The following is a 230,686-nucleotide window of genomic DNA, read 5'->3' on the forward strand; positions in this document are numbered from 1 at the left end:
GCATCCATCTATGGTGGAGCAGCCATCACGGCACCGCCGCCCGGCGTATCGAAGCGCGCATCCGCGCGTTGTCCGCGGGTGGCCAGGTGCAAAAGGAGCGTCTGACGATCCTGAAGGATCGCATGTTGGGCGAATCGAACTCGCTCGAGAAGCTGGTGATGCAGCTGCCGCGAGTCAAGACGCTCGATCTTCTAATTCAGCAATCGGGGCTGAGCTGGTCCGTTGCGCGGTTGATCCTCACGAGCCTGACCATCCCGCTGATCCTGCTCGCCGCCGCCACCTTCCTGCCGGTGCCCATGGCGTTCGCCGCCCTCGCCGCACTGGCATCGGGCGCCCTGCCCTATCTCTACGTCAACCGCCAGCGCACGAAGCGGCTGCGCAAGCTCGAAAAGCAATTGCCCGACGTCGCCGACACGATTGGCCGGGCGCTGCGTGCGGGCCACGCGTTCCCCAGCGCGATCGGCATGGTGAGCGCCGAGTTCGCCGAGCCGATGGCCGGTGAATTCCGCATCACGTTCGACGAAATCAACTATGGCGTGGCACTGAACGAAGCATTGATGAATCTTGCGACGCGTGTGCCGATTCGCGATTTGCGCTATTTCGTGATCGCCGTGCTGATCCAGAGGGAAACGGGAGGCAACCTCGCTGAGGTCCTGGACGGTATCTCGTTTCTGATCCGCGAGCGATTCAAGCTGTTCGACAAGGTTCGGGTTCTGGCCGCCGAAGGCAAGATGTCCGCATGGGTGCTTGGCTTGCTCCCGTTCGTGACGGCAGGGGCCATGATGGCGCTGAATCCGACTTTCCTCGAAGTGCTCTGGAAAGACCCGGCCGGCCTGAAAGTGATCGCAGCGATGGCTGTCATGATGATAGTCGGCGTGTTCTGGATGCGGCGAATCATAAGAATTCGCGTGTAATCGCGCGAGGTCCGGGCGCGATGCCGATCAAAGATAGCAAGGAGATGTCATGCAATCATCCAATACGATAAACATGCTGTTGCTCGTCGGTCTGTTCGCCGTCGTGTTCGCGGGAGCGCTCGGCGTCATGCTTTTACTCGCGCCCCGCGACATGCGACGGCGTATCGAGCAGGCGGGCGGCGTGCGGGTTGCGCCGCAGTCCGAATCCATGCCGACCGGGACGGTATGGCTCGAAAAGATTGCGGACATTTCGCAGCCCATTGCGAAACTGTCGGTTCCCAAAGAAAACTGGGAGAACTCGGTGTTGCGCGTGCGCCTGATGAATGCGGGTTGGCGAGCGCCCGGCGCCGCAGCCATCTATTTCGCGGCGAAAACGATGCTCGCGATGACCTTGCCGCTCGTGGCGCTGATTTGGCTTGCCGGCACCTCGCTCGCCGCGAATCCGCTCGGACTGTCCGCCATCCTGATCGGCTTGGGCGGATTCGGCTACTACTTGCCTAACGGCGTGCTCGATCGCCGCATCAAATCGCGTCAGCGCACGATTTTCGAGGACTTTCCCGACGCGCTGGATCTGCTGACCGTCTGCATCGAGGCCGGTCTGAGCCTGGACGCCGGACTCATGAAGGTCGCCGAGGAGATCAAGCTGCGCAGCGCGATAGTCGCGGGCGAGCTCGAACTGATGCTGCTCGAGTTGCGCTCCGGATTTACGAAGGAAAAAGCATTGCGCAACCTCTCGCTGCGCACGGGCGTCGAAGATATCGATTCGTTCAGCACCATGCTGATTCAGGCTGAACGCTTTGGCACGAGCATCGGTGATTCGCTGCGCGTGCTGTCCGACACGCTGCGCACGCGGCGCCGGAGCCGCGCCGAAGAGCAGGCGGCGAAGATCGCCGTGAAATTGCTGCTCCCGCTTGCCTTCTGTATTTTTCCAGCCTTGCTCTCGGTATTGCTCGGACCGGCGTTCATTCACGTCTATCGGATTCTCTTGCCGACGATGAGCGGGTCCGGAGGATGACGCCGCGCCGGCCTGATTTTTCGGCGGCGATGTTGCGTTCGCGGGTGCTGTTTCGGTGCGCTCCTTAGCGCGAGCACTATCGAGCGTATCGGGATGTCGTCCGATATCGGTTGATTCCCTTCGTGTTTTGACGGGGCGAGCGTGCCGCCCGCCGGCAAGCCCGATCCGATATTCGGCCATTCGTTGAATACCCGCATCCAAGCACTCCAACACACTTCTGGAGGAGACAAAATGAAAACAGTGCAATGGATTACCGCGTTTGCCATCGGCTTGATGACAACTGCGTCCGTATCGGTCTATGCCGGCCGCGGTGGTGGCAGCATGGGTGGCACCGGGGGCTAGCCGACACTGAACTTGTGGCACCGCTCTGCCTGGCAGTGCGGCGCGTGTTCGCGGGCCCCGTAACGGCCCGCTTTTTTTAAACGCAACTTCTCAATTCGAAGAACCCCCGCCAGCTCGTGCTTCCAACGATGCTGGCTTTCGATGGGCGGCTTGTTATGCGCCCATCCTTTTTTTGGTGCGTTCGAATCGCGCGATCGCAGCGAGGCGTGACTTAAGGCGTTGCCTTTGCCAAGACGCTAGGATTTGACGCGCTCGCCAGCCGGATCGTACGGCGCCTTCACATGCACGGTCACATCGAGCCGCTCGCCCGCGAGATCGATCTGATACCGGCCGCTCTTCAAATAATCCGTGTCCACTGCAGCGCCATCGGCACTGACGTACCCGAGCGCCACCGGGCACCCCAGCGTATGGCCGAACGCCGCCGAACTGACCGAGCCCACCGCCACGCCGTCGCGCAGAATCGCCTCGCCGCCCCATAGCATCTTGTCGCTGTGTCCGTCGACGGTCAGCGCGACGAGCCGGCGCGTCAGCGGCTTGCCTTGGCGCTCGAGCAGCGCCTCGCGTCCGCGAAACGGAATGTCCTTACCGAGCTTGCACGCGAACGCGAGCCCCGCTTCGAACGGATCGCGATCGGGCGACAGCTCGCGTCCCCACGCGCGATACGCCTTCTCGATACGCAGCGAATCGAGCGCGTAGTACCCCGCGTTGACGAGACCGAACGCGGCGCCCGCCTCCATCAGCGTCTCGTAGACGCCGACCGCGAATTCCACCGGCACGTACAGCTCCCAGCCGAGTTCGCCGACGTAGGTGAGACGCGTCGCGCGCACCGTCGCGTAGCCGATGTCGACCTCGCGGCTCGTGCCGAACGCAAACGCTTCGTTCGAGAAATCGCTCTTCGACACGTGCTGCAACAGCGCGCGCGAATTCGGCCCCATCACGGCGAGCACCGCGTATTGGCCGGTCACGTCGACGACCGTGCAGTGCTTGTCGGCGGGCAGATGCTTTTCGATGAAGTCGAGATCGCGCACGGTTTGCGCCGAACCCGTGACGAGCAGGTATTGATCGTAGGCGAGGCGTGTCAGCGTGAAATCCGATTCGTAGCCGCCGCGCTCGTTGAGCATGCCGGTATAGACGGTCTTGCCCGGCTCGACCGCCACGTCGTTCGCGACGAGCCCTTGCAGCACGGCTTCGACGTCGCGTCCTTTGAGCAGGAATTTCGAAAACGACGTCAAATCGAACAACGCCACGCGCTCGCGGCAGGCGCGATGCTCGGCCGCGCTCCATGCATGCCAGTTTTGCTGGCCGAAGCCGTATTGAATCGCGGGCGTCTCGCCCTTCGGCGCGAAGAAGTTCGCGCGTTCCCAGCCCATCTTGCTGCCGAAGCACGCGCCCGCGTCGCGCAAATGCGCGTAGAGCGGCGAGCGCCGGAACGGCCGCGCCGTATCGAGTTCACGATTCGGCCAGGGCATCGCGTAGTGCAGGCCCAGTGTCTCCTTCACGCGATCGTGCAGCCATGTGTCGTTGCCGTTGAAGCGCGCGAAGCGGCGGATGTCGACGGGCCACAAGTCCATCGTCGGCTCGCCCGCCATGATCCATTCGGCGAGCGCCATCCCGGCGCCGCCCGCCGATGCGATCCCCATCGAATTGAAACCCGCGCCGACGTAGAAATTTTTCAGCTCAGGCGCTTCGCCCACGATGAAGTTGTTGTCGGGCGTGAACGACTCCGGGCCGTTGTAGAACTGCCGCACCTGCGCCGTTTCGAGCGCGGGCACGCGAATCAGCGCGTTCTGCATCAGGATCTCGAACTGATCCCAATCGTCGGGCAGCAACTGGAATTCGAAGTTCTCGGGAATGCCGTCCATGCCCCACGGCTTCGCGTTGGGCTCGAAGCCGCCCATCACGAGGCCGCCCACTTCTTCCTTGAAGTAGATGTAGCCGTCCGGATCGCGCATGACCGGCAAGTCGGGATGCACGCCGGGAATCTTCTCGGTGACGATGTAGTAGTGCTCGGCCGAATGCAGCGGCACCGTCACGCCGCACAGGCGGCCGATCGCCTTCGCCCACTGGCCGCCGCAATTCACGACGATGTCGGCGCCGGTCGTGCCTTCGTCGCCGTCCTTGGTGCGCCACATCACGCCGGTCGCTTTGCGGCCGGCGTCCGTGCGCTCGGTGTCGATGCCCGTCACGCGCACGTTTTCGACGATGCGTGCGCCGCGCATCCGCGCCCCGCGTGCGAGCGACTGCGTGAGATCGGTCGGGTTCGCCTTGCCGTCGCCGGGCAGCCAGACGGCGCCGAGCAGATCGTCGGTGCGCATCACGGGCCACAACTCGCCCGCCTGGCTCGCGCCGATCACGTCGCACTCGACGCCATACGCGCGTGCGACCGCGGCGGTGCGCTTCAGTTGCGTCATGCGCTCGGCGGTACGCGCCACCGACAGCGAACCGCACTGCTTCCAGCCCGTCGCGAGGCCGGTGTCCGCTTCGAGTTCGGCGTAGAGCTGGGTCGAATAGCGGATCAGCTTCGTCATGCTCTCCTGCGAGCGCAATTGGCCGACGAGCCCTGCCGCGTGCCAGGTCGTGCCGCACGACAACTGGCCTTGCTCGAGCAGCGTCACGTCGGTCCAGCCGGCCTTCGCGAGATGGTAGGCGACGGAACAGCCGACGATGCCGCCGCCGATGATGACAACGCGCGAATGCGAGGGAATGCCAGAGCTCATGGAGGTCTCGAATAAGGGCGAAACGGGGATGACGGAATGCTTGCGCGCGCAATCGGCGCTGCGTTACGGCGCAACATAATGCCACTATATGTGTCATGTTGCCACATTCACGTGGCAAAAAAATGACCGCCGGCTCTCGCGCGGCGGTCGGTATTTCAATCTGGGGCCATCCGAGGGGCAAGACGTTCAAACCGGGGGATTGCCCGTCTCAGCCAGGACCGGTTGTCCGAAATTTGTGGATATTTTTCGGACATTCTTTCCCTTCACTGGGCCTCGAGGCTCAAACCTGGCCAATGCCGCCGTCGTTCATCAAATCCGCACCCGTCATGTAGGAACTCTGGTCCGATGCCAGAAAGAGCGCCGAGCTAGCCATCTCCTCAACCCGCGCGAGCCGGCCGAGCGGGACCATGCTTTGATACATGCTCACCAAGTCCTCGCGAGTCGCTGACTGAGCGTCGAGAATCGGGGTCCGACTTCTTCGCGACGGCTCTCCCGCAGCGTCTTTAGGGTCTCGCTTGATCGGGAATCGATCGCCGTTCGGCGATCGATCCATCACACGCGGCGTTACCCGGCCGACACGGCCTCGTCCTCGTCTTCGTCTTCGTCTTCGGCCCACGCCGAATAGTCGCTATACCCGCGCGCATCACCGCCAAAGAGCGTGCTCGCGTCGAAATCGGCCAGCGGCAGATCCAGCGCCAGGCGGCGCGGCAAATCCGGATTCGCGACAAATTTGCGGCCAAACGCGACGAAGTCGGCATAGCCGTTCGACAGCACCCGGTTCGCGCTTTCGACGTCGTAGTTGCCCGCCACGATGATCGGGCGCGAGAAGCGCTCGCGAAGCTCGCGCCGGAACGTTTCCGTGAATTGCGGCGCGTCGTCCCAATCGGCTTCGACGAGGTGGATATAGGCGATGCCGCGCGCCTGCAGGAAGGTGGCGGCATCGAGGATCGTCGGCAGGATGTCGGGGCACGCCATGCCGCGCGCGGTCAGGAACGGCGCGAGACGAATCGCCGTGCGCTCGGCGCCGATTTCATCCGCGATCGCGTCGACCACCTCTTTCAAGAACCGCAGCCGGTTCTCGCGCGAACCGCCGTATTCGTCCGTGCGGAGATTCGAGGTCGTGCGCAGGAATTGGTCGATCAAGTACCCGTTCGCACCGTGGATTTCCACGCCGTCGAAGCCCGCTTCCATCGCGTTGCGTGCGGCCCGGCGGAAATCCTGCACGACCTCCCGCACTTCTTCCGTAGCGAGCGCGCGCGGCGTGGGCGAATCGACCATCGCGCCTTGTCCGGTCGCGGGATCGACCTTCCAGATCTGACCATCGAACTCGACGGCCGACGGCGCGACCGGCAACTCGCCGCCATGAAAATCCGGATGCGACATCCGGCCCACATGCCAAAGCTGCACAAAAATGCGGCCGCCCTTCTCGTGCACGGCATCCGTCACGAGGCGCCAGCCCGCGATCTGCTCGTCGCTGTGGATGCCCGGCGTAAACGAATAACCCTTGCCTTGCGGCGAAATCTGCGACGCTTCGGTCACGATCAGCGCGGCCGACGCGCGCTGTGCGTAGTAAATCGCATTGGTCCGGTTCGGCACGTCGCCCGGTTGCGTGCTGCGGGCGCGCGTCATCGGCGCCATCACAACCCGGTGTTCGACATGGCGCCCCGCCAGCGTGGCGGCACTGAAAAGATCAACGTGGCTCATGGTAAGAATCGCTTGTCATGGTGAAAGAAGGGATACCGCTTGCAGTGGTGCCCATTCTGTTCACACGCCACGTTCTTGATAATTAGCCTCGCTATTGAAGGACATTCAATCCAGACGGAAAAATGGCAGGCGACGATCGGCCGACTGCCGGCTCACGCCCGCCGCGTCTCGCGGGATCAGTGCGACTGCGAGCGCATCGCCGATTCCGCGGCTTCCTGCACATCGCCGTCCGGCCCCGCTTCGCGGTCGAGCACCGCGCGCGCAAGCTGCATATCGATCGCGCGCTCCCAGCGCGCGACCGCGATCGTCGCGACGCCGTTGCCGATCAGGTTCGTCACCGCGCGCGCTTCATTCAAGAAGCGATCGACGCCCAGCAGCAGCACGAGCCCCGACACCGGAATCTTCTGCATCGAAGCCAGCGTCGCCGCGAGCGCGACGAAACCCGCGCCCGCGACGCCGGCCGAGCCCTTCGACGTCAGCAGCAGCACGCCGAGCACGAGCAGCTGGTCCCAGATCGACAGATGAATGTTCATCGCCTGCGCCACGAAGATCGCGGCCATCGTCAGATAGATCGCGGTGCCGTCCGCGTTGAACGTATAGCCGGTCGGCAGCACCATGCCGACCACCGGCTTCGTGCAGCCGAGCTTTTCGAGCTTGATCATCATTTGCGGCAGCACCGCTTCCGTCGAGGCCGTGCCGAACGTGATGAAGATCTCGTCCTTGATGTAACGCAGGAACTTCCACAGCGAGAGTCCGCACACCCGCATCACGATGCCGAGCACGACCACCACGAACAGCACCGACGTCACGTACAGCGCCAGCATCAGTTGGCCGAACGATGCCAGCGTGCCGATGCCGTACTTCCCCACCGTGAACGCCATGCCGCCGAATGCGCCGATCGGCGCCGCGTACATCACGATGCGCACGACGCCGAACATCGCTTGCAGGAACATGTCGAGCATATCCACGAACGGCGCGGTGCGCGGCCCGAGCCGCGCCAGCGCGATCGCAAGCAGCACCGAGAAGAAGATCACCGGCAGCATCTCGCCGTTCGCAAACGCGCCGACCACGCTGTTCGGCACGATGCTCATGAAGAAGTCGAGCATGCCATGCTGATGCGCGCTGTGCGCGTACGAGCTGATCGCCGTGCTGTCGATGTGCGCCGGATCGATGTTCATGCCGCTGCCCGGCTTCAGCACGTTGACGACGACGAGACCGATGCCGAGCGCGAGCGTCGACGCGACTTCGAAGTACACCACCGCTTTCACGCCGACGCGGCCCGCCTCGTGGATGTCGTTCATGCGCGCGATGCCGACCACGACGGACGCGAAGATGATCGGCGCGAGCAGCATGCGGATGAGGCGAATGAACAGGTCGCCCAGCGGCTTCATCTGCGAGCCGAGGTCCGGAAAGAAGTGGCCGACGAGGACGCCGGCAATGATCCCGATCAGCACCTGGACGTAAAGCTTCGACAAGTACTTCTTTAGGCTTGAGCCTTGCATGAGTGTCTCCTGTGGGGTGCCCTTGGCGCCTTAGCGCTTAGGACAGCCCCATGCATCGCATTGCACGGCGTCTTCTGCGGACGCCTGTGGTCTCTTCGAATCACGCCGTCAGCTTGCGCATTTCCGCGTAGAGGTCGGCCTTGCCTTCGAAGCCGATGCCCGGTAAATCCGGCATCGTGATATGGCCGTTGTCGACTTTGACGCCATCGGGGAAACCGCCATACGGCTGGAACAGGTCCGGATAGGACTCGTTGCCGCCCAGCCCCAGGCCCGCCGCGATATTCAGCGACATCTGATGGCCGCCGTGCGGAATGCAGCGGCTCGCCGACCAGCCGTGCTGATGCAGCATCTCGAGCGTGCGCAGATATTCGACGAGGCCATAGCTCAGCGCGCAGTCGAACTGCAGCCAATCGCGGTCCGCGCGCATGCCGCCGTAGCGGATCAGGTTGCGTGCATCCTGCATCGAGAACAGGTCTTCGCCCGTCGCCATCGGCTTGTCGTAGTAGTTGCGCAAGGTGGCTTGCAGTTCGTAGTCGAGCGGATCGCCCGGCTCTTCGTACCAGAACAGGTCGTATTGCGAGAGCGCTTTCGCGTAGCGGATCGCGGTATCGAGATCGAAGCGGCCGTTCGCATCGACAGCGAGCTTCTGGCCGTCGCCGAGCACGCTCAGGATCGAATCGATGCGGCGCAGGTCTTCGTCGAGCGACGCACCGCCGATTTTCTTCTTCACGACCGTATAGCCGCGGTCGAGATAGCTGCGCATTTCATCTTTCAGCTTCCCATGGTCCTGGCCCGGGTAGTAGTAGCCGCCCGCTGCATAGACGAATATCTTGCGGTTGGGCTGTCCGTTGCCGTAGCGGTCGGCGAGGAGCTGGAACAGCGGCTTGCCTTCGATCTTGGCGACCGCGTCCCACACCGCCATGTCGATCGTGCCGATCGCGACCGAGCGCTCGCCGTGCCCGCCCGGCTTCTCGTTCTTGAACATCGTCGCCCAGATCTTGTGCGGATCGAGGTTGTCGCCGGCATCGTTCACGAGCGAGGCCGGGTCCGCTTCCGTCAAACGCGGGATGAAACGCTCGCGCATCAGCGTGCCCTGCCCGTAGCGGCCGTTCGAGTTGAAGCCGTAGCCGACCACCGGCTTGCCGTCGCGAATCACATCGGTGATGACGGCGACGAGGCTCAGCGTCATCTTGCTGAAGTCGATATAGGCATTGCGGATCGGGGAACTGATCGGGACAGTTTTCTCGCGGATTTCGACGATTTTCATGAAGTCTCCAGGGACACATCGCACGCGGCCGGTGGCCGCGCGCTTCGAGGAGCCGCTAGGTTAGGCGCGAAATCGAGCGGTATGATTCACTGAAAGTCACTTCTTTATTAACTTTCGGTGAAAACTGACATCGCTTCTCAACTGCAGTTCTTCGTGCTGCTTGCGCGGTATGGGAATTTGTCGGCGGCAGCTCGCGAACTCGATCTGACGCCGCCCGCGGCGACCAAGCGGCTGTCGCAAATGGAAACGCGGCTCGGCGTGCGGCTCGTGAACCGCACCACGCGCAGCATCAGCCTGACCGCCGAAGGCGAGACCTATCTGCATCACGCGACGCGCATCCTCGCCGAAATTCGCGAAATGGAAGACGCGGTCGCGTCGAGCCGCTCCGTGCCGCGCGGGCTCTTGCGCGTGAACGCGACGCTCGGGTTCGGACGCACGACGATCGCCCCGTTGGTATCGGAATTCGCGAAGCGCTATCCGCACGTCGAGGTGCAACTGGACCTGACGGATCGGCCAGTCGATCTCGTCGAGAGCGGCATCGATCTGGCGATCCGCTTCGGCTCATTGCCCGACAAAAGGCTCAACGCGCGGCGCGTGATGTCGAACCGGCGCTTCCTGTGCGCGTCGCCCGCGTATCTGGCGCGACACGGCACCCCGGAGGCGCTCGCCGATCTGACCCATCATCACTGCATCGTGCACCGGCAAAACGACGATGCCCACGGCGTATGGCGTTTCGTGCACGGCGATCACGCCGAGGTCGTGAAGGTGCACGGCATGCTGTCGAGCAACGACGGCGACATCGTGCTCGGCTGGGCGCTCGACGGTCACGGCATTCTCGTGCGCTCGGAATGGGATCTGGCGAAATATCTCGAGAGCGGACGGCTGCGTGTCGTGTTGCCCGAATTCGTGCAGCCGTCCGCCGATCTCTTTGTCTACTACCCGAACAAGCGCAATCAGTCTGCCCGCGCCAGAGCGTTCATCGATTTTCTTGTCGAGCGATTCAAGCATGTGGGGTTCCCCGCGGCGGCCTGAGCCGTCGAACCGGACTGCCGTCACCAGACATACGGCACGAGCCGATACCGCACGCGCGACCGATACGCGGCATACCCCGCGAGCTGTTCGGCAAGCACGCCCTCTTCGCGCACGGCGCGATAGCCGAGCCCCGCGACGATGAGCGGCACGAACGCGAGCCCCCACCACGACCCGAGCATGAGCGCCATGCCGACGAGATAAAAGATCGCACACGAATACATCGGATGCCGGACGTAAGCGTAGGGCCCCGTGTCGATCACCTTGTGTCCGCGCTCGCTTTGAATCTTGACGACCGGCGACGCGAAGCTGTTCTCGCGAAACACCATGCAGACGAAGAAGATGCTCGCGGCCATCAACGCGCCGCCGATGCCTTGCAGCCACGGCGACACCTCCGACCAGCGAAAGCGTCTCGCGTCGATCCCCATCAGCACGAGCCACGCGATCCACACCACGGCCGCGAGCATCATGAAGATCTGATCCCACCGCTTTTGTCCGCGCTGCAAGAAGATTGTCATCCGCTCGGCGAGCAGCGCCGGATCGTGCTGAGCGAGCCAGATGCCCGAGGCGAGGCTGAGCAGCGTCATTTCGACGAGAAACGCCCAGCCGGCCGGCCATTGCATGGTGCCGGCCGCGCCGAACAGCAGCGCCCCCATGATCACCACCCAGCCCAGCGTGTTGACGATGAGACGGGGAATCATGGCTAGACCTCCGCGCGCGCGGCGACGCGTTCGAACACACTGGCGACATCGATGCCCGAGAGATCGATATCGAAACGCTCCGTCAGCTCGCGCTCGAGCTCGCGTGCGCTGCGGATCTTGTGCACGGTGCTGCTGCCGTCTTTGGCGCGCTCGGTCAACGTGTCGTTGAAAAGCGTGACGCGTCCGGGCGGCAGCACGCGGCTCACAACCAGGTTGTTCGTGAATCGCGATTCGGGGTGCGCCGTCGTGTACCAGTTCGCGACTTCGTAGTCGATCCACTCGGCTTTCTGCGGCAGGAAGCGATACACCTTCGGATAACCGTCCGGCGTCTGCAGTTCAAGATCGAAAGCGCCCGTGCCGGACCGGCTCAACCGGAACGACTCGAGGCGCGTTTGCTGCACCACGTCCGGCACGAAACGCAGCGGCGACGTCAACGTGACGCTGCCGAACCCGACGTCAGCGAGCCAGGCTTCTTCATTTAGATCGATGCGCAGCAGCATGTGCGAGAGCGCGCTGATCGCATCCGGCGCTCTGCCCCAGAGCACGCGCGCGATATGCGGCGTCACGCGGAAACCGAGCTGCATCAGCACGTGCGCGAATAACGTGTTCTGCTCGAAGCAGTACCCGCCGCGACGACGCTCGACCAGCTTCGCCACGATCGACGGCAGATCGACGAACACACGGCGTCCGGTCAGCGGATCGAGATTCTCGAATGGGATGCGCTGCGGATGCAGCCATTGAAGTTCTTGCAGCACCTCGAGCGTCGGCGTGCGCGGACCGCTGTAGCCGATGCGTTCGAAATAGCGGTCAAGATCGAGCGGTGGATGCGCCTGCGTCATCAAAAGCCCCCTTATCCATGTAATGCGAACCCTATCGAAGCCGTCTCAGGCTACCTCAGTTCGGATGATTTCGGGCAGCCTGCGAAGGCTGCGACAAGCGTGATTCGCCGCGCCGATATTTTCATTTTTATTACATTTAAATTTCATTTTTATTGTTATGAACTAGACAATTCGCAGCACTCCGTAAATTCGCACATTACACCTCAGTAATATGGATGCGAATCATTCGCATTTGTATTGACGATGCCATTCAGCGTGAGTACGATCTCGGAATTCGCTGCATTGCTCGGCCGTTCTGTACGGCGGCATAGGAAGAGCGACTCGCAACAGACCGCCAAGACAAGAAGCGCCGACCTTGGCGACCTGCCAGATCTAACAACAAAGGACTCCGATGAAGCTTGCTTCGTCCATCGCGCGTGGCGCCAACCAACGGTTACACGGGGATGCGCCGCGTGGGGCGCGTATGCCTTCACTGCGCCGCCTTGCGATTCACACGGCTTTCGCTTGCGCTTCGATTGCAAGCACCTCCGCGGTTCATGCCCAGAGTTCGGACGCCACGCCTGAAGCGCCCGAAGCCGACCTCAAGATTCAAGCGCAGCCGACCAATCAATGGACCGGCCTCTGGACCCGCCAGAATCTGCTCGGCGACATCGGCGGGCTGCGTCCATGGCTCAACCGCTACGGCATCAGTTTCGGCCTGCAGGAAACCAGCGAATACCTGTACAACACGCGCGGCGGCCTCGGCACCGGCGGCGCGTATGACGGCCTCACGACGATGTCGCTGCAAGTCGATACGCAAAAGGCGATCGGCCTGCCGGGCGGCACGTTCAATGTCAGCGCGCTGCAGATTCACGGCACCAATCTCTCCACGCGCTATCTCGGCACGCTGAACACGGCGAGCGGCATCGAAGCCGACGACACCACGCGTCTGTGGGAGCTGTGGTACCAGCAGGCGTTCCTCGACAACAAAGTCGACGTCAAGGTCGGTCAGCAAAGTCTCGACCAGGAGTTCATGGTCAGCTCGTACGCCGGCACGTTCGTCAACACGATGTTCGGCTGGGCGGGCCTGCCCTCTTTCGACATGCCGTCCGGCGGCCCCGCCTATCCGCTCTCCTCGCTCGGCGTGCGCGTGCGCGCGCAAATCACGCCGTCGGTCACGACGCTCTTCGGCGTATTCGACGGCAACCCGGCGCCCGGCGACAACCCCGACCCGCAGAAGAACAATGCGAGCGGCACGAACTTCAACCTGCACAACGGTGCGCTCTACATCGGCGAAGTGCAGTACGCGATCAATCAGCCCGGCCAAGGCGCCATGGAAATGCCGGGCGACAGCAAGAGCTCGAGCGGCGGCCTGCCCGGCACCTACCGGCTCGGCGTCTGGTACAACAACCAGACCTTCGCCGATCAGTTGCAAGACGGCTCGACGCACCGTGGCGACTACAGCTTCTACGCCGTCGCCGACCAGATGGTGTGGCGCCCCGATCCGGACGAGCCGCGCAGCATCGGCGTATTCGCGCGCGTCATGGGCGCGCCGGGCGACCGCAACGAAGTGAGCGTCAGCGCGAACGCAGGCGTCGTGATGAAGGCGCCGTTCAAGGGGCGCGACAACGACACCGTCGGCATCGGTCTCGCCTACATCAAGGTCGGCAACCACGCCACCGCGTTCGATGTGAACAACGGCTTCGTGCCGCGCAGCAGCGAAACGGCGGTGGAAGCGACCTATCAGTATCAGGTCACGCCGTGGTGGCAGTTGCAGGCCGACGCGCAATACACCTTCAACGCGGGCGCCGGCCAAAACCCGAACAACCAAACGCAAGCCTTGCGCAACACGTTCGTGATCGGCATGCGCACCAACATCACGTTCTGAGCTTTTGGGCCCGAGCATTTATTCGCAATCGACGACTGACGGCGGTACTCACATGAAACCACTCTCGCTTACGACATCCGGCGCACGCGTCGCGCTCGCGGCAGCTGCCGCGGCGGCCGCGCTCGCCGGCACGCAGGCGGCCTACGCGGAGCCGCAAGGCTTCCTCGAAACTGTCCACAAGCACACGACGCTCATCAACACGGTGCCCGACAACGGCGACCAGAACCCGTACGCGATCGCGGTCGCGCCGGTGAGCTCGGGCGCGTTCAAGAAGGGCGACGTGCTCGTCGACAACTTCAACAACGCGGCGAACCTGCAAGGCACGGGCAGCACGATCGTCGACTATCACCCCGACACGAAGCAGATGACCACGTTCGCGACGCTTCCGCGCGACCTGAAGGCGTGCCCGGGCGGGATCGGCTTGTCGACGGCGATGACGGTGCTCAAGTCGGGCTGGGTGATCGTCGGCAGCACGCCGAGCAACGACGGCACCACGACGACCAAAGGCGCCGGCTGCCTGATCGTGCTCGACAACCAGGGCAAGGTCGTCTCGACGATCACCGGCGAGAACATCAACGACCCGTGGGGCAACATGGCCGTCGTCGACAACGGCGACACGGCGACGCTGTTCGTCTCGATGGCGGGCTTCGGCGTCGGCAGCCCGAATGCGGTCGGCCCCGACGGCGATCCGCCCGTGTTCAAGCAATCCACGGTGCTGCGTCTCGACCTCGACGTTCCCGCCGGCAAGCCGCCGGTCGTCAAGCAGCAGACGGTGGTCGCGAGCGGCTTCGGCGCGCAGGCCGACAAGGGCGTGTTCCTGATCGGACCGACCGGCCTCGCCTTGTCGGCCGACCGCAAGCTGCTCTACGTGTCGGATGCGATCGGCAACCGCGTCAACGAAATCGAAGATCCGCTCACGCGCGATTTCAGCGCGGGCGTCGGCCGCCAGCTCACCGCCGACGGCCTCCTGCACCGCCCGCTCGCGATGGATACGGCGCCCAACGGCCACCTGCTCGTCACGAACGCGCTGAACGGCCAGGTCGTCGAGATCGACCCGGCTTCCGGCAAGCAGATCTACGCGCGCTGGATCGATACCGACAAGGCGCAATCGCCCCCGGGCAACGGCGACTTGTTCGGCCTCGTCATGACACCCGAAGGCGACGGTTTCTACTACGTCCAAGACGACGTGAACACTCTGGTACTGGCGAAATAACATGACCGACGATACCAAGCCGCTGAAGCGCCCGGCGCGGCGCGGCTTCCTCAAAGCGAGCGGCGCCGCGGTAGCGGCCGGCGCGACGCTGGGAGCCGCGCTCGGCACGAGCGCCGCAAACGCGGCACAGACCTCATCCGGGTCCGGGCACAAGCCCGCGCACGACGGAACGCACGCGGACGATCCGCAATTCGCAGTGGAGCCGTTCTACGGCGTCCACCAAGGCGGCGTCGTCACGCCGCAGCAAGCGCATACGTATGTGGCGGCGTTCGATCTGACTACAACCAAACGCGACGACGTGATCGCGCTGTTGCGCGCATGGACCGATGCCGCCGCGCGCCTCACGCGCGGGCAGACGGCCCAGCCGTTGCCCACGTCCGACGACAAGCCCGCGCCCGATTCGGGCGACGTGCTCGGTCTCGGCGCGGCCGGCCTCACGATCACGTTCGGCTTCGGCCCGGGGCTCTTCACGAAAGACGGCAAGGACCGCTACGGTCTCGCCGGCAAGCGCCCCGCCGCGCTCGTCGATTTGCCGCGCTTCAACGGCGACCAGTTGATCCCGGAGAAGTCGAGCGGCGACCTCTTCATCCAAGCCTGCGCGAACGACCAGCAAGTCGCCTTCCACGCGGTGCGCCAGCTCGCGCGCATGGGCTACGGCAACCTGCAGATGCGCTGGGGCCAGGCCGGCTTCCTGTCGGGCCCGAAGGGGCAGACCGCGCGCAATCTGATGGGCTTCAAGGACGGCACGAACAATCCGCCCACCAAGGACCCTGCGCTGATGAATCAGTTCATCTGGGCCGGCGACGAAGGCCCGGCGTGGATGAAGGACGGCACCTACGCCGTGTTCCGCCGCATCCGCATCACGATCGAGCACTGGGACCAGATGGAAATCGGCTTCCAGGAATCGGTCTTCGGGCGCCACAAGTACAGCGGCGCGCCGATCGGCAAGAAGAACGAGTTCGACGAGCTCGATCTCGACGCCCAGGACAAGGATGGCAATTCGCTGATTCCCGACAATTCGCACGTGCGCCTGTCGACGGCCGCGACGAACAACGGCCAGCGCATTCTGCGCCGCTCGTATTCGTACAACGACAGCACGAATTTCTATATCGAACGCTGGCCGCCATGGCGTCAGGAAACGGAGTACGATGCCGGGCTGATTTTCATCGCGCACCAGCGCGACCCGCGCACCGGCTTTATTCCGATCAACGAGAAGCTCGCGAAGCTCGACATGATGAACCAGTTCACGACGCACGTCGGCAGCGCGATCTTCGCGATCCCGCCGGGCGCGAAGGAAGGCTCGTTTATCGGCGCGGAGCTGTTCGAGGCGTAACAGACGTCAACCCGACGTCAACCCGACGTCAACGCGACGCAAACAAACACACGTATTCGAAGAGGATTTTGGATCATGGCAGGTTTGAAGTTCGGTACCCGGTTCGCCGCGATCGGCGGCGCAGCGGCACTCGCATTGGCAACACTCGGCGCGCTGCCGACGGCGGCGCACGCCGCCTCGCTCACGCTCTACAGCGCGCAGCACGAGCAAGTCGTCGACATGCTCACGAAGGATTTTGAAAAGCAGACCGGCATCTCGGTGAAGGTGCGCAACGGCGAAGGCCCGGCGCTCGCCGCCCAGCTCGTGGCCGAAGGCAGCGCCACGCCCGCCGACGTCTACTTCACCGAAAACTCGCCCGAGCTCGTGCTGCTCGGCGAGAAGGGCCTGCTCGGCAAGGTCGACGCCGCGACGCTCGCGACCACGCCCGCGCGCTACAACGCGCCGCAAGGCGACTGGGTCGGCGTGCTCGCGCGCGAGAACGTGCTCGCGTACAACACGACGAAGATCCAGCCGTCGCAACTGCCCGCTTCGCTGATGGATCTCGCGAAGCCCGAGTGGAAGGGCAAGGTCGGCATCGCGCCGTCCGACGCAGACTTCCTGCCGATCGTCTCCGCCGTGCTCGCCGAAAAAGGCGAAGCCGCGACGCTCGCGTGGCTGAAGGGCCTGAAGGCGAACTCGCAGATCTTCGACGACGACGAAGGCTTGGTCGCCGCCGTCAATCGCGGCGCGGTCGCGACGGGCGTGATCAACAGCTACTACTGGGCGCGCTTGCACGCCGAACTCGGCGACAAGGGCACCAAGAGCGCGGTCTATCACTTCGGCAACGGCGACGTCGGCGCGCTGATCAACGTGTCGGGCGCGGCGGTGCTCAAGGCGTCGCGCAACACCGACGCCGCGCAGAAGTTCCTCGCCTATCTCGTGAGCGAGCGTGCGCAGAAGCTGATCGCCGGCAGCCACATCAGCTTCGAATATCCGCTGCGCGCAGGCGTGGCGCCCGATCCGATCCTGAAGCCGTTCAACGAACTGGCGCCGCCGGCGCTCACGCTCCAACAGCTCGGCGACGACAGCCAGGCCGGCAAACTGCTTCGCCAAGCCGGATTGTTGTAATGAACGCTCGCTGGCTTTGCATGAAACCGGATGGGACCAGAGTAGGCGCTGAAGCGCCCACTCTGGATCGACACGCGCTGAAGCGCGGCTCCGGATCGACAGGTTCTCTGGGAGGCTGAATGAGCAACGCCGCCGTAGCGGTCACGCCATCTCCCGAAGGCGCGGCGCGCGCCCGAAGGCGCACGCCGCGCGGACTCCTCGCGGCCGCCGCCATCGGTGCGCTGCTGGTCCTGATGCCGCTCGCGTTCACGGTTTACCGTGCCGCGAGCTTCGGTCTTTCTGACGCCGAGGAGCTGGTGTTCCGCCCGCTCGTCGGCGAGCTGCTGCTCAATACGCTGTTGATCACCGTCACGGCGACGCTCGCGTCCGCCGTGCTCGGCACCGCCGCCGCGTGGTTCATTGAACGCACGCACCTGCCGGGACGCCGCATGTGGGCGCTCTTGATGGCCGCGCCGCTCGCGATGCCCGCGTTCATCACGAGCTATGCATGGGTGTCGCTGTCGCTCGATTTGCAGGACTTCACGGGCGCGCTGCTCGTCATCACGTCGACGTATTTCCCGCTCGTCTATCTGCCGGTGGCCGCCGCGCTGCGCGGCATGGACCCGGCCCTCGAAGAAAGCGCGCGCTCGCTCGGCTGCGGACGCTGGTCGACGTTCGTGCGCGTCGTGCTGCCGCAATTGCGTCCGGCGCTCCTCGGCGGGATGCTGCTCGTCGCGCTCGGTGTGCTGTCCGAGTTCGGCGCGTTTTCGCTCTTGCGTTTCCGCACCTTTACGACCGAGATCTACGCCGAGTACCGCACGAGCTTCGACGGCGGCGGCGCGTCGATCTTCGCGTCGCTGCTCATGACGATGTGCCTCGTGTGCCTCGCGCTCGAAATCCGCGTGCGCGGCAAGGCGCGCTACGAGCGCGTCGATCGCGGCGCGCGCCGCGCGGCGCTGCGCTATCCGTTAGGCGCGGCGCGCTGGCTCGTCGTCGCGGGCTTCGCGGCCGTGGTCATCGCGACGCTCGGCGTGCCGCTCGGCATGATCGCCTACTGGCTCACGCAGCCGGGCGCGGCCGCCGTCACGCCTGCCGACGTCTCGCCGGAACTGCTCTGGAACGCGGCCACGGCCTCCCTCGGCTTCGGCGCCGCCGCGGCGCTCGTCACGACGCTGCTCGCGCTGCCGCTCGCGTATATGCTCGTGCGCTATCCCGGCCGGATCGCGACGATCTTCGAGCGCACCGTATTCGTTGCGCAAGGCATGCCGGGCCTCGTGATCGCGCTCGCGATCGTATCGCTCGCCGTGCGCTTCCTGTTGCCGCTCTATCAGAGCGCGGCGCTGCTCGTCGTCGCGTACGCGATCCTGTTCCTGCCGCTCGCGCTCGTGAGCGTGCGCGCCGCGCTGATGCAGTCGCAGCCGCGCCTCGAAGAGACGTCGCGCGCGCTCGGTCTCAACGCCCTGCAAACGATGTGGCGCGTGCTGCTGCCGCTCGCGGGGCCGGGCCTCGGCGCGGCTGCGGCGATGGTGTTCATCTCCGTCGTCACCGAATTGAACGCGACGCTCCTGCTCTCGCCGATCGGCACGCATACGCTCGCCACCCAAGTGTGGACCGACACCTCGACGCTCGCCTTCGCCGCCGCCGCGCCCTACGCTGCTCTGCTCGTCGGCATTTCGCTCTTTGCGTCGGGCGTGCTGTTCGCGCTGCTCGGCAAATCGGCGGTGCTCGAGCGCTGATGAGGCACGTGCCTACGCAACGGCGCCGGCGAACGAATTACGAATAGAGTTTCATCGATGAGCAATCTGAACATCAGCGGCTTGAAGAAGTCGTTCAACGGCGCGGCGGTGCTGCACGGCATCGACCTGACGGTCAAGAGCGGCACGCTGCTCGCGCTCCTGGGCCCGTCGGGCAGCGGCAAGACCACGCTCTTGCGCGTGCTCTGCGGCTTCGAGGAAGCCGACGCCGGAACGGTCGAGATCGACGGCCGGCGCGTCGTGGGCCCCGGCGTGCACATGCCGTCGGAGCAGCGCCGCATTGGCTATGTGCCGCAGGAAGGCGCTCTGTTCCCGCATCTATCGGTCGCCGACAACATCGTGTTCGGTCTGCCGCGGACGCTGCGCCGCGCGCGCCATCGCGTGGCCGAATTGCTCGAGCTCGTGGGGTTGCCCGCCTCGTATGCCGAGCGCGCGCCGCAGCAGCTCTCGGGCGGCCAGCAGCAGCGCGTCGCGCTGGCGCGCGCGCTCGCGCCGTCGCCGACGCTCGTGATGCTCGACGAGCCGTTCTCGTCGCTCGACGCGGCGCTCCGTATCGAAACGCGGCAAGCGGTCGCCGATGCGCTCGCGGCCGCGGGCGCGACCGCGGTGCTCGTCACGCACGATCAGTCGGAAGCGCTTTCGCTCGGGCATGAAGTGGCCGTGCTCTGGCGCGGCAAGCTGATCCAGACTGCGACACCCGAGGCGCTTTACCGGCGTCCGGTGTCGCGCGAGTTGGCGTCGTTCGTCGGGGAAGCGGTGTTGTTGCCCGGGGTGGCGACGCGCGATGCGGTCGACTGCCAGCTCGGGACGCTGAAGCTCGCGGCGCCGGCGAACGCCGGACCGGTCGATGTGATGGTGCGTCCGGAACAGATCCGCATTTTGCCGGCGGGGGCAGCGGCTGCGACGCAGGCGAACGGCGTTGCTTCATTGCATGCGGCGACGGTGCGCGAAGTCGCGTTCTTCGGCCAGGACGCGAGCATCGGCCTCATGCTCGATGCAGCGCCGGGTATTGCGATCCGGGCGCGCGTGCCCGGCTATTTGAGCCCGCAAGTCGGCGACAAGGTGAGCGTCGCCGTGGATGGGGAAGTGACGGCGTATCCGCGCGCCTGACACGCGTGTCCTTCAGCATAGGGTGAGTGCGCTGGGGTGACCCAAACGGTCCTGCGGCCATGCTACGATTTCCGTCTCTTACGCAAAGCGGAGGCCACGGTCGTGATACGCAAGACGCTCAACGCATCCCGCCTGCAAGACGAAGTGAGCCGGCGCATTCATCGAATCCACGAGATCGTCGAAGACGGCGTAAAAATCCGCGTGCCGCAGCCGCAAAAGCAAGAGCCCGATAAAACCGGCTGCAACTGGACCATGAAACACTTCGGCAACGCGATCGGCTATGAGCGTGTCGTGGCCGAAGTGCTCGACGCCGTGCGCGCCGAGTACAACTTGTCCGAAGACACCAAAGACATTCACAGCCTCTTCGCCGACCCCGAAGGCTCCTGAGACTGATGCCCGCGAGGCGCCTCGGCGGCCTGCCGCTCGAGGCTCGCCGGCCGAGGGTGCAGCAGTCGAGGCACCAGCGACTTCACGACGCAGCGGATCAGCCCGACCTTGTGCGCAACCGAGACCGCGCGCCAAAAGCGCACCGGATCGAACTCGGCGAACTGCGCCTCGCGCTCCACGAGCGGCTTGTTGCCGGGCAGATGGACGAACGCGCAATGCTTGTACCAGGACAAATTGCGATGCGTGTTGCCCGACCAGTGGCGACCCACCGTCTGATAAGCGCCGACATCGAGAATCGGCTGCCCCTCGTCCGCGAGCGCGTTGAGCGCCGCCGACATGAATGCCTCGTCGCCGACATGATTCAGTCGAGGCATCTCGGCAACGTAGCGATCGAAGTATTCCTTCCCGCGCGCGACGAGCGCATCGAGAAACGCAGGCGTCGCAAGCAGAAACTCGCCGCCGTACCAGCGCGGATTGACGAGCCGCCGTCCCGCGACGATCTCGAGATCGGCAATCACGCGTGCGCTGCCGTAAGCCGGGAACTCCTGATCCGAAATATCGAACGCACCGACGCCAAGCGCCGCGCAGCGCCGAATCACTTGGGCATCGAGCGCGTGCATCGCCACCATATCGGTATCGAGCAACATCAGCAGCGCGTCTTCGGGCAGCCGCTTGCTCACCTGGCTCAGCAAATCGAGCTTGAAATGCGCGGCGTAGAACGGCGTGCTCTTCGGCAGATCGATGCTCGTCGCGGCAAGCGCATGCACGTCGGGGCGCGCGCTCGCGGGCGCATGAGCCAGCAGCTCGGCGACGCGATCCGCCGCATTCGTAAAGACATTCAGGCGCGGCATGCCGGCCCGCAGCAGCGACTTGTTCAAGCACAGCGCCTGCCAGACGTAGCCGAGCGGACTCTTGCTGCGGCTGTTCGGACTCGACGCGCCCGCCGGGTCCAGATACACGAGCGAGCACGGATAGATGGGATGCATCGTGGCCGGATAGCGCTGGGCGTCGTGCCGCGCACGGCGCCCCATAGTCACCTTCGATACGATGCGGCGGAAATCAGCGAAAAATGAAACCTGCATGCATGGCCCCCGAACCTGCTAGACAGCAGAGTCAATGGTATGAGGGACCGCACGCACGTATGCGCCACAATGCTGTTGCCTGAAGCCATCGGCCAATGCGATGGATCGAGCAATCAGACAGGGACGTATCGAATCGGACCCGTTGCCGGGGAGGCCGCGCAAGCGCCGTTCCTGAGCGCGCGGCTCAGAGCAGCGGCAACCCGCCATAGCGCTTCACTTCGCGCAGCGACAGCACGGACTCCACCGAGGTCACGCCCGGCAAGGCTCGCAAAACGTCACGTATGAACGCGCCATAGTCTTCGAGATCTTTCGCGACCACTTGCAGCAAATAGTCGGCGGTGCCCGAAATGTTGTGACACGAGACGATGCGGGGAATACCTTGAACTTCGCGCTCGAACTGATCCGACAGCTTTCTGTCATGCACGCCGAAGCGCACGTTGGCGAAGGCGACCACGCCGATTTGCAACGCCGAGCGCGACAGCACGGCCTGATAGCCTTCGATGAAACCCTCGGATTCGAGCCGCTTCAAACGCCGCGCGCACGGCGTCTCGCTCAAGCCGACGGCATCGGCGAGGCTCGCGTTCGTCGCACGGCCGTCGGATTGAATCTTCATCAGGATCGCGCGATCCGTTTTATCCAGCTTCATGAGTCGATCTCCAAGGACGCGCCGCATCATAGTGTATTCCACTCACGCGCACGTCTCGTCGGCAGAAAAATTGCCCGAAATCGCTCATGGCTTGGCGAGAAGACGATGCCTTTCTCGAACCAAGCGCACGGGGGGCCATGCCGTGGCCGCCCCCCTTCCTACGCTCAATCTTGCGCGAGCCGCGTCTTCAACTCGTTTGCCAGCTGCTTGAGCGCGGCCTTCGTCGGCGGATCGTCAGCCAACGCGTTGAGCAGGCCGAAGTCGTGAATCGTGCCGTTGTAGCGCGTCGTCGTGACTGCGTCGCCGGCCGCGTCGAGCTTGCGGCCGTATGCCTCGCCTTCGTCACGCAGCACGTCGAATTGCGCGACTTGGATCAGCGCGGGCGGCAGCCCCTTCAACTGATCGACTGAAGCACGCAGCGGTGACGCATAGATCTCACTGCGCTGCGACTCGTCTTTCGTATAAGCGTCCCAGAACCACTTCATCATCGAGCGCGTCAGGAAGTGATCCTTGGCGTACGCGAGATACGAGGCATCGTCGAAGTCGTGGTCCGTCACGGGCCACATCAAGCCTTGGAAGCGAATCGCCGGCCCTTGCTTGTTCTTCGCCATCAGGCTCACGACGGCCGCCATGTTGCCGCCGACGCTATTGCCCACCACCGCGAGACGCTGCCCGTCCACACCGATTTCAGCGCCGTGCGCAGCGACCCATTTTGTCGCGGCATACGCCTGATTGATCGCGACCGGATAGCGCGCTTCAGGTGAAGGCGTGTAGTTGACGAACACCGCCACCGCCCCCGACTGCACGACGAGGTCCCGCACCAGTCGCTCATGCGTCTGAAAATCGCCAAGCACCCAGCCGCCGCCGTGGAAGAACATGAACACCGGCAGCGTGCCCGTTGCGCCTTGCGGGCGGACGATCGTCAACGGCACACGGATGCCGTCTTGCTCGATGGTTTTGTTCGACACGTCGATGCCGGACAGATCCACCTTCGCGCCATTTTGTGCATCGATCAAAACTTGACGCGCTTTCGCAGGCGGCAGCGTTTCGAGCGCGGGCCCTGTGCCGCTGTTAAGCGCGCTCAGGAACTTCGTGGTGACCTGGTCCGGAGTGACCGGCACCGCGGGGCTTGCTGCCGTGGCAAGCGTGGAGACGCCTGCAAGAAGCGCCGAAAGCAGCAAGGGCTTGAACGATTTCATATGAGACTCCTATGTCGACCCGAGTTAGCGCTTCAACGTTTTCTCGGGTCGCGTGCGCAGTGGTTACGATTTGACAAGGCGATGCGAGACCGAACCCGAGCGGCGGTCAAACCACCGTCAGCGTGACGTCAATGTTGCCGCGCGTGGCGTTCGAGTACGGGCACACGATGTGCGCCTTGTCGACGAGCGCTTGCGCCGCTTCACGCGCCATGCCGGGCAGCGAGATCTTCAGCTCGACTTCGATGCCGAAGCCGTTCGGAATCGCGCCGATGCCAACGCTGCCGTTGATCGACACGTCAGCCGGGATCGCGATCTTGTCGCGCATCCCCACAAACTTCATCGCACCGAGGAAGCACGCGCTATAGCCGGCGGCGAACAGCTGTTCCGGGTTCGTGCCTTCGCCACCCGCGCCGCCCAATTCGCGCGGCGTCGTGAGCTTCAGGTCCAGCTTGCCTTCGGGCACGACGGCGCGGCCGTCACGGCCTCCGGTGGCGGTGGCTTGAGCGCGGTAGAGAACTTTTTCGATCGACATGATGAGGCTCCTGTTTTGCTATCTATTACTAGATAGATAAGAGATTAAAAAAAAATGCGCCAACTTCCGAACTGCTGATCGACCACATCTATCTACCCAAAGATAGATGTGGTGGTAAAACAAAAAGGCGTGATTGCCTTCGATTCACTACAACTTCAAAACGGCGATGAAGGTGCGCTTCGTTCTACCTCTAACCGCTTCGTTCGCAACCTTCGTTTCCATGGCTCGAACTTTATCTACTCATAGATAGACTGTCAAGCGCTTTTTTGAGGCGAGGAAAATTTCCCGCGCCACGGCCCAAACTTGCGGTACGTAAAATGTGTTCGATCAGGCCGAAACGTCACCGCCCGCCCCTAGGGCCTGTTCACGCTAATAACGGGCTTGCGCTGGCCGCCATAAGGGCCGAGCGCGAGGATTGCGACGAAGCGAATACTCGACGTATTCGCGAGGAGGATGACGCGGCGATCGGCCCTTCTGGCGGCCAGCCCCTGAAATGCATTTTTTTAAACACGGGAACGTGCCTTTCCGCCCGCATTGCGGCGTCGGTCGTCGCTTGTTTGGCAAGGCCAAACGGCGCTCCTCCCTCCTTGCACTGCGAGCGGAAAGGCACGTTCGCAAGCCCGTTATTAGCGTGAACAGGCCCTAGAACATGGAAACCGCCCGCCAACTGCAACCCGGCACGCTGTGGCCGGCCTTATGCAAGCAAACGGCGCACGCGCTGCGTTGCGGCGCGCTGCAACCGATCGCGTCCGACGAACGGCTCATCGAAGACGCGGGCGTCCGCTTCATCGTCCGCGAGGTATCGAGCCTCGCGCGCAAAGACCAAGCACGGCCCGCGCCCGCCGCACGTTCCGCCGCGAGCCCTCCGGTGAACCCGTTTCTGCCGCACGACCCGAACCTGTTCGTCGCCGACGTCTCCGACACGCACTTTGCGTTGCTCAACAAGTTCAACGTCATCGACCATCATCTGCTGATCGTCACTCGCTCGTTCATTAGGCAGGAGACGCCGCTCAACGCCGCCGACTTCGCCGCGTGGTTCGCCTGCCTCGCCGAATTCGACGGCCTCGGCTTCTACAACAGCGGCTCCGAGGCGGGCGCGAGCCAGCCACACAAGCATCTGCAGATCGTGCCCTTGCCGCTCGGCACGTCGGGGCTGCGGCTGCCTATCGAGCCACTGCTGAACACGGCGCGGCTGCAAGGAACGATCGGCACGATACCGGGCCTGCCGTTTCGCCATGCATTCGCGACGCTCGATCCGGCATCCGTGAGATACCCGGATGCGGGCCGTATCGCCGAAGCGCGCTATCGCGCGCTGCTCGATGCCGTTCAGCGGCAAACCGCCCCCGCGAACGGCGAAACGCCGTCGCAGTTGCCGTATAACCTGCTGGTTACGCCAAGCTGGATGCTGCTCGTGCCGCGCTCGGCCGAGCGCGTCGAATCCGTCGCCGTGAACGCGCTGGGATTCGCGGGCTCGCTATTCGTGCGCGACGCCGCGCAGAGGCAAACGATCGAGCGCCTCGGACCGATGAATGTGCTTTGCCGCGTCGCGTTCGCGCCGGACGAGGATCGTTGAAGCCGCTTTGCTGCGGCATTGCAACGGCAACAGAAATCGACACGGCAGATACCGCAACTCGCCGTATCATCATGGCCTTCGTGCCAACGCCTTGCGAGCATCATGTCTTTTGCCGTTCCATCCCAAACGAAAACCGCTGCTTTGACCGCTTCCTTATCCACGCGCCTCGCGGCTGCGTCGCTTCGCTTACGCATCCCAGCCGCGATACTCTGCGCGGCACTGGCCGCGTGCACCACGACCGCTCCCGTATCGTCGGGTCCGGCCGCCGAGATCGACCGGGTCAGCCTGTTCCCGATGGCCGCCTACGATCAAGACGTCGATCACTGGATCAACCCTGCGAGCCCTGACTACGACAAGCCGTTCCTGAGCGCGAGCGACCAGGCGGCGCATGTCGAAGCGCTGCTCGCACGCGAGTTCGGCACCGGCCCGGACAGCCCCTCGCCCTGGAACGCCGCGTTCGTCGACGCGCGCGTGTACGCGGCCCACGGCAGCGACATCGCCGGCCTGCAGAAGAGCCGCATCGCCCGCTACGACAACACGGGCAAGGATGCGCGGCACATCGGCTACGGCCAGAACTTCCGCGAGCACACGAAGGCGTGGATCGACGCCATCGCGCAGAACATGGATGTCGCACAGTTCGAGCGCAACACCGGCTACAACGCGTCGCGCCGGGCCATCGCGACCGGCAATCTGCTCGTGCGCGAATTGCCGACGATGGATCCGTCCTTCTACTCGCGCCACTTCGCGGGCGAAGGCTATCCGTTCGACAACCTGCAGATTTCGGCGATCCGGCCGGGCACGCCGCTTTACGTGCTGGGCCGCAGCGTGGACGGCGGCTGGGACTATGTGCAGACGCCCGACGTCCAAGGCTGGGTACGCAGCGACAACGTGAGCTTGGCCGACAACACGTTCGTCGAAGCCTGGCGCCGCAATGCGCGCAAAGGGCTCGGCGCGGTCATCGCGGCGTCGGCGAGCGTGGTCGACAGCGGCGGCACGTTCCGCTTCGATGCGCCGGCCGGCACGCTGCTGCCGCTCGCGCCGCTGCAGCTCGGCGTGAAGCCCGGCACGCGCGTCGTGCTCGTGCCGGTTCGCGATCTCGACGGCCGCGCCGTGATCCAGACCGCAAAATTGAGCGACACCCAGATCGTGCCGATGCCGTACGCGGCGACGCCGCGCCATCTCGCGACGCTGATCAAAGCGTTGATCGGCCAACCTTACGGCTGGGGCAACACGGGGCTCTACAACGACTGCTCGTCCGAATTGCAAAGTGTCTTCGCCGCCTTCGGCGTGTGGCTGCCGCGTCACTCGTCGACGCAGATGAGCGCGGGGCAGATGGTTGATCTCTCGTCGTCGAGCACGGCGCAACGCCTCGACTATCTGGTCCACAACGGGCAGCCGATGCGCACGCTGATCTACATCGGCGGCCACGTGATGCTATACCTCGGCAACACGACGCGCGGCGGGCAAATCGTCCCGGTCGTCTATCAGGACGTATGGGGGCTGCGTCCGGCCGACAACAGCCGGCGCGCGGTGATCGGCGGCTCCGTCATCTTCCCCCTGCTCGAAACGATGCCTGAAGATCCCGCGCTGCAATCGCTCGCGGGCACGCCGATCTTCCAGATCACCGTGCTCGGCGCGCCGGAAAGCGGCACACCGCCCGCGCCCGACGAGGACAATCCGGCGAGCTGACCCAGCCTCCCGCGCAAAAAGCAAAACGGCCTGCCGATGAAAATCCTTCATCGGCAGGCTGTCCGGCGCGATTCGCAGGCGCGTCGGTTGCGTTCCGCTTCGGCTCAGTGCGCCGCTCATAGGGAAATACCGAATGCCTCCCGCTCTGCCATTTCCGCCCGAAGGCATCGTCACGGCTCGCGTCGTTCTACGCACAGCGAGCCCTGCCGATTCCGAGACCCTGCTCGCGTATTACGCCGCCAACAGCGCCCACCTGAAGCCCTGGGAGCCGGCAAGGCCCCCGCACTTCTATGAAAGGCAGTCGATCGAAGCGCGCCTCGCACTCATGACCGAACAGATGGCCGCGGGCAACGCCCTGCATGTGTTGCTGTTCGAGCGCAGCGAAGGCGAACTGATTGGAGACTGCAACTTCACGAATATCGTTCGCGGGCCCTTCCAGGCATGTCATCTCGGGTACGCGCTCGGCGCGCGCTTCGAGGGTCGCGGGCTGATGCACGAAGCTCTGAGCGCCGCCATCGCGTTCATGTTCGAGACCGTCGGATTGCATCGCGTGATGGCGAACTACCGGCCGGAAAACCAGCGCAGCGCGCGCCTCTTGGAGAAGCTCGGCTTCGAGCGCGAAGGGCTGGCCCGCGCCTATCTGAAGATCGATGGAGCCTGGGCCGATCACGTGCTGACCTCCCTGATCAACCCGGCCGATCGATAACGAAATTGGCGTCGTTAGGCAGCCCGACACAATCGGGCTGCGTCCGCCCGTCTACTGAGGCAACGTCTCGCCGCGCGTTTCGGGGGCGAGCGGAATGATGAAAAGCCCGATCACGAACGCGATCGCCGTCAGCGCGACCGGCACGCCGAGCGTATGCAAATGCAGCACCGCCGCGCCGAGCAGAAAGTTCACGCCCGCGCCGACGAACCGGCCGAACGACGTGCAAAACGCAAACGCGGTAGCACGCACGCGCGTCTCGAACTGCTCGGGCAGCCACAAGCTGAAGAGCGCGAAGTTGCCGCCGAAAAAGCCCAGCACGAAGAGCCACGCGATGAACGGCGCAAGACCATCGGGCAGATAGAAAGCCCAGCCGAAACTCCCCGCAATCGATACCGCCATCCCCGCAAAATAAATCGCAAGCGTCTTCCTGCGCCCGACTTGCTCCGCGAGCCAAGGCAATACCAGGCAGCCCAGTATCGTGCCGATCGACAACAAGCCCGTTGCCAGCGACGCCGTCTTGATCGCGCCGTTCTTGTCCATGCCCGCCTTCGTCGCGAGCTGAATCACGGCCGACGGTTCATAGACCGCCCCCGCCCACAAGCCCACGATGGCGATCGTCAAGAGCGCGCAAGCCACCCAGGTGCGGCGCCGATAGCGCGGACCGAAGATCTCGCGCAACGGCTTCACGTGAACCTTCGTGCTCGCCTCGGCCTTCTGCCACTTCTCCGTTTCCTTCACGCGCGTCAGCACCAGAATCGCGACGAAGACCGGCACCGCGCCGGTCAGGAACATGGCGCGCCAGCCGAAATGCACGCCGACCGTGTAGTTGAGCGCCGCTGCCAAAAAGAAGCCGGCGTAGTAGCCGGTCTGCAAGTAGCCCGCGCCCATCTTGCGCCGGTCCTCGGGCCACGACTCCGCGACATAGGTGCCCGCGAGCGCCCATTCGCCGCCGATCCCAACACCCGCGATAAAGCGGAAGATCGCGAGCTCCCACACGTTCTGCGCAATGGCCGAAAGCCCCGTGAAGATCGCGAACGTGAAGATCGTGCCGGCCAGTACCTTCGTGCGTCCGAAGCGGTCGGCAATCGGCCCCCAAATGAACGACAAGCCCCAGCCGACGAGAAACAGCGCGAACAGCAGCGAGCCGGCAAGCCCGACATTGGCCGGCGTCGCCGCATAGCCCGATCGCGGCAGCAACTCTGTCAGCGCGGGCGTCAGCACGAGCGCGTAGATGAACGAGTCCATCCCGTCCAGCGTCCAGCCCGTCCACGCCCCCCAAAACCCCGCAATCTGCGAACGATTGAGCGGCGTGCGTTGTCGCGCGAGCCTCGCGCGGTCCGTCATTGAACTCATCTTGCTCCTCCGGTAATACGGTTGAACGTCTAGACTCAACTCAAATGAACCCGCGAGCGTGCGGCAGATGCCGCTACGCTCGCGTCGGATACGTGCCAGACCTCGGTTTTGTTGTCGGGTTTTTCCCGTTGTCGAGTTCGTATTTTATATATAATATTTGCCATCATGAATGACGCAACGACTCGTTTTCCCTTAGACGATCCGTCCGGCGCGAACGCGCTGCCTGGCACGATTTCTGTCGCAGAACGCGCGAGCGCCTCGCGGATGATCGCGAACGCGCTGCGCGATGCGATCGTCGACGGCACCCTCGCGCCTGGCGCACCGCTGCGCCAGGACGCGATCGCACGGCACTTTTCGGTCAGCGCGATTCCCGTGCGCGAAGCGCTGCGTCAGCTCGAAAGCGAAGGCTGGGCCAAGGTCGAGATCAACAAAGGCGCGACCGTCGCGCCTTTGTCCGCCGATGAGGCGCGCGAAATCTACGAGATCCGCGCCGCGCTCGAGAGCCTCGCGATCGGCCTCGCGATTCCCGCTCACACGCGTGCCTCGCTGCAACAGGCGGAAGCGCTGTGCAAGGCCGCAACGGCGGAATCGGACCCCTCGCTCTATGTCGCGCGCAATGAAGCGTTCCATATGAGCCTCTATGCGCCTGCCGCGCGGCCGCAACTGTTCGAATTGATCGGCGTGCTGCACCGGCGCGGCGAACGCTATCTGCGGCTCAAGTTCGGCCTGCCGTCGTACAAGGGCGAGTCCGATCGCGAACACACGGCGCTGCTCAAGGCCGTGCGCAGGCACGATATCGCCGCGGCGCAATTGCTCGTCACCGAGCATCTGCTCGACACCGGCGACCTCCTGCATCGCTTCCTCTGCGAAAACGCGGAAGCCGTGAGCGCCGCCAGTGCGCCGTCCAAAACTCGCAAGCCGCGCGCGAAACGCGAGCGCGCCACCTCCGGGAGCTGAACCGCCGATGAATCACCCAGCCTTCACCTCGTCCGTCACAACCGCCGCCCGCTCGTGGACCACGCTGCGCGATGAAAAAGCGCGGCGCCTTGCGGCCATCGCGCCCTGGCTCGAAGAGCGTGTGCTGCCGCGCGAGCGCATCGTCGCCGCGCTCGAAACGCTGATCCGTCCCGGCGACCGCGTGGCGCTCGAAGGCGACAATCAAAAGCAGGCCGACTTTCTGTCGCGCTCGCTCGCGAAAGTCGATCCGAAAAAAGTGCATGACGTTCACTTGCTGATTTCGAGCATCAGCCGCCCCGAACATCTGACGCTGTTCGAGCAAGGCATCGCGCACAAGGTCGATTTTTCGTTTGCGGGCCCGCAGAGCCTGCGCGTGGCGCAGTTGCTCGAAGACGGGCAATTGGAGATCGGCGCGATCTATACGTACGTCGAGCTGTATGCGCGGATGTTCGTCGATTTGACGCCGAACGTCGCGCTGCTGTGCGCGGAGAAAGCCGACCGCCACGGCAATCTGTACACGGGGCCGAACACCGAAGACACGCCCACCATCGCCGAGGCCGCCGCGTTCCGCCACGGCATCGTGATCGTGCAAGTCAACGAAGTCGTCGACGAGCTGCCGCGCGTCGATATCCCCGGCTCGTGGGTGGACATCGTCGTCGAGGCCGATCGCCCGTTCGCGGTCGAGCCGCTCTTCACACGCGACCCGCGTCATATCGGCGACTTGCAGGTGCTGACCGCGATGATGGTGATTCGCGGCATCTATGAAGCGTACGGCATCACGTCGCTCAATCACGGCATCGGCTTCGACACGGCGGCGATCGAGCTGCTCTTGCCGACCTATGGCGAATCGCTCGGCTTGAAGGGCAAGATTTGCCGCAACTGGACGCTCAATCCGCACCCGACGTTGATTCCGGCCATCGAGTCCGGCTGGGTCGACAGCGTGCATTGCTTCGGCAGTGAAGTCGGGATGGAGGCGTATATCGAGGCGCGTCCCGACATCTTCTTCACGGGCCGCGACGGCAGCCTGCGCTCGAACCGCGTGCTGTGCCAACTGGCCGGGCAATACGGTGTCGATCTCTTCATCGGCTCGACGCTGCAGATCGATGCCGACGCGAACTCTTCGACCGTCACGCGCGGACGTCTCGCGGGTTTCGGCGGTGCGCCGAACATGGGACACGATCCGCGCGGGCGGCGTCATTCGAGCGAAGCGTGGCTCAAGCTGCTGAAGGCGAACGGCCCGATTGCGCGCGGCCACAAGCTCGTCGTTCAGCTTGCCGAAACCTACAAGAAAGGCGGCGAACCGACCTTCGTCGACGAGCTCGACGCGATCGCCGTCGGCGCGAAAAGCGGCATGCCGATCGCGCCCGTGATGATCTACGGCGACGACGTGAGCCACGTCGTCACCGAAGAAGGCATTGCGCATTTGCACAAGGCCGAAGGCATCGACGAACGGCGCGCGGCGCTCGCTGCCGTGGCCGGCGTCACGCCGATCGGATTGCGCGCCAAACCCGAGCAAACCGCGGCGCTGCGGCGGCGCGGCATCGTCGCGTATCCGGAAGACCTCGGCATTCGACGCGGCGAAGCGAAACGTTCGTTGCTCGCCGCACGCAGCATCGACGATCTCGTCACGTGGTCGGGCGGCCTCTACACGCCGCCCGCGCGCTTTCGGAGCTGGTAAGCGATGAGCGCCACGACAGCCTGCGCGGAACTTGCCTGCGTGCCCCGCGCCGCGCCGCGCGCAAGTCAAGCGGCGCCTTCGGCCGCAGACGCGAATCGAGCGCCTTCCGATGCCCGCCTCGCACGCTTCGCCGTCGATGCCCTGCTCGAAGAAGCGCACCTCACGCCGAAGCCGGCGCTCGTCGACCGGCGCGGCAGCGGCGCGCATCGCGACCTCGATCTTGCCGTGATGACACGCTCCGCTCTCGCGCTCGAACCCACGTTCGAGGCGCTCGCGCGGGCGTCCCGCAACCGCGCGCCGTCGGTGCCGCTGCGCGCGCAGCTCGCGCAAATCGGCCGCGCCGGTGAAGCCGCGATGATGCGCGCGACGGGCGGCAGCAACGCGCATCGCGGCGCGATCTGGATCGTCGGCCTGCTGGTTGCGGGCGCAACGATTTGCGGCAACGTCCAGGCGTCGAGCGCGGCGCGCATCTGCGATCTCGGCGCGCAGATCGCGTGCTTTCCCGATCGCTTCGCCCCGTCCGCCGACAGCAACGGTACGCGCGTGCGCGACCGCTATGGCGTCGGCGGCGCGCGGCGTGAGGCACAGGACGGGTTTCCGCACGTGATCGGCGTCGGCTTGCCCGCGCTCGACGCCGCGCGGCAACGCGGCGTCGACGAAAACGCGGCACGTGTCGACACGCTGCTCGCGATCATGACGTCGCTCGACGACACCTGCCTGCTGCATCGTGCCGGCTGGCCCGCGCTCACCGCCGCCAAGCGCGGTGCGCGCCGCGTCCTCGACACCGGCGGCAGCTCGACTGCGAGCGGACGTGCCGAACTCGATTCGCTCGAGCGCACGCTGCTCGCGCTGAACGCGTCCCCCGGCGGCGCGGCGGACTTGCTCGCCGCGACTCTTTTCATCGACAAGCTGGTCCGCCACCGGACCAGCGGGAGCCCCACGACATGGAACATCTGACGTTCGACTACCCGGCACAGCGTCCCGTGACCGCCCGCGCACATGTAGGCGTGGTCGGCTCCGGCGACCTCGAAGTGCTGTTGGCGCCGAGCGATGCGATGACGGCGCGCGTCGTCGTGCGCACGAGCGTCGACGGCTACGGACACATCTGGAAGCACGTGCTCGATCGCTTCTTCACGCGCTACGACGGCGCGGCGTCGATCGAGATCAACGACTTCGGCGCCACGCCTGGGGTCGTCGCGCTGCGGCTGGCCGAAGCGGTCGAGGCCTCCGAACAAGGCGCCGGGAGGGAGGCGTCATGAGCGAGAGCGGCGCTATCGATAGGAACAACGACACGAACAACGGCGCGGCACATCCCGCGCCCCTCGTTCGCGAGAGCTTCATCGAATTGCCCGCACGTGAACGTGCGCGCGCACTGCTCGACGCCGGCACGTTTCGCGAACTGCTCGGGCCGTTCGACAAGCTCGAATCGCCGTGGCTGCCGTTGCAAGGCATCGTATGCCAGGCCGACGACGGCGCCGTGATCGCGCGCGGCACGATCGACGGCGCGCCTGCCGTCATCGCTGCGATCGAATCGGCGTTCCAGGGCGGCAGCATCGGCGAGGTGTCCGGCAGCAAAATCGCCGGGGCATTGGAACTCGCGTTGCGCGATTGCGAACGAGGCAAGCTCGTGCGCCCGGTCATCGTGTTCGAGACCGGCGGCGTGCGCTTGCAGGAAGCGAATCTCGGGCTCGCGGTCATCGCCGAAATTCAGGCGGCGATCGTCGCGCTGCGCCGCCACGTGCCGGTCGTCGGCGTGATTGCGGGCATGGTCGGCTGCTTCGGCGGGATGTCGCTTGCGGCGGCGCTGTGCTCCTATCTCGTCGCGACCAAGCAGGGGCGGCTCGGCATGAACGGTCCTGAAGTGATCGAGCAGGAAGCGGGCATCGACGAACTCGATGCGAGCGACCGGCGCTACGTCTGGCGCTTGATCGGCGGCGAGCAGCGCGCGGCGACCGGTCTCGTCGACATGCTCGCGGACGACGACACGAACACCCTCCGCGCCGCTGTGCGCGATGCGTTTGCGCGCGGCGTGCCGGCGCAGCATCGAAGCGAAGCGGTCGAGTCGTATCAGGCGTTGCTCGCGCAGATCGATCCGGCCGATGTCTCGCCCGACGCGATGCGCGCTGTGTTTCAGGTGAACGCGTCACGCGGCCGCACGGCATCGGCCGGCGCGCAACAGCAGCAGCAGCAGCAGCAGGAGGAGCAAGCATGAGCGACATCACGACGACTCGCGGACAACGCTGGTTCCGTGCGCTCGCAGGCGAGCCTCGCACGGCCGCGCCGGTATGGTCCAGCGATGCCGCCCTCGGCGCCGATACCGCACGCTTCATTGCGGTCGTGCCCGATGCCGGCAATCGCTTTCCGCGCGCGGTCGATAACGTTGTCGGGCTCGAACAAGGCTGGCAACTGGCGCGCGTCGTCCGCGACACGATGAAAGAAGACGCGGGTACGAGCACGCGCCGCCCGATCGTCGCGATCGTCGACGTGAAAAGCCAGGCATACGGATATCGCGAGGAAATGCTCGGCATTCATCTCGCGTGTGCGGCGGCCGTCGATGCCTATGCGGCTGCGCGTGCCGCCGGGCATCCCGTGGTGGCGCTGATCGTCGGGCCGGCCATGTCGGGGGCATTCCTCGCGCATGGCTATCAGGCGAATCGGATCGTGGCGCTCGACGCGCCGGGCATCGCTGTGCACGCGATGGGCAAGGATTCGGCGGCGCGCGTGACGCGCCGCTCGGTCGAAGCGCTCGACGAGCTCGGCGAAACGATCACGCCGATGTCGTACTCGCTCTCGGCGTTTGCCAAGCTGGGTCTGCTCGACACGCTGATCGGCGGCGTGGACGCCGATGCGCCGACCGGCGCGCAAATCGAACGCGTGCGCGGCGTGTTGACCGAAGCCGTGCAAAGCGCGCGCAGCGGTACGAGGGACTTGTCGCACCGGCTCGAATCCGCAGCGGCAAAGACGACGCGCGCCGCATCGATCGAAGCGCGGCGGCGTCTTGCCGAGCAATGGGATGCGTAATGAACGCCATGGCGCCGGACATCACGCGCGCATGCGCACTGCCGCCTTGGACGGCAAATGCACCCGTCACGCCGGACGGACGCTGGCGCGCGCACGATCTGCTGAAACTGCGGCGACTGCCTGAACTGCCCGGGGAACCGGCGTGGGTGCGAAGCGCGTTTGCCCGCGCGCCGTTCGCCGTCGTGCGGCGCGCCGAATCAGCGGCGGGTTTCGTCGCGATCGGCGTGCGCGGCGCGGAACGCAACGCGCGCTATGGCACGTGGGCCGAAGCCGCAGACATCGAAGCGGTCATCGCACCGGAGGATTTGGCCGGGATGCTGCCTACCATCGACCGCGCACCGTATCCGGTATACAAAATTTTGAACGCCGTACGCCAGACACGCTGTCTGTCGGCATTCATCTGGGGACCGACGGGAAGCGCCGGCTTCGAACTCGCGACCGGACTGCCGACGGTCACGTCATCCAGCGACCTCGACCTGCTGGTTCGAACGCCGACGCTGCTTTCGATGGACACAGCACGCGCCTTGCTCGACGAATTGACGGCTCACGCCACCCGCGCCGGCACCCGGATCGACGTGCAACTGGAAACGCCGGCAGGCGGCGTCGCGCTCGCCGAATTCGCCTCGACCAAGGCGCGCGTGCTGGCTCGCAGCGCGCAAGGTCCGCGACTCGTCGCCGATCCGTGGGCCACGGCCGAAGCCCATGCGCAGGAGTCGACGTAATGCTCGCTTATCTCTTCCCGGGTCAAGGGGCGCAAAGCGCCGGGTTCCTGCACCGCCTGCCGGCCCATGCCGCAATCCAAGACACGCTGGCGGAAGCCTCGCACGTCCTGAGCACCGACGTGCTGACACTCGACACCGCCGAAGCGCTCCGCTCGACCGTTGCGGTGCAACTCACGCTCGTGATTGCGGGCGTCGCGATGACGCGCCATCTTGCGGCTGAAGGACTGTTCGCGGAGATGAGCGCCGGCTTGTCGATCGGCGCGTATGCAGCCGCCGTGAGCTGCGAAGCCTTGGCGTTCGCCGACGCGCTGCGGATGGCAAAAAAACGCGCCGAATTGATGGAGAGCGCCTATCCGGGTGGCTATGGCTTGTCGGCAATATCGGGCTTGACCGAACACGAAATCGAAACGTTGACGCGCGAGGCCACGAAAGTCTCCGCAGAACGCGTCTATATCGGTAATGTGAATGCCCCTCGGCAAATCGTCGTTGCCGGCTCGGACTCCGCGCTCGAGGCATTCAACGAGCGCGCGCTCGCGGCGGGCGCGCGCAAGGCGAAGCGGCTCGACGTCAGTGTGCCGTCGCATTGCGAACTGCTCGCCCACGCCTCGGACGAACTGCTCGCCTACAGCGCCGGCGTGCCGTTTCGCGCGCCGCGCAGCACCTACATCGGCAATCGCGGCGCTCGCCCACTGCATACGGCCGATGCGATCCGGGACGACCTCGTCACCAACATGCGTCACACGGTGCGCTGGTTCGATGCGCTCTCGGTGATGATCGAGATGGGGGCGACGGTGCTCGTCGAAGCGCCGCCTGGGCAAGTGCTGACCGACATTGCCAGCGATGCGTACCCCGAGGTCCATGCGCTCGCTTCAAGCACGATCGCTCAAGACAAGCTTGCTGAAACGATTCGAAGACGGCTGGTGTGATTGCCGATCGCTTTGAACCCATCCGGCACGTGGCGAAAAAGCGAAAGTGCGCGACGACGATCCGTTTCCGGTAACGCGGCGTCTCAACCCAGCGCGGCGGCCACGATGCGCGCTGCTGCTGCCAGCACGTCGTCGCGCGGCGACGCATCCTGGCGCGGCTGCGTGAAGTAGATCGCGATAACCAGCGGCGCCCCGGATGGCCGCCAAACCACACCGATATCGTTTGTCGTACCGTAGTCGCCCGTTCCGGTCTTGTCGCCCACTTGCCAATCGGCGGGAACACCCGCGCGGATGCGCTTGCCCCCTGTCGTATTCGCACGCAGCCACGCCTGCAGTTGCTCGCGCTGGCGCGGCGCCAGCGCGTCGCCGAGCGCGAGCTGCTGCAGGCTGTGCGCCATCGACGCCGGCGTCGACGTATCGCGCAAATCGCCGGGAATCGCCGTATTCAGCTCGGTCTCCCAGCGGTCGAGCCGGAACGTCTCGTTGCCGATCGAACGCGCAAACGCGGTCACGGCCTGCGGTCCGCCGAGGATCTTCATCAACAAGTTGCCGGCCGTGTTGTCGCTGTAATCAATCGCCGCCGCGCAGAGTTCGGCGACCGTCATCCCGCTCGCCACATTCGGCTTCGTGATCGGAGAGTAGGTGACGAGGTCTTGTGTGGAATAGATCACACGGCGTTCGAGCAACCCAGGCTCATTCTCGCTGCGCTTCAGAATCGCGGACGCCGCGATCACCTTGAACGTGCTGCAAAAGGCAAACCGCTCATCGGCGCGGTGCAGCAGGCGTGCGCCGCTGCCGGTGTCGATCGCGGCGAGCCCGAGCCGCCCGCCCGAAGACGCTTCGAGCTTCGCCAATTCGGCCTGCACCGTCGAATTGCGCTGCGGACCTGCGGTCAGCGAGGCACAAGCACCGACCAACGGCGTGGACACAGCAGCAAGCAAAAGCGAACGGCGCAGCGCGGATGGCTTCATGGGAATGTGATGTCGAGCGAGGGTTGAGAAGGTGCGATTGGACCTCGCGCTTTTCTCGATAGTTCACTCGCACTGAACCTTGCAGAGCGGCATCGCGGCCCGCCGACAATCGACACTCCCGAAAACGCTCACCTATTCAAACGTTGCATGTATATGCATATATCGCGCAATTTAGCCCGTTATCGACCTGGATTGGTAGGTGCTGGCGCAACGATTCGCGATAAACAGCCGTAGAAGTGCTAACGAACGCGCAGACTCGCCGTTATTCGAGTGCTATCAAAGGTGAGATTTTGCGGGACGTTGCGAGTCGACTGGCGACGACCCTGAGCGCAAACGCCCCGCTGCTGTCGCTAGTGCTCAGCCGTGCCCGTTCGGCAGATACGGCATCGGATCGACAGGCTTGCCGTCGCGGCGCACTTCGAACAGCACCGCGACTCGCGGACTGTCGACGTCGCCCATCTCGGCGATCTCCTCGCCTTGCTTCACGACGTCGCCCGTCTTCACGAGCAGCTTGCGGCTGTGCGAATAGGCCGTCAGAAAATCGGCGTTGTGCTGCACGATGATCAGGCTGCCATAGCCGTTCAAACCGGTGCCTGCGTACATCACACGCCCGGCCGCGGCAGCGCGGACCGGATCGCCCTCGTTGCCGCCGATTTCGATGCCGCGATTGTGACCCGGTTCGAACGGCTCGATGACGGAACCGTCGGCGGGCCACGCGAGCGTGACGCGCTGCGAGTGGCGATCGAGCGTCTGCGCGGAAGCCGCGCTTCCGTTCGCCGCGCCGCGCACGGCAATCCGCAGCGATTCGCCGTTCGCCAAGCGCGGCTTGCGCTTCAGATGATTCCACGCAATCAGGTTCTTGACCGTGCAGCCGTGGCTCTTCGCGATGCTGCCAAGCGTATCGCCGCGCTTCACGACGTAGCTGATCCACTGTACTTGCGTCGACTGATCGCTCGCCGAATCGGCCGTATCGTCCCCGGCGGCGGAAGCGCCCGAGGCCGTCTGTGCCGCCGATGCCGCGCCGGCAGGTGGCGCGCCGGCCGCCATCGTGTCGCTCGAAGCGGGCGGCGCGACGGTCGCGCAACCGGCCATGATGGCCGCCATCGCCGCGCCGGCGATGAGCGCCATGCTTCTGTCGAAATGACCTCGTCTCATCTTCGACTCGAACTCCATTATTTCAAGGGCATCGCTGGTTCGAGCGGCACCCGCGTGGCGCCTTCATGAGCTGCATGCACACAGCTCCGTTGCTGCGGCGCCACGGTGACTTCCCATACGGCATGACGTGTTCGAAATACAAAATACGAACGACGTCACCCCTAAAAATCCGATGCTGCATTGTAAAGGCAGCATCTCAAAAGTCACGCAGCCGACATGTAACCGACTGCAATCGATCATTACAAATGCAACTGCCGCTTCCCGCGTGGCTCGCGCCGCCTACGCCGTTTCGAGCGAGGTTTCCGTCAAGACCGGCGCAACGCGTTCGCCTTCCCTACGATTTGCGACCGCACGCGCCGGCGCCGAACTCCCGGAAACGCGGAACACTGCGACGGCCGTCGTCAGCCTGCGCGCCTGCTCTTCGAGCGAACTCGCCGCCGCTGCCGCCTGCTCGACGAGCGCCGCATTTTGCTGCGTGACTTCATCCATCTGCGCCACGGCGATGTTGACTTGATCGATACCCGTGCTCTGCTCGTGCGCGGCCGTCGCGATCTCGTTCATGATCGTGCTCACGCGCGCAATCGCCGAGACGATTTCATTCATCGTCGCCCCCGAACGCTCCACGAGCTCAGCCCCCGCTTCGACACGCGCCGACGATTCGCCGATCACGGTTTTGATTTCCTTCGCGGCCGCCGCACTGCGCTGCGCGAGCGAGCGCACTTCGCTCGCCACAACGGCGAAGCCGCGCCCTTGTTCGCCCGCGCGCGCCGCCTCGACCGCGGCGTTGAGCGCAAGAATATTGGTCTGGAAAGCGATGCCTTCGATCACGCCGACGATGTCGGCGATCTTGCGCGAGTTGTCGACGATCTCCTGCATCGTGCCGACGACTTCCTGCGTGAGCTCGCCGCCTTGCGCCGCGAGGCCGGACGCACCCTGCGCGAGCGAACTCGCCTCCTGGGCGTTTTGCGCGGTCTGCTTGACGGTCGACGTGAGCTCTTCGATGCTGGCCGCCGTTTGCTCGAGCGAAGCCGCCTGTTCTTCGGTGCGCTGCGACAGATCCGTGTTGCCGGACGCGATTTCGCTCACGCCGGTGTCGATCGAATCCGCGCTGCTGCGCACCGTGCTGACCGTGGCCACGAGCGACGCCTGCATCGTCTGCAGCCCCGCGGCAAGGCGGCCCATTTCGTTGTCGCCCGTGACCTCGACACGCCCCGTCAGATCGCCGTGCGCGATGCGCTGGAACTGCGCGATCGCCGCGTCGACCGGATGCACGATCGCGCGCACGAGCATCGCGCGCCCGAGCCACGCGCACACCAGCGAAACCAGCATGCCCGCCGCAACGACGATGCTCACGACTTGAAAGCGATCCTGCGCGGCCTGGAAACGTTGCGCGCCACGGTCGAGCTGCACCTTCTCGAGCGCTGCCGTGGCCTTGTCGTAAGCGTTGTAGAGCGCGGGCAGCTTCTTGCCCTGCAATTGCTGGAAGGCCGTCTTGTCACCCGATTTCAGCGCAGAAAGCGCGGGATCGATGCCGTCGTGCAGGAACGCGTCGCGCGCGTCCTGCAAGTCCTTGATGAGCGGCTGCACGTCGGGATCGCCGCCTGCTTGGCTCAGATAGTGAGCAAGACGCTCGTCCGATACGCGGCGGTAGTCGTCCGCACGCTTGAGCACCGCGGCCGCGGCGTCCTGGTCGTTGATATCGCTGAGCGACGCGTAAGTCGCCAATGCGAGGCGCAAGCGCAGCAATTGCCCGGCGCTGCCGTCGATGTCCGCGACGGCTGGCGTATCGACCGCATACGTCTGCTGCAGCGATGCGTTGCCGGCACGCATCGACAGCAGTCCAATCGCGGCGCCCGCAACGAGCACGACCGCGAAGCACGAGACCATGAGAGTCAGCCACGCGCGAATCGAAAGGTTCTTCAGCATCAAATGATCTCCACTCTATGTGGTGGGGACGGCGGGTTCGCCGCTCCTCGCACTTTGCTCGCGCGCTGCACACCCGGCACACGCGCAGCCGAGGTCCAAATTAAATGGACGCCACATGGAATGGACTACGGCCGTTGTCAGGAAAACTTTACGGAGCGCAAGCGTGGCTTTCTGCCACAGGGTCGCGCGCACCCCGGCGCATGACGCCATGCGCCGGGATGCGGCTATGGGATCCGGGACGGGAAACCACCGAGCCGGTCAGGCGATCTCGAACTCGATACTGCCGATGCCCTCGATGGTCCCGCGCACGATATCCGGCCCCTCGGCCATATAGATGCCGGTGTACGAGCCGGTAGTGAGCAGCGTGCGCGCCGGAATGGTCTGCCCGCTCTGCAACGTGCGCGTGACGAGCCAGACGACGAGACGTCGCGGATCGCCCGCGGGGTTGCTCGCCTGGCCGCTGAAGATCTCCTGATCGCCGCAATGAAAACTGACCTTCGGCGCGACGAAATCGAAGCGCCGGTCGTAGCGCTTAGTCTCGCCGATCACGAGCGCGCCGTTGTTCTGCAGGTCCGCGAGCTGCGCGAGCTTGTCGACTTGCGGCCAAGCCTTGAAGCGGCTGTCGACCACCTCGACCACGACCGACATCGCATCGATCGCGTCGAGCACGTCGTCGGTGCGCTCGGCGAAGGTGTTGTCGATATCGGTGGCGAAGCTGAAGGCGATCTCGAGCTCGAGGCCGATGCGCGAGTAGTCGGCGCGGCGCACGCCGGTCTTCGCGCCGAACACCCTCGAAGCGGGGAGCGGCGCGCATTGCGGTTCGTCAGTGGGCGTCTTCGCGCCGATCTTGTAGCCGGCGCCGCCACCGAGCGCCGCGATCGTCAATTGTTGGGCGAGGTAAGCATCGGCGGGGCTGGCGGGAAGCAGGTCGTCCGCAAGCGTGTCGATCAGGGTGTGCGTGCGGCGCGCCTCGACGAGTCGAGCGGCCAGAGCTTGCATAGAGGCCATGGTGTGAGGTGTCTCCTTGCCTGAGTCGGATTCGAACGCGGATTGCGCGCCATCCGTTCGGTCGAATTGGCGCATGGATACGAAATGATAGACATTGAATGCAAGTTTGGCTCCACGGCTTCTCTTACCGTCTCGGAATTTTGCATTTGGTATACCATAAACGCGACATTTTTCGCGCGCAAACACTTTCTTTGCGGTCGTCAGAAATGGACGAATCGCCGTGTAATGCTTATATTATCTGGGGTTACCCGGTTCTTGACGCGTGTATTCACAATATGGCATCTAGTATATTGCATACCAAAACCGGCGATAGCCTGACCGAATCGACCGCATCCGGCGCCGCTGAATTCGCCGTCACCCGTCCGGTTCTGCACGAATCGGTGACCGGCGCGTTGCGCAAAATGATCGTGGAAGGATCGCTTGCGCCAGGCGCGCGGCTCAACGAGCGGGAGTTATGTGCGGTGCTCGGCGTGTCGCGCACGCCGCTGCGCGAGGCGCTGAAGGTGCTCGCCGCGGAAGGCTTGATCGACCATCAGCCGAATCGTGGCGCCGTGGTCGCGGTCATGACCGAGGAGGAGATCGGCAATACGTTCGACCTGCTTGGCTGCCTCGAGAGTTTCGCGGGCGAACTGGCCTGCGCGAAGATCACCGATCCCGATCTGAACGAGCTGAAGGCGTTGCATTTTTCGATGCTGGCTTGCCACTCGCGCGGCGACCTGCCCGGCTATTACGACTACAACCGGACGATCCACGACACGATCAATCTGCTCGCGGACAACGACGTCCTGCGGCAAACCTACTTGGCCCTGAACCGCCGCGTGGAAGGACTGCGCTTTCGCTCGAACCACGACGCGCAAAAATGGGCGCGCGCCGTGGCGGAACATGGACAGATGATCGAAGCGCTGGAAGCGCGTGACGGCACGAGAATGGCCAGGCTCATGCGCCAGCATCTCGACGAGAAGAAACAGGCGGTGCTTGGCGCGATGCGCGCTGCCGCCAAGCCCGCGGCGTAACGGGCGCGGCACCCCCGCCTCGCCCGTTGGACGCCGACTGTCGAGCATCGGCGCGACGCACGTCACCCCCAGCCCACTCTTCTTACTTCGCGTTTCAATGCGACGCAGGCCCCTCGCTGTCGAGATGGTCCATCTGCGCCTGCGGATAACGCGTTCCCGCTACGGCGTCGACCGGAACCGCCGCCTCGATACGCGCCACCTCCTCAGCCGAAAGTCGCAAGTTGGCGGCCGCGATGGCGTCGGTCAGCTGGGTACGGCGTCGCGCGCCGACTAACGGCACGATGTCGTCGCCACGGGACAGCGCCCAGGCAATCGCGATCTGCGCCGGATTGCTGTTGCGTTCGTCGGCAATCACGCGCAGCGCTTCGACCAGCGCCAGATTGCGCTCGAGGTTCTCGCCGCTGAAGCGCGGACTGACGCTGCGGAAATCGCGCTGCTGCCCGCGCTCTTTCGACCACTGTCCGCTCAACAGGCCGCGCGACAACACGCCATACGCGGTCACGCCGATCCCGAGTTCACGGCACGTCGGCAGGATCTCGGCTTCGATGCCGCGCGACATCAACGAATACTCGATTTGCAGATCGCCGATCGGCGCGACCGCATGCGCGCGGCGAAGCGTGTCCGCACCCACTTCGGAGAGGCCGATCTGCCGGACATAGCCCTCCTTCACGAGGTCCGCGATCGCGCCGATCGTCTCTTCGACCGGCACGTTCGGATCGAGCCGCGCGGGGCGGTAGACGTCGATATAGTCGGTGCCGAGACGGCGCAGCGTGTAGGCCAGGAAGTTCCGGATCGCAACCGGACGGCTGTCGTACCCATTCCATGCGCCGGAAGGATCGCGCAACGCGCCGAACTTGACGCTGATCTGCGCGTTTTCGCGCTGATGGCCGCGCAGCGCATCGCGAATCAGCATCTCGTTTGCGCCCATGCCGTAGAAGTCGCCGGTATCGAGCAGCGTGATGCCGGCGTCGAGTGCGGCATGAATCGTTGCTATGCTTTCGTTCTGGTCGGCGGGGCCGTACAAGTCGGACATGCCCATGCAGCCGAGGCCGATTGCGGAGACTTGCGGACCGTTGCTGCCAAGACGTCGGGTGTTCATTCGAATCGCTCCTTGCGGTTGAGAGACACCGATGCCGCAAGTCACGAGGACTTTGAAACGGCACCGCGCTTGAACGGCATTCTGCCGAGCGGCCGCCCGCGGATAAATCCGCGCCGCTCGATCAATTTGTTCGAGCGGCATGACCAATCATCGACCAAGCCCGTTACGTCACAGCCGAAACGAATCGATCGAAGGAAACTTTTCGAGTATGGACCATTTGCAGGCGATGAGAGTGTTTGCGCGGGTCGCGCAATTGGGCAGCTTCACGAAGGCCGCCGAACAGATGCAGCTGCCGCGGCCTAGCGTGAGCAACGCGATCCACTATCTCGAAGAGCATCTGCGCGTGCGCCTCTTGCAACGCACGACGCGCCGCGTTTCGCTCACGCACGAAGGCAGCGCGTACTACGCACGCTGCGTGCAGGTGCTGGCCGACATCGACGACGCCGAGTCGCTCTTCTCCGACGCCACGGCCGGCCCGCGCGGCGCAGTCCGCGTCGACCTTCCCGAGCGGCTCGCGCTGCATACGGTGATCCCCGCGCTGCCCGAGTTTTTTGCCAAATACCCCGACATCCGCGTCGTGCTGAGCGCATCGGACCGCATCATCGACTTGATCGAGGACGGCGTCGACTGCGCGGTACGCGTGGGCGTGCTGAGCGATACGACGCTCGTCGCGCGCCGCATCGGCATGTTCGAACAGATCAATTGCGCTTCGCCCGCGTACATCGAGCAGTACGGCATGCCCAGCACGCCGGACGACTTGCCGCTGCCGGTGTCGGTCGTGTTTCCGCATGGCAGGTATCTCGCGCCGCGCGTGCGGATTTTCGTCGACTGGGTCGCTCAGTTGATCGAGGAGACGCACTCGGGGATGTGACATTGCGGCGTCGCGCCGCGTCATGCTTTGCACGAAGACCGCGACGGAGACTCAAAAGTAAAAAGGCCCATCCGAGCCGTGCTGGGATGAGCCGAATCGCCGTCGCACGGCGCAGATCGAAGGCACGCTGCAGCGTGAACGCCGCTGCCTGCGCATCGATTTATTAGAAACTCGCGCGGCGCGAGAGGCGCCGCGCGTTGTGCCGTCAGCTTAGAACTTGTGACGGATGGCCAGGCGGACAGCAACCTGGTTCGTCGTGCTCGACGAGTTGTCCGTACCCGGGATGAACGCCTGATCCAACTGCGTACCCGTACCGCCGCTCGAAACGTGCTCGTACGCCGTCTGGAAGTAGAAGTCCGTGCGCTTCGACAGGTTGTAGTCGGCCATGAAGCCAAACGTCTGGTACTTCGGATGTACGTTGCCGTCTGCCGCGTTGAAGTTCGTGTAGGTATAGACGTACTGCGCACCCACGTAGAACGCCGGCGTGATCTGGTACTTGCCGTTGATTTCGAAGTTCTGGAAGCGCAGCGAATGCGTCGGATTAGCCAGCGACGTGAGCGGCGCAGGATTGACGCCCGTCGTCGGGTCCGTCAGGTACGTCGTCCCGAGCGGGTGCTGGATGTACGAATTCGTGTACACGAAGCCAGCCGTTGCCGGACCGAACGTATAGTTCACGCCGCCGCCGAAGACTTGCAGCTTGCTCGAGATGAAGTTCGCGTCAGTCGTGGTCACCGCGCCGCTGCCGTTCGTCCCCGGGTTGTCGATCGCCATGTATGCGCCCGCGAACTGCAGTCCGCCGAACGTGTAAGTGGCGCCGAGGCTATAGGCGCGGTTATTAGCGAAGCCGGTGTTGTTGCTGAAGCTGTAGGTGCCGCCGGCCTGGAAGCCAGCGATGACCGGGCTCGCGTACTTGACGGTGTTGTTCAGACGGAACGAGTTATCCGTGTTGTCGTTGTCGTACGGGTGCGAGAGCAGGTAGCCGCCCCAGTTGCCGTTCGCGGTCAGCGGCGCGAGGTAGTCAACGACGGAGTCGTATTGACGGCCGAGGGTCAACGTACCGTATTGGTCTTGCGTCAGGCCGACGTAGGCTTGACGGCCGAACTCGAGGCCGCCCTGGCCGAGCTTGCCGGTGTTCACGTCAAAGCCGTTTTCCAATTGGAAAATCGCCTTCAGACCGCCGCCCAGATCTTCGGTGCCCTTCAGGCCCCAGCGGCTGCCTTGCGCGTAGCCGCTTTGCATTTCCCAAACGGAGTGGCCACCGGTGGACGTTGCCACCTTGTTCGTGTAGTTCAGGCCTTCATCGATCACGCCGTACAGCGTGACGCTGCTTTGTGCGAAAACCGGAGCGGCAAATGCGGACAGCACTGCGAGCGAAATGACGTGTTTTTTCATCAAAATCTCCAAACCTTTTTGACTTGTTGAAAATTTTTACAGTCTGCTTATTTTTATGGCAGAGCTTTTAATGTCTGGTTGCTGTAACTTCATGCAACACCAGAACGATGGTTGCACGACGAAAGAGTGGCGTCCATTCTGGTGCGCGTTTTTGCGCAGAACCGTTGCGAATTGCCAACTAAAGCCACATCAATCAGATGGATTGACGCGCCAGTGGTCAGTCAAAACGCTTTATCAATACGGGATAACCCCTAATTTCGAGTCGCCCGTCCAGTGGGGGCGGCACGACAAAACGAGACAAGACCCAAAGGGCATGACAGCCCTCCGACGAGTAAAGCCCGGGCATCAATAGCAACGACCGAATTAAGCGGCTCGCATTAAGTCGAGCATTAACGAAGTCACATTAATCCGGGTTACAAAATATCGCGGTGATGTGCGGCGCAACCTTATGGACGACCGCCGGGCTATGCGCCGCCGTGACCGCCTTCTGCACGTCGTCCATCCAGCCGAATACGACAGCGCCGTATGCCGAATCGCCGATTGGCTTGCCGGCGCCGGCGCGAAACATCGGATCGTCCTTTTGGAATCCGACCAGCGCAAACACGTGGAAGCCGTACGCCGTCAGGTTCGCGCCGCTGGTGGGCCGGAACGCGTTGATTGAATTCGGCTCGACGCGGGTCGGCGTCGGGTCGATCAGGTACTGCTGCTCGAGCGTGCCGATGAACTCGTGCGCGGAGACACCGCATTTCAACGGCTCATCGAGCTCGGCAGCTGCGCAGATCGCAGGAATTAGAGCGGCCAAAACAGCAAGTAGCGTGCGTTTCATTGCTTTGTGTCATCACTGCAGTGCGCGAGCACCCCGATACCGCTTGCCACGGCGCACGTCAACGTTTTGAGATAAAGGGCTGGGCCCGCACTTTACCGATGTTTACCGCTCCGTGCTTGCCGCAAGGCCAACGCCCAGTCAGATTTGGTAATAATTCAGAAAGCGTTTCGCAAGAATAGCGGGAACCATGGCCCGCCGAGCGGGTCTTTCAGACTTGTCTCGCAGCCGCTTATCTCGTCTGCTCCGCCGGCCTGGCGCAAACCGTTTCGGACCTGCGCCGCCCAGCAACCCCAATTCCCAACCGGTCCCCAAGGTCCCGCCCATAGAGCGGCCCATGGGGACCGGCCGTTTCGAACACCATGCCAAGATCACAACGCTTCGTCGAACTGGATTTCCTGCGCGGACTCGTGCTCCTCATCATCGTCGTCGATCACATCGGCGGCAGCATCCTGTCGCGCTTCACGCTGCATACCTACGCGTTCTGCGACGCCGCCGAAGTCTTCGTCTTTCTCGGCGGCTATGCGACGGCCACCGCGTATCTGTCGCTCGCCAGGAAGCACGACGAAACCGCCGCTCGCCAGCGCTTCCTGCGCCGCGCGCTCGAGATCTATCGCGCGTTCCTCGTGACCGCGGGCCTCATGCTCGTGATCAGCGCGGCATTCGTCGCGCTCGGCTTCGACGAGGCGCCCAATCTCGCCTACGCCGATCTCGACAGCCTCACGAGCGCCCCGCTCCAGACGCTCTTCGATATCCTGCTGCTGCGCCGCCAGCCCTATCTGGCGTCGGTGCTGCCGATGTATGCGTTGTTCGCGCTGGCCGTGCCGTTCGTGTTGCCGCTCGCGCGCAAGAACCCGTGGCTGCTCGCCGCCGCGAGCGTCGCGCTGTGGGCGGGCGCGAGCCGCCTCCTCCCGTACCTGCCCGCCGCCGCCGACATGCGTTGGGACTTCAACCCGTTCGCCTGGCAGCTCATGTTCGTGCTGGGCGTGCTCACGCGCTGCCAGCCGGTCTACCAGCGCGTGAGCACGTCTCATTTCGGGCCGCTCGTCAGCGCAGCGGCGCTCTCGTTGCTTGCGGTGTTGTGGCTTGCGAAGCTCTCCGGCGTTCCCGATGCGCTGCGTCCCGAGTTCAAGCAAAACCTCGAGTGGCTGCGCGTCGTGAATTTCGTGGTGATCGCGTGGCTCGTGGCGGACCTGATCCGCGCCGGCTGGGCCAAGAAGGCCGCGAATTGGCTGCCGTGGATCGGCACGGTCGGCCGCAAGGGGTTGCTTTGCTTTATCGCCGGCACGGCGATATCGCTGATCGTCGATTCCGTCCTGTACACGATGACCGACGGCCTGCTCGACGTGCCGCTCGGCCTCTCCGCCGACGCCGTGGCGATCGCCGCGCTCTTGGCCGTCGCGAAGGTCTATGGGCCGCTCGTGCGCGTGTTGGCGGTCAAGACCAGCTGAGCGCCTGAACACGCGCCTCGCCGCCAGGGCCCGTTCGCACGAAAACCGGCCCTGGCCGCTGGTAGCCACTGCTAGGATTAGGCGCGCCAAGCGCTTTGCGGCAACCCGTCCCACTCCCGATCTCCATGCGCACACTCCTCTACGTCCTTGCCGTGCTCATCAGCGTGACTGCGCAGGCGCCTTCGTTCGCGAGCAGCGTCACGGCGCGCTCGTTCCATTCCGAAGCGCTCAACCGCGAATGGTCGTACACGATCTACCTGCCGACCGGCTATCGCGACAACGGTCCGCGCTATCCGGTGCTATATCTGCTGCACGGCAATCACGGCGACGCCAATGACTGGATCACGCAAGGCCAATTGCAGGCCACGGCCGATCAGCTCATCGAACGCAAGGAGATTCCGCCCGTGGTGATCGTGATGCCGCAGGCCGGCACCGATTGGTACGTGGACCGCAAGGAAAAGATGCAGACTGCGTTCTTCAGCAATCTGCTGCCCGAGATCGAATCGCACTACGCGGTCTCGAACCAGCGCAACGGACGCGCGATCGGCGGGGTCTCGATGGGCGGCTTCGGCGCGTTGCGCTACGCACTGCTCGCGCCGGACGCGTTCTGCTCGGTGATGCTGCTGAGCCCGGCCATCTATGCGGACGTGCCGCCGCTCACGTCGGCGGCACGCTCCGTCGGCGTATTCGGCGACCGGCAATTCGATCCGCGCGTCTGGCACGAACTCAACTATCCGGCGCTGTGGAGCGGCTATTTGGACCGGCCGTGGCGGCTGCCGTTCTTCATCGCCGCCGGCGACGGCGACCTCGTCATCCAGGCCGAAGCCGACGCGCTATACACGCATTTGCGGCAGGCGAACAATCCGGCGGCGTTGCGGATCGTCGAGGGCGGGCACACGTGGGATGTCTGGCGCGGACTGATCGGCGCCGGGCTCAAGTACACGCTGGAATGCGTAAAGGGAAGCGGCAAGTAGGCGGCGAGCTCTTCTTTAGCGCCGGCCGCGCGCGACGGACAGCACCGGGCCCTATCACCCCCTATCGCACCCACTCGCTCCACAGCACGGTCAGCACCGTCATCAACGCCGGGCCGATGAAAAGGCCGATGAAGCCGAAGGTCTGCGCGCCGCCGAGGATGCCGAACAACACCAACAGAAACGGCAGGCGCGTCGATCCGCCGATCAAGATCGGCCGCACGAAATGCTCGGCGATGAAGACCACGACGACGCCGAACACAACCACGCCGATTGCCCAGACCGTCGCGCCTTGCGTGAAGAGCCACAGCGCCGCGCCGCAAAACACGAGCGGCGCGCAGAACGGCAGCATCGCCGCAATGGCCGTCAAGAGGCCGAGCACCGCCGCGTGCGGCACGCCGCTCACGAGATAGGCGACGCCCAAGAGCGCGCCCTCTCCCAATCCGACCACGACCAGGCCGCTGACGGTCCCGCGCACCGCCGCCGCCATGCGCACCGCCAGGAGCGCGCCGTGGGGACCGAACGCGCGGCGCGTGCCCTTGAGCAAGTTGCCGCTCAACTGCGGCCCCGCCTGGAAAATCACGAACAGCGTCACGAGCGTGAACGCGAACACGACGAGCCCGTGCGCCGCCAATGTGCCGAAACGCCGGCCGAGCGTCACGACCGTGCCGCCGTGCAGCGCCTTCATCGCGGGCGACCCCTGCAACGGGAGCGCGAGATTGTCCTGCCACCACGTTGCAACCTGCGAGGAACCGAACGGCAAATGGGCGACGAAGTCCGGCTCCGGAATGCCGTTGGCCTCGGCGGTTCTGAGCCACGCGATGAATTCGTGTATTTCGCTCACGGCCTGCGCGAACACCAGCACGAACGGCAGTACGACAAGCAACCCGATCGCGGTGGTCACGGCAATCGCGAATAACGTCGTGCGAAAGTGCGAACCGCAAAACGCTTCGAAGCGCGCCAAAAGCGGCCACAGCGTGATCGCGATCACCATGGCCCACGCGACCGCCGGAATGAAGTCGCGCATCACCCAGAGCGCGAGCAAGACGAGCGCCGCGTAGAGGACCGTCGAAGCGATGCGCTGGAGTTTCCGGTGGTTCGGTTCGATATCGGCGGGATTTTCTTCAGCCATGGCCATTCTTTAAGCGATTTCGTTGCATGAACAACCGTTCGGCGACTGCGCGCGGGTTTTGCACGCGTGTTGCGACAGCGCGGCACGAACGATCCATTCGCGACATCTTAAAGGATCGCTTCACGCCATTGACTTGACGCGCGACTTTGCGAAGAATCGGTGCCACCCCCAGCGGCGCCGCACGCCAATCGGACCGACTATGCGCTATCGCTTCGCAATTTCGCTGCACAGCTTCATTGCAGCGTCGGCAGCCACGTTCGCCGTCGCACTGTCTTCATCCCCGAGCTTGGCCGCGAATGCAGATTCGTCTGCGGTTGCGGCAGCGAGCGCGGGCGCACCGGCGGCCGAGGCGTCGGCTCCCGGCGTCGACACGGGTCAGGAACACGGCAGACGCCACGCACAAACCGCCCCCCGCGAGACTCGCGAACGCGAAGTGCACGCCGCCGAACCAGCAAGCGCGGCCCCACCCGCCAGCGACGAGAAAGCCGCAGCCGTCCCTGTTCCGCCCGAGACGTCGAGCGTCACGCATCATTCGATCCGGATCGACGGCCACAAGCTCGACTACACCGCGACAGCGGGCAACCTGCTCCTGCGCAACAACGCGGGCGAGGCCGTTGCCAGCGTCTTCTACGTCGCCTACACCCTGGACACGAAGCAACCCGCCCAGCGCCCCATCACGTTTCTGTTCAACGGCGGACCCGGCGCGGGCAGCCTCTTTCTGCTGATCGGCTCAGTCGGCCCGAAGCGCGTACGAACGACCAGCCCCGCCGCGACCCCGCCCGCGCCCTACGTCCTCGCCGACAATCCCGACAGCCTGCTCGACAAGAGCGACCTCGTGTTCGTCGATGCGGTCGGCACCGGCTTTTCGAGGATCGTCGGCCACGCGACCGGCAAGCAATTCTGGGGCGTCGACGAAGACCTCGACGCGTTCGCGCATTTCATCGAACGCTATGTGACGGTCAACCAGCGCTGGAACTCGCCGAAGTTCCTGATCGGCGAATCGTACGGCACGGCGCGCGCCGCGATGCTCGCGTACAAGCTCGATCAAGAGGACATGGCGCTCAACGGCGTCGTGCTGTTGTCGTCGGTATTGAACTCGGGGCTGCACGCGCCCGGCTACGACACCCTCAACGAGCGCTACCTGCCCACCTACGCCGCAATCGCCTGGTATCACGACAAGCTCAACCCGAAGCCCGCCGATTTGCCGGCCTTTCTCGACGAAGTCCGCGCGTTCGCAACCGGCCCCTACGCGCAGGCGCTCGCGAAAGGCGATGCGCTCGGCGACCCGGAACGCGACGCGATCGCCGCGCAGGTCGCGCGCTACACCGGGCTCGACGCGCAGTATGTGAAGGAAACGCGCCTGCGCATCTGGCCGTCACGTTTCCGCAAGGAATTGCTGCGCGGCGAGTCGCGCACCGTCGGCCGCTACGACGGCCGCTTCGAAGGCATCGATGTCGACGACGCGTCGGACAGCCCCGATGGCGATGCATCGGTGAGCGGCGTGTCGAGCGCGTTCGACGCCGCGCTCCATCAGCATCTCGCGCAGGATCTGCACTACGTCGCGCAGGATCGCTACCGCGTCTTCAACGATGCGGCGCTCAAGCAATGGAACTGGAAGCACCGCCAATGGTGGGGTGAAGAGCTGACCGAGCCCTATGCGGCCGGCGATCTCGCGCAAGCGATGCGGCAGAATCCGCGCTTGCAGGTGCTCTCGGCGAACGGCTATTTCGACCTCGCGACGCCCTTTTTCGCGACGGAATACGACTTGTCGCACATGGAGCTCGATCCCTCGCTGCGCGCGAACGTCCACGTCACGTACTACCCCACGGGCCACATGATCTATCTCGACGACGCGGCGCTGCACGCATTGAAGCATGACTTGGCACGCTTCTACGACACCTCGACGACTGCCGCCGCGAAGCGGTGAAGTCCTTCCAGCACCGCTTTCAGGATATCGCCGCGTCGGCGGAACGCCGGCGTGTTGCAAGCCTCGCCATTCGAAAACGGAAAATTATTCAAAATAAATAATTCCAATTAAATTAGAGCCAACACTCCATTTCACCCCAAGAAAAATACCGATAAAAATCATTTGATATTTTCCAATTCGTGCGCACTCGCCTTCGAATTACCATTCATTAGACTTTCAATTTTCGGATGCCGCCCGGATAGCCGAGAAAAATTCCTGACTCCACTGCCAAGTCTGACAGCTACCTGAGAAAACACCGCCGCTGCTAGGTTAGCGACGCGCATCGCTGCGTCGAGCGCTCACAATCCATATCAACGAAATCAGGGCTGGAAATACTAATCCGTCGATGTATCGAGACTCGACGGATTGGCTTTCTCATGGCGTATCGATTCAGGAGGTCAAATGAAGTCGACGTTAAATACGAAACGTTCTGCATTCGCTTCTTTTAAAGGCGCGGCATTGATTCTGCCGCTCGCTGTCGCATCGGCCGCGCAGGCGGCGGCTCCCGCGCAGACGACGTGGGTCAGCACCGAAACCAAGGCGTTCATCGCCCCGGCGACGCGCACGCTCGCCGCGACGCCGCTCGTCGAACTGGCGGCCGGCTCGCCGGCGCACGTCGTGGTCAGCCTGAAGCTGCGCAACGCGAACCAGCTTCATCAGCTCGCGCGCGACGTCAACGACCGCAAGAGCACGCGTTTCCGCAAGTTCCTGACGCACCAGCAATTCCTCGCGGACTATGCGCCGACCGAAGCGCAAGTTCAGGCCGTCGTCACGCACCTGCGAAAGAACGGCTTCATCAACATCCGCGTGGCGCCGAACCGCCTGCTGGTGTCCGCGGACGGCACGGCCAGCTCGGTCAAGAGCGGCTTCAATACGCCGCTCGTCCACTTCCAGCGCGACAACCGCGAGGTCTTTGCGAACACGGCCCCCGCGCAAGTGCCCGAAGCACTCAGCGACACCGTGCTGTCCGTGCTCGGCCTGCAAAACGTGACGCGGGCCCACACGATGCTGCACGCCGGCCCGCGCACGCAGGCCAAGACGCTCGCCACCGGCACCGCGACGGGCCATAGCCCGACCGAATTCCCGGCGCTCTATGACGTCGGCAATACGCCGAGCGCGGCGAACACGACGGTCGGCATCATCACGCAAGGCGGCGTGAGCCAGGCGACTCAGGATCTGAACCAGTTCACGAGCGCCAACAACCTGCCGACCGTGAACGTCCAGACGGTCCAGACCGGCGGCCCGAACGGCGACTACAGCGACGATCAGGAAGGCCAGGGCGAGTGGGATCTCGACAGCCAGTCGATCGTCGGCGCAGCCGGCGGCGCGGTGAACCAGCTGCTCTTCTACATGGCCGACAACAGCGCATCGGGCAACACGGGGCTGACGCAGGCGTTCAATCAGGCCGTCTCCGACAATCTCGCGAAGGTCATCAACGTGTCGCTCGGCTGGTGCGAGGCCGATGCGTACTCCGACGGCACGATGGCCGCCGAAGACCAGATCTTCACGACCGCGGTCGCGCAAGGGCAGACGTTCTCGGTGTCGTCCGGAGACGAAGGCGTGTACGAGTGCAACAACCGCGGCTACCCGGACGGCAGCACGTACTCGATCTCGTGGCCGGCATCGTCGCCGAACGTGATCGCGGTCGGCGGCACGACGCTCTATACGACCGCGAGCGACGGCTACGCAAGCGAGACGGTGTGGAACGAAGGACTCGACCAGAACGGCAAGCTATGGGCGTCGACCGGCGGCTTCAGCTCGTATGAGGCAGCTCCGACGTGGCAATCGACGCTCTCCGTGAGCCCGAAGCCGGCCGGCCGCGCGGTGCCGGATATCTCGTTCGACGCGGCGCAGAGCACGGGCGCGCTCGTCTACAACTACGGGCAGATCCAGCAGATCGGCGGCACAAGCCTCTCGTCACCGATCTTCGTCGGCTTCTACGCGCGCCTCGAATCGGCCAACTCGAACTCGCTCGGCTTCCCGGCGGCGAGCATCTATAGCGCAGTCCAATCGACGCCGGCGCTCGTGCACGACGTCACTTCCGGCAACAACGGCTACGGCGGCTATGGGTACAACGCGGGCAAGGGTTGGGACTATCCGACGGGCTGGGGCAGCTTTGATATCTCGAAGCTCGTTACCTACGTGCAGGGGCATAAATTTGCGCAATGAGGTTCGCGCAATGAGCGGTTGAGCACGTGATTTAGCAGGATCGCCCGCCTCCCTGTGCAGAGGGGGAGGCGGGCTTGCGAACCATCGAACTCTGCTGTCGAACCGCCGCGAAACAGCACAAACGCATCGCGAGACGCGCGATCCCCCACCCCAACGCGATTGAAGTAGGCGCATAATCATCGCTTTGCCGCCGCCGTCGCTCGCGCCGTATTCCATGCCGCTTGCCATCCGAGCTTTCCTCGTCCCCCTCATCGTCGCGTGCGCGATGTTCATGGAAAGCGTCGATGCCAATATCATCGTCACGGCACTCCCCTCGATGGCTCGCGATTTCGGCAGCGATCCGGTCGCGCTCAAGATCGGCATCATCAGCTACGTGATGGGGCTCGGCGTCTTCATCCCCGTGTGCGGCTGGTTCGCCGACCGCTTCGGCGCCCGCACCATCTTCCGCACGGCGATCGGCATCTTCGTGGTCGGCTCGCTGATGTGCGCGGCTTCGCGGTCGCTCGATACCTTCTCGCTCGCGCGCTTCATCCAAGGCGTGGGCGGCGCGATGATGGTGCCGGTCGGCCGCATCATCATCTTCCGTGTCGTGCCGAAGGCGGAGTTCGTGCGCGCGATGAACTACCTGAGCATGCCCGCGCTCCTCGCTCCGGCGGTCGCGCCGCTCCTCGGCGGGTTCATCACCACTTACCTGCACTGGCGTCTGATCTTCTTCATCAACGTGCCGGTCGGCATTCTCGGCATCTACCTGACCAACAAGCACATCGTCAATTCACACGAGCCGCATCCCGGACCGCTCGACTGGGTCGGCTTCCTGCTGTCCGCGGTCGGCGCGTCGGCGTTGCTGCTGGGACTGTCTCTGATCGACGGCCAGCTCGTTTCGGCGCGGACGGCGATCGAACTCTGCGTGGTCGGCGCGCTGCTGCTCGTGCTCTACGTGCTGTATGCACAGCGCGCGGCGCGTCCTCTCCTCGATCTCGCGTTCCTGCGCATTCCCACCTATCGCGCGAGCGTGCTCGGCGGCTCGATGTTCCGGATCGGGCTCGGCGCGGTGCCGTTCCTCTTGCCGCTCTCGCTGCAGGAGGGGCTCGGCATGTCGGCGTTCCAGTCGGGTGCGATCACTTGCGCCTCGGCGTTCGGCGGCATGTTCATGCGCTCGCTCACCTCGACCGTGCTGCGCCGCTACGGCTTTCGCACGGTGCTGATCTATAACGCGGTGTTCGCCGGCATCGCGATCGCGGCCTGCGGCACCTTCGTTCCTGGCATGCCGGTCTGGCTGATCTGGGTGATCGTGCTGTTCGGCGGCTTCTTCCCGGCGCTGCAGTTCACGAGCCTCAATTCGATGATCTACGCCGATATCGACAGCCGCGACGCCGGCCGCGCCACGAGCCTCGGCAGCGTCGTGCAGCAGATGTCGCTCGGGCTCGGCGTGACGGTCGCGGGGATCGTGCTGCAGATTTCGCGCGCGGCGCACGGGCACTCGCACATCATGTGGTCGGATTTCTGGCCGGCGTTCGCCGCGGTCGGGCTGTTTTCCTTCGGCTCGATTCCGATTACGCGGCGGTTGTCGGCGAATGCCGGGGATGAAATTGCGAGAGGGGCGCGGGGGTGAGGGGCGCAATTGCGCAAGAACCGATCGCCCCCGGCGTGCGCGGTCAATCGACTCCGCTCGCGCCCACCGCCGGTCCCGCCGGCTTTGCCGGCATGGGCCCGAAGAACATCGCCCTCAGTTTGTCGCGGCCGATGAAGCGCGCCAGCTCGGCGATCACGCAGTAGTTGAGGATCAGCATCACGAGCAGGATCTGGATCGCCCAGAACTGCGCCCAGTTGAGTTGCGCAAGCAGCTTATGGTTGGCGGCAACAAATCCGGGCGCCGCTTTCCAGTAGTCCCACAGACGCTCGAGATAGTGAATGAACAACGCCACCAGCGTGTACATCGCCGTTTTCCAGCTCACGTTCCATATCAGCGGCTTCTCGGGAAAGCGGTTGATGAACGGCAACAGGTTCGCGATCAGCACCGACTTGCCGAGCACCAGGGCGGCGATGGTCACGGAGGCCGACGACGGCACGCTAATGCCAGTGCCTTTCGTCATCAGCGCTCGAACAAGCGCAACGACGTGCAGGATAATGAAAAAGAAGATCGTCGGCGGCAGCAGTGCCATGAACTCGTGTTTGATCTTGGCGGTCAGCTTGCTCATGCTCGTCTCTCAGGAGGCTTGGACTGCGCGAATCGAACCTCGGCGCATGACGACTACGACGCCAACCCTCACCGCAGATTCGTACTCGCCAGTTCCACGACTTCATCCCCACGCCCGTTCAACACCGCGCGGAGCATGTAAAGACTGAAGCCCTTCGCCTGCTCCCATTGAATCTTCGGCGGCAGCGCGATCTCGTACTTCGACGTGACGACGTCGACCAGCGCCGGCCCCGGCTTCGAGAACGCGAGCTTCAGCGCATCGGCCAGTTGCTCGGAGTCCTCGACACGCACGCCGAAGATGCCTGCCCCGTTCGCGATATCGGCGAAGTTGGTGGCGGCGAGGTCCGTGCCGTTGTCGAGATAGCCGCCCGCCTTCATCTCCATCGCGACGAAGCCGAGCACGCTGTTGTTGAAGACGACCACCTTGATCGGCAAATCGAGCTGGCGTGCCGTGAGCAAATCGCCCAGCAGCATGGACAACCCGCCGTCGCCCGACAGCGACACCACTTGCCTGCCCGGATGCGCCGCCTGCGCGCCGAGTGCCTGCGGCATCGCGTTCGCCATCGAGCCGTGATTGAACGAGCCGTGCAGCGAGCGCTTGCCGTTCATCGTCAGATAGCGCGCGGCCCAGAGCGTCGGCGTGCCGACGTCTGCCGTGAAGACGGCGTCTTCGGCGGCCAGTTCATCGACGACTTTGGTCAGGTATTGCGGGTGGATCGGCCGACCGGGCGCCGACGGCCGCGCAAGTTCGTCGAGGCCCTTGCGCGCGGCCTGATAGTGTTTGAGCGCACGGCCGATGAAGTGACGATTCGCCTTGCGCGCGAGCCGCGGCAGCAGATCCTGCAGCGTCTCGCGCACGTCGCCGACGAGCCCGAGCTTGAGCGGCGCGCGCTTGCCGAGCGCGCTCGCGCGCCGGTCGATCTGCACGATATTGGCTTGCGGCGGATAGAAATTGCGGTAGGGGAAATCGGTGCCGAGCATGAGCAGCGTGTCGCACGACATCATCGCGTGATAGCCGGACGAAAAGCCGATGAGCCCGGTCATGCCCACGTCGTTCGGGTTGTCCCACTCGACGAACTGCTTGCCGCGCAGCGCATGCACGACGGGCGCGCCAAGCAGGTCCGCCAGCGCGACGACTTCGTCATGCGCCCCGGCGCAGCCGCTGCCGCACAAGAGCGTCACGGCATCCGAGGCGTCGAGCAGCTTCACGAGGCGATCGATATCGGCCGGTGACGGCACCGTCGTCGACTTGCCCGGCGGCGCCCATTGCACTTCCTCTTCGGGGGCTTCGGCAAGCGCGACGTCACCCGGCAGCACGATCACGGCCACGCCGCGCTCGTCGATGGCGGTGCGCATCGCGGTGGCGAGCACGCGTGGAAACTGCCGCGGGTTGCTCACGAGCTCGACGTAGTGGCTGCACTCCTTGAAGAGCGACTGAGGATGTGTCTCCTGGAAATAGCCGAGACCGATCTCGGATGAGGGAATGTGCGCCGCGATCGCGAGCACCGGCTGATGATTGCGGTGACAGTCGAACAGTCCGTTGATCAAATGCAGATTGCCCGGCCCGCAGCTTCCCGCGCACACCGCGAGCTTGCCGCTCGCCGCCGCTTCGGCGCCCGCCGCGAACGCCGCCACTTCCTCGTGACGCGTGTGCATCCAGCGTATCGAGCCGAGCCGGCTCAAGCTGTCGGAAAGGCCGTTGAGGCTGTCGCCCGTCACGCCCCAGATCCGCTCGACACCGGCCGCCTGCAACGTCTTCGCGAGATAGTCCGCAATGGTCTGCTTTGCCATGATCGTGTTCCCTTTGTAGGTCCGACTGCATTACGCATCCACTTCGTGCACCTTGTCGAAGATAGACGTTCGGGTCGTCAATGCCAAATGAGGGAAATGAGTGGGCCGATGAGCGGACGAATAAAAAACGCGCCGACGGCGGCGCGTTTCTTCAGGCGTTAACGGCGGGTTCCGGGTACGGATCTTGGCAGACTGACAACGCGGCTCAATTCACCGCGTCGGGGTGCAGGCCGCGCAGCAGTTGACGCACGCGCGACATATCCTTGTCGACCAGTTCTGCCTGCTCGAACAGCTCGGCGAGCCAATCGACGAACGCGCGCACGCGCGGCGACACGCGGCGGTTCTTCAGATACGCGACCGACACCGGCACGGGCACCGGCGTGTAGCGCGTCAGCACTTCCTTGAGCAGCCCCGATTCCAAATACGGCTTCGCTGCAATCCGCGAGGGCTGGATCAAGCCGAGCCCTTCGAGCCCGCAGGCGAGATACGCGTGCTCGTCGGCGACTTGCACGAAGCCTTCGACCTTCACCGTCGTCACGCGGCCTTCGTCTTCGAAGTCGAACTCGGCGCCTCGCCCTGCCGTGGTGCCGGCAGCGGCCATGCAGTTGACGGCCACGTGGCCTTCCAGTTCGTCGAGCGACTCCGGCGTGCCGTGCCGCGCGAGGTAGTCGGGGCTCGCGCAGGTGACCTGCTCGAGCACGCCGAGACGCCGCGCGATGAGGCCCGAGTCGGGCAGCTCGCCGAGCTGGATGCTGCAATCGACCGCCTCGCCCACCATATCGACCGCGCGATTGCTCAAGCCGATCGCGAGATCGATGTTCGGAAAGCGCGCATGAAATTCGTCGAGCGCGGGAAACACGAGCGCCGTGGCGACCGCGCCCGGCATTTCGACGCGCAAACGCCCGCGCAGGTTGTCGGTGGTGTCGCGCAGGCTCGCTTCCATTTCGTCGATGTCGGCGAGGATCTGCACGCAGCGCTCGTAGTACGCGGCGCCTTCGGCGGTGAGGTTCAAACGGCGCGTCGTGCGTTGGAGCAACTGCACGCCGAGCATGGCTTCGAGGTTCTGGACAATGGTTGTTGCAGTCGCGCGCGGAATGTCGAGCGAAAGCGCGGCGCGCGTGAAGCTTTGGGTATCGACGATACGAACGAAGGTACGCATCGCCTGGACACGGTCGATCACGGGCTGTTCTCCTGTCAGATGCAGCACGGACTTCTGCGGGAACACAAGGCGGAGTCCGTCAGGGCTCCCATCGTAAGGACCGGACGCCAGCCGGTGAATACCTGAATATCTCGAAGACTTGCCTATTCCTCTCGCCGCCCACTCATAGATACTGTTTGGTGCTAGATTTCAAGCCTGATCCTCTTGAACGTCGATATAGTCGACGGACCGTTCTCATCATGGCAACCCTCACACCGGCAACGACTTACGTGAGCCCCGCGCAGCAGCGGATGGTCGAATTGCTCGACAAGCTGGCCCCCGCGGAGGGCTACACGCATTCGCGTCTCGACGGCGTCAAGTTCATGCGCTCGAGCCGCGCGCATCCACGCCAGGCGGCGATGTACGAGCCCTGCATCGTGATTCTGTGCCAGGGCCGCAAGCGCGGCTTTATCGGCGACAAGGTGTTCGTCTACGACGCGCAGCAATATCTCGTGTTCTCGGTGCCGCTGCCGTTCGAAGTCGAGACCGAGGCGAGCGCGGAGGAGCCGCTGCTCGGCATCAAGCTCCGCGTGGATCTGACGATGGCGGCGGAATTGCTGCTGCAGATCGACGACGGGCACACTCCCGCCATCAGCGAGCCGCAAGGCATCTATTCGACGCCGCTCGACCAGCCGTTTTGCGACGCGGTGCTGCGCCTTCTCGAAGCGCTCAGCAACCCGCTCGAAGCCCGCATCCTCGGGCCGTCGATCGTGCGCGAGATCTGCTATCGCGTGCTGACCGGCGTGCAAGGCAACGCGATTCGCGCGGCGCTCACGTATCAGCACCACTTCGGCCGCATCGCGAAAGCGCTGCGCCGCATTCACTCCGACTATCGCAGCGATCTCGATGTCGATACGCTCGCGAGCGAAGCCGGTATGAGCCTTGCCGTGTTTCACGCGCAATTCAAGGCGGTGACGTCGACCTCGCCGATGCAGTACGTCAAGACCACGCGCTTGCATCAGGCGCGCTTGCTGATGATGCAGGACGGCATGAACGCGAGCACGGCGGCGGCGCGGGTCGGCTATGAAAGCGCCTCGCAATTCAGCCGCGAGTTCAAGCGGCTGTTCGGCGTCAGCCCTGTCGACGAGATGCGGCGCATGCGGGCGGCAAACGGCGATGCGGCCCCGCAGCCGGAGCCGCCTCCGGCCCCGGCCCCGCGCTATGTGACGACGACGTAAGCGCTTCGTTCTGGGCCGGACGCTAGTCCGGCAACGCGCCCTCGCGCAACGCGACAAGTGCTTCGAAATCGTTCTCGGTGGCTAGCGCGAAAGCAAGCCGGGCGTCGGTCGTCGTCATCGATTCGTGCGTTCCAAAAAAGTGCCGCGTTCAAGTCCAACTACAATAGCGCACGAGCCGGCGCCCGGCGCGAGCTTGCACTCGCCGCCCGATCCGCGCGCCACCGGCGCGAAAACACGCTTAGCACGCTTTCGCCCGTCAATCCGCTTTCATTTCTCGCCGCCGCGGGCCGCAGCCCCGGACGCCGAATACCAGGAGCCTCTTATGTCTGACTCGAACGAGTCTTTTTTCGGGAGACTGTCTCTCGCAGTCGGAACGTTCTTCAGCCTTCTCGGCGACCGCGAACTCGCCGCCCGCGTGCGCAGCGTGCGCGAGGCGCCGAGCATCGCGCCGGCGCCCGCGGCAAGCGCCCCGCAACCCAAGTCCCAAGCGCAGCCTCAGCCCGTCGTCCGCACGCTGAAGGAAGCCACGCCCGACGCGGCGCTTCAACTCCTCGGGCTCTTGCAGCGCGAGGCGCGCTTCATCGACTTCATCGAGGAAGACGTCGTCGGCTACTCCGACACCGATATCGGCGCCGCCGCGCGTCTCGTGCATGACGGCTGCCGCCGCGTGCTGCGCGAGCACTTCACGATCCGCCCGGTGCGCGACGAAGCCGAAGGCAGCCGCGTGACCGTGCCCGACGGCTTCGACGCCACCTCGATTCGTCTGACCGGCAACGTCGTCGGCAAGCCGCCGTTTTCGGGCAGCATCAGCCATCGCGGCTGGCGCGTCGCCGACGTCCGTCTGCCGAAGCTCGCCGAGAGCCATGACGCTTCGGTGATCGCCCCGGCCGAGGTGGAACTATGAGCGATACACGCTATGCGATCGGTATCGACCTGGGCACGACGCACTGCGCGCTGTCGTACGTCGACATCACGGCAAGCGATGGCGACAAGACCGCGCAGCAAGTCCTGCCGGTTGCCCAGCTCACGGCGCCCGGCGCGGTCGGCGAACTCGACCTGCTGCCCTCGTTTCTCTATCTGCCGCATGCGAACGAACTCGCGGCCGGCGATCTGAATCTGCCGTGGACCGCCGAGCGCGGCTTCGCGGTCGGCGAACTCGCGCGCAGCCGCGGCGCAGGCACGCCGATCCGGCTCGTGTCGAGCGCGAAGAGCTGGCTCTGCCACCCGGGCGTCGATCGCCGCGCGGCGATTCTGCCCAACGACGCGCCCGAGGAAGTCGTGCGCGTGTCGCCGCTCGAAGCGTCGGTGCGCTACTTGACGCACCTGCGCGAAGCGTGGAATCACGCGCATCCCGATGCGCCGTTCGACGAGCAGGACGTCACCGTCACGATTCCGGCGTCGTTCGACCCTGCGGCCCGCGAGCTGACCGCCGAAGCCGCGCAGGCGGCCGGCTACACGCGCATGACGCTGCTCGAAGAGCCGCAGGCCGCGCTCTATAGTTGGATTCAGAAGAGCGGCGGACAGTGGCGCAAGCAAGTGAAAGTCGGCGACATCATCCTCGTCGTCGACGTCGGCGGCGGCACCACCGACTTGTCGCTGATCGCCGTGGTCGAGCGCGAAGGCAATCTCGAACTGCATCGCGTCGCGGTCGGCGAGCACATCTTGCTCGGCGGCGACAACATGGACCTCGCGCTCGCGCACGTCGTCGCCCGCAAGCTCGCGGCGCAAGGCACGCAGGCGGACCCGTGGCAGTTGCGTGCGCTCACCTACGCGTGCCGCACCGCGAAGGAAACGCTGCTCACGCGCGACGACCTCGACGCCGCGCCGCTCGTCGTCCCGAGCCGCGGCTCCAAGCTGATCGGCGGCTCGATCCGCACGGAGCTGACGCGCGCCGAACTCACGCAGACGATTCTCGAAGGCTTCTTCCCGCAAGTCGAAAGCTCGGCGCGGCCGATGAGCCGCGCGCGTGCGGGTCTCACGCAACTGGGCCTGCCCTACGCGCAGGACGCGGCCGTGACGCGGCATCTCGCGGCGTTCCTGTCGCGGCAGGTGGGCGCGCTGGCCGATCTCGAAGGCGTGCAGCTCGAGCAGAAGGACGGCGCGACGTTCCTGCATCCCACCGCGGTGCTGTTCAACGGCGGCGTGTTCAAGTCGGCGTTGCTCGTCGAGCGCATTCTTCACACGCTCAACGGCTGGCTCGCTAGCGAAAGCGCACCGGCCGCGCGTCTGCTCGAAGGCGCGGATCTCGATCTCGCCGTGGCGCGCGGCGCCGCGTATTACGGCTACGTGCGGCGCGGCAAGGGCGTGCGCATCCGCGGCGGCACGGCGCGTGCGTACTACGTCGCCGTCGAATCGGCGATGCCCGCCGTGCCGGGGCTCGAGCCGCCGGTTCAGGCGCTCTGCGTCGCGCCGTTCGGCATGGAAGAAGGCACCGATGCCGAGCTGCCCGCGCAGGAATTCGGCCTCGTCGTCGGCGAGCCCGTGCACTTCCGCTTCTTCGGCTCGTCGGTGCGCCGTCAGGATCAGGTCGGCACGCTGCTCGACTTCTGGCAGCCCGACGAATTGCAGGAACTGGAGGAAATCGAAGCGACGCTGCCGCCCGAAGGCCGCACGCCCGGCGAAGTCGTGCCCGTGAAGCTGCATGCGCGCGTGACCGAAACCGGCACGCTAGAACTCGAAGCCGTGCCGCGCGGCAGCAGCGAACGCTGGAAAGTCGAGTTCGACGTGCGCGGCGGCGCAAACGCTTGAGCGCGATGAAGCAGTACATCGTCGGGATCGATCTCGGCACGAGCAACACCGTCGTCGCTTATGCGGAACGCGGCGGCAAGGACATCCGCGTCTTCGACATCGAGCAGCTGGTGAGCGTCGGCGAAGTGGCGGCGCGGCCGATGCTGCCGTCGGTCCGCTATCACGCGGCGGCGGGCGAGTTGAACGAGGACGCGCTGCAACTGCCTTGGCAAGACGCGGATGCGCCGCTTGGGACGCCGCAGCCCGCCGTCGTCGGCCGCCTTGCGCGCGCGCTCGGCGCGCAAGTGCCGGGGCGGCTCGTCGCGAGCGCGAAGAGCTGGCTGTCGCATGCGTCAGTCGATCGACTGGCGCCGATCCTCCCGTGGGGCGCCGACGACGAAGTCGGCAAGGTGTCGCCGGTCACGGCCAGCGCGAGCTATCTCGCTCACGTGCGCGCGGCGTGGAATCATCGTTTTCCGCAGGCGCGGCTCGAAGATCAGGAAGTGGTGCTGACCGTGCCCGCCTCGTTCGACGACGGCGCGCGTGCGCTCACGCTCGAAGCCGCACGCATCGCGAAGCTGCCCGCGCTGCGCTTGCTCGAAGAACCGCAGGCGGCGTTCTACGATTGGCTGTTCCATCATCGCGACACGCTGCGCGACGAGCTCGCGCACACGCGCCTCGTGCTGATCTGCGACGTGGGCGGCGGCACGACCGACCTCACGCTCGTCAAAGTGCAGATCGAGGACGGCGGCGAGCCGCAGTTGACGCGCATCGGGGTCGGCAACCATCTGATGCTCGGCGGCGACAACATGGATCTCGCGCTCGCGCGTCTCGTCGAAGCGCGCCTGACGACGGGCGACAAGCAAGGTGACAAGCGGCTGTCGGCGGCGAGCCTGTCGCAACTCGTCGAGCGCTGCCGCGCCGCGAAAGAGCAACTGCTCGACACGCGCGCCCCCGATTCGACCTCGATCACGCTGCTCGGCTCGGGCTCGAAGCTGATCGGCGGCGCGCGCTCGGTCGACGTGACGCGGCAGGAGGTCGAGCGCCTGATCGTCGACGGCTTTCTTCCGCGAGTCGCGTCAAGCGAGCGCCCGCGGCGCGCGCGCGGCGCCATCGTCGAATTCGGCCTGCCTTATGCGAGCGACCCGGCGATCACGCGCCATGTCGCCGCGTTTCTGAGCCAGCACGCCACGCAGTCGCGCCATGCATTGGGTCTGCCGGAGATCGGTGACGAGACGGCCTTGCCGATGCCCGACACGCTGCTGCTCAACGGCGGCGTGTTCCGCGCGAAGGCATTGGAAGCGCGTCTCGCCGATACGCTCGGCGCCTGGCGCGGCGCGCCGCTCAACGTGCTGCAGAACGCGAACCCGGATGTGGCCGTCGCACGCGGCGCGGTCGCCTATGCGCTCGCGCGCGCCGGCAGCGCGCCGCGCATCGGCGGCGGCTCGGCGCGCAGCTACTTCCTCGTCCTCGACGGCGGCGACAAGGAGACACCGCGCGGCGTCTGCCTGCTGCCGCGCGGCACCGAAGAAGGCCAGGAGATCGCGCTCGCGGACCGCACGTTCGCGCTGCGGCTCGGCTCGCCGGTGCGTTTTCACTTGGCGTCGTCGGTCGCGGATGCCGCGTATCGGCCGGGCGATCTGGCCGATCTCGCGTCGAGCGACTTCGTGCGCCTGCCGCCGATCGCCACCGTCGTCGAGCCGCGCGGCGCGAGCGGCCCCGGCGAAACGCCGGTTCAGCTCGCCACCGCGCTGACCGAAGTCGGCACGCTGCAAGTCCACTGCATCGAAACAGCCGACGAGACTGCCGACGTCAAGCAACGCTGGCTGCTCGAATTCCAATTGCGGCGCGACGACGCCGCTAAAGTCGATCTCGCCGAAACCACCGCGCATCCGGCGCTCGGCCGTGCGATCGACGAGATCGACCGCATCTTCGGCTCGCGTTCGCACGATGTCGGCGCGAAAGACGTCAAGCGGCTGCGCGCGCAACTCGAACAGACGCTCGGCGCCCGCGACACCTGGGACAGCGCCCTGCTCCGCGAGCTGTTCGGCGTGTTGTGGGAGCGTGTGCGCAGACGGCGCCGCTCCGCCGATCACGAACGCTCGTGGCTCAATCTCGCCGGCTATTGCGTGCGTCCGGGGTTCGGCTACCCGCTCGACGAATGGCGCGTCGAACAGCTTTGGTCGCTCTTCGACGACGGCATCCAGTACATCAACGAGGGCCAGGTCTGGTCGGAATGGTGGACGATGTGGCGCCGCGCGGCCGGCGGTCTCGGCGAGGACGCACAACTGCGCCTGCTCGACGCGATGGACTATCTGCACAAGACGGCCGGCTCGAAGCGGCAGAAATCGCCGTTCGATCCAGCGAAAGTGGGCTTCGCGGACATGGTCCGGCTCTCGGCGTCGCTCGAGCGGATTCCCGTTGAACGCAAGATCGAGATCGCCGAGCGCCAGGTCGCGCAACTGCGCAAGTCCTCCGAGAATCAGCAGAATTGGTGGGCGATCGGGCGCATCGGCGCGCGGCGGCCGTTCTATGGCAGCGCGCATACGGTCGTGCCGCCCGAGGTCGCCGGCACGTGGCTCGACGCGATTCTTGCGCTCGATTGGAAGAAGGTCGACCCGGCCGCGTTCGCCGCCGCCCAGATCGCGCGCATGACAGGCGACCGGTCGCGGGACTTGCCAGTTGAGACGCGCGAGACAGTCGTGCGGCGGCTCGAAGCGATCAATGCATCGCCGGCGTGGGTCACCATGGTGCGCGAAACCGTCGCGCTCGACGATGCGGATACGGGCCGCGTGTTCGGCGAATCGCTGCCGGCGGGGTTGAAGTTGATCGGGGAGTGACGGCGCGTGGCCCGGCTAAGCGCCGTGGCCGAGCGGCGAATGAAACAGCAAGCACACTTGCTTGTACGCCGAAACGTTCGCGAGATTAAATAAAGATAATGCTGGGCAAGCCGCCGAACCCACCCGAGCCCCGTCATGAACGACCACGAAGTTCTCGCACGCGCCGCCGCGCACGCGCAGCGGTATTTGGATCGGCTGAACGAGCGCCCCGTGGGCGCGACAGTCACGGCCGACGCACTCCGCCAACGCCTGGGCGGCCCGTTGCCCGCTGAATCGAGCGATGCCGCCGACGTGATCGACGCGCTCGTCGCCGATACCGAAGGCGGCTTGCTCGCCTCGACCGGCGGGCGCTTTTTCGGCTGGGTCATCGGCGGCGCGCTGCCGGTCGCGCTTGCCGCGGACTGGCTCACGTCGACGTGGGATCAAAACGCGGCATCGGTGGCGTGCTCGCCCGCCGAGGCGGTGATCGAGGAAATCTGCGGCACGTGGCTGAAAGCACTGCTCGGCTTGCCCGCGACCGCCTCGTACGCGTTCGTGACCGGCTGCCAGATGGCCCACACCACGGCGCTCGCCGCCGCACGCCATAAACTGCTCGCCGAACGCGGCGTCGACGTCGAGCGACAGGGCCTCGCGGGCGCGCCGCCGCTCAGGCTCTTGATGAGCGAAAACCGTCACGAATCGATCCCGCGCTCGGCACGCCTGCTCGGCATCGGCACGGATGCGATCACGCTGTTGCCCGTCGATGGCGACGGCGCGCTCGAGCTCGATGCGCTCGCTGCCGCGCTGCGCGAATCGGATCGCCCTACCGCGGTCTGCTTGCAAGCAGGCGACCTGAACACCGGCGCATTCGATGCGTTCAACGAGGCGTGCGATCTCGCGCATGCGGCAGGCGCGTGGGTGCACGTCGACGGCGCATTCGGCCTATGGGCCGCGACGAGCGAGCGGCATCGCCACTTCGTCGCGGGCGTCGAGCGCGCCGACTCGTGGGCCACCGACGGACACAAATGGCTGAACCTGCCGTTCGACAACGGCTTCGTGTTCGTCGCCGACCCCGAAGCGCACCGCGCGGTGTTCACGATGGAGACGAGCTACTCGGCCGCCTCGCGAGGCGCTCGCGAGCAGCGCGACTGGACCCCGGAATGGTCGCGGCGCGGACGTGCAGTAAGTTGCTACGCCGCGATTCGCGCGCTCGGCCGCACGGGTATCGGCGAGATGGTGGCGCGCTGCTGCGATCACGCGACGCAGTTGGTCGACGGTCTCGCGGCGCTTCCCGGCGTCGAAGTGTTGGCGCGTCCGCGGATCAATCAAGGGCTCGTGCGTTTTCTGGATCGCGACGGCGTACACGACGCGCGCACCGACGCGACGATCGCCGCGATTCAGGCATCGGGCGTCGCGTGGTTCGGCGGCACGACTTGGCGCGGCAAGCGGGCGATGCGCATCTCCGTCTGCAATTGGCGCACGACGGACGACGACGTGCGGCGCACGCTCGATGCGGTCGCGCAAATCGTCAAACGAAACGCGGAATAGCAAACGCGAGCGCGAGCACGTCGAAGCGAGCAACGGCACATGCTTGCTTCGACGTGCCCGCGCCCGCGTCTGCCGAACTTGAAAGCGCGAGCGCCTAACGCCGGGACAGCACCCGATACCACCAATCGTGGTGATCGAGATTTCTCAGCAACTGCTGTCTCCGATGTTCGCGGCGATAGTGGATGACCACGTTCAATGCCGCGACGACGAGGGCCGCCGAGCCCCCCACGATGCCCCACCACGACGTGCTCATTGCTGCCTCCGAAGGCACGTTATTTGGCGGCTCCTCGTCCCGCGTTCGCCGTGCCGGAAATCGCGGCAAGGTTCGATTCAGTCGCATGCACCGCTTGCTGGGCACTCTTGCGGAGGGTCTCCATCAGCGTGCTGGTCGTCGTAATCGCCGATTTCCAGGCGGCGATTGTCGCTTCGGAACCGGAGGGGGCGTTCTTCGCCAGATCGTCGACGAGCGTCTGCACGCGGCGATTGTAGGCATCGGCCTGCCCCTCGCCGGCCCGCACGAATTCCGCGATCGTGGCCGACGCGATGTCGGCCAGCTGGCGGCTATACGACTGCGCTTGTTCCGGAATCGAGGCCGCCAGCTCGGCTTGCTTCGCGTTCGTTTCCGGCGTCTGCGGCGCGGTGAGCCCTTGCAGCAAGGACGCTTGCGAGCTGGCCAACAGCGACTTGGTCAACTGCAGGTTCAGGACGGCCGTCTTTTCGAAGGCATCGGCGAGCGATCGGGCCAAGCCGAACGCCATCTCGAGGTTGGCCTTCTGCATCGCGACGAATTGCTCGGGGGTGAACAAGGTCATCATCCAGCTCCTAAATGAGAGTCCCTCTACCGGCTGTGCCGCCGGAAAACGGCGCGCGCAGGACGATCGAAAGACGCGGTCAAGGAAACGGCAGACAAGTTTTGAAGCAGCCGGGACGCCGTATCGCCTCTTCTCGCGACAGCGACCGATACCAGCTTGATGAAAGGTGGAGCGGCTGCGCGTGCGGCTTGTCCCGAGGACGGGTTGCGAGCGCAGCGGCACGCGGCAACGTCAAATCGCTGACGGCAGTTCGCGCGTGCCGCATTTGAGACTAGCGCATCTTAGAATCAGATCAAGTGAATATCAATATGTGGGATTTCTTACTCATTCGCGTCGCCGGACACGGCAATCCTGACATGGCGACGAAGGCAAATGTCCAGAAGATTGTGGCCGGATTTTTCCCCTGGCGCGATTCAGCGCGCTCCCGGCTGAGGCGGACAGCGCTCGGTTCAGGTCTTTAACCAAGTGCCACACATCCTGCGTATGCATCGACACCAATACCCTTGCTCGCTCAATTCTTCCTGTAGCCGCGCGCTTGGACGCGATACGTCTTCACGAGCCTCCTGTAATTCACACCAATCGAAGAACGCACGCTCGTAGCGGTCGACCAGCCACCTAAAACCCGGATGCGCGTTCAACCTCCTGACTGCCTGCCATTCGGCCGAGCCCACGTGGCGCCGCAGGTCCGGATAAGCGGAGAGCGAGCTGCCGCACGCGACGAGCGCCAACGCATAACGCCCTTCCAGGCCCTCGAATGCACGCCGCACCCTCGCGGGTAACACCGCCTGGGCAAGCTCGATACATGTGCGTTCCGCGTCCTGCAATCTTCGGCCTGCCTCATCCTGCGCCGGCGCTTCCCGAAATTGCGCATCAAACCGCGTGATCATCGGGCAACACCACCAGGGCAACGGCGAACTGCGTGCGCCAGCTTGGCGCGCTACACGTGGAAATCGTTTTCTAAGGGTCACGGTTAGTCTTCTCGCGCTTCTCAATCCAGGCGCATCGCCTCGTTCCTCTTCCAACTCGATGCTATCGAGCCCGCCCCCCATAGTCGCGACCCTTGACTATCAGGAGCGATATGTGCGTAATAATTTTGTAATATCGAGAAATTGATTTATGGTTACCCGACTTAGCTCGCGTCGATATTTTTCATGTCCGCCGTCATGCCATCGAATAAACCCCAGATCCAAACGTTTTCCGTAGGCCCTGAATCCATTCAACTGCGCGTTCGGGAAGGGAAAGCAGGTGTTTTGCTGGAGCGCGAATTATGCTCATTGAATAATCGGCAAAATGACATCCGAGTTACGCAGGTGGTGCTGGCTTGCCAGGAAAGCCTTGCAGGGCTGATCAGCGCAGATCCATACCGCCGGTTAATCGAACCTTCTTTACGGCAAATGATAGGAAGCTCGACAGTTGAGATTCCGCCTAGGCCACCATATCTCGATATTAATTCTAGCGACACCATTCAGACATCTATTAACGGGATAACGCGTATCGAAGATGAAACGGAACTCATCTCGCATATTCGCGTAATTACACGCGCATTAGGGGCCAGCACAGCCTTTTTCTTTTTATGCGATCGATCGATGGAAGGAGAATTAACGGCGTATCGCATCCTCATCACGTCTCCGCAAGACACGGCCGCTGCGCAAACCTACGTGGCCAAGCGCTGGTACGCGACCGATCCGTTCCTCATGCACGGAAGCCAGTCGCAGCGACCCTTCTTTTCGTCGGACGTCGGGTTGCTCGAAAACCTCTCCGGCAGTTGGCGGGACATGGGCGAGTTTGCCCGCCGTGCCGGCATGGGCAGTTGGATCGTCGCGCCCGCGCACCAGCCGCGCGGGGGAAAGTTCGCGGTGCTGACCGCGTCGAACCCAACGTTGCCATCCGGCGAAGGCGAAGAGCGGTTACGGGAGAATCGCATCCTCTTCTGCGCGCTCTCCGCCGAACTGCTCGAGTGGTACGCGAGCCGAGACAGGGCCCTCGCCCTCAGCCGGTCGGGGCTGTCCATGATCGAGCTGCAGATATTGAACGCTGTCGCTCGCGGGCAAACTCTGGACCAGGCCACCGAATCGCTGGGGCTGTCCAAGACAGCGCTTCGGGACCGCTACGGTCCGTCGATACGAAACAAGCTAGGCGCCAAACACATCATCGAGGCGGCTCGCCTGGCCGACGAGCAGGGCTTGCTCGCGGCCGTCTCCGAGCGCAAGGTCGCCTATGTCATCCATAGCCCGAAGTGGGGCGTCTTTCTGCGGGAACTCTATGGGGTCCCGTTCTGGTCAGGTGTGAATCCCGAGGGGTTCGACGGCGCGACGATCTTCGCCGACGCTGCTTCCGCACGCGAGGTGCTGGATACGCAACTGCCAGGGCACGATTGCGTGCTACATCGTGTCGACGTCCATCATGCGGCGCAAACGGCTTCCATCGAAGATTGTGCGGCAGCAGGCCTGCCGCGTTGGGACCCACGCTGCACGACCAGCGGCGCCCCCGCGGACGACTCCGGCACCTGCGGCGTGCTCGGCGAGCCGCCCGCGACGTACCACTGATAGGTCCCCTGTCTCGCCAGCGTCAGGATCACTCGACCACGACGCGCGGCGCCCCCTCCGCCATCGAGCCGATCACCGCGGCTTGATCGAAACCGCCGGTACGCAGGCCATCGAGCACCGCGGGCACGCTGGCCGCGTCACACGAGACGAGCAGGCCGCCGGAGGTCTGCGGATCGGTCAGCAAGGCTTGGGCAATCGCAGGCAGGCCAGGCGAGAGTTCGACCTGTGCGCCATAAGCGGCCCAGTTGCGCCCCGACGCGCCTGTCACCAAGCCCGCGCGCGCGAGTTCCGGCGCCGGTTCGAGCCATGGCAGCGCCGCGTAGTCCACGCGCGCCGCGAGTTGCGCGCCCCGGCACAACTCGAGCAGATGCCCGAGCAGGCCGAAGCCGGTCACGTCGGTCATCGCATGCACGCCGTCGAGCGCGGCAAGCGCGGTGCCCGGCCGATTCAGACGCGTGGTGGCCGCAATCATCGCGGCGTAGCCCGCATCGTCGAGCTTCCCCTTCTTCAGCGCCGCCGACAGAATCCCGACGCCGAGCGGCTTGCCGAGCACCAGCACGTCCCCGGCACGCGCGCCGGCGTTGCGCGCGACGCGCTTCGGATGCACGACGCCGATCGCCGCGAGCCCGTAGATCGGCTCGACCGAATCGATCGAATGGCCCCCGGCCACCGGGATGCCGGCCTCCGCGCACACCGCCTCGCCGCCCTCCAGCACGCGCGCGATCGTCTCGTGCGGCAGCACGTTGATCGGCATGCCGACCAGCGCCAGCGCGAAGAGCGGCTTGCCGCCCATCGCGTAGATGTCCGAGAGCGCGTTGGTCGCTGCGATGCGGCCGAAGTCGTAGGGGTCGTCGACGATCGGCATGAAGAAGTCGGTCGTGGCGACGATCGCCTGCTCGTCGTTGAGGCGGTACACGGCAGCGTCGTCGGCGGTTTCGGAGCCCACCAGCAGATCCGGAAACGCCGGCATCGGCGCGGCACGTTTGAGCAGTTCGGCGAGCACGCCGGGCGCGATCTTGCAGCCGCAGCCGCCGCCGTGGGACAGCTCCGTCAGGCGCGGCGCCGGGCCGTTTTGCGGGGAGGTCGAGTTCATAGCCAGCCTTTGTCGATTCAGAAATGGAGCGCCACGGCGGCCAAGCCGGCCACGACGCCGGCCGCCACCACCATCAGCACCAGAGTCGCCTGCACCCGGACGCCGAGCGCGCGTGCCGTCATCGCGAGCGACGGCACGCTGATGGGCGGCAACGTCATCAACAGCGCGGCGGCCGGGCCCGCCGCCACGCCGAACGACAGCATCGCCTGCACGATCGGCACTTCGGCGGCAGTGGGAATCACGAACAGCGTGCCGGCAATCGCGAACGCGAGAATCCACCATATCGCGTTATCCACCTCCGGCCCGACGTGCGGAAACAGCCACGCGCGCGCCGCGCCGAGCAGCAGCACGAGCACGGCGTATTCGGGCACGAGACGCAGCGTCATCCGTGCGAGCAGCTTGAGCCATTGCGCGAAGCGGCTGCCCTGCAGCGATGCCTCGGCAGCGAGCGCTTCGAGCTGCTCGCGCGCGGCGGACCGTTCGGCCGGCGTGGCTTGCCGGTTGACGAGCCAGCCGCCGCCGAAGACGAGCAGCGCGCCGAGCGTGAGCCTGAGCGCGGTCCAGTGCCAGCCGAGCACGAAGCCCATGAAGACCAGCGTCGCCGGATTGAGCACGGAGTTGCCGAGCCAGAACGCGACCGCCGCGCCGGGCGATGCCTGGCGCGCGCGCAGGCCCACCACCACGGGCGCCGCGCAGCATGTGCACATCATGCCGGGCAGCGCGAGCAAGCCGCCCGCGGCGACGCTGCGCATGCCGGCGCTGCCCAGAAGGCGCGCGACCCAATGCGCCGGCAGCAACGCCTGCACCGCCGAGCCGAGCAGCAGGCCGAGCACGAGCGCCTGCCAGATCGCCTTCGCGTAAGCGGTTGCATAGCCGAGCGCCGCGGGCCACGACGCCTGCGGCGGCATGGGCTCGGTGCCGGCCAGGATCGAGTGGCCGATCGAATGCGTGTCGGCCGCGACGAACGCGCGGTGATAGTACGGCGACCACTTGACGTAGTAGAGCCCGACGATCGCGATCAGCGCAAACAACGTAATGGCGAACGCCGAACCGGGGCGGCGCGGCGTTTGGATGAGAGATTCCATGGTCTCGGATCAGTTAGTTTGAATGGGCGAGATCGGCGCATTGGGCGATCAATTCGCGCGCCTGCGCGAGCGGGTCGGCCGCGCAAGGATCGAAGCCGAACGACAACGCGCCGCCGGCCGCACCGAACGATCGTTGGCTGCTGCGAGCGTACGCCGGATCGTAGTGCTGCTCGATCAGTTCCGTGCAAAGCGGCTCGAGCTGCCCGTTATCGATGAACGCGTGCCAGCGCGCGACCGTCTGCCGGCTGTGAAGACCGATCAGGCGCGTCAGCTGATCTTTGAAGAATTGCGGCGTGTCGAACAAGTGCCGATAGTCGTTCAACAGATAGCGCACCCGAGCGTCGAGCGGCGCCGACACCTGCACACAGCGCCCCGCATGAAACGCATCGAGCAGCGACAGAGGCAGCGACACATTGCCGATCCGGCGGCTTTCCGCCTCGACGAACACGGGCTGGCTCGCATCCAATTTCGACAGTGCGACGGCCAATGCCGTATCGAACGCTTTCTGCGTCGGCTGGTTGGAATCGGGCAGCGCGCCCAGGAGCGACCCGCGGTGCCGGGCCAGTCCTTCGAGATCCAATATCTGCGCGCCCGCGTCGGCTAGCGCGTGCAGCAGGCGCGTCTTGCCGGTACCCGTGTGTCCGGTCAGCGCGATGTAATCGAGCCGCGACGGCAAGCGCTCCAGTTGTTCGAGCACCTGGCGCCGGTACGACTTGTAGCCGCCGTCCAGTTGCCGCGCCTGCCAGCCGATCATGTTGAACCACACGGTCATCGAGCCGGACCGCTTGCCGCCGCGCCAGCAATAGATCAGCGGACGCCAGTTGCGCGGACGGTCGGCAAAGGTCGTGTCGAGGTGGCGCGCAATGTTGCGCCCCACCATCGCGGAACCGGCCCGGCTCGCCTCGAACGGCGAGTTCTTATACAGCGTGCCGACGATCACGCGCTCTTCATTGCTGAGCACCGGCGCGTTGATCGCACCGGGAATGTGGTCTTCGGCGTATTCGAGCGGCGTGCGCACGTCGACGATTTCGTCGAACGATGCGAGCTGATCGATGGAAACAACGAGGTTTTTCACAATGGCTGACCGGATGCCGGCGGGACGCGCGCGTTGCCGGCTATGTTCGAGTAATTTCCTATTATTCCATGCGACGGTATGGTCCGATCATTCGTCCCTATGGGGGCGGGTGCTGGACGGCTATCCGCTTCGACCGTTCGCTGATCGAGAGCCTACGCCATGTATCGCAACGAAACTGCGCTCACCGCCTCCGGCATGCCCGCACTCTCCGTGAGCGACGATCGATTCGCTTTCGGCAATGCGGCAATCGCATTGACTTGGACCGTCGCGCATTCGCATTTGACCGGCTTTGCGATCGTCGATCGCGCCCATGCGCGGACGCTGCCGGTGATCGCGCCTTTCGCGCTGACGTTCGCCGATGGACGCACACTTGGCGTTGACGATCTGAGGCTGCTCGCGCCGTTGCGGGACGATGGGCTTACCGCGGACGCGCACGCAGCCAGGCTTGCCGATCGACTCGCAGGCCGGCGCGTGAGCGCCGTTCTTCACGACGAGCATGATCGCCTGCGCGTGGAATGGTGTATCGAACAGCGCGAAGGCTCGCCGTATTTGCGCTTGCAACTGGCGATCACGGCACTCGCGCAAGACGAATCCATCGTCGCGGTTTCCATGCTTCAGACGCAAGCGGCAAACGCGCAGGCAAGCGGCAATTTGAACGGCACACCCGTGATTGCGGGCAATGTCTATCTGGGCTTCGAGCTTCCGATGTCGGAAAGCGAGGTGCTCGACGACGTGGTCCGCTTCACGGTGACGCGTGCGCTGCCGCTGGAAAAAGGGAAAACCCTCGCTTACTCGGCGGTTGCGGGTGTGGTCCGCGAAGGCCAATTGCGCCGCGATTTTTCGGCCTATCTCGAACGCGAACGCGCACGTCCTTACGGGTCCTTCCTCCACTACAACTCGTGGTACGACATCGGCTACCTCACGCGTTATACGGAAGCGCAAGCGCTCGAACGCATCGACACGCTAGGCCGCGAATTGCACTTCAAACGCGGCGTGCAGCTGGATTCTTTCCTCTTCGACGACGGCTGGGACGACTACAGCGGCAGTTGGAACTTCAGCGAGGATTTCCCGCGCGGTTTCGTGCCGCTGCGCGACGCCGCGGCGCGATATGGCGCGGCGCCCGGCGTGTGGCTTTCGCCATGGGGCGGCTATTGCGAACCTCGACAGGAGCGCGTTGCACGCGGACGTGCGTTGGGCTATGAGGTCGTCGATGACGGGTTTGCCTTGTCGGGGCCGAAGTACTATCGCCGCTTTCATGAAGTCGCGATGTCGCTGCTGAGCGCGCACGGCGTCAATCATTTCAAATTCGACGGCACGGGCAACGCCGGCAAGGTCTTCCCCGGCAGCCGTTTCAACAGCGATTGGGATGCCGCGATCGAGCTGATCGACGACATCCGCCGCGCGCGGCCGGACACCTTCATCAACCTCTCCACCGGCACCCTTCCCTCGCCGTTCTGGCTGCACTACGCCGACTCGATCTGGCGCGGCGGCGCGGACGACGGACTCGCCGGCGTCGGCGTCGACCGCGAGCGCTGGATCACGTATCGCGATGCCCAGACATACCGCAACGTCGTACTCGAAAGCCCGCTGTTTCCGCTCAACTCGCTGATGCTGCACGGGATCATTTACGCGCAGGAAAATCAGCGCCTCAACAGCGGCGCGGGTCAGGCGTTCGCGAACGAAGTGCGTTCTTACTTTGGAAGCGGAACGCAGTTGCAGGAGCTGTATGTCACGCCTTCGCTGCTTAGCGAGGGCGACTGGGACGTGCTTGCGGAATCCGCGAAATGGGCGCGAACCCATGCCGACGTTCTGCGCGACAGCCATTGGATCGGCGGTGCGCCGGATGAGCTCGAGGTGTATGGATGGGCGGCCTGGTCGCCGTCGAAGTCGATTGTCACGCTACGTAATCCGGCCGATCACGCACAACATTTCGATCTGGACTTGCGATGGCATTTGGAGTTGCCGGATGGCATCGGCGGTCGATTCGATGTGCTCTGCGCTTGGAGCGGGCGTGACGAGTCCGTTCCTGCGATGTCGGATGCAGACCAGCCGCAAACGATTCGCCTTGCACCATTCGAAGTGCTCACGCTGGAATTGCTGCCGGTAGAGGCCGGCAGTTAGCGTTTGCGGCGGGTTCGTTACGACAGCGTGCGCGCAAGTTCGACCGGTTTCGCTTCGATCTGATGCAAGTCGAAGATCGTGACCACGTTCTCGCCCTCTCGCAGCCATGGAGCCGGACAATACAGGCGCCTTTGCGGACCCAGATTCCAATAGCGTCCAAGATTGCGTCCGTTGACCCAGACCATGCCCTTGGTCCAGTGACTCATGTCGAGATAGGTGTCGCCCACGGTATCGAGCGATACCGTCGCCCTGAAAAACAAACCGGCCTTGCGCGGATTCGAGCACACGTCCCGCAAGTTGGCGATGTACCCGGGGCTCATCGGCAACAGGAACACCTCCCACTCTTTCAGAACTTCGCTCTCGCCCATCGCATCCTGCAGCGAGACCGGGCCGAGGATGCCTTTGCGGTCGATCATCGCGTGCCCATAGTTCACGCGCCCCATGCCTTCTACGAGGATGTCCAGATTCACAGCGCCCTCGTGCGACGACAGGTCGAATGGAAGTGCAAGCGGCGCATCGTGCACGACGTCGAGCGGTTGCGCGCATCGATCAGGCATCGGCGCTCTCGATACGCCGCCCGCGTATTGCTCGCCGACGAAGACCGTCGCGTAGTCGTGGACATCGACGAGATTCAGAGCCCCCCCTCGATAGTCCCGCAGCTTCTTGCGATAGAGCGCGAAACCGAACGCTTGCCCATACGCCTCGAAAGGCTGAGGGTCGACGGTTTGCGCCGCGGGGAGCGCGGCAGGCAGGTTGTCCCAAACGGACGTGTAGCGTTCGGGCATCAAAGCGTCGTTTCCGATGCGCTCGAGCATGGCGATCGGTTCGGGGACGTCGGGTAGCGGCGTCGGAAGATATCGGGCGATGATTTCGCGGTACTGCAGATATTTCGGCGTCGCGACGCCTTGCTCGGTGATGGGCGCCGCGTAGTCGTAGCTCGTGATGTCGGGCTGGTAGGCGCCGGAATCCGGATCGACGTTCGCCCCCGCATAGAAACCGAAGCTCGTGCCGCCATGAATGACGTAGAGGTTGAACGAGAGGTTGTGTTGCATGAACGCGTCCAGCGTGCCGGAGATGTCCGCGGCCGTCCCTTGCAGCGTCGCGTCGCCCCAGTGCGTGAGCCATCCGAGGTACACCTCGCCGGCCATGACCGGGACACCGGGGAACGCCTGCCGCGCCGCCGCGATTTGCGCGGCGTTGCCATTGCTCAACGCGATCGCCCCACCCGTGACGTTCGAGCGATTCTGCTGGAGCTGCGCGATGCCGTCTTCGGTGTAGAACGGGCCATCGATTCCGCCTCGAAGCCAAAGCTGCCGAATGTCTTCCAGGTAGTCCGGATTGCAGCCATACGAGCCAAATTCGTTTTCGATCTGAATCATCAGGATCGGGCCGCCGTTACACGCCATCAGCGGTTTGACGCGCGGAATCAGTTCGTCGATGTAGCGCGCGACGGCGGACATGTAGCGGGGATCGGTCGCCGAGCCGGTCCTGAGCGTGATGTCCGGATAACGCAGCATGTAGGACGGAATGCCTCCCAAATCCCATTCGGCGCAGACATAGGGGCCCGGTCGCAGCAGAACCCACATCGCTTCCGACTGGCACAAGCGAATGAACGTTTCGATATCGCGGTTCTCGCTTTGGAAGTCGAAAACGCCTGGACTTGTCTCGTGGTAGTTCCACATGACATAGAGCGCAATGGTGTTCATGCCCATCGCCCTCGTCATTTGGATGCGATGCAGCCAGTATTCGGCGGGAATGCGAGCCGGGTGGAGTTCGCCGCTGCGGATTTGGAACGGTTGGCCGTCGAGGAGGAAGTGGTTGTCGTGCTGAGCGAAGGAAAAGATGTGCGGGTGGGTTGGGCTTGGAGTGGGTGCGTTTGTCTTCATGCAGTCGAAGTTCGCGAATGTGACCCGGGTTGAAAACGAAATCGGCGCGGTCAACAGACCGCGCCTTGGACGTCGATGATGGCTTTGCGAAACGGCAATCGCGTTGCCGTGCCGATTTCACTATAGGCGAGTGTCAGGCGAATCTAGTGAGAACCGTTGCCGCCGCCGTGGCCGCCGTTTCCGCCGTTACCTTGGCCGCCTTTGCCTTGGCCTCCGTTACCTTGGCCGCCGTTGCCTTGGCCGCCGTTACCCTGGCCGCCGTTGCCCTGGCCTCCGTGACCCTGACCTCCGTTACCTTGGCCGCCGTTACCTTGGCCGCCGTTACCTTGGCCGCCGTTGCCTTGGCCGCCGTTGCCTTGGCCGCCGTGACCTTGGCCTCCGTTGCCCTGGCCTCCGTTGCCTTGGCCTCCGTTGCCTTGGCCTCCGTTGCCTTGGCCTCCGTGACCTTGGCCGCCGTTGCCCTGGCCGCCGTTGCCTTGGCCGCCGTTGCCTTGGCCTCCGTGACCTTGGCCGCCGTTACCTTGGCCGCCGTTGCCCTGGCCGCCGTTGCCCTGGCCTCCGTTGCCCTGGCCGCCGTTGCCCTGGCCTCCGTTGCCCTGGCCTCCGTTGCCCTGGCCGCCGTTGCCCTGGCCTCCGTTACCTTGGCCTCCGTTACCTTGGCCTCCGTGACCTTGGCCTCCGTTGCCTTGGCCGCCGTTGCCTTGGCCGCCGTTACCTTGGCCGCCGTTGCCTTGGCCGCCGTTGCCTTGGCCGCCGTTACCTTGGCCGCCGTTACCTTGGCCGCCGTTACCTTGGCCTCCGTTGCCTTGGCCTCCGTTGCCTTGGCCTCCGTGACCTTGTCCGCCGTTGCCTTGTCCGCCGTTGCCTTGGCCGCCGTTGCCTTGGCCGCCGTTGCCTTGGCCTCCGTTGCCTTGGCCTCCGTTGCCTTGGCCGCCGTTGCCTTGGCCGCCGTTGCCTTGGCCGCCGTTGCCTTGGCCGCCGTTACCCTGGCCGCCGTTGCCCTGGCCGCCGTTGCCTTGGCCGCCGTTGCCTTGGCCGCCGTTACCCTGGCCGCCGTTACCTTGGCCGCCGTTGCCTTGGCCGCCGTTGCCTTGGCCTCCGCTGCCTTGGCCTCCGCTGCCTTGACCGCCGCTGCCTTGACCGCCGCTGCCTTGTCCGCCGCTGCCTTGACCGCCGCTGCCTTGACCGCCGCTGCCTTGACCGCCGCTGCCTTGTCCGCCGCTGCCTTGACCGCCGCTGCCTTGACCGCCGCTGCCTTGTCCGCCGCTGCCTTGACCACCCGCGCCCTGACCACCGGCACCTTGGCCACCCGCACCCTGACCACCGGCACCTTGACCACCCGCGCCCTGGCCACCTGCACCTTGACCACCGGCACCTTGCCCACCGCTACCCTGACCACCAACGCTTTGCCCACCGCTACCCTGACCGCCCGCAACGGTTCCGCCATTACCCGAGTTGCCGGTTCCCGTGTTTCCCGCGCCTTGGTTGCCGGAGCCCCCGGTTCCGTTACCCGATGCAACCGGGCCGGCGGTCCCCGATCCTGCGCCACCATTGCCACCATTGCCACCATTGCCACCGTGCCCCGGGTTACCACCCGTCGTCGCTGCCGTGCCTGGACTTCCCGGACCCGTGCCGCGACTGCCTTCACCGCCAGCCGTTATTCCCACGGCTCCGGAGCCGCCGGAATCGCCGCTGGTTATCGCGTCATCTCCGTATCCGCTTGCAGGCGTGTCCGTCATCGACAGATCGGACTCCCTGCGCGGGCAATCTGCTGCGCCCGGCGTCGGACAATCGGTCGCTGCCTCCTGGGCGACTTCGAGCCGATCCGGCTGTCTTGCCTGGCTCGCGGCCATGACTGCCTGATCCGGGACAGCGTAAGCCGGCGTATCGCCGCCTTGCTGAGCGTATGCCCCTGCCACATGCATGCTGACCGTCAACATCGCCAGCACTTTCAATGGCGCCCACTCCCCACGTCCCCGGCTATTCCGTTTCATTTTGACGTCCTAATTAACATATCTGGACCTTCAATGGCCCATGTCCATCTTGATGGTCCGCAACCGTTTCCCCGACGGTTGCAACCCGATTGCGTGAAGTTAAATTAGGGGGTTCCCAACACGCGAACCGTTCGCTGTCCCACGCATTGGTCTGAATCGATTCGGGATCACGGGGATAAACGCAATGGATGATCGCTAGCGAACATTGGCTGCGGTCAACGCCGACGTGCTCATTGCGGCGTTGTCCGGCGACGGCCAATTACTGGCGATTGCCGCGGCAGGGGTTAACGCTGACGGGCCAATTATTTCGGCGTGCAAGTTAATCAGACCGACGTCGTGGAAAAGAAATAAGAAAACGTGGCGATCGCAGGGGCGATCAACTTGAATGCAGCCGGAGTGGTAGGCGGCGAAGGGCGGACTGCTGCATTTGCGCTGGTAATATCCGGCTTTAACACCCTCAGCTTCAATCATGCTCGCTCTCAAGCTCACGCTTGTCCCGGCATTCCTCTGGATCGTCTCGACGTCCGGCAAGCGGTGGGGGCCATCCGTCGCCGGATGGCTCGCAGGTCTCCCGGTCGTTGCCGGTCCGATTCTCTATCTGCTCGTGCTTCAGCACGGTCCGCTTTTCGGGGCCCACGCAGCGATACTTTCGCTGTCGGCGATTCTCGCTTCGGAAGCGTTCAACTTCGCCTACGCGTGGACGTGCCGTACGCGCTCCTGGCCGATCGCACTCGGCTCGGGCCTGACGGCATGGTTCCTATCCGCTTGCGCGTTATCGCGATTGCCCGCTTCGCCGCTTTGGGCCGCACTGGTGGCATTGGCCGCGGTCTGCTTCGGTCAATCGTTTCTGCCTCGCAGCAACCGCGCCTCGGCGGGCGCCCCGCTCGCTCGCACCGATTTGATCGGACGCATGCTGGCCGGCGCGGTGCTCACAGTGCTCGTCACGTCGCTCTCCGGGCTGCTCGGCGCGAAATGGAGCGGGCTCTTGGCGGTGTTTCCATTGCTCGGCATCGTGTTGTCGGTATCGTCGCACCGTGCTCACGGGCCCGACTTCGTGATCGCGCTGCTGCGCGGCATGGTGCTCGGGCGGTTTTCGTTCGCCGCGTTCTGTCTCTGGCTCTCGTTCGCGCTGACGCGTCAAGCGCCCGCTGCGGCGTTTGCCGAAGCAGCCGTCATCGCAATGGCCGTCCAATCGAGCACCAAACGGCTCGCAGCCGTGCAGCAGCACAGGCGAGAACCGCCGCGGCAACGGTAGTGCAGCATCGGATCAAAACGGTCGATTAATAGGAACCACCATAATAAAAAGCGCCGCCTTATCTTGAACGAGATAATCAGATCCTTGCGGCGCCAATATTTAAATGACTCGGCAAAAATATTTCCTCAATACCGCCCGCACCAATTTAATTACAATAATTTGACAAACCCCGATCTAACGAGACATTTTTACTGACATCCCACATACCCGTCATCTTTATCAGGTTGTTTTACGTATGACGCCTGCTATCTTCAGTTTTGCGCGGCCGCATATTCAATAATTCAAATGATCGCGCACTCTTCCGGCACGCCTGCGGCGGAGCGTCTTTTGGTTTGATTGAAAATTACGTCAATTTATTTGTCGTTTTCAACACGCACGGCCGTTTTCCGCCCCACGGGGCAGAAAATCAATTATCCATTTCATAATCAGGAGTCGACATGGCAACGATTTACGTAGATGTGCTCGTCAATGTGGCCAAGGCCATTGCCGAAAACAATCTGTCGAAATACGTATTCATGGTGGATTCGACGGGCTACAGCGGCGATGGCTCGGAAGGCAGCAATGAATTGAAGACGAAATGCGAAAACGGCGACACGATCGTCTGGTCCGCCGTTTCGATCAACCCGGGAGAAGAGATTGCCATTCTCGGTTTCGGCGGACAGGCAATTCCCAACATGGTCAATCCCCAACAATATCCGCAATACGACGGCACGGTTTGGGGCGGACGGGTCAATCAGGCAGGGACCAACGTCCAATACAACATCTACATGCTGCTGGAAGGCAACGTTCATATGTCGTTCGATCCGTTCATTACGGCGACCAATCCGCAAGCTTCGCGGTAATCGCATGAGCCGGGCGAATCCGCTCGCGCTCAAATGAACGGCCGGTCCCGGCTTGTCGAAGCGTGAAATAGACAAGCCGGGACTGCACACCCCTCACTACGCCGCCTCGCTTTCCAACGGATTCGTAAATCCGCGCACCGAATCCATCATGAGTTCCGCAAGCCGCTCGACCGGCGGCGTCACCGCCGGCGATCCGCGCAGCAGCATCAGAGACAGCTGCGGCAGCGGCGGCAGGCCGTGCGCTTTTGCATCGAAGACGATCAGCGACGGCGGCACGCCGTAGCGCGTGCGCACGGTCAACCCTAGCCCGGCCGACGCCGCCGCCCACAGCCCGGCCAGACTCGGGCTCGTGAACACTACGCGCCACGGTATCCCCGCGCGATCGAGCGCGGCCCGCGCCGCGTCGTACATCAGGCAGGGCCCGTCGAACGCGATGAGCGGCAGCGGTTCGCCCGACTCCACACGCCAGTTCAACGACTTCGCGCCGATCCAGCGCATCGCGGGCCTCGCGACCAGGTCGGCGCGACCGTCCACGCGGTGCGCGTAGGTCGATGCCGGCCCGCTGTCCCAGATCAGCGCGAGTTCGAGCTCGTTCGCTTCGAGCCGCGTCACCAAGTCGGCATTGCGCGCGACGCGCGCTTCGATGCGCACCTTCGGATGGGCCCGCGCAAACGACCCGAGCACCTCCGGCAGCAGCGTCTCGCCGAAATCCTCCTGCAAGCCGAGCCGCACCCAGCCTTCGAGATCGGTGCCGCGCACCGCTGCCGTCGCTTCGTCGTTCAACTCGATCAAACGCCTGGCGTAGCGCAGCATCATCTCGCCCGCATCGGTCAGCGCCAGCCCGCGGCCCGCCTTGCGAAAGAGCGGCGTGCCGGCCTGTTCCTCCAGCTTCTTGATCTGCGCGCTGATCGCCGAGGTCGAACGCCCGACCTTGTCCGCCGCCTTGGCGAAGCTGCCCATGTCCATGCCCGTCACGAAGCTGCGCAAGCTCGCCAAATCGAAGTTCACCTGGCTCATCGGATCATCCCGTTTCATCGAACGATTCATCAAAAACTTTCTGATATTCAGGACGAATATAGGGTGCCAAACTGCGTCCGTCAAATCCTCTTACCAAGGGACGTTCATGGAAAGCCCCTCTCTGATCACTCCCGTCGGGCAAGCGAAACGCGCCCTCGGCGCGTCACATAAATGGAAGGTGCTCGGCGTCGGCGTGGCGGCGAACGCGAGCTTTTCGGCCACGGCGACCGGCATTCCGACGACCGCCATCTGGATGCGCCACGACTATCACCTCGGCAACGCCGAACTCGGCCTCGTGATGGGTTCGATGGGGCTGGGGCTCGCGCTGTCGGAGCTGCCGTGGGGGTTCGCCACCGACCGCTTCGGCGACCGGCCCGTGCTGATGACCGGCCTCACTTCGACCGCCCTCATGCTGCTGGTGATGGCGCTGTGTGCCGTGCCGTCGGCGGGCTCGATTCCGCCGCTCCCGCTGCTGGTCGCGATGATGTGCGTGGTCGGCCTGCTTGGCGGCAGCGTGAACGGCTCGAGCGGCCGCGCCGTGATGAGCTGGTTCAAGGACGGCGAGCGCGGCCTCGCGATGAGCATTCGGCAGACCGCGGTGCCGCTCGGCGGCGGCATCGGCGCGCTGCTGTTGCCGTGGCTCGCTCAGTCGCGCGGATTCGGCGGCGTCTTCAGCGCGCTCGCGGTGATGGTCGCGCTGTCCGCCGGCTTCGCGTGGCGCTGGCTGCATGAGCCGCCCGTCACCACCGCTCATGCCGCTCACGCCGCCCAACCCGCCGGCAGCGCCCCGCCGCGCGGACCGCTCACCGATATCCAGATCTGGCGCGTCGTGCTCGGCATCGGGATTCTGTGCGTGCCGCAGTTCGCCGTGCTGACGTTCGCGACCGTGTTCCTGCACGACTTCGCCCGACTGCACGCCGCTGGCATCAGCGCGACGATGGCCGTGATCCAGAGCGGCGCGATGGCGATGCGCGTCTGGAGCGGCCGATACACCGACAAGCGCGGCAACCGCCGCTCGTATCTGCGCGGTTCGACGCTCGTCGCGGCAGGCTCGTTCGCCGTGCTGGCGCTGGCCGTCGCCGTGTTGCACAACACGTTCGCCGCCGTGCTCGTGGCGCTGATCGCGGTGGCGGGCATCTGTGTGTCCGCGTGGCACGGCGTGGCGTACACCGAACTCGCGACGCTCGCCGGTCCTCAGCGCGCGGGCACGGCCCTCGGCATGGCGAACACGGTCGTCTACGGCGGGCTCTTCGTCGCGCCGATCGCGATTCCGCATCTGCTCGCGGCCAGTTCCTGGACCGGCGTGTGGATCGCGGCGGGACTCTCCGCACTGCTGACGTATCCGCTGTTTCCGAAGGCCATGCGTGCGGTCTCCCGATAACGGCGGTGCGGCAAGCCAATAACCATACCGGACCGTCACTCGAAATCAGCGCGCGGCAAGCCCGATCGATCCAGATAAAATGCCGTCTCGAAATGGAATCCAGGCCGCCTGAGAGGCGGCCGTCGCTCGATCAAAACGGAGGAGCCATGTCCAGTCATAGCGCGAAGATCGAATGGGACCGCGCAGGCGCGGTGTTCAGCGACAACCAATACAGCCGCGCGCATCAGTGGTCATTCGACGGCGGCACAGTCGTGCCCGCATCGAGTTCGCCCGCTGTGGTCAAGGTGCCGCTTTCGAATCCGGCCAACGTCGATCCGGAAGAGGCGTACGTCGCGTCGCTATCGAGCTGCCACATGCTGTGGTTCCTCGACATCGCGCGAACGGCGGGTTACGTGGTCGACCGGTATGTCGACGAGGCGGTCGGACACATGGCGCGCGGCGCCGATGGCAAACCGTGGATCGCGACCGTCGAGCTGCGGCCGGTGGTGGACTTTTCCGGGGCGAAGCAACCTGACGATGCGGCCGTCGAGCGCTTGCATCATCGCGCGCACGAGGCGTGCTTTCTGGCGAAGTCGGTGAAGAGCGAGATCAGCGTCGCGGGCAAGTGGACTTATCGCGCAGGTTGAACGCCATGAAGCGCCGCGCGGAACCGTCGGTACAGCGGCGCTGACTTCGCTGCCCGGGTCACTGCCGTGGTCACTGCGCCGGCGCAACCTTCGGCGCTTCCTCGGCCGCCATCGACTCGCTCGAAAACAACTGCAGGAACGAGCGCGCCTCGTCGGTGCTCTTGCATGCGAGCCAGTCTTCGTAGTCTTCCGGCCGCACGATCACGACCGAGCGCTTTTCTTCGCCGGGCTTGTGAAAACGCCGCATGAGCGGATGCTCGTCGGCATTCATGGTCAGCATCGTGAACGAAACGTCCTCGCCGTCCGGCTTCGGCCACGCGCGCCATAAGCCGGCGACCGCAAACGGTTCGCCCGACGCCAGCCCAATTCGAAAGCGCACATGCTTGCCGCTTTCGTAGTTCGGTTCGTAGAACGCTTCGCACGGAATCAAGCAGAGCTGTTGCTTCGCCCAGGCCGAGCGATAGGTCGGCCGGTCGCCTAGCGTTTCGACGCGCGCATTCATCGTCGTATAGCGCTTCGCATCGTGCGACGCTTTCGCCTTCGGCACCATGCCGAAGGTGGCGAGCAGCGCCTCGCGGCCGCCGTCGCTCGCGCGGCGCAACAGCGGCGCCGGATAGTCCTGATAGATCTCGTCGCGCCAATCGTCGGCGGGCGGCAACGCGCCGTAGTACTTTTCGAAGATGCGCCGGCGCGCGGCGACATAGTTCGTGCACATGCCGATACCCTCGCCTGTCAGAGATGGACCTTTGATTCGACATACACTACCCGCTTCCCCCTCATCGACCGAATCCGTGAAGACCCTCCCGCTTGCCGCCGCCCGCACGCTGCACCTCGCCGCCCAGGGCCTGCTCGCGCCGCCACGCCGCAAGGCCGCCAAAGCGGACGTGCTAGACGCGATCCGCCGCATGGCGCAACTGCAGATCGACACGATTCACGTCGTCGCGCGCAGCCCGTATCTGGTGCTGTTCAGCCGCATCGGAACGTTTGCGCCGCAATGGCTCGACGAGCATCTCGCCGAGGGACGTCTCTTCGAATACTGGTCTCATGAGGCGTGCTTCGTGCCGATCGAAGACTACGGCCTGTTGCGTCATCGCATGCTCGATCCGAGCGTCATGGGCTGGAAATATTCGATCGATTGGCACACGCGCCACAAAGAGGACATCGACGCCCTGCTCGCCCGCATCCGCGACAACGGCCCGGTGCGCTCGGCCGATTTCGTGCGCGCGGACGACAGCGTCGGCAGCGGCTGGTGGGATTGGAAACCGGAGAAACGCCATCTCGAAGTGCTGTTCACGCTCGGCGAGCTGATGGTCGCGGAGCGGCGCAATTTTCAGCGCGTCTACGATCTCGCCGAACGCGTGCTGCCCGATTGGGACGACGCGCGCGACCTGCCGCCGGCAGACGCCGCGCAGCAAACGCTCGTCGCGAGGACCTGCCGCGCGCTCGGCGTGGTCCGCGCCGATTGGATCGCCGATTACTACCGGCTCGCGAAGCGTCCGTATGCAGCGGATCTGCACGCGCTCGCGGATGCGGGTGAGGTGATTCCGGTGCGCGTCGAAGGCTGGAAGGAAGACGTGTTCGTCTCGCGCGAGCTCGAACCGCTGATCGACGACGCCGCGAATTCGCGCGTGCGCTCGACCGTCACGACGCTGCTCTCGCCGTTCGATCCGGTCGTCTGGGACCGCAAGCGCGCCACCGCGCTGTTCGATTTCGACTACGCGATCGAGTGCTACACGCCGGCCGCCAAACGCAAGTTCGGCTACTTCTGCTTGCCGGTGCTGCGCCGGGGAAAACTGGTCGGACGCGTCGATGCGAAGGCGCACCGTGCCAGCGGCGTGTTCGAGTTGAAGGCCGTGCATGTGGAGCCCGGCGTGCGGATCGGCACGGGGTTCATCGCGGATTTGCGGCGCGCGGTGCAGCGTTGCGCCGATTGGCACGGCACGCCGCAAATCGCAGTCGGCTCGGCGCCGGGCGCATTGGCGGAGGGTCTGCTGGCGGTCGAATGACCGCCGCCGAGTCGGCAGATCTCAGCAGCTCGAGCGCTTCAAGCGGCCTGCTCCGGCGTCAGACGCTTGAAGCGCGGCGAGCCATCGGCGAGCACGCCATTGAACATCTCTGCGGGACGCACCCACAGCCCGCGCTCATGCGGCCACAGATGCTCGTAGACGACGAGCCGCTCGTCGGTCTCCGAATGCCTCGCGACGCCGATCTCGCGATAGAGCCCGCCCTTGTAATGGCGATGCGTCGCCAGTTGCAGCGCTTCGTTTTCGGTCATGCCGGAATCCAAAAAAAGCGCCTATTTTAGCGGGCCGACGCGAGCGACGGCGTCTGCATCGCGCTGTCACGCTATCGCGCGGCCGAATAGATCTCCGACCGATGCAGTTCCATATACCGCTCCGGATACTCGACCGCCGTGAACCCGACAGGCCGGTACAGCTCGTGTGCATTCGACGTCACGAGCACAATGCGGCGCAGCCGGGCCAGCGTGGCGTCGGCGAACACGTGGTCGATCAGCGCCTTTGCGTAGCCGCGCCCGCGATAGCCGGGCAGCGTGAACACGTCGCACAGGTAGGCAAACGTCGCGTAGTCGGTCACGAGGCGCGCGAAGCCCACTTGCGCGCCGTCGAGATAAGCGCCGAAGCACAGCGACCCTTCGATCGCCTGTTGCACGACATCGAACGGTATCCCCTTCGCCCACGGCGCCTCATCGCGCAGGAACGCGTGGATCATCGGCACGTCGAGCCGTGTCTTGTCGGTCGAGAACTGCAACTGCGGCGACACCATGGCGCTCTTCCTATCGTGAGATTCGCGAGATAAAAGAGCGCCAGTATCGCTCAAGGCGTCCACCGATACATCAGGATCTTCGCGCGCGCATCGTCTTCGACGAGCACGACGTACTCGCCGTTGCTGCGCTCGATCGCGCTGATGCCGAGGTACACGTCGACCCAGCCCGACGTGCCGCCCATCGACGCCCCCGGCGTCATATAGCCGACCTGCTGCCCGTTGCGCGCGTCGTAGACATCGACGCGGTTCGTATACAGCTCGGCCACGAAAATGTAGTTCCCCGCCACGGCGACGCCGACCGGCGTCTGCTGCGGATCGGCTGTCACGTTCCAAGGCAGCATGATCGTGTAGCGTGCTTGCGGCGTGCCCGAACTCCAATTGTCGTAGCGCACGAGCAGGCGCCCCGCTTCTTTCCAATGCGAGGCGTCGTAGGGATACGCGCTCGAATACCCGGACACGTACATCGCATCGCTCGACGCGTCGTAGACGATGCGGGCCACGCGCGAGAACGGCTGCGGCATCGGGTAAGTCTTCGCGCTCGCGTAGGTGTAGATCGGGTTGCCGAACGAATCGAAGCCCTGCAGCGGCAGCTCCCGAATGCCGGTGCCCAACTCGCCGATCCAGATGTTGCCGAGGCTGTCGACCCACCAGACGCCGTCTTCCACCGAATTGCCCGAGGACGGATTCGCCGTGATCTCGCTCGCGTCGACATGGCCGTCGCCATTGAGGTCGCGCCACATCCATTCGCCGTACGTCGGCTGCCCCGCCGGCCAAGTGCCGGGAATCGGATTCTCGGCAAAGAAGCCGGACGGAATCGCGACCTGTCCGTCATTGGCCGAATCGAAGCGATAGACGCTCAAGTAGTGCGAGTACATGTCGACCGTATAGAGCAGCAGCTTGCCGTTCACGCGGCGCACCATCGGCTCGCCGCGCACGCCTTTGGGCAGGTGGAACGTCGGGTCGTCGGGATACTGGAAGCGGTTGAGCGTGAAGCCTGCATAGCTCCACTCCGAGCCCGGCGTCGTTTGCCGGTAGTCGAGCGAGAAGTGTTTCGAGCCGCTGAAGACGCTCGCCGGCTGGAGCGGATCGAACGACCCGCCATCGACGAACGTCAGTCCATAGAGCCGCCAATTCAAATCGTGCGACGGCCATCGGTAGCTTTCGAGCACCGTGCCCTCGCCGTCGAACGTCGAGCCGAACGCGCGCGGGCCGAAGCCGTTCTGCGCGACATAGAAGTTGCCGGCCGCGTCGAAGCCGATGCCCGTAATGCCGTTGAAGCGCCACTTGCCCGGCACGCCTTCGGCCGGATGGAAGATGCCGCCATGCGTGCCGAGCTCGCCCGCGAGCGTGGTCTGCCCGGACGCCGTCTTGTTGTAGACGAGGATCTGCTGCGACGGTCCGCCGTCCGCGACCAGCAACTGGCCCGACGGCGCGATCGTCAGGTCGACGGGCACCGTCGTCGCGGGCAGCGGCCCGGCGCTGCCGATCCGCGCGCCCGTCGGCGAATAGTGGGCGATGCTGCGGCCAGCGGGGTCCTGCAGCCCCTGAATGATCCACAGCGTGCCGTCGGTATCGATCGCGATGCGCCCCGGCGACGGCACCGTCCACGAGGTCACGCGGCGCATCGTGTTCGCGTCGTCGACTTCGATCCGGTTCGCGTAGGTGTTCGCGACGAACAGCTGCGTCGCCGTGGCCGCGAGTCCGCGGATGCTGGCATCCGTGCCCGTGGGCACCGCGTTCACGCGCAGGAAGCTGTTTTTCGTGGCGTTGGCGCTGTTGCCGCTGCCGCTCGCAAACGGCGCGCCGGTCGCAATGTTGGTGATCAAGCGGCGCGTGATGCCGTAGTACGTCGTGCCGGCGGGCGGATAGTCGCTGCCGACGAGCGCGTTGTTCTCGTTGCCGATCGAGATGCCCGCGTAGAGATACGTCGCGTTCGACGCGATCGCGTCGCCGCCCGTGTTGCCCCAGCCGTGCGTGTTGCCGGCCACCGCGACCTTGTCGCCGCCCTTGTACGCGCCGACTTCGCTGCCGCTCTCGTCCCACGGCGCGTTCGTGTAGACGGTGCCGTCGGCGCCCACGCTGATCGCCTCGACATCGAGCTGTACCCACTTGCCGTCGCCGAATCCGAAGCTATTGCCGATCCACGAGGTCTCGTAAGTCAGTTGCGCTTGCGCCGAAGCGTCAAACGGGTGAGCGGCGGACAACACGGCCGCGGACAAGCAAACTCGATGCAGCCAATTCATAAGCGCGATCCTCACGAAGCGGGTCAACGGGGGGCCATTCGTTTTATCAGACGATTAAGGCATAAGTCTGACGATAAACAATTCACAAATAATTCGGCCGCCATCGATGGTTCGCAAATCAGATCGGTTTGTCGCGTGCCTCCAACATGCGCGCGATCAGCAGACGCGTTTTCGGTCGTTTTTCCTTGCGCGTGCTGACGAAGTAAAAGCGCAGCGGACTTTTTACCGTGTGCTCGCTCACGCGCACGAGGCCGCTGTGACGCAGATAGGCATCGGCAAACGGCACGCGCGCGAGCGCGATGCCGAGGCCCGCTTCGGCGGCGGCGAGCACGAGGCTGTAGTCCTCGAAACGGCGGTCCTGCGTGCGCGGCTTCAACTCGATGCCGAGCGTCGCGAACCACGCGCGCCAGCCGGACAAATCCGAATCGTGCAGCAGCGGATACGCGAGCAAGTCGGTCGCGGAGATAGCGTCGGTGCCGGACAGCTTCGCGGCAAGCTCGCGGCTCGCGACCGGATACAGCGCCTCTTCCATGAACGATTCGACTTCGACGCCTTGCCACACCCCGTGCCCGTAGCGAATCGCGAGATCGGCCTCGCCGGCGTCGACGTCGACGTTGCGCGTTTCGATCTGCAGCTGAATGCGCAGCGGCGGGTGATCGCCCCCAGGCTCGCCGCCTTCGAGCGCGGCAAGCCGCTCGAAGAGCCAGAGCTTCGCGAACGACGGCACGACGCTCAGCTTGACCAGCTCCGCGCTGCGCCGCGTGCGCCATTGGACGGCGGCGCCATCGATGATCGCGAACGCCTGCTCGATGCGTCCGACGAAACGCTGGCCGTCGGGCGTCAGGCGCACGCCGCGCCCATGACGCTCGAAAAGCGCAAAGCCGAGCCAGTTCTCTACGGCGGCGACCCGGCGGCTGATCGCGCCATGCGTAAGTCCGGCCGCCTCGGCGGCCGCGCTGAACGAACCTTCTCTGGCGACGACGCAAACCGTCTCGAGATTCGCGAGCGGAGGCCGGGGCGGCAAGCTGTGTTCCATGATCACATCTCATCGGCGATTTGCGCGCTAGCTTAACAGCTCGGCGGCCGCCATGATGGGCGCATGAACACCTCAATCTCCACCCGTCCGCTGCCCGCCCCGCTCGTGCCCGCGCTCGCCGTCGCCGTGACGGTGATCTCGTGGGCCAGCGCGTTTCCGTTCATCCGCATCGGCTTGCATGGATTGCCGCCGCTGCAGCTCGCGGCCGCGCGCTTCGCGACCGCGGCCGTGCTGGTCGCGATATGGCTCGCGTGGCGCAGGCCCCGCTTGCCGAGCGTGCGCGATGCCGTGCGCTTCCTGCTCTGCGGCGCGATCGGCATTGCGGCCTACAACGCGCTGTTGAACACGGGAGAGAAAACGGTGAGCGCCGGCGCGGCGAGCTTCATCGTCAATACGCTGCCGATCTTCACGGCGATCTTCGCGACGGTGTTCCTGCGCGAGCGCTTCAACCGCTGGGGCTGGTGCGGCTCGGCAATCAGTCTGGCGGGGGTGGCGGTCATCGCGCTCGGGCAGCCCGGCGGCCTCGTGTTGGGCGCGGGAGCGAGCTTGATTCTCTGCGCCGCGATGTGCAGCGCCGCGTACTTCGTCCTGCAAAAGCGGCTGATTCCCGTGTACGGCGCGCTCGCCTGCACCGCGTACACGCTGCTCGCGGGCGCGCTGTGGCTGTCGCCGTGGCTGCCGGGGGCCGTGACGTCGCTGACGGTGGCGAGTCCCGACACGGTGGCGGCGGTGCTGATTCTCGGCATCTTTCCCGCCGCGATCGGCTACGCGACCTGGACCTTCGCGCTCGGCCATTTCGGCGCGGCGCGCGCGGCGAACTTCCTGTATTTGACGCCGGCCGTCGCGACCACGCTCTCGATCGCGCTGACCGGCGAGCGGCCGGGCGTCGCGACGCTATGCGGCGGCTTGATGGCGATCTCGGGCGTGGTGTTTGTCGCTTGGCTCGGGCGATGATAGTGCGTTTGCCGCGTGCGCGGCAAACGCTTCGGCACGCCCCCGCTCATCCCATCGGATTCAGGCCGATCAACGGTCCATGCAGGAAATAGCCGAACACGGCCCACACGACCAGTCCGCCGACGACCGTCACCACATCGCGCCCGGCGGTCCCCGCCGGATACGTCGTGCCGGCGACCTGATCGCGATGGCGCGCCGAAAGAAAGCTCGCGACCGCCCACACCAGGAACGCAGCGAACAGCAGCACGGCATTGGCCGTGCCGTTCGCCAGCAGATGGCCGAATGCCCAGATCGCGGTGCCGGCCGACATCGGATGCCCGACCACGCGCTTGATCCGGTTGCCGGGCACATAGGCCGCGGCGATCAAGATGAAGGCAATCGCGACGAGCAGGATCGTCAGATGGCGAATGCCCATGGGCGGCGTCCAAATCACGGCGGACTCGCGCCGCGCGATGCCGTAGCCCCAAATGATCAGCGCGAAACCGACGATCGACGTCAGCGAATAGAGCCCCTTCCACGGTCCTTCTCCGATGCGCGCGCGCATCGCGGTCCGCCAAGGGTCGGCCACAATTCGAATCGAATGCACGCCGAGAAAAAGCAACAACCCGATCACCAGAATCCCCATCTCGAACTCCTTATGTGGTCATTGTGCTTCGCGATTGTACGCAAGACGGCGGCTTGACGCTCTATGCGCTGTTCGGCACGACTCTCCCCAACCGGCGTCTCACGAGCGACAGCAACGTGCTCGAGCTCACCGGTTGGTGAAGCGGCCCCAGTCTAGAGGAGACCTAACTGAAGCAAATAGCGACGCGCCATCGAATGGCTCGCCTCGACCTGAGCCGAGGCGAGCGAGGCATGCGTCAAGCGGAGTGACGGGCCGTGCCCTCGAAGCGCCCGATGTTCTCGGCAGTCATGCCGACCGCGAGCGCTGCGTCGCGGATCTGCCGCCAAGTCGTCGCGTCGATGGGGATGCCTTGCGCGCGGCGCGCCGCCTGAACCGCAAGCTCCGGCTCGCCGGGCATGTAGATGCGCTCGGTGCCGGCCGCGAGCGGCGACGCCTTCGCCCAGGCGACGAACGCATCGGCCTGGGCCTGCCCGCCGTCGGCATCGAACGCCTGCGGATCGAGGATGACCGACAGCATTCCGTTGATGATCGCGCTGGTCTTCTCGAGGGTCTGTTCGTGCGTCGTGAGGCCGCCCGTCAGCGCGCCGCCGAACAGCTCGCACAGCACCGCCAGCCCGTAACCCTTGTGCAAGCCGAACGGCAGCAGCGAGCCGAGCGGCAATTCGTGCATCACCTTGGGCTCGATCGTCTGCGCTCCTTCGTGATCGATCAGGCAGCCCGCCGGCACCGTCTTGCCTTTGTTGTACGCCACCCGCGTCTTGCCGTAGGCGATGGCGCTCGTCGCGAAGTCGAGCACGAAGGGCGGCTCGCCTGCGCGCGGGAACGCGGCACAAAACGGATTTGTGCCGAAGCGGCGGTCCGCGCCGCCGAACGGGGCGACGAGCGGATCGCCTGCCACGTTCACAAAATGAAATGACGCCATCCCCGCCTTGGCGCACTGCTCGCCCCAATGTCCGATGCGCCCGAGGTGATGCGCGCCCCGTAGACCGACCGCGCAAATGCCGTTCCGCTTCACGCGCTCGATGCCGAGCTCCATCGCCTCGAACGCGACCACCTGCCCGAAGCCCTTGCCGCCGTCGATGGTCAGCACTGCGCCGCCGTCGCGGATCACCTCGGCATGGCCGTTGAGCTTCAGTTCGCCTTCGCGCAGCGAATCGACATACCGCGGAATCATCCCGACGCCGTGCGAATCGTGCCCGGCCAGGTTGGCTGCCACAAGGTGATCGGCAACGAGACGCGCCTCGCGGGAGCCGCTGCCCGCTTGCTCCCAGATGGCGCAGACGTAGGCGTGCAGGTCGTCGGCAGAGAGGCGCAGCTCGGCTTGGCCGGTCGTGGGGGTATCGGTCATCGGCAATCGTGGCTTGGGTAACGGTTAGACGTTCGCCTTCGGCTGCATGGCGCACGCGCGTGGCTCAAGGGGCTCAAGGCGCGGCGGCAATCACTTGCGCGACGGCGGCCGTCAGCTTCTTCGCGTACGGCACGTGCAGGAATTCGTTCGGCCCGTGCGCATTCGACTTCGGCCCGAGCACCCCGCACACCATGAATTGCGACTTCGGGAAACCGGCTTGCAGCACGTTCATCAGCGGAATCGTGCCGCCCTGGCCGATGTACGCGCAATTGGCGCCGTAATGGGCTTGCGACGCGGCGTCGAGCGCCGTTTGCAGCCACGGCGCCAGGTCCGGCGCGCTCCAGCCGTTCGCGGCGCCCGGGTCGGACTTGAATGTCACCTTCGCGTTGTACGGCGGATCGAGTTCCAGCAGCGCCTTCAAGTCGGCGACGGCCGTGGCGGCGTCGACGAGCGGCGGCACGCGCAGCGACAGCTTGAAGGCGGTACGCGGACGCAGCACGTTGCCCGCGCTCGAGAGCGGCGGCAAGCCCTGCGCGCCGGTCACCGACAGGGACGGCCGCCACGTCGAGTTCAACAGCGCCTCGCAGGCGTCGGTCGTGGTGGGCAGCACCGGCTTGCCGTCCTGGCCGCAGGCGAACGGCACGGTCTTCCAGACGCTGTCGCCGAGGATGCCCGCCGTCACCTCGGCTTCGCGCAGACGATTCGCCGGAATCGCGCAGTGAAAAGCGCTCGGCAGCAGATTGCCGGTCCCGGCATCCTCGAGACGCGCAAACAGTTGCCGCATGATGCGGAAGCTCGATGGCGCGATGCCGCCATAGCCGCCCGAGTGAATCCCTTCGTCGAGCACTTCGACTTCGAGGTCGCCGGAGACGAGCCCGCGCAGCGACGTCGTCAGCCACAGCTGATCGTAGTTGCCGGCGCCCGAATCGAGGCAGACGACGAGGCCGACGGTGCCGAGCCGGTCGCGCAGCGCGTCGACGTACGGCAGCAGATCGTAGCTGCCCGACTCTTCGCACGTTTCGATCAGCCCGACGCAACGCGGCCGCTCGACGCCCTGCGCATCGAGCGCGGCCAGTGCGCTGATGCTCGCGTAAATCGCATAGCCGTCGTCGGCGCCGCCGCGGCCGTACAGCTTGCCGTCCTCGAATTTCGGCTGCCACGGGCCGAGGTCGTTGCGCCAGCCGTCGAATTCCGGCTGTTTGTCGAGGTGGCCGTACAGCACGATCGTCTCGGTGCTGCCCGAGCGCGTGGCGGGCGACTCGAAGAAGATCACCGGCGTGCGGCCCGGGATCCGCACGACTTCGAGCTTCAACCCGCGCACGGGCTGCGACTCGGCCCATTGCGCCGCGTCCGTCACGACCCGCTCGATGAAGCCGTTGCGCGACCAGTCCGCATCGAAAGCGGGACTCTTCGCGGGGACGGCGATGTAGTCGGTCAGCGCGGGAACGATTTCGTCGTTCCATTTGCGATCGACGAACGCGACGAGCGCGTCTTGATCGAGTTGGATGGAGTGCTGGGTCGTGTCGGCGGAGGTCATGTTCGATTGTCCGATCGGTCGGTCAAAACGCACATGATAGACCTGATCGGGGCCGCGCTTGCTGCCTGCTTAGCGCCAGCTTGCGCATTGCCGATGGAGCAGCGCAGCATGCCCGCCTTAGTTCCGCTGCACGAAACTGTCGATCGCGCGACAATCGGTATACAGCATCCTTTGGAGAACCTGACATGCAAGGCGGAATCGTCGCTCAAACCGTCGAGTTGGTGATTGCGCTTGCCGTTTACTTCCTGCCGGCAATCATCGCCGACCGGCGCAAACGTCACGATATCCTCGTCCTCGCGCTCTTCAACGCCTGCCTCGGGTGGACCGTCGTCGGCTGGATCATCGCGCTCTTCTGGGCCCTCCAGCCGAATCCTCCGGCCGATGTCGCCGACGATGTCAACAAAAAGCGCCGCCTCATCAGCCTCAGCACGTTTTCCAAGGGGCTCGCCGAACGCGTGCAGGCACGGGCGGCGAAGCGCGACCGGGCGCGTAATTGAGTGGGGCGGCCTACCGCGCGCCGGGCTGCCGGGGGGCGGCCTACCGCGCGCCGGACTGCCGGGTGGCGGCCAACCGCGGGCCGGCCTGCCGCGTTCGAGCCACTAGACAATCGCCCTGCCGCCCTACCGCCCGCCTCAACACCATCCCAAAAAGCATGCAATAATCGCCGGGCTCGCGTAACTGGCGCTTAAAGATGGATCACCATCAGGAAACGCGAAGCGTATTGCCGCCGCGCGCCTGGGCACGTCCTGACCCATTGACTCGTCTCACTGGAGTGCTTGCGATGCCCGACTTTCCCCGTCTCGCCGCGTTCGGCCTGATTGCCCTCGGCATGGTGCTCACGCCCGGCCCGAACATGATCTACCTGATTTCCCGCTCGATCTGCCAGGGCCGCGCCGCCGGCCTGATCTCGCTTGCCGGTGTCGCCCTCGGTTTTGTCTTTTATATGCTGTGTGCCGCATTCGGTATTACGGTGCTCGTGCTCGCCGTGCCGTATGCGTATGACGCGCTACGTTTCGGCGGCGCGCTCTATCTGCTGTATCTCGCCTGGCAAGCCGTCAAACCCGGCGGACGCTCGCCGTTCGAAGTGCGCGATCTGCCCAAGGACAGCCCGCGCAAGCTGTTCGCGATGGGGCTCGCCACCAATCTGCTGAATCCGAAGGCGGCGGTGCTGTACTTGTCGCTGCTGCCGCAATTCATCGATCCCGCGCACGGCAGCGTGCTCAGGCAATCGCTCGCACTGGGGACGACGCAAATCGTCATCAGCATCTGCGTCAATGCGACGATCGCGATCATGGCGGGCTCGATCGCGGCGTTTCTCGGCGACCGACCCGCCTGGATCAAGGTCCAGCGCTGGCTGATGGGTACGGTGCTCGCGGGGCTCGCGCTGCGGATGGCGACTGAAGCGCGGCGTTGATGCCCTAGCGCGGCGTTGATGCCCTAGCCGGATGGCGCGCTTGAGGATGTCCATGCCGCGGGGCACGCGCGTCGTCGAACGCGGTGACGGCGCGTTGCATGCACCCGTTGGTATACAAGATGCAGCCCTTTGTGTTCGGTATACATATAGTGTCTAGTCGCCGCCTGCCGCTGACCGTGCTTCTCGCACCTCGGCAAATATAGGCAGCCTCAGATTGGCCGACGCGCGATAAGTCCAAGCGAGGTCGTTGCGGTGCGCAAGCGTGGTGCGATCGAGCAGCACGTCGATGGCGGTCGATGCGATGGCGTAGGCCAGTTGGTCGCCTGGACATGCATGGATGCCGTGGCCGAACCCGAATACGCGGCAATCGTCCCGATCGAGCAGGAATTCATGCGGTCGCGCATTCGCGGCCGGATCGCGGTTCGCCGCCGCGAGAAGCACGAGAATCGCCGCGCCGGCTTCGACCCGCTCGCCGCAGACCGTGGTTTCGGTCGCAGCAAAGCGCCGCGTGTTTTGCACCGAGGCATCGAAACGGCTCGTCTCGCGAATCAAATCGGCAAGCTTGCGCGGCGTGCGCCGCACCTCGTCTTCCACTCCCGCCTGCGTCATCAGCGCGACGACGGCGTTGCCGATCAGGCCGGCGGTCGCGTCGTAGGTTTGCGACAGCAGGCCAACGAGGTTCGCGATCAACGCATCGGCGTCGTCCCAACCGGTGGACTGCGCTTCACGCTGCACGAGGGCAACGAGTGATGCACCTTCCATCGACGTCGCGTCCGGCAAACGGCCGCCGCGGACATCATTGCCGGCGGCGGCATCCGCCACCAGCGTCTTGACGCACTGCACGAGCCTAAGCGCGGCGTCGTTCGCACAAGCAAGCTGCTCTGGCGTGCTCAAAGCCGAAAGACAGGCGACGAAATCGGCCATCCATGCGGCGACCTCGGGCAACACGTCATCGGCAAATCCAAGCAGCGACGCGACGACCTGCACCGGCATTTCAAATAACCATGCCGACACATCGCCTGGCCGTCGCAAATCACGCTCGGAACGTTCGGCGATGCGGCGCGCCCGCAGCGTCACGATTTGCAAATCGAGACTGCCGAGCGCACGCCGCAAGGCGAGCTTAGGCGCCCGATGAGCCGCGCCATCGTTCATGCGAGCGAGCCGTGCAAACACTTCGCCCGACGGCGCACCCGCAATCGCTTTCGGCACAGGCTCGGCTGCGGGCCTCACCTGCAACTCGGGATGCTCGAGCACCTCGGTGACCGCAGCCGCACTCGACGCCACCCATAACCGCAGCCGCGGCTCGAACACGAAGGGCGAACGAGCCGCAAGCTCGGCGTAATAAGGGTAGGGATTGGCGTGAACGACCGCGCGGATAGGATCGATTGAGTTCATGCCGGGCAGTATGTCAGCCGGACGATGCTCAACGTTTCAGTCTGAAGCGAAGTGTGCGCGCGCATGCCGCGGGTCCAGCCACGCGGATGCAGGGACGCTTCGGCGGCACTAGAAGACCGCCGAAGCGCAAACCTTAGAAGGCGTTACGGATAGGACTCGCGTAGCTGCGCAAATGCACGGAACCCGGAGAAATGGAGCGCGGTTCGCGTTTGACGTCGTCCCGCGAGAACAGGTCCTGGCGCAGCTCGCCACGGTCGTCGAACCACTGGCAGCGCAGCCAATCGCCATCGGCGAATTGCACGGGTCCAACATCAGTAATGGTCATGCGCGGTCCGCCCACTTTGAGCGTCACCACGTCGCCTACGAAAAACTGTGCCATCTGTGTACAGGTAGCTGTAAGCATATACGCCCCGATATAGATCTAAGTTTGAGGATTGCAGTCTGTGCGTCGGCAAACACAAGAATCAAATATGAATCTCACTTCCGGCTGCCAAAAAGAAAGCCCCCAACATAGAAGCAGGCTAACAATAGAATATTTCTTCTACAAGCAATTTTATCAAAAACCCTATCCCGCCCGGGTTTTTCCTGAGTGCTGTCCCAAGAGTAACAGTATGTTTCCTCAGACATACGGCGATTGCAGACATAAAATCGCAATAATGTTTTGCGGCGCAAGAAACGTCCGCGCCAGCGTTGCCGCTCCGGCCAGCCTTCCATGTGACCAACGGGCAATGTGCGGAAGCCTCAATATCCGTTGCACGTGGCGTATGCTAGCCCCCTTTCATCGCCCGCCGCCAGACATTTATACCGAACACTTAAAGTCAAACTATTCCGCATGGAAATTTTGACCGGGCGAAATTGGCCATTTAATTCACATGCAAATCGCATTAACTTTTCTATGCGCTTTTCTGGAAACGTTTTCCACTTTAACGATTTGCTTTGAAACTCTCGAGAATCTGGGCCAGCTGCTGGACGAGTCCGTCGATTTTCTCGGCCGGCACGCCAGCATATCCAAGTGCTAAACCGTTGTAGCGTGCTATATCGACGCACGGCAGGCAGTAGGCGGAAAGCGGCGGCACGATCAAACCCGCGCCGCGCGCGGCCGCGCAGACGTCGACATCGGCGACCGGCGCCGTCAGTTGCGCACTCAGATGCATGCCGCCCGCGCCGGCCGATACCGTCAGCATCCCGCCCAACTGCGTGCGAAGCGCATCGGCGAGCGCGTTGCGGCGCTCGGCGTAAAGGCGCCGCATGCGCCGGAGGTGTCGCGTGTAAAGCCCGCTGTCGATGAAATCGGCCAGCGCGATCTGGTCGGCGGGGCGTCCGCGCCGCGCGAGCGCCCCAAGCGGCGAGCGGATCGCGGCCGTCAGCGAGGCAGGCACGACCATGAAACCGAGCCGCAGCGCCGGGAACATCGTCTTGCTGAACGTGCCGAGATAAATGACCGGCGCGTCGGCGGCGAGCCCCTGCACCGCGGGCAAAGGCGGGCCGTCGTGGCGGAACTCGCTGTCGTAGTCGTCTTCGATGATCCACGTGCCGGCCTGGCGCGCGTGCTCGATCAGCCACAGGCGGCGCTCCAGGCTCAGCACGCTGCCGAGCGGATACTGGTGCGACGGTGTCACGTAGATCAGCTTCGGCGGCACGCGCCGCCAATCGTCGGCGCCCGGCGCGATGCCGTCCGCATCGACCGGCATCGGCACGATCTGCAAGCCGGCCGACCTGAATGCGGCACGCGCGCCGTTGTATCCAGGATTCTCGAGCCATACGGTCGCGCCCACGTCGGCGAAAAGACGCGCGCACAGGTCGAGGCTGCTTTGCGTGCCGTCGGTGATGAAGACCTGGTCGATTTCGCAGCGCACGCCGCGCGACACCTTCAGATGCTCCGCAATCGCGTGCCTGAGCGCCGGATGCCCCTCGACGTTGCCGTAACCGAGATGCTGCGGGCCAACGGTGCGCCACGCGCGATCGAGCGAGGCACGCCATGCGCCAAGCGGAAACTCGTCGAGCGCCGGGATGCCGAGGCGAAACGGCTTTTGCTCGTCGTGTACGACGCGCTCGCGGTGGAGCCCGTCGACGCGCCGCGCGAGCGCCACGTCCGGGCCCTCGGCGACCGGCGCGGGATCGCGTCGCGGCAGACCGACGCGCGCCACTTCCGATCCCTGCCGCGTCGCGACGACGAAGCCCTCGTCGGCGAGCCGCTCGTAGGCATACAGCACCGAATTGCGCGCCATGCGCAGCTCTTCGGAGAGCGCGCGCGTTGCAGCGAGCCGGCTGCCCTGCGCGAGCCGCCCGTCGAGGATCGCGTGGCGCAGGCACTCGTAGAGCAGCCGCTGCTGCGTGAGCCCGCGCTCTTTGTTCTCGTGTGCGTAGGTCGAAACGAGCAGCGCATAGTCCATTCTCGTGGCTCCAAAGTCTATCTAATCCGTGGGTCTAATCATGGTGCCACGAGATCGCTATTCTTGGCGCTCGATCAACCCCTTTTGGAGAGCCCATTTCGATGACCCAGGCCGCCGCTCCCGCTGTTGCCCCCGCCACGGACCGCACCCGCGTTCGCCGCGCCGCCGATCGCGGCCGCTACGACACCGACACGCTTCATTCGATCGTCGACGCCGCCTACGTCTGCCACATCGCCTTCAACGACGACACCGGCACGCACTGCATCCCGACCGCCTGCTGGCGCGAGGACGACCATCTCTACATCCACGGCTCGAACGGCAGCCGCATGCTGAAGGTCGCGGCCGCAGGCACGCAGGTCTGCGTGACGATCACGCATATCGACGGTCTCGTGCTCGCGCGCTCGGCGTTCAATCATTCGATGAATTACCGGTCCGCGGTGATCTACGGCGTGTTCGAGCGCGTGCCCAACGAGCACAAGGCGGCCCGTCTCGATGCGTTCATGGAAAAGCTCGCGCCCGGCCGCTCGCTCGAAGCGCGCCCTGGCGACGAGAACGAACTGGCCGCCACGACGATGCTGCGGATTTCGCTCGAAGAAGCGGCATGCAAGATCCGCACGGGCGGCCCGCACGACGACGAAGGCGACCTGTCGCGCGAGGTCTGGGCGGGCGTCCTGCCGATGGCGGTCGTCGCGCAAACGCCGATTCCGGATGGACCGATGAACCACCTGCCCGACTACGTCGCGAAGTGGGCTGCAGCGTAGCGAACCGACCCGAGCCGACACGAGCCGAGGCGAGGCCCAACCCCTCGCCCGGTGAGGGAAAACGCGCTGCCGGCGCGTTCGAGAGGCATAATGTTGCGCTTCCTCATTTCAACAACTGCGCGCAATCACTGTCCGCAGCAACCGTCTCGCGCCGGCAGCCGCACCATGCCCAGACCGATCCTCCCCCTGACGTACGAACATCTCGACCATTGGATCGAATCGCTGCAACCGGCACTCCTCGCCGAAGGCTTCGCCATGGCCGTCGGGATCTTGCGCGGCGGCGCGCCGCTCGCGCTGATGGTGTCGCACGCCGTAGGCACGCCGGTCGCGTTCCTGCGCTATGAGCGCGCCACGCGCACGGTCGCATGGGATTGCTCGCTGCCGGTTCCGCCGCGCGGCGCGAAGGTTTTGCTGTGCGAAGACATCTCGGGCCGCGGCTTCACGATGGCCGACTGCATCGCGTTTTTGGAGCAGCACGGCCTCGTCGTGAAGACGCTGACCGCCGCCTTCGACGAGCTGAGCCGCGTGCGCCCCGACTATGGGAACGATGCGGTCGGCTATTTCGCGCTCTTCCCGTGGGAGCGCCAGGCGCATACCGAGCGCTATCGATCGGATTGGGAGCGCACCGTCGTCGCGGGCCAAGGGCAGATGACGGACGACCACCATTACGCCGCCTGCGCGATCGACCTCGACGGCATCCTGCTGCCGGACATCCCGCTCGCACGCTATGACGAGGACCTCGCCGCCGCCTTGAACGAGCGCGACGCGCTGCTGCCCTTCGACATCCTGCCCGGCATCGAGATCGGCGCGGTTCGCGCGATCGTCACCGGCCGCCCCGAAACGGACCGCGACCGCACGCAGGCGTGGCTCGACCGGCACGGCTTCCGCGGCCCCGAACTCGTCATGCGCGACCCCGCGTGTCACGGCGAAGGCCCGGACGGCGCCGCCGCGCACAAAGCCGAAGCCGTGCACGCGCTCGGCGTCACGCATTTCATCGAAAGCGACCCTGCGCAGGCGATCCTGATCTCCCGGCTCGCGCCGCTTCTGCGGGTGATCTGGTGGGACGCGCACGCGCGCCGGGGCACGCTCGTCACCGCCGCGGATTGGCGCTGAGCCCCACCGCTTTCAAACCAGCCTGTAAGCCAACGTAAGCGTAGAGACGCACGGCCCCCGTCGGCATTTCCCCGGATACCCCCTCAAGTTTCGCCGCAAGCCTGCCGTAATCAGTGGATGTCGCTCCCCGTCACACCGGAATAGCGCCTGCGCGAAGCGCCAGGCGCGTTTCCCCCTCGCCCACTGCGTCCTGCCATGTTCACACGCCTGTCCATCAAAGCCCGTCTCTACAGCACGCTCGGCCTGCTGGGGGTCCTGCTCATCGTCACCGGTCTGCTCGGCCAGATCGGCATGCAGGCGACCAACCGCGCGCTCAAAGATGCCTACTCGCACCAGCTCGCCTCGCAGATCGCGATCGGCAAGGCCAACCTGAACCTGACCATCGTGCGCACGACGCTCGACCGCGTGGCGCTGCATCCCGAATCGCCGGAGGTGCCCGCGCTGATCGACAAGGCCCTCAACTATCTCGCGGTCTCCGACAAGGCCTGGCAGCAATACGCGTCGCTGCCGCGCAGCGCCGACGAAGAGGCGTTGTACGGCGCGGTGGCCTCGGCGCGCCAGACCTTCGTGCAGCAGGCGATCCTGCCGCTCGTCAACGCCATGAAAAAAGGCGACCGCACGACCGCCGACACGCTCACGATGACGACCATCCCGCCGCTCTCGGTCGCGCTCACGAAAGCGTCCAACGCGCTCGACGACTATCAGCGCGCGCAAGGCAAAGAATCGTTCGAGACCGAGCAGGACCGCTTCATGACGCTATCGTGGATCGGCGGCGTCCTGATCGTCCTTGGTCTCGCCTCGTGCGTGGGCTGCGCATTCAGCCTGCAGCGCGCGATTGCGCGTCCGCTCGCGCAGATCCTCGCGCACTTCAAGCGCATCGCCGAAGGCGACCTGACCGGCCGCATCGAGACGCGCTCGCAGGACGAGATGGGCGAGCTCGTGAAGGGCTTGCAGACGATGCAGCGCAGCCTGACCGACACGGTGCGCAAAGTCACGCACGGTTCCGAATCGATCGCGACGGCGACGCGCCAGATCGCGGCGGGCAACACCGACCTCTCGCAGCGCACGGAAGAACAAGCGGCCGCTCTCCAAGAAACCGCCGCCAGCATGGAACAGCTCACGGCGACCGTGAAGCAAAACGCCGACAACGCGCGCGAAGCGCAGTCGCTGGCCGACAACGCCCAGCAGATCGCGACGAAAGGCGGCGCGGTGGTCGGCGAAGTGATCGATACGATGAATGAAATCGACCGCAGCTCGAACAAGGTCGTCGACATCATCGGCGTGATCGAAAGCATCGCGTTCCAGACCAATATCCTTGCTCTCAACGCGGCCGTGGAAGCCGCGCGCGCGGGCGAGCAAGGCCGCGGCTTCGCGGTCGTCGCGGGCGAAGTCCGCACGCTGGCGCAACGCTCCGCGGTGGCCGCGAAAGAGATCAAGGAGCTGATCGGCGAATCGGCGCAACGCGTGGCGACGGGTTCGCGGCTCGTCAGCTCGGCCGGCGCGACGATGGAGGACATTCAGAGCGCGGTGCGCAACGTCACGGGCATCATGACCGAGATCGCCGCCGCCTCGAACGAGCAGAGCGACGGCATCGAGCAGGTCAACCGCGCCGTTTCGCAGATGGATGAGGTCTCGCAGCAGAACGCGGCGCTCGTCGAGCAAGCGGCGGCGGCGGCCGCCTCGCTCGAAGAACAGGCCGACGGATTGCGTCGTGCGGTCTCGACGTTTCAGGTCGCGCAGTAACGAAGCGCGGGGCGCTTAGCGATATCGATTATTCGACGCCGTCGTCATGTTCCCCGCGCAGGTGTCGCGCGGCACGCTGCGACGCGACGACGATCAGCTTCATCGTCGCCCGCGTCGCGCCGACAAAGAGCTTGCGCGCGCTGCGTTCGTCGAAGGTCTCGAAATCGACCTCGGTCAGAATCACGCACGGCGCCGATTGTCCCTTGAAGCGATAGATCGATTCGAGCAGCACGTCGCCCTCGCGATACTCAGGGTTGCCGAACAGATCGTATTTGCCCGTGAAGCTGCGCAGGCGGTGCGGGCCGAGATGATCGAGCGCGGTCAGCGCGGAGCCCTCGCGGCCGCGAAACGAGAGCACGGCGATGTCCTGCTTTCTGAAGCCGAGCGCGAGCGCCTGCGTGATCGCGCGCTTGGTCGCTTCGATGCCGCCGTCCGCGCTTGCGGCGTCGTAGGTCGAAACGGCGATGTCGGAGCCGTCGAACGGGCTGCCCGATACGAGACTCGCCGCGAGCGGCACGGGCGTGCCGACGATATCGCGCACATAGTCGAGAATGTCGCGCGGGCTACGATAGTTCGTCGTTTCCTTGAGCACCGTCCAGCCCGGCAACGCGACCGGCTCGCGCATATAGAGGTTCTGCAACGGGTCTTCGAGCCACCACCATGCGCCCTCCGGCGCAACGAGCCGAGCAAGCGCATCGACCCATGGCTGCTGGAAATCCTGCCCTTCGTCGACGATCAGGACGTCGAATTGCCAGCGCGAATCGATCGGCGCATCGGCAAACGTGGCTTCGAGACGACTGAAAATATCGGGCGCCTGGAAGTCCGGCGCCCTGCCCGCGTCGCGCGCAATCCAATCGCACAGTTGGTGATAGTTCGCGACCTTGGCCTCGGGCGGCGCCACGCGCGCGATGTGATCGGCGAGCGGCCGGTTGAAGCACACGTAAAGCGGCCGCTTGCCGTTCGCGACCGCGTCCTTCATGACCTGCACCGCGAGCTGCGTCTTGCCGGAGCCCGCCGTGCCGATCACGCGCAGCCGGAACGGCGCGAACTCGAGCCGGCGCGCCCAGGTGGCAAGCCCCCCCGCCAAACGCGTGACGAGCGTCCCCGCTTGACCGACGAGCGCGCTCGCGTCGGGCGTGAGCGCCAACTCGTCGGCGAGAAAGTGGTGGATCTTCGGCGCGCAGGCGAGGCGCGGCTCATCGGCGGGCAGCGCTTGAAGAATGATCGAAACCAACCGGTCCCGGCGCGTGGCATCGACGATACGATCCGGGTTCACGCCCGCAATGGCCGCGTTCTTCACGACGTAATCCGGGCAATACAGCAGCTCTTCGATGCAGTAAGTGCCCGCGCCGAACGCGGCGGTAAAGCGGCGATGCATCCCTTCGATCGTGCGCGCCAATTGAATCGACACGTTGCGCTCGGTCTGCAGATAAACCTTGACGAGCCCCTTGGGCGTCTCGCGCAGAAAACCGGCCTTTTGCTCGACGATCATCACGCGTCCCGCCGGACTCACGATCACGAAGTCCGCTTCGCCGAACACCGAGAAGCTCTGGTTCAGCCGCGTCCAATGCACACCGTGATAGACGGTGTAGCCGTCAGGCAGCGCGCCTTCCAGCAGCGCAAGCGTCTCGCGCTCGCGCTCCGCGGCGCCGACGGCGGCCAAGTGCTTCCAATCGTCAGGGACAGTGCGGGCCATTGAGGAGCCTCCAGGCTGGGCCTTCGAAGAACGCCGTATTGTACAAATTCGCCAGGGCAGAACGCCCGCCGCCGCGCCGGCCACGCGCCCAGGCACGGTAGGCGAGCCGTCAGGCTGATCGTGTATCGTAGCGCCAACGCTATTTGGAGGAATGGAACAATGCTGAAAATCTGGGGACGCGCCAACTCCGTCAACGTGCAAAAGGTGCTCTGGGTCTGCGACGAACTGAGCCTGCCGTACGAGCGCATCGATGCCGGCCTGCAGTTCGGCCGCGTTCGCGATCCCGATTATCTCGACCTCAATCCGAACGGCCAGGTCCCGACGCTCGTCGACGGCACCTTCGTGCTGTGGGAATCGAATTCGATTCTGCGCTACCTCGTCATGCAATACGGGCCGACGAGCCAGCTCTACCCGAACGACCCGAAGCTGCGCGCGAGCATCGACCGCTGGCTCGACTGGTCGCTGTCGACGCTGCAGCCGGCCGAACGCCCGGTGTTCCTGAGCGCCGTGCGCACGCCCGCCGCCGAGCGCAACCTCGTGCAGTTCGAAGCCGACCTGATGACCGTCGCCACGCGCTGGAAGCTGCTCGACGATCACTTGAGCGGCCGCTTCTTTCTGGAAAGCGACAAGTTCACGATCGCCGATATCGTCCTCGGCGCATTCGCCAAGCGCTGGTTTGGACTCGCGGGGGTGGAACGGCCGTCGATGCCGAATCTCGAGCGCTGGTATTCGCGGCTCGAACAGCGCGCGCCGTTCAAGAAGCACATCGATCTGCCGCTGACCTAAAACGGGGCGTTGCGCCGAAGCCGCGGCTGCAGCCGCGAGTCAGCGGTCCTCCGAGCGCGGCTCCAGGCCGCTGCGCCGATCCAGCGCGCGCTGCAACAGCGAATCGATCAGCGCGAGCGGCACGGGCTTCGTCAAATGTGCATCGAACCCGCCCTGCAGCGAACGCTCCATGTCGCTCGCCTGGCCAAAGCCCGTCATCGCCGCGTAAAGCACCTCGTTCGTGGACGGAATCGCCTTCAGCTGGCCCAAGACGGCAAAGCCGTCCGCGCCCGGCATCGCGATGTCGATCAGCGCGACATCGATGCGCTCGGTGCTCGCGATCGCCAACGCCTGCAGGCCGTTGTAGGCGACCCTCACGCGATGCCCCTTGAGCGTCATCAGCATCGCCATGCTGTCGGCCGAGTCGCGGTTGTCGTCGACGATCAGCACGTGCAAGGTGTTGCGGCTGTCGCTCTCGGCCGCGTCCGGGGGCGGCATCGCCGCGCCGGCGTGCGAATCCACCGACGACGCAGCGAGCCGCGGCAGACGCAACGTAAACGTGGCGCCTTGGTCGTGGCCGTCGCTCGCCACCGTCACCGCGCCGCCATGCATTTCCGCGAGCCACCGGCAAAGCGTCAGGCCGACCCCGAGCCCCCCCTCCTTTCTTTCGAGCCGATTGTCGGCTTGCACGAACAAATCGAAGATCGAATCGAGCGCGTCGGCCTCGACTCCGCAGCCCCGGTCGACCACGCGCAGCGCCGCCAAGGTCCCTTCCGCGTGCACCGAGACACTGATCCGCGAACCCGGCTCCGAGAATTTCGACGCGTTGGAAAGCAGATTCTGTGTGATCTGAACGAGGCGCGCCAAATCGCCGTTCACCATGACGCGCGACTTCGGATAGCTGACGTCGACGGCCTGCTGCCGCATGTCGAGGTGCGGGCGCATCATCTCGATGCTGCGCGACACGACGTCGTTCAAGTCGACCGGCTCGAGGCGCAGCACGATCTTGCCGGTGGTCACGCGGCCGACGTCGAGCAGATCGTCGACGAGGCGCGTGAGGTGGGACACTTGCCGGTCGATCATGTCGCGGCACTGCTTGATCGTCGGGCTCACGAACGGCTCGAGCATCATCACGCTCAACGCGTTGCGCACCGGCGCCAGCGGGTTGCGCAACTCGTGTGCGAGCGTGGCGAGAAATTCGTTCATATGCTGGCTCGCGACTTCGAGCTCACGCAATCGCTTCCTTTCCGTCATGTCGCGCGTCACCTTGGCAAAGCCACACAATTCGCGCTTGCCGCCGCGCGTTTCGTACACTGCGGTAATGATCGCATTGGCCCAGAACATCGAGCCGTCCTTGCGCACACGCCAGCCTTCGTCCTCGACGCGCCCGACCCGGGTCGCCGTGACGAGCTCCATTTCCGGCTTGCCCGCTGCGACATCGTCAGGGGGATAGAAGACGGAAAAGTGCTGGCCCATGATCTCCCGCGCCGAATAGCCCTTGATCTTCTGCGCGCCGGTATTCCAGCTCGCCACGCGGCCGTCGCGATCGAGCATGAAGATCGCATAGTCCTCCACCGCTTCGACAAGGATTCGGAAGCGCTCCTCGGACGGCGCGACGAGTTCGCGTTCGCGCACATCGCGCGCCGGGGCGCCGGGAGACGGCTCTGGGGCGGAAGAGTCCGGGTGCATGGGGGTAGCGGGTTCGTTAGAGGCTGTTCACGCCAGTCGCAAATCGTTCTTCCGGCGGCATGAGCGAGCCTGTTTAAGCGTAGACCGGACTTCCGGGCGCGGCCCAACAAGCCGCTTAGAGCCCCCTTAAGCAAGGCTTATGCCGATGCTCGTTATCTGGGACGGTCTGGGGCGCTCGTCAGCCGAGCCAGTCTATGGCCCGCCCCGCGCCAATGCGCGACGATACCCGACGTGATGTGACGAACTGCAAGAAGCGCATTGCCGGCATGCAAATTTGACAACGCGATTGCAAAAAGTCGTATTCGACAGACTAAACGTAGCGTGCGGCGCGAAGATTGCGCTGCACGCGTATTCCGTATTCGGACGGGTCTGATCGAGCGCGCCCCCGCGATGCGTCGCGGTTGAGCGGCCGCGGCTCCTGGCGAGCCGCGGGTCACCGGAAGACTTACGCTGCGGCGCTCTTCGCTGCCGCGCTCTTCACCGCAGCGCGCTTCGCGCGGCCAGCCGTTTTCGCGGCGCGAGCCGGCTTGGCTGCCTTGACCGACTTCGCTGCGGTCTTTTTGGCCGCGACGGCTTTCTTCGCCGGAGCCTTGCGCGCAACCGTCCGTTTAGCGCCACCGGCCTTTTTGGCTGCAGCCGTCTTTTTAGCGGCAGCCGGCTTCGCGGCTGCGGCGCCCGCATTCGACTTGTCGATCAGGAAGACCGAGCGGTCTTTTGCATCCTTGATCCATGCCGGCGGGCGAGCGTGGCCGCTCCATGTCGCGCCCGTTTCGGGGTTCCGGAACTTCGGCGGCAGCTTGCCCGCAGCCTTGAGGCCCTTGGCCTTTGCCGCCGCGCCCGCGTAGCCGGCCGCGCCCTTCGGCTTGGGACCGCGCTTCTTCGGCATATGCGCGTCGAGGTCGGCGATGGTCAGGCCGTGCTTGTTCATCAGCGCGCGGATTTCCCCGATCACGGCAGTCGCCCGCTTGGCGATCAAGCTTTCCGCTTGCGCCTGCAATTTTTCGATACGGCTTTGGATTTGCTTGAGCGTAGCCATCTTTTCTCCTTAAGAATGAATTGCGTGACTATGCCACGGGATCCTTGGATTGACTAACGCTAAGTGGTCTTGCTAAGCAAAGGATAATAAAAAAGCGCCCAAAAGGGCGCTAAAAAACAACACATTTCGCTTAAGGACGCTTGCTGCAGCGCAGCCGGAATGCGTGTTAGAAATTGAAATTATCGATGTTGCTCGTGTCGAACGTGGTCGGCGGCCCAAGAATGATTTCGCCATCCTTGCCGATCGTCCGCTTGCCGAGCTTGCCGGCGTCGAACGATTCGCCCTCCTTGCCGGTGATCGTGCCCGATGCCAAGTTAGCCGCGGCATAAGCGGCCAGATAGCCCAATTGACCCGGGTCCCACAATTGAAACGCCTTGACCGTGCCGTTCTTGATGAACGCGCGCATCTGGTTCGGTGTGCCAAGACCCGTCAGCATGACCTGGCCTTTCTTGGGCGAAGTCGACAAATAACGCGCCGCCGCAGCAATGCCCACCGAAGTCGGCGCCACGATGCCCTTCAAATTCGGATAAGCCTGAAGCAGACCTTGCGTTTCGACGAACGATTTCTGGTCGTCATCGTTGCCGTAAGCGATCTTAACGAGCTTCATCTTCGCGTATTCCGGTTTCTTCAATTCCTCCTGCATCCACTTAATCCAGGTATTCTGATTCGTCGCATTCGGCGTCGCCGAAAGAATCGCGAATTCGCCCTCGCCGCCGATCAATTTGGACAGCAATTGAATCTGCCCGCGGCCGATCGATTCGGCATTCGCCTGATTCACGAACAACTGCCGCCCGGCCGGCGCCGTATCGGAATCGAAGGTCACGACCTTGACGCCTTGCGCCATCGCGCGCTTCAGATAAGGAACGAGCGCGTTCGCGTCGTTGGCGGCGATGACGATCGCGTTTTGCCGCTGCGTGATGAGCGTGTTGATGTACGAAACCTGCGACGATGCGCCCGCATCCGACGGCCCGACCACCTTGCCGTCGCCGCCGAACTCCTTGATCGCGTCCATGCCGCCGTTATCCGCGGTGACTTCGTATGGGTTATTGATCTGCTTCGGCACGAAGGCGATTTTCAGGCCGGGCTTGAGGTCGGCCGCGCTGGCCGCCGCGCTGGCCACGGATGTCACCGCCACCAAGGCCGCACAGACTAGCGGCATGCCGAAACCGCGCAGAAAACGATGATGCCCAGACATAGCAAGTCTCCTAATAGACGCTCGAGCCCCGCCATTCGGGGTTGCAAGCGGTTGTTGGTATTCCTGGGGGGGCGTGATTAACGTGAAGCCGCCGCGCGCATCAACGAACGACGCTCGCGCATGCTGCGCCAGCGCGCGAGCAGATTCGGCACCAGCACCGACGACAGCAACAACGCCCCGGTCACGATCGTCAGCGTTTCGCTCGATACGTCGTTGAGCGTCAGCGCATTGCGCAGCACGCCGATGATGACGAGCGAGAGCAGCACGCCGGCCATCGAGCCGCGCCCGCCGAAAATGCTCACTCCGCCGAACAGCACGGCCGCGATCACCGGCAGTTCGAAGCCCTCGCCGTTGTCGCCGCGCGCACTCGTAAAGCGCAGCGTATAGACGACGCCCGCCAACGCGCTCATGAAACCCGAGACGACGAACAGCTTGAGCTTGACGCGCGCGACGTCGATGCCGGAGAACGCGGCCGCGGTCGGGTTCGCGCCGATCGCATAGAGACCGCGGCCGAACGCCGTGCGATGCAGCACGACCGTAAAGATGACTGCGCCGACGATCACGAGCGTGAACGGCTGCGGCAGGAACGTACTGCCGACGTTGTTCATTCCGAATGCGGTATAGCCGGCCGGAAAATCGGCGACGGCCTGATCGCCGAGAAGCACATAAGCGAGCCCGCGAAAGAGCGCGAGCGTGCCGATCGTGACGGCAAGCGACGGCAGATTGAAACGCACGATGACGAAGCCGTTGAAGAACCCGGCCAGCGCGCCGAACATGAGCACGAGCGCGATGACGACCGGCATCGGCAACCCCATGTGCCACAGCACGCCCATCAACGCGCTCGACGCGCCGAGCACCGACGCCACCGACAAATCGATTTCCGCGGCGACGATGATGAGTGTCATCGGCAACGCCATCAGCGCGATTTCGGTGAAATCGGCCAGCATGTTGCCAAGGTTGGCGCTACTGATGAACATCGGCGAAAGCACGGTGCCGAAACCGAGCGACAGTACGAGCACGATGCCGAGCGCCGCCTCCCAGGTCACGCGAAAACCGCGTGTACCGGCTGCTGCGGCGGAATTGGGATTAGCCATGATCGCGCTTCCTCATCATGCGTTTAGCGACGGAGCGGGCAAGCAGCGTATCGACCGTGATGGCCGCGACGATCAGCGCCCCTTGAATGGCTTGCTGCCAGAACGGCGACACGCGCAACACGACTAGCGCGATGTTGATCACGCCGAGGACGAGCGCGCCGAGCGTTGCGCCGAGCACCGTGCCGACGCCGCCCGTGATCGCGACACTGCCCACGACCGCCGACGCCACGACCTGCAATTCGATGCCCTTGCCGGTGCCCGCATCGACGGTGCCGAAGCGCGCGAGCCACAAGATCCCCGCGAGCCCGGCGATCGCGCCCGACAACAAGAAGCCCGCGAACACGCGCCGCTCGACCTTGATGCCGGCGAGCACCGCCGCCTCCGGGTTCGAGCCGATCGCGTAGTGCTCTCGGCCGGCGCGGAACTGCTTCAGATAGACGGCGAGCGCGATCAGCACGACGGCCGCCATCACGACGAGGTTCGGCACGCCAAGCAGCGTTCCGGTGGCGAGCCGCGAGAACGCATCGGGCAGGCTCGACGCGTTGATCTGGCCGCCGTGGACCCACGCGTAGTCCGCGCCGCGAAAGATATAGAGCGTCGACAGCGTCGCGACGAGCGACGGCACGCGCCCGAACGTCACGAGCGTGCCGTTGATCGCGCCCGCGACCAGACCGATCGCGACGCCCGCCACGAGCGCGCCCGCGATCGGCAGGTTGGGAAACGCGACGAACAAGCTGCCCACGGCATACGCGCTGATGCCCACCGTCGAGCTGATCGACAAATCGATGTGCCGCATCAGCATGACGACCGTCATCCCTGCCGTCAGCAAGCTGATGATCGACACGTTCAACAGCACGTCGCGCAGGTTCTGCAGATTCAGGAACTCGGGCCGCGCGAGCGCGGTCCCGCCGATCAGCAGGATCAGCACGACGAAGAGCGTGGTCTCGCGGCTTTGCGCTACAGCCGCGGCGAACCGGCTGAGTTTGAACACGGGCAAGCCCGGTGCGTGGTGATGGGCCCCGACGGGCGCCGTGGAGGAATGCCGGGTCATGCCGCGTGCCCCATGGTGACGGGCGTGCCGCCGAGCGCGGCGCCCATGATGCTTTGTTCGGTGGCCTGCGCGCGCGAAAGGCTCGCGCTGATGCGCCCTTCGTGCATCACGAGCACCCGGTCCGCCATGCCGAGCACTTCCGGCAATTCGCTCGAAATCATCAGCACGGCCATGCCTTCGCGCACGAGATCGGACAGGGTGCGGTAGACCTCGGCCTTGGCGCCGACGTCGATGCCGCGCGTCGGCTCGTCGATGATGAGCACGCGCGGCTCCGTTGCGAGCCATTTGCCGAGCACGACCTTTTGCTGGTTGCCGCCCGAGAGTGTGCCGGCCGGCGCGTCGAGGTTCGACGCCTTGAGCTTGAGCCGTTGGCCCCAATGCGCCGCGAGCTTCGTTTCGCTGGCGGACGAGATCAGGCCGTGACGCACGAGGCGCCCGAGCACGGTCAGCGAGGCGTTGCGCGCGATGCTCAGCTCGAGCGCGAGACCTTGCGCGCGCCGGTCTTCCGGTACGAGCGCGATGCCCGCGCGCACCGCGGCGGCCGGCTTGCCCGGCGCAACGCGCTTGCCGGATACGTGGACTTCGCCTGCATCGGGCATGTCGATACCGAATATCGCGCGCGCAACTTCGCTGCGCCCTGCACCTACGAGCCCCGCGAGCGCGACGATCTCGCCCGCGCGCACCTCGAACGACACGTCCTTGAATACGCCGATGCGCGTCAAGCCGCGCACCGAAAGCCGCACTTCGCCGGGCATCACGTCGGCTTTCGGATAAAACGTGTCGAGGTCGCGCCCCACCATCTTCGCGACGATCTGATCGGTCGTGAGGTCTTTCGTCATCGCGGTCTCGACGGTCGCGCCGTCGCGCATGATCGTCACGCGCTCGGTCAGCGCGAACACTTCGTCGAGCCGGTGCGTGATGAAGAGAATCGCGACGCCGCTCTCGCGCAGCTTCCTGACGATGGAAAACAGACGCTCGACTTCAGGTAGCGAAAGCGCGGCGGTCGGCTCATCCATCACGAGCACGTTCGCGTTCAGCGACAGCGCCTTCGCGATCTCGACCACCTGCTGATCCGCGATCGACAAGCCGCGCACGAGCCGCTGCGCACGCAGATTCACGCCTAACGACACGAGCAGCGCGTCGACCTCGCGATGCATCTCGTCGTAGCGGATGCGCCCGAGCGCATCGGTCGGCTGCCGTCCCATGTAGATGTTCTCGGCGATCGACAAATCGAAGAACAGCGTCGGCTCCTGATAGATCACCGCGATGCCCGCGCTGCGCGCATCGGCGGGGTCGGAAAACGAGCGCGCGGTGCCGTCGATCGTCAGCTCGCCGCCATCGGGACGATGCACGCCCGCGAGAATCTTCACGAGCGTCGATTTGCCTGCGCCGTTCTCGCCGAGCAACGCGTGCACTTCGCCGGGCCAAAGCGTGAGATTGCCGTTTTCGAGTGCGCGCACGCGCCCGAAGGTCTTGGTCGCACGCGCGAGCGTGAGACGCGGTACCGGGTTCGTCGATGAAGTCATGCCTGCCTTGCCATGGTGGAGGTTCAGATCCGGTAACAGCGTTGCGCATTCGCGCGGAACAGCGCGTCACGCTCCTCCGCGCTCGCACCGGCGACGATCGCCGCGTAGGCGTGCCACAGCGCCGAGTAAGTGCCGAACAATCGGTCGACCGGGAAGTTCGATGCGAACATCGCGCGCTCGACGCCGAACGCATCGATCGTTTCGAGCACGTACGGACGCAGGCTTTCGACTGTCCAGCCATGGTCGAACATCGCGAGTCCGCTGATCTTCACGACCACGTTCTCGCACGACGCGAGCAAGCGCAGACCGTCGCGCCACGCACGATAGCCCTCGACGCTGTCGCGGTCGACGAACATGCCCGCGTGGTTCAGGATCAACAGCGTGTCCGGATGCTCGCGCGCAAGCGCAGCGGCGTCCGCCATCTGCGACGGGTAGAGCTGCAAGTCGAACGACAAGCCATAGCGCGCGAGCAAGCCGAAATTGCGGCGCCAGACGCCGTCTTGCAGATAGTCCTGCTGCACGTAGTTGTAGAGCGAATCGGAATGACGGTTCAGGATCTGCCGGATGCCGCGCGTATTCGCGTACGCCATGTGCCCTTCGAGCACCGCTTGCGCGTTGGATTGCGACAGATCGGCGGCAGCGACGATCGCATTCGGGAAATCGCGTCCGCCGCGGCGCGTGTCGGCGAGCGACTGCAGCCAGCGCGTCTCGCCGACCGGATTCGCCGGATCGTAATTGGCTTCGACGTGGACCACCTTCAGCAATTCGATATCGGCGGCATCCTCGATCAGATCGGTAGGCAGATAATCGTGCTTCAGATCGCGCGCGTCGCCGACAAACGATTTGCCCGGATTCGCCAGCCACGGATAGTGGTGCGCGCTCAAATCCCAAAAGTGGACGTGTGAATCGACAACTCGCATCGGTCTTCTCGCTAGGCTCAGCGCCTTTCCGGCAGGTTTGTTGAGCAAAGGAGACGGCGATGCATGCGGTGCGCAAAATGCAGCACGGTTGCGACACGCATCGCGGTGCCGCTGTCTCCAATTCTTTCCGCCTGTGCGCTTAAATGCTTGCATGGCGTCTATTTGATTTGACTATAATCGGCCCACCGATAACATCACAATCCGTTCTTTGGATTGGGCGATCGCTAAAGCGAATCAATGAACTCCTCTTCGTCGTCGTTTGTTGCGCTGGTCAACCGCCTCAAATTCAAGCACCTCGCCCTGCTCGTCGCGCTCGACGACATGCGCAATCTTCATCAAGCCGCCGAAGCGATCAACGTCGCCCAACCGAGCGCGAGCCGCATGCTCGGCGACATCGAGGAAGCGTTCGGCTTTCTGCTGTTCGAGCGCAATTCGCGCGGCATGCAGCCGACGCCGCTCGGCAGCGCGGCGCTCGCTTACGCGCGCCATTCGCTCGCGGAACTCACGCGCTTTGCCGAGGGGCTCGAGGTCAAGCGCAAAGGCGGGCATGGGCAGCTCACGGTGGGCGCGATCATGGGCGCCGCGCCCGATCTGCTCGCGATGGCAGTCGCCGATTTGAAAGCCGAGCGGCCGCTCCTGAACATCCGCATTCTTGGCGAAACCAGCGACCAAGTGCTGCAGCTGCTGAATCGCCGCGAAGTCGATGTCGCGCTGGGACGCTTCACCAACGCGCTGCAACATAACGACTTCGATTTCGAGCCGCTCGCGCGCGAAACGCTGATGCTCGTCGTGCGCGCCGTGCATCCGATGGCGACGGGCGCGGCACCCTCCGCCGCAACGCTGGCGGATTTGCTCGGTTGGCCGTGGGTGGTGCAGCCGCTGACGACCCCGGCACGGCAATTGTTCGAGGATGAATTGGCGCGCGCGCAATTGCCGTCGCCGGCCAATCAGGTGGAATGCGCGTCGATCTTCGCGACGCTGCAATTGCTGCAAAACAGCAATGCGGTGGCGATGCTGCCGGAAACCGTCGTGCGGGATTACTTGCGCGCCAAGCTGTTGATCGCGCTGCCGATCGAGATCGGCGAAAGCCTCACCGGCTTCGGCCTTCTGGTTCGCAAGCAGGAACCGCTGTCGGAACCGGCCCAGCGCTTCGTGACCTTGTTGCGAAAGTATTCGAGCGGCAGCGCGTAAGCGCTACGCCGCCGGTCTGCCAAAGACGTTAGTTACTGCAGGTTCACGAACATGCCGCCGTCGACGAGCAACGCAGCGCCCGTCACATACCGCGCCCTGTCCGACGCGAGAAACACCACGCATTCGGCGACATCCTCGGGCTCCCCGAGCCGTCCCAACGGAATGCGTTTTTCGAAGTACGCCTTCTTCGCCGTATCCGACAAATCCTCCGCATTGAGGTCGGTCGCGATCGTGCCCGGCATCACCGAATTGCAGCGAATGCCATACGGCCCCAGCGCAATCGCGCACGATTGCATCAGCGAATGCACGCCCGCCTTCGTCGGCGTGTAGTGCGTCTGCATCCCGCCGCCGACGAGCGCGCTGATCGAGCTCGTCGCGACAATCGCGCCGCCGGTGCCCTGCGCCTTCATCTGGTTCGCCGCGGCCTGCGTCACGTAGAACGCGCCGTGCAGGTTGACGGCCATCGTCGTCTCGAACACTTCGGGCGGCATGTCGAGGAACGCATGGAACGGACAAATGCCCGCGTTGCTCGCTAGCACGTCGACACGCCCGAACGCGTCGACGGCCGCCTTCACGAGCGCCGCCCCGGTGTCGCGTTCGGCGACGTTGCCCTCGACCGCAATCGCGCGCCGCCCAAGCGACGCGATGTTGTCGAGCACCTCGCGAATCGCGGGGCGCCGGTTGTAAGTCGCATCGTTGTCGCCCCAGTAATTGAGCACGACATCGGCGCCCTCGCGGGCCGCCGTCACCGCGATGGCGCGACCGATGCCGCGAGACGCGCCCGTCACGATCACTACTTTGTCTTTCAGCAACATCCTGTTCTCCTGTCGACCAGAGTTAGCGCTTTAGCGCTTACTCTGGTCCCATGCTGAGGTTGCTTGGAGTTGGTGCTTCAGCACCTACTCCAAGCCCGCAGCAGTCGATCAGGCTTGGCGCTTTAGCGGTCGATCAATGCTGATACGGCCGATGCAAATTGCACTCCGGGTTGAGCCGCACACCGAAGCCCGGCGTCTCAGGCACCTTCATGCGGCCGTTCACCGGCACCGGCTCATCGAGCAGCAACGGATTGAACATCGGCACGACCTTGTCGGCCTGCGGCGCCATCATCAGGAACTCCGCAAACGGCGAATTGTGCCGCGTGACGACGAAGTGATAGCTGTAGACGGACGACCCGTGCGGCACGACGAGCGCATTGTGCGCATCCGCGAGCGCCGAGATCTTGATCAGCTCCGTCATTCCGCCGCACCAGCCGACGTCCGGCTGAATGATGTCGCAGCAGCCCATCTCGAGCAGCAGCCGGAAGCCCCAGCGCGTCGCTTCGTGCTCGCCGGTCGTCACGAGCATGCCGCGCGGCACGTTCTTGCGCAGTTGCGCGTACCCCCAATAGTCGTCCGGCGACAAGCATTCCTCGACCCACTTGAGGCCATATTCGTGCGCGGCATTCGCCAAGCGTGTCGCGTAATTGACGTCGAGGCTCATCCAGCAATCGAACATCAGCCAGAACTCGTCGCCGACTTTTTCGCGCATGTCCGCGAGCTTCTCCAGATTGAGCCGCAGCCCCTCCTCGCCCTCGGCCGGCCCGTGCTGCAACGGCATCTTGCCGCCGATGAACCCCATCTGCTTCGCCAGATCGGGACGCGCGCCGGTCGCATAGAACGTCAGCTCGTCGCGCACCGGGCCGCCGAGCAGTTGATACACCGGCTCCTTGCGCACCTTCGCAAGCAAATCCCACAACGCGAGATCGACGCCCGAAATCGTGTTCAGCACGATGCCCTTGCGGCCGTAGTACAGCGTCGCGTAGTACATCTGATCCCACATTTTCTCGATGTCGGTGACGAGCTGCCCTTCGAGAAAACGCGCGAGATGCTTCTCGACGATGAACGCGCCGATTTCGCCGCCCGTCGTCACCGCGAAGCCAACGGAGCCGTCGCTCGCTTCGATCTCGACAACCAGCGAACCGAGCACGTTGAGCCCGAACGATTGGCGGCTTTGCCGGTATTGCGGATAGCGGGCCATCGGCGTCGAAATATGGTCGTCGATCCAGTGATCGGCGCCCTGGTCGTGATAATCGGCGCCGCCGCCGCGCACCGTGAACGCGCGGACGTGCCGGATGGTAGGCATGGCCATGAGGTTAGCTCCGTCGTGTGGACGCCGATGCGGCCTGCGCGTCAGCGATAAAAGTTGCGTGAGTCATGCCGTCACCGGGCTGCCGCGCGTGAGGACGGCGCACGGCCACGGCGATCAGCAGCGCCGCCGCGAAGCTCGCCGCCCCGAGCACGGCAAGCCCCGCCGCGGTCGAGGCAAACGCGTGCTCGACGCTCGTGCGCAGCGTCGGCGCCAGAAAGCCGCCGAGACTGCCGATCGAATTGATCAGCGCGATGCCGCCGGCAGCTGGCGCGCCGGTCAGGTAACGCGTCGGGAACGTCCAGAAAAGCGGCTGCGCGGCAATAAAGCCGCTCGCGGCACATGCGAGTGCGATGAGCCCGATCCCGGCGTCCGGCGCCACGCCCGAGACGACCACTCCCGCGCCTGAAAGCGCGAGCAAGCCGATTGCCCAGCCACGATGCGTGCCGTGACGATCGGCGCGGCGCGGCACGAGCCATGTCGCGACGACCGCGCACAACCAAGGCAGCGCGGTAACGAAACCGACTTCGGCTCCCACTTTCGTGCCGAGCAGCGCCGCGACCTGCTGCGGCAAATAGAAGATCACGCCATACACGCTGACCTGAATCAGCAAATAGATGACGGCGAGCATCAGCACGCGCCGGTCGGTGAGCGCGCCGATCACGCTGTGCGGCCCGTGCGCCGAGGCGGAGCGCGCATCGTCGCCAACTGCCGATTCGAGCGCGTCGCGTTCGTCGGCGTCGAGCCAGCGCGCGTTCGCGGGCCGGTTGTCGAGATACCAGAACGCCCACACGCCCACCGCGGATGCGAGCAGCCCTTCGATAATGAACATCCACTGCCAGCCGGCCATGCCGAACGCGCCGTGCAGATCGAGCAGCATGCCGGAGAGCGGCCCGCCGAAAATGAACGCCAGCGGCGCGCCGAAATAGAACAGGCCGAGCGCACGAGCGCGCGCGCCCTGCGGAAACCACTGCGACAGGTAATAGACGATGCCGGGAAAGAAGCCCGCTTCGGCCACGCCGAGCAGGAAGCGCAGCGTGTAGAACACCGGCGCCGTGTGCGCGAACGCCATGCACGCCGAGACGACGCCCCACGTCACCATGATCCGGCACATCCAGCCGCGCGCGCCGAAGCGATGCAAGGCGAGATTGCTGGGAACCTCGAACAGCGCGTAGCCGATGAAGAACACGCCGGCACCGAACGCGAAGGCGCTGTCGGAGAGACCCGTGTCGTGCTGCAGCGCATGCTGCGCAAAGCCGATGTTCGCGCGATCGAGAAACGCCAATACGTACATCAGCAGCAGAAACGGCAGCAGGTGCCGCATCGCCTTGCGTGTCGCGCTCGCTTGCGCGGCGAAACGCGTCGTCTCCGTCATGCTGCCTCCTGTAGATGTGCAGCCGGTGTTTTTTACGCGGCACCGGTAAAAGGCGCTCAATACGTCGCGCGTCCGCCCGACAAGTCGAACACCGCGCCCGTGCTGAACGCGCAGTCTTCCGAGGACAACCACAGGATCAGCGACGCCGCCTCTTCCGGCAGCAGGAAGCGATTCATCGGGATTTTCGAGAGCATGTAGTCGATGTGCTGTTGCGACATCGAGTCGAAGATCTCCGTTTTCGCCGCCGCCGGCGTGACCGCATTGACGAGGATGTTCTTCGTCGCCAACTCCTTGCCGAGCGATTTCGTGAGGCCGATCAGGCCCGCCTTCGACGCGCTGTAGTGCGATGCGTTCGGATTGCCTTCCTTGCCGGCGACCGAAGCGATATTGACGATGCGCCCATAGCCCTGCTTGAGCATCTGCGGAACGACCGCGCGGCAAGTCAGGTACGGCGCGATCAGATTGACGTCGATGACGCGGCGCCATACGTCGGGCGCGAGTTCCCAGGTGGCGCCGTTGCCGCCGGTGATGCCCGCGCAGTTGATGAGCACGTCGATCGCGCCGTGAGCGGCGATCGTGTCCTGCGTGGCGCGCGCGACGGCGGCTTCGTCGGTCAGCTCGACCGGAAACGCGCTCACCTTGCCAAGCTCGCTCAACTCCGCTTGGCTGCGCGACAAGCGCTCGGCGTCGAGATCCCACAACGCCACCGCCGCACCCGAACGCAGCGCGCGTTGTGCGACGGCGTACCCAATCCCGCGTGCGCCGCCGGTCACGACGACGACGCGGTTATCCAGATCGATCCGGTTCATGTCTTCCTCCACGCGTGGCGCCGGGTTCGTGCGCCGTTGATGTCATGCGTACGACTATAGCGAGAGCACCGATAGCCAGACAATTCGCCTATTTGATCGGGAGATAGCGAAAGCGGATTGCGGTCCGCGCGGAGAATACGTGTGGAGTTGTCGTCGGAATATTGGCAACTTGTCCACAGATTTTGTTGGCAAACTTGTGGACAACCTGCGGGCATGACGCGTAAGCGTCTGACGCCAAAGGAAAAAGGTTGACGGTTGCCGAACGCGGCAACGGCAATTGGGAAAAAGCGCCTACACCGCGTCTTGTTCGATAAGACGCGCCTTGCGGCGGCGGTCGGAGAAGACCGCGTCGCCGCGACTTGCAAGCGGCATCAACTCGCCGCGCGAGCGCCAATCGCTTCGTGCAACAGCGAAACCAGTACTTCCGGCGGCGCGGGTTTCGTCATGAAGTGCTGAAAACCCTCGCCGATACTGCGAAGCCGGTAAGCCTCGTCGGTGTGCCCCGTGATCGCAACCGCCACGCACGGGCTGTGATTGGTGCAAATCTCGTAGTCGCGTAACCGCTGAATCAAATAGAAACCGTCCATCGTCGGCAGATCGAGGTCGCAGACGACGGCATCGGGCAGCACCCGCATCGCCGCTTCCACGCCCTCCTCCGCATCCGCCACTGCCACGACTTGCGCTCCTTCCGATTCCAGCAACATCACGAGCGAATCCCGATTCTGCGGATCGTCTTCCACGAGGACGATCGTCGCACGGTCAAGTCTCAATACTCCGTTCATACGTTTTTTTCGCTACCAGTACGGTGCGAAACGCCGCGAACCACGCGGCGCTTCGCCAATCAAACTGCCCTTGGCACGCGCCCGTTGCCAGCCGCTTGCAACTGACTACGGCTTGGCGGCCCCGCGTGCTGAAGACTCCGACCCGAACACGTGCCGCGAGTTGCAACGCGATCGGCACAGCAACCGGCGCGCGGCTTTCGGCGCAACCTCCGTCGGCGTGACGCTGCGTTGCCATGCCCTCTGCAGCATGTGTTTACATGTCGAGCAGCACCCTAGCACGCGACGAAGAAACGTCTATGAAAGACGCGGGCTAGATGGTGGTTTTCAAGCGGGATTTCAACCCGCCTTGCAAGCCGCGTCTGTTGCGTTCGCCACCTCCAGACGCAAAACTCGCGCCTGCCGGTACGTAGGGTCAGCGTTTGGTCTTGCGCGCGCCCATGCCGTCGGTGAGCAGCGCGATCGCGTGACGAGCGATTTCGTCCGTGCCGATCTGTCGCCGTTCAGGATCGGAGCGCCAGGAGGTGGATGCCGCGAGCGGCAGCAACGTGATGCCGAGCAGCGTGGGAAAGACGAGCGCCGGCTCGAGGTCCGGATTCAGGCGCCCCTCTTTTTGCCAGCGGACGATCCACTGGATCTCGTCCTTGCGATGCGCGTCCTTGAAGCGGTCACGCATGCGCTGTCTCAGCAAGCCCGCGTCGCTGATGACCTCGCGAATCCATAGCGACGGAAACCACGGACGCTCGGCGGCGAGATCGACGAAACGCTGCGCGATCGCCGCGAGCGCCGCCACGGGGTCGTCCGCGTTGTCCTCGAACGCGCCGCTGATCGCCTTGCGCACCGGAACGAAGCGCTCGTCTATGAGCACGTCGAGCAGTTGTTCGCGGGTCTTGAAGTAATAGTGCAGCATCGCCGGCGTGACGCCGGCTTCGCGCGCGATCGCGGCAAGCGTCGTATCGACGATGCCATGCCGCGCAAACAGCACGAGCGCCGTGTTCAGGAGTTTCTCGCGCTGCTCCGGCCCGCTCAAACCGCCCGTCGGACGGCCGGGACGGCGCGGCGCCGCTGCGGGCTTGGGCGGCGTTTTCATGGTTCGCGTGCCGGCCTTTGCGGTCCCGGCGGTTTCCACGATCTGTCGAGCGGTCTTTCTCGTAGCCATCTTCGAATCAAGTTGTTTGACTAAGCAAGGAATGTCGCCTATATTAATCGCCGCATTAATTAATTTCAAGGCCGAGTGTCCCCATGGATATCGATACCTCCGTCGCCGCAGTGGAAAGCGGACGCGCCGAAGCCGGCGAACGTCCGCCGATCCGGCTGATCTTCTCGGCGCTGCTGCTGGTCATGCTGCTGGCCGCGCTCGACCAGACCATCGTCTCGACCGCGCTGCCCACCATCGTCGGCGATCTCGGCGGACTGGAAAATCTGTCGTGGGTCGTGACGGCCTACTTGCTCACGTCGACCATCGTCGTGCCGCTCTACGGCAAGTTCGGCGACCTGTTCGGCCGCAAGATCGTGCTGCAGGCTTCGATTGCGCTATTCCTGCTCGGCTCCGTGCTGTGCGGGCTCGCACAGAACATGACGCAGCTCATTTTGCTGCGCGCGCTGCAGGGCCTCGGCGGCGGCGGTCTGCTCGTCATCACGATGGCCGCGATCGGCGACATCATTCCGCCCGCCGAACGCGGCCGCTATCAAGGGCTGTTCGGCGGCGTCTATGGTCTTGCGACCGTCATCGGGCCGCTCGCGGGCGGCTTCATCGTCGAGCATCTGTCGTGGCGCTGGATCTTCTACATCAACGTGCCGGTCGGCATCGTCGCACTTGCGGTGATCGGGGCCGCGTTCAAGCCGCACGTCGCGCACGTGAAGCACAAGATCGACTACGTGGGCGCCGGCTATCTCGCTGCCGCGCTCACTTGCATCATCTTGTTCACGAGCCAGGGCGGGACGGTCCTGCCGTGGTCGTCGCCCGACTTGTGGTTCACACTTGCGCTCGGCTGCATCGCGATCGCGGGCTTCGTCTATGAAGAGCGGCTTGCGGCCGAGCCCATCATGCCGCTCGAACTCTTCAAGGAGCGCACGTTCCTGCTTCCGAGCCTGATCGGTTTCATCGTAGGCGTTTCGCTGTTTGGAGCGGTTACGTTCCTGCCGCTGTATCTGCAGGTCGTCAAGAATTCGACGCCTTCGCAAGCCGGCATGCAGTTGCTGCCGCTGATGGGCGGCGTGCTCGTCACGTCGATTGCGAGCGGGCGGATCATCAGCAAGATCGGCAAATATCGCGCGTTTCCGATTGTGGGCACATTGCTCGTGTGCGTCGGGATGCTGCTGCTCGCCACACTCTCCGTTTCGACGCCTATCGAGCGCATGTATCTGTATATGGGTCTCGTCGGGTGCGGGCTCGGCATGGTCATGCAAGTGCTGATCCTTGCCGTGCAGAACACCGTCGCGTTCAAGCATATGGGCGTCGCGACGTCGGGCGCGACGCTGTTCCGCTCGATCGGCGGCTCGGTCGGCGTGGCGGCGTTCGGCGCGGTCTTCACGAACGTGCTGCACGCGCGGCTCGCCGCGCTGTTGCCCGCCGGCGCCGAGCTGCCCCAGGCGCTGCGGCCGGCCGCCGTGCAAGCGCTGCCGGCCGCGCTGCGCGACGACTATCTGCAGGCATTCGGCGGCGCCATGCATACCGTGTTCGTCGTCGCCGCGTGCATCGTCGTGTTCGCGTTCGCGCTGGCATGGCTGATCGAGGACGTGCCGCTCAGGAAAACGTGACCGCGCATGGCCGCCGGCCGCTTGCACAAAAAACCTGCCGCAACACGAATCACCCTGGAAAAAGCGGGTTTCAGCGCACGCCAATACCGGGTGCGGCCGAGTTGTTGTATCCTCTCGGCCGCTCACCTGGAGAACACATGAAGTTCACGACCTGGCTGGCCGCAGCGCTCACGCTCGCCGCCGCAGCCGCGACGGCAACCGCCACCGCACAAACCTCGCAAACCTATCATTTCGGCGAAGGCCAAGCCGCACCGCAAGCGCAGCACGCGGTGGCGCACCCTCACTCCCCGCGCTACGTCAAGCCGAAACACCGGAAGTACCGCAAGCCGAAGTATCATGCGCCGCGCCGTTACGCGCCGCCGCGCCACGTGTCGAATTCGCCTCTCTATTCGCACGGCTAAAGCGCTTCAACCTTGCCGTGCAGCGTTCGCTGCGCGGCGTGACGCACGTTTCGATTGCAGAACCTTTGTTTTGCACGCTTCGCTTCAGAAACCGCTGTAGCATGCTTATCCGACCTCAAACAACAAAAGGGAAGCGACAGCATGAAAATGGAGGCATTTGCGTTCGGCACCACCGATTGGGCCGAAATCGAACGAACAGAGCACAACGGGGAAACCGGCATGGCCTACTGGCGCACGCGGTTTTTCGGCGACAAGGAAAATCCCATCCGGGTTCGGATGGTGGAATACACGCCCGGCTACCTCGCAGACCACTGGTGCAAGAAAGGTCACGTGCTCCTCTGCCTGGAAGGCGAGTTGGAAACCACGCTGGAAGACGGCCGCAAGTTCGTCCTGACAGCGGGAATGAGCTATCAAGTCGGCGATAACGCCGAAGCGCACCAATCGTATAGCCGGACCGGCGCGAAACTGTTCATCGTCGACTAATGAGCTCAACCCACGCATCCGCTCCCGCGAACGCTGTCGGCGCGCCCATCATTCGCGACGCCACAGAAGCCGACATCCCCGCGATCCAAGCGATCTATTCGCACCACGTGTTGACCGGCGTCGCGTCGTTCGAAGAGACGCCGCCAAGCGTCGACGACATGCTTGCGCGGCGCGCGACAGTGCTGCAGCACGGCTTGCCGTACCTGGTCGCGGAACTCGACGGCCGCGTCGCCGGATACGCCTACGCGACGCCGTATCGGCCGCGCGCCGCCTATCGCCACACCATCGAAGATTCGATCTATATCGACGACGCGTGCCGCGGACGCGGTGTCGGCAGGGCGTTGCTGGCCGCGCTGATCGAGCGCTGCGAGGCGGGACCGTGGCGGCAGATGATCGCGGTCATCGCGGACGGCGGCCGCGGCGGCTCGACATCGCTGCACAGCAGCCTCGGCTTCGAGCCGATCGGCACCTTGAAGGCGGTTGGCTTCAAGCATGGCCGCTGGCTCGACAGCACGCTGATGCAGCGTGCGCTCGGCGCGGGAAGCGAAGCGCCGCCGCGCTAAAATCGGCGCATGCGCAAAACCCCCTCTTCCGCCTCCCGCACGACCGGCGCCGCGGCGAACTCGCCCGGCAACGAATACTCCGTCGACGAGCTCGCGCGCGTCGCCGACAGCACCGTGCGCAACATACGCGCCTACCAGGATCGCGGGCTGCTTGCGCCGCCGGAGAAACGCGGACGTGTCGGCATTTACGACGACACGCACGTGTCGCGCCTCAAGCTCATCCACCACCTGCTCGCGCGCGGCTACTCGCTTGCGAACATTCAGGACTTGATCAAGGCGATCGAAGAAGGACACGACCTGCGCTCGATCCTCGGCCTCGAAAACGCCATCGGCGGACGATGGTCGCAAGAGCGGCCGCAAGCCTATTCGCTCGCCGCGCTCGCGACGATGTTCGGCGGCACAGCGCCGGCCGCGCTAGCCAAAGCCGTTGAGCTGGGTCTTCTCGAGCGCGACGGGTTGAAGTTCGTCGCGAAGAGCCCGTCGTCGCTCGCGGCCGGTGCGGCGATGGCTCGCGAAGGGATACCGGCGCGCGAGATGCTCGACATGATGAGCGACGTTCGCCCGCATTTCGAAGCGGTCGCGAAGGTGCTCGTCGATCTCGTCGTGCGTCGGCTCGATCGATACGATGAAGCGTCACTGCCGCCGCCCGCCGACGTGCCTGCGCTCGTCGAGGCGATCGGACGGATGCGTCCGCTCGCGATGGTGCTCGTCGAAAGCGAAATGAACCGCGCGCTCGAGGAAGCGGCGGGCGGCTATTTGGGCGACCGGGTCGCGACGATCATGAAAAAGCGGCTCGGCCATGTGCCGGATGAAAACCGCAAGACAGGCACGGCATCAGGCCCGCCCCGCAAGCGCGCCACCAAGCGCTGACCGCTTTGGCCGCCGTGCAACGCGGCGCCAATTCGCTAACGCAACGTCATATTCAAATCGCAATTGCTTGGTTTGTTTCGCCGTAAGTGCATGCGACGATTCGCTGACTCGAGCGGCACGCGCGCTGTCGTCACGCGCGGTGCCGCCTTCGTCATCGACCGTCCGCATGGAGTTTCTCTCGTGATCAAACTGGCCGTCCGCTCCCCATTGCGCATCGTCGCTGCTTGGCTCGCTTCTTTGCTATTTGCACTCGCTGCCTTTCCTTCCTTCGCGCAAGGCGACACCGACAAGGTATTGCGAGTCGGCTATCAAAAAGCCGGCCTGCTCGCGGTGCTCAAGGCGCAAGGCGTGCTCGAGCAAAAGCTCAAACCGCTCGGCTATCGCGTCGAATGGTTCGAATTCCCGGCAGGCCCGCAATTGCTCGAAGCGCTAAACGCCAACAGCATCGATTTCGGCTATACCGGCGCACCACCCGCAGTATTCGCGCAAGCGGGCGGTGTGCACTTCGTCTATGTCGGCGCTGAACCGGCCGCCGCGCACAACGAAGCTATCTTCGTCAAAGCCGACTCCCCGCTGCGCACGCCCGCCGACTTGAAAGGCAAGCGCATCGCGCTCCAAAAGGGTTCGAGTTCGCACTACCTGCTGCTCGAAGCGCTCAAGAAAGCCGGCTTGCGATACGAAGACGTGCAGCCGGTCTATCTCGCCCCTGCCGATGCACGCGCGGCATTCGAAAGCGGCAACGTCGACGCGTGGGTGGTCTGGGACCCGTATTACGCCGCAGCGCAAGCGACGCTCAAAGTCCGCACGCTTGCCGATTTCGCCGGCTTTCCCACCAATAACTTTTACGAGTCCACGCGAGATTTTGCGCAGCAGCACCCGGATATCGTAGCCGCCGTGCTGAGCCAATTGCGTGCGACGGGCCAGTGGGTCAACGCGCATCCGGGCGAAACGGCAGCGTTGATCGCGCCGAAGGTCGGGCTCGATCAAGCGATCGTCGAAACGTGGGTCCGGCGCGTACCGTATGGCGCGACGCCCGTCACCGACAATGTGATCGCGCTTCAGCAAAACGTCGCCGATGCGTTTTACGGCGCGCGCTTGATCCCGCAAAAGCTCACCGTCAGAGACAACGTTTGGCAAAACAAGGCTGCGGTCGAGAGCTTGAACAGTGCACGCTAAGCCGCGAAAAGGCGTGCTCGAGGCGCACGCCGTCGCTATCGAAAGCATTGCGCCTTAATCCGGCGCGCGCTCCAGCGGCATCACAGCATCGCCGTCGCTTCGATTTCGATCTTGAAGCCGTAATGCAGCGGACCCGTCGGCACGATCGCGCGCGCCGGCCGCGCTTCGCCCGCCCAACGCGTGTAGATCTGATTGAAACTTGGCCAATGCTCGATATCGGCGATATAGACGCGGACTTGCACCAGTTGCCCAATGCTGCTGCCCACGCCTTCGAGCGCCGCCTTGACGTTCGCCAGCACCTGCTCGGCTTGGGCTTCAAAGGACTCGTCCGTCAGCTTCTGGCCGTTCGCGTCGATCGGCAGTTGCCCCGACACGAATACGAGCCCGTTGGCGATAGCGACGTGACTATAGTGGCCGCCGGGCGTCGAGAGGCCTGCGGGATTTTCGGTGCGCGGCAGATGCGTACTCTGTTCATTACCAGCCATGAAAGCGACTCCATACGGTAGTTTCGCCATCGTCCGATAGCGCGTGATATTCCGGGAACTGCGCACCCGTTGCGCAAGCGTGATTGGGCAGGATGCGCAGCTTGGTTCCGATCGGAAAACGCGCCGCCAAACTCTCGTCTTGCGACCCGTTGGCGAGTTGCGGGTTCGCGGGCGAAAGAATGCCGTGCTCCTGGTTCGCGCCGCTCATCACCCAACCGTTCAACGGCGTGCCATCGAGCGCACACGGTAGACCATAGCCGAAATCGTGCGCCTGTTTCGACGTGCCGCGATCGCGGCTCATCGCCATCCAGCCTGAGTCCAGAATGACCCAGTTCTTTTCGGGTTGATGGCCGATGACCGTGGCGACCACGCTCAACGCGATGTCGTCGATCGAACAGACGCCGACGTTGTGCATCACGAGATCGAAGAACACATAGACGCCTGCCCGCACTTCGGTCACGTCGTCGAGTTTCGCGGCCGACAATGCCGTCGGCGTCGAACCGACGCTGACCGCTTCGCAAGGGATACCCGCGTCGCGCAACCTTTGTGCCGCGCGGACGCAGCCCGCACGCTCCTGCTCGGCAAGTTCACTGAGCGCTTCCGGCGAGTGAAGCTCGTAACTCGACCCCGCGTGTGTCATCACGCCGCTCACTTTGATGCCGCCCTCGTGCAAAATGCGCCCGACTTCGAGCAGCGCATCCTGCTCCGGCGTGATGCCTGAACGATGGCCATCCGTATCGACTTCGATCCACACTTCTAGCGATTCGCGCTGCTCGCTCGCGAACTTTGCAATCTCCACTGCCGCAGGGACGTTGTCGATCACGAGCTTTAGATCGCAGCCCTTCTGTCTTAACGCCATCGCCCTCGGCAACTTCGATGGCGCGATACTGACCGCGTAAAGAATATCGGTCACGCCGGCAGCAAAAAACGCTTCGGCTTCTTTCAGTGTCGAAACAGTGATGCCTTTCGCGCCCGCCGCCAATTGCGCGCGGACCACGTCCAGGCATTTGGTGGTTTTCACATGAGGGCGGAATGTCACGCCGAGCGCGTCCATACGCGCTTGCATGCGCGCAATATTCCGTTCCATCCGCGAGATGTCGACCAGTGCGGCTGGCGTATCGAGTTCGTCGAGTTTCATGATTTCAATCGGCTTAGTTACTGCGGGACATTACTGCGGGACGATGCACCAAAGCGGCTGCACCACGACACCAGCTCGACGAGCGTCGGCGCTTCGATTTCAGGCGGCGGCGCCCCTTCTTTCAATTCAAGCCCGACTCGGTTGTGCCAGTAGGTCCGCAAGCCGACCGCAGCGGTGCCGAACATGTCGTAACTGGAGCCGGCCACGAACACGGCGTCCGCGGCGGTCACACCGAGCTTGTCTAGCGCAAGTCGATACGGACGCGGGTCCGGCTTGTAGACGCCCGCTTCTTCCGCCGTGATCACCCCATCCCATTCGACGGGAAGAATTTCGGCCGCTTGGCGGCCAAGCCGTATCGAGCAGTTGGTCACAACCGCCAGCTTGCAATGCGGGCGAAGCTGCTGCAACGCCTCTACCGCGCCGCTCCACGGCGTCAATTGCAGCCAGTTCGCTTGGAGCGCGAGCGGCGCGGCTTCGGGCAAGCCTACCCGTGCCGCCGCTTGCCTCACCAACTGCTCGTATTCGACATAAGCACCGCAGCCATAGGTCAGACGCAAATACTCCGCGCGCCAAGCCCTGCCCGCTTCCTCCGAACCCGCGGCTCGATTCCACGGCGTCCATGAATCGAGAAGCGCGGTCAGCAGATCGAAGAGCACCGCTTTCGGATAGGCGGACGTCGAAGATGAATCGCTCATGAGCCAGGACACTCCCGGAGTTGTCGTTCGTTCATGGCGTCAAGTATAGAGTTCGAATCTGCGTTGGCGATTCAGTCCAGCTCACTCAATCATTCGAAGAAACTGAATGCTCGTCGACGGGTTCGACAATCGGCCGCTCAGGTTCGCCACGGCGGCTTCGGCTTGAACCGGTCCTGCAAATACCGCATGAATTGCTTGGTGCGAGCGGGCAAGCTCACGCGATGGTGAGTGAGCGCGATCACATCGGCATCCGATGTCTTCCATGCGGGCAGCAGCCGCACGAGATTTCCCTTCGCGATATCGTCAGCGACGTCCCATTCGGAACGGAGAATCACGCCGCGCCCTTCGCAGGCCCAGCGGCGAATCACTTCGCCATCGTTGCAGATCAGCTTCGACGGAACCCTGACGCTGCGCGCCGCGCGGCCTTTGCGAAACTGCCAGAGCGACACATCTTCATTGTTTTCGCGCAGCACGATGCACGGGAGCTTGGCCAAATCGTCGGGGCTCTGCGGGTTCGGGAAGCGTTTCAGCAACGACGGCGCCGCGCAAACGAAGCGCGAGTTCGGCGCAATCGCATAACCGACCAGATTCGACGCCGGCAACTCGCCGATGTGCACGACGATGTCGTACCGGTCGGCCGCTTCGGTCAGCGGCTGGTCGGACAGCGTCAGCACGATGTCGACGCCGGGATTGTCCTGTTGAAAGTCGGCAACGACGGGAGCGACGTAGCGCCGCCCGAACCCTAGCGGCGCGGCGATACTCAAGGTGCCGACGAGCCCCGAACGGCGAGCCTGCACCTCCTCGAACAGCATGTCGAACTGCTGGACGAGTTCCGCGCCGCGCCGGCACAGCAACGTTCCCTCTTCCGTGAACCGCAGGCCGCGGGCCGTGCGGTCGACCAGCCGCGTATCGAGCTTCTTCTCGATCTGTTGAAGGCGCTGCGTGACCGCGGACGGCGATAGCCCGAGCTTTCTCGCTGCCGCAACGAGGCTGCCGGAATCTCGTATTGCCAGCAGGAAACGGATGTCGGTGGAGTCGTTCATGTCGCGGTCTTTCTCGTCGATTTGTCGAATTGTCGATCCAAGGGCGGATCGCTCTATTATCGCGAGACAACGGCGAATCGGGGTTAAGGCGTCGCGCTCGGTCTTTCGTACCCGCAGAAGACCGAGCGCGGTCATCACGCGTCGTCAGCGCGCCCCGACCTTCTTCTGGCGCCACAGGCACAGCAGGTCGCAAGCGATATGCGCGGCGGCGAGCGCCGTCACTTCGCTTTGGTCATAAGCAGGCGACACCTCCACGACATCGGCACCGATCAGGTTCACCGCCCCCAAGCCGCGCACGATCGCGAGCGCCTGGGCGGAGCTCAACCCGCCGGGCACCGGCGTGCCCGTTCCCGGCGCAAACGCCGGATCGAGGCAATCGATATCAAACGTCAAGTACGTCGGAGCGCTCCCGACAATCGACGTAATCCGCTCGAGCGCAGCACGTGTGCCGTGCTCGGGCACCCAGGCAGCGTCGAGGATGTTGATGCCGAGAAAGTCCTCGTTCCAGGTGCGAATGCCCACTTGCACCGACGTCTTCGGATCGATCAGCCCTTCCTTCACAGCCTTGTAAAACATCGTGCCGTGATTGAGCGAATCGGGGCTGTCGTCGGCCCACGTATCGCAGTGCGCGTCGAAGTGAATCAGCGAGAGCGGCCTGCCGTACTTCTCCGCATGCGCGACGAGCAGCGGATACGTGATGTAGTGATCGCCGCCGAAGGTCAGCATCTTCGCGTTCGAGCGCAGGATGGTGCGCGCATGCTCGATGATCGCGGGCTTGATCGAGAGCGGGTTGTGCGCGTCGAACCAGCAATCGCCGTAATCCGTCACGGCGAGATCGTCGAACGGGTTGAAGCCCCACGGGTAAGGATCCAGTTCGGCAAGCTGCACGCTCGCCGCGCGCACCGCCGACGGCCCTAGCCGCGCGCCCGAGCGAAACGTCGTGGCGAGATCGAGCGGCACACCGGACACGACGACATCGACGCCGTCGAGTTCGCGCGTGTATTTGCGTCGCATGAACGACAGCACGCCCGCGTAAGTGTTTTCGATGGAAGACCCGTAGAGGGACGGACGGCGAATGGCGCCATCGCCATAGAGGAGTTCAGTCATGAGAGACCTGATGGAACGTGCCGAATCAGGCGCGCGAGGGTTCCTGGTTGAGCGCGCCAGTTCGGCGTCGGATTCATTGGGAACGCGACGGCGCGCGCAATGGCGCCGTCGCGCTGGCTTGCGAATCCTTTAGCGCAGCCGCACGAGCGTGGACTTCAGCTCGGTGTACTTCTCCAGTGCGTGCAACGACTTGTCGCGGCCGTTGCCCGATTGCTTATAGCCGCCGAACGGGAAGTTCATGTCGCCCCCTTCGTCGTAGCAGTTGACCCATACCGTGCCCGCCCGCAAGCTGCGCGCGATTTCGTGCGCGTGGGTCAGGTTCGCGGTCCAAACCGCGGCGCCGAGGCCATATTCGCTGTCGTTCGCGATCTTCACCGCTTCTTCGATGCTGTCGAACGTGATGACCGACAACACAGGCCCGAAGATTTCCTCGCGGGCGATCTTCGCATCCGGCGTCGCGACATCGAAAATCGTCGGCTCGATATAGAAGCCGCCGCTTTCCGGCTTCACACGCGAGCCGCCCAGCAAGAGCTTCGCTTCTGCGCGTCCCGCTTCGATATAGCCGAGCACGCGCTCGAGCTGGATCTTGTCGACGATCGCACCCATCGTGGTCTGCGGATCGAGCGGGTTGCCCGGAGTATAGCTGCGCGCGGCGGCGATGACTTTATCGAGGAACGCATCCTTGATCTCACGATGCACGAGCAGTCGCGAACCGGCCGTACACATTTCGCCCATGTTGTAAAAGATCGCGCCCGCAGCGGCATTGGCCGCGCGATCGAGATCCGGGCAATCGGGCAGCACGATGTTCGGCGACTTGCCGCCGAGTTCGAGCCACACGCGCTTCAGGTTCGACTGTCCCGCGTATTGCATGATCAGCTTGCCGACATTCGTCGAGCCCGTGAACGCGAGGCAATCGACGTCCTGATGCAAGGCGAGCAGCTTGCCCGGCTCGCCGCCGCCCGGCAGCACGTTGAACACGCCTGCCGGAATACCGGCCTCGTGCGCGAGTTGCGCGACGCGGATCGCGGTCAACGGCGACTTCTCCGACGGCTTGAGCACCACGCTGTTGCCCGCCGCGAGCGCCGGGCCGAATTTCCACGAGGCCATCAGGATCGGAAAATTCCACGGCACGACAGCCGCGACCACGCCGATCGGCTCACGCGTGACGAGCCCCACCAGATGATGATCGCTCGGCACCACTTCGCCGCCGACTTTATCGATCGCTTCGGCAAACCACTCGACGCAATACGCGGCGCCGGGTACGTCGACGCTCGTCGTGTCGCCGATCGGCTTACCGGCGTCGAGCGTTTCGAGCAGCGAGAGTTCGTCGAGATGCTCGCGCATGAGTGCGGCCCAGCGCAGCAGGATCTTCTTGCGCGCGCGCGGATTGCGCCCTGCCCATACGCGCGCTTCGAAGGCGCGCCGCGCAGCGGCGACGGCGCGATCCACATCCTCCGCGCCGCTGTCTGCGACCTTCGCGAGCACCTTGCCGTCAATCGGGCTCACGCAATCGAACGTGCGGCCGGATGCAGCAGCGCAGTATTCGCCGTCGATAAACGCCCGCCCTTCGATCGAAAGCTTGGCGGCCAAGTCATTCCAATAACTCAGGTTCTTCTTTTCCATCAGGATGCCTCACTGTTATGCGTTCGATGCGCGGTGCGCCGTGAATCGTGATGGCTGCACCGGCTGGAACGCGATGCGCGTCGTGCGCCGGTACTGTGTCGAGATTGGGTTCGCTTGCGCTTGCGCTTACGCTTGAGCGCAGCCTTCAGAACGTCGCCGGCGAATTCGCCGACACGATCTCGCAGACTTGCTCCGCGCTCGAATTGCGAAAGCGATGCGGCAAGCGGCTTTCGAAGTAATAGCTGTCGCCGGGGTCGAGCAGCCACGTCGTGCCGTCGACAGTCAACTCGATCTGGCCGCTGACGACGACACCGCCCTCGTGTCCTTCATGCTGCAGCATCTCGGGGCCCGTATCCGAGAGCGGTTGATAGACCTCCCGCATGATGCACATGTTGCGGTCTTTCACGCCGGCCCCGGCCAGGTAGAACTCGATCGACTCGTTGCCGAGATTCGGCATGTCGGCGCGGCGCGAAATGACCGCGTGGTTCTCCTCGATATCGAACGTGAAGAACTCCGCGAGACTCATCGGTATGCATTCGAGCAATTTCTTGAGCGAGCCCACCGAAGGGCTCACGCGATTTTGCTCGATGAGCGAGATCGTTCCATTCGTCACACCAGCGCGCTTGGCCAATTCGCGCTGCGACAAGCCATGCTTCTTACGAATGTACTGAAGACGGGTAGCCACTTCGATGGACACGATGCGCTCTCGAATCGGGGTTGGTTTGGCGTGGATAGCGATCACGGTGTTGAATATTCTAATCACTTTGACGCGCGCGCCGCTCGGGGAAACCCTGAAAAATCTAAGAAATCGCGGCCCCGTCCCCCAATATTCCGCTTGCCCGTGTGTCTTGCACATGCTCAGGGTAACCCCCGAGCAAAATTTTCATAAAAGGAATTGACGCCGTTTTTGGCTCGTATATCCTGGTTCACAGGTCGTCGTCACACCTTTGTCACGCAATGCAGCATAAATGGCTCATAAAGGTGCAAACGATAAACCGATGCCCCGTTTTTTTAAACGCCCACGCGTTTTCTCGAACGAGGCGTTCAATACTTTCAACGCAGCCAGTCGAGTGTAATCGTGAGAGTCCGAGGCCCTTTGGTTAGGTGGGATCGAAGTCAGATGCGGGGTTGCCCCCGTGCTGACGGCGCCATCGCCGACGGCAGCAGCGGCAGCCTTGCGTTTCGCCGTTTCCTGTCCGTCTTCACGATCCTCTCCCGTCGCTCCGTCCGACGCCATAATTCAGTCGCAGCACGCGCCTTCATTGCGGTGCACTGCGACGAGGTCGCTTCCCTGCTCCCGTAGCGCCTCTTTCCTTCTTCGCGGTTCGATTGATCGGATTGCGTGAACGTGCGTTGATTCGCACGTATTGCGCTCGTTTTCGCTCGTCCGTCGCTTGGCCTTGGTTTTCGCCTTGGCCTTGCGCCGATCGAGCGATGGGAATCGTTGCGCCCCGCATCCGGGAAATCGAATCGCTCCAGCCATTTCGCTTGGGTCAGGCGTGCGCTATCGCGCAACGTCAGGCGGACTCTGCTCGTCCGCAGAAAACCGCGCCGCGCCGCTGCCCAATGCGAACGTTTTCGATGCCGCTTGCCGCGGCCACTGAATCACACTGTTAGTCATGCGAAAGAAACCGCTAGTAGGCGTTACCGCCGACAGAACGATGATGGGAGCGCATCCGTCCCATGCGACCGGCGAGAAGTACATCGCCGCGATCGTCGACGGCTCGGAGGCGTTGGCGCTGCTGCTGCCCGCTCTTGGTGCGAAGCAGGCAACCGAGGACGTCCTGGCTGCGGTCGACGGGCTGCTTTTCACCGGCGCCTATTCGAACGTCGAGCCGCATCACTACGGCGGCGAGACGAGCGTGCCGGGCACGCTGCACGACCCGGCGCGCGACGCGACGACATTGCCGCTGATGCGCGCGGCGATCGATGCGGGCGTCCCCGTCCTCGCGATTTGCCGTGGCTTTCAGGAGATGAATGTGGTCTTCGGCGGGACGCTGCATCAAAGCGTTCACGCGGTGGAAGGCTTCAACGACCACCGCGAGAACAAAGACGACGCCCTTGACGTGCAATACGGGCCCTCGCATTCGATCCGCCTGAGCCAAGGCGGATTGCTCAGCCGCCTCGCTGGCGGCGCGCTCGAGGCGCGCGTGAATTCACTGCACGGACAAGGCGTCGAGCGGCTTGGAGACGGCTTGGTAGTAGAAGCCGTCGCGCCGGACGGACTGATCGAAGCGATCAGCGTGAAGGACGCCCCCGCTTTCGCCCTGGGCCTGCAATGGCACCCGGAGTGGAAACAGGCGGACGACCCGCTCTCGAATGCGATCTTCCGTGCGTTCGGCGCAGCCTGCCGCGATCGAATGCGCACCAGGGCCGGCTTGGATGCCGCACTGGCGGCTGCCGCACGCCGCTGATCAGCCGGTCCGCGCACAACTCTGCCAAGAGAACAATCATGCAAGACATTGATGAATTTCTGAAGAAACACCGCATCACCGAAGTCGAAGCGATCATCCCCGACATGGCCGGTATCGCGCGCGGCAAGATCATTCCGCGCAACAAGTTCGAATCCGGCGAATCGATGCGGCTGCCTCAGGCCGTCATGATCCAGACCGTCACCGGCGAGTATCCAGAAGACGGCAGCTTCACCGGCGTCACCGATCCCGACATGGTCTGCGTTCCCGACGCGTCGACGATCCGCCTCATTCCGTGGGCCGTCGATCCGACCGCGCAAGTGATCCACGACTGCGTGCACTTCGACGGCTCGCCGGTCGCGATCTCGCCGCGCCGCGTGCTGCGCCGCGTGCTCGAACTGTACAAGGCCAAGGGCTGGAAGCCCGTCGTCGCACCGGAGCTCGAGTTCTATCTGGTCGACATGAACAAGGACCCCGACCTGCCGCTGCAGCCGCCGGTCGGCCGTACAGGCCGCGCGGAGACCGGCCGGCAAGCGTATTCCATCGAAGCGGTCAACGAATTCGACCCCCTGTTCGAGGACATCTACGAGTACTGCGAGGTGCAGGAGCTCGAAGTCGACACGTTGATTCACGAAGTCGGCGCGGCGCAAATGGAAATCAACTTTCTGCATGGCGATCCGCTCAATCTCGCTGACCGCGTGTTCCTGTTCAAGCGCACCGTGCGCGAGGCCGCGCTGCGTCACCACATGTACGCGACGTTCATGGCGAAGCCGATGGAGAACGAACCGGGCTCGGCCATGCACGTGCATCAGAGCCTCCTCGACGAGGAAACCGGTCGCAATCTGTTCACCGGCGCCGACGGTGCGCCGACCGAAATGTTCTACGCCTACATCGCCGGCTTGCAGAAATACACGCCCGCGCTGATGCCGATCTTCGCGCCCTACATCAACTCGTACCGGCGTCTGTCGCGCTTCATGGCCGCGCCGATCAACGTGCAGTGGGGCTACGACAACCGCACCGTGGGTTTCCGCGTACCGCACTCGTCGCCCGTTGCACGGCGCGTCGAGAACCGCATCCCCGGCGTGGACTGCAACCCATACCTCGCGATCGCCGCCACGCTTGCCGCCGGCTATCTCGGCATGACGCAAAAGCTTGCGCCAACCGAGCCGCTCACGAGCGACGGCTACGAGCTGCCGTATCAGCTCCCGCGCAATCTCGAAGAGGGCTTGAGCTTGATGGGCGCGTGCGAACCGCTCTCCGACATCCTCGGCGAGCGCTTCGTGAAGGCGTATCTCGCGCTGAAGGAAACCGAATACGAAGCGTTCTTCCGCGTCATCAGTTCGTGGGAACGCAGGCATTTGCTGCTGCACGTTTGAGCCAATCATTTGAGCCAACAACGCGCAAGCGCAAACCAACCGGAGGAAACATGAGCTACAGAACCGACGAAGTCGCTTACGTGCAGCCCGCCGCGGCCGCCAGCGGCCAGACGAGTCAAGCGCGCAGCACCGCGCAATACCGCGCGCTCGACGCCGCCCACCACATCCACCCGTTCTCGGACATGGGCACGCTCAATCGCGCAGGCAGCCGCGTGATCACGAAGGCGAAAGGCGTCTACCTGTGGGACTCGGACGGCAACAAGATCATCGACGGCATGGCCGGCCTGTGGTGCGTGAACGTCGGCTATGGCCGCAAGGAACTAGCCGATGCCGCTTACCAGCAGCTTCAGGAACTGCCCTTCTACAACACGTTCTTCAAGACGACGCACCCGCCCGTCATCGAACTGTCCGCGCTGCTCGCGGAAGTCACGCCCGCTGCGTTCAACCACTTCTTCTATTGCAACAGCGGCTCGGAAGGCAACGACACGGTGCTGCGCATCGCTCATCGCTTCTGGGGCGCGCAAGGCAAATCGTCCAAGAAGTATGTGATTTCGCGCAAGAACGGCTATCACGGTTCGACGATCGCGGGCGGCACGCTGGGCGGCATGGGCTACATGCATGAGCAGATGCCGTCGAAGGTCGAGCACATCGTCCACATCGATCAGCCGTATTTCTTCGGCGAAGCCGAAGGCAACTTGACGCCAGAAGAATTTGCCCTCGCTCGCGCACAGCAGCTCGAAGCCAAGATTCTCGAACTCGGCGCGGAGAACGTGGCGGCGTTCATCGGCGAGCCGTTCCAAGGCGCGGGTGGCGTGATCTTCCCCGCTTCGACCTACTGGCCGGAAATCCAGCGCATCTGCCGCAAGTACGACATCTTGCTCGTCGCGGACGAAGTGATCGGCGGCTTCGGCCGCACCGGCGAATGGTTCGCTCATCAGCACTTCGGCTTCGAGCCGGATCTCATGACGCTGGCCAAGGGCTTGACGAGCGGCTATGTGCCGATGGGCGCCGTCGCGCTGCATGACCGCGTAGCGAAGGTCATCATCGAGAACGGCGAATTCAATCACGGCCTCACCTACTCGGGCCACCCGGTCGCGGCGGCCGTCGCGGTGGCGAATCTCAAGCTGTTGCGCGACGAGAAGATCGTCGAGCGCGTGAAGACTGACACCGGCCCCTACTTCCAGAATCTGTTGCGCGAAACCTTCTCGAACCATCCGATCATCGGCGAGATCGCCGGCGCGGGGCTCGTCGCGGGCCTGCAGCTCGCCGAGGACCCGAAAGCGCGCAAGCGCTTCGCGAACGGCGGCGACGTCGGCACGATCTGCCGCGACTATTGCTTTAACGGCAACTTGATCATGCGAGCCACCGGCGACCGGATGCTGCTGTCGCCACCGCTCGTGATCACGCGTGGCGAGATCGATGAAATCGTGTCGAAGGCGAAGAAAGCCATCGACGCCACCGCACAGAAATTGGGCCTTTCGTAACGGCAGTTCCGTCCTGGCACGGGTGCGGCGACCGCACACAAGAGGGGGCACCCGCGCCGGGTTTTCATTTCCAAGGGAAATCTCATCATGAGCGTTAATTGTTCTGGATGTCATCTTCGTCATGCGATCGCGGGGGCCGCTCTGTTAGCCGTCACGAGTTTGTCCGCGTCATTCGCCACGCCGGCGCTCGCCGCCGACAGCGAACTGAACGTGTACAACTGGTCCGACTACATTGCGAAGGACACGATTCCGAACTTCGAAAAGGAAACGTCGATCCACGTGAAGTACGACAACTACGACAGCGACGACACGCTGCAGGCCAAGCTGCTCGCGGGCAGCTCGGGCTATGACATCGTCGTGCCGACGTCGAACTACATGGCGAAGCAGATCCAGGCGGGCGTTTATCAGAAGCTCGACAAATCGAAGCTGCCGAATCTGGCGAACCTCGACCCGACGCTCATGAAGATGATTTCCGATGCCGACCCGGGCAATCAGTACGGCGTGCCCTGGGCCTACGGCACCGACGGCATCGGCTACAACGTCGAAGCCGTTAAAAAAGCGCTCGGCGACAGCGCGCCCGTCGATAGCTGGGCGCTCGTGTTCGATCCCGCGAATCTCTCGAAGCTGAAGGGCTGCGGCGTGTCGTTCCTCGACCAACCCGTGGACGTATTCGCGGCCGTTCTGCAGTACATGAAAAAGGACCCGAACAGCACGAACCCGGGCGACTACCAGGCCGCGTTCCAGGTCCTCAAGCAAGTGCGCCCGTACATCACGCAGTTCAACTCGTCGGGCTACATCAACGACCTCGCGAACAACGACATCTGCGTCGCGGTCGCATGGTCGGGCGACGTCGGCATCGCGCGCCGCCGCACGATGGAAGCCAAGCGCTCGTATGAAGTGAAGTTCGCGAACGTGAAGGAAGGCGGCCTCCTGTGGTTCGACGTGATGGTCATTCCGAAGGACGCCCCGCACCCCGAAGCCGCGATGAAGTGGATCAACTACATCGAAGATCCAAAGGTCAATGCGGCGATCACCAATGAGGTGTTCTATCCGACCGCCAATCATGCCGCACGCCAATTCGTGACACCCGCGGTGGCGAACGACCAGACCGTCTATCCGTCGGACGACGTGCTGAAGAAGATGACGCTGATGAAGCCGATTCCCACGGACATCCTGCGCCTCGAAAACCGCCTCTGGGCCCAACTGAAAACCGGCCACTGATTGCCTCATGACCGCGGGTGAGGGGTCGCTCGATCCCTCGCCGGCAAGAAGTCGCATCACGGTAGTCAACCTGCGCTAACGGGATTCTCCCCGCGCAGTCCCCAAGTTTCTTTCGATCGCTGCACGCCCTGTGAGTCGCATTCGCGCCTCGCACGGGAGAACTCATGCCTGCGATTCGCACGGAATGGTTAGATCATGAATACGACAGCTTCCATCAAGGCGCCTGAAGCGCCGCAATCGAACCGCAATTCGCCCATCGCTTTCACGAAGCAAGCGAAATCGGACGAATTCGTTCGCATCGAAAACGTCGTCAAGAAATTCGGCGACAGCACCGCCGTCGACAACGTCAATTTGTCGATCGCCAAGAACGAGTTGTTCGCGCTGCTCGGCAGCTCCGGCTGCGGCAAGTCGACGTTGCTCAGAATGCTCGCCGGCCTGGAGACGGCCACGTCCGGCAAGATTTACGTCGACGGTGAAGACCTCGCGACGCTGCCGCCGTACAAGCGCCCCGTCAACATGATGTTTCAGTCCTACGCGCTCTTTCCGCACATGACGGTCGAGGCCAACATCGCCTTCGGCCTCAAGCAGGAAGGCACGCCGAAGAACGAGATCAAGGAACGCGTGGCCGATGCGCTTGCGCTCGTGCAGATGAGCAAGTACGCGGGCCGCAAGCCGCATCAACTGTCGGGCGGCCAGCAGCAGCGCGTCGCGCTCGCACGCTCGCTCGTCAAGCGCCCGAAGCTCCTGCTGCTCGACGAGCCGATGTCCGCGCTCGACAAGAAGATCCGCCAGAAGACCCAGCTCGAACTCGTCAACATCATCGAGAAGGTCGACGTGACCTGCGTGATGGTCACACACGACCAGGAAGAGGCGATGACGATGGCAGGCCGCATCGCCGTCATGAGCGAAGGCAAGATCGTGCAGATCGGCTCGCCGTCGCAAGTCTACGAATTCCCGAACAGCCGCTTCTCCGCCGAGTTCATCGGCTCGACCAACCTGTTCGAAGGCCACGTCGTCGAAGACGAGCCCGACCACATCTTCGTCGAAAGCGAAGACCTCGAAGCGCGCATGTATGTGAGCCACGGCATCACCGGGCCGCTCGGCATGCCGGTCGGGATCTCGGTGCGCCCCGAGCGCGTGCGCGTGTCGCGCGACAAGCCGAGTGCCGCTCACAACTGGGCGCGCGGCGTCGTCACGGATATCGCGTATATGGGCAGCTATTCGCTGTACCACGTGCGCCTGCCGAGCGGCAAAGTCGTCGTGTCGAATCTCTCCAGCTCGCACCTCCTGCAAGACGGTGCGCCCGCCTACAACGACGACGTGTTCGTCTACTGGTCGCCCGCTAGCGGCGTGGTGCTGACGCAATGAGAAACCCCGCCACCTCCTCCTTGAGCGCCGCGAACGCCAACACCGGTTCGTCGTTCGCGCCGCTGCGCGCCCTTGTCGCTCGCTTCACGCCTTCGGGCCGAACGACCGTCATCGGTTTCCCATTCCTCTGGCTCACGGTGTTCTTCGCCGTGCCGTTCGTGCTCGTGCTGAAGATCAGCTTCGCCGATCAACAGCTCGGCATTCCGCCGTACAACGATCTCGTCAGCATCAAGGACGGCGTCGTGCACTTCGCCTTGCAGCTCGGACACTACGTGTTCCTGATGCAAGACGATCTGTACATCGCCACCTACATCAGCTCGCTGAAGATGGCCGCGATTTCGACCTTCTTCTGCCTGCTGATCGGCTATCCGATGGCGTACTACATCGCCCGCTCGAATCCGGCGACGCGCAACGTCCTGATGATGGCCGTGATGCTGCCGTTCTGGACGTCGTTCCTGATTCGTGTCTACGCGTGGATCGGCATCCTCAAGGACAACGGCCTGCTCAACCACTTCCTGATGGCGATCGGCCTGATTCACGAGCCGCTGCGTCTTTACCGCACCGATATCGGCGTCTATATCGGCATGGTCTATTCGTACCTGCCGTTCATGGTGATGCCGCTCTACGCCCACCTCGTGAAGATGGACCTCACGCTGCTCGAAGCCGCGTACGACCTCGGCGCCAAGCCTTGGACCGCCTTCACGCGCATCACGCTGCCGCTCTCGAAGAACGGAATCATCGCGGGGAGTCTCCTCGTGTTCATCCCGGCGGTGGGCGAGTACGTGATCCCCGAACTGCTCGGCGGCGCCGACACGCTGATGATCGGCCGCGTGATGTGGGACGAGTTCTTCAACAACATGGACTGGCCGATGGCATCCGCCGTGACGGTCGCGATGGTCGTGCTGCTGCTCGTGCCGATGGCCGTGTTCCAGTACTACCAGGTCAAGGAACTGGAGAGCACCAAATGATCAAGCCCAGCAAACCCCTGTCCGCGACGGTGCTCACGGTCGGCTTCCTGTTCCTGTACATCCCGATCGTCAGCCTCGTCGTCTTCTCGTTCAACGAGTCGAAGCTCGTCACGGTCTGGTCCGGCTTCTCGCTCAAGTGGTATGGCGCGCTGCTCAAGGACGACGAGCTGCTGACCGCGGCATGGCTGTCGTTCAAGCTCGCCTTGATGACGGCGTGCGCGTCGGTCGTGATCGGCACCTGGGCCGGCTTCGTGCTGGCTCGCTTCGGGCGGTTTCGCGGCTTCACGCTGTTCGCCGGCATGATCAACGCGCCGCTCGTGATTCCCGAGGTGATTCAGGGCATCTCCCTGCTGCTGCTGTTCGTTGCGATGGAGCAGATGCTGGGCTGGCCCAAGGGCCGCGGCATCACCACGATGTGGATCGGTCACGTGATGCTGTGCGTGTCGTATGTCGCGATCATCGTGCAGTCGCGCGTGAAAGAGCTGAACAAGTCGCTCGAAGAGGCCGCGCTCGATCTCGGCGCCACGCCGCTCAAGGTGTTCTTCGTCATCACGCTGCCGCTGATCTCGCAGGCGATCCTGTCCGGGTGGCTCCTCTCGTTCACGCTGTCGGTCGACGACCTCGTGCTGTCGGCGTTCCTGTCCGGACCCGGCTCGACCACCCTGCCCCTCGTCGTGTTCTCGCGCGTGCGTCTCGGCCTGAACCCCGAAATGAATGCGCTCGCAACCCTCTTCATCACGCTCGTGACGATCGGCGTCATTTTCGTGAACCAGACGATGCTCGCGAAGGAGCGCAAGCGGATGCGCGATATGCAAATGGCCTTTGCGTCAGTCGAGCCCGACGACACGAAAACACCGCGAATTCCGCAAACGGCGAGCGCCCGCAAGGCGCCCGAATCACTCGGCACGGCCTGAAACGAATCGAACTAGAAACCTCACTGCAAAACGACCTAGAACGGAGAATTGGGATGCAAAAGAAACTGATATGCATGCTGGTGGCGGCCAGCATGCCGGGGATTGCTTTAGCCGACTCCACGAGTGCGGAAATCAAAGCGCTTCAAGCCGAACTGAAAGCGCTGCAAAAAGAAGTCAAGGCACTCAAGGCGGAAGTGGCGTCCAAGCCGGCCGTTGCGGGGACCTCGGGCACGGCAGCGGTCGCGACAGCGGCCACGGCTGCGCCCGCCGCGCCGGTCGATATCTCGTCGCCGGATTACGGCAAGGCGACAGCGACGTTGACCAACGACGACCTCACGTCGATGAAGCAGCAGATCGCGAATCAGCAGTTGAAGGTCGATTCGCTCACCGACGCGGCCAACACCGGACCGATCGCGGGCCTCTCGGTCACGGGCTACATCGACCCGACCTACGTGTATAACCGCGCGCAAAGCAGCTCGTCGTTCCTGTTCGCGAACCACGAAAGCAGCTACAACTACTTCAACAGCACGTTCGGCGATCTGTATCTCGACATCAAGAAGACGTTCGGCGTGGGCCCGATGGCGCCGTCCGCCGAGATCACGCTGATGCCGAACCGCGGCAACGGCATCACGCTGCTGCAGAACGAGCACGGCAGCACGGGGCTCGACATCCTCAATACGGCTGTGGTCAACGTGCCGCTGTCGGGCACCACGACGTTCGTGGCCGGCTTGATTCCGAGCTTCGGCGGCTACGAAGTGCAGCAGTCGAATCAGATGCAGACGCTCACGCATAACCTGCTCTACGACTTCTCCGATCCGGGCAGCTATGTCGGCATCGGCTTGAATTACACGGGCGACGGCAGCAATTGGGCGTGGAAGTTCTTCCTCGGCAACGAGCAGTACCGCACTTACGGCTCGGTGACGCAGAACGGCACCAACGCGTTCGGCGATCCGGTCACGTCGAGCAACAAAATCCCGACGTTCACGGCGCGTACCGACTACACGTGGTCGAGCGCGCTCGATATCGGCGGCTCGTTCAACATCGGACGCCAGACGCTGGCCACCGCGACCAATTCGAGCGGTCAGACGGTCGGCTTCGGTCCTGCCGGCTTGTCAAGCACCGCTTACGGCACGTTCTTCTTCGGCGAAGCGGATATGACGTACACGCTTGCCGACGTGATCTACAACGCCGAAGTCGACTACGGCCAGCAGCAGCACGCGGCATTCAACGGCGGCGAAGCGCAGTGGTACGGCGTGTCGCTGCTCGCGCACCGCAAGTTCAATGTGCCGGTGCTCGGCCGGATGGGCGCGACACTGCGCTACGACTACCTCGTCGACAGCAAAAACGGCGGCGGTGGTGGCGGCATTGCGCTGAACAGCCAAGGGCGCGATCCGTACAATGGCTTCGGCGTCAGCACCGATTGCATCCAGAACTCGACCGACGGCGGCATCGAATGCAAGGGCGCAAACCGCCAGGACGTCGCGCTCGACCTGCTGTTCTATCCGACTCAGCAGATCACCGTGAAGGTCGAATACCGTCACGACTGGGCGAACAACGCCGTGTTCCTGCGCAACGATGGTTCGTACGCGAAGTCGAACGATCTGCTCGCCACGCAGTTCATCTACTCGTTCTAAACTGTCGCACCGCTGCGGCGTGAGGCGCCGCGCTCGTCATCGACGCGTCACCTCACGCCCTTTCCTGCCTATGCTCAAGTTCTCGAATCAACCCCACGTCGCGTCGTATTACGCGGCCACCGCCAACGACACGACGCGCCACGCGCCCCTTGCCGACGCGCTGAGCGTCGACGTCTGCGTGATCGGCGCCGGGCTCACCGGCATCAGCACCGCGCTCAATCTCGCGGAACGCGGGCACTCGGTCGCCGTGCTGGAGGCGTCGAAAGTCGGATGGGCTGCGAGCGGCCGCAACGGCGGGCAGTTGATCGCGGGCTTCGCATGCGGCATCGATGCGTTCGCGAACCACATGGACGACGCCGACGTGAAGCGCGTCTGGGACATGGGTCTCGAGACACTCGACATCGTCAAGGACCGCGTCGCGAAACACCAGATCGATTGCGACCTGACGTTCGGCTACCTTACCGCGGCGAACAAGCCGCGCCATGCAGCAGAACTTCGCGCCGCGCGCGACGACGCCGCCAAGCGCTTCGGCTACGACCGCTTGCGCTACGTCGAGCGCGACGCGATGCCGGAGTACGTGCAGTCGTCGCGCTACCTGGGCGGACTGTTCGATCCCGACAGCGGCCATCTGCATCCGCTCAACTACACGCTCGGCCTCGCGCGCGCCGCGAAAGACGCCGGCGTGAAAATCTTCGAAGACAGTTGCGTGACGTCGATCGGCAAGGAGGACGGCAGGCATCTCGTCGAAACGCCGAAGGGCCGTGTGCGCGCGCAATACGTCGTGCTCGCGTGCAATACCTACCTCGGCGCGCTCGCTCCGCAGCTCACGCGCAAGATCATGCCGGTCGGCACTTATGTGATCGCGACGGAAGCGCTCGGCCACGCGCGCGCGCAAGCGCTGATGCCCGCGGGCGCCGCGCTGTGCGACAGCCGCTTCGTGCTCGACTACTTCCGTCCGTCGCCGGATGGGCGGATCTTGTGGGGCGGCAAGGTCAGCTACTCGACCTTCTCGCCGCCCAACCTCGCGCAAGCGATGCGCCGCGACATGCTCGTCACGTTCCCCCAGCTCGCCGACGTAAAGATCGACTACGCATGGGGCGGGTATGTCGACATCACGATGAATCGCGCGCCGCATTTCGGGCGGCTGTCGCCGACGGTCTATTTCGCGCAGGGCTTTTCCGGGCACGGCGTGAACACGACCGGCCTCGCCGGCAAGCTCATCGCCGAAGCGATCGACGGGCAAGCGTCGCGCTTCGACTTGTTCGGTAAGATTCGGCACCGCGATTTTCCGGGTGGCGCGTTGCTGCGCACGCCGGCGCTCGTGCTCGCGATGGCGTGGTACCGACTGAAGGATTGGATCTGATGACTGCAACGCTCGACAAGCGCGCGGACGATCTCGCGCGCCGCTCCTATTACGAAGCCAGCGTCCGGCGCCCCGCCGTGGACGATCCGATGCTCGAAGGCACGCTCGACGTCGATGTCTGCGTGATCGGCGCGGGCTTTGCCGGTTTGTCGGTCGCGCTCGAATGCCGCGCGCGCGGCCTTTCGGTTGCGGTGCTCGACGCGCATCGTTCCGGCTGGGGCGCATCGGGCCGCAATGGCGGGCAAGCGCTCGTCGGCTTTGCAAAGGACGAGGTCATTGAAAAGCAGCTGGGTCTCGATGGTGCGCGGGCGTTGTGGGCGATGTCGGTCGACGGGGTCGCGCTGATTCGCGAGCGCATCGCGAAGTACGGCATCGACTGCGATTTCACCGCGGGTTATCTGACCGTAGCGACGAAGACCAAACGCGTGCCGGATTTGCGCGCATGGATGGATGCAGCGGCGTCGCGTTGGGGCTATCCGCATTTGTCGTGGCTCGAGCGCAGCGAAGTGCGTGCGCGTATCGCATCCGAGCGCTATCTGGCCGGCGTCTACGATCCGCATTCGGGTCACCTGCATCCGCTCAAATACTGCCTTGGCCTCGCCGATGCCGCGCGTCGTGAAGGGGCGCAACTGTACGCGCATTCGCCTGTATTCGAAGTCGTTCGCGGCGCGCGGCCGGTCGTGCGTACGGCAAATGGCGAAGTGCGTTGCCGCTTCGTTGTCGCCGCCGGCAACGCCACACTGAATGGCGTATTGCCGCCACGCGTTGCCGCGTGCATTGCGCCAATCGCCTCTTACATCGTCGCGACCGAACCGCTTGGGCAAGCCCGAGCCGATGCGCTGATCGCCGGACGCGAGGCGATTTGCGACAACAACTTCTTTCTCGATTATTTCCGCCTTTCCGCAGACCACCGCGTGCTATTCGGCGGACGCGCGAGTTCGACCGGCGCATCGCCCGCGAAGCTCGCCGACGATATCCGCAAGCGCATGGTCGGCGTGTTTCCGCAGCTGTCGGATGTGAAAGTCGAATACGCGTGGGGCGGGTTCGTCGACGTGACGCGCAATCGTGCGCCCGACTTCGGTGCGATCGATCCAAACTACTTCTATGTGCAAGGGTTTTCCGGCCATGGCGTTGCGCTGACGGGCATCGCGGGGCGCGTGGTAGCCAGCGCGATCACGGGAGACGCCGCCGCCTTCGATCTCTTCGCGAAGCTCCAACACGTGCGCTTTCCTGGCGGTCCGGCTTTGCGCGGACCCGCGCTGGAAATCGGCATGCTCTATCACCGCATGCGCGAATTGTTCTGATGCGCGTCCGATTTATTCCTTAATGGCTCGCAAAAAGTTTTTACTTGCACAAAAAAGCTCGTACCTACAAAGCCGCGCATTCCGCGTAGTACCGATTCGGCGCTGGAAAAACGCCGGTCAGCACCTCGATCAGAAATGGGCCGCTGGATCGGGACGCCTCGCTCAGCGCATCTGCAAGGTCATCAAGGCGCTCGACCCTGCGCGCCGCGACACCGAGCGAAGCGGCAAAAGCAGTCCAGTCATGACACGGAAGCTTGCTGAACTGCTCCGGAATAGAGCCGTTGCTGAGCGCGTCGACATGGACCGCACCATGCGCAGAATTGTTCAACACAACGTAAAGTATCTTTATCCCGTATCGGGCCGCGGTCTGAATCTCCATTCCGTGCATCAGCATGCACCCGTCTCCGGTCACCACGACACACGGGCGCTCCGGGGCCGCAAGCTTGATACCGATCCCGGCGGCTATTGCCCAACCCATTGGCGCAAGGGAGCTGGACGAAAAATAGTTGCCAATGCCCGACGATAGCCAGTAGTGAGCCATGAATATCCGGTGGGCGCCTGAATCCACGACAACGTTTGCGTCCTTCGGCAAGAGATGACACAGCTGCTTGACGACGTCTCCTGTATGGAGCAAAAGATCGCCACCTGAACCCCGCACGCCAGTTTGCTCGAAGTAGTGGTCGTATAGCGGGGTCTGGTTGACCTCGGCGACCCATGCTTTTCTTCGTTCAAGAACCGTATGAAAGTCGGCATTCCGGTTCGTGTCCATCTGGGACAGCGTACGGAATGTAGCGCCAATCCCGGAGAAAATGCTGCCGCGCGCGATATGTCCCGTCGCCGGCGCGTCGAAGCTGTCGTCGAAGATGATCAGCTCCTTCCCGGCAGTCAGCTTCTCTGTCCAGTTCATGCTGTCGCGCTGATTCAGGTCGCAGCCGAACACGACGAGGACCTCGAGCTCATCCGAGTTGATGACACGAACCGCGCGCGAGTGGCCCGAGAATCCGTACACGCCGAGCGAAAGGACATGATTTTCAGGAAATGCGCCTTTTCCCGATAGCGTGGTCGCAACAGGAATGCAGAATTTTTCGGCCAAGTCGAGCAAGACCTTCGCGGTCTCCGGGTCATTGCCACGACTGCCGATCAGGAAAGCGATTCTCTTCGATTGGAGCAAATACTGGTTGCACAAGGCATCCAACGCTGCGCGATTGGCGGGGACCTCGCATGCGTTGAACGCGTCGTGATCGTATGGCTGCCGTGATGCGTCGCGACCGGGCAGCGCTTCCTGCCGTTGAACGTCGACGGGGATGCTCACGAAAGACTGCGCTCGACGCATCCAGTTCAGCCCTTCTGTCGCGCGCCGCATTTCGGCCTGAAGATTGTCTTTGTTCTTTAGTTCTACGACATTTTCGACCAGGCTCTTTACCACGCCGCTTTCGAAAATTCCGCTCAGCGTAGCGTCCTGGAACGCGCCTTTGCCTTCCGCGCGCGACGAAACGCCTCCAGCAATATAAAGCATGGGAATCCGGTCCGCGTGAGCAGCCGCCATTCCGGGCACGAAATTCATGGTGCCGGGTCCGGAAATTCCCACGCATACGCCAAATCTACGGCTAGCCCGCGCATAGCCATCGGCCATGAACGCACTGCTGGTCTCGTGAACGCAAACAATTCCGCGAATCGATGGCGACTTGTCGATTGCGTCCAGCAGCGGATAGATCATCTTCCCCGGCACGAGGAAGACGTGGTCGATTTTCGCGGCTTCCAACGACCTCACGACGGCTTTCGATACAGTGACGGGAGCGTGTGATTCCATATTTTTGAATACGATCCGAGTAGACACCAAGAATCGGATCTCGCTGTCCCTCATAGGGACGTCCCGCGTGGCCCTCGAAAGAGCACCGTGACGAAGCCGGCGGCAACCCCGGCATGTGGAGACAGCGAGACGGCCCTGAACGCGCTGCACACCGGCTGCAATCGCGTCCCGTGCTGCTTCATCGGGCCCACCTGGAACGGGCCCGTGTCTCCATGTTTGTCGTCCAACCTGAACGGGCTGCCCGCTCAGAACGTCTGCCAGTCTCGAGCGTCGCCGTTGCTGCTTGCGGCCACGGCGCTCGCGCCGGCGGCAAGGCGCGGCCTCGTTGCGGGCTTGGTCAACCTCGCAGGGGAAGACGCGCGAATTTTCGGCGGCGCCACCTGTGATTCCTTCCGAGGCGTGTCCGCTCGTGACACAGAAACTCGCCTGTCGTCGACCTTGAAGAAGGCCACCGCTGCACGCAGGCTCTGAGCCTGTTGCGCCGTCGACTGGGCCGCGGCCGACGCTTCTTCCACCAGCGCGGCATTCTGCTGGGTGACCTGGTCCATCTGGTTGACAGCCTGGTTGACCTGCTCGATGCCGGTGCTCTGTTCTTGGGACGCCGACGAGATTTCACCTACGATGTCGGTGACGCGCTTCACCGACGCGACGATCTCATGGATCGTGCCGCCCGCCTGCTCGACAAGCGTCGAGCCCGCCTCCACCCAGTTGACCGAATTGGCAATCAAGTCCTTGATTTCCTTTGCCGCGCTGGCACTACGCTGCGCGAGTGCGCGCACCTCGCCGGCCACGACAGCGAAGCCCCGGCCCTGTTCGCCGGCACGAGCGGCTTCAACCGCCGCGTTGAGCGCAAGGATGTTGGTCTGGAAGGCAATACCCTCGATCACCGTGATGATCTCGGACATTTTGGTCGAACTGGTGAAAATCTCGCGCATCGTTTCGACCACTCGACCGACGACCTCGCCACCTTGCTGTGCGACGCCGGAGGCCGTCGCGGCGAGCGTTGCTGCCTGCTTCGCGTTGTCCGTGTTGTGACGGACCGCGGCGGTCAGTTCTTCGATGCTCGATGCGGTTTCTTCGAGCGATGCCGCCTGCTGCTCCGTACGGCTCGACAGATCCAGATTCCCTTGCGCGATCTGCGCACTCGCAGTTGCCACCCCTTCGGCGTTCTCGCGGACTTCCGCCACGACCTGCGATAGGGCATCGCGCATCACCTTCAGCGATGCCATGAGGCTGTTCGTGTCACCGGGCTGGAGGTTGATGCTTACGCTGAGATCGCCGGCTGCCACGCTTCTGGCCAAGTCGACGGCTGTCGCCGGCTCGGTACCCAACTGCCGTGTCACACCACGCGCCATGCGGACGCCGATGCCCACACCGATCAACACAGACAGGGCCACCAGAACAAGCATCAGATTGCGGCCCTCGACGTACACCCTGTCGTTAGATGCAGCCGCCGTTTGTGCATCACCCTGTTTCACATCGACCAGGGTGCCCATCAGGACCAGGGTCTTGAAACCCTTCTGATGGTATTCGCCCAACAAAAAGTCAGTCAGGCCGGCTTGATCCTGTGGCCCGGCGGCGCTGATCCTGCCTTTCATTTCGTTGAAGGCCTGAATGTAGTCGTGCCAGCTTTGATCGAGATCGGCGAAGGTGGCCTTCTCTTTCTCGGTGTAGGCGAGAGGCTCGGCCTGATTGAGGTGCTCGCGTGCCTGGGCCACTGCTTTTTCAGCTTGAGCCAGAGAGGCGCTTCGTCGGTCGGCAGTCGGCGCCAGAATAGCGTTGCGCAGATACGTGCCGACCCTGAGCACATCGGCATTCGCCTGCTGGATCAGGTTGAGCCCCACCAGATCCAATTGATAGGTCGCGTCTGCGTTTGCGCTGATTTGCCCCATATTGCGGACACCGATCACGCTGACGATAGCGCTGATGGCCGACACCAGGATAAAGGCGCTGATTAGCTTGGCGCCGAGCTTCATATTGCCGATGTTCATAACTCGCTTCGTCGAATTGAAAAACCGGAACAGCAGAAATTGGTGCAACAGCGCTCGCGTTGCCGGGATGCGACAAGATCCCCATAGCCTCGTTAACGGCAGCGAGCGTTCTTTCTTCACACCAATGATTGCTTACCAGAATTTCCATTTCCACTACCTCTTAAAGTTATTTTTTTGTAAGGCAATCCCGATGAGGCGACATGTGGCTCAGTGTCTGGAGCGAGCCCGCCATGCGCATGACCAAACGCGCACTACCAATACTTACGATTTCTTTCCGGTCCGATGATCGGGGTCGTGTCGGGGGTACATGGTTTTGGTGCAGACTTTTTTGTGCCTAGTTATTCCTCGAAGTAAAGAGTGTTTATCCGCGCCGGGTATGCGTACTTGGCGCGAACAAGCCTAGATTTAGCACCCATCGGACCTGCAAACCCACTCAGATCCCCAGCTAACTCATCAGACTTCGAGGCTCTTCATGAAGATTGCAAACATCGAGACGATCCCGTTGCGCATCCCGTTCACCGCGGGCGGCCGGTCCGACGAGGCGGTTTGGGGCAAAGGCGGCCTGCAAGTGGTCGACTCGTTGGTCGTCAAGGTCACGACCGATACCGGTGTCGTCGGCTGGGGCGAGACCTTCGGCTTTAACGCGGTGCCCGGCGCGAAGGCCGTGATCGATGCGGTTCTCGCGCCTGAAGCCATCGGCCGCGATGCCGCGCAGCGGGAAAAGCTGATGCTCGACCTGCAAAAGAAGTTTCATGTATTCGGGCGCAGCGGCCCGGTGATCCACGGCCTCTCCGCGATCGACATCGCGCTGTGGGACATCGCAGGCAAAGCCGCCGGGCAGCCGGTCCACCAATTGCTCGGCGGCAGCGACGCGACATCGCTTCGCGCCTATGCAAGCCTGACTCGCTACTCCGATCCTGAACTTGTCAGAGAGAACGTCGCTCGCGCGCTGCGCGACGGATTTCGCCACCTCAAGCTGCACGAGATCGATATCGAGTGCGTACGCGCGGCGCGCGAGACGGCGGGCGACGACATCGACATCACGCTCGACGTCAACGCCCCGTGGTCCGTGCGCGAAGCGCTCGACATGGCGGACAAGCTTCGCCCTTTCAATCTGCGCTGGCTCGAAGAACCCGTATGGCCGCCGGAAGACTATGCGGGGCTCGCGCGCGTCAGGCAGGAGGGACGCATTGCCGTCGCCGCCGGCGAGAACGCGTCGACGTTGATGGACTTCCAGCATCTCTTCGAAGCCAAAGCCGTCGACTTCATTCAGCCAAGCCCCGCAAAGATGGGCGGCATCACCGAATTGAAGAAGGTGTATGCCCTCGCCAACGCGTACGGCGTCACGGTGATGGTGCATTCGTTCTACGACGGTCCGGGACTGCTCGCGAGCGTGCACGCCAATGCCGCGCTGGGAGGCTCGCGCGCGCTCGTCGAATGGCGCTATTTCGATCTCGAGGCACAGCTCTACGGCGACGCGATCACGCCGAAGAACGGTGCGATTGCCGTGCCTCAAGGGCCGGGGCTCGGTCTCGAACCCAGCGCGGACGTGCTCCGCGAATACCGGGTTCGCGCCTAAGCACGCATGCAGACCCAACGGAGGAGATCATGTTGGACCGTATCGTAGGACCCTTGCTGCCGGTCGCATTTGTCATCTTGCTCGGATTCGCAGCGGGAAAGCGTGGCAAGCTCAATCACGCGGACAGCCTGTTGATCAGCCGTCTCGTCCTCAACTGGATTTTCCCGGCGCTGCTGCTCGCCGGCATGGCAGCCACGCCGCGCTCGCAACTGCTCGACTTCAGGTTCGTCTTTGCCACCTTCATCGGCGTGATGGGGATGTACGCGCTTGCGTTCGCGATCGGCTGGTTTCGCTACCGCGAGCTGAAGGCCGCTACGCTCAAAGCCTTCGTGAACGGATATCCCGACGGTGCGTTCATGGGCATCCCGATCCTGCAAGCCATGTTCGGCCCCTCGAGCCTGTACTCCGTGCTGGTGCTCAACCTCGTTGCCAGCCTCGTCATGATTCCGCTAACTACGATGCTGCTCACCATCGCCAGCGGCGAAGGCGGCGGCGCCAAGGCATTCGTCGCGAGCGTGTCGAGCGCCGTGCGCCGGCCGCTCATGTGGGCTCCCGCCATCGGCATCCTGCTTTCGCTCCTCGCCATCAAGCTGCCTCCGGTGCTGGCCGACTCGCTCAACCTGCTCGGCAAAGCGACGCCCGGCGTCTCGCTGTTCTGCCTCGGGCTCATCATGTCGTCGGTGCGGCTCAATCTTTCGAGCGAGGTGTGGATGAACATGGGACTCAAGCTGCTGTTGCATCCCGTGCTGATGATCGCAGCCGCGGCCATGCTCTCGGTCAAGGGGCTCTACGCTCAACAAATGATCCTGTTGTGCGCGCTGCCGTCCGCGACGATTCCGGCCATGTTCGCCAACGAGGCGGGCGCGTATCGAAGCGAGGCCGCCACTTCCATCCTCGTCAGCACTGCGATGTCGATCGTCACGTTCTCATTCGCGATCTATCTGATCGACGGCGGGCTTGCGGCGGCTGCGTGACGCCGGCTGGATAGCGGTCATAGAGTTTCGCGTCTAAACCCGTCCTTGCGCTGGCAACCGCGACATCCTATCGTTACATCGTACAATGTAACGATTAGCGATGAACGCAAAAGGACGCGCAGATGAGCGCGAGCCCCAACGCCGAGACAATCGACATCGCCATCATCGGCTCGGGCTTTGCCGGACTCGGCATGGCGATCCGGCTCAAGCAAGCGGGCATCGGCGATTTCCTGATTGCGGAACAAGCCGGCTCGCTAGGCGGCACGTGGCGCGACAACCATTACCCGGGCTGCGCATGCGATGTGCAATCGCATGTCTATTCGTTCTCGTTCGCGCCCAATCCGCGCTGGACGCGTATGTTCGCGCCACAACCCGAGATTCGCGCTTACCTTGAGGACTGCGCGACGCGCTTTCAGATCCGGCCGCATTTGCGCTTCCATCACGAACTCGATTCCGCCGTCTACGACGAAGCGGCATTGCGCTGGCAATTGCGCTTTGCCAATGGCAAGCACTTGTCGGCGCGCGTGTTGATATCGGGCATGGGCGCGTTGTCGCGCGCCGTGTGGCCCGACATCCCCGGCCTCGACACCTTCGCGGGCAAAGCCTTTCACTCGCAGCAGTGGGACCACGACTATCCGCTCGACGGCAAGCGCGTCGCCGTGATCGGCACCGGAGCGAGCGCGATTCAATTCGTGCCGCAAATCGCGCCGCGCGTCGCGCACCTCGATCTCTTTCAACGCACGCCACCGTGGATCATGCCAAAAGCGGATCGCGCGCTGAAGCCTCGCGAAACGCGGCTGTTCGAACGCTTTCCCCTCTTGCAACGACTCGCGCGCGCACGCCTCTATTGGATGCTCGAGGCGCGCGTGCTCGGTTTCGCGACGCATCCCGCGCTGATGAAGTCCGTGCAGAAACTCGCTCTCAAGCATCTAAAGGAGCAAGTTCCCGATCCCGTCCTGCGCGAAACATTGACGCCCGACTATACGATCGGTTGCAAACGCGTGCTGATCTCGAACGACTACTATCCGGCACTCACGCGCGAGAACGTTGACGTCGTGACAACCGGCATCGCGCGAATCGAACACGATGCCGTGGTCACCGCCGACGGCGTGCGCCACCCTGCCGACTGCCTGATCTTCGGCACCGGCTTTCACGTCACCGATCCGTTTGCGCGCGGCGTCGTGATCGGCCGCGACGGCTTGGATATCGTCGACACCTGGCGTGACGGCGCGCACGCCTACCTCGGCACGACGCTGCCGGGCCACCCGAATTTTTTCATGATCGTCGGTCCGAACACGGGCCTCGGCCACAACTCGATGGTGCTGATGATCGAAGCGCAGGTGAAGTACATCCTGCGTGCTTTGCAAGCAATGCGGCGCGAAGGGGCCGATGCGATCGAGGTGCGCGCGCAGGTCGAACGCGCCTACAACGAGCGCGTCCAGCAAAAGCTCGCGCGCGCGATCTGGTCGACAGGGGGTTGCAAGAGCTGGTATCTCGACCCGAAGACCGGCAAGAACACGACGCTCTGGCCTGGCTTCACGTGGCGCTTCCGGCATCTGACGCGGCGCTTCAGGATGGCGGACTACTACGCTTATGCGGCGAGCCTCAAGTCATCTTCAGCGAATACGGAACACGCCAGCGTTGCGATACCTTCGACCGAAACGGCGTAGCGTAGCGCGTCGCACTGCGCGATACGTCATTGACGCAAGCGCCCTCGAACAACAAAACGACAGCACAGCAATCAGGGAGAACAAGGGTGAAATCATTTACCGGCAAAGTCGCAGCCATCACCGGCGCAGGCTCCGGCATGGGCCGCGCGCTTGCGATCGCGCTCGCTCGTGAAGGGTGTGAACTGGCGCTTGCCGACCAGCATGGCGCGAACCTCGCCGATACCGCAAGGCTCGCGCAGCATGCGGCCGTGCAAAACCACGGCGAGGAAGTCGAGATCACGACCCGCGTGCTCGATGTCGCCGAGCGCGACGCGATGTTCAGCTGGGCCGCGTCGAGCGCCGCACACCATGGCCGCGTGAATCTCGTCTTCAACAATGCCGGCGTCGCGCTTTCGAGCACGATTGAAGGCATGGACCACGCGGATCTCGCATGGATCGTCGGCGTCAACTTCTGGGGCGTCGTGCACGGCACGCAAGCGTTCTTGCCGTACTTGAAGTCAGCAGGCGAAGGACACATCGTCAATACATCGAGCGTATTCGGCCTATTTGCTCAGCCCGGCATGAGCGCGTACAACGCGACCAAGTTCGCGGTGCGGGGCTTCACCGAATCGCTGCGCCAGGAGCTCGATTTGATGAAGTGCGGCGTGTCGGCGACCTGCGTGCATCCTGGCGGTATCCGCACTAACATCGTTCAAGCGAGCCGGATCGCCTCGAACATGACAGGCTTCTTGATCGACAACGAACAACAGAGCAGAAGCGATTTCGAGCGGCTGTTCATCACGTCGGCCGACGAGGCGGCACGCGTGATTCTCGACGGCGTGCGCCACAACAAGCGCCGCGTGCTGATCGGCCGCGACGCGCGCGCCGCCGATTGCCTCGCGCGCCTGCTGCCGGCAACCTATCAGGCGCTAGTCGTGGCAAGCGCACGCCGCATGCAGCGGCGCGCGCAACGGAATGCGGCGCACGACACCTCCGCGCATCGCGCATGACCCGCTCGAGCGCCGCACCTGCGTCTCGCCAGTGCCAGTAGAACAAGGGGAACCGATCATGATGCCCATCCGCCGCGACCTGCATTTCGCGCTGCCGCCCGATCGCGTCAGCGACTGGCACGCGTGGGGCCCGCATGTCACGCAGTTTTTCAACGCGCTGTCGCTGATGTTTCCCGGCGGCGAGCGCTACTTCATCGACAGCGTGCGTCACTACCGCGATCAGATCGACGACCCTGTCCTCAAGAAACACATGCTCGGATTCATCGGCCAGGAAGCGATGCATACGCGCGAACATATCGAATACAACAAACAGCTCGAAGCAGCGGGCCTGCCCGCACACCAGCTCGACAAGCGCATATGGGCGCTCTTCAACTTCGGGCGCCGGCACTTGCCGCCATCGTTCCGGCTCGCGCAAACCGTCGCGCTCGAACACTACACCGCGATGCTCGCCGGGATGGTGCTCGACGATCCCTCTCGACTCGAAGGCTCCGAGGAACATTACCGGCAGGTATGGATGTGGCATGCACTCGAGGAGACTGAACACAAGGCGGTGTCGTTCGACGTGTGGAACGCAGTCATCAAGCCGGGACCGAAGCGTTATTTGATGCGCACCCTCGCGATGCTCGAGGTCACTGTCCTGTTCTGGACGTTGGTGTTCGACTTTCACGTCCGCCTGATCGTCGCGGACCGCAAGCGCGGCGGACACCTGCGCGGCATCTGGCAAGTCGTTCGCTTCCTATTCGGCCGCCGCGGGGTGTTTCCGACGATCGCGCTGGATTGGCTGCGTTTTTTCAAGCCGAGCTTTCACCCGTGGGATCACGACAATCGCGCGCAGCTCGCGCGCCTTGACAGTCTGCTCGCGGCAATCGGCGCGACCCACGCGCCATACGGCACACACGCTCCGGGCGCCCCGCCGCACCAAGACGAAAAGGCGCCTGCATGACGTATGAAACGTTGCGCGTCCGCTCCGGCGACCTGAACCTCGCGGTCTATGTGAGCGGGCCGCCCGATGCGTCGCCTATCGTGCTCGTGCACGGCTATCCGGATTCGGCGGCCGTGTGGGAACCGTTGCGTGCGCAGCTCGAAACGCGCTATCGCGTGATCGCTTATGACGTTCGTGGTGCGGGCGCTTCAGACGCACCCTCTGAACGCGCGGGATATCGGCTTGAACCGCTTGCCGACGATCTCGCCACCGTCGCGAACGCAACCTGCGGCGCACGCCCCTTTCATCTGGTCGGACATGATTGGGGTTCGATTCAGAGCTGGGAAGCCGTCACCGGCGAGGCGCTCAACGGACGCATTGCGTCGTTCACGTCGATCTCGGGGCCTTGCCTCGATCATGTAGCGGCTGCGTCGCGCGACGCTTCGCAGCGCTCAATCGGCGCGGATCTCGCGCAACGGCTGCGGTCGTGGTACATCGTGTTTTTTCATCTTCCGCGCGTGCCCGAAATCATGTGGCGCTGCGCCGGCGTGCGGGCGTGGCCGCTTTGGATGAAGTGGAGCGAAAGCGTCGACATCGACCCCGACCCGGCTCAACTGCGCAACGCGCTCAACGGGCTCGAACTCTATCGCGCGAATTTCTTCGACCGGATACGCCACCCGCGCCCGAAACACGCCCACGCGCCGGTGCTGTTCATCGTGCCGAAGCACGACCGCTATGTCGGCCCCGCACTTTCGGTCGGCCTCGACCGCTGGCTCGGTCCCTATCAGCGCGAGGAGATCGATGCGGGGCACTGGGTCATTCTGCGCGACCCGGCAAGGATCGCCGCAAGCATCGACCGCTTCGTGACTCAGCATGAACCTCGCGCAGATGCTACGTCCCCGCTACGTTGATGGTCTGATCAATTCCTGAGCCCGCCATGGGTAATCGTCTGAAGAGCGCCGGGTAGTCGATCACGAGACCGTCTTCGTCGACTTTGAGGTTCGCCGCGAAATTCGAGCCCACGCTTTCATAGCGGTATTCGCGATCCGGTTCGATGCACGTATAGGCTTGCCGCATGCGCGTCACCTGCAAATCGGGCACCGAAATGTACGCCATCTCCAGCACCCTGCGCTCGTCTTTCCGGAGTTTCAAGCGGCGGATCGGCAGTGTGTTCGTGTACGGCGTCGCGGCGATATCGATGTCGATGCAACCATCGATAGGTTCGAGCGCGAGACCCTTGCCGTCACGCCAATGGCCCGCGCCATCGCCGTGAAGCTCCAGGCTCGCGCCGCCCATCACACGCAGGAACGCGTGCTTGACGCGCCATTGCGCGTCGCATTCGATGCGGTAGCACAGGCCGTATGCGCGGCCGTCGCGCTGCCCGGTCTGCACGCTCTCGACGACGTTGCCTTCGGCGTTGGCATCGAACGCCAGATGCTCGATGCCACCGTCCTCTTCCGATGCCCAGCGCACTTCTCGCATTCGCGACGTCTCCTATCGGTGTCAATGGAAAATGCCGAAATTGCGAGCCATCGTAGCGCAAACGCGACCCGCAAACGCCTGCCGCAAATAAACACTATCAACGGACTGGCATGCTGCACGCGCAGGATCTGCCCTATGCTCGCGAGTCGGAAACCGCGCGCTGCGGCACGCCTGCGCGAACGATCATCGCGTGTGCGATCTGCGTCATACTAAGCCGTCGCCCAGCAACACGCCGTCACGCGCTTAGCCCCTGCTTCCTGTACTTGAAGGAAACGAACATGTCATTCGCTCACGCGCCCAATCGCCGGATCGCCGCATCCGGGCCCATGTCCGCTGCCGAGCAGCAAACCCGCATCGATCTCGCCGCCGCCTACCGGCTCGCCGCACTCAATCAATGGGACGATCTCATCTACACGCATATCTCAGCGAGCGTGCCCGGCGAGCCCGGCCACTTCCTGATCAATCCGTTCGGGCTCGCATTCGATGAAGTGTGTGCCTCGAATCTCGTGAAAATCGACATCGAAGGCAATATCTTAGGCGCCAGCGAACATCCGGTGAACGCCACGGGCTTCGCGCTTCACGCCGCCGTGCACGCCGCGCGCGCCGACGCTTTCTGCGTGATGCATCTGCACAATACGGCAGGCATTGCCGTCTCGGCGCAGCGCGAAGGACTCTTGCCGGCCTCGCAGCACGCGCTGCGCTTTTACGGTCAGCTCGCGTATCACGATTACGAGGGGCTTGCGTTCACGCCGGCCGAAGGTGCGCGCCTCGTCGCGCACCTGGGCGACAAGCCCGCGATGCTATTGCGCAATCACGGCACGCTGACCGCCGGCCGCACGGTCGCCGAAGCCTACGTGCTGATGGCCACGCTCATCAAAGCCTGCGAGATTCAGATCCAGGCGCAAGGCAGCAAGCAATACCTCGTGCTGCCGGACGACACGGTCGCCAAGCGCACGGCCGAGCAACTGCTCGACGGCGGCGCGATCGAAGGCGTGCTCGAATGGCCCGCGCTCTTGCGCAAGCTCGACCGCATCGATACGTCCTATCGCGACTAAGCACGTACCGCTCCAACCTATTCATCCCACCAATCTCAGAGGAGAGACGCGATGCCAACATTCCATATCGAACTGTTCGAAGGCCGAAGCATCGAGCAAAAACGCAAGTTCGTCGAAGCGATCACGCGTGTGACGTGCGAGACGCTCGGCTGCGAAGCGAGCTCGGTCGACATCATCCTCACGGACGTCAAACGCGAAAACTGGGCAACCGCAGGCCGCCTCTGGTCCGACCCGGAGCCTTCGGTTTAAACGGCCTGCCATACCCTAAGATGCTTTGCATGCCTTAGCGGTCAAGCACGAACACGAAGTTGCGACCTTTTTCAAGGCGCCTGTCCGAAATGCGCGAGGCTTCGACGCCTCGCGGCGCAATATTTCAGCAAAACCGCAACAGCGAGCTTTTGTCCTTGCGTCGCTATGGGCCGCGCACTAATTTTCGGTTCTAGGGCCACGCAAAAGGGATCGGCCCCAACCGATCCGCACACAGCCCGGCGCCTTGCGCGCGGACGCGGCCCGGCAGGTCATAACGGGAGCCCCACCATGCATCGCCCGCCGATGGTTGCGGCGGGTGTGGCCGTGCGCCGCGCTCGCCTTGTACCGAGAATGTTTCGCCGTCCGTATCGTGCGCCAAGCATGCTCTATGACGGCTTTTCCGCGTATTGCGAATGCCCCGCTTGGCATCGGATCGTGCTGCCCCGGCATAGGAACGAGACGTTGGACGGGCAGCATTGTCTATTCGCGCCCAAACGACGGCTGAGCGTTTCATTCGATTAAAAGCGGCGAAACAAGACTCGCTTGTTATTCGTTTGAACGAACTCGGAAAGCACTCTGCAAGACAAGCGGCGCCCCTATGCGCTGCAGCGCGGTCGATTGCCGCACTTTTCAATGATCAGTCAATTGACGCTCATCAAAATGCGTTTTAGCGATTCGTTGCGCATCAGTCACTTACCTCTCGAAATTTGATGCACATCATTGACGACTCGGCATAAAGCGTCAAAACGCAGTGCAGCAAATTTCGCGTTGCTGCCCTAACCTTGCGGCCATCTGCATAGCACAGCGCAGTGCGTACCGGCATCGGCCGGCACGCGTGGTCAACTTCTGCTCTCTGGCTTATGGAACCCGCACTCAGCGCTTTCGAACTGGCGCGCATACAGTTCGCCTTCACCGTTTCATTCCACATCATCTTTCCGGCGCTCAGCATCGGCTTAGCGAGTTTCATCACCGTGCTCGAATGGCGTTGGCTCAAAACCGGCAAGGCGTACTACAAAGATCTGTGCCTGTTCTGGTCGAAGATCTTTGCGGTCGCCTTCGGCATGGGGGTCGTCTCGGGCGTAGTGATGAGCTACCAATTCGGCACCAACTGGGCCGGCTTTTCAAAGTTCGCCGGACCGATCACCGGACCGCTCTTGGCCTACGAGGTCATGACCGCGTTCTTTCTCGAAGCCGGCTTCCTCGGCATCATGTTGTTCGGCTGGAAGCGCGTCGGACCGCGCGCGCACTTCGGCGCGACCTTGCTGGTGGCGATCGGCACGCTGATCTCCACGTTCTGGATTCTCGCGTCGAATAGCTGGATGCAGACGCCGCAAGGCTTCACGATCGCCGACGGCCACGTGGTCCCAGTCGACTGGTTCAAGATCATCTTCAATCCTTCGTTTCCGTATCGTCTCGCGCACATGACGCTCGCCGCGTTCATCGTCGCCGCGCTCGTGGTGGCCGCGGTAGGTGCATGGCATTTGCTCAAAGGCCGGCGCGATCCGGCGGTGAAGAAGATGTTTTCGATGGCGCTGTGGCTGCTTTTGATCCTCACGCCGATTCAGGCATTGGTCGGCGATCAGCACGGCTTGAATACGCGCGAGTACCAACCCGCGAAGATCGCGGCGATCGAGGGCTTGTGGGAAACCGAACAAGGAGGCACGGCGCTCAATCTGTTCGGCATCCCCGACATGGAAGCTGAAACGACGCGCTATGCCGTGTCGATCCCGCACCTCGGAAGCCTGATTCTCACGCACAGTTGGGATGGCGAAATTCGCGGCCTCAAAGAGTTTCCGAAGGAAGACCGGCCGGACTCGACCGTCGTGTTCTGGAGTTTCCGCATCATGGCCGGGCTCGGTGTGTTGATGATCCTGATGTCCGCGCTGTCGTGGTGGCTGCGCCGCCGCGGGCGTCTCTTCGACGCGAAGTGGTTCCACCGCTTCGTCGTCGCGATGGGTCCCACCGGCTTCATTTCGCTGCTCACGGGATGGGTGACGACCGAAGTCGGCCGTCAGCCGTGGGTCGTGTACGGCGTGATGCGGACTTCGCACGCCGTGTCGCCGCTTACCGCGCAGCAGGTCGGCATTTCGCTGATGGCGTTCGTGGTCGTCTACTTCCTCGTATTCGGCACTGGCGTGTACTACATGCTGAAGCTGATGAAAAACGGCCCTGCACTGCCGCCTGCGGGACAGGAAGTGGAACACGACACGCCGCACGATACGAACAAGCGCCCCAAGCGTCAGCCGATGCCGGCGCCCAAGCACTTGATCGACGCTTAAGCGCGCGAGCCGCATCGCTATCGTGGAAACTCGTAAAACCCCTGTATTTCGAGGCTTAAAATGGATGTGACCGTTGTCTGGGCTGCGATCATCGCGCTCGGCCTGTTCCTGTATGTCGTGCTCGACGGCTTCGACCTCGGCATCGGCATCGTCTTCCCGTTCTTCCCCGACGAGCGCGAGCGCGACCTCATGATGAACACCGTCGCCCCCGTGTGGGACGGCAACGAGACCTGGCTCGTACTCGGCGGTGCATCGCTGTTTGCCGTGTTTCCGGTCGTGTATTCGACGGTGCTTTCGGCGCTTTATCTGCCGCTCGTCTTCATGCTCATGTGTTTGATCTTTCGCGGCGTGTCGTTCGAGATCCGCGCCAAGGCGAAGCGCACGAAGCCCATGTGGGACCTTGCGTTCATCGGCGGCTCGACGGGCGCCGCGTTCTTTCAAGGGATTGCACTAGGCGCGTTCCTGCAAGGCATTCCGGTCGAGAACGGCCAGTTCGCCGGCGATGCGTTCGGCTGGCTCACGCCTTTCAGCCTGCTGACGGGGCTCGGGCTCGTCGCGACCTACGCGCTGCTCGGCGCGTGCTGGCTCGTCGCGAAGACCGAGGGCGACCTGCAGCGGCGCCTGCATCGCGTCGTATGGCCGCTCACGCTCGTGCTGCTCGCGTTCATCGCGATGGTCAGCGTCTGGACGCCGCTGCAAGACCCGAACATGGCCGCGCGCTGGTTCGATTCGGGCTTGTTCTATCGCTTGCTGCCTGCGCCGTTCCTCGTCGCGGTCTGCGCAGTCGTCATGTATCGCGCAGTTCACGGCCAGCACCACACCACGCCGTTCCTCATCGCGCTCACGCTCGTGCTGCTCGGTTACGCCGGCCTGCTCGTGTCGCTCTGGCCGTACGCGATTCCGTCGACCTTGACCGTGTGGGAGGCGGCCGCACCGCGTTCGAGCCAGACCTTCACGCTCGCCGGGGCGGCGGTGATCCTGCCGATCATTCTCGGCTACACGATCTTGGGTTATTGGGTTTTCCGCGGGAAGGTACGTCATGGCGACGCGCATTATCACTAAATCGATGGCCGCGCTTCAACGCGCGAGCTGGGCGATTCCGAGCTGGGTCTGGTTCGTCGCGCTGTGGTGCGTGGGCGTGAGCGGCGCGATGCTGATCGGCGCGCTGTTCAAAGTGTTCATGAACGTCACGCTGTTTGCCGTTTCGAAGTGACCTGCGGCACAGGACACCGCCGGGGATGCTGTGATCGGCATCCCCGGCGCTTCCCTCTCTCCCCGTCTTTCCCCGGTCCCTCACCGCGTGGTATGCATTAGACGAATTGGCGCCGCGCTTTTTGAAGCGGCGCCGGGCGCTGCCTAGGCGCGTCGTTTTGAGGCGGGCCGCATCAGCACGCGATGCTCGTCGCCACCGGTACGACCGCGCCGCCGAAGATCGGATGCTTTACGCCAAAATTACCGATTCGGCAATTCCAATCCACGCGATCAGGTAACAATTTTCCAATCGGCACTCGCAGAAAACGCAATTATTTCCGCAACGCACCATACGCCGGAGATGGAAAAATCTCGTCGGCTCAGGATTAAAAAATTAGTGCGAGGTTTTGCCCGCAATCGTTAAAACGGCCACCGGCTCCTATCGCGCTTTACGCATGTTCGCCAATAGTTCTTCGCGTAATCCGGGTGCGGGTCAGCATAGTACCGAACCTGCGCCTCCTCTGTGCACAATCAGCAACGGCGCACCTCTGCACCGTTCCTTTGATAACAGCGCGAATATTTCCTATGGTTACAAATACGAAAACGTTTGCGACCAGATGGTGAACCGGGATAAGCGTATGTCGTCCTCGAAAACGTTTGCGGCATTTGACATTTCGGCGATTTAATTGACAGACATTGTTAAATATCACGAATATCCCGATGATAAATCCGGAATAAACACCCAATTACCCAATTGGCTGTGATATCTTCGCCCCCGTTTGAGATTTCAAAAAAAAACGAGAGCCTGCGGCATTAGACCGTGTCGTGGGGGGCAAGCATCGAACCGGATAGACGGTCGACGGCGATCGAGGCGGCCTTCAATGGCCGCGCCAGATAACAATATTCAAAACAATGTCGAACTCCGCAATACGCCTTGGCGCTCGCGCCGGGCGAAGCATGCCGGCGCGTTTTAACGCCGTGAGTTGCATTCGCCGCTTGGCGGCGCTTTCGCTGGCGTGGCTTGGCGTATTCGCGGCCCTTCCGACTCACGCGCAAACGGCTGCGGAGAACCAGCAAGCGGGCGCCACGCTCGAGCGCGCTCATGCGTCGATTCATGCCTCGATGCAGGCGCCGAATCTGGCGTTCTACGATGCGAGCGAGCCGCCGCTCGACGAACTGCAGGCGTTCGACGCGATCGTGCTCGATCCGGCAAGCGGGTTCGATCCCTCCACGCATCCTCTCGCCCACTCCATCTATATCGCTCGCGCTGCCGCCAGCGCGAACACAGCGCCTGCGGACTTCGTCGCCAATCGCATCGAGCCGCTGTGGCAACGCGGTTTTCGCGGCTTCTTGCTCGACAGCTCCGCCGGCTTCGCCGCCATCGACGCGATCGTGGCGGCGAAGCCCGACGCCAAGATCGTCGTCGCCGGCGAGGCGGCAACGGCGCTGAGCGTCGCGGAAGCGCACCGCAACGCCATCTACGCCGTGGTCATCGATTCGCTCGTGGAAGCGCGCAACGGCAGCACGACGCACGTCGTCGACGTCCCGGCTGCCGAGCGCGACCAGCGCGTGGCCGCCGCGCAGACGTTCATGCAGCAGACCCACGTGCCCGTCGTCTCGATCGAATACTGCGAGAACGCGTCGCGCACGTGCGCGCGAACGCTCGCCGCGCAGGTTGCGGCGACCGGCGTGGAGCCCTACGTCACCGACCCTGCTCGGGATCTCGTCGGCATCGGCCGCATCGAGGTGATGCCGCGCAAGGTGCTCGTCATCCAGGACCGCGATCCAAGCGAGCCGCTCGATCTGAGCCTCGGCGTGCGCGCGCTCGCGACGCCACTCAACTATCTCGGCTACGACGTCGAGTACGCCGACTTCAGCCACCCGCTTCCCGCGCGCGTGTCGCCTGACCGTTACGCCGGCGTCGTCGCCTGGATTCAGCGCAACGCCGTTCCTGACCCGCTCGCCTGGCGACGCTGGATCGGCGCGCGGATGGCCGATCAGTTGCCGGTCGCATTCCTCGGGCAGTTCGGCTTCAACGTTGCCGACAACGACTCGGCCATCGGTTTGCATACCGTATCCGGCATATTGAATGCACCGTTGACGGTCGCCAAGCGCGACCCGATGGTGGGCTTCGAGATCATGCCGCGCCCCGATCCGCGCGACCTGCCGAGTATCCGGGTCGGCGCGGACGGGCAATCGCTCTTGCGCATCGCCTCGGGCGACAAGGCAGTGGACGTCGCCGGCCTCACGCGCTGGGGCGGCTTCGCGCTGAACCAGTACACGGTCGTGTCGCTCGACGGCATCGAGCAGGAGCGTTGGGCCATCCAGCCGATCGCGTTCCTGCGCGCCGCGCTGCGCCTGCCCGATCTGCCCGCGCCGAACGTGACGACGGAGAACGGCCGGCGTCTTTTCATGACGCACGTCGACGGCGACGGCTTCGCGTCGCGCAGCGAGTTCCCCGGCCCCGACTACTCGGGCGAAGCGCTCTACGAGCAGATCTTCACGCGCTATCCCGTGCCGATGACGCTTTCGGTGATCGAAGGCGAAGTCGGCCCAACCGGCCTCTACCCGAAGATCTCGCCACGCCTCGAAGACATCGCGCGCAAGATCTTCGCGCTCCCGTATGTCGAGATCGGCACGCACACCTATTCGCACCCGTTCAACTGGGAAGAGGTGGACGGCAAGACCGGCTTGCGGAAGGACCGAGGCGGCGGCGACGCGGCGTTTTCGCTGAACATTCCGGGCTACAAGTTCAACCTCGATCGTGAAATCTCCGGGTCGATCCACTACATCGACACGCGCCTCGCGCCGGCCGGCAAGCGCACCGTCGTGCTGCAATGGTCGGGCGACTGCATGCCGCCCGAGGTGGTCGTGAAGAAGACGTATGAGGCCGGCGTGCTGAACGTCAACGGCGGCGACACGGTCATCACGCACGCCGCCGACAGTTGGACGAACATCGCGCCGATCGGCGTCGACAAGGGCCCCGGCGCCTATCAGATGTACGCGCCGAACCAGGACGAAAACGTCTACACGAGCGATTGGCAGGGACCGTTCTATGGTTTTACGCGCGTACTCGAAACGTTCGACATGACCGACCATCCGCTGCGCTTCAAGCCGATCGACGTCTACTACCACATGTATAGCGGCACGAAGGTCGCGTCGCTGCGCGCGCTCACGCAGATTTTCGACACCGTGCTCGCGCAGCCGGTGCTGCCCGTGCACGTGACCGACTATCTGCGCAAGACGCTCGACTGGCGCTCGTTCGCGGTAGCGCGCGAAGGCGATGCCTGGCTCGTGCGCGGCAACGGTGAAGTGCGCGAACTGCACTGGCCGAAAGACGACGTGCCGCTCATCGACGCCGCGCACGATTCGACCGGCGTGACCGGCTACTCGCACGGCCCGGACGGCACCTATATTCACATCGACGGCGGCGCGGCACGCTTCACGCTCGGCGCGAAAGCCGTGCCCGGCACCCTGCCCTATATCGCGCAAGCCAATGGTTTCGTGCGCAACTTCCAGCGCACGGCATCCGGCCTTCGCTTCGAATTCGGCGGCTATTACAAGCCGTTCGTCGAGCTTGCGAACGCGTCCACGTGCCGCGTATCGATGAACGGCGCGCGCGTCGCCGCAACGCGCAACGGCACGATGCTGCATGTCGACTTCCCGGGCGTGGCCGGCCAGCAAGTCACGTATCGCCCGCTGGAGATCGCCTGTGGCAGTTGAGCGCCCGCGCATCGCCACCTCGCTCGTGCTGGCGGGCATGACCGCCGCCATCGTGCTCGCGCTCGCGGGCATCTATTCGGCGGGCGGCGTGCGCGAGCACATCATCGAGACCTCGCCGCCCAGCGAGCTGACGGTCGCGTACCTCCAAGCCTGGTTGCGCACGCAACCAAACAACACCGAGTATTTGACCGCGCTCGCGACACAATATCTGCGCCTTGGCCGATACGACGACGCCGAGCGGATCGCCGCGCGCATGCTCGCGCTCGATGACGAAACGCTCCGCGCGAAGGCGACGCTGATCCGCTTGAAGGTCGCCGAGCAGCGCGCGTTCGCGAGCCCCGAACGGACGCCCGCGCGCGAGGCGGGGCTGATCCACGTCCGCAAAGCACTGGCCGCGGCCATGACGCAGCAGTGGGACGCGGACACGTTGCGCGTATTGTCCGCGGAGGCGCTCGCCGTCGGCGCGCCGGACGTCGCGGTGACGTGCTACGAGCGGCTCGCGCAACAAGACGCTCCGTCGCGCTCGCACTGGCAGGACACCGCGGGCCGGATCTCGCTCGCGGACGGTCAATACCGCGTCGCGGCCGAGCGTTTCTTCGAAGCGCAGCGTTCCGCCCCGACCCGCGACGACACGCGCCGCGAATTCCTCGCAGGCGTGCAGGCGCTGGAAGCGGGCAATCTGCCCGACGACGCGCTCGCCGCCGCGCAAGCGAACGTCGGAAATCTAAGCAGCGATCGCACCACGCTGATCGTGCTGCTGAATCTGGCGCGCGCGGCGGGGCTCCCCGATCTTGTCGATCGCTACGCCCGAGCGCTGATGCCATATGCGATGCACGCGCCCGTCGTGAATGGAACGGGGCTGCGCGCCGTTTCGTATCGTCCGGCTTGGCCCGATTACATGGACGGCCCCTCGCCCGATGCCGCATCGCCACGCTGGGGCGACGTGCGAACCGTGCGCGTCAGCACGCGAGCCGCCACGCCGAACGTTGCAAACGCAACCAATGGCGACTCGAAAGACGACGTCGCCACGCTCGTCTACCAATCCTTCGTCGAATCGAACGACCTCGCCAACGCCGAGAAAGTGGCCTCCGAGCAGGCGACACGCCACCCGCAATCGGCCGACTGGCAAAAGCGGCTCGCGCAGGTCGCCGAGTGGCACAACGAGCCGGCGTTTTCGCTCAAAGCGTGGCTCGCGTATGCGAACCTGTCGAACGATCCGGCTGGCTGGCAGAACGTGCTGCGCCTTGCGCCGATGCTCCACGACGACGAGACCTATGTGCTCGCGCTCGTGCACGCGTCGAACGCCGCGCCCTCCGACGTGAAGCTCGCCGATCAAGTGATCGCGGCCTACGAGCGGCTCGGACGGCCGCAAGACGCGCTTGCCTTCCTGCAAACGCGCGCCAAGGACGGCAAGGCGGCCGCCATCGATGAGCGCTACGCGACGGTTGCCGAACGCGCCGGACAGGACGCGCAGGCGCTCGACACTTACCGCAAGCTGCAGAAGCTCGACCCGGGCAATACCGTCTACGCGCTGCGAGCCGCCAGCCTGCTCTACCAGCAGAGCGACTACGCAGGCGCGTTCGCCGCGCTAAAGATCGCCGAGCACGCCGCAAGCGACCGCGACGCGCTCTACTGGCGCACCTACGGGCAGCTCGCCCGGCTGCTGCAAGACGATGCGTCGGCAAACGCGGCGTACAAGCATTTGCTCGAGGGGGGCGTTGCCACGCCCGAAGATCTCGCCGCGATGGTCTATTTCTACGCTCCCTATCCGATCGACGCCGGACGCACGGCGGAATTGAAATACGACCGCTACCAGGACGTGCAGTCTCTGCGCGATGCGATCTACTACTACACGGAGTCGCACCAGCTCGACCGCGTCGGCGCCCTGCTCGCACGCCTCACGCCCAAGCAATTGGCCGCTGCGCAGCAACGTCCGGCGTTTCTCGGCATCCGCGCCGAATACTATCGGCAGATCGATCGTCCGCAATGGGCGCTGCAGGATCTCGCGCGCGCGATCGCGATGCCGGACGCTCGCTCCGACGTGAAGGCGGCGTATTTGTGGACGCTCGTCGACGTGGGACGCGAAAGCGAGCTGCGCGACATCGTAAAGCGCTGGCACGACGACGCACTGCGCACGTCCGAGCTGTGGAGCCCGATGGCCGCCGCGTTGATGCGCTTGAACCGGCCTGTCGCCGCGCTGCGCTATCTGCGCTTGCAGGCGGCGTCGAACCGGCGCGACCCGCTGTGGCTCCTCACGTTTGCGGACGCCGAGGAGATGGCGGGCCGCCCGGATCTCGCGTGGTCGGTCCGCCGTAACGTGTGGCGAGGGCTGCTCGCGCTGCAGGCGGCGCCTGTGCCGCTCGACGGCGCCGCGACGCAGAACGGATTGCAGCTGCCGACGGCAACCGAACCCGAAGTGCGCGCGCAGTTGGCGAGCCGGCGTGTGTCGCTCGCGCAGATCTTCGCGAATGGCGATGTCGCGACACGCCTGCTCGACGATCTGACACAGCCGCCCTCGGCAAGCGCTGCGGTCGATCCCGCGGCGACCGAAACGTTGCTCGGCAACGTTCGCGGGCTGCCGCCCGTGCCCACGCGCGCCGACGCGCTCAAAGAATCGCGGCGCGTACGCGCGAGCGCGGCGCGAGACGTGGCGGTCGCGTGGGCGCTGTCGCGCGAGTCGAATGCGCTCGCCAAACGCTGGCTCGCGCGCCGCTACGCGAACCGCTTGCTGGCGCCGGCCGACGCGCAGCTCGCGCTAGCCCTTGCGGAAGGCGACACGGCCGAGATGAACCGGCTGCTCGACCAGCACACCGCAGAGCTACCGCTCTACAACCGCATCGACGCCTCCATCCAGACGGATCGCCAAGGCGCGGCACAAGCGCTTGCGTTCAACGGGCTCGACGGTGCGCCCGACGACAGCGAACTGCATCAGCGCCTCACCGATACGACGATGTTCTGGGCGCAATCGATCGATGCGTCCGTCGAAAACTACGTCGAGCATCCGCTCGACTATCTGCAGCAGACCCTCGCGGGCAGCCTCAAGCTCTCCGAGCACTACATGATCGGCGCGAAAGGCACACAGATCTTCCAACGCTCGACGGACAGCACGCAGCTCATCAACGTGCCCAACGTCGACCGCTCGGCCGAATTCTGGGCGCGGCGCCTCACGCGCAATGCGGATTTCCAGGTCAGCGCCGGACGGCGCGATGCGCTCGATTCGTTCTACACGGCCAACGCCTCGGCGGAGATCGGCCGCGATTCAGCGCTGTCGCTCAAAGGCACGCTCGGGCGCAATCAGATGGCGACCGAAGCGCAGTCGCTGCAAATCGGCGGCATGAAAGACAACGTTACGGGCGGTCTCGTCTGGCAAGTGACGCCGCGCATTTCGGTCGCCGCGAACATCGAAGGCGACCGCTTCTACAGCCAGGCGCGCAATTTCCTCGGCACCGGCGTGCTGTCGCAAGGCGAGATCGACTACAAATTCCGCACCACGTATCCGGACTACACGCTTCGCCTGGTCGGCGCGCGCGGCAACTACAACGCGACAGGCCAGGCCGACGCGCTGCTGTCGCGGCTCGTGCCGGGCGCGCCCACCGCGGCGAGCGCGTACATGCCGCTCACCTACGCCCAGTACGGTGCGATGTTCGGCTTCGGCAACGATCTCGCCGACCGCTATACGCATGCGTGGCGCCCGTACCTCGATGTGGGCCTGGTGCACGACTCGGTGCAGGGCTGGGGGGTGGATACGAACATCGGCATTGCCGGCACGATATTCGGCGGCGACCATGCGGCGATTTATTTCGAGCATGAAAGCGTGTCGCAGCGCGGCACTTCGGTGACGCTGCTCGGCGCCCGCTATAGCTGGTTCTATTGAATATTGAATTGAGCATTTGGCATTAGGTATACCAAATGACGTACGCGGTGTACCCCATACAACATCACTCGACGGAGAAAACAGCATGAGCCTTTGGAAGAAGACCAGCGCGCGGGCGGCGTGGGCGCTCGCACTCGCCTCAGTGGCGCTCGCGAGCGCGTGCAGCTCGATCGATGCGACGCATGCGCCCGCGCTCACCGCCAGCGACGCGGTGGCCGTGCTGCCGATCGCTAACTACACGGAAACGCCGGACGCCGGCCAGTCGGCGCAGTCGATGTCGGCCAATGCACTGCGCACGCTCGGCGTCGCGAACGTCGTGCGCGCACCGGCCGACCCGAACGCAAACGCGCTCTTCGATAGCGGCGCGCACGGCGAAGGCACGCCGAATCTCGACTGGGCGCGCCAGCAGCACGCCCGCTATGCGCTCACTGGCGCGGTCGAGGAGTGGCGCTACAAAGTGGGCGTGGACGGCGAGCCGGCCGTCGGCATCACGTTCGAATTGATCGACGTCGAATCGGGCAAGGTGCTGTGGAGCGCGACGGGCACGCGCACCGGCTGGAGCCGCTCGGGTCTCGCAAGCGTCGCGCAGACGCTGATCGGCAAGCTGCTCGCACCGCTCGGCGTGCGCTCGTAAGCTGTCTTTTTAGAAGGAAACGGCCGTGAACACCGTAGCCGCCGACTCCCGCTCCGCCGCGCCCAAGCCGCGCAATTCCGATCCGTTCGGCAACTTGGGCCGCGTGCGGCGCGTGCTCGCGCCCGCCGTCGAGCGGCCGTTTGCGCTCGCCGAGTCGGCCATCTTCATGGCGCTCGTGCTCGCGCTTTGCTGGGCGCTCGATCGCCACGATCCGCTGCTGCTCGGCGCCCGCTTCCCGTGGCTGTGGCTCGCGCCGCTGATCGTGGCGCTGCGCTACGGCGCGCTCATCGGCACGCTAGGCGGCGCGATGATGATCGCCGTGTGGTACCTCTGCTACCCGGGCGGCGAATGGCCCATGGCGTATTTCGCGGGCGGCCTGATCCAGACGATCGTCGCGGGTCACTTCGGCGACACGTGGGGCACGCGGGCAGCCCGTTCGCGCTCGATCAACACTTACCTGAACGACCGGCTCGTCGCGATCACCGATAGCCACTACCTGTTGCGGCTTTCGCACGAGCGGCTCGAGAAAGACCTGCTCTCGAAGCCGACCACGCTGCGCGATTCGATCACCGAGCTGCGGCGCTTGACCGTGACGCATCCCGTCTCGCCCGCAGCGCACGCCAAAGGTTCCGCTGCGCCGAACCTCGAAACGCTTCCCGGCGTGCAGCGTTTGCTCGAATTCGTCGCGCAGGCGTGCCAGATCGAGGTGGCGGCGCTTTATCCGGTGACGGGCGGCAAGCCTGCTCTTAACGCAGTCGCGGCAGTCGGCGAGCCGTTCGAGTTCGACGCGAAAGACGATCTCGTCACGCACGCGCTGACGACGCAAAGCGTCGCGCACTTGCGCGTCGACGACTCGCGGCACATCGACAGCCGCTACATCGTCTGCGCGCCGATGCTCACCGCCGATAACGAATTGCGCGCGGTCCTCGTCGTCAAGCGCATGCCGTTCCTGTCGCTCAATGCCGACAACCTCCTGCTGCTGCTCGTCCTGCTCGGCTACTACGCGGACGGTATCGAGCATTCGCAGCACGTGCAGGACATTCTCGATGCCGTGCCCGAATGCCCCTATGAGTTCGCGCTCGAATTGGGGCGTCTCGCTCATTTGCAGCAGGGCTCGGGCATCGAATCGTCGCTCGTCGCGTTGTCGTTCCCACGCGACGAGGCGCACGATTCCCTCTTCGAGCATGTGATGCGGCGGCGCCGCTCGCTCGACATCGTCTGGCCGCTCGTGACCGACAAGCGCTCGGTGCTGGTGAACCTGATGCCCGCGACCGGCGCGACCGGCATCGACGGTTATCTCGCGCGCATCGAAGGCAGCCTTGCTGCCCAATACGACACAGACCTCGAACAAGCGGGCATCGCCGTGCATACGCTGCACGTGCACGATGCCTCGCCGGGGCCGAGCCTCGCTGCGCTGATCGCGCGGGTCACCTCGCATGTCTGACGCGCTGATCCCCGCACTCGTCGCGATCATCGCGCTTGCGCTGCAATATGCGGCGCTGGCGGGCATGCCGCATGCGCCGTCATGGCTCGACCCGTTCCTCGCGTTCTGCCTGCTGCAGGCGCTGGCCGGATTCGTCGAGGCATGCGCGATTCGCTTGCTGCTGCCCGCGGCGTACCGGCAGCCCATGCGCTCGACGCTCCTGCTGCTGTGGCTGCTCTGCACGCTCGTGCCGCTTGCGGGCGGACTCGTCGCGCTGGTGTCGTGCGCCTGGGCGTATTGTTTTCCTGCCGCACGCAAGAACGATCAACTGACCGACATCGCGCGCCCGCAGTTCGTTACGCACCTCGTAACGCGCGTGTCGCACGGCAGCGGCGCGCGCCTGCAGGCGCGGCTCGCGAACACGCAGGTCTCGACGACCGATCGCCTCTCGGCGCTCGTCGCGATCCAGAACATGCCGACGCGCACGACGGGCTCGCTGCTGCGCGGCTTGCTCACCGACCCCATCGAGGATATTCGTCTCATTGCCTACGGCGCGCTCGATCAGGCCGAGAACGAGATCATGCAGAAGATCTTCGACAACACGAAGGCCCTCGAAAGCGCCACCAACGACGACGAGCGCCACGCGCTGCATTGCCGTCTCGCCGAGCTGCACTTCGAGCTCGTCTATCAGAACCTCGTGCAGAGCGCCGTGTTTCAGCACACGCTCGAAGAGGCCGAGCGTCACGCGGCCGTCGCGCTGTCGCTCGCGAGCAGCGACAAAGACGCCGCCCTGTGGCTGATCCGCGGCCGCCTCGCGCTGGCCAGCTCGCGGCCCGACGACGCCGCGGCGCATCTTGACGAAGCTCAGCGCCTCGGCTTTCCGCGCGAGCGGCTGCTGCCCTGGCTTGCCGAAGCCGCTTTCCTCAAGGGCGACTATGTCCGCACGCGCGAGCTGCTCGCGTCGCTCGGCAGCGCCGCCGCGCTGCCGGTACTAAAGCCCGTCGTGGAGTACTGGTCTTGATGAACGCCCCCCTCAATCGCAAATCCGCCGACGCGGACATCTGCTTGTTGCTCGAAGGCACGTTTCCGTTCGTGCGCGGGGGCGTGTCGAGCTGGGTCAACGAGATGATCCGCGCGTACCCGGCGCTGCGGTTCGCGATCGTGTTCATCGGCAGCCGCGCCGACGACTACGCGGGCGCCGTCTACGCGTTGCCGGACAACGTCGTGCATTTCGAAGCGCACTACTTGTACGAGACGCAAGTCAACGCCGACACGCGCAAGCCGCGCGCCACCACCGGCGACGCGCACGCCTTCGAGCGCTCCGCGAAGCTTCACGCCGCGCTGCGCAATCGCGGTGCCGACGTCGACGCGGGCGCGCTGATGGCCGAGCTGATTCCAATGCTCGGCGAGCAAGGCGGACTCTCGGAAGCGCAATTCCTGACGAGCCGCCGTGCCTGGGAATTCATCGTCGACCAATACGAAAAGCACTGCACCGACCCGTCGTTTACCGACTACTTCTGGACCGTGCGCATCATGCACAAGCCGCTGTGGCAGCTGGCGCGAGTCGCACAGCAGCTGATTCCGGCGCGCGTCTACCACACGGTGTCGACCGGCTATGCGGGGTTCCTCGGCACGCTCGCCCACTATCGCACCGGACGGCCGCTGCTCATCAGCGAACACGGCATCTATACGAAAGAACGCAAGATCGACCTGCTGCAAAGCAAGTGGATTCGCGACAACCGCGGCGCATTCGAACGCGACATTTCGCAGGTCAGTTATTTTCGCGAACTCTGGGTGCGCTTTTTCGAAGCGCTCGGCAAGCTCGCCTACGACGCCGCCGACGACATCGTCGCGCTTTACGAAGGCAACCGCCGCCGCCAAGTGGCCGACGGCGCGCTCGCCGAACGCACGCGCAACATCCCGAACGGCATCGACATCGAGCGCTTCGGCGCCCTGCTCTCGCGCCGCACGCCGCGCAAGCGCCGCGTGATCGCGCTGATCGGCCGCGTGGTGCCGATCAAGGACATCAAGACGTTCATTCGCGCCGTGTTCATCGCGTCGCGCGCGATGCCGGACATCGAAGGCTGGATCGTCGGCCCCGAAGAAGAAGATGCCGATTACGCGCAAGAGTGCCGCGCGCTGGCGCAAAGCCTCGGGTCCTCCAAAAACATCCGCTTTTTAGGCTTTCAGAAGGTCGACGACGTCATGCCCGAAGTCGACGTAATCGCGCTGAGCTCCATCAGCGAGGCGTTGCCGCTCGTCGTGCTCGAAGGCTTCGCGGCCGGCGTGCCGGCCATTACGACCGATGTCGGAGCCTGCCGCCAGCTGATCGAAGGCTTCGGAGGCGATGACGAAGCGCTCGGCAGCGCCGGTGCGATCGTGCCGATCGCGAATCCGCCCGCGTTCGCGGAAGCGGCCGTGTCGCTGCTGAGCGACGACGCGCGCTGGCAGGCGGCCCAACAAGCCGGTCTGCAGCGCGTGCGGCGCTACTACACGAAGACGCAGATGATCGACAGTTATCGCACGCTGTATGAGCGGCTCGCGTCGGCGCCGACGCGCGACGCGCGCTCGCCGGGCTCCGCGCCGCCATCGGCACCATCGGCACCCGGCTGCCCGATGCATCGCGCAACGGCACGCCCAGCCGCCCCCCCGCCAACCGCGTTGCCGATCGACGCCGGCCAGCGTGTCACGCCGCAGGAGAGCCGCTGATGGCAGGCATCGGATTCGAACTGCGCAAGGTGATGCGGCGCGACACGCTGGTCGGCGTCGCGCGCGCGTATCTCTACGCGGGCCTCATCAGCTCCGGACCGCTGATCCTGTCGATCTTCGGCATTCTGATCATCGGCTTGCTGAGTCTCGCGGTCGTGATACCGAAGTTCGCCGTCGTGCAGTTCCAGGTATCGGTGACGTATCTGATCGCGGTGAGCTTGATCGTGACAGGACCCTTGCAGCTCTCGCTCACGCGCTTCATTTCCGACCGCCTGTTCGAGAAGCGCGACGATCTCGTGCTGTCGAATTACAACGCGGTGGTGCTCGTATCGACTGCGTTGTCCGCGGCGATTGCCGTCACCGCGATGGCATTCGGGTTTCGCCACGAGCTGCTCGCGTACCGGCTGCTCATGGTGGCGGGCTTCACGATCATGAGCAACATCTGGATTGCCGTTATTTTTCTGTCGAGCGTCAAACAGTACCGGCAGATTCTGGTCGTCTTCTTCGTCGGCTATGCGTGCGTCGTCGTGCTCGCGCTCATGCTGAATCACCATGGGCTGGTCGGGTTGCTGGGCGGCTTTGTCGGCGGGCATCTCGTGTTGCTCGCCGGGCTCTCCGGGCTCATCTACCGGAACTACCGAAGCCCCGTGTTCATTTCGTTCGAAGTGTTCGAACGGCGCTACGCGTACCCGACTCTGGCGCTCGTGGGCCTGATGTTCAACCTCGGCGTCTGGGCCGACAAATTCGTCTTCTGGTATGCGCCCGGCACCGGCGGACACGTGATCGGCTGGCTCAACGCATCGATCATCTACGACATCCCTGTGTTCATCGCTTACGTTTGCGTGATGCCCGGCATGGCGACGTTTCTGGTTCGCATCGAAGCGGACTTCGCCGAATACTACGACGCGTTCTACGACGCCGTGCGCAGCGGCGACACGTTCGGCCGCATCAACGACATGCGCGACATGATGGTGCGCAGCGTGCGCTCCGGGCTTTACGAAATCATCAAGGTGCAATCGATCGTGCTGTTGTTGATCGTGGCGTTTGGGCAATGGGTATTGGAAGCGCTCGATATTTCGCCGCTTTATATGCCGCTGCTGTTGGTGGACGTGATATCGGCAAGCCTGCAGGTGCTATTGCTCGGGCTGCTGAACGTCTTCTTCTATTTGGACGGACGGCGTACCGTGCTCGTGCTGACGTCGGCGTTTGCGCTACTCAACGCGGTGCTGACGATCGTTACGCTGTGGATCGGGCCGAATGCCTATGGGTATGGGTTTGCGGCGGCGCTGCTGATTGTCGTCATAGCCTCGGTGAAACTGCTCGACGCGAAGTTTGCTTCGTTAGAGTACGAAACGTATATGTTGCGGTCGTAAGGATGCGACCTGGGGTCCTGCAAGCATCGGCGATTCAGGCTAACCTGTCTGCCGCTGCTGCCTCCCCCGACAGACTCTTTCCATCTGGCAAACCATGACCCAATCGCTAACTATCGATGTTGTCTCCGACGTCGCGTGCCCGTGGTGCGCTATCGGCCTATCCTCGCTCCAGCTCGCGCTATCGCGCCTTGGCGATGCGGTCGACGCGCAGATCGTCATGCATCCCTTCGAGTTGAATCCGCAGATGGGACCGGAAGGCCAGGCCATTGTCGACTATCTCGGCAAAAAATACGGACGCACGCCGGAGCAGATCGCCGAATCGCAGGCGATGATCCGCGAGCGAGGTGCAAGCGTCGGCTTTGCCTTCGGTCCGCGTACCCACGTCTATAACACCTTCGATGCGCATCGCCTGCTGCATTGGGCCGGAATCGAAGGCAAGCAGTTGCCGCTCAAGATGGCGCTGCTGCGGGCCTATCACTCCGAGGGCAAAGATCCGAGCAACCATGAGGTCTTGGTCGAAGCGGCGCAATCGGTGGGGCTCGACGCCGAGGCCGCGCGCGACGTGCTGCGAAACGGCGACTATGCCGATGCCGTTCGTTCGGAAGAGCGGAAATATCAGGAACTGGGCGTCAATTCGGTGCCGTCGATCATCTTCAACCAGCAATATCTGGTCACCGGCGGACAACCGGTGGAAAGCTTCGAGCAAGTGATTCAGCAGATTCTGGCTGAAGCAGCGTAGCGCTCATTCGGTCCCGGATTGGGCGTGACGGGTCGCACGCAGACGTCTTCGGGACGAATCAGCAGCCGGATATCGCCGGCCTCGACGGGTGCGCGCGGCGTCGCGTCGAGTGCCGAGAGCCGTTCGTCGAGCAGAAGCAGCTTCGGTGACTCATGCGCCGCCGTCTGCGGAAAGCGCTGCGCCTGGACCGGTTGCGGTCAGTACCTGCTTGATTTCCTGAAAGGCCGCGAGTCCGAACGGTCCCAGTTCGCGGCCCACGCTGCTGCGCTTGTAGCCTCCCCAGGACGTCTGCGGAAAGATCAGCTGGGGCGCATTGATCCAGACCACGCCCGCCTCCAGTGCGTCGGCCACGCGCTTGCCGCGTGCGGCATCGCGCGTGACCACGGAGGCCACCAGACCGAAGTCGGTGTCGTTGGCCGTCGCGATCGCCTCGTCTTCCGTATCGAAGCTGCGCACGCACAGCACCGGTCCGAAGATCTCTTCGCGCCACACCGCGCTGTCGGCCGAAACATCCACGAACATCGTGGGTTTCACGAAGTAGCCCGGACCCGACGGCACTTCGCCTTCGATCACGAGATGCGCCCCATCGGCCTTTCCGTTCGCGATGAAGCGTTGTACACGCTCGTATTGCGCGCGGCTCGTGAGCGGTCCCATCTGTACGCCGGACGCGAACGGATCGCCTACTACGATTCGTGTTGCCCGGTCGGCAAGACGTGCGATCAGCGCCTCCGCAAGCGGCCGCTCGACGAGCACACGTGAAGTGGCCGAGCACATTTGGCCGGCATTGAAGAATGCGCCGCCTGCCGCCAGGTCGACTGCGAGATCGAGGTCGGCATCGGCGAACACGATGATGGACGACTTGCCTCCCAGTTCCAGGCTCACGCCCTTGATCGTTTGCGCGGCAGTCTTCATGACCTGCTCGCCCACTGCGGTGCTGCCGGTAAACGACACCTTCGCAACGAGCGGGTGTGCGGCGAGCGGCGCACCGACCTCCGGTCCGGTACCCGTCACGACGTTGAATACGCCGCGCGGCAATCCCGCTTCCGCGATGATGGAGGCCAGTTCCAATTCGGGTAGCGGCGTCACCTCGGACGGCTTGAGCACGACCGTACAGCCCGCCGCGAGCGCCGGCGCGAGCTTCCAGGCCGTCGTGACCATCGGAAAATTCCACGGCACGATCAGCGCCACGACGCCCGCCGGCTCGCGGCGAATCAAGGCTTGGTAGTCGCCGCTTGGGATGGCGACCTCTGCCTCTCCGTCAACATCGGTCCGTTCGGCAAGACCCGCGTAGTAGTCGAAGGTCGCCACGACGTCGCTCACGTCGATCTGCGCCTCGGCCAGCGGTTTGCCGTTATTCAGCGACTGGAGTGCGGCAAGTTGTGCCCCGCGCGCCTCCACTCCACGGGCAATGGCGCGCAGATAAGCAGCACGCTCGACACCGGTTGCGTCCTTCCACGTATGGAATGCACGCGTAGCTGCTTGCACGGCGCAATCGACGTCCGCGGCCCCACCCGCCTCCACCTCCACAATCGTCTCTTCCGTCGACGGGTTGACGACCGGCAGGCGGCGACCCGTCTCTCCCGCACACCAGAAGCCATCGATGTAGAGCTGGGTGTGGAGCGGGAAATCGACATGAGGGAATGCGCGCGTACTCATGCCGGCACCTGTTCGAACCAGTCAGACTCCTGAATCTCGATCACGGTCGGGACTTGACGCAACGCAGCCTGTTGCAATTGGGCGATGAGGGCCTGCCGGTTCTCGACACGACACGCTGCGCATCCGAAGCCGCGCGCGAGTGCCATGAAGTCCGGCGTGTGGATATCGACGCCCACGTGCGTGATGTCGTGCCGGGTCATGTATTTACGGATTTCGCCGTAACCGAAGTTATTCCACAGCAGCACGATGACGGGCACCTGCGCCTCGACCGCGCTCGCGAGCTCCGGCAGCGTGAACTGCAGGCCGCCATCGCCGATCAGGCAGACAACCGGCCGCGCTCTCGCCGCGAGCTTTGCGCCGATCGCGGCAGGCAGCCCATAGCCCAGCGTGCCGTAGCCGGTCGATGAGTTGAACCACGAGCGCGGCGCCGGCGCGTCGTGCACGAAGTTGCCGACATAGACCGGGCTTGTCGAATCACCGGCGACGATGACACCGGGCAACGTGCTGACGATGGTGTCGATCAGATGTTTCTGCGAGCGCGTCGACGAGTCGAAGCTGGCCATGACCGCATCGCGCACCATCGCCACGCGCGACGCACCCCAGTCGGCACGTGAAGCGGGCAGCGTCCGTTCATGCAGTCGCAGCGACAGGCTCCCCAGTGCCTGCTGCGCATCACCCGCGATCGCCACATCGGGATGGAAATTGCGCATCAGCTGTTGTGCGTCGATGTCGATTCGAATCAGCCTGCCGTCGATGGCAAAGCCACCGTCGAACACGACGTCATAGTCGGTTTCACCGAGCTCCGTCCCGACAGCGAGCACCACGTCGGCATCCCGAATCATGGCGCGAGGCTGCGGCAACGACTGGGTGGAACCGATAAGCAGCGGATGACCACACGGCAGAAGACCTTTGGCGTTGATCGTGAGCGCGACCGGTGCCTCCAGGCGTTCGGCGAGTTCCCGAAGTTCGGCTGCCGCGTGCACGGCTCCGCCGCCGGCGAGGATCAACGGGCGATGCGCCTCGGCAAGCAGGTCCGCGGCCGCGGCAAGTGCGTCGGCGCTCGCCGCGGGCTTGGCCGGCAATGCCGGGCGCGTCCGCTTCATGACGCTTGCCGGCGCCACGATGACGTCGAGCGGGATCTCGATGTGCACGGGCCGGGGACGCGCGCTCTCGAACACCGCAAAGGCGCGGGCCAACACCTGGGGCAATTCGGCCGCGTCCAGCAGCGTGTGCGAGAACGCGGTGAGGCCAGCGAAGACAGTGTGCTGCGAAGGCAGCTCATGGAGTCGTCCGTCACCGCTGCCCAGCTCGCGCCGCGCGTTGACGCTGGAGATCACCAGCATCGGGATGGAGTCCGCGTAGGCCTGCGCCATGGCGGTCGCGATGTTGGTCATGCCCGGCCCGGTGATGATGAAGCACACGCCGGGCTTGCCCGTGACCCGTGCATAGCCGTCGGCCATGAAACCCGCGCCCTGTTCGTGGCGGGGCGTCACGTGCCGGATCGAGGACGCGGCGATCCCGCGATACAGCTCGACCGTATGTACGCCTGGAATGCCGAACACGTATTGAACGCCGTATTCCTCGAGCAGGGTGACGAGCGCCTCGCCGCACGTGAGATCCGGCTTGGCGCGCCGGGTCGTCGCCCTATCTGCTGCGTCATTGAGGCGGGCAGTGATGTCGGGATAGTTCATTGATCGTCGCTTTCCTCGTGGGTTCGAACGCGCGTACCTCGGCGCCTGCGTTGAAACCATTCTCTGCGCTGATCCGGCGTGCGAACAATCGATAAGTTTTCATGGTTCGCATGATCGTTACGCATGACCTGAGGAAAACCCGCACGCGTTCATCGAGAACCGAAGTTCAGAGGCGGCAACGCCTTCGGGAACAGACGATGAACGGCCGTGCGGTGAACTACGCACCTGCGCGATTTCGTACTATTTGTTAGTTAGCTATACGTATCAAATCGCGAGTCGACGAGATTGAACCGTCAGTCGCGGCGTTTCACGCCGGGCAATACACACAACATTTCGTATGCGAGATTGGCTGCGAGCAGCGCAGTCGTGCCGAACGGATCATAGGGCGGCGCCACTTCCACCACGTCCGCGCCCACCAGAGGAAGCCCCCAGGCGCCACGAATGATCTCCAGTGCCTGAGGAACGGTAAGCCCGGCGATCTCCGGCGTACCGGTGCCCGGCGCATAGGCCGGGTCGATCCCGTCGATATCGAAGCTCAAATACACCGGCCCGCCGTCCACGCGATCCCGTACCTCGGCCATCAACGGTTCGAGCGAGCGGTTCCAGCATTCTTCGGCCTGCACCACACGAAAACCTTGTTGACGGCACCAATCGAAGTCTTCAGCCGCGTAGCCGGTGCCCCGCAGGCCGATCTGCACAACCCGCGACGTGTCGAGCAACCCCTCCTCGACCGCGCGCCGGAACGGCGTGCCATGGGCAATCTTTTCGCCCATCATCGTGTCGTTGACATCGGCGTGCGCGTCGACGTGAATCAGGCCCACTTTGCCGTGCCGGCGATGGATCGCCCGCAGGATCGGCAGCGTAATCGTGTGATCGCCGCCTAGCGTGATGGGCTTCGCTCCATGCTTCAGGATGCCGTCGTACGCGGCCTCGATGCGATCGATCGAGTCGAGCAGGTTGTACGGATTGGTCGCGACGTCGCCGACATCGGCCACGCGCAGCGAATCGAACGGCGCGGCGCGCGTCGCCATGTTGTACGGGCGCAGCAGCACCGATTCCGTGCGCACCTGGCGCGGCCCGAAGCGCGCGCCGGTGCGGTTCGACGTGCCCAGATCGAACGGCACGCCGACAAAGCACGCGTCGAGCCCTTCGGCGCTCTCCAGATGCGGCAGGCGCATCATCGTCGCGATTCCGCCGCTGCGCGGCATTTCGTTGCCGCCAAGAGGTTGAAAGTAGTCAGTCGACATCATTTCCTCCGATTAACATTCATCGAGCCGTATCATTCATCCCGGCCTCATAACCGAGTTTTAAGCGGCCAGAAAGAAAACTTGAATGACGAAGTTCGGATGCTTACATCTATAAATACCGATGTAACCGCGCACCACGGAGGAACCCATGCTCGGAACGCTCTCTGACCTCGATCTGCGGCTGATCCGCGTGTTTCTCGCGGTCGTCGACGCGGGCGGCGTCACCGTCGCGCAGACGACGCTGAACGTCGGCCAGTCGACGATCAGCACGCAGTTGTCGACGCTCGAAACCCGCCTCGGCTTCCGCCTCTGCGAGCGCGGCCGCGGCGGCTTCAAGCTGACCGAGAAAGGCGAGCGTTTTCATGCGCTCGCCAAGCGGCTGTTGGCGGCCGTCGACGAGTTCAGCGTCGAGGCGCGCAACATGGACAAGAAACTCGTCGGCACGCTGAAAATCGGCTTGATCGGGCATACGCCGATCAGCCAGAACGCGCGCATCAGCGATGCGATCGCGCGCTTTCGGACACGCGACGAAGCCGTGCGTTTTTCGATTTCGGTGAAATCGCCGGGCGACCTCGAAGCGCAGTTGCTGAACGGCGAGATACAGGTCGCGGTCGGCTATTTCTGGCATCGCGTGCCGACGCTCGAATACACGCCGCTGTTCGTCGAGCGGCAGATTGCGTATTGCGGACGGGGGCATCCGCTCTTTTCGCGTGCGGGGCGGCTCACGCCCGAAGAAGTCGCGGACATGGAGTGGGCATGGCGCAGCTACCCGCTTCCCGAAGCGCAGCGCTCGACGACGCCGAACCGCGTCACCGCCCAGGCCGACAACATGGAAGCGGTGTCGCTGCTGATCCTTTCCGGCCATCACCTCGGCTATTTGCCCGAGCACTTCGCGGCGCCCTACGTCGCGCAGGGGCTCCTAGCGGCGCTCAATCCGGAGACGCTGCGCTACGAGGTGACCTTTCACATGGTCACGCAGCACGCGAGCCAGCACAGTCCGATCGTCGCTGCCTTCGTCGAAGATTTGAAGCACGCGCACGTGTCGATTGCGGTTTAAGCTGAGGAGCGCCCTTAAAAAAACGCTCCAGCCGGTTCGTCTATCGGGTAATCCGCAACCCGGCGACGCTCCGATGCGCCACGCTGCAACGCAGCGCGAGCGCCTTGGCATTCGCCGCCAGCAGGCAGTATAACAAGAAGCACAGTCCCCCACGGAGACAACATGAAGTTTCTTGTTGCCGACGACCATGAACTGATCCGCCAGGGCGTCAAGGGCCTCTTGCGCGGTCTCGATGCGGACGCCCAATTCGACGAAGCCGACAGTTGGGAAACGCTCGCCGCCGCCGCCCGCCCCGATGCCAACCACGATCTCGCGATCGTCGATCTTCACATGCCCGGCATGGCGGGCGCGGCCTCGCTCGAAGCGCTCTTGAAGGGAAATCCGGCGTTGCCGGTGGTCGTGCTGTCGGCCGAGGAGTCGCCCGATGAAATGCGCGCCGTGCTCGCCGCCGGGGCGCTCGGCTTCGTGCCGAAGCGGCAGCCCGCGAGCGTGATGCTCAAGGCGATCGAACTCGTGCTGTCGGGCGGCGCCTATGTGCCGATGGAAGCGCTGAGCCTGCTCGGCTCGCATGGCGAGCCGTCTTCCGCGACAGCGGCGCAGGCGTCGCCGGAAAACCCGAGCGTGAGTGCCGCCGCGGCCGCGCCGGCCGGCGTTCAAGCGTTGCAGCCACATCAGCGGCATCTGATGGAAAACCTCTCGCCGCGTCAGCAGGACATCATGCGGCTCGTCCACCGCGGCTGGACCAACAAGATGATCGCGCGCGAGCTCGGCATGGCCGAAGGCACGGTGAAAGTGCATCTGTCGGTGATCTTCCGGGCGCTGGCGGTGCGCAATCGCGCAACCGCGATTGCCGTGATCAACGGCTGGCTCGAGGCCGGGAAGACGCTGTAAGCGGCGATGGCTGCTTGAGCGTTGCAGGCGGCGGGCTCGCCGAAGGCGCGCCCGGCGGCGGTAACGGCACAGCAGCGGGCTTGGAAGCCGCAGCGTCCCGGGTGTCCGCCGCATCGCGCCACGCCGTCTGCAGCGTGCGCAGCAGACGCGCGGGATTCACGGGCTTGTGCAGGATCGGCACGCCCTCCCCGGCCAGCGCTTTCAGCTCCGGCGACGCCATGTCGCCCGTTATCACCAGCAGCACCGCGCGCTCAGCGCCGTGGCGCGCGAGTGCGCCGCGCACGCGTTCGAACGCCGTGTTGCTCGCGCGGCCCGCGCGACCGTTACCGAGCTGGTAGTCGCACAGCACCGCGTCCGGGGCGAAGCCCTCGGCGATCGCGTCGCAGGCGTCGTCCTCGTTGGCGACACTCTTCACGACGCACCCCCAGTGGCCGAGCAGGCTCGCGATGCCCTCGCGAATCGCCGGTTCGTCGTCGACGCACAACACGCGCCGCCCCGCTGCCGTTGCCATCCCCGGCGGCACGCCCGTGGGCGTCAACGCCGCGAGCCCCGTGACGACGCGCCCCGGGTCCCCCGCGCGCACCGGAAAGCGAAACGTCGAGCCGCGTCCCGGCGCGGAGCGCAGCTGCAGCTCGCCGCCGAGCAAGCCGACCAGGCGGCGCACCGTCGGCAGCCCGAGCCCGTGGCCCGGGCGCGCGTCGCGCTCGGCGCTCGCGCCGCGATAGAACTCTTCGAAGATGCGCTCGTGCTCCCCGGGCGGTATGCCGATGCCCGAATCGCGCACTTCGACGTAGCCGCCGTCAGCGCGCCCGGCGCGCCGCAGTCCGACCCAGATCGAACCCTCGTCGGTATAGCGCACCGCGTTCGCCACGAGATTGCCGAGCACGCGTTCGAGCAGCACCGGGTCGTCGTAAAGCACCATCGACGTCGGCGCAATCCGCAACGCGAGGCCCTTGGCCGCCGCCTGCGGCCGGTATAAGCCGCCGATGCGCTCGAACAGCTCGGCGAGCCGGAAGTCCACCCGCATCACCTGCGTGACGCCGCTTTCGATCCGCGAGAGATCGAGCACCTGATTGAAGAGCTGATTGAGCGCCTCGACATTGCGCACGATGTTTTCCGCCGCGCGCGCACGTTCGGCGCTGGGCGCAGCCATGTCGCCGAGCGACGCCGCGAGCAGCCCGATCGCATGAAGCGGCTGACGCAGATCGTGGCTCGCCGCCGCGAAAAAGCGCGTCTTGGCCAAGCCGGCCTCGACGGCCACGTGCTTCTGCACGGCAAGCGATTCGGCGAGACGCTGCTGATCGACGCGCGCCTGCACGACGCTGCGGAAAAGCTTGCGGTAGCTGATCGCATACAGGTTGATCGCCGAAAAGAAGAACAGCACCACGATCCCGACCACGATCCGCTCGAACGAATGCGCGCTGAAATGCAGCACGATGGCCGGCAGCAGCAGCAACGGAATGGCGACCGAGAAATTGAGCGTATCGAAGCCGTTCGACATGAAGACGCCGGCGGCAAGCGTCACGATCAGCACCGTGTGCAGCAGCGGCAGCTCCGCTTGCGTGCTGTGAAACGCGAACCAGATCGACAGCCCCGGCGCGCTATAGAGCAGCGCGCCGCGCAGCGCGTGCAGGTTGATCCAGGCGCGCGGCGACAGCGCGGCGGGCCAATGCCGGTGCCAAAGCCAGAGCGCGAGACCCAGGCAATTTGCCGCCGCGTAGAAAACAAGCCACGCATTGAAGAAGCGCAGCGCCGACATCTCCGCCCAATACATCGATGTCAGCACCGCAATCGAAAACCAATGCGTGAAAAACGCGAGCAAGTCCTGCGCGTAGAGCACCCGCACGAGGTCTTCGTCGACGGCGCGCTGGATCGGATCGGCTTGCATCGTGCGGCTTCCTTGTGAAGTCCGGCAAGTGCGTTGAGCGTGAGTCCTTGAGGAAAACCGCATGGGTGACGGCGTTTTCGCGGTTTACCCGGGAGTTTACCCATCAGCTAACACTTAATCCATATAGGCGGCGCCGTCGCCGAAAACCATACTGCAGCCACTTCTCGCGCGGCCTGCCATGTTCGTGAACTTTTCAGCGTTTCCTTCAACGCTGATGTCGATGCCGCGTTCCCCCATAGATCTTCGACAAGACGGAGGCTTCAAAATGGGCGCACTGATCGGCCACGACTTTGCACGCAGCGACAACGCGATCCTTCCGGACCTCTGGCGCCGCCGCAGCCGGCTGTCCGACGACGAGATGGTGTCGATGTGCGAGCTCGTGCGAAGTGCGCTGCGCGGCTACCATCCGCTCGAGCTGCATGCGCTCGCCGAGGACAAGGAGGAGCTCGTCGCGCAGTTCATCTTCGCGAAGGTGCTCCGGCTCGAACCCGGCCACGCCGAATCGCACGCGCGCCCCGACAGCGCGCCGTCCACGCGCTACGCGATCTGCGCGTACTTCCGCCGCTATCTGATCGACTGTCTGCGCAGCGCGAGCCATCAGCGCAACGTCTCGATGGAAATCGAAGGCATCGAACAGGAAATCGACTCGCACGCGCGCGCGCTCGAAGACCCCGTCGACGGCGTGCTGACGCAATACGGCCTCGACGAAGCCCGCGTGCGCGCCGCCGCGCGCAGGTTCATCGCCGGCCTCGACGCGCCCGAGCAGGTGGTGCTCGCGGGCAGCCTCGGCTGGGGCTCCGAAACGAAGGGCGGGCTTTCGCGCATCGCGGCGCAGCATCGCGTGCCGTCGTATCACTACCGCGCAGTGAAGCTCGGCGTCACCATGAAAAAGACGGCCCAGGCCGACGATTTTTCCAATACGAAGATCGGACGCTGGCTGGTCGACGCGCTCGGCATCGAGATTCATGTCGAGAATCGCGAGGCCATTCTGGTCGCGCTGAATCTGCTGGCAGTCGAGGCGAGCGAGTGCTGGGTGAACGAGGCGGCGGCCTGATGCACTGGATACGGCGCCGGATAAGGCACTGGATAAGCGCGATTCACCGCCTAAGATAAAGAAGCCCCCGCACGTCCCCTCTCCTTCCAACTAGCTAGCGAGGTGGCCGCATGAACCGCCTGTCGAGTCCTATGGAGGCGTTGGAGCCGCATTACGACGTGATCGTCGTCGGCTCCGGCTATGGCGGCGCCATCGCCGCAAGCCGCATGGCGCGCGCGCGGCGCCGCGTCTGCGTGCTCGAGCGCGGGCGCGAATTCATGGCGGGCGACTTTCCGGTGCATGCCGCGGAGGGCGTCGGCGAGGTCCAGTACAACCTCGACGACCGGCGGCTCGGGTCGGCGCTCGCGTTGATCGAAGTGCACGTGAACCCGGAAGTCAACGCGGTGGTCGGCTGCGGACTCGGCGGCACGTCGCTGATCAACGCGAACGTCGCGCTGCACCCCGACGCGCGCCTGTGGGACGATCCGCGCTGGCCTGCCGCGCTGCGCGCCGATCAAGGCGGCATCGAAGCCGGCTATGCCCGCGCGCTGGCGATGCTTCAGCCGCAGCCGTGGCCCGCCGATTTTCCGCCCTTGCCGAAGCTCGACGCGCTCGGACGGTCGGCGGAAGCGCTCGATATGAGCGCGTCGTTCTACCGTCCTCCGATCACCGTCACGTTCAAGGACGGCCTCAACGCGGCAGGCGTCGAGCAAAGCGCCTGCATCGGGTGCGGCAACTGCAATTCCGGCTGCAACTACGGCGCGAAGAACTCGACGCACATGAACTACCTGCCGGACGCCGTCGCGCACGGCGCGCAGATCTTCACGCAAGCGGCAGTGGATTCGGTCGAATGGGACGAGGCCGCGCGGCAATGGCGCGTCTACTATCAGTGGGTCGATATCGGGCGGGAGATTTTCGACGGCGCCGATTTGTTGACGACGGCGGACCACGTGATCCTGTCGGCGGGCACGCTCGGGTCCACCGCGATTCTGTTGCGCTCGCGCGAGAAGCGCGGCCTCACGCTATCGGACCAGCTAGGCGCGCATTTCACCGGCAACGGCGACGTGCTCGCCTTCGCGTTCAACACGAATCACGAGATCAACGGCGTGGGCTGGGAGACGGCCGACGACGCAAGACGCGCACCGGTCGGCCCCGTGATCACCGGCATCATCGATCATCGCGACACTCAAGACGTGATGGACGGCTTCGTCATCGAAGAAGGCTCACTCGCCGCGCCGATCGGCCCGGCGATGCTGGGCGTGCTCGGCATCGCCGCGCCCGCGGACGGTGTCGCTGCCCCCGAGGACGGAACTCCGGATGGCGCGGCGCAAAACAACGCGCTCGACGCCGCCGCGCGCGAAGCGCTCTCGGCATTGCGCGGGCCGCACTACGGCGCGATGCGCAACACGCAAACGTACCTCGTGATGGCCCATGACGACGACGCCGGCCGGATCGAACTGCACGAGGATCGCCCGCGCATCGCGTGGCCCGGCGCGAGCGAGCAGCCGATCTACCGGACGATCAACGACACGCTCGAAGACGCGACACGCGCGCTCGGCGGCACCTTCGTCAACGACCCGCTCGATACGCCGCTCTTCAAGGACCGCCTCATTACGGTGCATCCACTGGGCGGCTGCGCGATGGCGGACGATGCCGAGCATGGGGTCGTCGATCACGCCGGCCGCGTGTTCAGCGGCAAAGCAGGCACCGGCATGCACCCTGGCCTCTACGTGATGGACGGCGCGGTCATCCCTTTGTCGCTCGGCGTGAATCCGCTGTTGACGATTTCGGCGCTGGCCGAGCGCAACTGCGTGCAACTGGCTGCGTCCAACGGCTGGGCGATCGACTTCACTCGGGGCGTCCTCACGTCCGGCGCTCCGCGCGCCGCTGCCGCCGCGCCGCCCGCTGAGCGCATCGGTCTGCGCTTCACCGAAACGATGGTCGGCGCCTATACGTCCCTCGCGCCGGCCTCCCCTGGCGACGCCCAATCGAGCCCGATGAGCTTCACGCTCACCGTCGACTCCGGCGACCTTCCCACCATGCTCGCGAACCCGCAGCACGAAGCGCCGATGGTGGGCACGCTGACGTGCGCGGCGCTGTCGAGCGAACCGATGACGATCGCGAACGGACGCTTCAACCTGTTCGTCACCGACCCGGCGCATGTCGATCAACGCAACATGGTCTACCGGATGACGCTCGTCGCGGCCGAAGGCAAGCGCTATGACTTCGTCGGCCGCAAGATCATCACGTTCAGCTCGCCGCTCGAACTGTGGAAGCAGACGAACACGCTCTACGCCGAAGTGCATGAATCCGCCGACGACGGCGCGCGTTTGCTTGGCAAAGCCACCCTCATCATCACGGCCGGCAATTCGCTCAAGCAGCAAACGACACTCGGCGTCACCAACGCGCCGACGCTCGAAATGCGCTTGGCGTGGACCCTGCGTTTCGGCAAGTTCTTCGCCGACGTGCTGTTCACCGAGTACGGCGGCATCGCGGCGCCGCTGCAATTCGCAGAGGCCGACGCGCGTCCGCGCGAGCGCCGCCGCTTAAATGCGCCCGCACCGGTTACCCATTATTTGCGCACGCAAGACGGCAAGACGCTGCGCCTCACGCGCTACTGCGCAGGAAACAAGGGACCGTTGCTGCTGATTCATGGTTCGGGCGTATCGAGCGGCATCTTCACGACCGACATGATCGAGACCAATCTGGTCGAGCATCTGTGCGCAAGCGGCTACGACGTGTGGCTCGTCGATCTGCGCGTGAGCATCGCGCTGCCGAGCGCGGCCGAGCAAACGACGGCCGACGCGATTGCCGCCTACGATATCCCCGCCGCCGTCGCGAAGGTCTGTGAGTTGAGCGGCGCCGATTCGATCCACGTCATCGCTCACTGCCTCGGCGCGGTGACACTGACGATGGCACTCTTGAGCGGCCTCACGCGCGTCCGGTCGGCCGTGATGTCGCAAGTGTCCGCGCATTTGATTCCCGAGCCGCTGCAGCGCGTGAAGGCCGGCTTGCATTTGCCGGAGATGCTCGATCACTTGGGCGTCACCGACTTGACCGCGCTAACCAAGCATGCGAGCTGGCCGGCGAACCTGCTCGACGAAGCGCTGCGGCTTTATCCGGTGGAAGAAGGTTGCCGCAGCGCGGTCTGTCATCGCGCGACGTTCATGTACGGGCAGGTCTACGAGCACGAGCAACTCAACGAAGTGCTGCACGACAACTTGCAGGAGCTGTTCGGCGTGCACGACATGCGGCTCTTCGAACATCTCGCCGCGATGGTGCGAGCGGGGCACATCGTGAGAGCGGATGGAGAGGATGTCTATCTGCGCGACTTGAGCGGATTGAACCTGCCGATCACGTTCATTCATGGCGCGCTCAATCGCTGTTACCTGCCGGATAGCACGTTGAAGACCTACGCGATGCTCAAGGACGCCTATCCCGATCAGCGCTATGAGCACGTGGCCATCGACGGATACGGCCATATCGACTGCATCTTCGGGCGCGATGCGGCCACGGACGTGTACCCCTCGATTACGCGGCATCTGGCGGCCCATGCCAGGTAGCGGCTCCTTGCGTTGAGCCTTGCGTTGAGAAGCAATCAAACGACGAGACGCGCACGCAGCGCATCGATGGTCGATTGCGCGAGACCGAGCCCTTGCGTGAGATAGGCCGGCATGGTCCCGTAGCTCTGCTGCACCTGATCGAAACCGGCTTGCAGGTAGCTCGATTGCGCGCTGAAAAGCGGCATGGCATTCGCGGCGGCATCGTCGCCGCTTTGCTGGCGAATCGCATCGACGCGGGCCTGGATCGACGCCGTCGAGTAGGTGTTGGTCAGCAGATAGTCGGCCACGATCACATCGAGCGGCACGTTGGCGATGCTCAGCAGCAATGCCGCCGCCCACCCCGTGCGGTCCTTGCCCGCCGTGCTGTGAAAAATCTGCGCGCCGCTTCCGCTCGCGAGATCCGTTAGCAGCGCACCGTATGCAGCCCGTTCGAAATCCGAGGTCACGAAGTTGCGGTTCAGGGTTTGCATCATCGCCACGGCGTCGGCCGCGCTCGCGGGCACGGACGTCACGACGTCGTTCGTGCCATCGATATTGACGGTCGCGTAAGCCGCGCCCGTGGGCAGGACGTCGGGCGTGCGGGAGACTTCTCCCGGTGTGCGCAGATCGTAGACCGCCGCGATGCCCAACGTGCCGAGCGTCGCCTTGTCGTCGGCCGAAAGCGTCAGCACGCTCGATCGATAGAACACGCCGCGTTTTACGCGCCGGCCGTCGGCCGTGGGATAGCCGTCCGGCGCGCCGCCGACGTCGCGGAAATTGTCGACGGACGCCAGACGCGGCGTCGCGTCCGCATCGGTATCGAAATCGCCACCGCCGCCGCACGCCGTGAGCAGCGAACTGCCGAAAGCCGGCAGCAGCAGCATCCCTGCCGTGCGCTTCAGGAACGCGCGACGCCGCGCATCCGCCGCCTCTCGTGCGGCATCTACGGCACAGCCCGATGGCGCGCGGACGCGCGCGCGCATCGAACGCGGACGGTCATTCGCGGTGAAATCCATGCGGGCTATTGGGTCGAGGACGGCGAGGCATCGTGGTCGGGGCGGGATCGCGTGCGAAATTGGCGCGCAAATGTAACGAAGGCGCGCCGAGTCGGCCAACCGCAACTGTAACGACGATTTGCGTCACCAGTAGGGCTTCGTAGGAATAGGTAAGGATAAAAAAGGATTGACAAAAGCCCGCCCGGTAAAACTCGCCAAACGCTCGCTTTAATCTTTCAATTTCATTTCTAATTGTATTTAATTGGTATTGTGATTTTCGTGCTGCATTGCGAAAATCCGACGAATTTCGGTCATTTTTCCCTGTTACAGAAATGTGTCAGTTTTACCGAAATACACGGTTATCTTTTTTGAGACATTTATTTGGGAATGGATTGATTTCCCCAAATGGCCTGCATACAATGCGTCTCACAGGTTGTTACAAGTTGTAACACCCTGTATCAAAGATACACAAAAGGAAGAGCAAACGTTAGCGCTCGACCGGGGGCACAAATACACGGTATAAATTACCGGGCAAATATAAATTCGGGGCTTCGGGAAAACTGAAAAATGGACCGTAGCAGCGAGACGCTGGATTCTATCCGCGAAATTAATTTGTCGTACATCATGCTCGCGCAGCGCATGCTGCGTGAGGATAAGCCAGTCGGGATGTTCCGTCTGGGCCTATCGTCGGAATTGGCCGATTTGCTTGCCAGTCTGTCGCTCGCGCAGATCGTCAAGTTGGCCTCTTCCGACCAGCTTCTCTGCTTCTTCCGTTTTAACGACCACTCGATGTTGTCGGCGCTCACGCAATCCGCGAAGCATGCGGATGTCGCTCCGACGCACGCTGCCATCCTGCTTGCCGGCCAACGGGCCGAACAGTTCGCATAAGGAGCCGGTCGTGTCGACGAAGAAGAGTCTTTCGGAAGACGCACAAGAAGTCTTCCGCGCCATTGCCCTGATCGAGCTTGGCGCACGCATGCAAGTGCTCGAGAGCGAACTGACGCTGTCGCGCGACCGCATGATCCGGCTGTACCGCGAGGTCAAGGGCGTGTCGCCGCCGAAAGGCATGCTGCCGTTCTCGGCCGACTGGTACATGACGTGGCTCGCGAACATTCACGCGTCGCTCTTCTATAACACTTACCTGTTCCTGAAGAACGAAGCGCGCTGCTCGCATCTCGACGCGCTGACGAAGGGCTACCGCCTCTATCTCGAGCATTGCAAGCACAGCGGCGCGGAAGCCGTGCTCGACTTGACGCGCGCCTGGACACTCGTGCGCTTCTTCGACGCCGACCTGCTCCAGCTCACGCGCTGCTGCCGTTGCAGCGGCAAGTTCGTCGCGCACAAGCACGACTTGCAGCACAACGTCGTGTGCGGCGCATGCCAGCCGCCGTCGCGCGCCGGCAAGACGAAGAAAGCCGCTGCGGCCAAGGAAGCGGCCGAGCTGATCGAAATCCCGGCCATCGTCGAGATGACGGTGGAAGACGATGCGGCAACCGTTGTGCCGCTGCCGATCGCCGCTCAAATGCAGCCTATGCCGCCACGACAAGCGGCGGTGGCTTGCGCTGCCTGAGACGCGCAAGCGGCTTCAAGCGACGCTCGCCTGACCGGATCGTGCTCAGGCGAGCGTCTCCCCTCTTTCGCGTTCACCGATACAACGACGGCTCCGGCAACGCGCCGCGCCGGGGCTTCGCCGACAGAGGCTCGATGCGGCCGACAATCACGAGATAGCTGAACGCACCGAGCAGGCAGAACGCGCCGGCAACGACGAGCGGCACCGTGAACGAGCCCTTCGTGAGCTGGACCATCAGGCCGGTGAACGTCGTGATCACAATGCCCGCGAGATTCGACGCGAAGTTCTGAATACCGCCGATCGACGCAACGTGACGCGGCGTCGGCGCGACGTCGCCCGGCAGCGCCCAGATGCTGGCCGCGGCGAACGCGAGGCTGCCGTAAGCGATGCCGAAGAACGCGAGCATCAGCCACGTGTTCGACGTGAACGCGGAAAGCGTGATCGTCGACGACATCAGCATCCCGCCGACCATGCAGGTCTTGCGCGCCGCGGTGAGGCTCCAGCCGCGGCGATAGATCGCGTCCGACACCCAGCCGCCGAGCCAGCCGGACGGTATCGCCATCAGCGCCGGAATCATGCCGAGCGTGCCGAGCGACTTCAGCGAGAAGCCGCGTGTCTCGACGAGGTAGCTCGGGAACCACGTGATGAAGAAGTAGATCGCGAAGTTCAGGCAGAAGAAGCCGAGCATCATCCCCCACATCGTGCGGTGGCGGAACAGCGAAGCCCATGTGACGTCGCCGCCGGCGTCCTTCGAGGTGAGGGCTTCCGCGTGCGCCGACGCGTCCTCGTCCGGGTTGCGGTAGACGACAAGCCAGCCGAGCACCCAGATCACGCCAAGCAGGCCGGTCAGCACGAACGCGGCCTTCCAGCCCATCGTGCTGACGATGAGCGCGATGAGCGGAATCGACACCGCGGACCCGACGCGCGAGCCGCTGTCGAAGAGGCTCGTCGCGAGCGCGCGCTGCTCCGGACGAAACCACTGGCTGACGAGCTTGGCACATGACGGATACGCACCGGCCTCGCCTACGCCGAGCATCAGCCGGCAGCCGAACATTGCGGCGACGCTCGACGCGCCCGCCGTGAGCGCCGTGAACAGCGACCACCAGCCGACCGCGAGCGGCAGCGCGATCCTCGCGCCGACGCGATCGACGAACCACCCGAACGGCATCTGCATGAGCGCATAGGTCCAGAAGAATCCGCTCAACAGCAGGCCCATCTGCGCGGGGCCGATGTCGAGTGCCTTCTGGATGTCCGGCGCGGCCACGGCCATGTTGGCGCGATCGATGTAGTTGATCGCGATCGCGAGAAAGCAAAGAAAGATGACCATCCAACGCATTTTCTTCATGAACTTGTCTCCCCCTGGGCATCGACAATCGCCGCACTGGCCCGGGCTCAGCCCGAAGCGCCGCCGTGACGCATGACGAGTTGCCGTGACGACAGCTTGCAGCCGACGTAGTAGACCAGCGATGTCAGCGACAGACCGACAATCCACGATATGTCCGCGCCGCCGAGCCGGTTCGCCAATTCGCCCGTGTAGATATCGGTTGCCATGAACGGGGCTTGCGCGGCGATTCCGATGAAGTACGAGACGACCGCGGTCGTGTTGAAGCGCCCGTAGATTCCGCCGTCCTGACGGAAGAACGACGCCACGTCGTAATCGCCATGGCAGACGAGGTAGTAGTCGACCAGGTTGATGGCAGTCCACGGCACGAGCACGTACAGCAGCAGCAAAATGAAATTCGTGTAGCCGACCAGGAAGTTGTCCTGACCGAACAGCGCGATCGCCAGCGAGGCACCGCACAGCACGATCGCGGTGACGACGCGGGCGCGAGCCTTGCCCGACCACGACGGGAACAGCGTCTGGAGAACGGTGATGCTCGACAGCGCGCCGCAATACAGCTCCATCGCATTGCTGGACGCGATGCCGAACGTCAACACGACGATCACCAGCACGCTGATCCCCTGCGTCAATTCCGTGAGACCGTTCACGACGTTGCCGTCGGGCGTGGCAAGACCGACCAGGCAGCCGAGCAGCATCGGAAAGTACGATCCGAGCACGCATCCCCAGTAGCTGGACCAGAACGCGGTACGCGGCCCCGTATCGGGCGGCAGGTAGCGCGAATAATCGGAAACGTACGGCGCATACGCGATCTGCCAGAGCGCCGCCACCGACATCGCGCCGAGAAAGCCGGGCAGGTTGAGCGAGTGCTTTGAGAACGTATCGTCCGGCAGCCCGTGCACGAAGAAAATCCAGACGAACGCCAGTACGAGCACGCTGCCGGAGCACCAACTCAGCAGCCGCGCATACGCGTGGATCAGCTTGTAGCCGTAGATCGAGCCAAGCAGGCTGATCAACGCGATCACCACGACGCCTGCATCGAGCGGCACATCCGGGCTGAGACTGTGCAGCGCCTGGCCGCCGAACACGCAATTCGACGCGAAGAAGCCGACGTACATGACCACGACGAGCGCGACGACCAGCAACGATCCGAAGGAGCCGAACTGTCCGCGGGTCTGGATCATCTGCGGAACGCCGAGCTGAGGCCCCTGGGCGGAATGCAGCGCCATGAACACCGCGCCGATCAGGCTGCCGACCAGCGTGGCGAGCGCGGCCCACCAGAAAGGCAGTTTGAATACCGTCGTGGCGAGCGAGCCGGTGACGATCGTCAGCATCATGATGTTCGAGCCGAACCAGATCGTGAACAGATCCCGTGCGCTGCCATGCCTTTGGGACAGCGGGATCGGTTGTATCGTGCTTGACTCGAGATGGGAGTGTCTCTCTCCGTGACTCATGGCGTCTCCTTGTATCTGTAGTGATGTGCTTCAGCTTGCAGGCCGGCGCAGCGAACCCCTGGGGAATGCAAGCGCACCGAGTCAAGAAGGATTCCTGATTACCTGAACTGCGAAACCGTGACCGTCTGAAAGCAAATATGAACGAGCACGACCGCCGTCAATGACCGTCACGAGTCACGGCAACTGACGGGCGGTACAACCTTCGGTCAACAGAAAGAGATTTGAAAGAATGGATTTTCTTCTCACCGAATAGATTTATCCTATTCAGCGATCGAGCCCGCGCAGAGCCGAGGGGAATTGAAGATCGTGAATGACGGCCGGGCAGTCGCGCATTACCGCGATGTGTTGTCAGGGGCGGCGCCACCGGCAAGCAAGAGCTGGTCGACCAGCTCGAGCTTCAACGGCTTGTCCGCGTCGAGCTTCTTTTTCTCGATCAGGTACTTCCAGCCATCGCCATTGCCGGGGTTGCGGTAGAACGCCACGATCGCGACGTATTGCGTGTCGGCCTGCATCGGTTGCGAAAGGCTCGCTGACGCACCCGGGTTCAACACGGATGCCATGCTCGTCTGCAGGTCCTGGGCAAGCACGGTCCGGTCGTTCTTCAGCAAGTCCTCGTAGGACGCGCCATCGAACATCTTGCGATCCTTCAACTGGTACACGCGTACCGCGACCGACGTCGCGCGACCGGCTTCGTCGGGATTCAATGCGCCCCGAGCGGACAGATCGACGTTGAGCACCTTGACCTGCTTGTAGAACACCGCGTGATACGCGCTCGACGAGGCGTCCGAGACGGATTGCCAAGCGCCGCAGGCCGACAGCAGCAGAACGGATGCAAGAGTTGGAATGGCGAAACGGAAGGACATCAATATTCTCCGGTCATGCATGTCGTGGGCTCAGGTATGGATTGGGTCCTGGCGCAGGGAACGCTTCATGGACGCCGAGCGCGATGTCGATCAGGCGTTCTTCGTCGGCGGGCAGCACGGTGGTCCAGCCGAGGCGCGGCGCGGGGCCCGTATCGGCCAGGCCGATTGCCGGCCGGGGCGCGAGCCGCGACGACACTTCCATGCGCAGATGCACGTCGGCCTTGACGCCGACATACAGCTGCACGAAAGCCATCAGATCACGATGCAGCGCCCCGCCGGGCAGCAGGCCGTGCGCCTGTTGCGCATCGGCGGGCTGCAGCGTCACGCGCACCGCGCGGCTGCGATACGCCATCCGTTTGCCCAGCACGTAGCCGCCGCCCAGACCGCCGCGCTTCCCGCTTTCCGGCATCCCCGCGGCGTCACCGGCCGAAGTGAGCGGCCGCGCTCGACCGGTCGACGTCACGACGGGCCAGAACTCGTCGACCCGCACACCGACACGCGGGATCGCCAACGCCACGACACCCGCCAATCCTTCCGGCGTGCGGGTGCGCTGAATCAGGAGCCCCAGCAGCGCCAACATCCGCGAATCCGGCAAGCCCGCACGCTTCGGCTTATCGCCCCAGCCGAACCCCGCCAGACACAGCAGGTTGCGCGAATGCCCGTCGATGCCGCCGGGCCTGAAGTGCTCCGGATAGCGGTACTTCCGCCAGGCTCGATACAGCAGCGTGACGTAGCGGTGATTGAACTGGTCGAGAAACGCTTCCACCACCTCGTGGCCCTCTTCGCGCAGCACGATCTCGTCGATCATGTGCGAGGGCATCGCCGCGTCGACGCCGTACAAGCCCATGAACGTCGTGCGTACCGTCGGCGGCGCATCGGGTCCATAGGTGTCGGCCCCGTCATCGAACTCGATCGCGGCGATCTCGCCAGCCGGAAAGCCGAGGCGCGGGCGCGGCCGGAACCGCACGGGCTCATGCCCTGCCGTATCGCGCGTGCCGAAGCCTGGCACCTCCGGCGTACGCACTTCGAGCAGCCGGCACAGCTGCATGAAGTTCATCCGCGGCGCGCGCGCCAGCAGCGACGCGACCAGCGGGTCGAGATTGGGCAGCTCGTCCCCTGCCCCAAGGGCACTTCCTGCGGGGCGTCCCCCAGGGGGATTTCCTGCGGGGCACAAGGGGACTTCCTGCGGCGCGAGTGAACTCATAGCGGCGCTCGCTCAGCCTTGCTGCGCGGCCATTCGATCCGGGCCTGCGAGGGCAGGCTGATGATCGTGAGTTTCGTGAACAGGTTGATGTCGGCGTAGAGCGCGAAGAACCGGTGCAGCAGTTCGCCGAACAGCATCACGTCGCCCTCGCCGGCGAACGCGTGACTGTCGAGCGTCACCTCGATCAGCGCGCCCCGCTCGACCGAGCCGCCCGACACTTCCTCGATCAGCTCCTGTGACACCCACAGGATGCCCGCGAGCCGTCGGCGGTTCAGTTCGTCGTTGGTCCAGTCGTAGAGTGCGAGCGCCCCGCTCAGTACTTCCGCGTTCATCATCGACAGGAAGTTCGGCGCCAGATGCGACAGCACACGCCATTGGAAACGGTCTTCCGTCGGCGGGTATCAGGAATCGCACACGGTCTCGCAGCTGAAGGGGTCGCCCCCAGGATATGTCGGCTACGGCCGCGGCGGCATCTTGACCGAAGCGGTACGGCAGCGTCCGTACAGCGTGGTGCTGCTCGATGAAGTCGAAAAGGCTCACCGCGACGTGCTCGACATGTTCTATCAGGTGTTCGATCGCGGCATGATGCGCGACGGCGAAGGGCGGGAGATCGACTTCCGCCATTGCGTGATCCTGATGACCTCCAATCTCGGCAGTGCGCAGATCGACGAGGTCACCGCCGACCATCCGGAAATCTCGCAGGCGGCGCTGCTCGAGGCGATTCACCCGCAGCTCGTGGCGCACTTCCAGCCGGCCCTGCTCGCGCGCTTCCAGTCACTCGTCTACCGGCCGCTCGACGCCGCCGCGCTCGCATCGATCGTGGGGCTCAAGCTGTCGAAGATCGCCGGCCGCCTGCGCCGGCAGCACGACGTCGAACTGGCGTGCGACGACTCGCTGATCGGCGCGATGGCGGCGCTTTGCCTTGCGCGCGAATCCGGTGCACGCAACGTCGATGCGTTCCTCAACCAGCGCATTCTGCCCACGGTCTCCTGTGAACTGCTCGCGCGCATGGCCGCCGGTGCCGCGCCCGCGAAGATCGTGTTGTCGAGCTCGGCCGAGGGTAGCTTGACGATCGATTTCGTCGAGCGGGACGACGTTGCGGCCGGCACGGCCGAGCCGGCATCCGCCGCGGTGTAACGGGAGACGAGGACCATGCAGGCAGGCCCCTCCCTCTACGACATGCTGCTCGGCCAGATCGGCGGCGAGCCGCTTGACGCTTACGACGACCGGACGCTCGAGTGCATGAGCGTGCAGCAGAACGTGCAGCGCATCTTGAACACGCGAGCCGGGGCGCTCAAGCATCTGCCCGACTACGGTCTGCCGGACCTGACGAACATCTACAAGGCACTGCCGGCGTCCGCACACATGCTCAAGCAGCAAATGGAAGCGACCCTGCTGAAGTACGAGCCGCGCATCCGGTCAATCGACGTCGACATCCTCGAGAATGACGACCCGGGCGTACTCGTGAGCTTCGAGATGACGTGCCATCTGAAGAAGGCCGGGCTCGTGCGCTTCGGCACGTACTTCGAGCCGCCCGGCCGCATGTGGGTGAAACGCAGGGTTCAGGAGCGCGGGTAATTCGGCGACCGTTCGTGGGCACCACCCGGATCGGCCGCGCCAACGTCTTCGGCCTTCACCTCCCCCCAACCGCCGCCCAGCGCGCGAATCAGATTGACCGTCGCCACCGCCTGCGCGCCGTTGAGCTGGCTCGCCTGAACCTGCGAGACCAGCACCGTGCGCTCGCCGTCGAGTACGTTGAGATAGTCGACCTCGCCTTCCTTGTACTGCGTGTCCGATAGATGCGACGCCCGCTCCGAGGCCGCGACCGCCTCGTTCTGCTGGTGAATCTGATCGTCGAGCAAACGCAGATCGGAAAGGTTGTCTTCGACTTCGCGGAACGCGATGAGCACCTGCTGGCGATACTGCGCGACGTTCTCGTCGTACTGCGCATTGGCCTGCTGGACACCCGCCTTGCGCTTTCCGCCGTCGAACAGCGGCATCGTCAATGCGGTTCCGGCAATCGGCCCGAGCAGGAACGCGCGGCTCGACCACTTGAACAAATCGCCCAAGGTCGCCGACTCGAAGCCGAACGCACCCGTGATATCGAGCTGCGGGAAATACGCGGATTTCGCGAGACCGATACGCGCATTCGCTGCCTGCATCGCACGCTCCGCTGCCGCGACATCGGGGCGGCGTTCGAGCAGCGCCGATGGCAAGCCCGGCGGCACGCGCGCTGTCACCGGATCGAGCGGCGTCTCCGGGAACGAGAAATCGGCGGGCGCCTTCCCGAGCAGAATCGCGAGGCTATGCTCCGACGCCGCGCGCTGCCGCGCAATGCCGACCGCATCCGCACGCGCGGTCGCCAGCGAGTTCCTCGCCTGCGCGACATCGAGCTCGCTGATGTCGCCTTCCTTGAAGCGCCGCTCGACGAGCTGCAAGCCGTCTTCACGCAAGGCGACCGTGCGGCGATACAGGTCTTGCTCCGTATCCAGCTCGCGCAGCGAGAAGTAATTCGCCGCCACATCCGCTTGCAGCGAGAGCTGCACCGAACGGAACAGCGCTTCGCTCTGCTGTGCATCGGCGCGCGACGCCGCCACATTCGAGCTCACGCGGCCGAACAAGTCCGCCTCGTAAGAGACGGTCGTCTGGGCGCGCCATAGCGTCGTTGCCACGCCTCCGGAATTCTGCGGCAGGAATTGCGAAGCCGGAGACGCATGCTCGCGCGTCGGGCCGAAGCCCGCATCGATCTGCGGGAACCAAGCGGAGCGAGCCGATGCGAGCAGCGCGCGCGATTGCTGCACGCGTGCGGCCGCCGCCTTCAAATCCTGGTTGGCGGCAAGCGCCTGCTGTTCCAGATCGTTGAGCTTCGCGTCGCCGAAGATCGTCCACCATTGCCCGCGATGCGCGTCATCGGCCGGCTCGGCGACTTTCCACGTTCCCTCGTTTTGCGCGTTGGCGGCCGGCGCTTCCTTGAAGGCCGCCGGCGCCTGAACGTCTGGCCGTTGGTACTTCGGCCCCACCGCGCAGGCCGCGAGCAAGCTGAGCATCAATCCGCTCAGGAGCGCACCGCGCGCCATGCGCGTCCACCCGGTAACAGAATCAAATCGTTTCATTGTTTTTTTCCTCAATCCGCAGCCGCCACGCCGACATGCGGCGAATCTTTCTGTGCGACGTGGATCTTGCCGCCAGCCAGCGTGCGCAGCACCACGTAGAACACCGGCGTCAGCATCAAACCGAACAGCGTCACACCGAGCATCCCGAAGAACACGGCTATGCCCATCGCGTGCCGCATCTCCGAACCCGCGCCCGACGACAGCACCAGCGGCACCACGCCCATGATGAAAGCGATCGACGTCATCAGGATCGGGCGCAGCCGCAGACGGCTCGCTTCGATTGCCGCGGCAAGCGGCGTGCGTCCGTCATGTTCGAGTTCACGTGCGAATTCCACGATCAGAATCGCGTTCTTCGAGGCGAGCCCCACCAGCACCATCAAGCCGATTTGCGTGAAGATGTTGTTGTCGCCTTGCGTGAGCCACACGCCCGCCAGCGCGGACAGCACGCTCATCGGCACGATCAGGATCACCGCGAGCGGCAGCGTCAGGCTTTCATACAACGCCGCGAGCACGAGGAACACGAGCAGCACGCTGATCGGGAACACCCAGATCGCCGAGTTGCCGGCCAGCACTTGCTGATACGTCAGGTCGGTCCATTCGAACTTCACGCCGCGCGGCAGCGTTTCGTGCGCGATCCGTTCGATCGCCGCCTGCGCCTGGCCCGACGAATAGCCGGGCGCCGGGCCGCCGTTCACGTCCGCCGCCGTGTAGCCGTTGTAACGCACCACCATCTCGGGGCCGAACGTCGGCGTCACCTTCACGAGCGACGACAGCGGCACCATGTCACCGGAGGCGTTGCGCGTCTTCAGGTTCAGGATGTCGTCGGAGTGGGCGCGGAACGGCGCATCCGCTTGCACGCGCACCTGATACACGCGGCCGAAACGGTTGAAGTCGTTCACGTACAGCGAGCCGAGATAGGTCTGCAGCGTGTCGAACACGTCCGTCACGGGCACGCCGAGCTGCTTCGCCTTCACGCGGTCGAGATCGACGTTCAATTGCGGCACGTTGATCTGATAGCTCGTAAAGAGCGGCCCGAGTTCCGGCGCTGATTGCGCGCGCTTGATGAACGCCTGCGTCGCGTCGTCGAGCTGCGCGTAGCCGAGCGCGCCGCGGTCTTCGATCTGCAGCTTGAAGCCGCCGAGCGTACCGAGGCCGAGCACCGGCGGCGGCGGGAACACGGCGATGAACGCGTCCTTCATGCCCGCATACTGCTGATTGAGCGCCCCTGCAATCGCGCCTGCCGACAATGCCTTGCCCTTGCGTTCGTCGAACGGCTTGAGCGTGACGAACACGATGCCCGCGCTCGAGCTGTTCGTGAAGCCGTTCACCGACAAGCCCGGGAACGCCACCGCGCTTTCGACCCCCGGCTGCTTGAGCGCCACGGCGCCCATGTCGCGAATCACCTTCTCGGTACGGTCGAGCGATGCACCGTTAGGCAGCTGCGCGAACGCGATCAGATACTCCTTGTCCTGCGCGGGCACGAAGCCGCCGGGCACGATGTGGGTGACGAACACCGTTGCGCCGAGCAGCACCGCGTAGATGCCGAGCATCGCCCCCTTGCGGCCCAGCACGCCGCGCACGCCCTTGCCGTATGCGCCCGAACCGCGATGGAACACCTGGTTGAACCGCGCGAAGAAGCCGCCGAACACTTTGTTCATTGCACGCGTGAGCCAGTCTGCGGGCTCATCGTGGCCGCGCAACAGCAAGGCGGACAATGCCGGCGAAAGCGTCAGCGAGTTGAACGCGGAGATCACCGTGGAGATCGCGATGGTCATCGCGAACTGCTTGTAGAACTCGCCCGTCAGGCCGCTCATGAAGGCAAGCGGAACGAACACGGCCACGAGCGTCAGCGCAATCGCGATGATCGGCCCGCTCACTTCGCGCATCGCCTTGTAAGTCGCCTCCCGCGCGCTCAGGCCCTCCGAGATGTTGCGCTCGACGTTCTCGACCACCACGATCGCATCGTCGACCACGATCCCGATCGCGAGCACCATCCCGAACAGCGATAGCGCGTTGATCGAGAACCCGAAGCCAAGCAAGAGCGAGAACGTACCGACGATCGACACCGGCACCGCGACGAGCGGAATAATCGATGCACGCCACGTCTGCAGGAACACGATCACCACGATCACGACGAGCGCGATCGCTTCGAGCAGCGTGTGGATCACGGCGTGGATGCTCGAACGCACGAACTGCGTCGGGTCATAGACGATCTTGTAGTCGACGCCCGCCGGGAAGTCCTGCTTCAAGTCCTTCATCGCCTCGCGCACTTGATCCGAGATCTGCAGCGAGTTCGCGCCCGGTTGCTGGTTGATCGCGAGCGCCACCGCCGGCTTGTTGTCGAGCAGCGAACGCAGGCCGTATTCCGATGCCGCCAGTTCGACGCGCGCGACATCGCGCAGATACGTCACGCCGCCGTCGGGCGAAGTCTTCAGGATGATGTCGCGAAACTGCTCTTCCGTTTGCAGGCGTCCGCGCGCGTTCACCGACAGTTGCAGCGGCACGTCCGGACCCGACGGCGAGCCGCCGATCACACCGGCCGCCACTTGCACGTTCTGTTCGCGGATCGCGTTGACCACGTCGGTCGCCGTCATGTTGTGCTCGGCCACCTTCTGCGGATCGAGCCAGACACGCATCGCGTAGTCGCCCGAGCCCCACAGCTGCACTTCGCCCACGCCGGCTATCCGCTCGAGACGATCCTTCACGTTGATCAGCGCGTAGTTGCGCAGATACGTCATGTCATAGCGGTTGTCCGGCGAGATCAAGTGCACGACCATCGTGAGCGTCGGCGAGCTTTTGATCGTCGTGACACCGAGGCGCTGCACGTCGTCGGGCAGGCGCGGCAGCGCTTGCGACACGCGGTTCTGCACGAGCTGCTGCGCCTTGTCCGGATCGGTGCCGAGCTTGAACGTGACCGTCAGCGTGAGATTCCCGTCGCTATTCGCTTGCGACTGCATGTACAGCATGTTCTCGACGCCGTTGATCTGCTCCTCGAGCGGAGAAGCCACCGTTTCGGCGATCACCTTCGGGTTCGCGCCCGGATACTGCGCGTGCACGACCACCGAAGGCGGCACGACCTCGGGATACTCCGAGATCGGCAGCTGGAACAGCGAAATCACGCCGGCCAGCAGGATCAGAACCGATAGCACCCCTGCAAAGATCGGTCGATCGATAAAGAATTTGGATATGTTCATGAGTGACTCTGAATGTTTGAGCGGTGACCGGACTCACGGTGCGTAGCCTTGTAGCCTTGGCCCGCACCGTGACGCCTGACGCTCAAGAGTTCGTCTCTTTCGATGCCGGACGTTGCGCCAGCGGCGCGCCCTTCGCACCGTTCGACGCATTGGCGTTAGCGTCCGCTGCGTTCGGATCGCTGTCGTCAGTCATCGGCACCATATGCACGCGCACCTCCGCACCCGGACGCACGCGCTGCAAGCCGTTGACGACGATCCGGTCGCCCGCCTTCAGGCCCGCGGTGATCACGCGCAAGTTGCCCTGCTGCTGGCCGAGCGTGACCTCGCGATACGACACATGGCCGTTTGCGTCGACTGTCAGCACATACTTCTTGTCCTGATCGGTGCCGATCGCCACGTCGTCCACCAGCAGCGCCTGATGCGGCGCACCGCCACCGACCTTGATCCGCGCGTAGAGGCCCGGCACGAGCGCGCCGTCGGCGTTGTCGAAGCGCGCACGCACACGGATCGTGCCCGACGACGTATCGAGCCGGTTGTCGACCGACGCGATCGTGCCGCTGCGCGAGTAGCCCGATTCGTTCGCGAGGCCGAGCTGGACGGGCACGTCGTGGCCGTTTCTCGCGTTGCCGATGTATTGCAGATACGTTTGCTCGTCGACGTCGAACGAGGCGTAGATCGGCGAGACGGACACGAGCGTCGTCAGCGGCGGCGAGCTTGCGCCTGCCGAGACGATGTTGCCGAGCGTGATCTCGGCGCGCGACACGCGGCCCGACACCGGCGCGACGATCTTCGTATAGCCGAGATTGATCTGCGCGGTTTCGAGTGCGGCTTGCGCAGCCTTCAGGTTCGCGGCCGCTTCGCGCGCGTCGTTCTGCTTCTGGTCGTAGTCGCGCTTGGCAATGGCGTTATCGGTGATCAGGCGCTGTGCGCGCTCCCAATCGGTTTGCGTGTAGCCGACGCGCGCCTGCGCGGCGGCGACCTGGGCCGCCGTGCGATCGACTTCAGCCTGGTACGGACGCGGGTCGATCACGAACAGCACGTCGCCTTGCTTCACGAGCGCGCCGTCCTTGAAGTTCACGGACACGATCGTGCCCGACACGAGCGGCCGGATTTCGACGCGATCGATCGCTTCCATCCGGCCGGAATACGATTGCCAGTCGGTGACGGTTCGATTCAAAACGTCGGCGACATCGACTTCCGGCGCCGTGGACGCCGCCGCATGAGCCGGCGCGCTGGCATTGACGCGGATCGCGCCGAACGTACCGATTGCGGCAACGACGAGCGTTGCGGTAGCGGCTATGGCGATGCGTGAGCGAGTAAAACGCTGAGACATAATGACCTCCGGTTCTTGAAATTTTGGCGAAAGGAATCTTTAGCGAAGTGCACGCGGGTCTAAGCGACACTGAAAAAATCGGACGACTTCTTGCAAGGCGGGCGTGTGCTGAGCCAGCGCGGCGTGTGAGACGCTAGGAAAACGGATCACCTGCGTTAACACTCCAGCGCCGATCAAATTCCCTGCGTACTTCTCCGCCTCGACATGCAGCACGTCGTTTTGCGCGGTCACGATGAGCGTGCCCGGCAAGCCCGCCAACCGCGACGCTTCGAGCGGCGCCGCATACGGATGGATGCGCTGCGCCGCTTGCGGCAGGTACGCGCGATAGCACGCCGCGCATTCGCTCGCGGTGATGTCGGACGACAAGCGCGCGGCATCGCCGAGGCGCGTCAAGCTCGGATCGAGCATCGGACCGAGCAGCGCTTGAGCCCGCACGATGACGTCGCCGCGATCGCGCGCCATGAACGCGAGGCAGTTCGCGATCTGCCCGCCCGCGTCATGCCCGGCCACGCCGATCCGCTTCGGATTGCCGCCATAGGTGCGCGCCTTGCTTTCGATCCAGCGCGCCGCGCGGTAGGCGTCTTCGGGCGCCGCCGGAAACGGATGTTTCGGCGCGAGCGAATAATCGACGGACACGACGAGCGCCGTTAATTGCTCCGATAAATACCGTGCTTCAAAATCGGCTTCCTCGAGCGAACCGCGTACAAAACCGCCGCCATGGAAATAAAGCACTATCGGCAGCGCGGTTTTATTTGCCGGACGATAAAGGCGCAGCGTAATGTGCTTCTCATATCCCGCTATCTGCACATCGGTGACCGTCAACGTCCGCCCGACGGACGTGAACGGCGGAATGAACGGATTACGGGTATCGAGAGCTTCCATAGCCAAAAGCGCAAAGCGCGACAGTTCACAATGGCCCGAATTGTGAGTTCGGCAAGCTCGCGAATAAATGCCTATAATCCGGCAACACAATTCGGTGCGCCCAAACAATCGATCGCATCTGTCTGCCGTCAGGCACCCGGATGGGGCGAGCCATTCCGCTGGAGGTTGCGATGGACCGGCTTCAGGCCATGCAAGTGTTCACTCGTGTCGTCGACACGAATAGCTTTACCAAGGCCGCGGAAACGCTGGACCTGCCGCGCGCATCGGTCACGACGATTATTCAGAATCTCGAGGCATTTCTCGGCGTGCGCTTAATGCATCGCACGACGCGCCGCTTGAGCCTCACGCCGGACGGCGCCGCTTATTACGAGCGCTGCGTGCGCATTCTCGCGGATGTCGAAGAGACCGAAACGTCGCTCCAGAACGGCAATAAGAAACCGCACGGCAAGCTGCGCATCGACATGCCGGGCTCGATCGGCCGAACCCTCGTGATTCCGGCGCTGTGCGAATTTCATACGAAATACCCGGACATCGATTTGCAGCTCGGCTTGTCGGACCGGCCTGTCGACTTGCTGCAGGAAGGCGTCGACTGCGTGATTCGGGTGGGCGCTTTGCAGGATTCGTCGCTCGTCGCCCGCCGCATCGGCTTGTTCGAAGGCGTGACGTGCGCGGCGCCGAGCTATCTCGAGCGGATGGGCGAGCCGATGACGCTCGATGATTTGAGCCAGCACCGCGCGGTCAATTATTTTTCTAGCCGCACGGGGCGCGTGATCGATTGGGCGTTCCTCGTCGACGGCAAGGAAGTCGAAGTCAAGATGAACGGGCTGGTCTCCGTCAACGACGCCGACGCCTACTTGACCTGCGCACTCGAAGGCTTCGGCCTGATCCAGCTGGCCCGCTTCATGGTGCTGCCGCACATGCGCAGCGGCGCGCTGAAGGAAGTGCTGCCCGACTGGAAACCGCTGCCGATGCCGATCTCGGTGGTGTATCCGCATAGCCGGCACTTGTCGCCGAAAGTGCGGGTATTCGTCGACTGGATCGCCGAGGTGTTCGACCGCTGCCCGTTGCTGAGCGGCCGGCAGAGCCTCGAAAAGACCTGCAGCAAGCGCACGTTCGAAGAACTGGAAAACGCGCCGGCGCTCGATACGCCCGTGATTTCCGAATGGCTCGCGTGAGCTTCTGTCTGATGTTGTTGCACGTCTTTAGTGCGTTGCCGAACTTCAACGCGCTAAAGACGTGCTGACAATCCCAATCCCGCGTTTCAAATAAGGTCTTCAAGCCGCGAACGCATTGTTCGCCGTCGGCAAAAAATCATTTCGCCGATTTCCCATTTATCGGAACGCGCGCTCCCCCTACATTTCACTCCGTCGCGGCGCTGATCGTCAGCGCTCCATTGGATCAATCGACGGGAGTCTCATCATGAAGCGCCAACTCATTGCCGGTCTTGCACTTTCGCTGCTGGCCAGCACGGCGGCGTTCGCTCAAGGCGGCGGCATCGGACACGCCGGCTCGTATAACGACTACTCGTGGGTCGGCACGAGCACGAAGACGCGTGCGGAAGTGAAGAGCGAAGTCGTGCAAGCGGAGCGCGACGGCTCGCTGCCGTCGATGAACAAACAAAGCTATCCGAACCTGAGCCTGCAAGGACAGACGCAAGCGGAACGCGTCGCGCTGCAGGAAAACGGCGACTCGCTGCGTCTTGCGCGCGCTGGTCGCTAAGCGAACGGATCAAGGAGCCCATCATGTTCAATGCACTGCCCTCTGAACTCGATCACTGGAACACCGACACGCCCGTGTGGACGCCGTACCGGCCGACACAACATTGACGCTCGCGCGCGAGGCAAGCGAATGCTTAGCGTTGCGGCACCCCGTCGCGCCAGTCGCCCCAATGCGTCGCGATATCCTGCACGACCGGATTGCCCGCGCGGTACAGGTTCTCGACCGCCGGCGTAAAGCCGCCTTGGTCGGCGTAGTTGAGCAGATTGTCCGCGCTGGTTTGTCCCGCATAAGGACGATCGAAGTCCGAACCCGCGCGCAGCACGGCAACGCGATGTAAATCGACACGGTTGGCGTTCGCTGCGCGCGTGAGCGCTTCATACGTTGCGTTGTCTTCCTGCTGCGTCGTGCAATACACGCCCTTGCCGTCCGTGAGGATCTTGGTCCAATCGCGGGCGCGCTGGCCGAGCAACGTGCCCGACCACCAGTTGTCGCTCGCGAGCGTGTCGCACTGAATCACCGAAGGCGGCTGATTCGCGGGCGCATAGCGATACTTGGCGCGCGCAAGCTGCGCTTCCTTGCTGTCCGAGAGCGCGACGCCATGCGATAGCGCAAAAGCCGTATCGGCGAGCTGCGGGTTGAGCGGGAACACCTCGCTGCGATAGTCGAGCGGCGGCTTTTCGTTCGGGTTCTTGGTATTGATGCCGAGGTAGCCGGTCTTCCAGCCGCGCGGAATTTCGCGGCCGTCGAGCTCCCATTGAATGCCGAAGTCCACGAGGTACTTCGCCCATGCGGCCGAACCGAGCGTGCCCTGCGCAGGATCGATGCCGGCAATGCCCGCGATGAGGAAATACGTCTTGCGCAAGTCGAAGCGCTGCGAGAACGTCATGGCCATCGTCGACGCTGCCGCGTTCGCGTGGCCAATGCCCGTCGTCATGACGCAGATGTCGCTCTGATTGCAGTGAACGTTGGGATAGTCGGGAGACAGGCCCGCGACCGGGATCGACTCCCAAGGGCCCAGATGATTCAGCCACACCTGCCCTTCGGGCTCGAACATCGAGATGATCATGACTTTGACGGGGCGGCCGGAAGGCACCGCGTCGGCAAAGCTGCCATTGTCTTGCGGAGCTTTCGCAGTGGTAGCACAGGCAGCGAGCGTTAGCGCGGCGAACGAGACGAGGGAGCGAGTCAGCATGGAGGTATCCGGATTTCTGTGTGTGAGGCGGGTTAAGACTCAGATTCCGATATTGAATCGCTCGGGGTAAAGCAGCGCGAACTGTGTCATCGCGCTTTTCCAATCGTGCCGAGAGCCGCTCCATTTGGCAACGACGTTGCGCAGCGCTAGCCAGATCAGCTTGAGCGCGGCCTCGTCCGATGGGAAGTGGCCGCGCGCCTTGATGATCTTGCGCAATTGCATGTGCAGCGACTCGATCGCATTTGTCGTATAGACGATTTTTCTAATCTCGGGCGCGAACGCGAAGAACGGAATCACCTGTTCCCAGGCCCGCCGCCAGAGCGCTGCGATCGGCGGGTATTTGGCGCCCCACGGGCCGGCGTCGAACGCGTCCAGGGCCGCGGCAGCCGCCTCGGCCGTTGGCGCCCGGTAGACCTCCTTGAGCGCTGCCGCAGCCGCTTTGCGATCCTTCCAACTCACGAAGTCCAGCGAGTTGCGAATCAGATGGACGATACAGGTCTGGACCGTCGTTTCCGGAAACACCGTGTTGATCGCTTCCGGAAAGCCCTTCAGGCCATCGACCACGGCAATCAGAATGTCCTGCACACCGCGCAGTTTCAGGTCGTTGACCACTCGTAGCCAGAACTTGGCGCCCTCGGTCTGCTCGATCCATAGGCCCAGCACGTCGCGTGTGCCGTCGCGGCGCACGCCCAGCGCCAGATAGATCGCCTTGTTGCGTACCACGCCTTCGTCACGGATCTTCACGCGCAGGGCATCGAAGAACACCACCGGATACATGGCCTCCAGCGGCCGCTGCTGCCAGTCGCGCACTTCGTTGAGCACCGCGTCGGTCACCGTGCTGATAAAGTCCGGCGACACCTCGATGCCGTACATCTCCAACAGGAAACCCTGAATCTCTCGCACGCTCATGCCGCGTGCGTACATCGCGATGATCTTGTCGTCGAAACCGGTGAAGCGCCGCTCGCCCTTGGCGATCAGCACCGGGTCGAACGTGCCTTCGCGATCGCGCGGAATCTCGACGTCGAACGTGTCGTCGTCGGTCGTGATGCGCTTGCGGCTGGTGCCGTTGCGGTGGTTCGTGCCGCCTTCCGGCTTGGCTTGGCCCTTCTCGTAGCCTAGGTGGTGCGTCAGCTCACCGCCTAGCGCGCGTTCGAAGATCGCCTTCTTGAGCGCAGCCAGTTGCTCGTTAATGGTCGCCCGGTCCAGTGTCCCGGGCACCAGTTGTTTGATCAGCTCCGGGTCCAGGTTCAACCCCTTGCCCGGTTCCACCGTCGTTTCTTCTTTTCGTTTGCGTGGCATAAAGCGGCTCCTTTGCCGTCAGTTTATGCCTCACACACAGGAAATCGGATAGGCTCGTCAGCATGGGCGTTTCCTTTTCTTATTGGCGACAGGTTGACGGGCACTCTCATGCCCGCTCATGCAAAAACAATCCGTTGATGGCCTACGCCTTGATTACCTCTTGAGGCACAAGGGTGTCATTCAAGCTTCCGGGCACTGCATTCTAGCCGCTGGTCCTGCTGCTCCGGCCCATCCTCTTTCCTTTGCTCGAAAGCCTTCTTGCTCGCATATCCGACCAGTTGCCAATAGTCGGGATACGCCGGATCAAACTTCACGGAAATATAAGGGAATCTGCATGCGGAATTCCGCTGCTTGAGTCGATAGGAAGCAATGGGTGCCTTGGATTTCAGGTCTTGCTCCACGACGTCGTAAGCCGTCGCCTTGCAGGCGCTATATGGCGTCGTCCATTCGATCGTCTTGCTTGTCAGCCTGAGCCGACCCCAGCAAGGGCGGCCCTGGCCGGAAAAGATTCCAGTCAGCGTCGTGGCTTCCGCATGGCCAACTGCAATGACACAGAGCAGGCTAACGGCACGAACATATCGGTTCAAGTTCGGCAAGACAAATCTCAAATTAACCCCTCAAAACGAACTACGCATTGCGCACGCGTCCCTGCGTTTGCGTGCTCGAAGCCGACTGTTCACCTCGCGCCTTAGCTGCTTGCGGATCAACTGCCTCCGGTCTCTCAATCACCCCTTCCCCCACGAGCACATTCCGCTGCGGATTCGCGATCTCAATCCCCTTCTCCTTAAACCGCTGCGCAATCTGCAAATTGAATTCGCGCTGCACCGCCCAGCGCTTCGTATCGCGGCATTGCACCTGGCCGCTCATCGTCACCAACGCGCCATCGACCTTATCGACGCCCCAATACGCGAAGTCGGACAAGATGCCGTCCTTGAAGCGCTCGTCTTCACGCAGGGCGTCGCCGATCTCCTTGAGCGTCGCGACAGCGAGATCGATGTCCTGGCCGTAGACGATGCTCACCGAAACCGCCGCATTGCCGATGCCGCGATTCGTGTTGTTGACAGTCGACACCGAGCTGAACGGAACGGTATAGAGCGAGCCGTCGCTGCCGCGCAGGCGCACGGTGCGGATCGACAAGTACTCGACCGTGCCCGAGACGCCCGCGAGCGTCACCCAGTCGCCCACCTGCAACGCGTTCTCCATCAGCAGGAAGATCCCCGTGATGAAGTCCTGCACGAGCTTTTGCGAACCGAAGCCGAGCGCGACGCCGAAAATGCTTGCGCCCGCAAGCAACGGCGCCGTGTTCACGCCGAGCTCGCTCAAGCCCGTCAGCACCACCACCAGCGCGATCACGATGAAGACGACCGCGCGCAGCATCGGCACCAGCGTGCGCAGCCGTGCCGCGCGCACGATATCGCCATCGGCGGTCCAGACGTCGAGCCGGCGTTCGAGCGCGATGTTGATCGACTCCCACACGACGAGCGCGATGATCGCCGCGACCGCGATCGTCGTGAACGCCGACGCGAGCCGCGAGCCGATGCTGCCGCTCGCCAGCGTATGCCACACGTGGATGCCCCACGCGGAAAGCAGGAGGTTGGCCATTATGAGCAAGATGATCGCCGACGCGATACGGCGCAGCAGCGGGTAGTAGCGATATGCGTGCTGAAACGCGATCGAACCCGTCTCTCCCTCTTTGAGCTTGAAAATGCGGCCGAGCACGCCGAACGTCACCATCGCGACCAGGCGCGCGCCGATCAGCACGAGCACCGACAGCCCGCCGCGATGCAACAGCACGCGATAGCCGTTGTGCACGTCGAGCGCCCAGACGAACCACAGCGCCATCACGAAGAACACCGCGAGGCCTGCCCATACGTCGGCGAGCCAATTGCCGACGATGAGAAGCGAGTGATCCTTGTTCATGGATTTGCGAATCCAGCGCGCAACCGGACGGCGGCATTGCAGGATCAGGATCGAGATCATCACGTGGCCGATCAGCGTGACGACCTTCACGATCGCCAAGTGCGCCTCGGGTGCGAGACCAAGCGGCAGCGGCACCGCGGCGATGCCCGCGCCCACGCCGAGCACAGCGACGAGCCGGATGACCCAGCGCTGCGCGAATTGCGCCCACGTGTCCGATAGCCTCAATAGACGCAGCCTCGGTGTTTGCGGCGCGAAGAAGAACTCGCCCGCAAGCGCGATCGCGCGGCAAATCGCGAAGATCTGGATCAGCGAGTCGAGCACGCGCTCGCCGGGACTGCCTTCGTCGGTGAGCGCGGACATCAGCGCAATCGCGGCGACGATGAACACCAAGAGCGGCACGGCCTTGAGCACGATGCGCAAGAGCGCGATCGGCAAGCGTTGCAGCACGGTCCAATGGTGCCCCGCCTTCTCCGCATTACGTGCGATGCGTGCCGCGGCGGTGTCCGTTGCACGCGCTGCGGCAGCGGATGCCGCAACGTCCGCTGCGGACGCAGGCGGTTTGGCTTCCGCTTCAGTTGCAGCCGCATGCCGCCGCGCCGCACGCATCGCCTCTTCCTCGATTTCGATCTTGCGCCCCACCAGCGCCCGCACACGCTTCTTGAACACATAGTGCGTCAGCGCCGCAAGCAAGCCCGCCGGGATCAGCGTGCCGAGCACGACCCACGCGAGATGCCACAGCAACGCAACGCCCTGCGGACTCGCCATTTCATCGCGCCACCACGCGCGCACCGATTGCGTATCGAGCAAGGCGGCGGTCGAGCGCCCGAGCGCGCCGCTGACAACGTGCAGCCCGCCCGCCACCTGACGCGATAGCTGCGATGCGAGCCCATTCGCCTTGAACGCGGACGTCAAGGTGCCCGACGCGGCGCTCGCGGCACTCGGCGCCGAGGCCGCCGCCGATGCGGGAACCGCCGCCGAGGCCGGCGGTGCGCTGAGCGCGCCCGCCGCGGCGATCGCGCGCAGCGTGTCCTCGATCTGCACGCGGCGCGCGGGGTCGTTGAGCACTTCGAGCGCGCGGCGCGCCTCATCGGGCGTCAGCGCGACGGGGGAGGGATTCGAGGCGGGAGCGGCCGCGGGCGTCGCGGCACCGGATGGAGAAGCGACACCCAACGTCGCTATCGACAAGAATAGAAAAACGAGAAGTGTTTTGCGCATAGAACGGAAAGAGAAGCACGCAACGGATTCACTGAGATGCGGCGGAGGCTGCGGCCCGCATGCTCCTGCGCTGAGCAATGCGCGTGCCACGGTTCGAAACGTGTCGCGGCGGTGCGAGACCTCGACCGCCGGCGGCGTCATGCGCGCCCGGGCCACGCCGGGCACGCCAGTCCCCCAAAGAGCGGTTCTGCGAGAGCCGCTATTATCGGCAATTCGCCGGAATCGTGTCGAGAACCGCCCTCAAGCCCGTTCCAGCACGGCCATTTCCCGCACGAGCACGAGCAGCATCGACAGGCTCGCGCCGCCCGTGGCCCGCTGCTCCGCAATCAAGCGCGCGTGGCGTTCGAGGGCCGCCGTCCGCTTGTCGCGCCACGCGTTCGCGATCGCTTCTGCGGTGTTCAGCTCGCGCGCCTCGCCGAGCGCGCTGATCGCCACGACGCGCCTCAAGCGAGCGAACTCCGCCAGCGCAGCCGCACGCGCGAGCAGGTCCCAATGCGTGTGCGTGGGCAGCGCGCTCGCCCGCTCGGAAATGAACCCGTAGTTGAGCTGCGTCGCGAGCGAAAAATACACGCCTGCGACGAGTTCGAGCGGTCGCCCGCTCGCCGCCGCGACATCGGCGATATCGAGCACCGCAGCCGAAATCTCGCGGCTCACCACGCGCATCGCGAGCTCGCCATCGACGCCCGCCTCCACGAGCGCGCGCTGCCGTTCCTGCAAGGCTTCGAGGTCCTCCGGGGGCAACAGCTCCGGCAATTGCGGCGCGAGCCGTTGCGCCGCATCGCGGCAGCGCGCGATGAGCGCGGCGACGCCGTCGCTGTCGGTACGCTCGACGCTCGTCTGCAAGTGCCGCAGGAACCACAGCGCCGCACGCTCGACGAGCCGCGCCACTTCGACGAACATGCGCGCCTGCACGTCGTCGGCGACGCGGTTATCGAGCGCATCGATGCGGCGCCAGACGTCGTCGAGATCGAACACGTCGCGCGCGACGATGCACGCCCGCACGATATCGCCGGGCGTTGCGTCCGTCTCCTCCTGCAAGCGATGAATGAACTCGCAGCCCACGCGATTCACGAGCGCGTTGGTCAAATGCGTCGCGAGGATTTCACGCTTGAGCGGATGCCGCTGCATCGGTTCGGCAAAACGCGTTTGCAGCGGGGTCGGGAAATAGTCGACCAGCATGCCGGCGACAAGCGGGTCTTCCGGCACGTCGGATTCGAGCAATTCGTCGTAGAGCCACATCTTGCTGTAGGCGAGCAGCACGGCGCGCTCGGGCGACGTGAGCCCCTGTTTCGCGGCGATCCGCTCGGTGACCTCATCGTCGGTCGGCAGGAATTCGATCACGCGATTCAGCCGCCCCAGGCGTTCGAGGTAGCGCATCAGCCGCGCCTCGGGCTCGAGCAACTCGGCGACGTAGCGCCCCGCGATCGACAGCGCCTGCGTTTGATAGTAGTTGTCGCGCAGCACGAGCAGGCCCACTTCGTCGGTCATGTCGGCGAGCTGCTTGTTGCGCTGCTTCTCGGTCATCTCGCCGTCGGCCATCACGAGGCCGAGCAGAATCTTGATGTTGACCTCGTGATCCGAGCAATCGACGCCCGCGGAATTGTCGATCGCATCGGTATTGATGCGGCCGCCCTTCTGTGCGAACTCGATGCGCCCGAGCTGCGTGAGCCCGAGATTGCCGCCCTCGGCGACCACCTTCACGCGCAGCTCCGCACCGTTCACGCGCACCGCGTCGTTCGCGCGGTCGCCCACTTGCAGATGCGTCTCGCGGCTCGATTTCACGTAGGTGCCGATGCCGCCGTTGTAGAGCAGATCGACCGGCGCGAGCAGAATCGCGCGAATCAGGTCGACAGGCGCAAGTGTTGCGGCATGGATGCCGAGCACCGCCTGCATCGCGGGCGACACGGGAATGGTCTTCGCCGTGCGCGGATACACGCCGCCGCCCGCCGAGATCGTCGACGTATCGTAATCGGCCCAGCTCGATCGTTCGAGCGCGAAGAGGCGCTGACGCTCTTTCAAGCTCACCGCCGGGTCCGGATTCGGATCGAGGAACACATGCCGGTGGTCGAACGCCGCCACGAGCCGGATATGCGGCGACAGCAGCATGCCGTTGCCGAACACGTCGCCCGACATGTCGCCGACACCGACCACCGTGAAATCGGTCGCCTGCGTATCGACGCCCATTTCGCGGAAATGGCGCTTCACCGATTCCCACGCGCCGCGCGCGGTGATCGCCATCTTCTTGTGGTCGTAGCCGACCGAGCCGCCCGACGCGAACGCATCGTCGAGCCAGAAGCCGTATTCGTGCGAGATCGCGTTCGCGTAGTCGGAGAACGTGGCCGTGCCCTTGTCGGCGGCGACGACGAGATAGGGGTCGTCGGAATCGGCGCGAACGACGTTCGGCGGCGGCACGATCGCGCCGGCGACGCGATTGTCCGTGACGTCGAGCAGGCCGCACAGGAAGGTCTGGTAGCAACTGACGCCTTCGCGCATGAACGCTTCGCGATCGCCGGCCGGCGGCGGGTTCTTCACGACGAAGCCGCCCTTCGATCCGACCGGCACGATCACGGTGTTCTTCACCATTTGCGCCTTCATCAGCCCAAGCACTTCGGTGCGGAAGTCCTCGCGGCGATCCGACCAGCGCAGGCCGCCGCGCGCGACACGTCCGCCGCGCAAGTGCACGCCTTCGACACGCGGCGAGTACACCCAGATCTCGAACATCGGCTTCGGCTCGGGCAGCCCCGGCACCTTCGCCGGATTGAGCTTGAACGACAGATACGGCAGCGGCTTGCCGTCGACCGCGCGGCGGAAGTAGTTGGTGCGGACCGTCGCGTTGATCACGCCGAGGAACTGCCGCAGGATGCGGTCCTCATCGAGATTCGGCACTTGGTCCAGCGCGGCCTCGAGATTCTTCGTCAGCTGCTCGGTGTAAGCGCCGCGCGTGTCGCCGAGCGCCGGGTCGAAGCGTGCGATGAACAATTCGACGAGCTGGCGCGCGAGCGCCGGGTTGCCGGTCACCGCGCGTTCGATATAAGCATCGCTGAACGTGGAGCCCACTTGGCGCAAATACTTCGCGTAGGCGCGCAATATCGTCACTTCGCGCGAGCCGAGCTGGGCGCGCAGCACGAGGCGGTTGAAATCGTCGCTTTCGATCTCACCGGACCAGACACGCTCGAACGCATCCTCGAACAGCGTCTTCACGCGTTCGATATCGAACTCGACGTCGTCGGCCAGCTCCAGGCCGAAATCGTGCACCCAGGCCGGCTTCGAGCCTTCCGGCTCGATCAGGTACGGCCGTTCTTCATCGACGCGCACGCCGAGATGCTCGAGCATCGGCAGACTGCGCGACAACGCGATCGCCTGTTCGGTGCGGAAGACCTTGAAGCGAAACGCGCGCGGCGCCGCCTCGATCGGCCGATACAGATTCATCGCGAGCGGCTTGCCGTTCTGCACCTGTTCGATCAGCTCGATATCGCGCACCGCCGTGCGCGCCGCGTAGTCCTCGCGATAGCCGGCCGGGAACGAATCGCCGTAGTGTTGCAGCAGGCGGTTGCCCTCCTCTTCGCCGAAGCTGTCGAGCAGCGCGTCGGCGAGGTCGTCCTGCCAGCGGCGCGTCGCTTGCACGAGGCGCGCTTCGAGTTCGCGCGTATCGACTTCGGGCAGCGCGCCGGGCTGCGTGCGCACGACGATATGGATGCGCGCAAGCGGCGACTCCGACAGCAAAGGCGTGAATTCGACGGCCGTGCCGTTGAAAGCGCCCGTCAGCAGCTTCGCGATGCGGCGGCGCAAATCGGTGTTGTACTTTTCGCGCGGCACGAAGACGAGGCACGACACGAAGCGGTCGAAGCGGTCGCGCCGCACGAAGAGCCGCGTGCGCTGATGCTCTTGCAGGCGCAGCACGCCGAGCGCGATGTCGTGGAGTTCGTCTTCGCTCGTCTGGAACATCTCGTCGCGCGGATACTGCTCGAGCACCGTCACGAGCGACTTGTACAAGTGCCCCTTCGCGAGAAACCCGGCGCGCCTCACGATGTTCGCGCATTTGCGGCGCACGATCGGAATCTCGTAAGCGGAACCGGTATACGCGGTCGACGTATAGAGGCCGATGAAGCGCCGCTCGCGCAGCTTGCCGTCTTCGCCGACGAACTTCACACCCGCATAGTCGAGATATCCCGGCCTGTGCACGGTGGCGCGCGAGTTGGCTTTCGTCAGGAAAATCGGCGTCGGCCCGCTGATGATGTCGGCTGCCGCCGCCGGCAGCGGCGTGAGATCGGGCGTGTCCGCGGTGCGCAATGCCTCACGCAGAATGCCGGATCCGGTACCGGGTATACCACGCAGCGCGAAGCCGCCGTCGTGGGTGACGAGTTCGTAATCGCGCTGGCCTAGAAAAGTGAAATGGTCGGCGACCATCCATTCGAGGAAGGCGCGCGCCTCGACGCCTTCGGCGGACGTCTCGCGCGCGAGCATGTCCTTGATCGTGCTCTTCGCGACCTCGGTGATCTTCGGCCAATCCTCGACCGCGGCGCGCACGTCGCCCAGGATGCGCGCGAGATTCGCGCGAAGCTCCGCGAGTTTCGCTGCGTCACCGCAGCGGTCGATCTCGAAGTGGATGAACGATTCGAGCCGGGAAGGCGCCGCATCGGCGGCACCCGCCGCCGCTGCGCCGCCGAGCGCGACGCGTTCGATGGCGCCGTTCGCGCCGCGCCAGACCCGGAACACCGGGTGCAACCCGGAATGCAGCGCGAGCCCGCAGCGGTTCACCTCCATCGTCACCGAGTCGACGAGGAACGGCATGTCGTCGTTGACGATTTCAATGACCGTGTGGTCGGAATACCAGCCGTGCTGATCGAGCACCGGGTTGTAGACGCGCAGTTGCTCGCTGCCCGAGACGAACTTCTGCGCCGTCTGCCAGTGCGCCATCGCGGCGCCATAGAGGTCGGCGATGCTGCGGCTCTGCACGTCGTCCGCATCGGCCTGTTCGTAGTAATGCAGCAGGAAGGGTTCTACCGCGGTGAAGACGGGTTCCGGCAATCGTCCCCGCGCGTAATCCACGACATCGTTGATCAGGTGCGCGACAGCATCTTCGTTCTTCGCTTCCATGACGTCCTCCGCCTAGCGTTTACGGTGACTATCTGGCCTGCTCTTCGAACGGCATTATGCGCCTGTCGCGAGGCACTTTGATGAGGCAGATCGATGTGCGGACGCACAAAGATCGTGCGTCCGCCAATGTGGCTGGATTCGTTACTGAAGGAACACGTACTGAGCGGTGTAAGGGCTGCGCCCTTCCTGCCCCTCTTGCGTGCAAGATGCGGCGGGCGCCGCGCCGCCGTGCGTGGCCAAGCGCTGCACGTAGCGCACCGTGCTCAGCAGCCCGGGGCCGCCCGCGTCGGTCGCCTGCAGGAGCAGCATCGGAATCGCGCCGGCATCGTCGGGATTGGCGGCGTGCTGCAGCACCTTGCCGGTGATCTTGCTGCCGTCCGCCGACTCCCACGAGGGGCCCGCCCCGTGCTTGACCGTAAGCTTGCCGGAAGCATCGTACAGATCGGCCTGCGGCGCCTTGAAGACCCACGCGAGCTGGTTGGCGGCGTCGCGCTTGCATACATAGATCTGTACACCGGATGCCGCCAGCGACGCCACCACGGTCGCGCCCTCGGGCTGGAGGGCCGGCGGCACGGCCGTTTGAGCGCCGGCGGTGAAAGATGCCGACATCGCGATCCAACTCGCGCCGGCGGCTAAAAGGCGAACGGCGCGGCCGTTCGAGCGGACAGGTTTATTCATGCTCGTTCTCCCCGTTGACTGAGCGTATCCAACATATCGAAAACGCTCATCATGCGAGGAATATTCGGGTGTCTGTCACGATTTTTTTGCGCTTCCGGCATCGTCGGTGCGGCGAGGCGCGCGAAAGTCTTCCTAAAGCTCGAAAATGGCGGCGGCAATCGCTAGGCAAGCCTTTGCTGGCGCCGCTGATTGAGCGCAATATCGGATCTGCCGACTCCGACTGAATCACGCAACCAGCCGTTGCGTTCGCTTGAGTCAGGCTGGTCACAGGTATGAAGATTGCTATTTTGCCGGGCGCAAAAGGGGTCCTGCGCCGGGCGCCGGGGCTGCGGCGAACCCGTGTCTGTGCCGAAGAGGGAGGAACGAATATGCAATGGACGACGCCTAGCTACACCGACATCCGTCTTGGTTTCGAAATCACGATGTATGTCGCCACGCGTTAGCAGCGCGTGAGCTGTGAGGGGCGGCAAGCGCCGCCCCGCTCTCGATCGCCGGCCGTCCCTCATGCGACGAGCCAATCACCGCGGCGCCGGGTTGCGTTGCGCCCCGCACGGATAGGGTGGACCTACTCAGCGCATGCTGATGGTTGAACTCGATTTACGGAGCGCCCCCAGACCCGGCGCGTTGCGTCAGCGCCCCGACGGGGGCAATCCCCCAAGGGGACTTCCTTCGGGGCGGGAAATTTTGGGGCGGCCCGGCGATTTCCTTGAGAGGCGCGCATCCTGCGCGGTACTGCATGAAGATCAAGGTCCTCGGCTCATCTGCGGGCGGCGGCTTTCCGCAATGGAACTGCAATTGCCGTAACTGCGACGGCGTCCGGCGCGGCACGATCAACGCGGCTCGCCGCACGCAATCGTCGATCGCCGTCAGTGCGAACGGCGTCGACTGGCTTCTCGTCAACGCGTCACCCGACGTCCTCGCGCAGATCGCCGCCAATCCCGAACTGCAACCGGCTCGCCGCATCCGCGACACGGGCATTGCCGCGATCCTGACGGTCGATGCGCAAATCGATCACGTCACCGGTCTTTTGATGCTGCGCGAGCATGCCACGCCGCTCTCCCTCTATACGACCGACGCCGTCTGGGAAGACCTGTGCACGGGCTTTCCGATCGGCCCGCTGCTGTTCGATTACTGCGGCTTCGAGCGTCACGCGATCATCTTCGACGGCGGTCCGCTCCTGCTCGACGCGCTGCCCGGCGTGCAAATCGACGCCGTGCCGCTCACCAGCAAGGCGCCGCCCTATTCGCCGCATCGCACGGCACCGCGCCTCGGCGACAACATCGGCCTCGTCTTTACGAATCGCGCATCGGGCAAGCGCGCGTTCTACGCACCGGGAATCGGCGTCATCGAGCCGCCGGTGCTGGACGCGATGCGAAGCGCGGACCTGCTGCTCGTCGACGGCACGATGTGGACCGACGACGAGATGATCCGCCTCGGCATTTTGCAAAAGCGCGCGACCGAGATGGGCCATCTGCCGCAAAGCGGCCCGGGCGGCATGATCGAAGTGCTCGATTCGATCGAGCGCGCCGGCGTGCGCAAGGTGCTGGTCCATATCAACAACACGAACCCGATCCTCGTCGATGACGGTCCCGAGCGCCGGACGCTGTCGGAGCACGGGATCGAAGTCGGGTACGACGGCATGGCGTTCGATCTATGAGCGCCCAATCGGCACAATCCGCACAATCCGAAACGGCAAAGCCATGGACGCGCGACGAATTCGAAGCGCAGTTGCGCGCCAAGGGCGCGGGGTATCACATCCACCATCCGTTCAACGTGAAGATGACCGCAGGCGGCTGCTCGCGCGAGCAGATTCGCGGGTGGGTCGCGAACCGCTATTACTATCAGATCAATCTCCCTCTCAAAGACGCAGCGATTCTGTCGAACTGTCCTGATCGCGAGACGCGCCGGCGCTGGGTGCAGCGCGTCCTCGATCACGACGGCCACGCCGGCGACGAAGGCGGCATCGCAGCATGGGAGCGCTTGGGCGATGCCGTCGGCCTGCCGCGCGACGAGCTGCGAACGCTAAAGCGCGTCGCGCCCGGCGTGCGCTTCGCCGTCGATGCGTACGTGAACTTCGCGCGCCGCGCGCCCTGGCAGGAAGCGGTGTGTTCGTCGCTGACCGAGATGTTCGCGCCGCAGATTCATCGCGACCGGCTCGCGACCTGGCCCGAGCACTATCCGTGGATCGACGCGGAGGGCCTCGCGTATTTCCGTTCGCGCGTGGCGCTCGCCGAGCGCGACGTCGAACATGGGCTCGAAGTGACGCTGAATCATTTCACGCGACGCGATCAACAGGAACGCGCACTGGACATCCTGCAGTTCAAGCTCGACATTCTGTGGACGATGCTCGACGCGATCGAAAAGGCGTTTCCGATATGAACGATGCCGCTCGCCCGCCGCAGGAAGCCGGCACCACGCGCCTCGCGATCAAGGCGCGGTTCCGCTTGCAATGGGAGCCGGCGCAGGACGCGTACGTGCTGCTCTATCCGGAAGGGATGGTGAAGCTGAATCAAAGCGCGGCGGAGATCTTGAAACGCTGCGACGGCACGCGCGATCTCGATACGCTGATCGCCGATCTCGAACACGCGTTCGATACGACCGGCATCGGTGCGGAGGTCCGCGCGTTCGTCGCCGATGCGCTGACGCATGGATGGCTGGAGCGGCGCGCATGACAGGCACCCACGCCACGTCGACCGCAACGGCCAGCGAACACGCAACCGGCTCGAAGCCCGCCATCGCGCCGCCACTATGGCTGCTTGCGGAACTGACTTATCGTTGCCCATTGCATTGCGTGTTCTGCTACAACCCGGTGGACTACACGGCACACCACCACGAGCTCGACACCGGCGAGTGGATCGACGTGCTCAGGCAAGCGCGCGCGCTCGGCGCCGCGCAACTGGGTTTTTCGGGCGGCGAACCGCTCCTGCGCGAGGACCTCGAAGTGCTCGTCGGCGAGGCGCGCGCTCTCGGCTTCTATACGAACCTGATCACGTCCGGCGTCGGACTCTCTAACACGCGCCTTGGCGATTTGAAAGCGGCCGGGCTCGACCACATCCAATTGTCGTTCCAGGACTCGACGCAAGCGCTCAACGATTTCCTGAGCAGCACACGCACCTTCGATCTCAAGAAACGCACCGCCGCATCGATCAAGCAGCACGGCTTCCCGATGGTGATGAACTGCGTGCTCCACCGCTACAACCTCCCGCACGTCGCGAAGATCATCGACATGGCGCTCGCCATGGGCGCCGAATACCTCGAGCTGGCGAACACGCAGTATTACGGCTGGGCGCACGCCAACCGCGCGCATCTGCTGCCGACGCACGAGCAGGTCGCCGAGGCGGAGGCCGTGGTCGAACGCTATCGCAACACGATCGGCGACGCGTGCAAGATCTTCTTCGTCGTGCCCGACTACTTCGAGCGCCGCCCGAAACGCTGCATGAACGGCTGGGGCGCCGTGTTCCTTGGCATCGCGCCGGACGGCGTCGCGCTCCCCTGCCACGCGGCGCGCGGGCTGCCGGGGCTAGCGTTCCCGAACGTGAAATCGTCGTCGGTGCGCGAGATCTGGTACGACAGCGAGGCGTTCAACCGCTACCGCGGCCTCGAATGGATGAAGGAACCGTGCCGCAGTTGCGACGAGAAAACGCGCGACCTCGGCGGATGCCGCTGCCAGGCGTACTGGCTGACGGGTGACGCGGCCAACGCGGACCCCGTCTGCGACAAGTCGCCGAGGCATGGGGAAGTCGTCGAGGCGGTCCGTTTCGCGGCCACTGCGGGCGAGTCTCGCGAGCAGCCGATCCTGTTTCGCAACGACGCCAACTCCCGAACGCTCACGGCGGCATCGCCCGCTAAAGCCGCACGACAATAACCCGTGCAAGCCCAAGGGCCACCCGGGCGCGCGATGTTCGCTGCCGAACGATTTCCTGGCGGACCCGGCGCTCCAGCCGGGTTTGACGGGTTTGCGCCGGTCAATGAACAGTTCACGCTTCGGCGCATTACCGCTGCGCGCTGAGCGGCCTTTCGAACGACGTCGCGCCCCACGCGGCGACGGTATCGCTGACCCACGCCGGATCGTCGTGCGGCAGATCGTGCCCGGCCCACGGATGCTCGATGAGCGTCGCCTGCCAGGCGGTCGCGAGCTTTCGCGAGCAAGCGGGGTCGACCAGTTGGTCTTCCCGCGACGACAGCACGAGCGTCGGGCAACGCGGCGCATGCGGCGCCGCCTGAAAGCGCGCGGCGGCCCAAAGCTGACGCAGCGCATTCGCGCGACTGACAGGCGCGCTGCGATAGATCTCAGTCCAGGCGGCCAAGTCCGCCTCGCGCGTGTCGTGCCGGTTGCAAGTGAGATTGTGAATCGCGGCTTCGGCGTCGCGCCGGTCGCGCCAGCGCCACGCCGCGCACAGCAATTCCATCCATGCGCTCGGGCGCAGACGTTCAGTCGGCCCGGAAAAAGGCCGCATGCTCGTGTTGATGAGCGCGAGGCACTCGATGTCCTTCGGCGCGCGCTGCGCCCACGCCGCCGCGACCATCGCGCCGAGCGACATCGCCATCACGCGGTAAGGCGGCGTATAGCCGAGGCGGGCGACGTCGGCCTTCACGAAATCGACCATCTCCGGCACGCTGGCCGGCGCTCGCACGCTCGAGTGAATGCCGTTGCCCGGCAAATCGGCGAGCACCACCTTGCCGTCGATGCCGCTCGCGACGAGCTTGTCGGGCAGCGCCGCCCAGTGGCGCGCTTCGCGGGTCAGGCCGCGCAGAAGAATCCAGGTCGTCATGCGCCGCGCGCCCGGTACCAGTGATCGGTGGCGCGCTGCAACAGCTGATGGCGCGCCGCCCCTTGCGGCAGCCAGCGCGGCGCAGCAAACGCGGCGCGGGCGAGGAAATCCAACAGATTCACGTGCCGGCGCAGCACGCGTTCCGTGCGATGCGCCTTGATCGGATTGAACATGCCTTCGCGTTTGAAGATCTGGAGGGGGTTCTTCTTGATCCACAGCCACGACCCGAGCTCGAGCGTCATCGGCAGGAAGATATTGGGCGGCTTCGTGCGGTCGTACGCGCAATCCCACAGGTCGCCGTGCGCGAGATATTGATGGCTTTGCGGCTCGAACGCGTAGCCGTGGTGCGGGTGGGCGCATTCGAACATGGTCTTCAGCGCGAACATTTCCGGCAGGTGGGCCATGTGTCTTTTCGATTTCGCGTAGGGAAACCAGATGCTGTCGCGAAAGCCGTAGCCCGAGTGGCAATCGAGCGCGAAGCTGAGCGGCCGCGACATCAATTCCTCTTCGACCACGCGCAACAGCGTCGCGGCCTCCACTTCCATCGGCGCGCCGTCCTTGCCGCGATACCACGGCAGCCACGGCCCGATGCGCTGGCCGCCGGCCAGAAACGGCACGCGCCCTTCGGCGTTCTGCGGCGCGTTGCGCATGAGGTCGACGCCGTTCGGGTTCGCGCGGGTCATCGCCCACATCCCGCCCGGATTCACGATCGGCATGAAGACGAGGCGGACCGACTGCAACTGGCTGTGCAGCAGTTCGTCCCATTCGAGCCGGTAAAGGAGCGAGCGCATGTAGTCGAGCAGCAATTGCGTGCCGATGCGCTCGAGGCCGTGAATGCCGCCGAAAAAGCCGATTGCCGGCGCCTGTGGATCGGTCGAGCCGATCGAGGCGACATAGACCGGAAAGGTCCGCCCTTGCGCCTGGGTTTCGCAGGCGACGCGCATCGAAAAACGCATCGCGCCCGCGTCGAGAATCGCCTTCAGGTCTTCGTATTCGGCGAAGGTCGTCTCGGGCACCTGAGTCAACACGGTCGTCATCGCGAAAGCCCGAGTCGATGGGAAAACCGGTGCCGCCGGCACCGCGTGGAATCTAAACAATATAGACAGTTTATTGTAGCAGCGGCCGTTCGTCGCACCTTCCTTTTAGGGATTGCGGCAACACTTTTATGGGACTTCGGCAAGACTTTGTGACATCGCCGAGACGACATCCAGGGGTCACATTCCGCTCGTCAGGATGACAATCTTCATAACATATAGTCGTCTAGACGTTGAGATACCTTCACCGAACCGTCATAGTCGATTCTTAGAATGCCCCATGACTTAACGCAGCGCATCAGGCGCCGAGGAATTCATGGACGCGATCCGCATCGAACGAATCAGCAAGACGTTCGCAAACGGCCGCAAGGCGCTCGACGAAATCGGCCTGCGGATCGAACCGGGAGAAATGGTCGCGCTGATCGGCGCGTCCGGCTCCGGCAAATCGACGCTCCTGCGCCACATCGCGGGCTTCACGCCCGCCGATCCGCAGCCGTCGCACATCGAGATTCTCGGCCGGCCGATTCAGCGCAACGGCCGCATCGCGCGCGAAGTGCGCAGCATCCGGCGCGATATCGGCGTCGTGTTCCAGCAGTTCAATCTCGTCAATCGCCTGTCGGTGCAGACCAACGTGCTGATCGGCGCGCTCGCTCGCATGCCGTTCTGGCGCCGTTTATCCGGCACGTTCTCGCGTGCGGAAAAACAGGGCTCGCTCGAAGCGCTCGCCGAAGTCGGCATCGCCGAGCATGCGCAGGAGCGCGCGGGCAATCTCTCCGGCGGCCAGCAACAGCGCGCAGCGCTCGCGCGGGCGCTCGTGCAGCGCGCGAAGATCATCCTCGCCGACGAACCCATCGCCTCGCTCGATCCGGAATCGGCACGGCGTGTGATGGACATGCTGCGTACGCTGAACCGCGAGCATCGGCTGACCGTGCTCGTCTCGCTGCACCAGATCGATATCGCGATGCGCTATTGCCCGCGCGCCATCGCGATGCGGCGCGGCAAGATCGTCTACGACGGGCCGTCGGCCGCGCTCACGCCCGAACTGCTGCACAGGCTGTATGGCGTCGACGCCGAAGCATTGCTCGTGCCGGACGCGAAAGCGGCGTCCGAAGGTACCCAAGAGGGCACCCATGAAGGCACCCCTCTCCGAATCGCCGTTTCATAACAACTGTTCGTCCACCAGGAAGCTCCTCGATGAAACTCTTTGGTCATTTGATCGCGGGCGCCGTCGCGCTCGCCTCGTTCACTTCGTTCGCCGCTCACGCCGAGGATTTGACCTTCGGCATCATCTCGACCGATTCGTCGGCCGTGCTCTCGCAACGCTGGCAGCCGCTCATCGACGACCTCAACAAGCAAACCGGCTTGCACGTGAAGGCATTCTTCGCGACCGACTACGCCGGCATCATCGAAGGCATGCGCTTCAACAAAGTGCAGATCGGCTACTTCGGCAACGCGTCGGCGATCCAGGCGGTCGATCGTTCGAATGGCGAAGTATTCGCGAAAGTGAAGTACGTCAATGGCGAATCGGGCTACTACTCGCTGCTGATCACGAACGTGAAAAGCCGCTTCAAGACGCTCGACGACGTGTTCAAGAACACCAAGGACGTCACGCTCGGCTTCGGCGACCCGAACTCGACCTCGGGCACGCTCGTGCCGGCGTACTACCTGTTCGCGAAGCACAACACGCCGGTGAACACGTCGTTCAAGGCCGTGCTGCCGTCGAGCCACGAAGCGAATCTGCTCGCCGTCGTGAACGACAAGATCGACATCGCGACGAACAACAGCGTCGAGCTCGGCACACTGAAGACGCAGCATCCGGACAAATACGCGCAAGTGCGTGTGCTGTGGACGTCGCCGCAGATTCCGTCGGACCCGCTCGTCTGGCGCAAGGACCTGCCGCAAGCAACGAAAGACAAGCTGCGCAACTTCTTCGTGCACTACGGCAAGACCGATCCGCACGAGAAAGCGGTGATGGCGAACATCACGGGCTATAGCGGCTTCGACGCGTCGTCGGACGCGCAACTCGTGCCGATCCGCGAAATTGCGCTGTTCCAGCAGAGGGAGAAGATCGAGTCCGACACGCACCTGTCCGACGCCGACAAGAAGACGCAGCTTGCGGCCCTCGAACAGCAGATGAACGCGCTCACGGCGTCCGCTGGCGCGAAGCAATGAAAACTGCCGACCTTACCGGCCCGCGCGGCGACGCCGCGCGCCGCGAGGACGGCGCTCGGCAGTCGGCGCCGCGCGCGGCGCTGCCTGCCGGCGCCGCGGCGGCGGGCAAGCGCAGCTGGATGTCGATGGCCGGCTGGATCGTGCTGTTCGCGCTCCTGGGCCTGTCGTGGAAAGGCGCGGACATGCGCCCGCTCGATCTCGTCAGCGACGCGTCCAACATGGGCGACTTCGCACGCGGCTTCTTCCCGCCGGATTTCACCGATTGGCGCGTGTATGTGCAGCAGATGATCGTGACGCTCGATGTCGCCCTGTGGGGCACCGTGCTCGCGATCGCCTGCGCGGTGCCTTGCGGCTTGCTGTCGGCGCAGAACATGGCGCCGGCGTGGGTCGTGCAGCCGATGCGCCGCGCAATGGACGCGTGCCGCGCGATCAACGAGATGGTGTTCGCGATGGTGTTCATCGTCGCGGTCGGCCTTGGCCCGTTCGCGGGCGTGCTGGCGCTGTGGGTGCACACGACCGGCGTGCTCGCGAAGCTCTTCGCGGAAGCGGTCGAAACGATCGATCCGCGTCCCGCCGAGGGCGTGCGCGCGACGGGCGCGGGCAAGCTCGACGAGATCATTTACGGCGTACTGCCGCAGGTGTTTCCGCTGTGGATCTCGTACGCGCTCTACCGCTTCGAATCGAACGTGCGCTCAGCGATGGTGGTCGGGATGGTCGGCGCGGGCGGCATCGGCGTCGTGCTGTACGAGTCGATCCGCTCGTTCGAGTATCCGCAGACAGCGGCGGTCATGCTGATGGTGATTGTGGTGGTGACGCTGCTCGATCTGGCTTCGGCCTGGTTGCGGGAAAGGGTGATTTGAGGGGGCCGCCACGGCATATGCAGCGGATTGCCGATTACAACGGCGGCAGTGCTTTGTGCTCCAGCCAAAGCTGCTGGACGAATGGGTCCGTTACCGAGTACCGCCCGTGCCCGCTTCGCATGATG

At 64.2% G+C, this 230,686-nt stretch carries 192 protein-coding genes, 2 pseudogenes and 1 riboswitch (2 of these 195 only partly in view); of the genes and pseudogenes, 103 read left to right on the forward strand and 91 right to left on the reverse strand.

From position 1 onward, the window contains the following. Both FAZ95_RS33105 and FAZ95_RS33110 read left to right on the forward strand, forming a co-directional pair. Window positions 1–914 carry the 3' portion of a type II secretion system F family protein gene (locus tag FAZ95_RS33105; protein WP_137336610.1) on the forward strand. 64 nt of this gene lie to the left of the window's left edge, so only the last 914 of its 978 coding nucleotides appear in the window; its start codon lies beyond the left edge, outside the window; the stop codon is at window positions 912–914. 49 nt (window positions 915–963) lie between these two features. Beyond that, complete coding sequence (locus tag FAZ95_RS33110; RefSeq protein WP_137336611.1) at window positions 964–1,929, forward strand: type II secretion system F family protein; 966 nt, start codon at window positions 964–966, stop codon at window positions 1,927–1,929. 578 nt (window positions 1,930–2,507) lie between these two features. Here FAZ95_RS33110 and FAZ95_RS33115 read toward each other — a convergent pair. The 5 genes from FAZ95_RS33115 to FAZ95_RS33135 all read right to left on the reverse strand — a co-directional run bounded on the left by FAZ95_RS33115 (window position 2,508) and on the right by FAZ95_RS33135 (window position 9,461). After that, on the reverse strand, window positions 2,508–4,988 hold the full coding sequence (locus FAZ95_RS33115; RefSeq protein WP_137336612.1) for a GcvT family protein: 2,481 nt from the start codon (window positions 4,986–4,988) through the stop codon (window positions 2,508–2,510). A gap of 280 nt (window positions 4,989–5,268) precedes the next feature. Continuing rightward, window positions 5,269–5,541, reverse strand: coding sequence for an SDR family oxidoreductase (locus FAZ95_RS40585; RefSeq protein ID WP_302674744.1), 273 nt, complete (start codon window positions 5,539–5,541; stop codon window positions 5,269–5,271). Window positions 5,542–5,552: 11 nt separating this feature from the next. Continuing rightward, window positions 5,553–6,692 carry an alkene reductase gene (locus FAZ95_RS33125; protein WP_137336613.1) on the reverse strand — a complete coding sequence of 380 codons (1,140 nt, stop codon included), beginning with the start codon at window positions 6,690–6,692 and terminating at the stop codon, window positions 5,553–5,555. Between the two features lie 176 nt (window positions 6,693–6,868). Beyond that, window positions 6,869–8,194: a C4-dicarboxylate transporter DctA gene (dctA, locus tag FAZ95_RS33130; RefSeq protein ID WP_137336614.1), complete on the reverse strand. Its 1,326-nt coding sequence runs from the start codon at window positions 8,192–8,194 to the stop codon at window positions 6,869–6,871. Between the two features lie 100 nt (window positions 8,195–8,294). Beyond that, complete coding sequence (locus FAZ95_RS33135) at window positions 8,295–9,461, reverse strand: mandelate racemase/muconate lactonizing enzyme family protein (protein WP_137336615.1); 1,167 nt, start codon at window positions 9,459–9,461, stop codon at window positions 8,295–8,297. Between the two features lie 117 nt (window positions 9,462–9,578). Between FAZ95_RS33135 and FAZ95_RS33140 the strand changes: the two genes are divergently transcribed. Next, window positions 9,579–10,493 carry a LysR family transcriptional regulator gene (locus FAZ95_RS33140; RefSeq protein WP_137336616.1) on the forward strand — a complete coding sequence of 305 codons (915 nt, stop codon included), beginning with the start codon at window positions 9,579–9,581 and terminating at the stop codon, window positions 10,491–10,493. Window positions 10,494–10,513: 20 nt separating this feature from the next. Here FAZ95_RS33140 and FAZ95_RS33145 read toward each other — a convergent pair whose 3' ends face one another. Both FAZ95_RS33145 and FAZ95_RS33150 read right to left on the reverse strand, forming a co-directional pair. After that, complete coding sequence (locus tag FAZ95_RS33145; RefSeq protein WP_137336617.1) at window positions 10,514–11,191, reverse strand: methyltransferase family protein; 678 nt, start codon at window positions 11,189–11,191, stop codon at window positions 10,514–10,516. A gap of 2 nt (window positions 11,192–11,193) precedes the next feature. Then, window positions 11,194–12,030, reverse strand: a complete 837-nt coding sequence (locus FAZ95_RS33150) for an arylamine N-acetyltransferase family protein (RefSeq protein ID WP_137336618.1) — start codon at window positions 12,028–12,030, stop codon at window positions 11,194–11,196. Between the two features lie 391 nt (window positions 12,031–12,421). Between FAZ95_RS33150 and FAZ95_RS33155 the strand changes: the two genes are divergently transcribed. From FAZ95_RS33155 to FAZ95_RS33185, 7 genes are all read left to right on the forward strand, one after another. Further along, window positions 12,422–13,897, forward strand: coding sequence for a carbohydrate porin (locus tag FAZ95_RS33155; RefSeq protein ID WP_137336619.1), 1,476 nt, complete (start codon window positions 12,422–12,424; stop codon window positions 13,895–13,897). 52 nt (window positions 13,898–13,949) lie between these two features. Further along, window positions 13,950–15,110, forward strand: a complete 1,161-nt coding sequence (locus FAZ95_RS33160) for an NHL repeat-containing protein (protein WP_137336620.1) — start codon at window positions 13,950–13,952, stop codon at window positions 15,108–15,110. A gap of 1 nt (window position 15,111) precedes the next feature. Further along, complete coding sequence (gene efeB, locus FAZ95_RS33165) at window positions 15,112–16,443, forward strand: iron uptake transporter deferrochelatase/peroxidase subunit (RefSeq protein ID WP_137336621.1); 1,332 nt, start codon at window positions 15,112–15,114, stop codon at window positions 16,441–16,443. A 75-nt stretch (window positions 16,444–16,518) separates the two neighbouring features. Then, complete coding sequence (locus FAZ95_RS33170; protein ID WP_137336622.1) at window positions 16,519–17,550, forward strand: iron ABC transporter substrate-binding protein; 1,032 nt, start codon at window positions 16,519–16,521, stop codon at window positions 17,548–17,550. Window positions 17,551–17,669: 119 nt separating this feature from the next. Then, window positions 17,670–19,265, forward strand: a complete 1,596-nt coding sequence (locus FAZ95_RS33175) for an ABC transporter permease (protein WP_137336623.1) — start codon at window positions 17,670–17,672, stop codon at window positions 19,263–19,265. Window positions 19,266–19,322: 57 nt separating this feature from the next. Further along, window positions 19,323–20,393: an ABC transporter ATP-binding protein gene (locus tag FAZ95_RS33180; protein WP_137336624.1), complete on the forward strand. Its 1,071-nt coding sequence runs from the start codon at window positions 19,323–19,325 to the stop codon at window positions 20,391–20,393. 102 nt (window positions 20,394–20,495) lie between these two features. Continuing rightward, window positions 20,496–20,780, forward strand: coding sequence for a hypothetical protein (locus FAZ95_RS33185; protein WP_137336625.1), 285 nt, complete (start codon window positions 20,496–20,498; stop codon window positions 20,778–20,780). On the opposite strand, the gene FAZ95_RS33190 is transcribed toward FAZ95_RS33185, so the two are convergent. From FAZ95_RS33190 to FAZ95_RS33205, 4 genes are all read right to left on the reverse strand, one after another. Then, window positions 20,747–21,862, reverse strand: coding sequence for a hypothetical protein (locus FAZ95_RS33190; protein ID WP_254700062.1), 1,116 nt, complete (start codon window positions 21,860–21,862; stop codon window positions 20,747–20,749). The genes FAZ95_RS33185 and FAZ95_RS33190 overlap by 34 nt on opposite strands. A 184-nt stretch (window positions 21,863–22,046) precedes the next feature. Continuing rightward, window positions 22,047–22,508 carry an Lrp/AsnC family transcriptional regulator gene (locus FAZ95_RS33195; protein WP_137336626.1) on the reverse strand — a complete coding sequence of 154 codons (462 nt, stop codon included), beginning with the start codon at window positions 22,506–22,508 and terminating at the stop codon, window positions 22,047–22,049. A 164-nt stretch (window positions 22,509–22,672) separates the two neighbouring features. Beyond that, a complete protein-coding gene (locus tag FAZ95_RS33200; RefSeq protein ID WP_137336627.1) occupies window positions 22,673–23,707 on the reverse strand; it encodes an alpha/beta hydrolase in 1,035 nt (344 codons plus the stop codon). A gap of 106 nt (window positions 23,708–23,813) precedes the next feature. Then, window positions 23,814–24,239 carry an organic hydroperoxide resistance protein gene (locus FAZ95_RS33205; protein ID WP_137336628.1) on the reverse strand — a complete coding sequence of 142 codons (426 nt, stop codon included), beginning with the start codon at window positions 24,237–24,239 and terminating at the stop codon, window positions 23,814–23,816. Between the two features lie 649 nt (window positions 24,240–24,888). Between FAZ95_RS33205 and FAZ95_RS33210 the strand changes: the two genes are divergently transcribed. The 3 genes from FAZ95_RS33210 to rimJ all read left to right on the forward strand — a co-directional run bounded on the left by FAZ95_RS33210 (window position 24,889) and on the right by rimJ (window position 28,207). Beyond that, window positions 24,889–25,812, forward strand: a complete 924-nt coding sequence (locus FAZ95_RS33210) for an ATP adenylyltransferase family protein (protein ID WP_137336629.1) — start codon at window positions 24,889–24,891, stop codon at window positions 25,810–25,812. A gap of 204 nt (window positions 25,813–26,016) precedes the next feature. Beyond that, on the forward strand, window positions 26,017–27,501 hold the full coding sequence (locus FAZ95_RS33215) for an SH3 domain-containing protein (RefSeq protein ID WP_437437797.1): 1,485 nt from the start codon (window positions 26,017–26,019) through the stop codon (window positions 27,499–27,501). 133 nt (window positions 27,502–27,634) lie between these two features. Then, window positions 27,635–28,207, forward strand: a complete 573-nt coding sequence (gene rimJ, locus FAZ95_RS33220; protein WP_137336631.1) for a ribosomal protein S5-alanine N-acetyltransferase — start codon at window positions 27,635–27,637, stop codon at window positions 28,205–28,207. A gap of 51 nt (window positions 28,208–28,258) precedes the next feature. On the opposite strand, the gene FAZ95_RS33225 is transcribed toward rimJ, so the two are convergent. Next, on the reverse strand, window positions 28,259–29,560 hold the full coding sequence (locus FAZ95_RS33225; protein WP_137336632.1) for an MFS transporter: 1,302 nt from the start codon (window positions 29,558–29,560) through the stop codon (window positions 28,259–28,261). Between the two features lie 165 nt (window positions 29,561–29,725). Here FAZ95_RS33225 and FAZ95_RS33230 point away from each other — a divergent pair, with 165 nt between their 5' ends. Genes FAZ95_RS33230 through mdcH form a run of 8 tightly spaced genes read left to right on the forward strand, consistent with a single transcriptional unit; the run spans window position 29,726 to window position 36,864 of the window. After that, window positions 29,726–30,517, forward strand: coding sequence for a GntR family transcriptional regulator (locus FAZ95_RS33230; RefSeq protein WP_137337728.1), 792 nt, complete (start codon window positions 29,726–29,728; stop codon window positions 30,515–30,517). A 7-nt stretch (window positions 30,518–30,524) separates the two neighbouring features. Beyond that, window positions 30,525–32,195 (forward strand): malonate decarboxylase subunit alpha, encoded by a 1,671-nt coding sequence (mdcA, locus tag FAZ95_RS33235; RefSeq protein WP_137336633.1) that lies wholly within the window; start codon window positions 30,525–30,527, stop codon window positions 32,193–32,195. A 3-nt stretch (window positions 32,196–32,198) separates the two neighbouring features. Beyond that, the gene (locus FAZ95_RS33240; RefSeq protein ID WP_137336634.1) at window positions 32,199–33,152 is read left to right on the forward strand and encodes a triphosphoribosyl-dephospho-CoA synthase; all 954 of its coding nucleotides are present in this window, start codon (window positions 32,199–32,201) and stop codon (window positions 33,150–33,152) included. Beyond that, a complete protein-coding gene (locus FAZ95_RS33245) occupies window positions 33,140–33,454 on the forward strand; it encodes a malonate decarboxylase subunit delta (protein ID WP_137336635.1) in 315 nt (104 codons plus the stop codon). The genes FAZ95_RS33240 and FAZ95_RS33245 overlap by 13 nt, the downstream gene beginning before the upstream one ends. After that, window positions 33,451–34,407, forward strand: a complete 957-nt coding sequence (locus tag FAZ95_RS33250; protein ID WP_137336636.1) for a biotin-independent malonate decarboxylase subunit beta — start codon at window positions 33,451–33,453, stop codon at window positions 34,405–34,407. Before FAZ95_RS33245 ends, FAZ95_RS33250 begins: the two co-directional genes overlap by 4 nt. After that, window positions 34,404–35,216 carry a biotin-independent malonate decarboxylase subunit gamma gene (mdcE, locus tag FAZ95_RS33255; RefSeq protein WP_137336637.1) on the forward strand — a complete coding sequence of 271 codons (813 nt, stop codon included), beginning with the start codon at window positions 34,404–34,406 and terminating at the stop codon, window positions 35,214–35,216. The genes FAZ95_RS33250 and mdcE overlap by 4 nt, the downstream gene beginning before the upstream one ends. Window positions 35,217–35,224: 8 nt before the next feature. After that, window positions 35,225–35,938 (forward strand): malonate decarboxylase holo-ACP synthase, encoded by a 714-nt coding sequence (locus FAZ95_RS33260; protein ID WP_137337729.1) that lies wholly within the window; start codon window positions 35,225–35,227, stop codon window positions 35,936–35,938. Continuing rightward, complete coding sequence (gene mdcH / locus FAZ95_RS33265; RefSeq protein WP_137336638.1) at window positions 35,938–36,864, forward strand: malonate decarboxylase subunit epsilon; 927 nt, start codon at window positions 35,938–35,940, stop codon at window positions 36,862–36,864. The genes FAZ95_RS33260 and mdcH overlap by 1 nt, the downstream gene beginning before the upstream one ends. Before the next feature lie 83 nt (window positions 36,865–36,947). Here the strand turns inward: mdcH and bla are convergent, their stop codons facing one another. The 4 genes from bla to FAZ95_RS33285 all read right to left on the reverse strand — a co-directional run bounded on the left by bla (window position 36,948) and on the right by FAZ95_RS33285 (window position 41,924). Continuing rightward, the gene (gene bla / locus FAZ95_RS33270) at window positions 36,948–37,835 is read right to left on the reverse strand and encodes a class A beta-lactamase (RefSeq protein ID WP_137336639.1); all 888 of its coding nucleotides are present in this window, start codon (window positions 37,833–37,835) and stop codon (window positions 36,948–36,950) included. A gap of 357 nt (window positions 37,836–38,192) precedes the next feature. Further along, the gene (locus tag FAZ95_RS33275; RefSeq protein WP_137336640.1) at window positions 38,193–38,990 is read right to left on the reverse strand and encodes a peptidoglycan DD-metalloendopeptidase family protein; all 798 of its coding nucleotides are present in this window, start codon (window positions 38,988–38,990) and stop codon (window positions 38,193–38,195) included. Between the two features lie 279 nt (window positions 38,991–39,269). Next, entirely contained in the window at window positions 39,270–40,916 is a 1,647-nt protein-coding gene (locus FAZ95_RS33280) for a methyl-accepting chemotaxis protein (RefSeq protein WP_137336641.1), read from the reverse strand. Window positions 40,917–41,174: 258 nt separating this feature from the next. After that, window positions 41,175–41,924, reverse strand: coding sequence for a 2-keto-4-pentenoate hydratase (locus FAZ95_RS33285; RefSeq protein ID WP_175425831.1), 750 nt, complete (start codon window positions 41,922–41,924; stop codon window positions 41,175–41,177). 98 nt (window positions 41,925–42,022) lie between these two features. Here FAZ95_RS33285 and FAZ95_RS33290 point away from each other — a divergent pair, with 98 nt between their 5' ends. After that, window positions 42,023–42,937, forward strand: coding sequence for a GntR family transcriptional regulator (locus tag FAZ95_RS33290; protein WP_367872836.1), 915 nt, complete (start codon window positions 42,023–42,025; stop codon window positions 42,935–42,937). Between the two features lie 94 nt (window positions 42,938–43,031). Here the strand turns inward: FAZ95_RS33290 and FAZ95_RS33295 are convergent, their stop codons facing one another. Further along, window positions 43,032–44,036 (reverse strand): aldo/keto reductase, encoded by a 1,005-nt coding sequence (locus FAZ95_RS33295; protein WP_137336643.1) that lies wholly within the window; start codon window positions 44,034–44,036, stop codon window positions 43,032–43,034. A gap of 208 nt (window positions 44,037–44,244) precedes the next feature. Between FAZ95_RS33295 and FAZ95_RS33300 the strand changes: the two genes are divergently transcribed. Further along, on the forward strand, window positions 44,245–44,907 hold the full coding sequence (locus tag FAZ95_RS33300) for a LysR family transcriptional regulator (protein ID WP_137336644.1): 663 nt from the start codon (window positions 44,245–44,247) through the stop codon (window positions 44,905–44,907). Window positions 44,908–45,117: 210 nt separating this feature from the next. On the opposite strand, the gene FAZ95_RS33305 is transcribed toward FAZ95_RS33300, so the two are convergent. Both FAZ95_RS33305 and FAZ95_RS33310 read right to left on the reverse strand, forming a co-directional pair. After that, window positions 45,118–46,299 (reverse strand): porin, encoded by a 1,182-nt coding sequence (locus tag FAZ95_RS33305; RefSeq protein WP_137336645.1) that lies wholly within the window; start codon window positions 46,297–46,299, stop codon window positions 45,118–45,120. A gap of 403 nt (window positions 46,300–46,702) precedes the next feature. Beyond that, a complete protein-coding gene (locus tag FAZ95_RS33310) occupies window positions 46,703–47,125 on the reverse strand; it encodes a hypothetical protein (RefSeq protein WP_137336646.1) in 423 nt (140 codons plus the stop codon). A gap of 359 nt (window positions 47,126–47,484) precedes the next feature. On the opposite strand from FAZ95_RS33310, the gene FAZ95_RS33315 reads away from it, so the two are divergent. Beyond that, a complete protein-coding gene (locus tag FAZ95_RS33315) occupies window positions 47,485–48,573 on the forward strand; it encodes an OpgC domain-containing protein (protein ID WP_137336647.1) in 1,089 nt (362 codons plus the stop codon). 125 nt (window positions 48,574–48,698) lie between these two features. Beyond that, on the forward strand, window positions 48,699–49,547 hold the full coding sequence (locus FAZ95_RS33320) for an alpha/beta hydrolase (RefSeq protein ID WP_137336648.1): 849 nt from the start codon (window positions 48,699–48,701) through the stop codon (window positions 49,545–49,547). A gap of 61 nt (window positions 49,548–49,608) precedes the next feature. Here the strand turns inward: FAZ95_RS33320 and FAZ95_RS33325 are convergent, their stop codons facing one another. Continuing rightward, a complete protein-coding gene (locus FAZ95_RS33325; protein WP_137336649.1) occupies window positions 49,609–50,676 on the reverse strand; it encodes an AI-2E family transporter in 1,068 nt (355 codons plus the stop codon). A 199-nt stretch (window positions 50,677–50,875) separates the two neighbouring features. Here FAZ95_RS33325 and FAZ95_RS33330 point away from each other — a divergent pair, with 199 nt between their 5' ends. The 3 genes from FAZ95_RS33330 (at window position 50,876) to FAZ95_RS33340 (ending at window position 56,423) form a co-directional block, all read left to right on the forward strand. Continuing rightward, window positions 50,876–52,603, forward strand: coding sequence for a S10 family peptidase (locus tag FAZ95_RS33330; RefSeq protein WP_137336650.1), 1,728 nt, complete (start codon window positions 50,876–50,878; stop codon window positions 52,601–52,603). A gap of 441 nt (window positions 52,604–53,044) precedes the next feature. Continuing rightward, window positions 53,045–54,811: a S53 family peptidase gene (locus FAZ95_RS33335; RefSeq protein ID WP_137336651.1), complete on the forward strand. Its 1,767-nt coding sequence runs from the start codon at window positions 53,045–53,047 to the stop codon at window positions 54,809–54,811. A 214-nt stretch (window positions 54,812–55,025) separates the two neighbouring features. Next, window positions 55,026–56,423 carry an MFS transporter gene (locus tag FAZ95_RS33340; RefSeq protein WP_137336652.1) on the forward strand — a complete coding sequence of 466 codons (1,398 nt, stop codon included), beginning with the start codon at window positions 55,026–55,028 and terminating at the stop codon, window positions 56,421–56,423. Window positions 56,424–56,466: 43 nt separating this feature from the next. On the opposite strand, the gene FAZ95_RS33345 is transcribed toward FAZ95_RS33340, so the two are convergent. The 3 genes from FAZ95_RS33345 to FAZ95_RS33355 form a co-directional block, all read right to left on the reverse strand. Further along, window positions 56,467–57,009, reverse strand: a complete 543-nt coding sequence (locus FAZ95_RS33345; RefSeq protein ID WP_137336653.1) for a hypothetical protein — start codon at window positions 57,007–57,009, stop codon at window positions 56,467–56,469. A 68-nt stretch (window positions 57,010–57,077) separates the two neighbouring features. Continuing rightward, window positions 57,078–58,799: a ubiquinone-dependent pyruvate dehydrogenase gene (gene poxB, locus FAZ95_RS33350; protein WP_137336654.1), complete on the reverse strand. Its 1,722-nt coding sequence runs from the start codon at window positions 58,797–58,799 to the stop codon at window positions 57,078–57,080. A 205-nt stretch (window positions 58,800–59,004) separates the two neighbouring features. Further along, complete coding sequence (locus FAZ95_RS33355) at window positions 59,005–59,979, reverse strand: LysR family transcriptional regulator (RefSeq protein ID WP_137336655.1); 975 nt, start codon at window positions 59,977–59,979, stop codon at window positions 59,005–59,007. A gap of 218 nt (window positions 59,980–60,197) precedes the next feature. Here FAZ95_RS33355 and FAZ95_RS33360 point away from each other — a divergent pair, with 218 nt between their 5' ends. The 5 genes from FAZ95_RS33360 to FAZ95_RS33380 all read left to right on the forward strand — a co-directional run bounded on the left by FAZ95_RS33360 (window position 60,198) and on the right by FAZ95_RS33380 (window position 68,269). Beyond that, the gene (locus tag FAZ95_RS33360; protein ID WP_254700064.1) at window positions 60,198–61,175 is read left to right on the forward strand and encodes an AraC family transcriptional regulator; all 978 of its coding nucleotides are present in this window, start codon (window positions 60,198–60,200) and stop codon (window positions 61,173–61,175) included. A 322-nt stretch (window positions 61,176–61,497) separates the two neighbouring features. Beyond that, the gene (locus FAZ95_RS33365; RefSeq protein ID WP_137336656.1) at window positions 61,498–62,079 is read left to right on the forward strand and encodes a DUF2760 domain-containing protein; all 582 of its coding nucleotides are present in this window, start codon (window positions 61,498–61,500) and stop codon (window positions 62,077–62,079) included. After that, window positions 62,076–63,923 (forward strand): Hsp70 family protein, encoded by a 1,848-nt coding sequence (locus FAZ95_RS33370; protein ID WP_137336657.1) that lies wholly within the window; start codon window positions 62,076–62,078, stop codon window positions 63,921–63,923. Before FAZ95_RS33365 ends, FAZ95_RS33370 begins: the two co-directional genes overlap by 4 nt. 5 nt (window positions 63,924–63,928) lie before the next feature. Continuing rightward, window positions 63,929–66,742, forward strand: a complete 2,814-nt coding sequence (locus FAZ95_RS33375; RefSeq protein ID WP_137337732.1) for an Hsp70 family protein — start codon at window positions 63,929–63,931, stop codon at window positions 66,740–66,742. 135 nt (window positions 66,743–66,877) lie between these two features. After that, window positions 66,878–68,269: a pyridoxal phosphate-dependent decarboxylase family protein gene (locus FAZ95_RS33380; protein ID WP_137336658.1), complete on the forward strand. Its 1,392-nt coding sequence runs from the start codon at window positions 66,878–66,880 to the stop codon at window positions 68,267–68,269. A 94-nt stretch (window positions 68,270–68,363) separates the two neighbouring features. On the opposite strand, the gene FAZ95_RS39640 is transcribed toward FAZ95_RS33380, so the two are convergent. From FAZ95_RS39640 to FAZ95_RS33390, 3 genes are all read right to left on the reverse strand, one after another. After that, entirely contained in the window at window positions 68,364–68,522 is a 159-nt protein-coding gene (locus tag FAZ95_RS39640) for a hypothetical protein (protein WP_175425832.1), read from the reverse strand. A gap of 19 nt (window positions 68,523–68,541) precedes the next feature. Then, window positions 68,542–69,081 (reverse strand): TIGR01841 family phasin, encoded by a 540-nt coding sequence (gene phaP / locus FAZ95_RS33385; protein ID WP_217497451.1) that lies wholly within the window; start codon window positions 69,079–69,081, stop codon window positions 68,542–68,544. A gap of 449 nt (window positions 69,082–69,530) precedes the next feature. After that, complete coding sequence (locus tag FAZ95_RS33390) at window positions 69,531–69,968, reverse strand: hypothetical protein (protein ID WP_137336660.1); 438 nt, start codon at window positions 69,966–69,968, stop codon at window positions 69,531–69,533. A 264-nt stretch (window positions 69,969–70,232) separates the two neighbouring features. Between FAZ95_RS33390 and FAZ95_RS33395 the strand changes: the two genes are divergently transcribed. After that, the gene (locus FAZ95_RS33395) at window positions 70,233–71,627 is read left to right on the forward strand and encodes a helix-turn-helix transcriptional regulator (protein ID WP_137336661.1); all 1,395 of its coding nucleotides are present in this window, start codon (window positions 70,233–70,235) and stop codon (window positions 71,625–71,627) included. 28 nt (window positions 71,628–71,655) lie between these two features. On the opposite strand, the gene selD is transcribed toward FAZ95_RS33395, so the two are convergent. From selD to mnmH, 3 genes are read right to left on the reverse strand one after another with little or no spacing between them, the layout of a single operon-like run. Beyond that, window positions 71,656–72,720, reverse strand: a complete 1,065-nt coding sequence (selD, locus tag FAZ95_RS33400; protein WP_137336662.1) for a selenide, water dikinase SelD — start codon at window positions 72,718–72,720, stop codon at window positions 71,656–71,658. Between the two features lie 17 nt (window positions 72,721–72,737). Then, complete coding sequence (locus FAZ95_RS33405; protein WP_137336663.1) at window positions 72,738–73,805, reverse strand: permease; 1,068 nt, start codon at window positions 73,803–73,805, stop codon at window positions 72,738–72,740. 13 nt (window positions 73,806–73,818) lie between these two features. Then, window positions 73,819–74,880 (reverse strand): tRNA 2-selenouridine(34) synthase MnmH, encoded by a 1,062-nt coding sequence (gene mnmH, locus FAZ95_RS33410; RefSeq protein ID WP_137336664.1) that lies wholly within the window; start codon window positions 74,878–74,880, stop codon window positions 73,819–73,821. 159 nt (window positions 74,881–75,039) lie between these two features. Between mnmH and FAZ95_RS33415 the strand changes: the two genes are divergently transcribed. Continuing rightward, on the forward strand, window positions 75,040–77,001 hold the full coding sequence (locus tag FAZ95_RS33415) for an alpha-galactosidase (RefSeq protein WP_254700066.1): 1,962 nt from the start codon (window positions 75,040–75,042) through the stop codon (window positions 76,999–77,001). A 17-nt stretch (window positions 77,002–77,018) separates the two neighbouring features. Here FAZ95_RS33415 and FAZ95_RS33420 read toward each other — a convergent pair whose 3' ends face one another. The 3 genes from FAZ95_RS33420 to FAZ95_RS33430 all read right to left on the reverse strand — a co-directional run bounded on the left by FAZ95_RS33420 (window position 77,019) and on the right by FAZ95_RS33430 (window position 81,352). Further along, window positions 77,019–78,887: a beta-galactosidase gene (locus FAZ95_RS33420; RefSeq protein WP_137336665.1), complete on the reverse strand. Its 1,869-nt coding sequence runs from the start codon at window positions 78,885–78,887 to the stop codon at window positions 77,019–77,021. Window positions 78,888–79,020: 133 nt separating this feature from the next. Then, the gene (locus FAZ95_RS33425) at window positions 79,021–80,334 is read right to left on the reverse strand and encodes a hypothetical protein (protein WP_137336666.1); all 1,314 of its coding nucleotides are present in this window, start codon (window positions 80,332–80,334) and stop codon (window positions 79,021–79,023) included. Between the two features lie 742 nt (window positions 80,335–81,076). After that, window positions 81,077–81,352, reverse strand: coding sequence for a hypothetical protein (locus tag FAZ95_RS33430; RefSeq protein ID WP_137336667.1), 276 nt, complete (start codon window positions 81,350–81,352; stop codon window positions 81,077–81,079). On the opposite strand from FAZ95_RS33430, the gene FAZ95_RS33435 reads away from it, so the two are divergent. Both FAZ95_RS33435 and FAZ95_RS33440 read left to right on the forward strand, forming a co-directional pair. Next, window positions 81,351–82,136: a hypothetical protein gene (locus FAZ95_RS33435; protein WP_137336668.1), complete on the forward strand. Its 786-nt coding sequence runs from the start codon at window positions 81,351–81,353 to the stop codon at window positions 82,134–82,136. The two genes, FAZ95_RS33430 and FAZ95_RS33435, sit on opposite strands and share 2 nt — an antisense overlap. Window positions 82,137–82,573: 437 nt before the next feature. Next, window positions 82,574–82,978: a DUF8788 domain-containing protein gene (locus FAZ95_RS33440; RefSeq protein WP_137336669.1), complete on the forward strand. Its 405-nt coding sequence runs from the start codon at window positions 82,574–82,576 to the stop codon at window positions 82,976–82,978. 96 nt (window positions 82,979–83,074) lie between these two features. Here the strand turns inward: FAZ95_RS33440 and FAZ95_RS33445 are convergent, their stop codons facing one another. Beyond that, complete coding sequence (locus FAZ95_RS33445; RefSeq protein WP_254700067.1) at window positions 83,075–84,013, reverse strand: LysR substrate-binding domain-containing protein; 939 nt, start codon at window positions 84,011–84,013, stop codon at window positions 83,075–83,077. Between the two features lie 88 nt (window positions 84,014–84,101). Here FAZ95_RS33445 and FAZ95_RS33450 point away from each other — a divergent pair, with 88 nt between their 5' ends. Beyond that, complete coding sequence (locus tag FAZ95_RS33450) at window positions 84,102–85,376, forward strand: MFS transporter (RefSeq protein ID WP_137336670.1); 1,275 nt, start codon at window positions 84,102–84,104, stop codon at window positions 85,374–85,376. Between the two features lie 146 nt (window positions 85,377–85,522). Then, complete coding sequence (locus tag FAZ95_RS33455) at window positions 85,523–86,002, forward strand: OsmC family protein (RefSeq protein ID WP_137336671.1); 480 nt, start codon at window positions 85,523–85,525, stop codon at window positions 86,000–86,002. Between the two features lie 70 nt (window positions 86,003–86,072). Here FAZ95_RS33455 and FAZ95_RS33460 read toward each other — a convergent pair whose 3' ends face one another. Then, window positions 86,073–86,717, reverse strand: coding sequence for an SOS response-associated peptidase (locus FAZ95_RS33460; protein WP_137336672.1), 645 nt, complete (start codon window positions 86,715–86,717; stop codon window positions 86,073–86,075). 76 nt (window positions 86,718–86,793) lie between these two features. Here FAZ95_RS33460 and FAZ95_RS33465 point away from each other — a divergent pair, with 76 nt between their 5' ends. Continuing rightward, complete coding sequence (locus tag FAZ95_RS33465; RefSeq protein ID WP_137336673.1) at window positions 86,794–88,008, forward strand: winged helix-turn-helix domain-containing protein; 1,215 nt, start codon at window positions 86,794–86,796, stop codon at window positions 88,006–88,008. Window positions 88,009–88,046: 38 nt separating this feature from the next. Here FAZ95_RS33465 and FAZ95_RS33470 read toward each other — a convergent pair whose 3' ends face one another. The 4 genes from FAZ95_RS33470 to FAZ95_RS33485 form a co-directional block, all read right to left on the reverse strand. Then, entirely contained in the window at window positions 88,047–88,277 is a 231-nt protein-coding gene (locus FAZ95_RS33470) for a DUF1653 domain-containing protein (protein WP_137336674.1), read from the reverse strand. Between the two features lie 71 nt (window positions 88,278–88,348). Next, complete coding sequence (locus FAZ95_RS33475; protein WP_137336675.1) at window positions 88,349–88,786, reverse strand: GNAT family N-acetyltransferase; 438 nt, start codon at window positions 88,784–88,786, stop codon at window positions 88,349–88,351. 50 nt (window positions 88,787–88,836) lie between these two features. Beyond that, window positions 88,837–91,029, reverse strand: a complete 2,193-nt coding sequence (locus FAZ95_RS33480; protein ID WP_137336676.1) for an NHL repeat-containing protein — start codon at window positions 91,027–91,029, stop codon at window positions 88,837–88,839. 118 nt (window positions 91,030–91,147) lie between these two features. Continuing rightward, complete coding sequence (locus tag FAZ95_RS33485) at window positions 91,148–92,065, reverse strand: LysR substrate-binding domain-containing protein (RefSeq protein WP_137336677.1); 918 nt, start codon at window positions 92,063–92,065, stop codon at window positions 91,148–91,150. Window positions 92,066–92,128: 63 nt separating this feature from the next. Between FAZ95_RS33485 and FAZ95_RS33490 the strand changes: the two genes are divergently transcribed. Beyond that, window positions 92,129–93,019, forward strand: a complete 891-nt coding sequence (locus tag FAZ95_RS33490; RefSeq protein WP_137336678.1) for a DMT family transporter — start codon at window positions 92,129–92,131, stop codon at window positions 93,017–93,019. A 46-nt stretch (window positions 93,020–93,065) separates the two neighbouring features. On the opposite strand, the gene FAZ95_RS33495 is transcribed toward FAZ95_RS33490, so the two are convergent. Next, window positions 93,066–93,644: an NnrU family protein gene (locus FAZ95_RS33495; protein ID WP_137336679.1), complete on the reverse strand. Its 579-nt coding sequence runs from the start codon at window positions 93,642–93,644 to the stop codon at window positions 93,066–93,068. 14 nt (window positions 93,645–93,658) lie between these two features. Between FAZ95_RS33495 and FAZ95_RS40590 the strand changes: the two genes are divergently transcribed. Next, window positions 93,659–93,784: a hypothetical protein gene (locus FAZ95_RS40590; RefSeq protein ID WP_302674745.1), complete on the forward strand. Its 126-nt coding sequence runs from the start codon at window positions 93,659–93,661 to the stop codon at window positions 93,782–93,784. A gap of 95 nt (window positions 93,785–93,879) precedes the next feature. Here FAZ95_RS40590 and FAZ95_RS33500 read toward each other — a convergent pair whose 3' ends face one another. Together FAZ95_RS33500 and FAZ95_RS33505 are read right to left on the reverse strand one after the other, a co-directional pair. Further along, window positions 93,880–94,992, reverse strand: a complete 1,113-nt coding sequence (locus FAZ95_RS33500) for a malate/lactate/ureidoglycolate dehydrogenase (RefSeq protein WP_137336680.1) — start codon at window positions 94,990–94,992, stop codon at window positions 93,880–93,882. Between the two features lie 73 nt (window positions 94,993–95,065). After that, window positions 95,066–96,529 (reverse strand): M20 family metallopeptidase, encoded by a 1,464-nt coding sequence (locus FAZ95_RS33505; protein WP_137336681.1) that lies wholly within the window; start codon window positions 96,527–96,529, stop codon window positions 95,066–95,068. Between the two features lie 185 nt (window positions 96,530–96,714). Between FAZ95_RS33505 and FAZ95_RS33510 the strand changes: the two genes are divergently transcribed. Then, window positions 96,715–97,026 (forward strand): superinfection immunity protein, encoded by a 312-nt coding sequence (locus tag FAZ95_RS33510; RefSeq protein ID WP_137336682.1) that lies wholly within the window; start codon window positions 96,715–96,717, stop codon window positions 97,024–97,026. A 167-nt stretch (window positions 97,027–97,193) separates the two neighbouring features. Beyond that, window positions 97,194–97,277, forward strand: a riboswitch (ZMP/ZTP riboswitch). Between the two features lie 33 nt (window positions 97,278–97,310). Next, on the forward strand, window positions 97,311–97,943 hold the full coding sequence (locus FAZ95_RS33515; protein ID WP_137336683.1) for a LysE family translocator: 633 nt from the start codon (window positions 97,311–97,313) through the stop codon (window positions 97,941–97,943). A 153-nt stretch (window positions 97,944–98,096) separates the two neighbouring features. Here FAZ95_RS33515 and FAZ95_RS33520 read toward each other — a convergent pair whose 3' ends face one another. The 3 genes from FAZ95_RS33520 to pdxR form a co-directional block, all read right to left on the reverse strand. Further along, a complete protein-coding gene (locus tag FAZ95_RS33520; RefSeq protein ID WP_137336684.1) occupies window positions 98,097–99,338 on the reverse strand; it encodes a cytochrome P450 in 1,242 nt (413 codons plus the stop codon). A 133-nt stretch (window positions 99,339–99,471) separates the two neighbouring features. Continuing rightward, the gene (locus tag FAZ95_RS33525) at window positions 99,472–99,741 is read right to left on the reverse strand and encodes a YodC family protein (protein ID WP_137336685.1); all 270 of its coding nucleotides are present in this window, start codon (window positions 99,739–99,741) and stop codon (window positions 99,472–99,474) included. A 520-nt stretch (window positions 99,742–100,261) separates the two neighbouring features. Next, window positions 100,262–101,731 (reverse strand): MocR-like pyridoxine biosynthesis transcription factor PdxR, encoded by a 1,470-nt coding sequence (pdxR, locus tag FAZ95_RS33530; RefSeq protein ID WP_137336686.1) that lies wholly within the window; start codon window positions 101,729–101,731, stop codon window positions 100,262–100,264. Window positions 101,732–101,832: 101 nt separating this feature from the next. On the opposite strand from pdxR, the gene FAZ95_RS33535 reads away from it, so the two are divergent. From FAZ95_RS33535 to FAZ95_RS33545, 3 genes are all read left to right on the forward strand, one after another. Further along, window positions 101,833–102,492, forward strand: coding sequence for a pyridoxamine 5'-phosphate oxidase family protein (locus FAZ95_RS33535; protein WP_137336687.1), 660 nt, complete (start codon window positions 101,833–101,835; stop codon window positions 102,490–102,492). 165 nt (window positions 102,493–102,657) lie between these two features. After that, complete coding sequence (locus FAZ95_RS33540) at window positions 102,658–103,605, forward strand: phosphoribosyltransferase (RefSeq protein WP_137336688.1); 948 nt, start codon at window positions 102,658–102,660, stop codon at window positions 103,603–103,605. Window positions 103,606–103,800: 195 nt separating this feature from the next. Continuing rightward, window positions 103,801–105,348: a methyl-accepting chemotaxis protein gene (locus tag FAZ95_RS33545; RefSeq protein WP_137336689.1), complete on the forward strand. Its 1,548-nt coding sequence runs from the start codon at window positions 103,801–103,803 to the stop codon at window positions 105,346–105,348. A gap of 28 nt (window positions 105,349–105,376) precedes the next feature. Here FAZ95_RS33545 and FAZ95_RS33550 read toward each other — a convergent pair whose 3' ends face one another. Continuing rightward, on the reverse strand, window positions 105,377–107,044 hold the full coding sequence (locus FAZ95_RS33550; RefSeq protein ID WP_137336690.1) for an ATP-binding domain-containing protein: 1,668 nt from the start codon (window positions 107,042–107,044) through the stop codon (window positions 105,377–105,379). Between the two features lie 159 nt (window positions 107,045–107,203). Here FAZ95_RS33550 and FAZ95_RS33555 point away from each other — a divergent pair, with 159 nt between their 5' ends. Beyond that, entirely contained in the window at window positions 107,204–107,830 is a 627-nt protein-coding gene (locus FAZ95_RS33555; protein WP_137336691.1) for a glutathione S-transferase family protein, read from the forward strand. Window positions 107,831–107,869: 39 nt separating this feature from the next. Here FAZ95_RS33555 and FAZ95_RS33560 read toward each other — a convergent pair whose 3' ends face one another. The 7 genes from FAZ95_RS33560 to FAZ95_RS33590 form a co-directional block, all read right to left on the reverse strand. Then, on the reverse strand, window positions 107,870–109,498 hold the full coding sequence (locus tag FAZ95_RS33560) for a PAS domain-containing hybrid sensor histidine kinase/response regulator (protein WP_137336692.1): 1,629 nt from the start codon (window positions 109,496–109,498) through the stop codon (window positions 107,870–107,872). A gap of 445 nt (window positions 109,499–109,943) precedes the next feature. After that, window positions 109,944–110,534 (reverse strand): H-NS histone family protein, encoded by a 591-nt coding sequence (locus FAZ95_RS33565; protein ID WP_137336693.1) that lies wholly within the window; start codon window positions 110,532–110,534, stop codon window positions 109,944–109,946. 166 nt (window positions 110,535–110,700) lie between these two features. Beyond that, window positions 110,701–111,693, reverse strand: a complete 993-nt coding sequence (gene rhaS / locus FAZ95_RS33570; RefSeq protein ID WP_437437798.1) for a rhamnose ABC transporter substrate-binding protein — start codon at window positions 111,691–111,693, stop codon at window positions 110,701–110,703. 113 nt (window positions 111,694–111,806) lie between these two features. Then, complete coding sequence (locus tag FAZ95_RS33575) at window positions 111,807–112,823, reverse strand: ABC transporter permease (protein ID WP_137336695.1); 1,017 nt, start codon at window positions 112,821–112,823, stop codon at window positions 111,807–111,809. Continuing rightward, on the reverse strand, window positions 112,816–113,874 hold the full coding sequence (locus FAZ95_RS33580) for an ABC transporter permease (protein WP_137336696.1): 1,059 nt from the start codon (window positions 113,872–113,874) through the stop codon (window positions 112,816–112,818). Before FAZ95_RS33580 ends, FAZ95_RS33575 begins: the two co-directional genes overlap by 8 nt. Next, window positions 113,871–115,400 (reverse strand): sugar ABC transporter ATP-binding protein, encoded by a 1,530-nt coding sequence (locus FAZ95_RS33585; protein WP_137336697.1) that lies wholly within the window; start codon window positions 115,398–115,400, stop codon window positions 113,871–113,873. The genes FAZ95_RS33580 and FAZ95_RS33585 overlap by 4 nt, the downstream gene beginning before the upstream one ends. A gap of 23 nt (window positions 115,401–115,423) precedes the next feature. After that, on the reverse strand, window positions 115,424–116,320 hold the full coding sequence (locus FAZ95_RS33590) for an amidohydrolase family protein (RefSeq protein WP_137336698.1): 897 nt from the start codon (window positions 116,318–116,320) through the stop codon (window positions 115,424–115,426). A 237-nt stretch (window positions 116,321–116,557) separates the two neighbouring features. Here FAZ95_RS33590 and FAZ95_RS33595 point away from each other — a divergent pair, with 237 nt between their 5' ends. Continuing rightward, window positions 116,558–117,511 (forward strand): LysR family transcriptional regulator, encoded by a 954-nt coding sequence (locus FAZ95_RS33595; protein ID WP_137336699.1) that lies wholly within the window; start codon window positions 116,558–116,560, stop codon window positions 117,509–117,511. 32 nt (window positions 117,512–117,543) lie between these two features. Here FAZ95_RS33595 and lra1 read toward each other — a convergent pair whose 3' ends face one another. The 6 genes from lra1 to FAZ95_RS33625 all read right to left on the reverse strand — a co-directional run bounded on the left by lra1 (window position 117,544) and on the right by FAZ95_RS33625 (window position 123,688). Then, window positions 117,544–118,326 carry an L-rhamnose 1-dehydrogenase Lra1 gene (gene lra1 / locus FAZ95_RS33600; RefSeq protein ID WP_137336700.1) on the reverse strand — a complete coding sequence of 261 codons (783 nt, stop codon included), beginning with the start codon at window positions 118,324–118,326 and terminating at the stop codon, window positions 117,544–117,546. A gap of 133 nt (window positions 118,327–118,459) precedes the next feature. Beyond that, complete coding sequence (rhmD, locus tag FAZ95_RS33605) at window positions 118,460–119,638, reverse strand: L-rhamnonate dehydratase (protein ID WP_137336701.1); 1,179 nt, start codon at window positions 119,636–119,638, stop codon at window positions 118,460–118,462. 4 nt (window positions 119,639–119,642) lie between these two features. Continuing rightward, the gene (locus FAZ95_RS33610) at window positions 119,643–121,010 is read right to left on the reverse strand and encodes an MFS transporter (RefSeq protein ID WP_137336702.1); all 1,368 of its coding nucleotides are present in this window, start codon (window positions 121,008–121,010) and stop codon (window positions 119,643–119,645) included. Window positions 121,011–121,066: 56 nt separating this feature from the next. Further along, window positions 121,067–121,819 (reverse strand): SDR family NAD(P)-dependent oxidoreductase, encoded by a 753-nt coding sequence (locus FAZ95_RS33615; protein WP_137336703.1) that lies wholly within the window; start codon window positions 121,817–121,819, stop codon window positions 121,067–121,069. 371 nt (window positions 121,820–122,190) lie between these two features. Next, window positions 122,191–122,601 (reverse strand): response regulator, encoded by a 411-nt coding sequence (locus tag FAZ95_RS33620; protein WP_137336704.1) that lies wholly within the window; start codon window positions 122,599–122,601, stop codon window positions 122,191–122,193. Between the two features lie 412 nt (window positions 122,602–123,013). Further along, the gene (locus tag FAZ95_RS33625; protein WP_254700073.1) at window positions 123,014–123,688 is read right to left on the reverse strand and encodes a TetR/AcrR family transcriptional regulator; all 675 of its coding nucleotides are present in this window, start codon (window positions 123,686–123,688) and stop codon (window positions 123,014–123,016) included. Between the two features lie 152 nt (window positions 123,689–123,840). Between FAZ95_RS33625 and FAZ95_RS33630 the strand changes: the two genes are divergently transcribed. The 6 genes from FAZ95_RS33630 (at window position 123,841) to FAZ95_RS33655 (ending at window position 128,851) form a co-directional block, all read left to right on the forward strand. Next, the gene (locus FAZ95_RS33630; RefSeq protein WP_137336706.1) at window positions 123,841–125,358 is read left to right on the forward strand and encodes an MDR family MFS transporter; all 1,518 of its coding nucleotides are present in this window, start codon (window positions 123,841–123,843) and stop codon (window positions 125,356–125,358) included. Window positions 125,359–125,495: 137 nt separating this feature from the next. Then, window positions 125,496–125,759: a hypothetical protein gene (locus tag FAZ95_RS33635; RefSeq protein ID WP_137336707.1), complete on the forward strand. Its 264-nt coding sequence runs from the start codon at window positions 125,496–125,498 to the stop codon at window positions 125,757–125,759. Window positions 125,760–125,900: 141 nt separating this feature from the next. Further along, window positions 125,901–126,242, forward strand: coding sequence for a DHCW motif cupin fold protein (locus tag FAZ95_RS33640; RefSeq protein WP_137336708.1), 342 nt, complete (start codon window positions 125,901–125,903; stop codon window positions 126,240–126,242). Further along, a complete protein-coding gene (locus tag FAZ95_RS33645) occupies window positions 126,242–126,805 on the forward strand; it encodes a GNAT family N-acetyltransferase (protein ID WP_137336709.1) in 564 nt (187 codons plus the stop codon). The genes FAZ95_RS33640 and FAZ95_RS33645 overlap by 1 nt, the downstream gene beginning before the upstream one ends. 9 nt (window positions 126,806–126,814) lie before the next feature. Continuing rightward, window positions 126,815–127,675 (forward strand): MerR family transcriptional regulator, encoded by an 861-nt coding sequence (locus FAZ95_RS33650; protein WP_137336710.1) that lies wholly within the window; start codon window positions 126,815–126,817, stop codon window positions 127,673–127,675. Window positions 127,676–127,765: 90 nt separating this feature from the next. After that, complete coding sequence (locus tag FAZ95_RS33655) at window positions 127,766–128,851, forward strand: sulfonate ABC transporter substrate-binding protein (protein WP_137336711.1); 1,086 nt, start codon at window positions 127,766–127,768, stop codon at window positions 128,849–128,851. Window positions 128,852–128,931: 80 nt separating this feature from the next. Here the strand turns inward: FAZ95_RS33655 and FAZ95_RS33660 are convergent, their stop codons facing one another. From FAZ95_RS33660 to FAZ95_RS33690, 7 genes are all read right to left on the reverse strand, one after another. Then, the gene (locus tag FAZ95_RS33660) at window positions 128,932–129,336 is read right to left on the reverse strand and encodes a RidA family protein (RefSeq protein WP_137336712.1); all 405 of its coding nucleotides are present in this window, start codon (window positions 129,334–129,336) and stop codon (window positions 128,932–128,934) included. Continuing rightward, window positions 129,326–130,474 (reverse strand): DSD1 family PLP-dependent enzyme, encoded by a 1,149-nt coding sequence (locus FAZ95_RS33665; protein WP_137336713.1) that lies wholly within the window; start codon window positions 130,472–130,474, stop codon window positions 129,326–129,328. Before FAZ95_RS33665 ends, FAZ95_RS33660 begins: the two co-directional genes overlap by 11 nt. A 17-nt stretch (window positions 130,475–130,491) precedes the next feature. Then, complete coding sequence (locus FAZ95_RS33670; RefSeq protein WP_137336714.1) at window positions 130,492–131,169, reverse strand: HAD-IA family hydrolase; 678 nt, start codon at window positions 131,167–131,169, stop codon at window positions 130,492–130,494. A gap of 137 nt (window positions 131,170–131,306) precedes the next feature. Next, window positions 131,307–132,212 (reverse strand): LysR family transcriptional regulator, encoded by a 906-nt coding sequence (locus FAZ95_RS33675; protein WP_137336715.1) that lies wholly within the window; start codon window positions 132,210–132,212, stop codon window positions 131,307–131,309. Window positions 132,213–132,356: 144 nt separating this feature from the next. Beyond that, the gene (gene speB, locus FAZ95_RS33680) at window positions 132,357–133,319 is read right to left on the reverse strand and encodes an agmatinase (RefSeq protein WP_137336716.1); all 963 of its coding nucleotides are present in this window, start codon (window positions 133,317–133,319) and stop codon (window positions 132,357–132,359) included. Between the two features lie 129 nt (window positions 133,320–133,448). Further along, window positions 133,449–134,942 carry an aldehyde dehydrogenase gene (locus FAZ95_RS33685; RefSeq protein ID WP_137336717.1) on the reverse strand — a complete coding sequence of 498 codons (1,494 nt, stop codon included), beginning with the start codon at window positions 134,940–134,942 and terminating at the stop codon, window positions 133,449–133,451. Between the two features lie 145 nt (window positions 134,943–135,087). Then, a complete protein-coding gene (locus FAZ95_RS33690) occupies window positions 135,088–135,639 on the reverse strand; it encodes a cupin domain-containing protein (RefSeq protein WP_137336718.1) in 552 nt (183 codons plus the stop codon). Between the two features lie 399 nt (window positions 135,640–136,038). Here FAZ95_RS33690 and FAZ95_RS40295 point away from each other — a divergent pair, with 399 nt between their 5' ends. From FAZ95_RS40295 to FAZ95_RS33745, 11 genes are all read left to right on the forward strand, one after another. After that, the gene (locus FAZ95_RS40295) at window positions 136,039–136,245 is read left to right on the forward strand and encodes a hypothetical protein (RefSeq protein ID WP_137336719.1); all 207 of its coding nucleotides are present in this window, start codon (window positions 136,039–136,041) and stop codon (window positions 136,243–136,245) included. A 316-nt stretch (window positions 136,246–136,561) separates the two neighbouring features. After that, window positions 136,562–137,356: a gamma-glutamyl-gamma-aminobutyrate hydrolase family protein gene (locus tag FAZ95_RS33700; protein ID WP_137336720.1), complete on the forward strand. Its 795-nt coding sequence runs from the start codon at window positions 136,562–136,564 to the stop codon at window positions 137,354–137,356. Window positions 137,357–137,394: 38 nt separating this feature from the next. Continuing rightward, complete coding sequence (locus FAZ95_RS33705; RefSeq protein WP_137336721.1) at window positions 137,395–138,729, forward strand: glutamine synthetase family protein; 1,335 nt, start codon at window positions 137,395–137,397, stop codon at window positions 138,727–138,729. A gap of 50 nt (window positions 138,730–138,779) precedes the next feature. Next, complete coding sequence (locus FAZ95_RS33710) at window positions 138,780–140,213, forward strand: aspartate aminotransferase family protein (protein ID WP_137336722.1); 1,434 nt, start codon at window positions 138,780–138,782, stop codon at window positions 140,211–140,213. An 87-nt stretch (window positions 140,214–140,300) separates the two neighbouring features. Then, window positions 140,301–141,434, forward strand: a complete 1,134-nt coding sequence (locus tag FAZ95_RS33715; RefSeq protein WP_137336723.1) for a polyamine ABC transporter substrate-binding protein — start codon at window positions 140,301–140,303, stop codon at window positions 141,432–141,434. A 195-nt stretch (window positions 141,435–141,629) separates the two neighbouring features. Then, window positions 141,630–142,802, forward strand: a complete 1,173-nt coding sequence (locus FAZ95_RS33720) for an ABC transporter ATP-binding protein (protein ID WP_137336724.1) — start codon at window positions 141,630–141,632, stop codon at window positions 142,800–142,802. Beyond that, complete coding sequence (locus FAZ95_RS33725; RefSeq protein WP_137336725.1) at window positions 142,799–143,770, forward strand: ABC transporter permease subunit; 972 nt, start codon at window positions 142,799–142,801, stop codon at window positions 143,768–143,770. The genes FAZ95_RS33720 and FAZ95_RS33725 overlap by 4 nt, the downstream gene beginning before the upstream one ends. Continuing rightward, complete coding sequence (locus FAZ95_RS33730; protein ID WP_137336726.1) at window positions 143,767–144,684, forward strand: ABC transporter permease subunit; 918 nt, start codon at window positions 143,767–143,769, stop codon at window positions 144,682–144,684. The genes FAZ95_RS33725 and FAZ95_RS33730 overlap by 4 nt, the downstream gene beginning before the upstream one ends. 53 nt (window positions 144,685–144,737) lie before the next feature. Further along, a complete protein-coding gene (locus tag FAZ95_RS33735) occupies window positions 144,738–146,318 on the forward strand; it encodes a DUF3138 family protein (protein ID WP_137336727.1) in 1,581 nt (526 codons plus the stop codon). 70 nt (window positions 146,319–146,388) lie between these two features. Continuing rightward, a complete protein-coding gene (locus FAZ95_RS33740; protein ID WP_137336728.1) occupies window positions 146,389–147,681 on the forward strand; it encodes an NAD(P)/FAD-dependent oxidoreductase in 1,293 nt (430 codons plus the stop codon). After that, window positions 147,681–148,985 (forward strand): NAD(P)/FAD-dependent oxidoreductase, encoded by a 1,305-nt coding sequence (locus tag FAZ95_RS33745; RefSeq protein ID WP_137336729.1) that lies wholly within the window; start codon window positions 147,681–147,683, stop codon window positions 148,983–148,985. Before FAZ95_RS33740 ends, FAZ95_RS33745 begins: the two co-directional genes overlap by 1 nt. A gap of 64 nt (window positions 148,986–149,049) precedes the next feature. Here the strand turns inward: FAZ95_RS33745 and FAZ95_RS33750 are convergent, their stop codons facing one another. Next, on the reverse strand, window positions 149,050–150,849 hold the full coding sequence (locus tag FAZ95_RS33750) for a thiamine pyrophosphate-binding protein (protein WP_367872866.1): 1,800 nt from the start codon (window positions 150,847–150,849) through the stop codon (window positions 149,050–149,052). A gap of 191 nt (window positions 150,850–151,040) precedes the next feature. Continuing rightward, on the reverse strand, window positions 151,041–152,786 hold the full coding sequence (locus FAZ95_RS33755; RefSeq protein ID WP_137336731.1) for a methyl-accepting chemotaxis protein: 1,746 nt from the start codon (window positions 152,784–152,786) through the stop codon (window positions 151,041–151,043). Window positions 152,787–153,258: 472 nt separating this feature from the next. Between FAZ95_RS33755 and FAZ95_RS33760 the strand changes: the two genes are divergently transcribed. The 6 genes from FAZ95_RS33760 (at window position 153,259) to FAZ95_RS33785 (ending at window position 159,831) form a co-directional block, all read left to right on the forward strand. Continuing rightward, complete coding sequence (locus tag FAZ95_RS33760; RefSeq protein WP_137336732.1) at window positions 153,259–154,365, forward strand: mandelate racemase/muconate lactonizing enzyme family protein; 1,107 nt, start codon at window positions 153,259–153,261, stop codon at window positions 154,363–154,365. Window positions 154,366–154,394: 29 nt separating this feature from the next. Beyond that, window positions 154,395–155,339, forward strand: coding sequence for an AEC family transporter (locus FAZ95_RS33765; RefSeq protein ID WP_137336733.1), 945 nt, complete (start codon window positions 154,395–154,397; stop codon window positions 155,337–155,339). Between the two features lie 122 nt (window positions 155,340–155,461). Then, the gene (locus FAZ95_RS33770; protein WP_137336734.1) at window positions 155,462–157,009 is read left to right on the forward strand and encodes a flavin-containing monooxygenase; all 1,548 of its coding nucleotides are present in this window, start codon (window positions 155,462–155,464) and stop codon (window positions 157,007–157,009) included. 86 nt (window positions 157,010–157,095) lie between these two features. Continuing rightward, the gene (locus tag FAZ95_RS33775) at window positions 157,096–157,998 is read left to right on the forward strand and encodes an SDR family NAD(P)-dependent oxidoreductase (RefSeq protein ID WP_137336735.1); all 903 of its coding nucleotides are present in this window, start codon (window positions 157,096–157,098) and stop codon (window positions 157,996–157,998) included. Window positions 157,999–158,056: 58 nt separating this feature from the next. Then, window positions 158,057–158,941 (forward strand): metal-dependent hydrolase, encoded by an 885-nt coding sequence (locus FAZ95_RS33780; RefSeq protein ID WP_137336736.1) that lies wholly within the window; start codon window positions 158,057–158,059, stop codon window positions 158,939–158,941. Then, on the forward strand, window positions 158,938–159,831 hold the full coding sequence (locus FAZ95_RS33785) for an alpha/beta fold hydrolase (RefSeq protein ID WP_137336737.1): 894 nt from the start codon (window positions 158,938–158,940) through the stop codon (window positions 159,829–159,831). Before FAZ95_RS33780 ends, FAZ95_RS33785 begins: the two co-directional genes overlap by 4 nt. On the opposite strand, the gene FAZ95_RS33790 is transcribed toward FAZ95_RS33785, so the two are convergent. Then, complete coding sequence (locus tag FAZ95_RS33790) at window positions 159,812–160,402, reverse strand: putative glycolipid-binding domain-containing protein (protein ID WP_137336738.1); 591 nt, start codon at window positions 160,400–160,402, stop codon at window positions 159,812–159,814. The two genes, FAZ95_RS33785 and FAZ95_RS33790, sit on opposite strands and share 20 nt — an antisense overlap. Before the next feature lie 278 nt (window positions 160,403–160,680). Between FAZ95_RS33790 and FAZ95_RS33795 the strand changes: the two genes are divergently transcribed. From FAZ95_RS33795 to FAZ95_RS33850, 13 genes are all read left to right on the forward strand, one after another. After that, window positions 160,681–161,457 (forward strand): class II aldolase/adducin family protein, encoded by a 777-nt coding sequence (locus FAZ95_RS33795; RefSeq protein ID WP_137336739.1) that lies wholly within the window; start codon window positions 160,681–160,683, stop codon window positions 161,455–161,457. Between the two features lie 51 nt (window positions 161,458–161,508). Next, window positions 161,509–161,706 carry a 4-oxalocrotonate tautomerase gene (locus FAZ95_RS33800; protein WP_137336740.1) on the forward strand — a complete coding sequence of 66 codons (198 nt, stop codon included), beginning with the start codon at window positions 161,509–161,511 and terminating at the stop codon, window positions 161,704–161,706. Window positions 161,707–162,566: 860 nt separating this feature from the next. Beyond that, window positions 162,567–163,985 (forward strand): cytochrome ubiquinol oxidase subunit I, encoded by a 1,419-nt coding sequence (locus FAZ95_RS33805; RefSeq protein WP_137336741.1) that lies wholly within the window; start codon window positions 162,567–162,569, stop codon window positions 163,983–163,985. Window positions 163,986–164,045: 60 nt separating this feature from the next. Further along, the gene (gene cydB / locus FAZ95_RS33810; protein WP_137336742.1) at window positions 164,046–165,047 is read left to right on the forward strand and encodes a cytochrome d ubiquinol oxidase subunit II; all 1,002 of its coding nucleotides are present in this window, start codon (window positions 164,046–164,048) and stop codon (window positions 165,045–165,047) included. Continuing rightward, the gene (locus tag FAZ95_RS39645) at window positions 165,025–165,198 is read left to right on the forward strand and encodes a hypothetical protein (RefSeq protein ID WP_175425833.1); all 174 of its coding nucleotides are present in this window, start codon (window positions 165,025–165,027) and stop codon (window positions 165,196–165,198) included. The genes cydB and FAZ95_RS39645 overlap by 23 nt, the downstream gene beginning before the upstream one ends. A 935-nt stretch (window positions 165,199–166,133) precedes the next feature. Further along, entirely contained in the window at window positions 166,134–168,899 is a 2,766-nt protein-coding gene (locus FAZ95_RS33815) for a polysaccharide deacetylase family protein (protein WP_175425834.1), read from the forward strand. Beyond that, a complete protein-coding gene (locus FAZ95_RS33820) occupies window positions 168,889–172,773 on the forward strand; it encodes a tetratricopeptide repeat protein (RefSeq protein WP_254700079.1) in 3,885 nt (1,294 codons plus the stop codon). Before FAZ95_RS33815 ends, FAZ95_RS33820 begins: the two co-directional genes overlap by 11 nt. 85 nt (window positions 172,774–172,858) lie before the next feature. After that, window positions 172,859–173,407 (forward strand): penicillin-binding protein activator LpoB, encoded by a 549-nt coding sequence (locus FAZ95_RS33825; protein WP_137336743.1) that lies wholly within the window; start codon window positions 172,859–172,861, stop codon window positions 173,405–173,407. A gap of 25 nt (window positions 173,408–173,432) precedes the next feature. Then, the gene (locus tag FAZ95_RS33830; RefSeq protein ID WP_137336744.1) at window positions 173,433–174,851 is read left to right on the forward strand and encodes a PelD GGDEF domain-containing protein; all 1,419 of its coding nucleotides are present in this window, start codon (window positions 173,433–173,435) and stop codon (window positions 174,849–174,851) included. Beyond that, on the forward strand, window positions 174,844–175,851 hold the full coding sequence (locus FAZ95_RS33835) for a hypothetical protein (RefSeq protein ID WP_137336745.1): 1,008 nt from the start codon (window positions 174,844–174,846) through the stop codon (window positions 175,849–175,851). The genes FAZ95_RS33830 and FAZ95_RS33835 overlap by 8 nt, the downstream gene beginning before the upstream one ends. Continuing rightward, window positions 175,851–177,539 (forward strand): GT4 family glycosyltransferase PelF, encoded by a 1,689-nt coding sequence (gene pelF / locus FAZ95_RS33840; protein WP_137336746.1) that lies wholly within the window; start codon window positions 175,851–175,853, stop codon window positions 177,537–177,539. The genes FAZ95_RS33835 and pelF overlap by 1 nt, the downstream gene beginning before the upstream one ends. Then, window positions 177,539–178,912 (forward strand): exopolysaccharide Pel transporter PelG, encoded by a 1,374-nt coding sequence (gene pelG, locus FAZ95_RS33845; protein ID WP_137336747.1) that lies wholly within the window; start codon window positions 177,539–177,541, stop codon window positions 178,910–178,912. Before pelF ends, pelG begins: the two co-directional genes overlap by 1 nt. Window positions 178,913–179,006: 94 nt before the next feature. Then, the gene (locus tag FAZ95_RS33850; protein ID WP_137336748.1) at window positions 179,007–179,651 is read left to right on the forward strand and encodes a DsbA family oxidoreductase; all 645 of its coding nucleotides are present in this window, start codon (window positions 179,007–179,009) and stop codon (window positions 179,649–179,651) included. 150 nt (window positions 179,652–179,801) lie between these two features. On the opposite strand, the gene FAZ95_RS33855 is transcribed toward FAZ95_RS33850, so the two are convergent. The 3 genes from FAZ95_RS33855 to speB (FAZ95_RS33865) all read right to left on the reverse strand — a co-directional run bounded on the left by FAZ95_RS33855 (window position 179,802) and on the right by speB (FAZ95_RS33865) (window position 184,245). Beyond that, window positions 179,802–181,307, reverse strand: a complete 1,506-nt coding sequence (locus tag FAZ95_RS33855) for an aldehyde dehydrogenase family protein (RefSeq protein ID WP_137336749.1) — start codon at window positions 181,305–181,307, stop codon at window positions 179,802–179,804. Continuing rightward, the gene (locus FAZ95_RS33860; protein WP_137336750.1) at window positions 181,304–182,998 is read right to left on the reverse strand and encodes a 5-guanidino-2-oxopentanoate decarboxylase; all 1,695 of its coding nucleotides are present in this window, start codon (window positions 182,996–182,998) and stop codon (window positions 181,304–181,306) included. Before FAZ95_RS33860 ends, FAZ95_RS33855 begins: the two co-directional genes overlap by 4 nt. 293 nt (window positions 182,999–183,291) lie before the next feature. Beyond that, window positions 183,292–184,245, reverse strand: a complete 954-nt coding sequence (gene speB, locus FAZ95_RS33865) for an agmatinase (RefSeq protein ID WP_137336751.1) — start codon at window positions 184,243–184,245, stop codon at window positions 183,292–183,294. Window positions 184,246–184,393: 148 nt separating this feature from the next. On the opposite strand from speB (FAZ95_RS33865), the gene FAZ95_RS33870 reads away from it, so the two are divergent. Together FAZ95_RS33870 and FAZ95_RS33875 are read left to right on the forward strand one after the other, a co-directional pair. Then, window positions 184,394–185,302 carry a LysR family transcriptional regulator gene (locus tag FAZ95_RS33870; RefSeq protein ID WP_137336752.1) on the forward strand — a complete coding sequence of 303 codons (909 nt, stop codon included), beginning with the start codon at window positions 184,394–184,396 and terminating at the stop codon, window positions 185,300–185,302. Between the two features lie 162 nt (window positions 185,303–185,464). Further along, window positions 185,465–186,193, forward strand: a complete 729-nt coding sequence (locus FAZ95_RS33875) for a response regulator transcription factor (protein WP_137336753.1) — start codon at window positions 185,465–185,467, stop codon at window positions 186,191–186,193. Here FAZ95_RS33875 and FAZ95_RS33880 read toward each other — a convergent pair. Further along, a complete protein-coding gene (locus FAZ95_RS33880) occupies window positions 186,159–188,081 on the reverse strand; it encodes an ATP-binding response regulator (protein ID WP_137336754.1) in 1,923 nt (640 codons plus the stop codon). The two genes, FAZ95_RS33875 and FAZ95_RS33880, sit on opposite strands and share 35 nt — an antisense overlap. A gap of 265 nt (window positions 188,082–188,346) precedes the next feature. Between FAZ95_RS33880 and FAZ95_RS33885 the strand changes: the two genes are divergently transcribed. Both FAZ95_RS33885 and FAZ95_RS33890 read left to right on the forward strand, forming a co-directional pair. Next, window positions 188,347–189,135 carry a hypothetical protein gene (locus FAZ95_RS33885; protein ID WP_137336755.1) on the forward strand — a complete coding sequence of 263 codons (789 nt, stop codon included), beginning with the start codon at window positions 188,347–188,349 and terminating at the stop codon, window positions 189,133–189,135. Window positions 189,136–189,245: 110 nt separating this feature from the next. Then, window positions 189,246–192,677, forward strand: coding sequence for an alpha/beta fold hydrolase (locus FAZ95_RS33890; protein ID WP_137336756.1), 3,432 nt, complete (start codon window positions 189,246–189,248; stop codon window positions 192,675–192,677). 35 nt (window positions 192,678–192,712) lie between these two features. Here FAZ95_RS33890 and FAZ95_RS33895 read toward each other — a convergent pair whose 3' ends face one another. Continuing rightward, window positions 192,713–193,672 carry a tyrosine-protein phosphatase gene (locus FAZ95_RS33895; RefSeq protein ID WP_254700081.1) on the reverse strand — a complete coding sequence of 320 codons (960 nt, stop codon included), beginning with the start codon at window positions 193,670–193,672 and terminating at the stop codon, window positions 192,713–192,715. A 546-nt stretch (window positions 193,673–194,218) separates the two neighbouring features. Here FAZ95_RS33895 and flhD point away from each other — a divergent pair. Continuing rightward, entirely contained in the window at window positions 194,219–194,539 is a 321-nt protein-coding gene (gene flhD / locus FAZ95_RS33900; protein ID WP_137336757.1) for a flagellar transcriptional regulator FlhD, read from the forward strand. A gap of 10 nt (window positions 194,540–194,549) precedes the next feature. Beyond that, a complete protein-coding gene (gene flhC / locus FAZ95_RS33905) occupies window positions 194,550–195,221 on the forward strand; it encodes a flagellar transcriptional regulator FlhC (RefSeq protein ID WP_137336758.1) in 672 nt (223 codons plus the stop codon). Window positions 195,222–195,294: 73 nt separating this feature from the next. On the opposite strand, the gene FAZ95_RS33910 is transcribed toward flhC, so the two are convergent. From FAZ95_RS33910 to FAZ95_RS33930, 5 genes and pseudogenes are all read right to left on the reverse strand, one after another. Further along, on the reverse strand, window positions 195,295–196,566 hold the full coding sequence (locus tag FAZ95_RS33910) for an MFS transporter (protein ID WP_137336759.1): 1,272 nt from the start codon (window positions 196,564–196,566) through the stop codon (window positions 195,295–195,297). 47 nt (window positions 196,567–196,613) lie between these two features. Continuing rightward, complete coding sequence (locus FAZ95_RS33915) at window positions 196,614–198,014, reverse strand: purine-cytosine permease family protein (RefSeq protein ID WP_137336760.1); 1,401 nt, start codon at window positions 198,012–198,014, stop codon at window positions 196,614–196,616. A gap of 332 nt (window positions 198,015–198,346) precedes the next feature. Next, window positions 198,347–198,877 carry a type VI secretion system lipoprotein TssJ gene (gene tssJ, locus FAZ95_RS33920; RefSeq protein ID WP_137336761.1) on the reverse strand — a complete coding sequence of 177 codons (531 nt, stop codon included), beginning with the start codon at window positions 198,875–198,877 and terminating at the stop codon, window positions 198,347–198,349. 13 nt (window positions 198,878–198,890) lie between these two features. Beyond that, on the reverse strand, window positions 198,891–200,081 hold the full coding sequence (gene tssG / locus FAZ95_RS33925) for a type VI secretion system baseplate subunit TssG (protein WP_137336762.1): 1,191 nt from the start codon (window positions 200,079–200,081) through the stop codon (window positions 198,891–198,893). Continuing rightward, window positions 200,078–200,482, reverse strand: a pseudogene (locus FAZ95_RS33930) (type VI secretion system baseplate subunit TssF); the annotation flags it as partial. The pseudogene FAZ95_RS33930 and the gene tssG, both read right to left, overlap by 4 nt. Between FAZ95_RS33930 and FAZ95_RS33935 the strand changes: the two are divergent. Both FAZ95_RS33935 and tssE read left to right on the forward strand, forming a co-directional pair. After that, window positions 200,478–201,218, forward strand: a pseudogene (locus FAZ95_RS33935) (AAA family ATPase); the annotation flags it as partial. The pseudogenes FAZ95_RS33930 and FAZ95_RS33935 sit on opposite strands and share 5 nt — an antisense overlap. A 15-nt stretch (window positions 201,219–201,233) precedes the next feature. Beyond that, on the forward strand, window positions 201,234–201,659 hold the full coding sequence (tssE, locus tag FAZ95_RS33940; RefSeq protein ID WP_137336763.1) for a type VI secretion system baseplate subunit TssE: 426 nt from the start codon (window positions 201,234–201,236) through the stop codon (window positions 201,657–201,659). On the opposite strand, the gene FAZ95_RS33945 is transcribed toward tssE, so the two are convergent. The 4 genes from FAZ95_RS33945 to FAZ95_RS33960 all read right to left on the reverse strand — a co-directional run bounded on the left by FAZ95_RS33945 (window position 201,644) and on the right by FAZ95_RS33960 (window position 208,603). Next, the gene (locus FAZ95_RS33945) at window positions 201,644–203,194 is read right to left on the reverse strand and encodes an efflux transporter outer membrane subunit (RefSeq protein WP_137336764.1); all 1,551 of its coding nucleotides are present in this window, start codon (window positions 203,192–203,194) and stop codon (window positions 201,644–201,646) included. The genes tssE and FAZ95_RS33945 overlap by 16 nt on opposite strands. Before the next feature lie 11 nt (window positions 203,195–203,205). Then, window positions 203,206–206,388 (reverse strand): efflux RND transporter permease subunit, encoded by a 3,183-nt coding sequence (locus FAZ95_RS33950; RefSeq protein ID WP_137336765.1) that lies wholly within the window; start codon window positions 206,386–206,388, stop codon window positions 203,206–203,208. A gap of 82 nt (window positions 206,389–206,470) precedes the next feature. Next, on the reverse strand, window positions 206,471–207,721 hold the full coding sequence (locus FAZ95_RS33955; protein ID WP_437437759.1) for an efflux RND transporter periplasmic adaptor subunit: 1,251 nt from the start codon (window positions 207,719–207,721) through the stop codon (window positions 206,471–206,473). 39 nt (window positions 207,722–207,760) lie between these two features. Next, window positions 207,761–208,603, reverse strand: coding sequence for an alpha/beta hydrolase (locus FAZ95_RS33960; RefSeq protein WP_137336767.1), 843 nt, complete (start codon window positions 208,601–208,603; stop codon window positions 207,761–207,763). A gap of 170 nt (window positions 208,604–208,773) precedes the next feature. Here FAZ95_RS33960 and FAZ95_RS33965 point away from each other — a divergent pair, with 170 nt between their 5' ends. Together FAZ95_RS33965 and FAZ95_RS33970 are read left to right on the forward strand one after the other, a co-directional pair. Continuing rightward, window positions 208,774–209,778: a LysR family transcriptional regulator gene (locus FAZ95_RS33965; protein ID WP_137336768.1), complete on the forward strand. Its 1,005-nt coding sequence runs from the start codon at window positions 208,774–208,776 to the stop codon at window positions 209,776–209,778. 244 nt (window positions 209,779–210,022) lie between these two features. Continuing rightward, on the forward strand, window positions 210,023–210,322 hold the full coding sequence (locus tag FAZ95_RS33970; RefSeq protein WP_137336769.1) for a DUF4148 domain-containing protein: 300 nt from the start codon (window positions 210,023–210,025) through the stop codon (window positions 210,320–210,322). Between the two features lie 133 nt (window positions 210,323–210,455). Here FAZ95_RS33970 and FAZ95_RS33975 read toward each other — a convergent pair whose 3' ends face one another. The 6 genes from FAZ95_RS33975 to FAZ95_RS34000 all read right to left on the reverse strand — a co-directional run bounded on the left by FAZ95_RS33975 (window position 210,456) and on the right by FAZ95_RS34000 (window position 221,723). Beyond that, window positions 210,456–211,514 (reverse strand): purine-nucleoside phosphorylase, encoded by a 1,059-nt coding sequence (locus FAZ95_RS33975; protein WP_137336770.1) that lies wholly within the window; start codon window positions 211,512–211,514, stop codon window positions 210,456–210,458. A 39-nt stretch (window positions 211,515–211,553) separates the two neighbouring features. After that, window positions 211,554–212,813 (reverse strand): IS256 family transposase, encoded by a 1,260-nt coding sequence (locus FAZ95_RS33980; protein ID WP_137330674.1) that lies wholly within the window; start codon window positions 212,811–212,813, stop codon window positions 211,554–211,556. A gap of 176 nt (window positions 212,814–212,989) precedes the next feature. Next, the gene (locus FAZ95_RS33985; RefSeq protein ID WP_137336771.1) at window positions 212,990–213,409 is read right to left on the reverse strand and encodes a hypothetical protein; all 420 of its coding nucleotides are present in this window, start codon (window positions 213,407–213,409) and stop codon (window positions 212,990–212,992) included. Window positions 213,410–213,440: 31 nt separating this feature from the next. Then, a complete protein-coding gene (locus FAZ95_RS33990; RefSeq protein ID WP_367872881.1) occupies window positions 213,441–215,903 on the reverse strand; it encodes a mechanosensitive ion channel family protein in 2,463 nt (820 codons plus the stop codon). A 285-nt stretch (window positions 215,904–216,188) separates the two neighbouring features. Beyond that, window positions 216,189–221,045: an NAD-glutamate dehydrogenase gene (locus FAZ95_RS33995; protein ID WP_137336773.1), complete on the reverse strand. Its 4,857-nt coding sequence runs from the start codon at window positions 221,043–221,045 to the stop codon at window positions 216,189–216,191. Between the two features lie 141 nt (window positions 221,046–221,186). Continuing rightward, window positions 221,187–221,723, reverse strand: a complete 537-nt coding sequence (locus tag FAZ95_RS34000; protein WP_137336774.1) for a DUF3455 domain-containing protein — start codon at window positions 221,721–221,723, stop codon at window positions 221,187–221,189. Between the two features lie 368 nt (window positions 221,724–222,091). Here FAZ95_RS34000 and pqqA point away from each other — a divergent pair, with 368 nt between their 5' ends. The 5 genes from pqqA (at window position 222,092) to pqqE (ending at window position 225,588) form a co-directional block, all read left to right on the forward strand. Beyond that, window positions 222,092–222,166: a pyrroloquinoline quinone precursor peptide PqqA gene (gene pqqA, locus FAZ95_RS40755; RefSeq protein ID WP_137337737.1), complete on the forward strand. Its 75-nt coding sequence runs from the start codon at window positions 222,092–222,094 to the stop codon at window positions 222,164–222,166. 293 nt (window positions 222,167–222,459) lie between these two features. Then, window positions 222,460–223,380, forward strand: coding sequence for a pyrroloquinoline quinone biosynthesis protein PqqB (gene pqqB / locus FAZ95_RS34010; protein WP_137336775.1), 921 nt, complete (start codon window positions 222,460–222,462; stop codon window positions 223,378–223,380). Continuing rightward, on the forward strand, window positions 223,377–224,102 hold the full coding sequence (gene pqqC / locus FAZ95_RS34015) for a pyrroloquinoline-quinone synthase PqqC (RefSeq protein ID WP_137336776.1): 726 nt from the start codon (window positions 223,377–223,379) through the stop codon (window positions 224,100–224,102). Before pqqB ends, pqqC begins: the two co-directional genes overlap by 4 nt. Next, window positions 224,099–224,395 (forward strand): pyrroloquinoline quinone biosynthesis peptide chaperone PqqD, encoded by a 297-nt coding sequence (gene pqqD / locus FAZ95_RS34020; RefSeq protein WP_137336777.1) that lies wholly within the window; start codon window positions 224,099–224,101, stop codon window positions 224,393–224,395. Before pqqC ends, pqqD begins: the two co-directional genes overlap by 4 nt. Beyond that, the gene (pqqE, locus tag FAZ95_RS34025) at window positions 224,392–225,588 is read left to right on the forward strand and encodes a pyrroloquinoline quinone biosynthesis protein PqqE (protein ID WP_137336778.1); all 1,197 of its coding nucleotides are present in this window, start codon (window positions 224,392–224,394) and stop codon (window positions 225,586–225,588) included. Before pqqD ends, pqqE begins: the two co-directional genes overlap by 4 nt. Window positions 225,589–225,715: 127 nt before the next feature. On the opposite strand, the gene FAZ95_RS34030 is transcribed toward pqqE, so the two are convergent. Together FAZ95_RS34030 and FAZ95_RS34035 are read right to left on the reverse strand one after the other, a co-directional pair. Further along, window positions 225,716–226,495, reverse strand: coding sequence for an alpha/beta fold hydrolase (locus FAZ95_RS34030; protein WP_137336779.1), 780 nt, complete (start codon window positions 226,493–226,495; stop codon window positions 225,716–225,718). Continuing rightward, complete coding sequence (locus FAZ95_RS34035; RefSeq protein ID WP_137336780.1) at window positions 226,492–227,532, reverse strand: M14 family zinc carboxypeptidase; 1,041 nt, start codon at window positions 227,530–227,532, stop codon at window positions 226,492–226,494. The genes FAZ95_RS34030 and FAZ95_RS34035 overlap by 4 nt, the downstream gene beginning before the upstream one ends. A gap of 313 nt (window positions 227,533–227,845) precedes the next feature. Here FAZ95_RS34035 and phnC point away from each other — a divergent pair, with 313 nt between their 5' ends. The 3 genes from phnC to phnE are packed head-to-tail and all read left to right on the forward strand — an operon-like array spanning window position 227,846 to window position 230,561. After that, window positions 227,846–228,694 carry a phosphonate ABC transporter ATP-binding protein gene (gene phnC / locus FAZ95_RS34040; RefSeq protein ID WP_137336781.1) on the forward strand — a complete coding sequence of 283 codons (849 nt, stop codon included), beginning with the start codon at window positions 227,846–227,848 and terminating at the stop codon, window positions 228,692–228,694. Between the two features lie 29 nt (window positions 228,695–228,723). Beyond that, window positions 228,724–229,701, forward strand: coding sequence for a phosphonate ABC transporter substrate-binding protein (gene phnD / locus FAZ95_RS34045; protein ID WP_137336782.1), 978 nt, complete (start codon window positions 228,724–228,726; stop codon window positions 229,699–229,701). Then, entirely contained in the window at window positions 229,698–230,561 is an 864-nt protein-coding gene (gene phnE / locus FAZ95_RS34050; protein ID WP_137336783.1) for a phosphonate ABC transporter, permease protein PhnE, read from the forward strand. The genes phnD and phnE overlap by 4 nt, the downstream gene beginning before the upstream one ends. A 34-nt stretch (window positions 230,562–230,595) precedes the next feature. On the opposite strand, the gene FAZ95_RS34055 is transcribed toward phnE, so the two are convergent. Next, a protein-coding gene (locus FAZ95_RS34055) for an ATP-binding protein (protein WP_137336784.1) crosses the window boundary here: on the reverse strand, window positions 230,596–230,686 show its final stretch. It continues 1,067 nt past the right edge of the window; only the last 91 of its 1,158 coding nucleotides appear in the window; the start codon falls outside the window, past its right edge; its stop codon occupies window positions 230,596–230,598.

Origin of the sequence: Trinickia violacea, assembly GCF_005280735.1 — a bacterium.
GTDB lineage: Bacteria > Pseudomonadota > Gammaproteobacteria > Burkholderiales > Burkholderiaceae > Trinickia_A > Trinickia_A violacea.

Bases quoted from the DNA above. Each gene is read 5' to 3' on its own strand.
- FAZ95_RS33110 (WP_137336611.1), top strand. From the start codon at position 964: ATGCAATCATCCAATACGATAAACATGCTGTTGCTCGTCGGTCTGTTC.
- FAZ95_RS33115 (WP_137336612.1), bottom strand. From the start codon at position 4,988: ATGAGCTCTGGCATTCCCTCGCATTCGCGCGTTGTCATCATCGGCGGC.
- FAZ95_RS40585 (WP_302674744.1), bottom strand. From the start codon at position 5,541: ATGGATCGATCGCCGAACGGCGATCGATTCCCGATCAAGCGAGACCCT.
- FAZ95_RS33125 (WP_137336613.1), bottom strand. From the start codon at position 6,692: ATGAGCCACGTTGATCTTTTCAGTGCCGCCACGCTGGCGGGGCGCCAT.
- dctA (WP_137336614.1), bottom strand. From the start codon at position 8,194: ATGCAAGGCTCAAGCCTAAAGAAGTACTTGTCGAAGCTTTACGTCCAG.
- FAZ95_RS33135 (WP_137336615.1), bottom strand. From the start codon at position 9,461: ATGAAAATCGTCGAAATCCGCGAGAAAACTGTCCCGATCAGTTCCCCG.
- FAZ95_RS33145 (WP_137336617.1), bottom strand. From the start codon at position 11,191: ATGATTCCCCGTCTCATCGTCAACACGCTGGGCTGGGTGGTGATCATG.
- FAZ95_RS33150 (WP_137336618.1), bottom strand. From the start codon at position 12,030: ATGACGCAGGCGCATCCACCGCTCGATCTTGACCGCTATTTCGAACGC.
- FAZ95_RS33155 (WP_137336619.1), top strand. From the start codon at position 12,422: ATGAAGCTTGCTTCGTCCATCGCGCGTGGCGCCAACCAACGGTTACAC.
- FAZ95_RS33160 (WP_137336620.1), top strand. From the start codon at position 13,950: ATGAAACCACTCTCGCTTACGACATCCGGCGCACGCGTCGCGCTCGCG.
- efeB (WP_137336621.1), top strand. From the start codon at position 15,112: ATGACCGACGATACCAAGCCGCTGAAGCGCCCGGCGCGGCGCGGCTTC.
- FAZ95_RS33170 (WP_137336622.1), top strand. From the start codon at position 16,519: ATGGCAGGTTTGAAGTTCGGTACCCGGTTCGCCGCGATCGGCGGCGCA.
- FAZ95_RS33175 (WP_137336623.1), top strand. From the start codon at position 17,670: ATGAGCAACGCCGCCGTAGCGGTCACGCCATCTCCCGAAGGCGCGGCG.
- FAZ95_RS33180 (WP_137336624.1), top strand. From the start codon at position 19,323: ATGAGCAATCTGAACATCAGCGGCTTGAAGAAGTCGTTCAACGGCGCG.
- FAZ95_RS33190 (WP_254700062.1), bottom strand. From the start codon at position 21,862: ATGCAGGTTTCATTTTTCGCTGATTTCCGCCGCATCGTATCGAAGGTG.
- FAZ95_RS33195 (WP_137336626.1), bottom strand. From the start codon at position 22,508: ATGAAGCTGGATAAAACGGATCGCGCGATCCTGATGAAGATTCAATCC.
- FAZ95_RS33200 (WP_137336627.1), bottom strand. From the start codon at position 23,707: ATGAAATCGTTCAAGCCCTTGCTGCTTTCGGCGCTTCTTGCAGGCGTC.
- FAZ95_RS33205 (WP_137336628.1), bottom strand. From the start codon at position 24,239: ATGTCGATCGAAAAAGTTCTCTACCGCGCTCAAGCCACCGCCACCGGA.
- FAZ95_RS33210 (WP_137336629.1), top strand. From the start codon at position 24,889: ATGGAAACCGCCCGCCAACTGCAACCCGGCACGCTGTGGCCGGCCTTA.
- rimJ (WP_137336631.1), top strand. From the start codon at position 27,635: ATGCCTCCCGCTCTGCCATTTCCGCCCGAAGGCATCGTCACGGCTCGC.
- FAZ95_RS33225 (WP_137336632.1), bottom strand. From the start codon at position 29,560: ATGAGTTCAATGACGGACCGCGCGAGGCTCGCGCGACAACGCACGCCG.
- FAZ95_RS33230 (WP_137337728.1), top strand. From the start codon at position 29,726: ATGAATGACGCAACGACTCGTTTTCCCTTAGACGATCCGTCCGGCGCG.
- mdcA (WP_137336633.1), top strand. From the start codon at position 30,525: ATGAATCACCCAGCCTTCACCTCGTCCGTCACAACCGCCGCCCGCTCG.
- FAZ95_RS33240 (WP_137336634.1), top strand. From the start codon at position 32,199: ATGAGCGCCACGACAGCCTGCGCGGAACTTGCCTGCGTGCCCCGCGCC.
- FAZ95_RS33245 (WP_137336635.1), top strand. From the start codon at position 33,140: ATGGAACATCTGACGTTCGACTACCCGGCACAGCGTCCCGTGACCGCC.
- FAZ95_RS33250 (WP_137336636.1), top strand. From the start codon at position 33,451: ATGAGCGAGAGCGGCGCTATCGATAGGAACAACGACACGAACAACGGC.
- mdcE (WP_137336637.1), top strand. From the start codon at position 34,404: ATGAGCGACATCACGACGACTCGCGGACAACGCTGGTTCCGTGCGCTC.
- FAZ95_RS33260 (WP_137337729.1), top strand. From the start codon at position 35,225: ATGGCGCCGGACATCACGCGCGCATGCGCACTGCCGCCTTGGACGGCA.
- mdcH (WP_137336638.1), top strand. From the start codon at position 35,938: ATGCTCGCTTATCTCTTCCCGGGTCAAGGGGCGCAAAGCGCCGGGTTC.
- bla (WP_137336639.1), bottom strand. From the start codon at position 37,835: ATGAAGCCATCCGCGCTGCGCCGTTCGCTTTTGCTTGCTGCTGTGTCC.
- FAZ95_RS33275 (WP_137336640.1), bottom strand. From the start codon at position 38,990: ATGAGACGAGGTCATTTCGACAGAAGCATGGCGCTCATCGCCGGCGCG.
- FAZ95_RS33280 (WP_137336641.1), bottom strand. From the start codon at position 40,916: ATGCTGAAGAACCTTTCGATTCGCGCGTGGCTGACTCTCATGGTCTCG.
- FAZ95_RS33285 (WP_175425831.1), bottom strand. From the start codon at position 41,924: ATGGCCTCTATGCAAGCTCTGGCCGCTCGACTCGTCGAGGCGCGCCGC.
- FAZ95_RS33290 (WP_367872836.1), top strand. From the start codon at position 42,023: ATGCAAGTTTGGCTCCACGGCTTCTCTTACCGTCTCGGAATTTTGCAT.
- FAZ95_RS33295 (WP_137336643.1), bottom strand. From the start codon at position 44,036: ATGAACACCCGACGTCTTGGCAGCAACGGTCCGCAAGTCTCCGCAATC.
- FAZ95_RS33300 (WP_137336644.1), top strand. From the start codon at position 44,245: ATGGACCATTTGCAGGCGATGAGAGTGTTTGCGCGGGTCGCGCAATTG.
- FAZ95_RS33305 (WP_137336645.1), bottom strand. From the start codon at position 46,299: ATGAAAAAACACGTCATTTCGCTCGCAGTGCTGTCCGCATTTGCCGCT.
- FAZ95_RS33310 (WP_137336646.1), bottom strand. From the start codon at position 47,125: ATGAAACGCACGCTACTTGCTGTTTTGGCCGCTCTAATTCCTGCGATC.
- FAZ95_RS33315 (WP_137336647.1), top strand. From the start codon at position 47,485: ATGCCAAGATCACAACGCTTCGTCGAACTGGATTTCCTGCGCGGACTC.
- FAZ95_RS33320 (WP_137336648.1), top strand. From the start codon at position 48,699: ATGCGCACACTCCTCTACGTCCTTGCCGTGCTCATCAGCGTGACTGCG.
- FAZ95_RS33325 (WP_137336649.1), bottom strand. From the start codon at position 50,676: ATGGCTGAAGAAAATCCCGCCGATATCGAACCGAACCACCGGAAACTC.
- FAZ95_RS33330 (WP_137336650.1), top strand. From the start codon at position 50,876: ATGCGCTATCGCTTCGCAATTTCGCTGCACAGCTTCATTGCAGCGTCG.
- FAZ95_RS33335 (WP_137336651.1), top strand. From the start codon at position 53,045: ATGAAGTCGACGTTAAATACGAAACGTTCTGCATTCGCTTCTTTTAAA.
- FAZ95_RS33340 (WP_137336652.1), top strand. From the start codon at position 55,026: ATGCCGCTTGCCATCCGAGCTTTCCTCGTCCCCCTCATCGTCGCGTGC.
- FAZ95_RS33345 (WP_137336653.1), bottom strand. From the start codon at position 57,009: ATGAGCAAGCTGACCGCCAAGATCAAACACGAGTTCATGGCACTGCTG.
- poxB (WP_137336654.1), bottom strand. From the start codon at position 58,799: ATGGCAAAGCAGACCATTGCGGACTATCTCGCGAAGACGTTGCAGGCG.
- FAZ95_RS33360 (WP_254700064.1), top strand. From the start codon at position 60,198: ATGGCAACCCTCACACCGGCAACGACTTACGTGAGCCCCGCGCAGCAG.
- FAZ95_RS33365 (WP_137336656.1), top strand. From the start codon at position 61,498: ATGTCTGACTCGAACGAGTCTTTTTTCGGGAGACTGTCTCTCGCAGTC.
- FAZ95_RS33370 (WP_137336657.1), top strand. From the start codon at position 62,076: ATGAGCGATACACGCTATGCGATCGGTATCGACCTGGGCACGACGCAC.
- FAZ95_RS33375 (WP_137337732.1), top strand. From the start codon at position 63,929: ATGAAGCAGTACATCGTCGGGATCGATCTCGGCACGAGCAACACCGTC.
- FAZ95_RS33380 (WP_137336658.1), top strand. From the start codon at position 66,878: ATGAACGACCACGAAGTTCTCGCACGCGCCGCCGCGCACGCGCAGCGG.
- FAZ95_RS39640 (WP_175425832.1), bottom strand. From the start codon at position 68,522: ATGAGCACGTCGTGGTGGGGCATCGTGGGGGGCTCGGCGGCCCTCGTC.
- phaP (WP_217497451.1), bottom strand. From the start codon at position 69,081: ATGACCTTGTTCACCCCCGAGCAATTCGTCGCGATGCAGAAGGCCAAC.
- FAZ95_RS33390 (WP_137336660.1), bottom strand. From the start codon at position 69,968: ATGATCACGCGGTTTGATGCGCAATTTCGGGAAGCGCCGGCGCAGGAT.
- FAZ95_RS33395 (WP_137336661.1), top strand. From the start codon at position 70,233: ATGTCCGCCGTCATGCCATCGAATAAACCCCAGATCCAAACGTTTTCC.
- selD (WP_137336662.1), bottom strand. From the start codon at position 72,720: ATGAACTCGACCTCCCCGCAAAACGGCCCGGCGCCGCGCCTGACGGAG.
- FAZ95_RS33405 (WP_137336663.1), bottom strand. From the start codon at position 73,805: ATGGAATCTCTCATCCAAACGCCGCGCCGCCCCGGTTCGGCGTTCGCC.
- FAZ95_RS33415 (WP_254700066.1), top strand. From the start codon at position 75,040: ATGTATCGCAACGAAACTGCGCTCACCGCCTCCGGCATGCCCGCACTC.
- FAZ95_RS33420 (WP_137336665.1), bottom strand. From the start codon at position 78,887: ATGAAGACAAACGCACCCACTCCAAGCCCAACCCACCCGCACATCTTT.
- FAZ95_RS33425 (WP_137336666.1), bottom strand. From the start codon at position 80,334: ATGGCGGAACCGTTGCGGGCGGTCAGGGTAGCGGTGGGCAAAGCGTTG.
- FAZ95_RS33435 (WP_137336668.1), top strand. From the start codon at position 81,351: ATGCTCGCTCTCAAGCTCACGCTTGTCCCGGCATTCCTCTGGATCGTC.
- FAZ95_RS33430 (WP_137336667.1), bottom strand. From the start codon at position 81,352: ATGATTGAAGCTGAGGGTGTTAAAGCCGGATATTACCAGCGCAAATGC.
- FAZ95_RS33440 (WP_137336669.1), top strand. From the start codon at position 82,574: ATGGCAACGATTTACGTAGATGTGCTCGTCAATGTGGCCAAGGCCATT.
- FAZ95_RS33445 (WP_254700067.1), bottom strand. From the start codon at position 84,013: ATGAAACGGGATGATCCGATGAGCCAGGTGAACTTCGATTTGGCGAGC.
- FAZ95_RS33450 (WP_137336670.1), top strand. From the start codon at position 84,102: ATGGAAAGCCCCTCTCTGATCACTCCCGTCGGGCAAGCGAAACGCGCC.
- FAZ95_RS33455 (WP_137336671.1), top strand. From the start codon at position 85,523: ATGTCCAGTCATAGCGCGAAGATCGAATGGGACCGCGCAGGCGCGGTG.
- FAZ95_RS33460 (WP_137336672.1), bottom strand. From the start codon at position 86,717: ATGTGCACGAACTATGTCGCCGCGCGCCGGCGCATCTTCGAAAAGTAC.
- FAZ95_RS33470 (WP_137336674.1), bottom strand. From the start codon at position 88,277: ATGACCGAAAACGAAGCGCTGCAACTGGCGACGCATCGCCATTACAAG.
- FAZ95_RS33475 (WP_137336675.1), bottom strand. From the start codon at position 88,786: ATGGTGTCGCCGCAGTTGCAGTTCTCGACCGACAAGACACGGCTCGAC.
- FAZ95_RS33480 (WP_137336676.1), bottom strand. From the start codon at position 91,029: ATGAATTGGCTGCATCGAGTTTGCTTGTCCGCGGCCGTGTTGTCCGCC.
- FAZ95_RS33485 (WP_137336677.1), bottom strand. From the start codon at position 92,065: ATGGAACACAGCTTGCCGCCCCGGCCTCCGCTCGCGAATCTCGAGACG.
- FAZ95_RS33490 (WP_137336678.1), top strand. From the start codon at position 92,129: ATGAACACCTCAATCTCCACCCGTCCGCTGCCCGCCCCGCTCGTGCCC.
- FAZ95_RS33495 (WP_137336679.1), bottom strand. From the start codon at position 93,644: ATGGGGATTCTGGTGATCGGGTTGTTGCTTTTTCTCGGCGTGCATTCG.
- FAZ95_RS33500 (WP_137336680.1), bottom strand. From the start codon at position 94,992: ATGACCGATACCCCCACGACCGGCCAAGCCGAGCTGCGCCTCTCTGCC.
- FAZ95_RS33505 (WP_137336681.1), bottom strand. From the start codon at position 96,529: ATGACCTCCGCCGACACGACCCAGCACTCCATCCAACTCGATCAAGAC.
- FAZ95_RS33510 (WP_137336682.1), top strand. From the start codon at position 96,715: ATGCAAGGCGGAATCGTCGCTCAAACCGTCGAGTTGGTGATTGCGCTT.
- FAZ95_RS33515 (WP_137336683.1), top strand. From the start codon at position 97,311: ATGCCCGACTTTCCCCGTCTCGCCGCGTTCGGCCTGATTGCCCTCGGC.
- FAZ95_RS33520 (WP_137336684.1), bottom strand. From the start codon at position 99,338: ATGAACTCAATCGATCCTATCCGCGCGGTCGTTCACGCCAATCCCTAC.
- FAZ95_RS33525 (WP_137336685.1), bottom strand. From the start codon at position 99,741: ATGCTTACAGCTACCTGTACACAGATGGCACAGTTTTTCGTAGGCGAC.
- pdxR (WP_137336686.1), bottom strand. From the start codon at position 101,731: ATGGACTATGCGCTGCTCGTTTCGACCTACGCACACGAGAACAAAGAG.
- FAZ95_RS33535 (WP_137336687.1), top strand. From the start codon at position 101,833: ATGACCCAGGCCGCCGCTCCCGCTGTTGCCCCCGCCACGGACCGCACC.
- FAZ95_RS33540 (WP_137336688.1), top strand. From the start codon at position 102,658: ATGCCCAGACCGATCCTCCCCCTGACGTACGAACATCTCGACCATTGG.
- FAZ95_RS33545 (WP_137336689.1), top strand. From the start codon at position 103,801: ATGTTCACACGCCTGTCCATCAAAGCCCGTCTCTACAGCACGCTCGGC.
- FAZ95_RS33550 (WP_137336690.1), bottom strand. From the start codon at position 107,044: ATGGCCCGCACTGTCCCTGACGATTGGAAGCACTTGGCCGCCGTCGGC.
- FAZ95_RS33555 (WP_137336691.1), top strand. From the start codon at position 107,204: ATGCTGAAAATCTGGGGACGCGCCAACTCCGTCAACGTGCAAAAGGTG.
- FAZ95_RS33560 (WP_137336692.1), bottom strand. From the start codon at position 109,498: ATGCACCCGGACTCTTCCGCCCCAGAGCCGTCTCCCGGCGCCCCGGCG.
- FAZ95_RS33565 (WP_137336693.1), bottom strand. From the start codon at position 110,534: ATGGCTACGCTCAAGCAAATCCAAAGCCGTATCGAAAAATTGCAGGCG.
- rhaS (WP_437437798.1), bottom strand. From the start codon at position 111,693: ATGCCGCTAGTCTGTGCGGCCTTGGTGGCGGTGACATCCGTGGCCAGC.
- FAZ95_RS33575 (WP_137336695.1), bottom strand. From the start codon at position 112,823: ATGGCTAATCCCAATTCCGCCGCAGCAGCCGGTACACGCGGTTTTCGC.
- FAZ95_RS33580 (WP_137336696.1), bottom strand. From the start codon at position 113,874: ATGACCCGGCATTCCTCCACGGCGCCCGTCGGGGCCCATCACCACGCA.
- FAZ95_RS33585 (WP_137336697.1), bottom strand. From the start codon at position 115,400: ATGACTTCATCGACGAACCCGGTACCGCGTCTCACGCTCGCGCGTGCG.
- FAZ95_RS33590 (WP_137336698.1), bottom strand. From the start codon at position 116,320: ATGCGAGTTGTCGATTCACACGTCCACTTTTGGGATTTGAGCGCGCAC.
- FAZ95_RS33595 (WP_137336699.1), top strand. From the start codon at position 116,558: ATGAACTCCTCTTCGTCGTCGTTTGTTGCGCTGGTCAACCGCCTCAAA.
- lra1 (WP_137336700.1), bottom strand. From the start codon at position 118,326: ATGTTGCTGAAAGACAAAGTAGTGATCGTGACGGGCGCGTCTCGCGGC.
- rhmD (WP_137336701.1), bottom strand. From the start codon at position 119,638: ATGGCCATGCCTACCATCCGGCACGTCCGCGCGTTCACGGTGCGCGGC.
- FAZ95_RS33610 (WP_137336702.1), bottom strand. From the start codon at position 121,010: ATGACGGAGACGACGCGTTTCGCCGCGCAAGCGAGCGCGACACGCAAG.
- FAZ95_RS33615 (WP_137336703.1), bottom strand. From the start codon at position 121,819: ATGAACCGGATCGATCTGGATAACCGCGTCGTCGTCGTGACCGGCGGC.
- FAZ95_RS33620 (WP_137336704.1), bottom strand. From the start codon at position 122,601: ATGAACGGAGTATTGAGACTTGACCGTGCGACGATCGTCCTCGTGGAA.
- FAZ95_RS33625 (WP_254700073.1), bottom strand. From the start codon at position 123,688: ATGAAAACGCCGCCCAAGCCCGCAGCGGCGCCGCGCCGTCCCGGCCGT.
- FAZ95_RS33630 (WP_137336706.1), top strand. From the start codon at position 123,841: ATGGATATCGATACCTCCGTCGCCGCAGTGGAAAGCGGACGCGCCGAA.
- FAZ95_RS33635 (WP_137336707.1), top strand. From the start codon at position 125,496: ATGAAGTTCACGACCTGGCTGGCCGCAGCGCTCACGCTCGCCGCCGCA.
- FAZ95_RS33640 (WP_137336708.1), top strand. From the start codon at position 125,901: ATGAAAATGGAGGCATTTGCGTTCGGCACCACCGATTGGGCCGAAATC.
- FAZ95_RS33645 (WP_137336709.1), top strand. From the start codon at position 126,242: ATGAGCTCAACCCACGCATCCGCTCCCGCGAACGCTGTCGGCGCGCCC.
- FAZ95_RS33650 (WP_137336710.1), top strand. From the start codon at position 126,815: ATGCGCAAAACCCCCTCTTCCGCCTCCCGCACGACCGGCGCCGCGGCG.
- FAZ95_RS33655 (WP_137336711.1), top strand. From the start codon at position 127,766: ATGCGACGATTCGCTGACTCGAGCGGCACGCGCGCTGTCGTCACGCGC.
- FAZ95_RS33660 (WP_137336712.1), bottom strand. From the start codon at position 129,336: ATGGCTGGTAATGAACAGAGTACGCATCTGCCGCGCACCGAAAATCCC.
- FAZ95_RS33665 (WP_137336713.1), bottom strand. From the start codon at position 130,474: ATGAAACTCGACGAACTCGATACGCCAGCCGCACTGGTCGACATCTCG.
- FAZ95_RS33670 (WP_137336714.1), bottom strand. From the start codon at position 131,169: ATGAGCGATTCATCTTCGACGTCCGCCTATCCGAAAGCGGTGCTCTTC.
- FAZ95_RS33675 (WP_137336715.1), bottom strand. From the start codon at position 132,212: ATGAACGACTCCACCGACATCCGTTTCCTGCTGGCAATACGAGATTCC.
- speB (WP_137336716.1), bottom strand. From the start codon at position 133,319: ATGACTGAACTCCTCTATGGCGATGGCGCCATTCGCCGTCCGTCCCTC.
- FAZ95_RS33685 (WP_137336717.1), bottom strand. From the start codon at position 134,942: ATGGAAAAGAAGAACCTGAGTTATTGGAATGACTTGGCCGCCAAGCTT.
- FAZ95_RS33700 (WP_137336720.1), top strand. From the start codon at position 136,562: ATGCGAAAGAAACCGCTAGTAGGCGTTACCGCCGACAGAACGATGATG.
- FAZ95_RS33705 (WP_137336721.1), top strand. From the start codon at position 137,395: ATGCAAGACATTGATGAATTTCTGAAGAAACACCGCATCACCGAAGTC.
- FAZ95_RS33710 (WP_137336722.1), top strand. From the start codon at position 138,780: ATGAGCTACAGAACCGACGAAGTCGCTTACGTGCAGCCCGCCGCGGCC.
- FAZ95_RS33715 (WP_137336723.1), top strand. From the start codon at position 140,301: ATGAGCGTTAATTGTTCTGGATGTCATCTTCGTCATGCGATCGCGGGG.
- FAZ95_RS33720 (WP_137336724.1), top strand. From the start codon at position 141,630: ATGAATACGACAGCTTCCATCAAGGCGCCTGAAGCGCCGCAATCGAAC.
- FAZ95_RS33725 (WP_137336725.1), top strand. From the start codon at position 142,799: ATGAGAAACCCCGCCACCTCCTCCTTGAGCGCCGCGAACGCCAACACC.
- FAZ95_RS33730 (WP_137336726.1), top strand. From the start codon at position 143,767: ATGATCAAGCCCAGCAAACCCCTGTCCGCGACGGTGCTCACGGTCGGC.
- FAZ95_RS33735 (WP_137336727.1), top strand. From the start codon at position 144,738: ATGCAAAAGAAACTGATATGCATGCTGGTGGCGGCCAGCATGCCGGGG.
- FAZ95_RS33740 (WP_137336728.1), top strand. From the start codon at position 146,389: ATGCTCAAGTTCTCGAATCAACCCCACGTCGCGTCGTATTACGCGGCC.
- FAZ95_RS33745 (WP_137336729.1), top strand. From the start codon at position 147,681: ATGACTGCAACGCTCGACAAGCGCGCGGACGATCTCGCGCGCCGCTCC.
- FAZ95_RS33750 (WP_367872866.1), bottom strand. From the start codon at position 150,849: ATGAGGGACAGCGAGATCCGATTCTTGGTGTCTACTCGGATCGTATTC.
- FAZ95_RS33755 (WP_137336731.1), bottom strand. From the start codon at position 152,786: ATGAACATCGGCAATATGAAGCTCGGCGCCAAGCTAATCAGCGCCTTT.
- FAZ95_RS33760 (WP_137336732.1), top strand. From the start codon at position 153,259: ATGAAGATTGCAAACATCGAGACGATCCCGTTGCGCATCCCGTTCACC.
- FAZ95_RS33765 (WP_137336733.1), top strand. From the start codon at position 154,395: ATGTTGGACCGTATCGTAGGACCCTTGCTGCCGGTCGCATTTGTCATC.
- FAZ95_RS33770 (WP_137336734.1), top strand. From the start codon at position 155,462: ATGAGCGCGAGCCCCAACGCCGAGACAATCGACATCGCCATCATCGGC.
- FAZ95_RS33780 (WP_137336736.1), top strand. From the start codon at position 158,057: ATGATGCCCATCCGCCGCGACCTGCATTTCGCGCTGCCGCCCGATCGC.
- FAZ95_RS33785 (WP_137336737.1), top strand. From the start codon at position 158,938: ATGACGTATGAAACGTTGCGCGTCCGCTCCGGCGACCTGAACCTCGCG.
- FAZ95_RS33790 (WP_137336738.1), bottom strand. From the start codon at position 160,402: ATGCGAGAAGTGCGCTGGGCATCGGAAGAGGACGGTGGCATCGAGCAT.
- FAZ95_RS33795 (WP_137336739.1), top strand. From the start codon at position 160,681: ATGTCATTCGCTCACGCGCCCAATCGCCGGATCGCCGCATCCGGGCCC.
- FAZ95_RS33800 (WP_137336740.1), top strand. From the start codon at position 161,509: ATGCCAACATTCCATATCGAACTGTTCGAAGGCCGAAGCATCGAGCAA.
- FAZ95_RS33805 (WP_137336741.1), top strand. From the start codon at position 162,567: ATGGAACCCGCACTCAGCGCTTTCGAACTGGCGCGCATACAGTTCGCC.
- cydB (WP_137336742.1), top strand. From the start codon at position 164,046: ATGGATGTGACCGTTGTCTGGGCTGCGATCATCGCGCTCGGCCTGTTC.
- FAZ95_RS39645 (WP_175425833.1), top strand. From the start codon at position 165,025: ATGGCGACGCGCATTATCACTAAATCGATGGCCGCGCTTCAACGCGCG.
- FAZ95_RS33815 (WP_175425834.1), top strand. From the start codon at position 166,134: ATGCCGGCGCGTTTTAACGCCGTGAGTTGCATTCGCCGCTTGGCGGCG.
- FAZ95_RS33825 (WP_137336743.1), top strand. From the start codon at position 172,859: ATGAGCCTTTGGAAGAAGACCAGCGCGCGGGCGGCGTGGGCGCTCGCA.
- FAZ95_RS33835 (WP_137336745.1), top strand. From the start codon at position 174,844: ATGTCTGACGCGCTGATCCCCGCACTCGTCGCGATCATCGCGCTTGCG.
- pelF (WP_137336746.1), top strand. From the start codon at position 175,851: ATGAACGCCCCCCTCAATCGCAAATCCGCCGACGCGGACATCTGCTTG.
- pelG (WP_137336747.1), top strand. From the start codon at position 177,539: ATGGCAGGCATCGGATTCGAACTGCGCAAGGTGATGCGGCGCGACACG.
- FAZ95_RS33850 (WP_137336748.1), top strand. From the start codon at position 179,007: ATGACCCAATCGCTAACTATCGATGTTGTCTCCGACGTCGCGTGCCCG.
- FAZ95_RS33855 (WP_137336749.1), bottom strand. From the start codon at position 181,307: ATGAGTACGCGCGCATTCCCTCATGTCGATTTCCCGCTCCACACCCAG.
- FAZ95_RS33860 (WP_137336750.1), bottom strand. From the start codon at position 182,998: ATGAACTATCCCGACATCACTGCCCGCCTCAATGACGCAGCAGATAGG.
- speB (WP_137336751.1), bottom strand. From the start codon at position 184,245: ATGTCGACTGACTACTTTCAACCTCTTGGCGGCAACGAAATGCCGCGC.
- FAZ95_RS33870 (WP_137336752.1), top strand. From the start codon at position 184,394: ATGCTCGGAACGCTCTCTGACCTCGATCTGCGGCTGATCCGCGTGTTT.
- FAZ95_RS33875 (WP_137336753.1), top strand. From the start codon at position 185,465: ATGAAGTTTCTTGTTGCCGACGACCATGAACTGATCCGCCAGGGCGTC.
- FAZ95_RS33880 (WP_137336754.1), bottom strand. From the start codon at position 188,081: ATGCAAGCCGATCCGATCCAGCGCGCCGTCGACGAAGACCTCGTGCGG.
- FAZ95_RS33885 (WP_137336755.1), top strand. From the start codon at position 188,347: ATGGGCGCACTGATCGGCCACGACTTTGCACGCAGCGACAACGCGATC.
- FAZ95_RS33890 (WP_137336756.1), top strand. From the start codon at position 189,246: ATGAACCGCCTGTCGAGTCCTATGGAGGCGTTGGAGCCGCATTACGAC.
- FAZ95_RS33895 (WP_254700081.1), bottom strand. From the start codon at position 193,672: ATGGATTTCACCGCGAATGACCGTCCGCGTTCGATGCGCGCGCGCGTC.
- flhD (WP_137336757.1), top strand. From the start codon at position 194,219: ATGGACCGTAGCAGCGAGACGCTGGATTCTATCCGCGAAATTAATTTG.
- FAZ95_RS33910 (WP_137336759.1), bottom strand. From the start codon at position 196,566: ATGAAGAAAATGCGTTGGATGGTCATCTTTCTTTGCTTTCTCGCGATC.
- FAZ95_RS33915 (WP_137336760.1), bottom strand. From the start codon at position 198,014: ATGAGTCACGGAGAGAGACACTCCCATCTCGAGTCAAGCACGATACAA.
- tssJ (WP_137336761.1), bottom strand. From the start codon at position 198,877: ATGTCCTTCCGTTTCGCCATTCCAACTCTTGCATCCGTTCTGCTGCTG.
- tssG (WP_137336762.1), bottom strand. From the start codon at position 200,081: ATGAGTTCACTCGCGCCGCAGGAAGTCCCCTTGTGCCCCGCAGGAAAT.
- tssE (WP_137336763.1), top strand. From the start codon at position 201,234: ATGCAGGCAGGCCCCTCCCTCTACGACATGCTGCTCGGCCAGATCGGC.
- FAZ95_RS33945 (WP_137336764.1), bottom strand. From the start codon at position 203,194: ATGAAACGATTTGATTCTGTTACCGGGTGGACGCGCATGGCGCGCGGT.
- FAZ95_RS33950 (WP_137336765.1), bottom strand. From the start codon at position 206,388: ATGAACATATCCAAATTCTTTATCGATCGACCGATCTTTGCAGGGGTG.
- FAZ95_RS33955 (WP_437437759.1), bottom strand. From the start codon at position 207,721: ATGTCTCAGCGTTTTACTCGCTCACGCATCGCCATAGCCGCTACCGCA.
- FAZ95_RS33960 (WP_137336767.1), bottom strand. From the start codon at position 208,603: ATGGAAGCTCTCGATACCCGTAATCCGTTCATTCCGCCGTTCACGTCC.
- FAZ95_RS33965 (WP_137336768.1), top strand. From the start codon at position 208,774: ATGGACCGGCTTCAGGCCATGCAAGTGTTCACTCGTGTCGTCGACACG.
- FAZ95_RS33970 (WP_137336769.1), top strand. From the start codon at position 210,023: ATGAAGCGCCAACTCATTGCCGGTCTTGCACTTTCGCTGCTGGCCAGC.
- FAZ95_RS33975 (WP_137336770.1), bottom strand. From the start codon at position 211,514: ATGCTGACTCGCTCCCTCGTCTCGTTCGCCGCGCTAACGCTCGCTGCC.
- FAZ95_RS33980 (WP_137330674.1), bottom strand. From the start codon at position 212,813: ATGCCACGCAAACGAAAAGAAGAAACGACGGTGGAACCGGGCAAGGGG.
- FAZ95_RS33995 (WP_137336773.1), bottom strand. From the start codon at position 221,045: ATGGAAGCGAAGAACGAAGATGCTGTCGCGCACCTGATCAACGATGTC.
- FAZ95_RS34000 (WP_137336774.1), bottom strand. From the start codon at position 221,723: ATGAATAAACCTGTCCGCTCGAACGGCCGCGCCGTTCGCCTTTTAGCC.
- pqqB (WP_137336775.1), top strand. From the start codon at position 222,460: ATGAAGATCAAGGTCCTCGGCTCATCTGCGGGCGGCGGCTTTCCGCAA.
- pqqC (WP_137336776.1), top strand. From the start codon at position 223,377: ATGAGCGCCCAATCGGCACAATCCGCACAATCCGAAACGGCAAAGCCA.
- pqqD (WP_137336777.1), top strand. From the start codon at position 224,099: ATGAACGATGCCGCTCGCCCGCCGCAGGAAGCCGGCACCACGCGCCTC.
- pqqE (WP_137336778.1), top strand. From the start codon at position 224,392: ATGACAGGCACCCACGCCACGTCGACCGCAACGGCCAGCGAACACGCA.
- FAZ95_RS34030 (WP_137336779.1), bottom strand. From the start codon at position 226,495: ATGACGACCTGGATTCTTCTGCGCGGCCTGACCCGCGAAGCGCGCCAC.
- FAZ95_RS34035 (WP_137336780.1), bottom strand. From the start codon at position 227,532: ATGACGACCGTGTTGACTCAGGTGCCCGAGACGACCTTCGCCGAATAC.
- phnC (WP_137336781.1), top strand. From the start codon at position 227,846: ATGGACGCGATCCGCATCGAACGAATCAGCAAGACGTTCGCAAACGGC.
- phnD (WP_137336782.1), top strand. From the start codon at position 228,724: ATGAAACTCTTTGGTCATTTGATCGCGGGCGCCGTCGCGCTCGCCTCG.
- phnE (WP_137336783.1), top strand. From the start codon at position 229,698: ATGAAAACTGCCGACCTTACCGGCCCGCGCGGCGACGCCGCGCGCCGC.